Source organism: Labilibaculum manganireducens, from assembly GCF_963665805.2.
GTDB lineage: Bacteria > Bacteroidota > Bacteroidia > Bacteroidales > Marinifilaceae > Labilibaculum > Labilibaculum manganireducens.
In genome coordinates, this window is record NZ_CAXXEE010000003.1 from 3748651 (window position 1) to 3979336 (window position 230686).

Genomic DNA, 230686 nt, shown 5'->3' on the forward strand with positions numbered 1-230686 from the left:
TTGGATTCACATTCTAACAACTGATATATTATCTAATAGTGAATGGACTGCTTTTATGGTAGTCCATTTTTTTTGATTCAAAAATACCATCCAAATTATAAGACACAAAAAAACTGTTCCATATTATTGATGAAACAGTTTTAACTGAGCGAGAAACGAGACTCGAACTCGCGACCCCAACCTTGGCAAGGTTGTGCTCTACCAACTGAGCTATTCTCGCATTTCCCTTTTAACAAAACCCTGATTACTGAACAAAAGGATAAACTTCAATAATCATCGAGCGAGAAACGAGACTCGAACTCGCGACCCCAACCTTGGCAAGGTTGTGCTCTACCAACTGAGCTATTCTCGCATATTGATAAGAACCTTTATTCTTAACATCAGCGTTGCAAATATAGATATTCCAATGCTTTTGACAAGAGGTTTTCAAAAAAAATGTCGAAAAAAAAATACAAACACAGCTAAAAATCTGACTATTTGAGCAAAAGAAAAGAGGAAATCATCAAAAACAATTTCCTCTCTCCAATTCATTCGCCGCTTTACTGACTATAAATTAACTTTTAAAAACTTATTGAATCGATTATACAAATGCAATCTTGTTTTCCCACCATATATGCTATGATTCCTATTGGTATACACCTGCATTTCAAATTGTTTATCTGCCTGCACCAAACGTTCAGTTAACTCATAAGTATTCTGAATATGAACATTATCATCTGCCGTTCCGTGGCAAAGCAAGAGTGATCCTTTCAATTTATCAACATGATTAATTGGTGAATTATCATCGTATCCTTTGGCATTTTCCTGAGGTGTTCTCATAAATCTCTCGGTATATACCGAATCGTAATACCTCCAGTTCGTTACCGGCGCAACGGCAATTGCAGCAGCAAATACTTCACTTCCCTTCTCTAAACAAAGAGTAGACATAAAGCCACCATAACTCCATCCCCAAATAGCAATTCTATTTTCATCTATAAAACTTTCCTTAGCCAAACTGCGGGCTGCAGATATCTGATCATCTGATTCCAACCTTCCCAATTGCATATAGGTGCATTTTCTAAATAATTGTCCTCGGGCACCAGTACCTCTAGGGTCAACACAAACAACAACATATCCTTCCTGAGCTAAATACTGGTACCAATCAAAGCTCCATGAATTAAGAACACTTTGCGAGTTCGGCCCACTGTATTGTGTCATTACTACAGGATATTTTTTCGATGGATCAAAATTAAACGGCTTTATCATCCATGCATTCAGCATTGTCATTCCATCAGCTGCCGGAAGCATTGTGAATTCTTTTGGCGAATATTGATATTCCTTTAATTTGGCAACCAACTCATCGTTGCTTTCCAATACCCGAATCATTTTACTTTTACTATTAAATAAACTAACAGTATTTGGCTGAGTAACACTTGAAAAATAATTGATATAATATTTAAATCCGTTACTAAATACGGTATTATTAGTTCCTTTCTCAGGAGTTAGTAATTTCTTTGCTGTTCCATTTAATTTTACGGAATAAACATTTCTATCCATTGGCGATACTTCGGCAGATTGATAGTAGCAAACCTGATTTTTTTCATCAAAGCCCAAAAAATCGGTTACATCCCAATCTCCGTTTGTAATTTGCTGTACCGATTTACCCGTCGCCATATCATACAAATACAAATGATTGAAGCCATCCTTCTCGTCCAAATAAATAAAATGCTTTCCATCATTCAAATAGGTTAAATGATCAAAATTTCCTTCCTCTATATAATACTTATTCTCTTGTGTATACATTACATTCGAACTACCGGTTCTAGCATTAGCAAGCAACAGTTCCAATTTATTCTGATGACGATTCAATCTGTAAATACTTAGCATTTTAGGATCCTGAGTCCATTTAATGCGGGGAATGTACTGATCCTTCTCCTCACCCACATCCATTCTTTTCGTAATTCGGTCTTCAATATTATAAACAAACACCTCAACCGTTGAATTCTTCTCTCCTGCTTTTGGGTATTTATAAGTATAATTTTCCGGATACAAAGCATTCTCTTTTATCTGTGGATATAAACCTTCGAATTTGTTCATATTGAACATCTTCACATCGCCTTCATTAAATTTCATATAAGCAAGAAACTCACTGTCCGGAGACCAGGCGAATGCTCTGTTAAATTCAAATTCCTCTTCATAAACCCAGTCAGGTGTTCCGTTTTGTATCTTATTCCATTCCCCATCCTTTGTGATTCTAATTTCAGAACCAAATAAAACATTATGAATAAACAGATTATTATTACGAACAAAAGCAATCCGATTGCCATTCGGCGAAAAAGTAGCCAAACGCTGCTTTCCATTCTTCGACAAAGGAACCAACTCTCTGTTTTTAAAAGAGAACACAAAATAATCAGCAGTAAAAGAACGTCGGTATATGCGCTCCGGATTTGTCATTAACAGAATACGGCTTTCATCAGCACTAAACTCATATTCATTAATGCTTTTTATTTCCACATCTTTTATTTGATTCAAATTCAACAAGGTATCTACAACCTCGCCCGTGGCATAACTGTATTTCACAATTTTAGTACCACCTTCTTCTAATGTTGTGTAATGAATACCATCTTTCATCGATAGTAATCCTTGAACAGATTTCTGACTAAAAGTGCCGTTAAGCATCAAATCCTCCATGCTTATCTTCTGATTTTCAGTCTGTGAAAAAGACAAAAAACCAAAGCACATAAGGATGCAGAAAGTAAATATCTGTCGACTTATCTTCATAATTTTAAATTTTAGTATCGGTTGTTTATTAATCTCTCAAAGATTCCACTTTTTTACAGAAAAGAAAAATTACTACTTGATAATTATTCGTTACCACGCATCATTTGTTAGATTTCACTAATTGTCATTCATCCTTATCGGATAAAAAAACAACTCCGCTTCCAACTGTTAAGAATAAAACCGTAAAAATTTTCAGACATGATTCTTACAATACACAAATATTGGCAAGTAAATTCAGCTGAAAATTAGGGAGAAAGTTATATCTTTGTGGATTGAATAAAAAAAACGAATTTTTAAAATTATATAATGATCAAAATTACATTTCCGGATAATTCTGTAAAAGAGTTTGAAGCAGGGATTTCTGGCCTTGGTATTGCCAGAAGTCTAAGTAACAGCCTTGCCAAAGAAGTTTTATCTATAACTGTAAATAATGAAATTTGGGATATCTCTCGTCCAATAAACGAAGACTCAAACATTAAATTACATACTTGGGATGATGCTGAAGGTAAGTATGCGTTTTGGCATAGCTCAGCTCACCTTATGGCAGAAGCGTTGGAAGCATTATATCCTGGAGTGAAATTTGGTATTGGTCCGGCTATCGAAATGGGCTTTTATTACGATGTCGATTTAGGAAACGGAATGGTTCTTTCCGATAAAGATCTTCCTAAAATTGAACAAAAAATGCTCGAACTTGCTCGAAACAAGAGTGAATATCAGCGTACAGATGTTACCAAGGAAGAAGCTATTTCGTTTTTTAAAGAAAAAAACGAAGAATACAAACTGGAATTAATCAATGACCTGGAAGACGGCACCATAAGTTTCTATAAACAAGGAAATTTTACTGACTTGTGCAGAGGACCACACTTGCCTAACACCAGCTATATTAAGGCCATCAAATTAAACTCTATTGCCGGAGCTTACTGGAGAGGTGATGAAAAACGCCCGCAGCTTACACGTGTTTACGGAATTACTTTTCCTAAAAAGAAATTCCTTGATGAATACGTGATAATGATGGAAGAAGCCAAAAAACGTGACCACAGAAAACTTGGGAAAGAAATGGAATTATTCACTTTCTCTCAAAATGTGGGTCAGGGAATGCCATTGTGGTTACCAAAAGGTGCACAGTTACGGGAAAGTTTAGAAACTTTCTTGAAACGCGTGCAGAAAAAATTTGGATACGAGCAGGTTATTACTCCTCATATTGGAAACATAAACTTGTATAAAACGTCAGGTCATTACGAAAAATACGGTGAAGATTCATTTCAGGCAATTCAAACTCCTCAGGAAGGAGAAGAATATTTGCTAAAACCAATGAACTGCCCGCATCATTGCGAAATTTACAAGTTCAAACCACGTTCATACAAGGATCTGCCTGTTAGATATGCTGAATTTGGTACTGTATATCGCTACGAACAAAGTGGAGAATTGCACGGCTTGACCCGTGTTAGAAGTTTCACACAAGATGATGCTCACTTGTTCTGTACACCAGATCAATTGAAAGATGAATTCAAGAAGGTTATCGATATCATTTTCATTATCTTTAAAGCACTAAACTTTACAGACTACACTGCTCAGATATCTTTACGCGATAAAGTAAACCGTGAAAAGTATATTGGTAGTGACGAGAATTGGGATAAAGCAGAACAGGCTATTATCGAAGCTGCTGAAGAAAAAGGCTTAAATACAGTTGTTGAATATGGCGAAGCTGCTTTTTATGGTCCGAAACTCGATTTCATGATTAAAGATGCAATCGGCCGTAAATGGCAGTTGGGAACCATACAGGTTGATTACAACTTACCGGAACGTTTCGAGTTAGAATATGTTGGCAGCGATAATCAGAAACATCGCCCGATCATGATTCACAGAGCTCCATTTGGTTCTATGGAACGATTTGTTGCCGTTTTACTGGAACATACCGGTGGTAAATTCCCTTTATGGCTAACACCTGAACAGGTTGTAATTATGCCAATTAGCGAAAAATATAACGATTATGCCGAAAAAGTTTTAAATTCGTTAAATAATTCCGATATTCGCGCCGTATTAGATGACCGCAACGAGAAAATTGGTCGGAAAATCCGTGACAGTGAGTTGAAAAAGACCCCATATCTTATAATTGTAGGCGAAAAGGAAGCGACCGAAGGTACAGTTTCTGTTCGCAGACAAGGAGAAGGAGATTTGGGCTCTCAAAGCATTCAGGAATTTACAGATTTTATAAATAAAGAAGTAGAAGATCAACTATCTTCTATTGAACAATATTAACTTAATTAGGAGGACCTAGACATAGCTGGATTTCAACATAAAAACAACAGGGGGCCAAGAAAACCTCAAGAAGCTCTACACAAAATTAATAAATTAATTAGGGCACGTAGCGTTCGCGTTGTTGGAGAGAACGTAGAACCAGGAGTTTATTCTATTGCTGAAGCATTAAAATTTGCTGAAGATCAAGGATTAGACTTAATTGAAATTTCACCAAATGCCGATCCACCAGTCTGTAAGATTTCTGATTACCAAAAGTATCTTTATCAGCAGAAAAAGAAACAAAAGGAATTGAAGGCTAAAGCGGTTAAAGTTGTAGTGAAAGAAATTCGTTTCGGACCAAACACCGACGAACATGATTACAATTTTAAACTAAAGCATGCCGAAAAATTCTTAACTGAAGGTTCGAAGGTAAAAGCTTATGTTTTCTTTAAAGGCCGGTCAATCCTTTTTAAAGACAAAGGTGAGATTCTTTTATTAAAATTTGCTCAGGATCTTGAAGAGCTTGGTAAAGTTGAACAACTGCCAAGATTAGAAGGAAAACGTATGACCATGTTTTTAACACCAAAGAAAAAGTAAAGTAATTTATATATAATCAATAATTAGTTGTACAATGCCTAAGATGAAAACAAATAGCAGTGCAAAGAAAAGATTTACTTTGACTGCATCTGGAAAAATCAAAAGAAAGCACGCTTTTAAAAGTCATATTTTGACTAAAAAGAGCACCAAAAGAAAGAGAAATCTTACTTATTTTGGTTCTGTAAATAAAGCAGACCAGAAAAACGTTAAGTTAATGCTTAACATGTTGTAAAAATCAGTATTTGATTTTTAAAGTTTATTAACCGGGTGATTTAGCAAAAAAAGAGTCCTTAAATGGAACGCTAACATTCTAAAAACAGAAACAATGCCTAGATCAGTAAATTCTGTAGCTTCAAGAGCTAGAAGAAAAAAGATTTTAAAAGAAACCAGAGGTAACTTTGGAGCAAGAGCTAACGTTTGGACGGTAGCAAAAAACACATGGGAAAAAGGTATGCAGTATGCATATCGTGATAGAAAAAAGAAGAAATCAAACTTCAGAGCATTGTGGATTCAGCGTATTAATGCTGCTGCCAGACTAGAAGGTTTGTCATATTCACAATTGATTGGTTTGATGCATAAAGCTAACATCGAAATTAACCGTAAGGTTTTAGCTGATTTAGCAATGAATCATCCTGAAGCATTTAAAGCTGTTGTTGGAAAAGCACAAACAGCTAAATAATATTATAAATTATTTACTTTAGAACGGGATTGTTTTGTACAATCCCGTTTTTTTTTGTTTATCTCCTAAATCCAAATGCTTAATGGGGTCTTTATACTGATTATCGAAAAAGCATTTTCAAATGGCACAATAATCCACTCTTGGTAGTTTAATATGCCTTGGATTTATTATTTTTGAAATCATTAAACAGGAGTAATACTATTAACCATACAAGCTCCTAAAAAAACCACACATGAGAATAGCACTTATTGGCTACGGAAAAATGGGCAAGGAAATTGAACAAATTGCACAAAGCCGAGGCCATCAAATAGGATTAATCATTGATCAGGAAAATCAAGCAGATTTACATGCTGAGAACCTTAAAAATATTGATGTTGCAATTGAATTTACAAATCCTGATTCAGCCTTTGGCAACTATCAAATTTGCTTTGAAGCAAGTGTACCAGTTGTGTCAGGCACAACAGGATGGCTGGATAAAATAGATTTAATTAAAGAAAAATGTCAGTTAGGAAGTGGTTTTTTCTATGCCTCTAATTTTAGTTTAGGAGTAAATCTTTTCTTCGAACTTAATAAAAAACTAGCGGCACTAATGGCGCCTTTCAGCGAATATAATGCTGACATGGAAGAAATTCATCATATTCACAAGTTAGATTCGCCAAGCGGAACGGCAATTACTTTAGCTGAGGGTATTATTGAAAATCATCCAAAAAAAACAAAATGGATTGAAGCCGCAAGTATGAAGGAAGATGAACTTAGCATATTTGCTAAACGACATGGTTCAGTTCCTGGCACACACTCTATCACCTGGCACTCTGAAGTCGATGAGATCAGCATTCAACATTTGGCTTATAGCAGAAAAGGCTTTGCTCTTGGTGCTGTGTTAGCCGCAGAATTCATGCCTGAAAAGAAAGGTTTTTTTGGTATGAAAGATCTTTTAAAACTATAGTTCAGCACAACAGCTGGAATAAAAAGAAATTAAGTAATCATTTAAAAAAAATTGAATGAGCAGTATACTAAAAAACAAATGGTTTAAATTTTCGATAGCTCTAATCATCTGCCTTTTGATGATTATTTGGATAGGTAATTACTGGCTGATTTTGGGCCTTCCCGTCCTTTTTGATGTATACATCAGTAAAAAAGTACATTGGGCTTTCTGGAAAAAAAGAGGTGTAAAAAAACAAAGCGCAACAGTAGAATGGGTTGACGCAATTATTTTTGCAGTTGTTGCTGCAACCATTATCAGAATGTTCTTTATTGAAGCATATACAATTCCTACTTCATCAATGGAGAAATCTTTACTGGTAGGAGATTATCTTTTTGTGAGCAAAGTAGCATACGGGCCGAAAATTCCAAACACTCCGCTATCCTTTCCTTTTGCGCATCACACAATGCCTTTAACCAAATCAACTAAATCGTATTTGGAATGGATTCAATGGCCTTACAAACGCCTTGCCGGTATCAGCGAAGTGAAAAGAAACGACGTTGTTGTATTCAATTTCCCTGCCGGTGATACTATTATCGTAGGCCGGGAAAACCCAGACTATTACACAAATTTAAGAGGTATAGGTGATCAATTTATGTCTGATGACATGAAAAAAGGACGGACTCTTCAGTCAGAGAAAAAATATATTGACATGGCACGAAAGTATCTGGCGCAAAACACAGAAATAGCTACTCGTCCGGTAGACAAACAAGAGAACTACATCAAACGATGTGTAGGACTTCCGGGAGATACTCTATTGTGCATCGATGGTGAATTACATGTTAATGGTAAACCTCAGGACAAAATTGAGGATATGCAGTACAATTATGTTGTTCGCACAAATGGAACTCCTATCAATCCAAGAAAACTGGAAGAACTAAACATTGCCAAAGCAGATATTGACCACAGAGGATCTGATTACAATCTTCCTCTCTCGCTTAGTAAAGTTGAAGAATTGAAAAAACTGAGCAATGTTGTTTCAATTATTAGAAGAAATTCAACTCAAGGTATTTCTGAAGATGTTTTCCCTTTTAGCGACCATTACACATGGAACAGAGACAATTTTGGACCATTAGTTATTCCTAAAAAAGGACAAACAGTTTCCCTTAATTTAGAAACACTTCCTTTGTATGAAAGAGCTATTAATGCTTATGAAGGTAACGATTTAAAAGTTCAGGATTCTACCATTTATATCAATGGAAAAATTGCAACAGAATTTACATTTAAAATGGATTACTATTGGATGATGGGTGATAACAGACACATGTCAGCCGACTCAAGATACTGGGGATATGTTCCTGAAGATCACATTGTAGGAAAGGCTTCATTTATATGGCTTTCATTGGATAAAGACAAAACTGCTTTCAGTAAAATCAGATGGAACAGAGTTTTTAAATGGATTCACTAATCGGCTGAGACTAAAATTATATGAAACGTCCATGACAAAGGTGTTTTGACACACAGGGGGATGATTATTTCAGCATGGTAAGTTCTCCCGAAACAAGTTCGGGACAGGCTATATGACAAAAACTTAAAGTTATAAACATATGAAACGTCCATGACAAGGATATTTTGACACACAGGGGGATGATTATTTCAGCATGGTAAGTTCCATATGACAAAAGTTTAAAATTATAAACATATGAAAGACACCCACTGCGGTGTCTTTTTCTTTTCCTTATTTTTCTATTTTTGTGCTTACGTTTCAACAGCTTCAAAATAATCTATGAAAAACTCGAAAGCCTTACTGACAACATCTTTTTTTGCACCCATTCAATATTACTGTAAATTAATTCAATACCCTGAAATCGTAATTGAACAATGGGAGCATTATTCAAAACAATCGTACAGAAACCGCTGCAATATCTATGGGGCAAATGGTGTTTTACCTCTATCTGTTCCGGTTGTAAAGGCAACAAATAAAAAGGTGCTTACTAAAGATGTTAAGATATCATATGATACCAATTGGCAAAAATTGCACTGGAAAGGCATTGAGGCGGCTTACAAATCTTCTCCTTTTTATGAATATTATATTGATGATTTAGAGCGCTTCTTCACTCAAAAATGGGATTTTTTACTTGAATACAATAATGAAATTCAGCAAGAAGTATTCGGTATTCTTGAGATTGACCCAATTATTAAATTCTCTGAGAACTTTATTGATTTTGGCACATCTGAATATGATGATTTCCGGGAAAAGATACACCCTAAAGTTTCAAAATTAGAAACAGACAACACGTTCGCAGCAAAAAAATACACGCAAGTGTTTGGAGACAAATATGGTTTTATTGAGAATCTGAGTATTTTAGATTTAATTTTCAATTTGGGACCAGACAGTCTAAGCTACCTTGAATCAATCAATTCAAATTTGTAGTAGTTTCAGCAGATCTGACATAATAAGATCGTGATCGAAAGCCAGAGGCGGCAATTTTTCAACAGCTTGCCATTTTGCTTGTTTGGCATCATCTTCTCCCTTAACAACCGGCAATTCATCGGACATCATTGTTCCAGTATATACAATCGATACGGTTCTTCCCCGGGGATCACGGTCAACAGCTCCATACGTCCTGAATTGTTCTAAACCGAAGCCAACACAACCTGTTTCCTCTTTTAGTTCCCGATAGGCTGCCACTTCAATATCTTCATCCATATCAACAAAACCACCAGGGAATGCCCACATATTCTGAAAAGGAGGATTGGCTCTTTGAATTAGCAATACGTAAAGCACATTATTGGATTTACAAAAAACAGCACAATCTACAGTTAGTGCCGGCCGTGGATATTGGTAAGTGTACATATAACAGAATTCCTCAAATTGTTACTGAATCGAATCTACTCGTTAATAATTCTTTTAATCACTCTTAACTTGTGAGTGTAGCGCTTTTTATCAACATTAAATATTCCCTGATGATCTACATTATCAATACGGACATTGCCCGAAGCATGTATAATTTTATGCCGATCCCAAATAATACCAACATGAGTAATTTTCCCTTCTTCGTTATCAAAAAAAGCCAAATCGCCTGGCAAAGCCTCTTCTACAAAAGTGAGAGTATTTCCAATTAAAACCTGCTGACTTGCATCTCTTGGCAATACAATCCCATTTAACTTGTAAACAATTTGGGTTAAGCCGGAACAATCAATTCCATACGGAGTTCTTCCTCCCCATAAGTAGGGTGAATTAAAATATTTTAACGCACTTTCGATTATTGAATCACGTAAGTGTTCGGCAGAAGAATTTTCAGAAACCTTGCCTTGATAGAAATAATCCTTATCGGCAATTCTAAATGACTTCTTCTCCAAATCACAAAATGGAAATGAACTTCCAGGTACAATCAATTTATTGGAGTAATCCTGTTCCTGAAAAACCAAATTAAACGTATCATTAGCTACCACCTGAAGCTCCTTATTTAAAATCTGAAAAAGTTCTTCATCAATCGCAGTAATCATTTTAGTATCCACCCAACCTTCGTAATTGTCAAATGCCAATCTGATTTTTGACCAGTTTTCATTCTCTTCAAGAATCTCAAAATGTTCCCCAAACAATAATTGAGTCACCATTTCGCTTCGTTCAGCCGGTTCTTTTCGGACTGGGATAATACTTAGATCGGAAATTCCGTAATTCATTTATTGCTCTATTTTAACATTCAAACCAAATATAAAGAATAAAATTATGCTTTTACATTTGGCATCGCAAAATTGACAATAAAATAAGTCATCTAAAAGAAACAAAGAATAGTTTTCAAGCACAAAATATTACATTATTTTTATAAACAGAATTTCAGTAATAACCGCACTCACAAACAGCAAACAAAAATGAGTAAATACTTCAGGTGGATTCGACAGAATTTAAACAACATCTACAGGTTTTTGATTACATCAATGACCATTATTCTCATCACCCTATTGTTTCCTAATATTGGCAACTTCAAATACGAATACCAAAAAGGAAAACCATGGATGCACGAAACCTTAATTGCCCCTTTTGATTTTGCTCTTTTAAAAACAGATAGTGAAATTTCGCAGGAGAAAGACAGTATTTTGAATAAATTCTATCCTTTCTTTAAAAAAGACACTGCTGTAATTACTGAAATATCAAATAAATTCAATTCTGATTTTGACAAGAAATGGAGTCAATTCACAAAATCCGGTTCGTATAAAAAATTAAATAATTCCAACCAAACTACAGAAAAAGAGTTCTTACGACTCAAAGAATACCTTATTCTTAATCTCAGTAAAATTTATGAATTTGGAATCGCCGATTTTCAAAATGAACAGAAAGAATTAGGCTTCAAACGCCCTGATTTCATAAATAAATCGGTAAATAATCTAAACGAAGTTGTTCCTATTGAAAATATATATACACCCAAAAGTGCATATCAATTTATCTCAAATCAATTAAAAGCAGATTTTCCATCTTCCGCATATCAGAGTTTTATTCAGGAGTTAAACATTGATTCTTATCTTCAGCCTAATCTGTTTTACGATGCCGCAATGTCTGAACAGGTTAAAGCCAGTATGTTGTCCATGGTATCCCTTTCAAAAGGTATTATAGAATCCGGAACCCGGATTGTTCTTGTGGGAGATGTTATAGACGATCACACTTTTCTTGTTTTGGAATCACTAAAAAAAGATTATGAAAATATACTGGGATCGTCGCAGAACCATTATTTAATTGTAATCGGACAATGTATGCTAATTATTTCATGCATTCTTCTGCTGTTTCTTTATCTGCGAAATTTTAGAAAACAGATTTTACATGACAACAAAAAATTACTATTTATACTATTATTTGTACTGCTCTATGTTGCACTAACAACTCTTGTTCTTAAATTTACTAAAGTTAATATCTACATCATTCCGTTCGCGTTAATAACAATAGTTGTGAGAACGCTGATGGATAGCAGAACTGCGCTCTTTGTTTTTATAATAACAGTTTTACTTACCGGATTTCTTGCTCCAAATGGCTTTGAATTTGTATTTCTGCAACTCTCAGCTGGTATTATGGCAATTTACAGCCTCCCAAGATTAGAGCGTCGTGGACAACTAGTATTAACAGGAATCATTACCTTCTTAACGTATAGTATTGTCTACTTTGCATTTGCCATAACTCAAGAGTCAAATATTGCTGATATAAAATGGATGAACTTTATGTTCTTTGCCATAAACGGCTTATTTATAACATTTTCCTACTCACTGATATACATTTTCGAAAAACTATTTGGTTTTCTTTCCGATGTAACTCTTATTGAACTCTCGAATCAAAATCATCCGCTCTTACGCCAACTATTGCAGCACTCACCAGGAACCTTTCAACATTGCCTGCAGGTAGCCAATTTAGCCGAAGCAGCTATCAATAAAATTGGCGGAAATCCTTTACTGGTTCGAACAGGAGCTTTATATCATGATATTGGAAAGATGAAACACCCTGCTTATTTTATTGAAAATCAACTAACCAACTCAAACCCTCATGATAAATTAGATTTTGATAAAAGTGCTCAGATTATAACAGATCATGTTAAATTTGGGGTTAAAATTGCGAAGAAACATAAACTTCCTCAGCTAATTATAGATTTTATTGAAACCCATCATGGTGCCGGAAGAGTTCAGTATTTTTACACCTCATTTAAAAATAAATATCCTGACAAGGAAATTGATGAAGAAAAATTTACCTATCCAGGTCCGGATCCTTTCACCAAAGAAACCGCAGTATTAATGATGGCAGATTCAGTGGAAGCATCGTCGCGGAGTTTAAAAGAAAAAACTCCCGAAACGATACGTGCTCTTATCGACAAAATAATTGACAAGCAAATTGCTGAAAACCGTTTCCAAAATGCTGATATAACTTTTAAAAATATCAATCAGATCAAAGAAATTTTCACAAATGCTCTTATTAACGTTTATCATGCACGAATTGAGTATCCAAAAGAGAATGAATAAAAATTTTAACCTTGTTTCCCCAATAATTTGATTTCAATCTATTTTCAATTACCTGACAATAGGTTGAAATCAAAATTGCGGTACCTACAACAAACGAACAAAACACAAACATCTAATTTTGTGGCGATTAAATACACACAAACATCTTGAATTTCTTTTTTTTTCCTATTCATTTTTTTGTAACTTATGACTAAGAGTATTCTTCAAATCGTTTTCAAACGACTTATCCATATTCACTTGTTAAGGAAGCATAAAATTAATATAAGCTAATCACAGTATTTTAAATTCAAACCCTTATTGTTATGAATCGGAAACTGATAATTTTATTTGGACTCATCATTTCGATCGTATTTGCTTTTTCCTGCCAACCCAATAAAAAAACTGAAGAGAAAGAAAAATACGACTCTGTAATGAAACGGAAATTGGCAAACTATGTAAAAGTTCAACTCTCTGCCGATTTAAGCAATCTCACTCCAAATCAAATAAAACTATTTTCTCAATTAATAAGAGTATCAAATGAAATTGATGAAATTTATTGGTTGCAGGCATATGGTGATAAAAATCAACTTTTAAATAAGATTACTGATCCAGACATGAGGGAGTATGCAATGATCAATTACGGTCCATGGGATCGTTTAGATGGATTTGCTCCCTTCACCGATGATTTTCCTCCTCGTCCCTTAGGAATTGGTTTTTTTCCTGAAGATATAACTCAGGAAGAATTCTTTTCTTTAAAAAATGACAATAAATACAGCGCATTTACAACATTAACCCGTACCGAAAATGGATTACTAAAGGTGTTGCCTTACCACATGGCTTATCAAAGTCACATAAATATTGCTTTTTCAGCCTTAAAAAATGCTGCAGAGCTCTGCGAAACTAAAGATTTTAAGGAATACCTTTTGCAACGTGCTGAAGATTTACTTTCAGATAATTTCGAGAAAAGTGATCATTTGTGGATGAATCTGAAAACCAATCCAATTGATTTTATTGCAGGACCTATTTCGAACACTGAAGATCATTTTATCTGGACAAAATATTCCTACGGTGCGTTTATTTTGTTAAGAAATATGCAATGGACCAAGGATGTTGAGAAATACTCTTTACTGCTTCCTTATTTGCAAAAAAGCCTTCCTGTTTCTGATGAATATAAAAGTGAAACACCCTCCGAATCGGCAGAAATCGTAATTTATGATGTTTTATACAATTCGGGTTATTGTAATGCTGGCAATAAACTAATTGGGTTGAACCTGCCTATTGGCAACAGTATAACTACCAGTGCTAAAAAATTACATTTCAAGAATGTAATGCAAGCCAAATTTGAACAAATTCTTCAACCAATCACGAATTTAGTTATCGAAGAAAAACAGCGCAAGCATGTTTCATTCAAGTCATTTTTTTTAAACACAATTTTTTATGAAATAAGCGATGGGCTTGGAATCTCACAAACCATAAATGGGAAAGGAAGTGTAAAAGAAGCTTTAAAAGAACATTACAATGTAATAAATGAAGTGAAAAATGATGTGCTTCGAATGTTTTTTCTTGGACAACTAACTGATATGGGGCAGATTGATGATGTTGAACTAATGGATAATTACGTTACCTATATGGCTGATGTATTTAGGTCTATTCGTTTTGGGGTGAAAGATTCGCAAGGGGTTGCCAATATGATTCGTTTTTACTATTTCGAAGAAAATGAGGCCTTTAAATACACCCCAAAGAGTGGCACTTACAAGGTTAATTTTTACAAAATGAAAAAGGCCATAGAATCATTATCAAAATTAGTTCTTGAAATAGAAGGAAATGGTGATTATGAAACAGCTGACCAGCTAATTAAAACAAAGGGGTTTATTCATAATGAACTATTACAGGACTTATATCGAATTCAAAGGGCTAAAGTTCCTAAAGATCTCGTTTACGATCAGGGTGAAAAAGTTATTATTTCGAGTAATTAATTCTCATTTTTCATAAAAAAAAGGCATCATAAAGATGCCTTTTTTTATTTCCGTTCCGCAGATAAAATATTTATCATATATTTGAATTCTAAACTAAATCCTGAAAATCCTAACCAAATGATCCGTCTACTTCTCTGTATTATTGCACTACTCTTTAATATCAGTGCTTTTGCACAAACAATTAAACTTACCGATTCGAAAACTCACAAACCAATAGAAAATGTATACATATTTGATTCGGAAAAATCAATAACAACAAACAACATGGGAGAAGCAAGCTTGGCTGGCTTCTCAAAAAACAAACTTATTCACTTTCAACATCCTTCTTATAAAAATCTTCAGTTTACTTTTTCAGAAATAGAAAATAAATTATTTATTATCTCCTTACAATCCATAATCTTCCCAATATCCGAGATCGTGGTATCTGCTAATAAATGGGAAGAGAATAGTAGTGAGATACCGATAAAGGTGATACAAATAAACAAAGACCAGATAAAACAAAGTACGTCTCAAACCAGCGCAGATTTATTAATGGAATGTAATCAGGTTTATATTCAAAAAAGCCAATTGGGAGGAGGCAGTCCAATGATCAGAGGATTTGCGGCCAACAGAGTTCTCATTGCATTGGATGGTATCCGTCTCAACAATGCCATTTACAGAAGTGGTAACCTTCAAAATGTACTCAATATTGATCCAAACAGTCTTGAATCGGCAGAAGTAATTTTGGGACCAGGCTCTATTATTTATGGAAGCGATGCCATTGGTGGCGTAATGGATTTTCATACAATAAAGCCACGTTTGTCAACTTCTGAAGTGCCTAACATCAACTTTTCATTCAAATCCAGATATTCCTCTGCTAATAGCGAAGTAATGAATCATGGCAAATACAATTTTGGAACTTCCAAATTGAGTTTAGCAGGTAGTGTCAGCTATTCTGATTTCTCGGATTTAAAAATGGGAAAACACGGTCCGGATGATTACTTGCGACCTCAATATGTTATCAGCAGAAATGGCACAGATGAAATAATCCAAAATCCAAATCCTGAAAATCAAAAACACAGTGGCTATTCCCAAATTAATGTATTGCAAAAAATACGTTTCAAAGCTTCAGAAACAATGGATTTTCAATACAGTTTTCAACATTCCGAAACATCAAATATTCCGAGATACGACCGATTAATACAATATTCAGGTGGTCAGTTAAAATATGCTGAATGGTATTACGGCCCTCAAAAACTTCAATTGCATTCTTTAAAAATTAATAATTCCAAACCAACATTTCTATACAATTCTTACAAAGTAGTAGCTGGTTATCAAAATTATCAAGAAAGCAGATATAGCAGAAAATTCGATTCTTCAACACTAACGAACAGAGACGAGAATCTTAAAATATACTCCGTAAATGCTGATGCTGAAAAGCAAATAAATTCATCCTCTCAATTGTTTTATGGGAGTGAATGGACTCACAATAAAATAAATTCTTACGGAAATAACACAAATATTTTTTCCCATGAAAAGTTAGAAACATCAAGTCGTTACCCTGATAACTCCAAGTATACCAGTTTGGCATTCTACTCCAACTTAAAATGGAAATTAAACTCAAAATGGATCCTAAATACAGGAATACGATATTCTCATGTTTGGATAACATCTACTCTGGACAATCGCTTTTACAACTTTCCTTTCGATAACTTAAATCTTTCCTCTGGTGCGGTAAATGGTGGTATCGGCATAAGTCATTTATCCAATAAAGGATGGTTGCTCAAACTAAATGCTACATCAGGATTCAGAGCTCCAAATATTGATGATGTCGCAAAAGTGTTTGATTCGGAACCAGGGAAAGTTGTTGTTCCGAACAAGAATTTAAAACCTGAAACAGTATATAATTTTGAAGTAAACCTGAGCAAAAATTTTTTCAACACCCTGTTTCTTGACTTAAATGGATTCTACTCCTTCTTAGATCAGGCTATGCTTAGAAAAGATTTTTCGTACAACGGACAAACTACTCTAATTTATGATGGCGAGGAAAGCTCAATTCAAGCCATCGTAAATGCAGATAATGCAAAGATATGGGGAGGTAACTTTAGTGCAATTTTGAAGTTAACTGATCATTTTTCAGCCAATACAGATTTTACGATTACAAAAGGGAAATACAAAGATGGCAGTCCGGTACGACATGTTCCTCCAATATTTGGAAATACGTCGTTAACCTATAAAGCGAAACACTTAACATCAAAACTAAGCCTTGAATTTAATGATGAAATCAGCTATAAGAATCTTGCTGATACGGAAAGAGACAAAGCCTATTTGTATGCAAAAGACAAAAATGGAATGCCCTACTCCCCTTCCTGGATGACTGTAAGCTTTAACAATCAAATTAGAATAAACAAAAAGCTTATTGCTAATATAAGTGTGGAAAACATCTTAGACAAGAGATACCGACCTTATTCATCTGGAATTAGTGCTGGTGGCAGGAATTTTATTTTGGGAGTTTCTTATGAGTTGTAATCAATAAATTAATTTGGGAAAAATCTTTTTATCCTTACATTATGACATAACTCTTAATAAATTAAGTTGACTGAAAGACAATACACTCAAGCGATAACATAAAAAAAGAGTCGAACAAAAGTTCAACTCTTTTAAAATTCTAACGTAAATTACTCTATATCCCACCAAAGTCGAGTGGATACTTCATCCCCTCCAATTGCAGCAGCTGCTGCATTATAATTATCTTCATTCATTTCATTCTCATCAAAAGGATAAGGATAACGAACAGGAATATCAGCATAAGTCTTACCTGTTGGAATAGCTAAGATAGGAAAATCAAGACGTCTCCATTCTGACCATCCTTCAATTCCCCTATTATACATAGCAATCCACTTTTGAGTACCAATTTTTTGCTGCCAAGTACCAGTTGCTGTAGTATAAGCAACTTCAGGTTGAGCAAGATAATCCGTAGCTGCAACTACCGCAGCTGAAGCATCTGCACCAGTAAGATTAGCATAATACAGAATATTAGCAGTTATCGCATTATTATAGTGAGATTCTGCGGTTCCACCAACTGCGTAACCTCTCTCAACAGCTTCAGCTAAAAAGAACTCCATTTCTGAATAATCCGCTAAAATAACTTCTAACTTAGGATCAAAAAATGTTTCTGAAAAATGAGAGTGTGCACCATAACTACTACTAGCTGTAATTCCATATGGTTTCCCCACATAAGCTCCATCCTTTTCCGTAAATAAATATGGCAATCGCGGATCATTAACTGCATTCATTATATCGATCAATGTTTCAGATGGAATATAATCTTTTCGCGCGTCCACAACAAATCCCTCATAAATAGTATTCTGGTAAGGAACCGATCCAATATAACCAAAGAATGCCCCTTCTAAATCAGCAGAATACACACCACCTGCAACCGCCTCTTCTACAACAGTTTTCGAGTTAAAGCTTGGTACATCTGCCATACGCATACCCATTCTTAATTTTAACGAATTTGCAAGTTTCATCCAACTATCAACATCACCATCAAATAACAAATCCGCAGCTCCAAATGTACCGTTATTAGAATCTAAATCAGAGATTGCTTTATTTAAACGTACTAATAAATCAGCGTAAACAGTTGAGGCATCATCATACTTAGGTGTAGTATTCTCTCGACCTAAAAACGCTTCAGAATATGGAATATTCCCAAATGTTTCAGTAAGGATTGTAAAAGTATAAACCTCTAAAATTTCCATTATTGCAATTTGGTTTTTAGCCTTTAAAGCATTAGCTCCGGTAAAACCTTTTTCATCAATAATCTTTTTAGCTGCTTCAAGATCCATTAAAACATCTCGATAAAATTCCGCCCAAAACGTATCTGGTATGCCACGATCCAAGAAGTTATATCTACTTTCATTTGGATAGGTTCTTTGCATCCAATATTGAGCTAAAAGTCTAGAGATATTTCTATTAACACTCATATTATTATACTGATCTACAAATGCAATCTCTGCAGTTGTTAATAAGGCATCCACAGAAACCTCACTAGGATTCTTTGGATCAATATTATCCTCTAAATCACAAGAAACTATCCCTATAATAGAAACAATTCCCAATAATAAATATATAATCTTTTTCATTTTATTTTTCTTTAAAGTTAAAATCCTAAAGTGACATTGAATCCATAAGTTTTAGTAGTTGGATAGGAACCATTTGATATTCCTTGTTTATTACCAGAACTTTGTCCAGTTTCAGGATCGAAACCAGGAGTATTTTTATCTATAATCCATAGATTTCTACCTACAGCAGAAACAACAACCTTATTTAAAAAGGTTTTACTCAAAAGATTTTTTGGTAATGAATAAGATAAAGCAATCTCTCTCAATTTAACATATGAAGCATCAAAAACGTATCTTGCAGTTGGAGAAATATCATAATCATAATCTTCACCCCATTCTCCAGCTTCTGCAAATGTAGTATTAGGAGATCCGTCTGCATTAACTGCTTCTGCATGCAAAACACCACCGCCGTCAGCTACTGCATCACGCTTAGGATTTCCTTTGGAATTTAAGCCAGCAGTTTCTTTATATAGACCAGTAGATAAACCATATTTATTATCTACAGAATAAATATCACCACCCTTCTGAATATCCACTAAAGCTCTTAATGTAAAACCTTTATACGAAATCGTATTAGAAATTCCTCCAGTCCAATCAGGTTGAATGCTACCAATTACCTCTTCTTCATCTGTTTTTTGATAGTATCCATCTGAATCAACAGTTCTTTTACCATTAGTTAATACATAATTGGTTCCTTTCAAAACACCAAATGGTTGTCCCACTTTCGCATTTAAAGATATGTCCCAAGCTGAAGTAATCAAAATATTATCAACTCCATCATAAAGGCTAATAACCTTATTCTTATTTTTTGCCCAATTGATGTCTATATCCCAACTAAAATCATTCGTTTTAACTGGAGACAATTTAAGTCCCAATTCAATACCTTTATTCTCAATTTCACCAGCGTTAACAAAAGCACGGGAATAACCACTCGCTCTTGAAACATTAACATCCATAATTTGATCAAAAGAGTTTGATTTATAGAACGCAATATCAAAACCAAATCGACTATCGAAAAAGTTTGCCTCTAAACCAATTTCAGTACTCTCAGTTCTTTCCGATTTTAGATTCGAATTTTTCAAAACATCATTTACAGAATACGAACCTTGTGTACCCCAATTAGAGTAACGATCATAAGTAGTAATAACATTATACGGATCAGTATCATTTCCAACTTCAGCATAATTGGCTCTTAATTTAGCAAAAGATAGAAAAGTTAAATCTTTGATCCCATCCAATTCCGAGAGAATCAAACTAGCTGAAACCGCAGGATAACTATAAAGATTTTCATCATTTGGTAAAGTGGACGATTCATCAACTCTAATTGATGCTTCCAAATAAGCGAAATTCTTATAACCCGCAGAAAAACTAGCATATCCACTATTCATATCTCGAACCCGAAGAGTTTCATTTGCAGCTTTTTCAGTTCTGGTATTATCAACTGTATAAAGTCCTGGAATAACCAGACCTCCAGATGTTTCTGCAAAAATCGATTGAATTGTATTCTTGCGGTAATTTACCCCAATCAATCCCGTGAAATTAAAATCATTAACTCTCTTTTTAAATTTCAACATCAAATCATTATTCCATTCAGAATAAGTTCTATCACGTGTAGAGAAATAAGATTGAGCATGACTTCCTTCAGCTACTCGTTCATTTTGTCTCTCATGATAAAAATCAAGAGATGATTTAAAAGTCAAAGAAAACATATCATTTAACTCATAATCTAAAGAAACAAACCCAAATAACCTATTTCTTTCATCATCTTCGTAATTCTCATAACGAGTCCAGTATGGGTTATTTGCATATGCAGCACTCAAATCATCTGCAGCATTTGCATTCCATGTTCTATGTTCTCCCAATGAATTTTTATAGAAATTTTTTAACCTTTTAAAATCAAGATTTGTCTCGAACCATTGTGCAAAGTTTTGCATAGGATTATTGTCATCATAACCTGTTCCATATCTACCTAATCCCTTAGTGTTTACATAGTTGGCACTAGCACTAGCTTTCAGTTTATCAGACAATTTAAGACTTGAATTTAATGAAACTGAGTTCTTTTTAATCGAACTATTAGGTAATATTCCTGTTTCATCAGAATTAGTAAATGACAATCTAAAATTAGACACATCATTTGCTCCTTCAAGAGCAACACTATTCACATATTTTATACCTGTTTCAAAAAAGTCGTATACTTTACTTTTAGGAGCTACCCAAGGACGTGTCTCTCCATAGTTTGCTGTTGTAGGATCTAAGGCATCCCAATGTACTACCTGCAAATTCGGATCAAATTTAGGTCCCCAAGATGCATCATCCGCAGTGTTCACAACCGTTTTTGTCACACCATTAAAGTCACCTTCACTCCAATAATCAGCATAACCTGCACCGTATTCATATTGATACTCAGGCATCGTTTCCTTATTGATAGTACTATAGGTAATACCTGTATTTACGGTAACACCAAGTCCTTTTTTTCTCTTGGATCCTTTTTTCGTAGTTATCAAGATAACACCATTGGCAGCTCTCGATCCATATAGAGCCGATGCTGCAGCACCTTTCAGTACTGAAACCGACTCAATATCTTCCGGATTAATATCCGATGCAGCATTACCGTAATCATATCCGCCCCAACCACTTGTCTGGTCAGCAGTATTTATATTACTATTATCCATTGGAGTTCCATCAACAACAAAAAGAGCTTGATTATTCCCCATTAGGGATGCTGTACCACGAATTAGAATATTTGCAGATCCCCCCATTGTATTTGCCTGACGAATCTGAACTCCGGCCACTTTTCCAGACAAAGAATTTACGATATTGGTTTCCTTAGTTTCATTTACCAAATCGCCACCAATTTCTGTTACAGCGTAACCAAGTGATTTTTTTTCACGTGTAACACCTAAAGCAGTAACAACAACCTCATCCATACCAATGGATTCAGTTTCCATCACAACGTTAATGACAGTTTTGTCACCAACTTTAATTTCCTGGGTAACCATACCAACAAAACTAATCAACAATACATCTGTAGATTTAGCTTCCAGGGAATATCGCCCGTCAATATCAGTACTGGCACCAATGGTGGTACCTTTTAAAACAACAGATACTCCGGGCATGCCCAGACCATCTTCAGCACTGGTAATAGTACCAGAAATCTGCTTGCTTTGCGCATTTACTACTTGTATTCCCATAAAAATGAGTAATACAAATAGTCCAATCATTTTTTTCATAAAAAAACTTTTTAGTTAGTAATTAAGTAAAGATGCAAAATGGTTAATGGTAATTCTAGATCTTAAAAATAGCATTTAAAAAGCTTTTAACAAAAATTAACACACTTTTAACACTTGATCAAGTTATGACTTATGTCATGTTTTATCGTATTTTTAGGGGATTCACCTAAATAATTCAATTGGAAGTATCGTTTATTGCCATTTAAAAATCAACACTATAGCTTATAAAAAAAGGATACGACATATTAAATTCAAAAAAAATAAAAAAAAAATGTTTTTTTTTGAAAATAACACGATAAACTCAAAAAAAACAGAAGTTTTTTAGTCAACACCCCCAAAATACAACAATCAGCCTGATGAAAAAACACCTCAACCTCACATGGTGTCACATTGAACAAAGGGGGTATGGGAAAAAAAACAAAATACAAAATATGTATCCTCGAAAAATTAAATGATATTCCTCAACAAAATTCATAATTTGCTACATTTGGTGAAAAATTAAACAACAATGAAAAAAATACTCGCAGAATTACAGCCTTCGGAAATTTGGAAATATTTCGAAGATATTTGTCAAGTTCCAAGACCTTCAAAAAAAGAAGATCGAATAATCGACTTTTTAATGGAGTTTGGCAAAAGACACAACTTACAAACAAAGAGAGACAAGATTGGAAATGTGTTAATCAGCAAACCAGCTACTCCTGGAAAAGAAAACCTAAAGACGATTGTTTTACAATCGCATATGGATATGGTTTGCGAAAAAAACAATGAAACAGTTCATGATTTTGATAAGGATCCTATAATTCCCTTGATTGATAATGGATGGGTAAAAGCGAAAGGAACGACACTAGGCGCCGATGATGGTATCGGAATGGCTGCAGAAATGGCACTTCTGACCTCAAGCAATATTGAACATGGACCTATTGAATGTCTCTTTACTGTAGATGAGGAAACAGGGTTATCTGGTGCATTTGCCCTGCAATCAGGATTTTTTAATGGAGAAATACTATTAAATCTTGATTCTGAAGATGAAGGTGAAATATTTATTGGCTGTGCCGGAGGTATTGATACTCTGGCAACAATAGAATATACCAAGGAAGATGTTCCAAATGGGCATTTTTCAGTACGAATTGATGTAAAAGGTCTTCTTGGAGGACATTCAGGTGATGAAATTAATAAAGGTCGTGGAAATTCAAACAAAATTCTGAATCGATTTCTTTGGCAATTAAATAAGAAATATGGTATTCGTATTGCCTGTTTTGAAGGTGGCAATTTAAGAAATGCTATTCCCCGTGAGGCCTACGCTATTATTACACTGCCTTCTGAGTTCAAAGAGAATGTTCGTGTTGATTTGAATATTTATGCGTCAGAAATGGAAGAGGTTTGGAAAATAACTGAACCCAAGTTAAAAATCTCTCTTGAATCTACCGACAAACCAACATTTGTTATTGATGAAGAAAGCTCTTCAAACCTCATGGATGCAATTTACGCGTGTCCGCACGGAGTTTTTTCCATGAGTTCGAAAATGCCTGGAATGGTTGAAACTTCAACAAACTTGGCATCTGTTAAATTTTCAGACGACAATAAAATTCAAATTACCACATCGCAAAGAAGTGATGTGGATAGTGAAAAGTACAATATCGCTCAAATGGTCGGCACTTGTCTGACTATGGCAAATGCAAAAATAGTACATTCTGATGGATATCCGGGCTGGGCTCCAAACCCGTCATCAGAAATACTAACTGTTGCTGTAGATTCCTACAAAAGGCTCTTTGGAATTGATCCTGTTGTCCGTTCTATTCACGCAGGACTTGAGTGTGGACTTTTCCTTGAAAAATACCCTAATATGGATATGATTTCATTTGGTCCTACACTAAGAGATGTACATTCTCCTGATGAAAAAATTAATATTGAAACGGTAGATAAGTTTTGGAAACATCTTCTTGATATCCTCAAAAACGCTCCTGTAAAGTAAAAGAGATCTATTCTCTTTAACACCATATAACGGCAATTCAGAATTGCCGTTTTTTTTATACCTTCAATCAATTAATCCATTTATTTATAGAACAAATGGCATGACTGAACTATTTGCTAACCTTCACGAAATGGACATTTACTCCTTTCCCATTATATGTTTACTTTTGCTGGCAGGATTTATGGTGGGTTTTATTAATACAATTGCTGGAAGTGGAACCGTAATCTCCTATTCCCTATTTATGTTTTTAGGCCTCTCGGCTCCACTGGCCAATGGAACAATTCGATTTGGTGTGATCATGCAAACACTTGCAGCCTCTTATAATTTCAAAAAACAAAATGTTTTAGAACTAAAAAAGGGAATTCTTCCAGCCTTACCTACAGTTCTTGGATCTGTTTTAGGAGCGCAGATTGCTATAAGTATTAACAAGGATCTATTTGAGATATTAATAGCTGGAGTGATGCTTATAATGGGGGGCTTACTGTTTTTCAAACCAAATCGATGGCTTGCCGGTTCCAAAATTCTTCAAAATAAAAAATTTGGATTCAAGCAATTCGCAATATTCTTTACAATTGGGGTATATGGTGGATTTATTCATATTGGAGTAGGGATTTTTTTAATAGGTATATTGGTTCTGGAAATGGGTTACGACCTGATTAAAGCCAATGCCTTAAAAGTATTTATTGTTTTACTGTACAGCCCCTTTGCTTTGATCGTTTTCATGATGAATGATCAAATACATTATGGTATTGGTTCCATTGCAGCTATAGGTAATGTATTTGGTGGTTATGCAGCGTCTCACTTTGCCGTAAATTGGGGTGCCAATTTCCTTAGATGGATACTAATATCTATCATTCTCATATTTTGTATCCGATCATTAAACCTGTTTCATCTTTAATTATCACCCATTGACAACTAAATCCAACACATTGATCAAGTTGTCATATATATGTTAATTTTTCACAAACCAATACTCCCCAAATTCCTTTCTAAAATTAGATAAAAAGAGTAGTTTTGTGGGCAATTTTTTAATGACTAAGAAGTGAAGCAAGAAGTCTACAATAATATAGAAACATGGTTTAACAGCTATGTTGCAGGTTTTGAAAATGAGATCGAAGAGATTAAGTCTAATATTAATTTGAAACGAAATCATTCATTTCGTGTAGCTAATTTAATTAAGGAACTTGGTGAAGAATCAGGTTTAGATGAGTCTGATGTAATTTTGGCGCAAATCTCTGCATTGTTACATGATGTTGGTAGATTTGAACAATTGACAAAATTTGGAACATTCTCCGACACAGAAGAAATAAATCATATCCAACTTGGAATTTCAACCATCACCGAAAACAATATTTTATCAGAGCTTACAGAGGAAGAAGCGAATATGGTAATTGAAAGTATTCGAAACCACAATGAATCACTTCTTCCAAAATCAATTGATCCTAAGCTTTTGCCTTTTTGTCAAATTTTAAGAGATGCCGATAAAATAGATATACTTCATGTTGTCTCTGATTATTATTCAAACAACAAACAGGGTAGTAATAAAAGACTCGAAATGGAATTATCGGATAAACCGGAAATTTCTAAAAAGCTTTATCAAAGCATTATTGACGAAAAACATGTTGACTTTAAAGATGTACTTACACTCAACGATCTAAAGCTTTATCAGATGTCTTTAATTTTTGACCTTAAGTATAAAAAGAGCTTTAAAATAGTAAGTGAAAAAACTTACTTAAAACAAATATTCGAAACTTTACCTAAAAAAGATCTTGTAATTGACATGTACAGGCAGATGAAAATATACCTTGAAAATCATCTGTAACAAACCATTCCTTTTTAATCTTATCTGGAATCATTTAAAATAACACTCTCAGACTTGATGGTTTAAATTGAATAATGTATATATTTACAGCAGATTATTATTAAAAGAGCAAAAACAATGAGGGATATAGTTTGTAACTGTCAGATGGTAGACAGAAAAACCATAGATAAGGCAATTCATGAAAAAAATTCAACTACAATTGAAGAGATAAGAAGGTACACCGGAGCTAATACCGGTTGCGGGAAATGTATTAGTTACATCAACAGCATATTAGATACTGAAATTCCTAAAATTGCAGTAAAAGTAGAAAATTCAACACAAAGTAAATTTAAACTTTGGTAAATAGTAAAGCTTCGGAAATCCCGAAGCTTCTTCTTTGAATTGAATATTTCTTCCTATAAAACCTTTCTCACAACATCAATAACGGTTCCATCAACCCATTTTATAGCCGCTACAATCTCGTCTGATAAAACACATTTTTCCATAATACCGCATATTTCTTCCGCTTCCTTTTTTAATTCGTGGATAGATTTAATAGGCAAATTACTTTCCTTCAACTTTTTGAACAGATCTTTACGCAAAGGGTTAATTGCAATTCCCCTTTCGGTTATAATAACGTCTATTAATTCTCCCGGACCACAAATTGTTGTTACCTCTTCCCTAACAACCGGAATTCTATTTCGGAAAAGCGGTATGGGTAAAATGACAGTCTTACTAAACAAACAATTTTGCCAACCACCGATGCCATGCAGCAAATAACCATCCGAATGTGTAACTACATTTGCATTAAAATTAACATCCACCTCTGTAGCCCCTAAGATGGCAACATCAACCATTCCTGCAAAATTCCCTTTGCTGTGATAGTTGTAACTTGTAAAAGGACTGGTCCACACATGATTTGAGTTTTCCCGCATAGATCTCACTCCTTCCAAATCAAAAGTCTGACCATCCAATATATATTCTACAAGTCCTTCTTCAAGCATCTGAACCAGATATTTGTTACTGCCACCTCTGGCAAACCTGGCTTTTATGCCTTTCTCTTTCATTATTCTGCAAAAAAACTCACCAATAGCCAGTGACGTACCTCCTGCCCCTGCCTGAAATGAAAATCCATCTTTAATAATTCCTGCTTCCTCACAAAATCGCGCAGTCAATTCTGCTATTAATAAACGATCCGGACTTTTCGTGATTTGCGTTGTTCCTGAAACGATTTTTTCCGGAATACCTATTTGATCCATTTCAACAGTAAAATCGACGTAATTTCCTTGAATTTGCCATGGTACACAAGGGAAAGCGACCATATTATCCGTAGCAACAATTACCTTATCTGCAAACTGAGAATCAGCTAAAGCAAATCCGAGTAAACCTGAAGCTGACTTACCGTTAAGTCCATTTGCATTTCCAAAAGGATCAGCACAAGCGGCACCAATAATGGCAATATCAATATGAACTTCTCCATCCTGAATAGCCTGATACCTTCCACCATGGGAACGCAAAACAGCTACACCCTTCATTTTGCCTTCAGAACAATATTTACCTAAAGGGCCATTCATACTTCCCTCAATACGGGAAATGGTACCATCTTCCAAATATGGAATCAGGTGTTCATGGCAAGGAAATGATGCTGATGGAAACCAAATCAGATCCTTTACCCCCATCTCATGCGCAATATCAAACACCATGTTGGCCAACAAGTCTCCATCTCTAAAATGATGGTGAGTAGAAATCCTCATGCCATTAGCTAGACCTGCTTTTTGTAAGGCTTCTTTTAAGTTCTTTACTTTTTTATTACCATCAGCAGGAAACTCAGCATTGGTAGAGATATAAGAATTATATTTTCTCTTCTTAGGTATAAATTTTCCAACTCCCATATAAGGAATTTCCTTCTGACCATTAATTTCTGTCGGAACCATTCGTCCGACAGCATTTTCAATCAATTTAACCGACATATTCATTCCTCCAATCCTTTGATAGTATTCCAAGATTAATTGCTAATTCAAGTACCTTTAATTGTCGCTTTACCACAGGAGGATCAACCATTTTTGTTCCAACCGATACAACAGCAAGCCCATTCTTCTCTGCTTCATGAAAAGCATTCACAATTTTCTTTGCCCTTTCTATTTCATTCCAATTTGGTGCGAAATTTTCATGTATTACTGATATCTGTCTGGGATGAATACAGCCCATCCCTTGAAACCCCAATGATTTCGACCTTTTTACATTTTCGGCCAATGCCTCCATATCCCCCACATCCGAAAAAACAGAATCAATTGCCTGAATTTTGGCTGCATGACAAGCATTCACAACCCGCATTCTTGCATACAAAGATTCTGTGCCCGCATTGGTTCGCTGAACCCCCAAATCTGCGGTATAATCTTCAAGACCAATTGCCACAGCAGTAATATTGTTTGATGAAGCTGCAATTTCATAAGCATTTTCAACTCCAAGAGCACTTTCAATAATTGGCATCAAAAAAATATCCTGTATCAAATCTTCGCGTTTCTTAATTCTTCTGATTTCTTCTTCAATCTTATAAACATCAGCAGCAGACTCACATTTTGGCACTAAAATTACATGTACATTGTGAGGCACAATAAAGGCCAAATCCTCAATGCCTAATTCTCCTTGATTAATTCGAACCATTCTCTCTGCACCGTAGAAATTCTGAGAACGCAAAGCATTCCTCACGATATATCTTGCTTCATTCTTTTTCGAGACAGCAACAGCATCTTCCAAATCAAGGATAATACCATTGGGTTTATGAAGACCTGCATTTATCATCATATATGGCGTGTTTCCGGGCAGATACAGCCTGGAAAACCGAAACCGATCCTTATTTGACTGATATAAATTATCTGTAAGAAAATCGAAGAGAAATTCTTTTTCAGAAGCAACTAATTGTTTAACTGCCGACTCGATTCGTGCTGCGATAACATAAGGCAATGCCCCATTATCTTTAACTGCAATGACAGCATTCTCAATTGAAAAGAAATCAAGTATTGATCTGCAAAGTCTTTCGATTGATTTCCCGTAAAAAACTTTCACCTTTGATTCCAATTCAAAATTTACACCTCCGGATTGTGTTAACTCAATACTAACAAAACAATCCCCTTTGCTATTAGAATCACAATTTCCAGACCTGCTAATTTGTTCTCCAAGTTCCATAATGAATGAGATTTAGATCGCCAAAATTTCCAAAGAAAAAAAGGAGAAGCAAGAACCTAAATAATCAGTTCCCACCACTCCTTTTATTACCATTTTACATCTGATCAATTAATGTATCTAAATATAACATTTTAGACGTGAAAAAAAAATGACAGTACTCAAGTTCATGAACAAACAAAAAAAAGGGTTGTCGAAACCGACAACCCTTTACAATATCTATATTGATGTTAATTACATCAAGAAACTCAATAAAATACCAGCTGCCACTGCTGAGCCAATAACACCGGAAACATTAGGTGCCATTGCATGCATCAACAAGTGATTGGTTGGATCATTTTGTAACCCCATTGTTTGAACAACACGAGCACTATCCGGCACTGCCGATACTCCCGCCGCTCCAATCATTGGGTTAATCGGACGATCTTTTGGAGAAAGCCAATTCATAATTTTACCAAAAATTACACCTCCAGCTGTAGCCACAATAAATGAAGCTGCACCCAATCCGAAAATTAAGATCGAATCTTTAGTTAAGAAAACATCAGCCTGTGTGGATGCACCAACAGTAACTCCCAATAAAATTGTAATTGTGTTAATTAACGCATTACTTGCCGTATCAGCCAAACGATTGGTTACAGTTGATTCTTTTAGTAAGTTACCAAAGAATAACATACCCAAAAGAGGCAATGCTGTTGGAGAAATAAATGCAGTTAACAACAATCCAATGATAGGAAAAATTATTTTCTCAAGACGACTTACCGCACGTGGTGGCTTCATCTTAATTTTTCTCTCTTTCTTAGTTGTTAACAAGTTGATAATCGGAGGTTGAATTACCGGAACCAAAGCCATATATGAATAAGCTGCAATTGCGATAGGTCCAATTAGATTTTTAACAGTTTCTCCATTCGCCATCACATTCATTCCATTTGCCAATTTCGATGACAGGAAAATTGCTGTAGGTCCATCGGCACCACCAATAATTCCTATTGCTCCAGCCTCCGGCGGAGCGAAGCCCAACCAAAGAGCTCCCAAAAAGGTAACGAAAATACCAATTTGCGCAGCTGCACCCAAAATCATCAATCTTGGATTGCTAATTAGCGATGAAAAGTCAGTCATTGCACCAATACCAAGGAATATTAGTGGAGGATACCAACCACTCACCACCCCTGAATACAGAATATTCATTACTGATCCGGGCTCATAAATTCCTAATTTCAAATTAAAATCTACAGCCTGAAACATTGGAATATTACCAATAATAACACCCATTCCGATTGGAATCAGCAATAGAGGCTCGTAATCGTATTTAATGGCTAAAAAGATAAAAAACAAGCCGATCAATACCATCAATAAGTTACCACCGGTAACATTCGCAAAACCGGTAAATTCATAAAAATTCTTTAATCCAACTACCGCGCCTGAATTATTTTCACAATCAAGACTAGAGTTGGCAAACCTAAGAAAATCACCATCTACTTTGGCTATACGCGAACCAAGATTTAGAATTTCTGAAGTTGTAAGATAACTATTCGAATTAGAGTTCGGATCAATATTTTTTTGCAAGTGTGTTACAGTTTGTGGATTAAACGTCATTATAACATTTTCCCCTTCTGCTTTCCACTTACCAGTAAAACGCTGCTTTACCGAATCCATGATAAATGTTTTATCACTTTTGAATTCGAAAATTTTATATCTTTTTACAGTAATATCGGAATTTCCAACCGGGTTAGGAATATAACCATCTTCATGGTTAACCCATTTTCCCGTTGTTAATTTTTCTGCGGTATCCGATGATTTTTGAGCAATGGAGTTAAAAGCTAACCCCATTACCAAAATCATTGAGAATACCAATGAATAAAGTTTTCTCATTATATAGTTTTTGCCTTTTATTCTTGAGATGTTATGCTATTTCAATTAGTACGTCATCCTGAAGTACGCTATCGCCAACTGCAACCTTTATGGCTTTAACGGTTCCTCCTTTTTCGGCTAACACATTATTTTCCATTTTCATTGCCTCCATCACCAAAAGAGTATCTCCCGGATTGATAGAATCACCAACTGCAATGTTAATTTTAATAATACTACCCGGAAGTGGTGCCTTTACTGTTGAAGCTCCGCCTCCACTTTTCTTTATACTACCTTCGCCTGGCTTATTAACCACAGGCTTGCGAACCAATCTAGGAGTTTTTGATGATTTATCTGCAACATGCACATCCACATCATAACTCGTTCCGTTCACTTCAATTTTGGCATTCGATCCTTCAAAATCCTTGATTTCAACATCGTATTCCTGCCCACGTATTGTAAATTTGAACTTCTTCATTTTGCTTATCTTGGTTGATTCATTACTCCATAAATCTTAGAACTCCATGGAGAATAATTCTTAGTAACTTTTTTAATTGTAATGATATTGCTTTCATCATCGTGATTCTGGTTAAAGTGCATGTGCAAGGCCATTGCAATAGCTGCATTAACACCTCCCTCGATGTTTAAATCATCAGTTTCAGAGCCAGATCGACCTTCTCTCACCAACTTTTTTCTTAAGTTAAGGTGTAAGAGTTTCGGCAAATTGACAAAAACAATTACCAGTAGTACCAATGCAACAAATACAATGGAATAACCTACAATAGCAACAGTCCATCCACCTTGACTTCCTATAGATAAAATATTCATTAACATAGAACGTTTTTTTTATAATGGAATATTAGAATGTTTTTTAGGTGGATTCATTTGCTTCTTAGTCTGAAGAGACTGGAATGCGCGAATCACTCTGAAACGTGTATTACGTGGCTCAATTACATCATCGATATAACCATATGACGCTGCATTGTATGGATTTGCAAATGCCTCGTTGTACTCAAGCTCAGTTTCTGCGATGAATTTTACTTTTTCATCATCCGACAATTCAGCCATTTTTCTTCCGTGAAGTACTTCGATTGCACCTTTTGCACCCATAACAGCAATTTCAGCTGTAGGCCATGCATAATTCAAATCACCACGAAGTTGCTTACAAGACATTACATCATGAGCACCACCGTAAGATTTTCTTAGAGTAATAGTTACTTTTGGAACTGTAGCCTCACCATAAGCGAACATTAATTTCGCACCATGAGTAATGATACCACCAAATTCCTGACTTGATCCAGGCAAGAAACCAGGAACGTCAACCAAGGTTAAAATTGGAATATTAAAACAGTCGCAGAAACGAATGAATCTGGCCGCTTTTCTTGAAGACTCAATATCAAGTACTCCAGCAAGGAAACTAGGCTGATTGGCAACAACACCTACAGACATTCCACCCATACGAGTAAAACCTACAATAATATTCTTTGCATAATGACGGTGAACTTCAAGAAATTCAGCATCATCAGCAATCGTATAAATTACATCCTTCATGTCATAAGGCATGTTTGGATTTGCAGGAATGATTTCATTAAGGACATCATCCATTCTATCGATAGGATCTGAACAAGCTGTAATTGGAGCTTCTTCCAAGTTATTTGACGGCATGTAAGATAACAACTTACGTACAATCATGATACCTTCTTCTTCGTCTTCTACCATGAAGTGAGATACACCTGATTTGCTTGCATGCATTTTGGCACCTCCCAAATCTTCAACAGAAATATCTTCACCAGTAACCGTCTTAACAACCTTAGGACCAGTAACGAACATGTATGACTTTTCTTCTGTCATCATGATAAAATCGGTAAGAGCCGGAGAATAAACAGCACCACCCGCACAAGGACCGAAAATTGCTGAAATCTGAGGAATTACACCAGAAGCCATAATATTTCTCTGGAAAATCTCAGCATAACCTGCCAAAGCAGTTACACCTTCCTGAATACGAGCTCCTCCTGAATCATTAAGACCCACAACCGGTGCACCCATTTTCATTGCCATATCCATGATTTTACAAATTTTCTGTGCAAAAGTTTCAGATAACGATCCGCCAAAAACAGTAAAATCCTGAGAGAATACGAATACCAAACGTCCGTCGATTGTTCCCTGACCGGTAACAACACCATCGCCTAAAAATTTCGTTTTCTCCATACCGAAGTTAGTACAACGGTGCGATACAAACATGTCAAATTCCTCGAAACTTCCTTCATCAAGAAGCATATCGATTCTTTCACGAGCTGTAAACTTGCCTTTCTTGTGTTGAGATTCTATTCTTTTCACACCTCCACCAAGCTTAGCCTCTGCTCTTAAATCAATTAACTTTTTAATTTTATCCTGACTAGCCATAACTAATTGAGTTATTATTATTTATTGAGTATTCCTTATTTATTGCCACAAATTTCAGTCAGCACACGCTGAGTTGATTTTGGATGTAAAAATCCAATTTTTAAACCTTCTGCACCATTACGAGGTGTTTTATCGATTACTTCACAACCAGCTTCCTGAACATCAGTTAATGCTTGCTGAACATCTTCTACTGCGAATGCCATGTGATGCATTCCTCCACCTGTTTTCGCAACAAACTTACCTATCGGACCTTCAGGATCTGTTGATTCCAACAACTCAATTTTGGTATCTCCAACTTTGAAAAAAGCTGTTTTAACCTTCTGATCAACTACCTCTTCTACTGCATAACATTCTAATCCTAATACCTTTTCGTAGAATGGAATTGCTTCTTCTAAACTTTTTACGGCTATACCGATATGTTCAATATGGGATGGTTTCATTATAGATATATTTTAAATTATAAGGTTACAAAAATATCGATTTGAAAAACGGTAATCAATGATCTGTAACATTATAAAAGTTGTTTTTCAACATGTATTAAAAACTGCAAGTTCTCACTTTCCTCCTAATAATCAAACAAATAACAAAAAAACTACTTTCTTAAATTCTTATTTAGAAATCACTTCATGCAAACCTTTGCATAATTAATGAACTCACATAACGCTTCCTGCATTTGCGAGATCAAAGAAAATCTCTTTTCCGATAAAACAGAAATATATTTTACTATTCCTCAACATATCCGGACACAAATATATTTTCATGATTTTTTTTTAGTTAACCCGTACAAAAAACCACGTCCACAACTGTTGCTTGACACAATTCTCATTTCATACTTTTTTTGCATTCAAGGGCAAAGAGCAATTCTACAAGCTTAGAGGATCCTTTTGTTACATTGTGTAAAGTCTTTTACCTATATTTGCATTTTGAAACAGGTTTCAACCATTATTATAAATTTCATAAGCAGACTCTAAGATGATACTATTCTTCAAAAAAGACGAAGTACACTTTGTTGTTCAGACAACTAACCAATTGAATGTATTGGATTTTGAAAAGCTTTCCTGGCTATTCGGAGATGCCGAAAAAATTCAAGAAGATGAGATAGAGGGATTTTTTATTGGCCCAAGAAAGGAGATGATTACTCCTTGGAGTACTAATGCTGTTGAAATCACCCAAAACATGGGAATTTCAGGAATTTTGCGCATTGAAGAATTTCATAAAGCGGAAAACGAAAAAGCAGCATACGATCCTATGCTGCAAGCTTCTTATAAAAAAATTGGTCAAGACATCTACACCATTGAAAAGCAACCGGAACCAATTATAAATATTGAAAACATTGCTGCATACAACCAAAAAGAAGGTTTGGCTCTCAGCAGCGAAGAGGTTGATTATTTAAATGGAGTTTCAGAAAAAATCGGCAGAAAATTAACTGATTCAGAAGTGTTTGGTTTCTCTCAGGTTAATTCGGAGCACTGTCGTCACAAAATTTTTAACGGAGTGTTTGTTATTGATGGTGAGGAAAAAGAATCTTCACTTTTCCAATTAATTAAAAAAACTTCACAATTAAATCATAACAGAATTGTATCTGCCTACAAAGACAATTGTGCCTTTTTAGAAGGACCTAAAATGGAACAGTTTGCTCCTGTTACTCATGATAAAGCAGATTTCTTTCAAACCAAAGACATTAACACTGTAATTTCGCTTAAAGCGGAAACACATAATTTCCCCACAACTGTTGAACCATTTAATGGTGCAGCAACTGGTACAGGAGGTGAAATCAGAGATAGAATTGCAGGAGGAAAAGCTTCAGTTCCTATGGCCGGAACTGCTGTTTACATGACTTCCTATCCTAGACTGGAAGCTTCCCGTTCATGGGAAAATGCTACTGATGCCAGAAAATGGTTGTATCAAACTCCTGAAGAAATTTTAATTAAGGCATCGAACGGAGCCAGTGATTTCGGAAATAAATTTGGTCAGCCTCTTATTTGTGGTTCTGTTCTTACTTTCGAACACTTCGAAAACAATAAAAAATACGGTTACGATAAAGTTATTATGCAGGCCGGAGGAATTGGATACGGCAGATTGGAACAAGCTCAAAAAGATATTCCTGAAAAAGGCGATAAAGTAATTCTTTTAGGTGGTGACAACTACAGAATTGGAATGGGCGGTGGTGCTGTTTCCTCTGTTGCAACCGGTGAATTCACAAACTCTATTGAGTTAAATGCAGTTCAACGTTCAAATCCTGAAATGCAAAAAAGGGTTTGCAATGCGATTAGAGCAATGGCCGAAATAGATGAGAATCCTATTGTTTCTATTCATGATCATGGAGCAGGCGGACACTTAAATTGCTTATCGGAATTGGTTGAAGAAACCGGTGGTAAAATTGATTTGAATGCTCTTCCTGTTGGTGATCCTACCCTTTCAGCTAAAGAAATTGTAGGTAACGAGTCTCAGGAAAGAATGGGATTGGTTATTAAAGAAAAAGATGTTGCCCTTTTAACCCGAATTGCAGATAGAGAAAGAGCTCCTATTTACCAGGTTGGTGAAACAACCGGTGATATGAGATTCACTTTTGAGGATAAAAAAACAGGACAGAACCCAATTGATCTTGGTCTTTCTGAAATGTTTGGGAAACCACCAAAAACAGTCTTGACAGATTCAACTTTAGACGAAAAATTTGAAGCTGTTGAATACGATACTAATAAAATAGAAGAATACATCGAAAATGTTCTTCAATTGGAAGCTGTTGCCTGTAAAGATTGGTTGACCAACAAAGTTGACAGATCGGTAACCGGTAAAGTTGCTATGCAGCAATGTGCCGGACCTCTTCAATTGCCTTTGAATAATCTAGGTGCTGTAGCAATTGATTTCCAAGGTGAAAAAGGAATTGCAACCTCTATTGGTCATACACCAATTGCCGCTTTGGTAAATTCCGAAAATGGCAGTCGCCTATCTATTGCCGAATCATTAACCAACATGGTTTGGGCTCCAATTGAGCAGGGACTTAAAGGTGTTTCATTATCTGCAAACTGGATGTGGCCTTGTAAAAATGCCGGTGAAGATGCCCGTTTGTATCAGGCTGTGCAGTCAATTAGCGATTTTGCCATTGAATTGGGAATCAATATCCCAACAGGAAAAGATTCACTTTCCATGACCCAAAAATATGGAAAAGACGATGTTGTTTATTCTCCTGGAACAGTTATCATTTCGACTGTTGGCGAAATAACAGACATCAATAAAATGATTTCTCCGGTTCTGAAAAACGAAGCTGATTCTCATTTAATATATATGGATTTCTCGAAAGATGATTTCCAATTGGGAGGAAGTAGTTTTGCTCAAATTGTAAATAAATTAGGAACACAGACTCCTGATGTTAAGGATTCAAAATATTTTGCAAAAGCATTTGAAACTCTTCAGCAATTAATATTGGAAGGCAAAGTACTTGCCGGTCATGATATTTCTGCTGGTGGTATGATTACAGCATTGTTGGAGATGTGTTTTGCAGACAACAGACTTGGTGCTGATATTGATCTTTCATCGATTGACGAAAGCGATTTGGTTAAAGTCTTATTTAGCGAAAACCCTGGTGTTATTTTCCAGGTGAAAGATCTTGAAACTATTTCAAAGGATCTGGCCGGTAAAGAAATTAAATTCCATGTAATTGGAACTCTTGGCGAAGCAGGAAAAATGCAAATATCAAAAGAAGATCAGGTTATTGATCTTGATATCGCCTCCTTACGTGATCTTTGGTTCAAAACTTCTTATCTTTTGGATAGAAGTCAATCAGGCAAAGAATTGGCTTTGGAAAGATTCAAATCTTATAAAGAGAATGAACTGGAATTCAAATTCGATGAGAACTTCACAGGGAAATTTAAACAATTCGGAATTGATCCAAAAAGAAAAGAAAAATCAGGTGTTAAAGCTGCTATTATTCGTGAGAAAGGTGTAAACGGAGATCGTGAGATGGCCTGGATGATGCATTTGGCAGGAATGGATGTTAAGGATGTTCATATGACTGACCTGATTGCCGGACGTGAAGATCTTTCCGATGTCAACATGATTGTTTTTGTTGGAGGTTTCTCTAACTCAGATGTGTTGGGTTCTGCAAAAGGATGGGCCGGAGCTTTCCTTTACAATGAAAAAGCTAAAAAAGCTCTTGATAATTTCTATGCCCGAAAAGATACTTTAAGTCTTGGAGTTTGTAATGGATGTCAGTTAATTTCTGAACTGGGATTAATTTATCCTGATCATGAAAAACATCCAAAACTTCTTCATAACGAATCACACAAATTCGAATCAGGATTTGTAAGTGTATCAATACCGGAAAATAACTCAATTATGCTTTCGTCTTTAGCCGGAAGTAAATTAGGTATTTGGGTTGCTCACGGGGAAGGTAAATTTGATTTGCCATACGGACAAGACAAGTATCAGATTCCTATGAGATACAACATTGATCAGTATCCTGCCAATCCAAACGGCTCGCCATTTGCAACGGCTGCAATATCATCAAATGATGGCCGCCATTTAGCAATGATGCCTCACCTGGAAAGAGCAACTTACCCTTGGAACTGGGCTCATTACAATGAGAACCGTATTGATGACGAAGTTTCACCATGGATTGAAGCATTTGTAAATGCGAAAAAATGGATCATGGAACACAAATAATATCAATAACTTAAATATAGAATACCTCCTTTTCAAGGGGGTATTTTTTTTTGCTTAAGTGCAACGTAAAAACTAATACATTTTTCATAACTTGTGACAACTAACAAAATCACAACTTATATGAAACATTTTTTACCCCTTATTGCCATTCTGGGATTAACATTAGCGTGTGCTCCCCCGAATAAAATCAGCCAAGCGGAGAAAACCTCCGGTTCTAATCAAAAAGAAAAACCAATTCATTTGGAAAAACAAATTGCCCCTGGTACTTGTTCCCTTATAATAAGTGACTTTAAATTTTTATCAGAGAACAATAAATTCCTGCTAAACGGAAAAGTGATTTCCATAAAAGCTTATGGTGCAGGCTTTACTTCGACTTTCGAAAGGGAACAAAGCATTCAAATAAAAATTACAGAACAACAATTTATGAATTTGAAATCTGCAAAAAGCATTTCTTGTTTAATATCCTGCATCGAAGGAGTGCACAACACGCCCCTTTACAAACTGGTAGATTATCAATCAGAAATAAAACAATAAAATTAATTTCAATGCAGTCCTTATCATATTGGTTCCTGGAATACAGGAGAACTGCCCTAAAATGATTAATGCCAGGAAATATCTCTAATTTAATAAGGAAACTTAATTTGCAGGTATTCTGCATTATAATAGTCAAAACATATGAAACGTCCATGTATAAAGCTTTCTGCACAAAGGGAGATCATTATATGGGAAGTTCCATCTGACCATAAAATAAAAATTATAAACAGATGAAATCAATTTTCACCATATTACTCGCAATAACAATCTCTTTTCCGATACTTTCGCAAAATAGAAAACTAACAGTACAAAAATACTCTGTATTAGGAGTTAAAAACATTGTAATAACAGAGAAAACATACAACGAATTAACCAATAGAACACTAAACAAAAGAAAGCTTGCTAAAATTGCTGATAAAGAAGCAGGAAAACCAAAACGTGCGGATGATCCTATTGCCAGAGCCTTGTACGAAAGAAATATATTAAAAAACCCTCTTACGGGACAGATCCCATTAAACATTAAAGAACTGGAAAAAGCATATGTCCTTTCCTCAGCCTCAGGTTTGCAAAGCAGATTAAAAACAGGAGGATTAAGCTATACCAACAGCGGACCTCGAAATGTTGGTGGACGAACCAGGGCTCTGGCTGTTGACATAGCAAATGAAAATATAATTCTTGCTGGAGGAATAACCGGCGGAATGTGGAAATCAACAGATAACGGTGTTAGTTGGACCCGTACAACAAAGCTTGAAGACCACCCTAGTGTAACTTCTATTGCACAAGATCCAAACAACACTGCAATCTGGTATTATACAACCGGAGAACTAATAGGTAATTCAGCATCGGAAGGTGGTGCTCCTTACCGGGGAAACGGACTGTTTAAATCTACCGATAACGGCGACAACTGGACATCTTTAACATCTACTACTTCCAATACATCTGAAATATATGACCCTTTCGATTATGCCTGGAACATATGCGTTGACCCGAACAACAGCGATGTATACGTTGCAACTGCTGATGGAATTAAGCGCTCAACGGATGGCGGAACCAGCTGGACTGATGTTATCGAATCTGATTCCTATTATGAAGATATTATCTGTACTCCCGGCGGGATTAAGTACGCTTCTTTAAGTGCCGATGGTACAACAAAAGGAATCTACAGATCCTCAACGGGAAATTTAAATGATTGGGAAGACATTACTCCAAGTGGATTTCCTGCAGATTATAACAGAGTGGTACTTGCACATGCAACAAGTAATACGACCAATGATATTGTTTATATTTTAGGTGAAACAACAGGAGCAGGTTTTCAAAATCACAGTTTTTGGAAATTGACTTATAATTCTTCCGCAACAACTCCGGCAACATGGGTAGACCGGTCACAAAATCTGCCGGAAGGCGGCGACGGAGACACGGATGTAAATGATTACAACTCGCAGGGTTCTTACAATATGGTAATAAAAGTTGCTCCGGATAATGAAAATATGGTTTTTATCGGCGGCACTAATCTGCTTCGTTCCGATGATGCTTTTGCCACAAAAGCAAGTCCTTTAAGTGTTGGGAAATCGACTGATGAATCAAAAACCTACTGGATTGGAGGCTATGCAACAGAAAACAACGTTACTCAATATCCAAATCATCATCCGGATGTACATGCATTAGTATTTAAGAATGATAATGCAACATTACTATGTGGACACGATGGTGGAATAAGCATTACGAACAACTATAAACAAACAGACGATACATTTTCTGAACCAGAATCGGAAGGAGACAAAAGCATGCCTGTTGATTGGGAATTTCTGAACAATGGCTACTTAACAACACAAGCTTATACAGTTGCTGTTGATAACGATATAAGAACAAACAAAGTATTACTTTCCGGATTTCAGGACAACGGTACCTGGCTTGCTGAAACTTCCGATTCAGATCAAGATTGGTTAGCCTGGGGGTCTGGCGACGGCAGTTACTGCAGTATTTTTAATTTGGGCAACAGCCTGCTCACCTCATCGCAAAGCGGCACCACCTACCTTGAAGATAACGTAACAGATGAGGCAAGTTACTACTGGACCCGTGTTGATCCAGAGGGTGCAACCGGACAATTGTTTATCAATCCATTTATTGAGGATGCCAACAACAGTGAAATTTTATACTATGCTGCAGGACAATACATCTGGAGAAATTCCAATGTATTTGAGATTCCAAAACTACAACCCAATGAAGCCACGAAAAATTGGGAAAAACTGGAAATTTCAAAAGCAAGCGGAACTGTATCGGCAATGGAATCCTCAACCTTCCCTGCTCACATTCTGTATTATGGAACATCAACAGGAAAAGTTTATAAAATTGAAAATTCGCACTCGAAATGGGCAAAGAAGACCGACATTACAGGAACAAATATGCCAGCTGGAAATGTAATTTCTATTGATGCAAACCCTTTAAATGCGAATGAAGTATTGGTCGGATTTTCCAATTACGGAATTGAAAGTATATTTAATACGACTGATGGTGGAACCAGCTGGACTCCTGTTAGTGGAAATCTGGAAGAAATAAACGGAACTAACAATGGTCCGTCTGTAAGATCGGTTGCATTTATGGTTTCGCCTACAGATACTACTTATTATGCGGGTACCAGTACCGGTTTGTACAGTACAACAAAGCTTGAAGGAACTTCCACAACGTGGACACAGCAAGCAATTAACCAAATCGGAACCAGCGTTGTTTCAATGATAAAAGCTCGTAGAGATGGATTCTTTGCTGTTGCAACTCATGGCAATGGGATATTTACAGCTGATGATGACTTTAGCTCAGCTGCTCCTGTTGCACTTATTGGAATGACTCAGGACACAATTTATAAAGATGATGCCATTAATTTCATGAATCGTACCATTGGTGATGGAATTACTTCATGGGAATGGACTTTCGAAGGTGCAACGCCCAATACTTCTTTAGAGGAACACCCCCGCGATATCGCATACAATACTGCCGGTACTTTCAAAGTATCCTTAAAAGCAAAGAACAGCGCCGGTGAAAACATACAAGAAATTGTATCTGCAATAGTTGTAAAATCGGTTAAGGCTGCATTTACAGCCAGTTCCACAAATGTTAATGTAGGAACCGAAGTTACTTTTACTGATCAATCTGCAGGCACCCCAACTTCCTGGAATTGGAGTTTTCCGGGAGGAGCACCTGAAAGCTCAACAGAGCAAAATCCTGTTGTTACCTACAGTACTGTTGGTACTTATAATGTCAAATTGACTGTCGGCGGTGAATCATTTAATGACACAGAAACAAAAACAGCTTATATTACCGTTCTGGATGCTGATGATTTTGGAGATCAGTTACTTTATAATGTTACAGACACAGATGAATCCAAACTTTCAATTTACTCTTTCAATGGAGCAACATCTTGGGGATATACAGCAGGACACAACAGTTATAATATGTCTCAATTTGCTGAGAAATTTGAGATGGTTAATCCAAACTTAAACGTTGTTCGGAGTATTCAGTTAAATCCAGTTATAATAGAACAGAAATCTTCAGATCCTAAAATAGCTTTAAAAATATGGAATGGTGAAAGCTTACCGGAAACTGAAATTTATTCAAAAGAAATCGCTTTTTCCGAATTGCAGGCTCAACAGTTTAATGAAATTATTCTTGACTCTCCTATTGAAGTCAACTCCAGCTTTTTTGTTGGCTACGAAGTCTTTTATGAAAATCCAGTTGATACATTTGCAGTTTATCATCTTCCTTTAGATGGAGATATTACTTGGGACAATTCAGCCTACCTTACCTATGAAGGTGAATGGAAAAGTTTCTCGGATGGAAATATCTATGCTGCCAATTCAGCATTAGCCATTAAAGCACTAGTTGGATATGAAGAAAATATTGCACCTCCATTGAAGGCTGATTTCACCGCAAACTCAACTACCACAACAACAGCAGATAATATTAGCTTTACTGATTTATCAACAGGTGAAATTGCATCATGGGAATGGAATTTTGCAGGTGGTACTGCTGACGATAATACGATGCAGAATCCTACTGTATCATATAGTGAAGCAGGGATTTATGACGTAACGTTAAAAGTAATCGGCACAAATGGTACATCAAATACCAATACCAAAGAAAATTATATAACCGTTGAGATGGCTACAGCAATTAATGAACTGGGCGAAGAAGTTGAAAAGCTAATGATATATCCTAACCCACTGGTAAACAAAAGTAATGTAGTCTTCCCTAACAAAACCAATCAGAAATACCGGTTGGTGGTTGTGGATGCAAGTGGCCGTGTAGTTCGGATTATTGAAAACATTACAGGAGACAACGTGATTATAAACCGGGAACAATTGAAACCCGGTGTGCATATCATCAACCTTTCGGGTGAAAAAATATACAAGGGAAAACTATTGGTGAAATAATCGCATATCCATTTCTTAAGAGGGTGTCCAAAACCAAGGACATCCTCTTTTTATTTATTACCCTAATTTATTTATTCTTTTTACTTCCTTTTTTATAATTTATACATATCTTATTCTGTTTTTTTATTAATTCATTCTGTTTAATTAAGCAATATTTATTTTTATTCCTTTTTAAAATTTTAATTTTTATTAATTCATATAGTTTTTTTATAAGTTTATTCTATATTTTAGATAAAAATTGATTTAAAATACACAAACAGTAATCAATTCGATTAGCATTGCAATACTAAAAAGATCAAAATATGAATTCCACGAAGAACAATGTTCCCTTTAGCATCCAGAAAATGATCAAAAATTATCTTAAGGAACAACATATTACGCCTACTCAGTTGGCTCGACGCCTTAGTATGCGGCCTATTTCTGCACATCAAATGCTGGAGCGCCCCACAATGCAGGTAGACCGGCTTTGGAGTATTTGTTTAGCACTGGATGTAAATATATTTCAGGCTGTAGCAAATGAGCTTGATATTGAACATTACCATCCAAAGGTTGACCAGCTTAAAAAAGAAATTGAAACCGGTAATCAACAGATTAATGCTCTGAAAAAGGAATTGGAACTTCTTACGCATGAAAATAACACACTAAAAGAAGTTATTGGTTTGCTTCGAAAATAGTTTCATTTCAACATCAAAACTCATCTTACAAAACCAGTTTTTTTTTAGATTTATTCCCTGATTTACCCCATAAAAAAAACACCAAAACCATATTGTTTGGCTGTGGTGCTCTTTTTAAGAATATTTTGAATATCTAACTACTCAACTGATCCAACAAACTATCCTCATCATCGAAAGTAGAATCTGAAAAATTTAATGCTGTTTCGATTATCGCCAAATGCGAATAAGCCTGCGGAAAATTACCTAGCATTCGTTTTGATACAAAATCGATATCCTCAGCAAACAAACCCAAATGATTTGAATAGGTTAATAACTTATCAAATTTCTCTTTCGCCTCCTTTTTCCTGCCAATTTTATACAAACTGTTTATCAACCAGAAAGAACAAATGGTGAAGGCAGACTTTGGCGTCCCAAAATCGTCCTTGTTTTTATAACGATACATTAAACCGTCATGTTCCAATTCGTTTTGAATGGTTAGTACTGTCGATTTATACTTCTCATCTGCGGCATTGATAAAACCATAACTCTCCATTAACAATACAGATGCATCCATATCCTCAGAGCCATAGAATTGGGTGAACGCCTGTTTCTTTTCACTCCATGCCTTTTTCATGATATCTTCTTTCACCGAATGTCGAAGCACAGTCCACTTTCCTACATAATAATCGCGCTTTAAAAGGGTTGCGATTTTAACTGCCCGGTCGAAAGCCACCCAGCACATCACTTTACTAAAAGTAAAATGAAGACTTTTACCACGAATTTCCCAAATTCCACGATCCGGCTTTTTCCAATTCTCCTCTACAACCTTCACAATGCTTCTCACAATAGTCCATAATTCCTCACTATGGTCGAGAGAATTTTCAAACATTTCGAAATGCTGATGAATCAGATCGACCAAAATTCCATAAATATCATTCTGCTTTTGCTTGTAGGCAGCATTCCCAACCCTTACGGGTTTGGAACCTTCATAACCTGCAAGGTGTTCCAACTCGTATTCCGAAAGCTTTTTCTCACCATTAATACCATACATGATCTGAATTTTCTCATTCTTCTCAGGAATAATATTCATAATAAAATTCAGGTATCGTTTTGCTACATTATAATGTCCCAATTGGGTGAGAATCTTAACAACCATAGAGCCATCGCGAATCCAGCAAAAGCGATAATCCCAATTTCTAACTTCCCCAATTGTTTCGGGTAAAGAAGTTGTTAATGCAGCCAGAACAGCCCCGCTTTTCTGATAACTCAACAATTTTAACACCAGTGCACTCCGATTGGATTCTTCATTGTATTTCGGCAACACTTTGGTTTTTTCGCTCCAATTCAGCCAATATGTTTTTGTCCGCTGCAATTTCAAATAAATGCGGTCAAGTGTTTGTTCCAGTAACTTCTGATTGTAACTAACCTCGCAAAATTCATCTTTTTCCAATTCAATGACTTCCTGATTCAATATATCAGAACCATTAAAACTGGAATACAAATACAACGAGTCATAATTACCTGATGTAGTATACGATTTTATAAATTTCTCACTGGACAATTTATTTTTAGTCGTATTTCGGGCATAATCCAGTTGAGGATTGTATTTAATCCGAAACTTTGGTTTTCCATAAACCAATCGAAAAAAACGAACTACATCAGGAGGCATGTAGTAATCATTTTTCTCTGTTACATATCTGGGCATAAAATCCAAAACTTCAAAAACTCCATCGATACACTCAAATCTTGTTTTTAAAATATTCGTATTTTTTCGGTACTCCTGTGTTATATTTGTTGCACTCTCAGGTAAAATTTCAAAACTACCACCTTTACTCTTATCCAACAACTTAGCAAATGCCGAAGATGAATCAAATTGTGGCAAACACACCCAATCCAACGACCCCTTTTCCGAAACCAGTGCCGCACTTCTACAATTTCCTATTACCCCGTAATTTAAATTCTTCATAAAAAAATGCTATTTTAGAGCTTAACCATAAAAATTCCACGGAAAATAAAGATTTTCCATGACTTTAGACTGTTTTTAAACCAAAATTTAAATTTCCTTTTTATGAATCGAATTCACATTGTCTCCAACAGACTCCCTTTTAGTATTAACGTAGAAAATGACAACATCGAATTAATTCCGAGTGTTGGCGGGCTTGCAACAGGTATGAGGTCGGTTTACAAAGAATACAATGGAAAATGGATTGGCTGGCCGGGATTACCCAGCGATGATCTTGACGATCAATTAACTGCAGGAATTGAAGAAGAATTAATTAAAGAAGATTGTGTGTCTGTTCATTTGTCGAAACAGGAAATAGACTTGTACTATGATGGTTTTAGTAACCGGACTATTTGGCCGCTGTTTCATTATTTCGCGCAATATATTGATTACGATCATGAATTATGGGACGCTTTTGTAAGCGTGAATCAAAAATTTGCTGATAAAGCACTGGAAACTATAGAGGAAGGTGACACCATTTGGATTCACGACTATCAATTATTACTGGTTCCTGAAATGATAAAATCAAAAAAGCCTGGTGTTACCATTGGTTTTTTTCTCCACATCCCCTTTCCTTCTTTTGAAGTCTTTCGAATTTTGCCATGGCGAAAAGAATTGATACAAGGTATTCTGGGTGCTGATCTGATAGGCTTTCATACTTTCGATTATCAAAGACATTTTTGCAGTTCGGTGCGTCGTTTAATGGGTTACGAGATTTCATTCAACCAAATTCACATCGAAGACCGGATTATACTTGTTGACTCATTTCCAATGGGAATTGACTACGATAAATTTAGAGATGCTGCAACTCAAACATTTCAAAAACCACTTCAGGAAAAATCGAAGCTTCATCGTGAGCTGGAAAAATATTTTCTGGTTTCGCCTGAACGAAAGCTAATTCTCTCGATCGACCGCATGGATTACTCGAAGGGAATTCCAAACCGCTTACGGGCTTTCTCAAAATTCTTAGAAGATTATCCTGAATTTATAGGCAAAGTAACACTGATAATGCTTGCGGTACCATCCCGTGGAACCGTAGAACACTATATCAACCTTAAGAGAGAGGTGGATGAATTGGTTGGAACTGTAAATGGTAAATTCGGGAGTATTAATTACACGCCGGTTTGGTATTTTTACCGTTCGCTGCCCTTCGAAAACCTGATTGAATTATACAGTTCATGTGATGTTGCTCTGGTAACGCCTGTGCGCGATGGAATGAATCTGGTTGCGAAAGAATATGTAGCATCAAGAACAAATAGAACAGGTGTTATCATTTTAAGTGAAATGGCAGGTGTTGCCAAAGAAATGGGGGAAGCTCTGATAATTAATCCCAACAATATTAACGAAATTGCAAGTGCTATTAATCAGGCCTTAATCATGCCGCTTGATGAGCAGCGGGAACGAATGATCTTTCTTCAGGACAGGATAAAACGATATGATGTTTTCAAATGGTCCAGTGAGTTTGTAAAATCTTTAGCAAAAGTTGAAAAAATCCAAAACTCATTCTATGCGAAGAAAATTAATAGTAAAATCATGGAAAACCTTAGCTCGAAATACCATTCTTCAGAAAAAAGAGCCATATTCCTTGATTACGACGGAACGCTAACCGGCTTCAGATCGAACCCAAATGATGCAAAACCGGATGAAGAGCTTCATAAAATTCTTTTCAAACTGGAAGAAGATCCTCGTAATGTAATTACAATTATAAGTGGCCGGGACAGGGATAGTCTGGAAAAATGGTTCGACGGACACAAAATCAATTTGATTGTTGAACACGGTGTTTGGCTTAGAAAAAATCAAAAAGAGTGGAAAATGCTAAGCAATGCTTCGGATATCTGGAAACCAAATATTCGTCCTACTTTAGAAACTTTTGTTGACCAAACACCAGGGTCTTTTATCGAAGAAAAAAACTATTCGCTGGTTTGGCATTTCAGAAAGGCAGAACCGGAACAAGGAGAACTTAGAGCGAATGAGCTTCGGGACGAGTTAACCACAATGATCGCCAATCACAACCTAGAAATATTAGAAGGCAATAAAGTAATTGAAGTGAAAAGCGGTGGAATAAACAAGGGGATTGCAGCTATGCAATTTCTTAAAAACCAGAATTTTGATTTTGTGATGGCCATAGGAGACGACTGGACTGATGAATACATGTTCCGTGAACTTCCGGAATCGACTCATACCATAAAGGTTGGACTTAAAAACACAGCAGCAAAATACAAAGTTGAATCTGTCGCTTCGGTTCGAAAATTACTTTCGGAATTCATTAAATAGCAAGAAACTTTCAAAGAGGATGTCCAAAAAGTTCAATCTTATTGTCATTCTGAGCCTGTCGAAGAATCTTTATCTTTGAAAAACAGATGTTTCGACTCCGCTCAACATGACGTTTTCAAGTGAAATTTTACTTTCTGGACATCCTCTTTTTAGCTTTTCATGAATCTTAAAAGAGCATTATCACATAAAAAATCAACAAATACTGTTCCTGTTCTTTAAAATTCGTATAATTTTGCACCGAAATAAAATGAAATTCCCTAATTTCGCACGAACCAAGATTTTTAATAATGCTACACAAAAAGTTCGATTATTTAGTAATCGGAAGTGGATTGGCTGGTTTATATTCGGCCTACTATGCTTCCCGCTTTGGGAAAGTTGCCATTTTAACTAAGTCGAAGATTGATGTTAGCAATTCATACTATGCGCAGGGAGGCATTGCTGCTGTAACCGATCCTGAAGATTTCCCTCAATATCATTTAGAAGATACTTTAACCGCCGGCCGTGGTTTGTGTGACCTTATTCCTGTGGAAATTCTCGTTAACGAGGGGCCGGATCGTATTCAGGACATAATCGATTTGGGCATGCAATTCGATAAAGAGAACGGCAAACTGGCTTTGGGACTTGAAGGAGGGCATCACCGAAGGCGGATACTTCATGCCGGTGGTGATTCAACAGGAAAAGAAATGACTCTTTTTTTGATTAAACAAGTAGTGAACAATCCCAACATTGAGATATTTGAAAACCATATGGTTTTTGAATTACTTGTTGAAAATAAAATTTGCGCCGGAGCAAAAAGCTACAATATCACCGACAATACCAATCTCCTAATTGAAGCTAAGAATACGATTCTTGCTTCGGGCGGAGCTTCTGCGGTCTATCAAAGAACAACAAACCCGCACACTACGGTTGGTGATGGAATCAATCTGGCTTATAAGGCCGGTGCCGAAATAGCTGATATGGAATTCATTCAGTTTCATCCCAGTTCTTTTTATTCTAAGGAAGGATATACATTTCTGATTAGCGAAGCTGTTCGCGGTGAAGGTGCTCATCTTTTAAATTCAAAAGGAGAACGATTCATGCCGGCAATTCATCCGTTAGCCGAATTAGCCCCCCGCGATATTGTTGCCCGGTCCATTTTCAATCAGATGAAACAAAGCGGAAGCAATCATGTGATTCTTAACCTTAAACATCTTGATGGAGAGAAAATAAAAAATCGTTTCCCGTCTATTAATAAAAATTGCGAATCTTCAGGTGTTGATATGACTCAGGAAATTCCAATTGCTCCCGCAGCGCATTATATGGTTGGAGGAATTAAAACCGGAATACACGCTGAAACCAATATATCGAGACTGTATGCTTGTGGGGAATTAGCTTCATCAGGAGTTATGGGCGCCAACAGACTTGCTTCAAACTCATTGCTTGAGTGTTTGGTTTTTGGCAAGAGAGCTGTCGATCATGCCAGGGAAACTAATTTGCTTACCGATCCGTTTCCCTTAAATCAGACCGAACTGCATATTAATGCAGATCTGGAACAATCATTCCTAAATCATTGCAATGAAATTGCAAATGAGATGAATTTAAAGGCAGGAATAGTACGAAACCATACAGAATTAACGGAAGTTATTTCACTTTTAGAATCAATCGAAAATAGTTTTCCTTTTGAAGCTTATGAATATTACAGCGTTCGTTTGCAAAACCTTATAAAAGTATGTCATCTGCTAACCACTGCAGCATTGGCAAGACAAGAGAGTCGCGGAGGTCATTACAGAGAAGATTTCCCAAAAGAAAAATCAAGATTCCTTACCCACTCGATTCAACAAATTAATAAAGAAATTTATTTTGTTCCTGTAGATCATCGATCTCAAGATTAAATTATCAAATATGAAAGAATCAGGATTCAACGTTCAGGAAATTGAACTCATCATTAATCATGCTTTTCAGGAAGATATAGGAAGTGGTGACATTACCACAAATAATATAGTCCCCGAAAATACATCCGCGACTGCAAGTATGACAGCAAAAGCTGATGGTATAGTTGCAGGTTTGGATATTGCCGAAATGGTGTTTCGTAAATTGGATGCAAATTTAAAATGGAATCCAAAAATTAAAGATGGTGACCGGGTATCAAAAGGAGACGTTATTCTTGAAATAAAAGGAACATTCAGGGCCCTTTTAACCGGCGAAAGACTAGCCTTAAATTTACTGCAAAGAATGTCGGGTATTGCTACCGAAACAGCTAAATATGTTGCCGAAGCTAAAGGGACAAAGGTGAAAATACTGGATACAAGAAAAACAGTTCCCGGCTTACGGACATTCGACAAATATGCAGTTAAAATGGGCGGAGGAACCAATCATCGCATTGGTTTATATGATATGGTAATGATTAAAGACAATCACATTAAGATTGCCGGCAGCATTACCTCCGCTGTTGAACAGGTTCGTAAAGCAATTCCTTCGGATATTAAAGTGGAGGTAGAAACAACAAACTTAAATGAAGTTAAAGAAGCTGTTGCTGCAGGTGCAGATATCATCATGCTCGATAATATGAGTAATGAATTAATGAAAGAAGCTATTGACTTCATTAATGGCGAAGCTTTGGTTGAAGCATCTGGAAATATGAATTTAGAGAGGATTGCCGGAGTTTCCAAAACGGGAGTAGACTTTATTTCAATTGGTGCTCTCACCCATTCTGTAACCGCATTAGATATCAGCCAAAACATTATTCTTTAGTATTACAGGAAGAGATATTCAAAATTAAAACTCAAAACAATTTGATGGTATCTTAGCTTCGTTTACAAGTACTGCAGATGAAGGAAAGTACCGTCTGTAATTAAGAATTTGAGTGTGAATATTTTTTCCTGAAAAAATATTTCGATACAATTAAGTATCTGCAAAAAAGCAATTCATTTTTTCTTGCAAATTGTTTCCGTTGTATGAATTATCAATTCAGAATTCGTCTAAATAATTTATTTTCTGTCATTCCAAATCAATTTACACATCAATAAAGAATTCCGGCTTATTTTCTTTTCGCAAAGTACTTAAACTCCAACAATTAAAGGCATAAAGTCTCTGGGCCAATTTCGCCTAAACCGATCTGTTATCAAAAAAAATATTAGAAATTGGTTACGTATTAATCACAATCTTTATCCAATTCAAAACGTTTTTTTACAAAAAAAAAACAAAGTGTCTAATACATTCCGTTTGTCATCTATCAAAATAATAATACTATTATTTCAACCAAGTTTATTCTAATTAATATTACTATATTTCGACTCATTATTAGACAATTAAGAATAAATAATATCAACAAATAAAACCTTAACCAACAATTAAAAACAATCTAATTTAATAATAGCATCCAAACTTAAGATTCAAAACCACAATGCAATTTCCCCTACCACTTGCTTTGCTTTTTTTTATTTCTTTCTCCAATGTTCTATTTGCAAATAGAGTTTCAGATGGCGTAAAGAATCAGGATAGTATTAAGATAGAACAATATCTGACTAAATCAAGGAAGTACTATACGGTAAAAACTGATAGTGCAATTTATTTTTCAGATAAAGCGCTGCAACTATCTATAAAGAGTAATAACCAAAAATTGATCATCAATTCGCAGATTGAATGTTTTTACAATTATTCTGTGAACAGAGATCTGACAAATGCAAAAGAAGTCCTTGATGAAGCCAAATCAATCGCATATATAATAAATGATTCCTTAAGTATTGGCAGAGTACATTCCTGTTTAGGGTACTATTATGTATTAGCCAGCAAATACGACAGCGCAATCATCCAATACAATAAATCTTTGGAAATATGCGAGGCAATCAAGAGTAACAAAAATAAAATTAATAATCTTATCGGACTCGGGGAAATATACTATGAAAGAGGCGATTTAGAATTAGCGCTGAGTAAATATGTAGAAGCGCTTAAATTTGAAGAGGTAAAGTACGACAATGATACCAGACTAAGTCTTCTCATTAACATGGCCAATATTTATTCCGATGAGAATCAAAGGAAGAAGGCAATATCCTATTACAATCAAGCCATGGAAATCGCGATAGAGCTAAAGGATGATGACACTCTATCCGTTCTTTATAATAATTTAGCAATTATATACCAGAACGATTCAGATTACAATAAAGCATTACTGTTTTACGAGAAAAGTCTTGATATCGATAAAAAGGCAAATAATAAGGCAGACATTGCATTGTGTCTGAATAATATTGGTGAAAATTATTTTAAAATGGGGAATACAGATAAGGCAATTGTATTCCTGCGCGAATCATTATCTACCAATCGTCAATTACATCTTGAAACTGAAATTATTTATAATTTGGAGACCTTAATTCAAATACACCTTAGCTTGGGTAATTTTAATCAGGCATATAAGTATCTTGAAGAAGGAATTTCTTTAACTAAGAAATTAAAGACAAAAGGTAAAAGAAGTGATTTATTGAAGCTCCTTGCTGAATATTACAATAAAACAGGGAAATACCAAAAAGCCTATTCCTCCATGATAGCATACAACTCTCTTAAGGATAGCATACAACAAAAATCAAGAACAGAGAAAATAGTTGAACTTCAAACGCAGTTTGATTCTGAAAAAAAAGAGAAGGAGAATGAAATTTTAAGAGTGAAAAACCAATTTACTCAAGAAAAACTGGAACAAGAAAAAATGAGAGCGAAATACCTTTATATTTTCTCTTTCTTAGCGCTTGCTGTTATCCTTCTAATAATTATCCTTTTTCGCTCTAAAATTAAGATAAACAATCAAATTAAAATTATAAACGGCAAATTGGAAGATTCCAATTCCAAATTAAAAATCATGAATGCTACAAAAGATAAGTTCTTTTCAATAATTGCACATGATTTAAGATCACCTTTTAACGCCATATTAGGATTTTCGGAACTGATAAAATCGGAAGTAGAGAAAGGAAAAAATTTAGAGCTCATAGAAGAGTATAATGCCAACATTAATGAATCTGCGAACAGTTTATTTACACTACTTGAAAATCTTTTGCAATGGGCAAATGATCAACGTGGAATACTTGAATTTACACCAACTCAAATTAATTTATACGAATTAATTCAATCCAATCTTGCTCTTTTCAAATTAAAAGCTGCAGATAAATCAATAAAATTATTTTCAGATATACAACCCAACACGGTAGCATTTGGTGATATAAACATGGTAAACACCATAATTAGAAACCTAATTAGCAACGCATTAAAATTCACAGATGAAAATGGCGAAATATTCCTGTCTTCTGTATTAGATGGTGATTTTATTCATCTTTCGGTAAAAGATAATGGTATCGGAATTAGTAAAAACAATCAGGATAAACTTTTTCGATTGGATTGTAACTTTACAACTAATGGCACTAAGGAAGAAACCGGAAGTGGTCTGGGTCTTATTCTCTGTAAAGAATTTGTGAAGAAAAACGGTGGCGAAATTTGGGTTGAAAGTGAAGAAAATAAAGGGAGTAAATTCATTTTCTCCTTAAAATCGGCTTAGTTTTTTAGAATACTTTTAAATAAGCAATTTCTTTTCCGGAAATTGCTTTTTTTACGACTCTTAAATACGAAGCACATATCTTTGCAGTCCAAAAAATACGATTACATGGAATTATTAAGCATTCTTCTTCTTGCCCTTGGACTTTCTGTTGATTCATTTGCTGCTTCGGTTTGCAGTGGATTGGCTATTAAAAAAATCCATTTTTTTCAAGCTGTTAAAATTGCTGTTTTTCTTGCTGTTTTTCAGGGAGGAATGCCAATTATAGGATGGTATACCGGATGGGAGTTAAAGGATTTAATCAAAGATTTTGATCATTGGGCAGCCTTTATTCTGCTTGCAGGAATGGGAAGTAAAATGATTTATGAAAGTATAACTGCCAAAGAAAAAGATTGCTCTTTTAACCCGTTAAAATTGCTGGTACTTATAGGAATTTCTGTAGCAACAAGTATAGATGCTTTGGTGGTAGGTTTAAGCCTTGCTCTTATTGATGTTGTTATTTGGGTTCCAGCAATCGTAATTGGCATAGTAACATTTATTGTTTCGATGCTCGGAATGTTGCTGGGCAAGAAAATTGGCAGTAAAATGAGTCATCGATTTGAAACAATCGGCGGTATAGTTCTAATTCTTATTGGATTAAGAATATTAATTGAGCATTTATTTTTTCCAGCTTAAATTTCCCCTTTAGCTTTTAGCTGACTTAAAAGCAGACTAATAGTTTTTACACCTTTAGCCATTGCCGGAGCTGAAATTGTGGCTCCGGAAATCCCATCAATATCTTTTCCAAATTCCATCTCCTCTCCTCCTATTTTTCCAATAAACTGCTTCAACCACGATTTAGCCATAATTTCGCCGCCATAGGAAGATCTGTAAATAAGTACCACTACTTTTTGAATTTCGAGATTTTCATTGAACAGAACCATATAATCGAAAAAATCATTCTTCCCTTTTGATGACGCAAAACAAGCAAAACCCATTAATTTATCCGCCTTCTTAAGTGTACTCAAATGTAAATCCCTTACCCCTTCACAATTAAAAGCATCCAGATTTAGATTGTCAATATCATCCATTATCAAATTTTCAACGGGGAATATTTTTTGAACTTCTTTATCTATTTTTTTCTGTATGGATTTAGGGAATTCACTTGCATTTGCAGTAAATGTTCCATGAATCAAAACAAAAACAACTACCAGCTGAATAATATTTATCCATCTTTTCATCAACAAATCTCCTTTACTTGAAAAACCTCAAAGCACAATGGAAACCCAAAATGCCTTGAAGTAAAATATTTTAATTGCGTTAGTACTAGAACCAAACGCCTACACCAAAATTCACAAAATTATTTTTCATATCATTACCATCTTTAGACATTTGGTAATCAGCTTTTACCACTGCTCCCTTTGCCAAATGATAACTTACTCCATAGAATACCTCTTCCCGGTCGTAAGCTTTGTTTGCAACCATATTCCCAGCCGTTTTGTGATGTGTGTTATAATTTTCGTAGCGTACAAACGGAACCAAAGCCTGCTCTTTACCATCTAATAAATCATATCCTGCCTCTAAATAGTAACCTTGCATTTGCTTTCCAAGATCCTTACCTGTTTTATCATTGTACGCTTCAACATCACTGATAAAAGAATGAATGTACTGACCTTTTAACTGTAAAGCATTCACCTTGTAACGAACATCCATACCAAACATGCTTATTCCAACACGTGTTGAATCTGCAGCTTCCTCAGCAAAATCATCATTCTTATCCAATCCATTAAAGGCAGATGACTGAGTTTTTCCGAAATATCCGGCCAAACCAATATTTAAGCCTTTTACTCCATAGTAATCCAATTTAGTAGATAAAGAAGGTGATGTAAATGTAGATTCAGCCCCTTTCTGACGACCTTTTCTAAATCCATCAGAACCTCTAAGAACACCTGCACCATTGTATCCCATAAAACCATTCATTACATACAATTGATACTTTACAGGAAATGAAGGCATGCGCCCGCTAAGTCCAACTCCGACTTCGCGCCATGTAGTCGGAACAATGCTGTTATCCACACTCGGGCGCTCCACACCGTTAAAAGTAGTTGGTTCGTGATATTCATTTACAATACCCATTGGCACCAACATTAAACCTGCTCTCAAACTTGTGTTTGGACGAACATTATAGTTTAGAAATGCTTGCTCAACGTACAACTCCTTTACGTGTTCGTATTCAATTTCGGTAACAAACGAAGTCTTATCATTAAATTGATATCCAAAAAACAATACCATTCTGTGAACATCCATATTTCCATTGTAACGAGTGTTACCACTAATTTGCTGATTGTAATGAACCTCACCATATCCACCAATACTTAATTTCTCATCTCTAACTCTGTCCAAAATAGTTGTTCCAATACTTTTTGGTTCCTGAGCATCCTGTGCTTTTGTTGTATAAAATGCAGCAATCACAGCCACAAATAGTAATCCTTTTTTCATCAGTTTAAAACAATTAGGTTTTAGTTTTTCTGCTCGAATAACAAGCATTATTTCGACGACTAAATTAGACTAAGTCTTAATAAGCATAAATACCTACATGTTGGTATTTTTAGACTGTGAGCTCTTTTATTACTGATATACCTTATATATATATCCAAATATTTTAATACTTTTGAGTCTGTAAAAGCCCCGGATTCGCTATTTACTTATAGAATTTCGGATACTAAAGAGAAGCTCAACTATGGAATATATCAATCAGTTTTTTATCGATTTTATAGATATCTTAAACGAGATGTCACCCTACCTAATGCTAGGTTTTTTATTTGCAGGAATTTTGAAAGTGGCATTTCCTCAGAAATTTATCGACAAGTATTTAGGTCAGAAAAACGGAAAGTCCGTTTTATATGCCGCACTTCTGGGCATTCCACTTCCATTGTGCTCTTGCGGAGTTATACCTACCGGTATTTCATTTTATAAGAGCGGTGCTTCCAAAGGTTCATCTGTATCATTTCTAATCTCAACACCCCAAACTGGTGTAGACTCAATTTTAGTTACTTATTCCTTATTAGGCTTACCTTTTGCAATCATTCGTCCCTTTATAGCATTACTAACCGGACTGTTTGGCGGAATGCTCACCAATCATTTTGATAAAGATGAAAAAGCAATTCCCGTACAAAGCCCCGATTCTTGCTGCTCTACGGAAAAAGAATCGGACTGTGGATGTGATGGAGAATGCAATACAGAAACTAAAAAGAAAAAATCACCACTCTACACCATGTTCAAATATGCTTTTGTAGATTTTCTGCAGGACATTTCGAAGTGGTTAATTATTGGACTTCTTTTGGCCGCTGTAATTTCAGTACTAATTCCTGACGACTTTTTCTCTGCTTATATTGGGAATGATTTTATTGGTATGCTGGTAATTCTTGTGGCCTCCATTCCTCTTTATATTTGTGCAACTTCATCGGTGCCTGTAGCTGCTATATTAATGATGAAAGGCATTTCGCCCGGAGCCGCTTTGGTATTCCTAATGGCCGGTCCGGCAACCAATGCAGCAACCATTACAGTACTAAATAAAGTTCTCGGTAAAAAAACAATGTGGTCTTATTTAATCTCAATTATTTTAGGAGCATTAATTTTTGGACTATTAATTGATAATGTATTCCCACGAGAATGGTTCACTATGGGGGCATTGCATGATCATATGGGGGCACATGAAGGACATTGGATGCTTCCTGACTGGATGAGATGGGGAAGCAGTATTGCATTAGTTCTATTGATTATCAACGGCTATTTACAAAAATATATTTCCGGCAAAAACAAGCTTAAATCAACTGATCATGACATAGCTGTCAATAAAAAACTGGTAATAGTGAATGGGATGAGCTGTAATCATTGTAAAAACAGTGTGGAAAAACACATTGGAGCCATGAAAAACATTACTCTGGCAGAAGTAAATCTGGAACAAAAACTTTTGCAGTTAGAAGGAAATAATATCGATTTAGAAATTATAAAAAAAGAACTGGAAAGCCTTGGTTTCGAATTTGGCGGAGAGGTAAAAAATAAAAACTAAGTCCCTCTCCGGTTCCAAATATTCATTTGACAAAAATAATATTTACGCCAACGGCTAAAAAACCACTCCATTTCATCCTTATTATTGCCTAAATTCCATAATTTCTTAAAAATACAATCCTTGTTCTGCAACATAATTGGCGGATTTCGCCCATTTTACAATTTTTTTGAACTGAAATTCCCACACTGCTAAACACCACCCTTATAAACTGCTGATTTTCAGTTAAATTAGTCACATTAAAGTAGGTGTGATTTATGATCAACACATACACACATCTTTATATTTAATTACTTGAAAACTTCGAAATTTTGATTACATTTAAATGTTCTACAACACATCTATGCTGTATATTATTCTTTTTGGAAAAATATTTTTCTAACTATCAGATGGATTAGTTGATTAAAAACAAAGCCTTTACAGGCTTTTAAACGAAGACCAAAATATGATCAAGAAGATTTCAAAAGTCCTTGTTGCAAATCGAGGAGAAATTGCTCTGCGCGTTATGCGATCATGCAGAGAATTGGGAATTCTTTCTGTTGCTGTTTACTCCGATGTCGATCGAACATCTATGCATGTGCGATATGCCGATCAGGCCATTCATATCGGACCTGCAACATCAGCAGAAAGTTATTTAAATATGGATAAAATAATAAACGCAGCAAAACTGGTAAAGGCTGACGCCATTCACCCTGGTTATGGATTTTTAAGCGAAAATGCTGAATTCTCAAAACGCTGCGCGAAAGAAGGTATCATTTTTATAGGTCCAACTCCCGAAGTAATTGCAACAATGGGTGACAAAATCACCGCTCGACAAACCATGATTAAGAGTGGTGTTCCTGTAGTTCCGGGGACTAAAGAAAACCTAAAAGATGAATCGACAATACTTAAAACGGTTCGGGAAATTGGTTTACCGGTAATGATTAAAGCTTCTGCCGGAGGTGGTGGAAAAGGAATGCGAATGGTCGACAAAGAAGAAAATATTCTGGAAGGACTAAGAGCTGCAAAATCGGAAGCCATGGCATCATTTGGTGATGACGCTGTTTATATCGAAAAATACATTTCTTCTCCTCATCACATCGAGTTTCAGATCCTTGGTGACAAACATGGCAATGTAATTCATCTTTGCGAAAGAGAATGCTCCGTTCAAAGACGACATCAGAAGGTGGTGGAAGAAACGCCCTCTCCGCTGATGACTTCTGAGTTAAGAGCCCAAATGGGAGAACATGCCGTTGCCGCCGCCAAAGCAGTTAATTATCATGGGGCAGGCACCATTGAGTTTCTGGTAGATAATGATCACAACTACTATTTCCTTGAAATGAATACACGACTGCAAGTCGAGCATCCTATCACCGAAAGGGTAACCGGATATGATCTTGTGAAACAACAAATTTTAATTGCCGAAGGACACGAATTGAAAATGAAACAAGAAGATATTTTTCAGTTCGGACATGCAATCGAATGCAGAATTTACGCGGAAGATACCGATAATAACTTTATGCCGAGTCCGGGTGTGATTACCCACATTACTGAACCAATGGGCTTAGGAGTTAGAACCGATGGCTACGTTTATGAAGGATATGAAATTCCAATTCATTACGACCCAATGATTTCCAAACTAATTATTTGGGCCAAAACAAGAGAGGAAGCGATCGAACGAATGCGACGGGCACTTTTCGAATACAAAATTACGGGTGTAAAAACCTCAATCAAATATCTTGAAAAAATCATGGATTGTCCTGACTTTAGAAAAGGCACCTACGATACTCACTTTATTCAAAATAACGAAGATTTTCTTCTTGCTCCTGATGAAGCAAAGCAATCTTTTGAAGATCTGGCCATAGTTACCGCCTTTATCAATTATCACAACAAACTGAAAAGCACTCAAATTTGTCCAAAATCATCACTGCAAAGCAAGTGGAAAGAATTTGGACGCAGAAGGGGAATGTTTAGAGCAAGTGAAAACTAAAGGACAAACAAAAAAATAATAAAATGGCAATTGAAATAAAATTGGGCGAACGCATGGCAAAAGTTGAACTTTTAGCCGAAGAGGGAAATCAAATCAAAATAATGGTTGACTCCAAAGAGTACAATCTGGATATGCTGCAGGTTGAAAATGGCGTGTACTCTGTTCTATATAAAGGTCGCTCCTATAATGTGGAATTAATTGAAACTGATTCTTCAAAAAAGTATTCAGTCAACACATTTTACCATTCCTATGATGCGGAAATTATAGATGCTGAAACCAAATATCTGCAAGCAAGAAATTCGGGTAACCTCGAAGCTGCAGAGAGCACAATCACCTCGCCAATGCCTGGAAAAGTAGTAAAGATTCCTGTTGAATTGGGGAGTGAAGTAAAAAAGGGAGATACCGTAATTATTGTGTCAGCAATGAAAATGGAAAGCGAGTACAAAGCCATGAAAGATGGTATTGTAAAAGAAATCTTTGTTCACGAAGAGGATATCATTGATGGAAATCAACCTTTAGTATTTATTGACTAATTTAAATTACAAATTAACAATTATGAGTTGTTAATTATGAATTCCTCAACTTGAAATAACATTCATAATTAATCATTCAAAATTTATAATTATAAAGAAATGTTGACACTCGAAGACAAAATTAAAAAGTTTGAAGAATTAAATAAGGCCGCCGAAGCTGGTGGCGGACAAGATAGAATTGCAAAACATCATGCTGGTGGTAAAAAAACTGCCAGAGAGAGAATCATGGATCTTATGGATCCCGAAACTTTCGTGGAAGTAGACAAAATGGTTACGCACCGTTCTACCGATTTTGGTATGGAGAAAAACAAAATACTTGGCGATGGTGTTGTTTGCGGCTATGGCAAAATCGACAGTCGTTTGGTTTATGTTTTCGCCCAGGACTTTACTGTTTTTGGTGGTTCGTTGAGTAGTGCCAACGCCGATAAAATTGTTAAAATTACAAAATTAGCCATGAAAATGGGCGCTCCCATTATTGGTTTGAATGATTCAGGAGGAGCACGAATTCAGGAAGGCGTGCAGAGTTTAGCCGGATATGCTGATATCTTTTATCAGAACGTAAGAGGTTCCGGAGTAATTCCGCAAATTTCAGCAATTATGGGGCCATGTGCAGGCGGTGCCGTATACTCTCCTGCTCTTACCGATTTTATTATGATGGTGAAGGATACAAGTTATATGTTTGTAACCGGACCCGATGTAATAAAAACAGTTACACACGAAGAAGTAACTAAAGAAGAACTTGGGGGAGCAATCACTCACAATTCTAAAAGTGGTGTTGCTCATTTTACTGCCGATAACGACGAACAAGCCATGATAATGCTTCGTGAGCTGATTGGTTTTCTTCCGTCAAACAATATGGAAGATCCGCCAATAAAGCCTTGTACAGACAATATTCACCGCGAAGATGAAAAACTTCAGACTATGGTTCCTGTTGATCCCAACAAACCATACAACATCAAAGATATTATCGAGACGGTTGTAGATGATCACAACTTTTTTGAGGTAATGCCGCTATATGCACAAAACATATGCATTGGTTTTGCCAGATTGAGCGGAAAACCCGTGGGAATTGTAGCTAATAATCCTGCTTTTATGGCTGGCGTTTTAGATATCAACAGCTCTGTTAAGGCAGCCAGATTTGTGCGTTTCTGCGATGCCTTTAATATTCCTTTAATCACTTTCGTGGATGTGCCTGGTTTCCTTCCGGGAACTGCTCAGGAATTTGGTGGAATTATTAAGCATGGCGCTAAGCTATTATATGCTTTCGCAGAAGCCACTGTGCCAAAAATAACTTTAATCACCCGTAAGGCATATGGTGGTGCTTATGATGTTATGGCTTCGAAACACATTGGTGCAGATGTTAATTACTCCTATCCTACAGGTGAAATTGCCGTTATGGGTGCCGAAGGAGCTGTTAATATTATGCACAAAGGACTTACAGAATCGGAAAGAGCAGATGCTATTGAAGATTACCGTGATAAGTTTGCAAATCCTTACAAAGCAGCAGAACTGGGATACATCGATGAAATTATTCAGCCCAAACAAACCCGCCATAAATTGGTGCAGGCTTTGGATATGTGCGCAAACAAAAGCGAACAGAATCCACCGAAAAAACATGGTAACATTCCATTGTAAATTAAAATTATAAAACACTTTTAAAGAAAAGCACGGCTATTAGCTGTGCTTTCTCTTTTTCAGATTTACTCGTAAATTGAAGTATCCGCAAACTATAAAATTCTTAAAAACCACCTCTACAACATCGTTTGCCAACAGCGCAAACGATGTTGGTCAATAACGGAAACAATTTCGACAAGATAAATATTGATCTATATAAATTAGAAATAAAAAGCTAACATATAAATAACTCTAATAAATGAATGATTTCGTAAATTAGATAGATATTAACTATTTAACCCGAAAGCTATGGATATTAAAAATGAAGAACTTAGAGATGTTTGTCAGGAAGCATTGGAATGTTTGAATAAACCTGGAAACGATGCATACAACGAACTTAAATCAAAATTAGAGTATGTAATTGGCAGCTACAACTTCGACAAAAATCCTGTTGGTCTTTTCGAAATTGGCAATCTTGCATTAATTGCTCTGGAAGAAATTAGTGCTGAAAAACCACGCAAAGTAAAAAAAGCATTGCTCAAAAATTTAAAAGAAAGTTTGCTTCAAAAAGTTGAGGCTTAAAACTAAGACTAAGCAAAAGAGCTTGTTCAATAATGGACAAGTTCTTTTTAAAAGCTATTCCAACTCCAATCGGTATATCTTGGTGGTGTTGCCTGTAATCTTAAATCGATCATCCATGCGGTGCCCGACAACCCATACAATTTTATTGCCTGACAACAACAACCAGGTGTTCTCTTTCTCCTGAAGAGAGAATTTTTGATCGATAAAGAAATCGGAAATCTTCTTCTTGCCCTTCATACCGATAGGATAAAAATAATCTCCTTCTTTCCATTTCCTCAACTTAAGCGGGAACTGAAGTTTGTTCGCATCGAAACAGGCAATTTTAGTGCTGTTGGGGAATTGAAATCCGGGCGTTCTATCCAAAAACGAAACCTTTAGCTCTACTGGTAATTTAAGTTTAGCTTCCTCAGCCTCAATTAAATATTCATTATTGTTCCCTTCTGAAATCTCGGTAAGGATTAAATATTCCCGATCGCGTAACAATTGATGGCTTGCCGAATAAAACAACTTACCGGAAATTCCATGAATAGATTCTGCAATTTTGCGAACATCACGATGATGAAAGCCATATGGAGAAAGCAACTCGTACAAATGAGACACAGGAGCCAAAAGCTCTTTCAACTTTGGAATTGAAATTAACAACTGATTCTCACGTGTAAAAACCAAGTGCAAACGGTTCTGTTCAATTACCTTGTTGTAAATCTGCTCCACCTCACGAAAACGCTGCACATTCTCGGTCATGGTAGCGCGAATGGCCGGATTAATCTCCTCCAATACAGGCATTATCTGATGTCGTATTTTATTCCGCACATAATCGGTTTCCGCATTTGTTCTGTCCTCACGAAAATCAATAGAGTGCTTTTTTGCATACTCAAGCAACTGCTTTCGCGGAAATGGCAGCAGTGGACGCACAATCTTACCCAACTTCGGTTTAATTCCCGATAAACCATGAATCCCCGTCCCGCGAGCCAAATTTATCAGCACTGTTTCTGCAACATCATCAGCATGATGGCCAACAGCAATGTATTTGTATTCAGAAACTTCTCTTACCTGTTCAAACCAATTGTAACGCAGGTCGCGAGCAGCCATTTCGATAGAAATTTTATTCTCGGCAACATACTTTTTAGTGTCAAAATCTATCGAGTAAAACGCCAAACCTTTCTCTTTGGCCAAATTCTTCACAAACTCAAAGTCTCCATCTGATTCCTCGTCGCGCAAATGAAAATTACAATGAGCAACCCCGCACTCCACTTCCATTTTGCAAAGAAGATCAAGCAAAACAACGGAATCTACTCCTCCGCTTACCGCAACCAAGATTTTTTCGTCGCGATAAAATAAATTTTCCTCTTCTATAAAACGAACAATTTTACGTTGCATCAAATAGTATTTAATTGTAACCAATGAGTTTTTGCTCAAAGTTTAAAGATAAAAAATCCCTTACTCTTTTAACACTTTTACAATGGCTTTTGCCTTCAACATACATTCCTCATATTCCTTTTCAGGATTTGACTGCATGGTAATAGCCCCGCCCACCATAAACGACAGGTAATGATTCAGTGCGTTATACTGAATACTTCGAATTACAACATTAAAATCAAAATCGCCATCTGGAGTGATATAACCAACTGCTCCGGAAAACAGTCCTCTCTTGGTCGATTCATATTTCTCAATCAATTTCATGGCTCTAACCTTTGGCGCACCTGTCATCGATCCCATAGGGAAAGTCTGACGAATTGCTTCTACAAAATGAACATCTTCTTTCAGCTCCGAAACTATAGTCGAAATCATTTGATGAACCTGAGGAAATGTATAAATACCACACAATTCCTCAACAATTACAGAGTCCTTTGCTGCAGTTCTCGACAAATCGTTGCGAACTAAATCCACTATCATGATGTTCTCGGCTCTCTCCTTAGCATCAGAAAACAAATTCTCTTTAATCAACTTATCTTCTTCTTCATTCGCACCTCTTTTAGCCGTTCCCTTAATGGGTTGAGATATAATTTTCCGCCCCACTTTTTTAAGATATCGTTCCGGACTTGCCGATAACAAATACTTCTCTCCCATTCGGTAAAAACATGAATATGGCGTAGGCGAAACCTTCATTAATTTTCGAAACATTTGCCTTGGCCGGATATAAGTATCCTCCGCATAAAATTCCTGACAAAAATTGACTTCGTAAATATCGCCTATTCGGATGTGCTCCTTCAATTGCCTGATAGCTTTTAAATACTCTTCCCGGCTGATTCTGGATTTTATTTCCGCAACAGTAACCTCTTTCTCTTTTGGTACAGATATATTCTGAATATTCATGACCAAATTATAAATATCCTCTTCGGAAAATTCCTCTTCGAAATAATGAACCAATAAGGTATCCACATCTAAAAGAAACACCCAACGCGGACGAAAAAAATTCATTTGCGGCATGTCCAGACCATCCTGATTGTCTGAACTTAAATTCTCAATCTCATTTTTAAGATCATAACCCAAATAACCAAACCACCAATCTTTAGCAAAATCGATCTCAGCTTTTAGGTTATCGAAGCAATTCTGCTCCGGCTCAATAATTTGAAGGGCATCGATACCGGCAACCAACTCGTATGTATTGTATTCCATTTTCGAATTCTCCTTCAAATTCACTTCGTGACTGTCAAGAATACATACGCACTGAAACTTCTTGCTCCAAAAAAGCAATTGTTCTTTAAATTTTGTTGTGTCGGATATGTGGAAAGTAAGCCTTTTTCGCATATGGCAAATTTAAAGAAAAGATGCGTAGAATCTCTTCTCTTCTACAAAATAGAAGAAATACTGCAATACGATATGAAGTGAATATTAATTTAAGGAGATCTTCCTGAAACTTAATATGATCATTTTTTGTTTGGACGGCTTCTACATCTTGTGTAGAAGATATTTTTTTGCTTTTTGTCTGATTATCATCAGCAATATGGCATACGAAGAATTTTCATCGCGTCATTACCAACTTTAGACAATTTCTTATTTGTTTTTATCTCCATTTAGGTTCAACAGGAACTCTTTCTCCATCGGCAACGGTATGCTCTTCCAGAGAATTTTCTTTAGACTGAATTACCATATATATCATTGCTTTGTTAGAAGAATTACGTATACCACGTTTCCCTTGTGGTGCAACCCGTATTGTACTTCCTTCTTTTATACTAAAACAATCTTCGTCCACTTGAAAAAAACCGGAGCCTTTTAGGATTATATAAGTTTCTTCATTTTTGCTGTGAATGTGAAAATAAGATTGCTCAGATTGTGGTGGAAGCGAATTAAATGAAATTTCAGTGCCGGTTGCTTTAGTCGCATCTTTTAAAAAAAATTTGCCTTCTATTAAGTTTTTACTTGCAGGATGAATTAGAGAGTAATCCATTATATCTTTTAAATCACCCAAATTAACTGCACTGTAATTAGTACTTTCTGATAGCTTTTCAACTTCTTTCATTCCTGTTTTTTTTGATTTCCCTTCTTAATATAAGCGAGTATTTTGTCAAAATATCAATTAAAGACTAAAGTAATAAGAATAATACTTTATTCCATCTTCATGATTAACTCCTCCATTGAATTGTACTCTAATAAACCTTTAAAATCAGCAAACTCAATTATTCTTGAATCCTGCTCAACGGTCATTTTATCAATCATACTCTTTGTTGCCAAACCACTTACAAGAACACGACTATCAGTATTAACATGAACAAAAATGCAATTACTCACATGATCAGCACTAAATTTTGGTAACGAATTGCCCGCGAATAAAACTAAATTCAGAGTCTTATTTTCGAAAACGTACTTTTTTCTGTTGTAATTTTTTTTAGTTCGTTTATCCCAATCAAATTTCCGCAGACCAATAAGATTCTCAAAAGCATATTCTGAAAATATATCTTCTCTTAACCGACTATAATATAGCTGCCCTTCCATTCTGTCCCTTAATTTGCCCATATCAGGCAATTCAAGATGCTTTAGTGCTATTGATTGAATATTAGCTTCTATATATTTAGGGATATTTACTCTTTTAAAATAAACTAATTGATTTAAAAGTACTTTATTCATCTTGGCAAAATTCAATATATGTATTCTTTTTCATTAATTATTTTCCTGCAAATGATATCATAAAACCATACAAATTTGCTTAGCTATTCGCTCAATTAAGCTTGTCGTAACCGAATTACCTGCCTGCATATACAAATTACTGTTTGCTAGCTTGGGCAAGATATAATCATGAACAGGATAGCCTTGAAATGCAAAGCATTCTTTTGGAGTTAGTTTTCGTATTCCAAAATCATCTTTAATAAGCGGCACATTATGTCCGCCGGTACCCATATTTGCAGTTAAAGTCGGACAAACATTATTTTTATTTTCTCTTACATAAACCCTTCGCCATTGATAAACGGTATCTTTCGATATCATTGATCTCTCCAATTCCGGGTAATATTTATGACCCTTTTTGTAATAATAAATATCATCCTGCTTCCCTTTTTCTATAAAATCATGAATGGTCTTTGTTAATTTAATCTCTTCGGGAAATTCAAAATTCAAATAATTTTCAACCTGATCAGGATCAAAAGCTACAATAAAAATCCGCTCTCTGTTTTGAGGAACATTTGCATGTGTTGCCGAATTTAAAACTTTGTGAAATACTTTATATCCTAACTTTACTTCTAATGTTTCAAGAATTACTTTAAACGTATTTCCTTTATCGTGAGAGACCAAATTTTTAACATTTTCCAGAAAAACAACCTTAGGCTGATGCCTTTCAATGATTTGTTCCACATCAAAAAATAAAGTCCCCCGTGTATCAGCAAAACCTTTTCGATTCCCGGCAATTGAAAATGCCTGACAAGGAAAGCCCGCACATAAAATATCAAATTGATCAGGAATGTAATTTTTATTTTTCCCGTTGGTTATATCTCCAAATGGAATTTCCCCAAAATTTGCCCGGTAAGTTTTTTTTGCTCCACTATTCCATTCACTGGTATAGATACATTTCCCTCCTGCATTTTGCAATGCAAGTCTAAACCCACCAATACCGGCAAAAAGATCAATAAATTTAAACTTGTAATTTTCAGGAGTTGGGAATGGCACATTTTCAACTTCAAGTAAGAGTTGTTGTAATGTATTTTCCAGCAATACAGGAGAATTATCGCTTTGCTGTTCGCATTCCAAAAAATTATTTAGAGCCAACAGAGCATCCTTTTCGTAGTGCTTTTTCACACCATTTTGATAATTATGCAGATAATGAGTTAAAACGGCTTTGTTTTCAGCCTCTTCAACAAGCTTTAGCTGGGATTTACCCCTCCCCAAATTATCTATACTTATTGTATGAATTGAACTCATTCTAATTTCCTCAATAATTTAGGGGGCAAGATACAAAAAAATAGTTGCTTTCAGACTGAAAACTCTTGACTCCAATGTTTCAATCACTTGCATAATCAATACTTTTAAATGATTAATTATTTTATGAATCTCTATTCTTCTGCTTAATATTTGACTGGTATTGCCTGCAACAACACATTAAAAACACTCCTTACCTCAGACATATAAAGCCTATTTGTGTTTTAATCAAAAAAGGCAACCAATTGGCTGCCCTTTCTCTTTTAATATTAAAAAAAACTAAAGTTTCACAATAACTCTCCCGCGACTCTTCTTTGCCAACATTAAATCAATATAAGTATCCAATTCTTCTAAAGATGATTCAATAACCTGCTCTTTGTTGCTGTAAACATTCCAATCAGAAGCCAACTTGTTCCAAACTTTTTGGCGCAATTCCATTGGGCAATTCTGAGAATCAATACCAATTAAACTAATGCCGTTTAGAATGAATGGATAAACCGTCATTGCCAAATCTCCTGAGCCAACATTACCACAACAGGTCACATTTCCCAATGGTTTGCAAGCTTTAAGAAGTGTATGCAAAGTATTTCCACCAATAACATCAATGGCTCCTGCCCAAAGTGGCTTCAATAATGGTCTTCCCGATTGATCATCGGTAATTTCACTACTAATGCGATTAGCAACACCTAATTCGTGTAATTCATCTTCACCACCACTTTTTTCGAAAGTCGCTGCAATTACTTCAAAGCCTAAACTAACCAATATACTAATAGCAATACTACCCACTCCACCTAAGGCTCCTGTAACAACTACCGGTCCCATTTTTGAAGTTTGTCCTGCCGACAACAAGCTATACACCGATAAAGCAGCCGTAAATCCAGCAGTTCCATAAATCATGGCTTGTTTAAAGTCCAATTCTTTTGGCAATGCCACAACCCAAGCCTCCGGCACACGAATGTATTCTGCAAAACCACCATCGGTGTTCATACCCAAATCGTAGCTGGTTACAATTACTTCATCGCCGGCTTTAAACCTTTCACCCGATGAATATTCCACAACTCCTGCCGCATCAATGCCCGGTGTATGCGGATATTTTCGAGTCACTCCTTTATTTCCAGATACCGAAAGTGCATCTTTAAAATTCAAAGAAGAATACTTCACTCTCACAATTACCTCTCCTTCCGGAAGATCTTCAATTTTCCGTTTTTCAATCCTTCTGATGAATTTACCCTCTTCTTCGTAAATTCGCAGTGCTTTAAATTCTCTTTTTGTATCCATATCTTATCCTGATTTAATTCTTATCTTGTACCAAAGCTACAAGCATTTTAATTACTAATCAAGAACTTACACTTTGGCAGGCTACTAACAATTTGTTCGGAATTGCTGATTATCAACACGTAAAAACTTTTTTATTTTGAAAAAAGGAGATTGTCCAATAGATACATTTATCAATTTCGTTAAAGGAAAACGAAAAGCAACCATCATTTTGCATCTGATACAAGGAACCAAGCGATACAACGAATTGGTGAAACTTTTGCCCGATATCAGCGACCGAATGCTTAGCAAAAACCTAAAAGAATTGGAAGAAGATGGTTTGGTGATCCGTAAGGTTTACCCTGAAGTTCCGCCAAAAGTGGAATACAGCCTTACCGATTTGGGAAAAGAGATTCATCCTATTTTAAAAGCCATGTTTTTAGGTGGAAGGATGTTCGAAAAATTAATGAAATAAGAAAGGCAACCAAACGATTGCCTTTCTCTTTGTATATTTATTCAGTTATCGTTTCGAAATTAATTCTACAATTTTCAGAATTACTTCTACCGATTTTTCCATTGATTCTACCGGAACGTATTCGAATCTTCCGTGGAAATTATGTCCGCCGGCAAATATATTCGGACAAGGTAAACCCATATAGGAAAGGCGACTTCCATCAGTTCCTCCACGAATTGGAATGATCATTGGCTCAACTCCTACTTGCTTCATTGCTTCTTCAGCAATATCAACAATGTATTTCACCGGCTCAATTTTTTCACGCATGTTGTAATACTGATTGGTTATTTCCAGACTTACACTTCCCTCACCATATTTCTCACAAAACTCATCACAAAGAGATTGTACAAATTGTTTTCTCCCTTCATACTTCTTCATTTCAAAATCGCGGATAATGTATTGAAGGTTTGAATTCTCAACATTTCCCGCCATCGAAATTAAATGGTAAAAGCCTTCGTAACCTTCTGTTTTGTCGGGCACTTCATTTTCAGGTAAACGTGTCAGAAATTCATTGGCAATCAACATCGAGTTAATCATTTTGTCTTTCGCCATTCCTGGATGAACATTACGGCCCTGAAAGCTGATTTTTGCAAATGCAGCATTAAAATTCTCATACTGCAACTCGCCAATTTCACCACCATCAAGCGTATAAGCAAACTCAGCTCCAAACTTCTTCACATTAAAGAAATCAGCCCCTTTTCCAATTTCTTCATCAGGCGTAAAGCCAACATGAACAGGACCGTGTTTAATTTCAGGATGTTTGGTAAGATATTCTATCGCAGTCATGATCTCTGCAACACCCGCTTTATCATCCGCCCCCAACAGCGTTATGCCATTCGTTGTTATTATCGTTTGACCTTTGTATTTTTTCAATTCCGGAAAATCAGCAACTTTCATTACGATATTCTTTTCTTCATTCAAAACAATATCTTCGCCATTGTAGTTTTCCCAAAACTGAGGCTTCACATGTTTTCCTGAAAAATCAGGACTTGTATCCATATGAGCTACAAAACCTACGGCAGGAACTTCATGATCCAAATTGGAAGGAAGAACTGCCATAATGTATCCGTTCTCGTCAAGACTAATATTTTCCAATCCCATCTCTTCCAATTCCCGGGTCAATTCTTTTGCCAAAAACATTTGTCCGGGTGTGCTGGGAGTTAACCCGGTTTCGGTATCCGATTGGGTATCGAATTTTACGTATCGTATAAATTTTTCTATTACGGCACTCATATCTGGTGTTTATAATTAAAAATACACAAATAAAGCTTCCCAAAACTTTTTGGCGAAGCGTTGCAATATTACTAAAATGATGTTTGAAAATGAATTTGATTCAGGTTTTCTTATTGCGAATCTTAACTGTTATACATCATCGGATTTAAACTGAAAACCCAATCGTTTACCCGTTGGTATTCTTGCATTCTGAATTTTCTCGAACATCTGTCCTACTGACATGATCTTCACATTATCGTATGGAGGAACCAATAAATCGAAATTCAAAGAATAATTAATGGCAGTTTCCACAATGTTTCGCAGGTTATCATGATCTGCAGTAGAAACCGATAAATCCGTTTGCAGCAAACCCAATTGTCTTTTCCCCTCAACAATGTAATGCTTTTCTCTGTTGATAAAAATCCGGGCAACCAAATATCCTAAATCCTCATATCGAGTATATTTAAAAGAATCTGCCAAAAAATTATAGACATTAATAATGCCTGAATAAGCATTGTCAGGATCTGTTTTCACGTAAGCTTGCTTCCACACATTATGATCTCTGTTAAATTGAAAGACATTGGTATGCAAACTAAAAACTAAAATATCAGATGCAATTTTAATTTGGTATTCAAATTCTCCTTTGTCTTCAAAAGATAAAAGTATATTTTCATCGACCTCGCCTAATTCTGAATTATACTCTTCAATTAAATTTTTAACTACAACCCGTAATTCCTCAAATATTTCCTTGGTATTTTTATAAACAATTTGTTTTAATGAAGCTTTGTCCATAATTGTTGAGAGTATAGCAGCTTTTGTGTTTAAGATATTCATTGTATTATTGTTTAAAATTGAAAAGTAAATATACAAAAAAACAGTCATCAGATACCTGATGACTGTTTGATAATATTTACATTTAACTTTTCTTAATTAATAGGATTTTGCAAATACCACCCGTTGCTTAGAAGGCTTACCGGTTACCATACAAAAACCTTCTTCACCATCTCCTTCGAAAGGAATACAGCGAATAGTTGCTTTAGTCTCTGTTTGAATTTTCTCTTCTGTTTCGGCTGTACCATCCCAGTGAGCAAGGAAAAATCCGGTTTTACTTTCCAAAAGTTCTTTAAACTCTTCGTAAGTATCTACTTTTGTCGTTTTTTCCGCTCTAAAATCTAATGCTTTCTGGAAAATACTATTCTGAATTTCTTCCATTAAATTTTCAATCAAATCTTCTACACCTTCAATAGAAACTGTTTCTTTTGTTAGGGTATCACGACGGGCCAACTCAATGGTTCCATTCTCCAAATCGCGGGCACCAATTGCCAAACGAACAGGTACACCCTTTAATTCGTATTCGGCAAATTTCCATCCCGGCTTGCGATTATCGCTATCATCGAATTTAACTGAAATGCCTTTGGCTTTTAGTTTTGCAACAATAGGATTTATAGTTTCTGATATTTTTTCCAGCTCTTCAGCTTTTCGGTAAATGGGTACAATCACAACCTGAATTGGCGCCAGTTTTGGAGGTAGTACCAAGCCATTATCATCGGAGTGAGCCATAACTAAAGCACCCATTAAACGGGTTGAAACACCCCATGAAGTTGCCCAAACATAATCCTCTTTGCCTTCTTTGTTAGTAAATTTCACATCAAATGCTTTTGCAAAATTCTGTCCCAAAAAGTGAGATGTTCCTGCTTGAAGAGCTTTACCATCCTGCATTAAGGCTTCAATACAATAAGTATCCAATGCTCCTGCAAAACGCTCAGATTCTGTTTTATGTCCCTTTAACACAGGAACAGACATCCATTTTTCAGCAAATTCACCGTAAATATCAACCATTTGTTTGGTCTCGATCAATGCCTCTTCTTTGGTTGCATGTGCCGTATGGCCTTCTTGCCATAGAAATTCTGATGTACGCAAAAATAAACGGGTCCGCATTTCCCAACGCATAACATTCGCCCACTGATTACAAAGAATTGGTAAGTCGCGGTACGATTGAATCCAGTTTTTATAAGTACTCCAAATAATCGTTTCAGAAGTAGGCCGAATAATTAACTCTTCCTCCAATTTCGCTTCAGGATCAACAATCACTCCTTTTCCGTTCGGATCATTTTTCAAACGGTAATGAGTTACCACTGCACATTCCTTTGCAAAACCTTCCACATGATCAGCTTCCTTACTCAAAAATGATTTAGGAATTAAAAGAGGAAAATATGCATTTTGATGACCTGTCTCCTTGAACATTTTATCCAATTGAGCCTGTATCTTTTCCCAAATAGCATAGCCATAAGGTTTAATAATCATACATCCCCTTACCGGAGAGTTTTCTGCTAAATCTGCCTTGATCACCAAGTCATTATACCATTGCGAGTAATTTTCGCTTCTACTGGTTAAAACTTTTGCCATTATATATCGTTTTGGTATGGTATTTGCTACTTTTATGGTAGTTATAATTCCTTACAAAAGTAAAAAATAATCTTAGATAATTCATTATTGGAGGACAAGCGATGAAAACCTATTTAAAAATTCTACTCGTTACAGCATTCTTTGCAACCAGTTGCTCCCCATCTTATGTGGGAACAGCGGTTTACGAAGACGATTTGTATTACAATCCTAATCAGGCTCCTTTATTAGTTCAAAAAGTTGAAGCCAATTCCCCTGCTGTTCAAAAGAGCAATTCTTTAGCTCCGTCAACTGCAACACAATCATCAACAAAAACCAATCCAAACATGGAATCGGAAGCTCTTGATGATCGTAATTTTGATGCATTACAACAAAAATACACTGAAATATTAAATGATGAGTCAATTGGTAGTGTCGACACAGTGATTTACGAAGGTGATTCAGGTTATTACTTAGGTGGATTTTCTGGTTCAGAACGGGATCAGGAAGAAGCTCAACGTTTACGAGACATGTATCCTCAGGGATTTGGTTACTACGATAACAGTGGTTACAATACCGCCATGTGGCTGGCCGGAGATCCTGACTGGAATGTTTACGTAGACGGAAACAATGTATGGTGGACACCAACATGGACAAATTACCGCTTTTACAATGGATATAATTACTCCACAATGAGATACGGCAATCTGTTTGCTTACAACTATCCATACGGAAACTATGGCTATAATTCCTATTGGGGATTTAACATGGGCTTTGGCGACAGCTGGTATTGGGATTTGAATTTCGGCTGGGGATTCTCAAATCACTACTACGGAAGCTACTATCCATACTATGGACACTATGGACACTATGGTTATTATGGGCATCATGGATATTATGGCCACCACGGATATCATAATTATGCCTCTTCAACTTATGATGGAAAAAGAAGATCAAATAATTATAAGGCAGGAACTGCAACTAATGCAAGTGCCTCCAGACGAACAAACGCAAGTGCGGCATCGGCGTCAACCCGAAGATCTGCTGCTTCAAGCACGAAAGCTGGTACTGTAAGTACAAGCAGAAGATCAACAAGCTCAGTTGCCAATGATATCAGAAGGAGTAATGCCGCGGCTCGTTACAGCTCAGGCAATGGAAATTCTTACGGAACAAGAAGAACTGTATTAAATGGCACATCAGGCAGAAGATCTACTTATGGAACTACTCCTGCAACAAGGACAAATACCAGAAGTAATTATTCCAACGGGAATATCAATCAAAATAGAAACAGTTATTCTAATACCCGTAGAAGTTCGTCACCAAGTTATAATAAGCCACAAACGAATACACGACCTTCTTATAACCGATCTTCAAATTCGAACAAATCAAATTATTCAAAATCGTCAACAAGATCGTCTTATTCTAAAGTGAATAATAATTCGTCCAGACCATCATACAGATCAGGTTCTTCTAAATCCAATTCTGGTTACAGCAACAGCGGAACCAGAAGATCATCTGGATCGTCAGGATCGTCGGTTCGTTCCTCTAGAAGCAGCTCCAGATCATCAAGCGGAAGTTCGAATTCAAGCAATTCAGGAAGCACCAGAAGAAGATAAAAAAAATATTCACCGGAATATCGTTCTCCAAATTCCGGTGAATATAAACAAAACCTATAGTAACATATTTACGATCACCCTATATCTGATATAACTTTTCAGTTTACTCTCTTTAGATTGAATAGTTGCAATTTTTAATCAGGATAACACAGGACATTTTAAAATACTTTTTTATGAAACGATATACTTTTTTGCTCATTTTGTCCCTAATTGCAGGAACTACCTATTCTCAGAGTGTAGATAATGCTCTTAAATATTCGAGACAAGAATTTAGTGGAACTGCACGTTCAGCCGCCATGGGCGGTGCTTTTGGTGCTTTAGGTGGCGACTTTTCAAGTCTAAGCATTAACCCTGCAGGTATTGGTGTTTACAGAAGTTCTGAATTTACGTTCACTCCTTCGATTGAATATACTAAATCGAAAAACAGTGGATTTTCAGAGGATAAATACAGCTTTACAATGGGAAATGTTGGCTATGTAGCAAGCTACATTCCAAGAATAGCACCTGAGAAAGGATGGCAAAATTTCAACTTTGGAATTGGCTACAACCGAATTGCAAATTTCAATCGTGAAGGATATTTATTCAATTTAAATTCAGGAACTTCATTGCTTGATAAGTGGGCAGATTTGGCCGCCGGCAACTCTCCGGACAACCTATACTCTTTTGAAGAAAAACTTGCTTACGATACTTATCTTATCAACAATGATGATGAGTTGAATTATCAATCTGTTCTTTTCGGTAATGATCGTATGGATCAGCAAAAACGAATTGACGAGAAAGGATACATTGGCGAATATGTATTATCATTTGGAGCAAATTATGGGCACAAGCTATATTTAGGTGCAACTGTTGGAATTCAAGATCTATACCACAAATCAACAACCTCTTATTCAGAATTTTCCCTTGCTGATAACATTACATCATTAAATGAATTTACCTTTAATGAATATATGACAACATCTGGTGTCGGTGTTAATTTTAAATTTGGAGCGATCTATAAAATAACGAACAGTTTAAGAGTAGGTGCGGCAATTCATACTCCTACATTTTATAATCTTGACGAAACCTACGATACATCAGTAAGTTCAGAATTTGATCCAAATATTCCTGATGCATTTCCTGAAGACGGAGATGCATATCATGCCTACGAGTCGGAGTTTGTATCAAGAACCAGTTACGATCTTGAAACTCCGTTTAGAACAATTCTTAGTGCAGCTTACCTGTTTGGTCAGAAAGGTGTACTTAGCATTGATTACGAAATGATTGATTACTCTAATGCCGAATTTAACGATAGTGATGCAGGTGATTTAATGAACGAAAATCAAGACATTGCTAACTCGTACCGTTCAACTTCTAATTTAAGAATTGGTGCCGAATACCGCCTTACTCCTAATATAAGTATACGCGGTGGATACGCTAAAATCGGAGATCCTTACAAAAATTTTAATATTGATGAGGGGTTTGACACCTACTCAGCCGGTTTCGGAATTAAACAAAACAACTTCTTCTTCGATATGGCTTACCAGTACAAAGAATACAATGAAGATTTTGTTCTCTACTCAGGCAGTAATGATATCGTTCGTTTAAACAATACAAACCATCAGGTTCGAATGACCTTTGGATTCAAATTTTAAGAACATTACTACTATAAAAAGGAGATTGCTATAATGGCAATATCTTTTTTATTGCAAAAAAATGGCTGAGACAATTGTCTCAGCCATCTTGTAATCCAACAATTGGATTTTATAAGATCATCCCGGCAGCAACCGTTTCATTGGTTCCTTCATCAATAAGAATAAAACTTCCCGTTAAACGGTTCTTTTTATACGAATCGAAAAACAATGGTTTTGCTGCTTTAAAAGACACGCATGCAATATCGTTTAATCCAACCACCTTATCATCTGTCACTTCATCCAAGGTATCAACATTTACTTTAAACTTCACATCACGAATCATACATCGGGTTTCGTTGGTGGTGTGCTTAATTGTATATTTTCCACGAGGCATCATAGCCCGTTCATTCATCCAGCAAAGCATTGCCTCAAATTCCTGACTAACATTCGGTACATTATTCGCGTCAACAATCATATCTCCTCTTGAAATATCAATATTGTCACTTAATCGTAATGTTACTGATTGAGGAGTAAAAGCAACCTCTTGTTCTCCGGTAAAAGAATCAATAGCCTCAATGGTAGTTTCAATTCCCGAAGGTAAAATCCGAACCTTATCGCCAGGATGAAAAACACCACTTGCTACCCTTCCGGCATATCCACGATAATCGTGAAAATCATCTGATTGGGGACGAATCACATACTGAACGGGTAATCTTGAATCTCCGTGATTACGATCATCAACGATTTTAATATTTTCCAGAAGATCCAATAATGGAGTACCGGAATACCAATCCATTTTAGTTGATGCATCCACCACATTATCACCCAATTTTGCCGAGATAGGAATAAAACGAACATCTTTAATGTTCAATTTATCAACAATCGTTTTTTGGTAATCAGACTTAATTCTATCATAAGTCTCCTGTGAATAGTCAACCAAATCCATTTTATTGATACACACAATAATATGTGGTATTTGCAGTAAATTGGCAATGTATGAATGACGAAGTGTCTGTTCAATTACACCATTACGTGCATCCACCAAAATTAATGCAGCATTCGCAGTAGACGCACCTGTAACCATGTTTCGGGTATACTGAATGTGTCCTGGAGTATCGGCAATAATAAATTTACGTTTTGGCGTTGCAAAATAACGATATGCAACATCTATGGTTATTCCTTGTTCACGTTCAGCTCTTAAGCCGTCTGTCAGCAAAGCAAGGTCGACTTCTTCATCACCTCTTTTTTTACTGCTGATTTCGATAGCTTCCATTTGATCTTCGAAAATGGCTTTACTATCATATAATAATCTTCCAATAAGGGTACTCTTACCGTCATCAACACTTCCTGCAGTGGTGAATCGTAAAAGCTCCATATCTAAATATCCTGCTGATTTCTCTGACATATCTGTATTTTTCTCTTAGCCTCCAGCTTCAAGCTTTTAGCCTCACATTCAATTTTTAAAAATATCCTTCTTTCTTACGATCTTCCATCGCAGCTTCCGACCTTCTGTCATCGGCTCTTGTTCCACGCTCGGTTGTTCTTGTAGCAGCAACTTCTTCGATAATTTCTTCTAAAGAATGTGCCTCCGATTCAACAGCTCCGGTACAGGTAGCATCTCCAATGGTACGGAATCTAACGATTCTTTTCTCTGTCTTTTCTCCTGGACGCATCGGTATGCAATCACTTTTAGCCAAAAGAGTTCCATTTCTTTGAAACACTTCACGTTCGTGGGAAAAATACAGATTAGGAATTTCAATATTTTCAAGATAGATGTATTGCCACACATCCATTTCAGTCCAATTCGAAATAGGAAATACTCTAAAATGTTCTCCAATGTGTTTCTTCCCGTTAAAAAGGTTCCACAATTCAGGACGCTGATTTTTTGGATCCCACTGACCGAACTCATCTCTATGAGAGAAAAAACGTTCTTTAGCTCTTGCTTTCTCCTCATCGCGACGACCACCGCCCATTGCACAATCTACTTTTAAATCTTCGATACCATCCAAGAGTGTAACTGTTTGCAACTTATTTCTACTGGCATTAAATCCAGTTTCTTCTGCAACTTTTCCCTGATCAATAGAATCCTGAACGTAACGCACAATAATACGGGTTCCTGTTTTCTCCATCAGCATATCTCTAAACTCGATGGTTTCTGTAAAATTATGTCCCGTATCAATATGCATCATTGGGAAAGGCACCTTTGCAGGAGCAAAAGCCTTACGAGCCAAGTGAAACATGATAATAGAATCTTTTCCTCCGGAAAATAACATGACCGGATTTTCAAATTGAGCAGCAACTTCACGAATCACAAAAATAGATTCAGCTTCCAGTTCTCTTAAATGATTAATATTGTATTCCTTCATTCGAAAATATTTTATTTGCTTTCTAACAGACTATTTATTGAAACAGTCATTTACAATAAAGTCTACTTAGTTTTCAACTTCACTAATTTCTTATTAACCGAGGTAAAATTGCATTTACAACTTTTTCTACCGACTCCTCAGGCGTCATTTCAGAGGTTTTGATTTCCAAAAAAGGATTCTCAGGTGCTTCAAAAGGTGAATCAAGGCCAGTGAAATTTTTAATTTCTCCATTTCTGGCTTTCTTGTACAATCCTTTTACATCTCTCTCTTCACATACTTTATAAGATGCATTTACATACACCTCTAAAAAATCTTCTTTCCCAACTATTTCCTTTGCTACATCCCTAATATCAATAGTAGGACTCACAAAACAATTAATTGTAATGATACCACAATTCAAAAATAACTTAGACACCTCGGCAATTCGCCTGATATTTTCAGTCCTGTCTTCTTCCGAAAAGCCTAAATTTTTATTGATTCCTGTTCGGATGTTATCTCCATCAAGAATCTGGGTTAAAAAACCCCTCTTCTCAAGTTCCTTCTCCAATCCGATAGCAATAGTGGTTTTACCTGATCCGGAAAGTCCAGTCATCCAAATAACCTTAGAATTCTGATTTAAAACCCCCTCTTTATCTTCCCTTCCTAAAATCCGATCAAACACAGGATGGATATTTGTTGCCTTTGTGGTCATTAACTATTTTTTGTTTTGCTATTTTCTTACAATTCTGATTTTTGAAAAGTAAGGGCAAATGTACATATTATCAGTAGATTTTAAAAATCTACGCATTTTTCAATTCATGATTTTCTGCAAAAAAAAATCCGGATTTTTCAATCCGGATTCAAAAGATAATATTTAGCTTTTTATTATTCTTTACAATCACAAGGATTAAAACTCTTATTATATTGACTCATAGCCCTATAACTCATACCCATACTTGAGAAACCTCCGTCATGAAATAAATTCTGCATGGTAACTTTCTTTGTCAGATCTGAGAATAAAGTGATGCAATAATTCGCACATTCTTCAGCAGTAGCATTTCCAAGAGGCGACATTCGTTCCGAGAAATCAATTAATGAATCGAATCCTTTAACTCCGCTGCCGGCAGTAGTCATTGTTGGTGATTGCGAAATAGTATTAATACGCACACTTTTTTCACGTCCGTAGATGTAACCAAAACTTCTGGCGATTGATTCCAACATCGATTTAGCATCAGCCATATCGTTGTATTCGTACATTGTTCTTTGCGCAGCGGCATAAGATAAAGCAACTACTGATCCCCACTCAGCCATTGCATCAAGCTTCTTTGCTGTTTGCAATACTTTGTGAAATGAAATAGCCGAAATATCCAATGTTTTTTTCAAGTACTCGTAGTTCAATTCATCGTAAGCAAGTCCTTTACGAACATTTGGCGACATACCGATTGAATGAAGAACGAAGTCAATCTTACCACCTAAAATCTCCATTGATTTTGTAAACAACACTTCCAAGTCCTCAGGACTTGTAGCATCAGCAGGAATTACCTGAGCATTACATTTTTTAGCCAATTCATCAATTGTACCCATTCGGATGGAAACAAGAGTATTTGTTAAAACAATCTCAGCTCCTTCTGCCACGGCAAGTTCTGCAACTTTCCATGCAATAGACATTTCATTCAAGGCACCAAAAATAATCCCTCTTTTTCCTTTTAATAAATTATACGACATACTTAGTAATTATCATTTTTTTCAGCTTCAAAGATAACACATTAAATTAAGAATGATCCTAAATAAGCTCATTAATTAAGACTGAATAAATTCTTTAATTCAATCAGATATGAAATAATCAATTAGATAACAACACTTTAGCATTATCCAAAGCTGCCTGAGTGAGGTCAGCTCCGCTTAGCATTTTAGCAAGCTCTTCTATTCGGCTTTGCTGGTCGAGAAGTACAATATTTGAATAGGTTTCCAGCTCATCATCTGCCTTATAAACCTTATAGTGATTTTTTCCTTTTCCTGCTATCTGAGGAAGGTGAGTAATACTGATTACCTGAATATTTTCTGCCATTTTATTCATCATAGTCCCCATTTTAGCTGCAATTTCACCGGAAACTCCCGTGTCAATTTCATCAAAAACGATGGATGGCAATGCTGTCGACGAAGATATTAAATACTTGATACTCAACATGAGTCGGGACAACTCTCCCCCTGAAGCAACTCTTTGCACTTCCTCTAACTGACCATTCTTATTGGCACTGAACAGAAAACTCAAATAATCGCATCCCAAATACTGAAAATCTTCTTTAATTTGTGTAGAGATCTTAAAGTTTGCATTGGGAATTCCGAGCTGAACCAGCTGCGAAACGATTGTTTTCTCAATAGCAGGAATTACCTTTACCCTACTATCTGTAAGCTTTTTAGCTGATTTAAGAACCAATTCTTCCTGCGCTTTTAATTGCTTCTTCAAATCTTCAATGAAATCATCACCAGAAACAATTTTATCCACCTTTTGTATCAATTCTTCCCGTATTTGAATTAGTTCTTCACCAGAATTCACATGATGTTTCTGTTGCAGGGAATAAACAGCATCTAATTTCTGATTTAAAAATTCAATTCTTGAAGGATCCAATTCAACAGACTCATTGCTTCGATCCAATTCTTGCGCAAGATCATTCAATTCGATATATGCACTCTCCAATCGTTCAAAAAAACTTTCAGCATCCGGAAATACGTTTTTGATTTGAGCTACTGCATTCCGCGCCTCTTTCAACTGCGTAACAATCGGGAATTCACCTTCCGACAGATTTTCATACGCTTTAACCAAACCCGACTTAATCTCCTCGGCATGAGTCAGAGTTTCCAACTCAGCTTCCATTTCAACTTGTTCACCGGCAACTAATTTTGCCTCAAGCAATTGTTCCAACTGAAACTGAAAATAATCCAAATCAGCCTTTTCCTTGGCAGCCAATTCTTCTTGTTTACGCAACTCCTGCTTTAGCTTTTGGAATTTATCAAAACACTCCTGATACTTTTTTAAGATCTCCGAATTGCCTGCATAAGTATCTACAATTCCAACCTGATATTCGAAACTTCCAATCACCAAATTCTGATTTTGGCTGTGCACATCAATCAGGCGCAAACCCAACTCTTTTAAAATTTTTACACTTACTGGCGAATCGTTTACAAAAGCCCGGCTCTTACCATTAGGAAGTATTTCTCTTCGCAGCAGCGTTTCCTTTTCGTAATCCAATTCGTTGTCAGCAAAAAACTTCTCTAATTGATACCGTTCAATCGAAAATGAACTTTCGATTATGCACTTTTGTTCTTTATCCTTAAGTACATTCACCTCAGCTCTTTGACCTAAAACCAAGGATAAGGCTCCTAAAAGTATTGACTTACCAGAACCTGTTTCTCCCGTTATTACTGAGAAACCATCTGAAAATTCAATATCCAGCTTTGTAATTAAAGCATAATTCTGAATTGATATGGATTGAAGCATAGGAATCTAAAAAATGATCATGGTAACTCGGCAAAACAAGCTTATTCCTAAAATAGAATTACTTCTCTTTTTGCCCTATTATTTTATTGTATTTTGAAATATTGGCAGGATCAATTTCGCTGAGTATATTAAAAACCCTTTTCTTTTCATCCGTAAAGGATTCTGAAAAAATATTTACCAACTCATCGGCTTTTGCATCAAAAAATATTTGAAGAATAAATGATCCTGGTTTTGCTCTATATGCTTTCTGAAGTAATCGTAAACTTTCTGCTATTTCGGCTCTCGATTCAGTTAAACGCTCTGCCATATTATCCAACCCTAAACGATGGTAGCGATAAAGACACTCTCGAACTGGACTATAAGCATTGTTTAATATGTTCTCGACCAACCAATATCTGTTTTTCCTACTTTCGAAAGCCTTCCAACCTTTTACATTTGAATTTTGCATCTTATTTACAATCTCCTCGGCTTTTGCGTAATAAACACTCCCGCCATCCATCGAATAAGTATCGTAATCCAAACCTAAAACAATATAAGCATAGTACGATAACAATGCAGTTAAGCTAGTAGGTGTAGTTGCCTCGTTGAACTCTAAAGTTTGATACTCTACGTACTTGAACTGAACATCATCATCCTTAAAATTCAGCAATACACTATTGTAAGAAGAATTAAATATTGGTCGGCTAACCTGAACCTGAACGGTGCCCTTAAACTCATCAGCCGATATTTGATTGGTTAAATTAATTAGAATTGTACATTCAATTCTCTCATCATAACTATAAACGTGATCTGTCCATCGGGTAGTATTCATAAACTCGTAAACCGCAGTCTGAAGCGTTCTAAATACCTGCTTATTGGTTCCCTGGATTTGCTGACTCACAATCTGAACATTACACCTTAACTCCTGAGAATACAAAGGAATGGAGATGATAAAAGCAAATAGCAATACAATGAGTTTTCGCATAATTCGATTTCAAAAGTTACCAGCTAAAGTTAAAAATTTAAACGGAAGTGAACCAATATTTATTCTTCATAATATGCAATCAATTCATTAACGATATCTTTTGCCACCTCTGCTTTACTTTTCAATCCGTATTTTTTACACTCCCCACTCTTATTTATTATCGTTATCTTATTGGTATCGTACTGAAAACCGGCACCTTTATCATTCAATGAATTAAGAACAACGAAATCCAGATTTTTCTTCTCCAACTTCAATTTGGCATTGGTTTCTTCATCGTTTGTTTCCAATGCAAAACCAACCAAAAATTGATTTATTGTTTTAATGCCGCCCAAAGATGCTGCAATATCCTTTGTAGGAGTAAGCTCTATGGTATAATTTTCCTTTCCTCTTTTCACCTTGGTATTTTCGGTTGTTACAGGTGTAAAGTCAGCCACTGCAGCGGTCATAATTCCCCCATCACAAGATGGAAATGCCCGTAACGATGCCTCGTACATTTCCTGAGCGGAAACAACATCAATACGTTTAATATTTGGATTTTGAGTAGTTAGTGAGGTAGGTCCGCTTACCAGAACAACCCGAGCTCCCTGGGAAGCTAATTCTTCGGCTATTGAAAAGCCCATTTTCCCGGATGAAAAATTACCAATAAAGCGCACAGGATCAATCTTTTCGTAAGTTGGTCCTGTGGTAATTAAAATCTTCTTATTGCTTAGTTTTTTTTTTTAGATTCGAAAAATTCGATAATTTTCTTAACGATAATTTCCGGTTCTTCCATTCTTCCCTTTCCGTAAAGTCCGCTTGCCAATTCACCACTCGAAGGTTCTATAAACAGATCGCCGTAGGATCTTAAAATTTCCATATTCCGCAATGTGGCAGGATGCTTAAACATATCCAAATCCATTGCAGGTGTATGAATAACCGGACACTTGGCTGAAAGATAAGTTGTTAAAAGCAAATTATCACAAATACCATTCGCCATTTTAGCCATTGTATTGGCTGTAGTTGGTGCAACAATCAATAAATCTGCCCAAATACCTAAATCTACATGACTATTCCATGATCCATCATCATGCTTAAAGAAATCTGATAATACGGTATTTTTGGATAAGGTGGCCATGGTTACAGGAGAAATAAACTCCTTTGCATAGGTAGTCATGATCACTTTTACATTTGCTCCTTCTTTCACCAATAAACGCACTAAAGAAGCCGCTTTATAAGCAGCAATACTTGCGGTAACTCCAAGAATAATGTTTTTATCTTTTAACATAAATCAGACTTAAAAATAAAAAGTTCCCTTTTGCTGCAAAGGGAACTAATAAACTATTTTGTAATTAATCTTCTGTTTGTACCTCTTTTGCAGGATTTCTGTAATAGATTTCTCCATTAATAAATTCTTCAACCGCGATTAATGATGGCTTTGGCAATCTCTCGTAATATTTAGAGATTTCAATTTGCTCGCGATTTTCAAAAACCTCTTCCAAGTTATCTGTATAAGATGCAAACTCCTGCAACTTCTTATTCAGTTCACTTTTCAGTTCAACAGCAATCTGATTAGAACGTTTTGCCATAATCACCACAGATTCGTAAACATTACCCACTTCTTCACTTAACTCAGTCATGTTACGGGTAATTGTAGAACTTGCTGCATTTGTTTTCTTGTAATCCATACTATAAAAGAATTAGATCTATTTTAAATATTCGTATTAAACTTACTCAAGTAGGCTTCTATACCTTCAATCATTTTTTCAGCACGCTTTCGATACTTACTTTCAGGGAATTCATCAACAAAAGAAAAATATTCTTCCTTTGCGAGATTGTATCTTTCTCTTTTTTTGTCTTCAACACTTAATAGGGCCAATTCATATCGAGATTCCAACAACATAAACATTAAATCTTCCCGATAAGAAGAACCAGGGTAATCTTTCAATCCATTTTGCAAGGAAACAATTGCTGCAGGAAAATGTTCTCTGTCATAATAATTTCTTGCACTTAGGAATGATTTCAGCACCAGCTTATCCTGCATCTCATCAATATAATCGTTGCATTTTGGAATTCGGGTAGAATTCGGATAGCGGTTAATGTATAATTGAAAAGCATCAATCGCATCTTTTGTTGATGTCTGATCCAATCTTGGTTTTGGTGACTCCAAATAGTAGCAATATGCACTCATATACAAACTCTCTTCTGAATATGGACTATCCGGAAATGTTTTCAGGAAATTCCTGAAGAAATACCCCGCAGAAATATAATCTCCCGAACCATACGAACAGTAAGAAATATAGTAGCTGATTGTTTCCGCCTTACTTGTTCCCCTATAAATTGGTAACAACTCCTCAAAAAGAGTTGACGCTTTTACATATTCTTCTGCATTATAGTATTCAACAGCCTTCTTATATTTCAAAGGATTATCGTTACTCTTAAGAAGTTTTTGATACTCACTGCATCCACCTAAAACAAAGGCGAACAGTAAAAAAACATAAACAATTTTTCTCATAGGTATAGCTACTCTATTTTTTTGCATTTTGCAAAGATATATTTTTCAAGCGAAAAATAGGATACTTTCCACTCATATTATACAATTCTTTATAATTTATTGCTAAAATTCCAAAAAACATTACTTTTGCACAGTTGCAATTAAAACATTTCAAAAAAAGCATAGACTGTGGATATATTTGACAAAGTTACCTCAAAAAAAGGAAATCTAGGGCAATACGCTAAGCAAGCTCATGGATATTTTGCATTTCCTAAATTGGAAGGCGAAATTGGATCAAGAATGAAATTTCGAGGAAAAGAGGTTTTAACATGGAGTTTGAATAACTATATCGGATTGGCAAATCACCCTGAAGTAAGAAAAGAAGATGCTGAAGCTGCTGCAAGATGGGGATTAGCCTATCCAATGGGAGCTCGTATGATGTCCGGACAAACAAGCCGTCATGAAGAGTTAGAAGCTCAATTGGCTGATTTTGTTGGAAAACCAGATGCATTCCTTCTTAATTTTGGATATCAAGGTATGGTTTCTATTATTGATTCTCTTGTTGGTCGTCATGATGTGATTGTTTACGATTCTGAATCGCATGCATGTATCATGGATGGTTTGAGACTTCATGTTGGAAAACGCTTCGTTTATCCTCATAACGATATGGATAATCTTCGTAAAGAATTAGACAGAGCCACTAAATGGACTGAAAAAACAGGTGGTGGTATTCTTGTAATTACTGAAGGTGTGTTTGGAATGGCTGGTGACCTTGGTAAATTAGATGAAATTTGTGCCCTTAAGGATGATTTCAATTTCCGTTTACTAGTTGATGATGCTCATGGTTTTGGTGTGATGGGAAAAACCGGTGCTGGTTCTATTGAGCATTTCGGTGTTGAAGATAAAGTAGATTTGCATTTCAGTACTTTCGCAAAAGCAATGGCTGGTATCGGTGCTTTTATCGCCTGCAGCGAAGAAGTTGGTACTTACCTAAGATACACAATGAGATCTCAGATTTTTGCAAAATCATTGCCAATGCCTATTGTGGAAGGATCTATTAAGCGTTTGGAACTTTTGAAAAACTCTCCTGAATTGCGTGAGAAACTTTGGAACGTAACCAATGCTCTGCAAACTGGTTTAACTAAAGCCGGATTAAACATTGGCGTAACAGAATCTCCTGTAACACCAGTTTATTTATCGGGTAGTGTGGCTGAAGGAACTCAGGTAACTATGGATTTAAGAGAGAATTACAATATTTTCTGTTCTATCGTTGTTTATCCTGTAATTCCCAAAGGACAATTACTTCTTAGATTAATTCCTACTGCAATGCACACCATAGAAGATGTTGAGTACACTGTTAACGCATTTAAAGAAGTTGCTAAGAAATTGAGCGAAGGAAAATACAGCAATGAGAAATTTGCTGATATTTTTAATCAATAGCATACTAAACAATACAAGCAAAACGACATTCGAAAGGATGTCGTTTTTTTTTGCGTAAAAAAAATACCCGACTAACAAGTAATCGGGTAATCTATATCTAACAAAATTTGCATTTATTCTCTTTCAGAAATAAATCTCTCAGCATCCATAGCTGCCATACATCCTGAACCTGCTGAAGTAATTGCCTGACGGTAGTGAGGATCTTTTAAATCTCCTGCTGCAAACACTCCGGGAACATTTGTTTTGGTCGAATCCGGTTCAGTCAATACATATCCTTGCTCATCGGTTTTTAAATACTTACTAAATATCTTTGAATTAGGTGTGTGCCCGATTGCGACAAAATAACCATCTATTTTGATGTCCACTTCTGTCTCATCGGCCTCTCCCATTCGTTTTATCAACTTAGCCCCCTGCACTACACCGTCGCCATAAAGCTCTTTGGTATTGTGCTCATAAAGAACTTCAATATTTTCTGTTCGGGCAACACGATCCTGCATAGCCTTAGAAGCTCTTAAATAATTTTTACGTACAATTAAATATACTTTCCTGCACAATCCAGCCAGATAAGTTGCTTCTTCTGCCGCCGTATCGCCACCTCCAACTACTGCAACATCCAATCCACGGTAAAAGAAACCATCGCAGGTTGCACAAGCTGAAACTCCCGAGCCCATATATTTTTCTTCGGTTGGAAAACCTAAATATTTAGCGGTAGCACCCGTTGCCAAAATAACTGTCTCTGCCATGATAACTTTCTTTCCGTCAACAATTACCTTGTGAGGATAAATAGAAAAGTCTACTTCGGTTACTAACCCCCAACGACAATCTGTACCAAATCTTTCTGCTTGTTTTTTTAAATCAGCCATCATAACCGGGCCGGTAACTCCATCTGCATATCCGGGAAAATTATCAACCTCTGTTGTTGTTGTCAATTGTCCTCCGGGTTGCAAACCTTCAATTAAAACAGGATTCAAATTTGCTCTTGCGGCGTAAATTGCTGCAGTATATCCGGCAGGACCAGATCCAACAATCAGACATTTTACATTTTCCATATCCCCTTCAGGTGTAGAAGGATTGGTATCCTTCAGATTCATTGACTTAAATTCCATATATGTTAATTATTCTGTTTCTAAATAAGTTTTCGAGTAGCAAATCTACAAAATATCCAGATAACTACAAGTGTGTTTATTCATAGAAAAAGTAGATGTTCACATCAATTAACTCGAATCTTTCAGCTGTTTTCATTTTGACAATTCTTAGACATAAACTATATTTGTTTCCTGCAATATCGGGGCGTAGCTCAGCCAGGTTTAGAGTACACGTCTGGGGGGCGTGGAGTCGGAAGTTCGAATCTTCTCGCCCCGACCAATTGTTAATCAGGGAGTTAGACTGTTTTGCCTGACTCCTTTTTTTATACCTCAGTGCCGTTTTAGTGCCGTTTTTGAAAATAAAATAGCTGTTTTTATCAATTAAGCCACTTTTGAACGTCAAATGAAACTCCAATTTCAGAAAGAGAACAAACCAACGGTATTAAGTCAAGATAAAGAAAACCACTCCAATTTAATGAAGTGGCTTTGGTTTAGATTTGAGAATCAAGATTCCTCTTTTTCCTTGTGCAAATCATCATATTCATTTTGAAGTGTTTTTGCCTGCTCAATTAAATCAAGTACTTCATCTTCTATTTTCTTTTGTTCTTCTTCTGTCATAATTTATTTTTTAATAAATGGTAAGTAAGGCAATATATCAACCGTCTAATTTAATACAAAAAAATATTTTCTGCATTACTTATCCTCAGTTAATACCTACACCAAAGCAAATACCCAACCGATAAAAGACTAACATAAAAATAAACTGAGTCCAAAAGTTGAATAATTAATTTTTAATAGTAAATTTAAAAATCTCTATACATCTAGCACATTGTACTTTCATTTAAGTCTTTGCAGAATTAAAAAGGTTATAAGTTACAATGCTTAGGCTTAAGTATCATAATTTTAATAGTTTACGTAAAAAAATATAGGTAATATAATGTACTTTAAACATACGTTGAGTACAACTAAAAATAGAACCGATGAATAAGAAAATTTTATTAGTGTTTTTTTTAATACTAACAGCAAACGTTAATTATGGAAAAGTTTTTATTCCCCAGAATGGTATCTTCATTGAAAGAAACTTGAATATCGAAAAAGAAAACATTAATAGTATCTGTAAACAATTAGGTTTCAACACAGATCAATGTTATAGTTACTTCAATTTTGACGGAGGAGATAAAGATATAATATCAGTAATATTTAAAGTTTTTACAGATGAAATAGTATTTGTATGGACTAGTGATGAAGTTGAATTACTGAGCGCTGAGAGAATGAGTAAATATTTATCTAAGTTTGATTTAAAAAAAGAATTTGACTCATATGATATTGAAAGCACCTTAAATGATGGAGTAAAAAACAAGTCTTTGACATCGTCATTTCTGTCAGATATTTTTAATCTTAAAGACCCTGGTTTAAATGGAACACTACATGTTCTCAGCATTGGTTACGATATTGAATTCAAACAAGGATTAATTCATAAGTTTTATTCAGCAGATGGATTGAATAAATGGGCCAAATTATGGAAAAACGAAAATAAAGCTTTTTATGATCTGTATTTAAAGGCAGCAACTAAATATTGGGGTGATCAAAAAGAAAAAATCATTAATGAAATAAATATTCAAGCCGATGCATATGCTAATGCACCCAAAAGCGAATATTTAGAATATCACAGAACAGCCGAAGGGACTGTGAATTTTAAAATGTTATTAGTTGCTCATTATAATGAACCGATGACTCTTAATGAATTTAAAGAGGTTAATCATGGACGATATGAACTATCCAATGAATTTAACACTAAAGATGGATATAAAAGGACTATCTATAAATTGAACAAAACCTTATATACATTTTCAGAAAAAGGAATCTTAATAAATAGCTATACAGCAAATTAACGCTCACTTCAAATGAATGAGAAAGAACAAAAATCATTGTGGCGCAAAGCGAATGAAGAAGAAAGAAGTTTATTGTGGCAAGCAATGAATGATGAAGAAAAAAAAATGCTATTTAGAAGAGTGAATCAAAAAGAAAAAGATTTGCTATTCAGAAAAGCGAATGAGAGAGAACAAGAATTGCTCAGACAAGCATTAGATGAGCATATTGAAGAGTTGTATATAAAAATGCAAGAATTAATGAAGAGCTAGACGAACAAAAAAAAGCCCTCACCAAATGAATGATGAGGGCTTATTCTAATTTAGACTTAATTAATCTTTTTTGAGCAGATCAGCAAGCGAAGTAGTGACTGAAACATCAATTTTTTCGGCTTGATTAAAACCAAGCATTTTACAAATGCGATCATAAGCATGAGTAATGCCGTGCAAGGTTAGCTCTATTCCATTCTTACCATTTTTAAGACTGGCACATGCTCGCTTCATTTCCGGAGTCCATTCCGATACAGGTTTAAATTTTAATATCTGCTTTGCTATATCAAATTCATCAACATAGTCGGCAATATTCACGGAAGCAATTGCGGCAAGATCATTTAAAATGTCCTCTTTGCTCAATAAGTCCTTTTCTTTTAGTTCAGATTGCAATTCCTTAATAGTAGCCGTAATATAGTCCTTTTGCAGCAATTCAAATGCTTTTCGATTGATTGTATTAGGTTTCATATTGCTTGCATTGTAACTCTCTCTATAAGCTTGTGAAGCATTGCCACACTCAACAAAGAGAGTAGCAAATTTGGTTTGTTTTGGTGTTAATTTCATAGTGTTGGTTATTGTTTTCAATAAAATTTAATTATAGTTGATTTCAAAAATTGAATTCCCTTTTTTGACAGATTAAAACCGCAATTTGGCGGGCTAACTTTCCCAATCTTGAACCCCTGATTTACAAGGGCTTGAATAGCTGAGCCATTAGAGCAATAAGGTATTTTATTCTCATAAAGTGTCGATTTCTCGAATAGGTGTTTATAAGAGTATGACGAGTATCTGGAATTTGTGTTTTTTCCCACTTCCAGACCTTTTAAATTTGCTTTCATGGCTTCAATCACCTTTTCGGCTGCAGCTACTTGATTAGTGTCAGGCGCTGGCTCATCTGCCTTCGGGTATTCATAAATCCCGTATTGTTGTATATAGTATTTATTTTGCATTTTTATTCGCTTTAATTTGTTCTGATATGGTTGGCTTTAAAGGCATTGGCTCAGGAACTTTTGAGGTATCAAAATATAGTGGCTTGTCGTATGCCTGTCTCCCTCTATAAACAAAATCAGGATTAACCATTAGTTCGCCATCCCTAACATAGATAACACTTTGGCATAAATCGAACTCATCAGGTATAGGTGCAAGCTCTTTTAATTGACGCATCTTATCTAATATCTCGTTACATATCTTAAATCTTAATAACTCAGCTTCGGACTCAGCATAGAAAGTATATTTTTCTTTGATCTGGTCTTTAATTCCAGCCACTAAAACGGCCTCACCTTTCACGATCGACCAATAAGAAGGGTTTTCGTTTAGAATAGTAGCTTGTACAATTCCAGAAATTGCGTTTGGTGTATCTTGGTTATGGATATACTCCTGAGTAAATTCGGGAATATTACCGAACTGCTTTACGTCCTCTTTTGAAATTTCACCAGATAGGCCCTTTAGGATAGGTTTAGAGTCAAGAACTTTGTTATATACTATCTCATTAAGCGCATAAAAATCAAGCTTATCATGTTTATTTACAACACTACAATATTGATCTTTACTTAATCTGCCTGCAAGTGGCTCAATTTTAGTTAAGAAAGTGTTAAGTACTTTTAGGTTGCTGTCTAATTGCGCGCAATCTTGATTGATAGCGTTTTGGTTGGTGTAAATCACCTGTTTTTCTGTCATAATTTTTATTATTTAGTTGTTAAAAATTCTCTATAATCTTGTTCTATTAAGTAGTCTCCTAAATCATAACCTTTTACCCTTGCTTCTTTACTTGCATTCTTTTCAAGCAAATCAGATACTATAAAATTTGCATTTAGGAAACGTTTATTAAATTCGGTTGCCTTATCGCTCCATAATTTAAAGGCATGACCATCAGCTGATAAATCGGGAAATAGAATAACCCGTTTGTCTTTTAACGACTTAACCTTCTCAGCGTTCAGGCTCGATAAATTATAAACAGCCAACCAGATTAAATCCTTATCGGTTTTGGGCAATCCAAAATATAAGGTTCCGTAAATAGCTGTCTTTGGTGCTTCGACAAGTGCGATTGGGTTGTTTGGGTATTGCTTCAATAAATGTTCACCAAACAAACAGGAAACTTTCAAATCATTTTTATTGTAATCTGTTATCCATTGCGGAACCGTGGCACTCTCTTTTTCAATTATGGAGTGTATGAAGTCTGTTCCTGTTGTGTGGTTGTATTGGTCAAACTGCTTTACTTGGATAGCTCTAACCTTACCAAAACGATCAATATAAGGGAATGTAATGGCTCCTTTCATATATCCAGTGGTGACAGTTCCCAGATTATACAAGCCAATCACTTTTTCAATCATCTTAACTGGAAATGGATATTTTATATTTTTCAATAGGTTTGTAATAAAGGTATTTTGGCCGTATCCTTTAAGAGTACCCTTTAGTACTTCAATAGGTATATAGTACGTTTTAAGCGGTTTAATTTCCTTTTGAATGAATGATTCAGCTTTGTATTTATCGTCCTTATATGGGGTTAATTGGTATCTACAACTTTGCTCATGATCACATCGTCCGTACTGCTCAGGCATTAGATTCCCTGTTTCAATATCCAAGTATCTCACTAGGCTATTCTTATGGCAGGCAGGGCAAAAATATTTTTTACTTGATTTATCTAATACGAATCTAAAATCTGTCATCATTTTATGTGTTTTTTTAGTGGTTTAAGTCTATCGGTTTAGTTTACCCCCTATACATAGGGGGTTAAACTGTTAAACCTTGCTATTTTAGACGGGTTTAGTAACCTAGTTTAAACCTTGTAAACCTCAGTAATTACAGGGGTTTTAGTAAATTATAAATCTCTGTTTTGTCGGTTTAAACCGATAGGGCAAAAACAAGGCTTTTTCTAAACCGACTAGATGCCTCATTATTAGGATTTTAGCAATCTTGGGTTTCCTATCGAATAATCGCCTTTCTCAACTTCTTGGATTATGAAATTCTCATTCTTGCAATAGGTCAGAAACTCCTTTATTTTGTTGTCACCAATGTTTTTGAAATGAATTTTTCTATAAGCAAGTTTAACTTGTATAACTAGACTCGAGTAATTAGTCTTTTTAGTATGCTTAAAGGCTTCAATAATTAAATTATATTGTCTTAATGGGTCGAGTCCTAACAGTGCATTAGATGCTGGCTTTTTAACTCCTGAAACTTTAGGGGTGTAATCATCTATAATAACAGGCAAACCTTCCTCGTTTATTCTGAATGCAAAAGATTCAGGTTCTTTATTTCTACATTGAAGCGGTTCAACTAATGAAACATCACCATCATCGCTATCTTTAGTTACAGATAAGACCGTTTCGCCCTTGTTTATTAATTCTGTACCTATGTGACCTCGGGCGTTGTTGTCTCCCTTATTCTGGTGTAAAACAGTAATCAAGTGCATATTTTTTTCCTCGGTCCATTTCAAGAATTTACTAGCAACTAAACAAGCTGCTTCTTCATCATTTATTGAGCCGATCAAGTCTTTCACTCCGTCAATTACCACGATGCCAAGATTAGGCGTATTGTAAATTGCGTATTCGATTAATTCAAGGCGTTCTTGTGGGCTTTTAGAACGTAAACCGTAAACAAGTAAGTTAGTAGGTTCAGATACTCCGATTTGCTTACAAATGCGCTTAACAGCTAATTGAACATGATATTTTGATTGTTCAGTATCAAAATAAAGAATGACCTCCTTATCACTAGCTAACAGGCTTCTAAATCTATTAACAGAATCTTTAAGGCTAACCATTGCGGAAACGATCAGATTGATAAGAAAAGATTTTTTTGCTTTTGCTTTTCCAATAATCAAACTGAAATTTCCCATTGTTCCAATGATATCATACTCACCAGTCTTTGTGTTTAATATCTCTAAAGCTCTTTCAGGTGGGTCCAGCTTCTGGGTTGGATCAATTCTTAAATTAGCTAATTGATCGGCTAAACTAGGCTTTTCAACGTTCGTTAATTCCTGGACTTCCTGCAAAATTTCAGGTATTGAAAAATTGAAATTTGAATTTAATTCACTATCTTGCAGTTGGTTAAAGGCTGCTTCTTCGGAGGTGGCTTTTTGGGTTTGTCGCATTTTATTTCCGCCCCTTCATTAAATCAGAATCAAGCTTATCAGAACTTTCCTCTGTGGTGAGCTGTTTACTGGCCAATAACCAATCTTCGATCTCATTGCGTTTAAATAAAAGCTTAGAATTTCTTTTGAAACAGGGAATTTGGTTTAACGATGTGAATTTATATAAGGTATTCTTTGAAAACCCCGATAATTCAGAAACTTCATTAATATTCAATATTTGCTTAACCTCTTTAGGTTCCTGAATATTGATTGTATTTCTTATCAGTTCTTGGAACTGACCAACCGTTAAGGCTGCTAATGGTGTTGTATTGGTTATTTGAAACATCGCTTAAATTTTAAAGGTTCGATAATTAAATCGGTTGGCCAACCTCTTTTTTTTTGTAAAAGTAAACTAGATGCAAACAAAAATAAGAGCTAAAAAAGGGGTCTTTCATCACGAAAAACCCCCACTCATAACCCCACTAATACACAACACATTACAACGCCCAAAACCAACACAGAAACAAACCTTATTGTTTATCTTTGAATCTATCTTTTAAATAATCAAAAGGTTCCTGTTTCGTTGCAATTTCCCAATCCAAATTAAAACACTTACACAGATCAATTATGAATCTTATTGAATCAGCATATCCCATAAATTCAGTATCTCGTAAAAAATGAAAAAAAGGTCTTAAGTGAGTATGAGTATAAACCTTCATTGGGCTTTTTTGTTTTTCTTCTTCTACCCTATCAGAATTATAATCTTGCATTTTCCCAATTGCTTCTAGTATTGGATTCAATAACCAATCATTTTCAATTGTAATAACCTCATTCTTAGTCTTTATAGTAATGACTTCAATATCATCAGCTTTAATACCCTGCAACTTCTCAAGTGTATTTTTAAAATCCTTTATGTAAGTGTGGTATTTTATTTGATCTTTCCAAACCACATGATTATAGCCCTCGAAAAACAAAAATGTAATTCCCTTTATAAAATTGTATTGATCTTCTTTTATATTATATTCCAGACAGCACTGTTCTACTAAGTCAAAATCTAAGCCTTGTGTTTTAATTCCGTCATCAGAAACCACGTTCAGACAATGGCGATAGTTTGCAAGATTTTTATAATAATCTCCAATTTTACTTATTTTCAATCTGTCTTTAGACCATGCAGATAATACGCTTTTAAAATCTATATTCATAACCTTATAATTTTTCGTTTGCTTCGTCAACTTCATTGTGTTGGAAAGAGTCTAAATAAATTTTCGTAGTGCTGAGGTCATGATGCCCCATGCTCTCACTGATCACATCAGCAGAAACTCCCTGATTCTTTAACCGCATAGCAAACGAATGTCTTGATTGATAAGAACTTAACCGAACACCCTCGAACTCCAAAGCATCGCCCAACGTTTTTAAATGATTATTGTATCGTTTATACCTATTCCGAATATGATTATACAATTGCTCACCCTTGTAATTTTTACGGCTCACAATAGGCAAAAGGTAATCCTCTATTAACTCGGTTTCATTTAAAAAGTAATCCAGAATTGGCTGCAAATTATCGTTGATCTTTATTTTAATAAACTTTCCTTTCTTCTCAACCTTTTGGCGTTTATAGGAGATATAAAGACCATTATTTAGCCTAACAATGTTGTTTTTAGTTAGTGCAGCCATATCAACAAAAGCCATTCCCTGAGCGTAGTATGAGAACAAAAATAAATTTCGGCACCATTCCATTTGATATTTATCAAACTTGGTATTTTTGATTTTATCCATGTAAGCATCAGGCAAATATCTCTTTTCAGTTTCAGATTCAAGGCTTTTAATACTGAAACCATTCTTACCAAACGGATAAATCAATTCAGTGGCTTCTCCGTCTTTTATTGCTCTATTATAAACGGCTCTAACGGTCTTTAGGTAGTATTTTTTAGTAAGGTTCGATAAATTTCTTTTGTCAAGATACTTATCAAATTGAACTATGTATTTATAATCAAGTTCTGAAAATAACAATTTATCAAATTTGCTATCGAACTTTTTTATCATTTTCAAACTGTTTTCGTAGCAAATCATATTACCGGTCTTTCCCGATTCTCGTAAATCTGCAATTCGTTCAATCCAATAATTCTCAACACCCACTTTTTTTGTCTTATTCAAAAAGGCTTGTTCAAATTGGCTTAAAGTCCAATCTACTTTTCTTGCTTCAAAATCTGCAATAATATCATCGCATTGAATTTCTTTTTTCGAAAGCCAATCATTCAATTGTAATCTATCAGGATTTAATAATTTTTCATCTTTTTTCTTTTTAACATGAAAGCGTTGAAAATCATTATCCCAATCCGAAGCATCTTTTTTCTTATCTCCCATGCTTTCAATTTTGGCATAGATTTTAAGATATATTTTCTTTCGTTTCCTGTCTTTTCTTATTACAAGTGCTATTGGATATTCATTTTCATTGCGAAGCTTAGACGCTGATTTATCTACCTTGAAAGAGCAATTTTTAGAGTTCTTCATACCTATAAAATTTACAGTGCCGTTTTAGTGCCGTTTTTTTCGCAAAAATATGCAAATACAGCAAAAATGACTACCTTTGTTTATAGGGTAAAGATAAGTATTTACAAGTGAATACAACTAAAAACAAGGAGAAAATACGCTTCTGGGGGGCGTGGGGTCGGAAGTTCGAATCTTCTCGCCCCGACAATGTAAGATTAATGATTATCAAGCGGTTACACCTTCAGTAACCGCTTTTATTTTGCTTTATTTTTACTTAAATATTGCGGTTTAAGATGCTTTTTGTAGCTTTAAAAGTATAAAAACTTGCAAAAAACGTGCAAATTATGGTAGCGATAAATCTCAACTTAGATACCGAAAAACCAAGAAAGACGGAAACATTCCCGATAAAATAATTCTTACGTCACAAGGCAAAAATGGCTTATTTAAATGCAATTCTTTCAATTAAAGAAGAATATTGGGATAACCAAAGAATAAAAAAAGGCTGTCCAGATGTTAAAAACATAAGATTCGCAAACAATAAACTAGCCATGATGCTTAAACAAGCAGAAAAGGGTGTATAAGGCTTTTTACAACGTGGATTGTAACGAAAGAACAGCTTTACTCAATCTTATTAATTTATTTTATAACCGTCCAACTTTTGGGGTTCACTTCAAATTGGATTGCCTGAGGTACGAAGGCTAGCCGTAGAGTTCAACGGAAAACCTGACCCGAAGCCCCCCAAATAATTAACAATTGGGAATGAAATGAGTAGGGTCATGCCATGGCGTGACCAAGAAAAAGCAAATAAAAAAGGGACACGCCGTAACGTATCCCCCAATATGATGATGTAGTGTATTAAATTTTAGCGTTTACCATGGCCACAATCTCGTTTTCGAGAGCAATGGCTTTATCAACAATTGCCTGTCCTTTAGCGATGATATCGGCAGCCCAGGCTTTGTCCTGCAAATCGGCCGCGTTAATTTTCACATTCATGAAAGCACCCAATACACCCGAACGGGCAGCCAATGCACCAACACCTGCATCGGTTACCGAATTAGGATTTCCGATTTCGGCCATAGCTTTGGCAACATCCATCGATCCCAAACACAATTCCATAGTTTGAAAAGGAACCATGGTGGCAAATTTGGTGGCCTCTTCCATAGCTTCGGCGCGAGCAGTTTTCTCTGCATCGGTTCCCTTTGGCAAGCGAATGGCATCCATAATTTTGTTGAAGGCATTGGTATCCTCATCCACCAAATGAACCAGTTTGCTGTGGTAGGATTTTCCTTGCTCGGCCCAATCGGAAAATTCTTCCCAACGATCGTCCCATCCTGGCTTGTGAGCCGACAGGTTGGCAACCATTGAACCCAAAGCAGCACCCATAGCACCCATGTAGGCAGAAATTGATCCTCCACCCGGAGCCATCGATTCGGAAGCTGTTTCGTTCACAAAATCGGTAAGACTTAAGTCAACCAGTTTCTTCTGCTCTTTATCTTCGAGAATGTACTCAATAATTTTTTTGTCGGCATCGAAAGGGTACAACTCATCCAAACCTAACGATTTAACTGCGATTTTTATGATTTCGCGATCGGCAATACCGGTTGAACGTTCCTGCATGCGAAGGTAATGCTTACCAGCATCTAACATTGCTTTTAGAGGCACAACACCTACCAACTCCGATCCGGTAACACGGATACCACGATCCTGAGCTTTGGCGCAAACCTCGTCGAAAGCCTTGTGAATTGAGGTTACTGTAAGGTCGGTCATGTTCATGGAAATTTGGGCAACGCCAAATTCTTCAATAAACCATCCGATGGCTTTAGTTGCTTTCAAAGTACCCGGAATCATTACTGGCTCCCCCTTTTCGTCAGTCACTATTTTTCCCGTTGCCGGATTTCCTTCGCGAAGGGTACGTCCGCGCTCGCGAACATCGAATGCGATGGCATTGGCACGACGGGTTGAGGTGGTATTTAAGTTGAAATTGTAAGCAATTAGAAAGTTACGTGCTCCAACAGCAGTTACCCCGCTTTTTGCAACAGCAGGTGTGAATTCAGCAGGTCCAAAATCGGGTTTCCACTGCTCGGTACCAATTCTGTCTTTAACGGCTTCGTACTCGCCGGCACGGCAAACGGCCAGATTTTTACGCTCGGGTGTTTGGGCTGCATTTTCGTAGCAGTAAACAGGAATACCTGCCTCTTCGCCAATGCGTTTTGCCAATTTGTGTGCGTAGGCTACAGTTTCTTCCATAGTAATGTTGGCAACCGGCACCAAGGGACAAACATCGGTAGCTCCAAAACGCGGATGAGCACCCGAGTGCTTACTCATGTCGATTAATTCGGCTGCTTTTTTTACAGCACGAAAGGCTGCTTCGCAAACCTCATCTGGCGTACCCACCATAGTAACTACGGTACGGTTGGTTGCTTTTCCCGGATCAACGTCGATTAAACGTACGCCTTCAACAGATTCAATTTCGTTGGTAATCTGCTTAATGATATTCATGTCGTTCCCTTCAGAAAAATTAGGAACACATTCGATTAGTTTTTTCATTGTTGTGATTGATATTAGACATGAGATGTGAGAAATGAGATGTGAGAAACGAGAAAACTCAATTCTTACCCAATAAGCTCCTTACTCATAACTCTCTGTCTGGTTGTTACTGTTAGTTGTTTTTATAATTTACGAACGATACACCCCTCTGTCCTTCGGACATCTCCCCTGCAAAGGGGAGAACTTTAAAATGCCACTTATTAATTCTTTACTTCTGCCTAATCAAAGAATCTTTCCCTTCCAGGGAAAGTGCCGACAGGCAAAAGGGAGAATTATTTTCAAACTAAACACCTAATTCTATTTTAAGTATTTATTTGTATTTTATTTAACCACCAAGAGCACAAAGTACTTCACAAAGGGCTCAAAGTTTTCATTCTAATGTTCAGCTCCTGTAAATTTGCAACTCAACTCTCTTCACCTCATCCCCCAACCCCTTCTCCTAAAGACGAAGGGGGGTTTTTCTTCATTTTTGCATTAGAGCCGGTTTGCTACTCTGTTCCCTCTCTTTCAGAAGGAGCGCTAGGGTGAGGTGTTTTTTCAGATCTGTAATTATATAAATTAAGATTATTTATCTCAAATTTAATATCTCACTTCTATCCTTACAAAACCTTCCCACGTAAAATTACCACATCAATCAGGTTGCTTCCATAAGCATATGGCATGTACTCTACCGAAGGAATTTCTTTGGTGATGTACACATTCGCTATTTTTCCTTTGGCGATACTTCCCAATTCATCTTCAACCCCCATTGCGTAAGCCGAATTTAGTGTCGTCGCATTAATTGCTTCCTGTGGCAGCATTTTGTAGTTGATACAAGCCAGCGACATAATAAATTTCATATTTCCCGATGGCGACGATCCCGGATTGAAATCAGATGCCAAAGCAATTGGCAATCCGGCATCCATCATTTTACGCACCGGCGAACATACCATGTTTAAAAAGAAAGCAGCACCTGGTAATACCGTAGGCATGGTTTCCGATCCTTTTAAAGCTTCAATTTCGGCATCACCAACAAATTCCAAATGATCAACCGATAGTGCATTGTACTTCACTCCTACCTGAATTCCGCCTGAATAATCCAATTCGTTCGCATGAATTTTAGCTCTCATGCCATGTTTCATTCCTGCATTTAAAATCCGGTCGGTTTCCTCAACCGTAAAAAATCCCTTGTCGCAAAACACATCAATATAATCTGCTAAATCTTCAGCAGCAACCAAAGGTATCATTTCATTAATCACCTTATCCACATACTCAGCTTGTCGGCCTATGTATTCAGCAGGCACAGCGTGCGCTCCTAAAAAGCTTGATTTGATGGTAAGCGGTGTTGATTTCTTTAAGCGTTTAATCACGCGAAGCATTTTCAATTCATCGGCAAGCGTTAAGCCATAACCACTTTTAATTTCAACAGCACCGGTTCCCAAACTAATAATTTCGTGAATGCGCTCCATAGCCGATTCGTACAACTCCTCTTCTGTTGCTTCATGCATCAATTTCGCCGAATTCAAAATTCCTCCGCCACGCTTGGCAATCTCTTCGTACGATAAACCTTTAATTTTATCGGAATATTCAATTTCACGGCTTCCTGCATACACCAAATGAGTATGCGAATCGCAGAAACTAGGAAAAACCATTCTTCCCGTAGCGTCATACTCCTCAATGCAATCAAAACCTTCCTTGTCATCAAAGTCAGGAATGTCTTCCATCTTGCCAAAATCAGTAATTTTATCGCCTTCAATCAGCAAGTAGGCATCATCAATGCAATTCAAATTGGCCATATCGGTTCCGGCAACCCATTTACGAGCTTCCGTATCAACCTGAACTAATGTCTTTATATTACTTATTAACAACTTCATGTTATAGATATTAGATGTGAGACATGAGAAATTCCCATTCCCTGTTTTTCTTAACTCAATATTTCTTTCCGGGCGTTTTCCTCCTTGGGTCGGGTCAGGCTTTTCACTTCTACTCCTCGTCCTTTCCCTCGAAACCCACCACAACCCGGGGTATCCGTTTCAATCCTTAACGCACTGTATCATTGATCAGTCGCTCAACTTCTATTTGCTGCTTTTCACAATCTAAAAAATTGGAAAATCACAATGCAAATATTAGGGAAAAAAGAGCAAATTGCAAACCTTTTCGGTATGCTTTTAAAATAAATTCAAAGCTTCAATTCTCTTCTTATTTTTCTAAATTTACGCCTTGTTATTTAGTACAACTAATAAATACGATATCAATACTTGATAATTCGTAATTAATAATTCATAATTAATTTAAGCATGTTTAAAAAGATACCGCATACTTACGTTATTGTATTCGCTATAGTCGTTCTATCAGCCATTCTCACCTGGCTGATTCCGGGAGGCGAATTCGAACGAACTACTGTTAATGTTAATGGAACCAACCGGGAGGTTATCGTACAGGATTCCTATCATCAAATTGAAAGTCAGGGGCAGTCATGGGAAATATTCTCTTCTTTTTTCAAAGGATTTGTTGATAAAGCAGACATCATCATGTTCATTCTCGTTATTGGCGGCGCCTTCTGGATCATGAATGCGAGCAAATCTATCGATATTGGAATTTACTCTTTTCTCGAATTCACCAAGAAACTGGAGAAGAATAAACTGATCCGTAAAATTGGGGTCAACAACATTATTCTCACGCTAATCATGCTCATATTTAGCATTTTTGGCGCCACCTTCGGCATGAGTGAGGAAACCATAGCATTCACCATTATATTTGTACCCATGGCCATTAAAATGGGATACGATTCAATTGTAGGTGTAGCCATCTGCTTTGTTGCCGCCGGACTTGGTTTCGCCGGAGCGCTTTTAAATCCATTCACCATTGGTATAGCACAAGGCTTATCGAATCTTCCTCTTTTCTCAGGTATTGAGTACCGCCTTTTCTGTTGGGTGGTGATTAATGTAATTGGTTTTGCTTTCATCCTACGATACGCGGCCAAAGTTCGCAAAAACCCTGCAAAATCTTTGGTTTACACCGATGATGAATACTGGAGAAAGCATCACGATACCGATATGGAGGCAATTGAATATTACACGCCTAAATCTGCATGGCTGACCTATATCGTTCTGTTGGTTTCCATGATTGGATTTTCCTGCTACTATCCTGTCAGCACACTAAAAATCGGAAATTCCGAAAGTACTTTTATGGTACTGCCAATTATCACAGCTCTTTTTGCCATTTCAGGAATAATGTCTTTGCGTAAATCGGTTCATTTCTATATTCTTAACCTACTTCTGTTCACAATTATCTTCCTGATTGTCGGCGTAATGGGCTATGGTTGGTACATCATGGAAATTGCCACCCTTTTCTTTGCCATGGGAATCTTCTCAGGAATTGCTTTCAATAACACAGCCAACGAAATTACCCACCTTTTTTTGGACGGTGCCCGTGATATTCTTTCTGCTGCTATGATTGTAGGATTGGCAGGCGGCATCCTTATTGTTCTGGAAGAAGGTCACATCATCGATTCCATTCTTTACTACATCTCTCAATCGATGAATGATTTTGGAAAAATGGCTTCGGTAAGCATGATGTACTTAATTCAAAACATCATCAACATCATCATTCCATCCGGTTCGGCAAAAGCAGCTCTTACCATGCCAATGATGTCGCAGTTCTCCGATTTAATTGGTGTATCGCGTCAGGCAACCGTAATGGCTTTTCAATTTGGTGACGGTTTCACCAATATGATTACACCAACCTCCGGCGTTCTTATCGGTGTATTGGGTGTTGCCAAAATTCCTTACGACAAATGGGTAAAATGGATCGGCGGTTTTATGGCTATCCTGATTTTATTGGGATTATTATTATTAATCCCGACCGTTACTATGGAGCTGAATGGGTTTTAATGCTATCTAATTCAAATACAAAATAAGAGCCTCAATTCGAATTGAGGCTCTTATTTTATTCATTACTTTTCACCCAATCACTTAAGTGACCCAAAATAGTTAAATATACGAATAAGATCTTTTTCGTTTTTTAATCTCAGATTATTCGATTTAATATACTCCAAAACCTCATTTTTTCTATTTGAAAACAAAGCAACAACATTCTTCTTATTTGAATTAAAAAATTCAGGAGTCTCGTTTTCTCTACTAATGTAATATTCCTCTTTTATCACATATTTATCTGAAGCTTGCTCCTGATACCCACTAACTTCTTTCGCCTTTATAAATTTATTGGAATAATGCTTATAGAGCTTTATCGACTTATCAGATAATAAATCTAAGTAATCCTTAATAAGGTTTGACCCAAAATAGAATTCCGAATAAACAAATCTATGATTATCAAACACGATAGAATCCATGGCTGTTTGATTAATTATAGCCATTGTTTTACCTTTATGACTAATATGCATTTCCTTACCAAATACAAAATATCGAATTGAATCATTTTTCACCATCTGCTTTGTAGTAAAATAGACAGTTCCTTCCAACCATTCTTTATTTAAAAAGAACTTCCCTTCTACATTTAAAATATCCGCAAATTTATCAAAGTGATTTCTACTTAGTTCTGTAAAATTAAATTGATTAAAATTACTAATCAACATATGCTCACTTGAATTTGCAATTGGAGGATCCACTTGTCCCGTCTGAGCTTTACTTTGCTTTACAAGGATTACAGATAATAATCCAATCAGCAATAATTGCCTATAAAGTTTCATTTCCAATTATTTTATTTTCATGAAATAGTATACGATATTATTATATGAGTGGTTACCCTTAAATGGATAACCACTCATCACTCAAATTTACTTAATTACCTATTATCATTAACTGTATCATCAATCATATCATTTGCATCAATTTCTGCCTGAGGAACCTTCAAAAAGAATCGTTTATCATTAGGAGTTAAAGTAACAACGACTCTATGTGTTGCATCACGAGCAATACCTCTACCCAATCGCTTGGCATCAAACCATTCAACACCCATTTCCGCATACAATTCTTTTCTTCTTTCTAAAAGAATCTCATCCAATAAAGCAGTACCAACATTAGATGATTTAACTGCATTTGGATCACGACTCAATTGCACTTTATATAAAAGATCATGTGCTCCTGTATCATCAGACTGGTGATATCTAGCTTCAGCAGCAACTAATACCATTTCTGCTTTTCTCATCAAATGAATATCAGAATCAAATGCAAAAACAAATTTATTGCTTACGAATTCATACCAATCGCCAGCACTACCACCATAAATATTACTAAACTCATTTCGAACATCTGATGCTGAAAATTCGGCAACAAAAAGAGAATTTACAAACATTCCAAAATAAGCATCCGCATTGTGATCTGCAAAAGCATGAGGAGCTAGATAGTAATAATTCGATTGATCAGCCTGTTGATCCATACTCCAAAGTACTTCACTCGCACTTAGATCATCAAATCCTGTATCATAAATTGAAGCATCCAAAGCGGCATCAGCATCATTTCCATAAGCAGCTTTAGCTGCAGTTTCAACCTGATCCCAATCCATGTTTAATGCCATCAAAATACGAGCTTTTAAACCATTGGCAACACTCTTATTAATGTATGATTTATTGATTCTTGCCTCCGGCAATCCAGCAACAGCCTCATTAATATCTTGAACCATAAAAGCAACATAATCAGTAGGATCAGACATAGATCCTGCCTCGCTAACCTGTTCCTTGTACAAAGGAGGTGTCTGTAATCCAGAATCCTTAGCGTAATATTCTAAATATAATTGAAAATAAAAGAATGCTCTTAACGCTTTAGCTTCTGCAATAAAAGCCGTCTTATCCTCATCAGCAAGAGCCTCACTTGCAGTCACTTCTTTAACAATGGTATTTGCATGATTGATCATATCATAACAGTACTGCCAAGTAACCTTAACACGTCGATAGGTCGGCTCACGGTTTTCATGAGCATAATCGAAGTTATACCATGAATCTTGAATTAAATCGTTTCCCTTAACTGAACGAGCATAATACATTGAATAAACTCCACCAACATCAGTAGTCGCAACATCTGTTGAATACTCATACTGACCTCTGAACAATCTATAAATTCCCGAAAAATATGCTTGAACACCTTCTGGTGAACTGTAGATATCATTTGCTGTAAGTACATCGGTTGGTTTTGGGTCATCCAGATAACCAGAACATCCTGCCCCTCCCAACAACATAGCAAAACCTACTAATAATATATATTTTCTTTTCATTTCTATATTTTTTTAATTAAAATTCAACATTTACACCAAACGAAACGGTCTTCATAATATTTGAACGACTATCCGTAGTTCCTTCCAAACTTTGCTCAGGATCAAGCCCTTTTAATGACGCAACAGTCCATAAATTATCAGCCTGGAAATAGAATCTGCATTTTGTAACGTTGTACTTTTTCAAAAAGCTTTCAGGAATATTATATCCAATTGTTAGAGCCTTTAATCGTAAGTAATCATTATCAAATAAGAAACGAGTTGAAGTAGCATTGTAGTCATTGTTCGCATTTAAGAGCTTTGGTACATCTGTTACATCTCCTGGATTTTGCCAACGATCTTTTATATCAACAGATAATTGCTGACCCGCACTTTCTAAACTTCCCATTAATCCCGCATAGGAATAATCATACAATTGTCCACCGATACTATAATTAAACTGAGCGTTTAAATCAAAATTTTTAAACTTGAAATAAGTCCCAAATCCACCTGTAAAATCAGGTAAAGATGAACCTTGATAGTAACGATCTGCATCTCCATAAACATTGGTTGTTTCTTTGGTAATATTACCTTCACCATCTTCAACATCCATATACCATAAGGCTTCCCCAGTTTGTACATCTACTCCGGCATATTCCTGAATAAAAAAGTCATAAATAGATTTTCGAACCATCCACTTTTTTGTTCCATTAATAATTTCCTCCTGAGGAAGTTTTGTAATCTCATTCTTATTTGTAGAAATATTAAAAGTAGAAGTCCAGTAAATATCATCAGTATGAATATTTACCGTATTAACAATAAACTCATATCCCGTATTTTTAACAGATCCTATATTTGTTGTTATCAATGAATTACCAGTTGACGGTGCCAGTGGCATATCAAGTAACAAATCAACTGATTCTTTATTGTAATACTCAAAAGACCCAGTTATTCTATTCTTTAGAAACCCAAAGTCTAAGGCCACATTAAACAAAGCTGTCTTTTCCCACTTTATGTTCTCGTCTACAATTCCTCCTTGAAGAACACCTGTATTGGAACCATTATTCCAACCAGTATCATATGCCGCATAATAAGGAAAATAACCTATACCTCTATTATTTCCTAATTCTCCATAAGAAGATCTTATCTTTATTAAATCAATGTTACCTGAAAGATCCTTCATGAAATTTTCATCAGATAAAATCCAGTTACCTCCAACAGAGTAGAAAGTACCCCAACGCTCATTATCCGCAAATCTTGACGAACCATCAGTTCTAACGCTAAAGTCCAAAAAGTACCTTTGTAAATAATTATAATCGACTCTAGCCATGTAACTTTCTAATCTTTCAGAATTCACATACCCACCAACATCTTCTGGCAAGGTACTTCCCGACATTACTTTTACTCCTGGTAAAAAACCAGTGCCTTGTGCAGATAAACGGTCATAATTATAATCATAAAATTCAGATATTACATCAACAGAAAATGAATGATCATCCAAATCTTTCTTATAACTCAATGAATTAGTAATAGTTGTGGCTTCTGTAATTGTTCTTTGTTGAGAGACACGACCTGCAACGGATGCAGCCGAACCATACTTATAATGATCATACTCGTTAGAATCATAAATAAATCTTTCGTAACCAAAATTAGTTCTAAACGACAGATCCTTGTAGAAATCAATTTTCAAAAATGTTGAAGAAAATAAATTTGTTCGAGTATACAATATATCATTAATTTGAGTTGACGAGACAGCATTCTCCCCCCCCAATCTTGGCCTAACAGCATTCACTGTCTGACCACCACCAGCATTACCATAATCATAAATTTTCTGATTATTACTATCATACTTAAGAGCACCATTCGCATCTCTTTGATAGATCGGATAGATATTAGCAATGCTATTCGCCCATTGCATAATACTGGTATATGAACTACCTGATTGATTCGGATAATTTTGTATGGACTTAGAAAAAGAAGTATTTGTTCCCATTTCCATCCAATCTCTTAATTTGGCTTTTAAATTAATACGACCTGAATATCTCTCAAATTCTGACTCTATAATCGCACCTTCCTGCTTTAAATAATTACCGTTTATAAAATAAACAACATTATCACTACTTCCATTAATGCTTAAATCATACTCATTGTAAAAAGCATTATCATTTGATAAAGCATCATACCAATCCGTATCCCACAACAAATTAGCACCACTTACAATCCGTCCATCTGTTCCAACTGGATTTGCCGTATCGAAAGGATTATACTTAACCACAGATATTAAATTGTCAGTAGCAGCTTGTGCAGCATCAGCGGCAGTTGCTCCTCCATCTAACTCAGCATTCTTGATTGATTCCCATGAATACTTCATGTAATCACTAGCTCCTACATACTCATATAAATCAACAGCTGCTGTCGAAAAACCAGCTCTTGCATTTACAGAAATGGTAGCATCTTTTTTCACATACTTACCACTTTTTGTTGTAATTAATATAACTCCATTTGCAGCTCTTGAACCGTATAAGGCTGATGCAGAAGCATCCTTTAAAACATTAATAGTTTCGATCTGTGAAGAACTTATAGAATTCAAATTTCCTGCAAAAACAACACCATCAACAACAATTAATGGATCTGAAGAAGCATTAATACTACCAACCCCACGAATACGAATAGTTGGATTTTCTCCAGGCTGACCACCTGAAGTTAAGACATTAACACCAGGGGCCGAGCCTTGAATTGCACTTACAGGGGAAACTGCAATCTGATTATCTAAAACCTCTGAACCAACACTGGTTACAGCTCCAGTTAAAGCCCGCTTATTTTTAGTTCCATAGGCCACAACAATAACTTCATCAACACCCACGGACTCCTGCTGAAGTTGCACATTAATTACAGAATTATTAGCAACTGCAATTTCCTGTGTTACCATTCCGACAAAACTAAATACTAAAATATCACCTGATTTTGTTGATAAAGAATAATTCCCATCCAAATCAGTACTCGTTCCTGATGTAGTTCCTTTAATTACGACGGATACGCCAGGCATACCAAATCCATCATCAGCACTGGTGACAATACCAGTAACCTGTCTTGTTTGCGCACTAACTATCTGGATTGATAGTAATATAACACAAACAATAAGTGTCAGTTTTTTCATAAAAAAAAATTTTTAGTTAGTAAAAATACATGTGGTTAACGGAGATTAATTTAACAAATTTTAACGATCCTGCGAAATCTTTCACACTTGTTAAATACTATTAACCAATACAATACAACAAACAAATGAACCAAACCGACAATGATAATTAACAGTACAAATATTTACAAATATACATATCCTTATACTATAAAGACATTTCAAACTTTCATAATAAAAATATATACAGAAACAACTAATTACTATAAAAACTTATCTAATTTAAAAATATTATAAATTACACCTCACATAACTACCTTATGATCAAATAAAAACACATTAAACACTTATTTTCTTAACAAAAAAGAGCATATTGTATCCTCTTCCACTGCTTTTAGGTGTATAACAAAGAGTATGAATAATTTACAAGCTCTGATCACTCCATCTATATTAACTTTACTCTTAAGAAATTAATAATCGATGGAGGGTTCACGTTAAGACGTAAATACTAATCTTATCAAACTTCACAAAACAATTGCCTCATCTCATTTAGACAAACCATAAATGACATGTTATTCTTAAATATTCTCCAATAAATTCACAAATGAAGACGCATTTAAACGAATTGAGTCCGGTAAAAAATACCGAACTCAATCACAGAATTTTCTATATCCGTCCTATTTTTGGGAATCTCAGATATCATAAACTCTCTCTCTTTAGACAGTTTAATGATATTTACTCCCCCTCAGAAATTGCTTCAACCGGACATACTTCAGCACAGGCTCCGCAATCAATACAAGTGTCTGGATCGATAACATAAATATCTCCTTCCGAAATTGCATCTACCGGACATTCATTTATACAAGAACCACAAGCAGTACAGTCATCTGAAATAATATAAGCCATAATTTTATTATTTAAATTAAAAGTTATTTAATCAACTCAATCTGATTTAATTAAATTTACCACTTGCCATCTCTTAAAACAAGATGTAAACATCTCAATATGTTATTTAGATACATTCCAAATAATTCACTATATTTATTCCACAATATATCAATCCAAAAAAAGCAATCTACATATGGAATTTGAATTTAACAGCGTTGCAATCGCATTTGGAATGACATTATTTGCAGGTCTTGCTACCGGGATAGGTAGTACAATTGCCTTTTTTGCCAAGCGTACAAACACAAAATTCCTGGCACTTTCCTTAGGGTTTTCTGCCGGCGTAATGATTTACGTATCACTTGTAGAAATATTTCAAAAAGCAAAAGATGCATTAATCCTTGATCATGGTGAAGTTACCGGTGCTTGGTATACTGTTATTTCATTTTTTGGAGGAATTTTATTTATTGCAATTATCGACAAAATGATACCCTCCTTCGAGAATCCTCATGAGGTGAAAAAGATAGAAGATCTTGAAGGTGAAAAACCTGTGGACAAGAAATTAATGAGAATGGGAATGTTTTCTGCGCTTGCAATTGGAATTCACAATTTCCCGGAAGGATTAGCAACATTTGCTGCCGCATTAGCAGACCCTACGATTGCAATACCAATTGCTGTTGCGATAGCGATACACAATATTCCAGAAGGAATAGCAGTGTCGGTACCTATCTATTATGCTACCGGCAGTAGAAAAAAAGCATTCTTTTACTCTTTCCTTTCCGGATTAGCAGAACCTGTTGGCGCACTAATCGGATTTGTTTTAATCTATTCGTTTTTAGGCTTAAACAATACTGTTTTTGGAGTATTATTCGGTGGAGTTGCTGGGATTATGGTTTTCATTTCGTTAGACGAGCTATTACCAACAGCTGAAGAATATGGAGAACACCATATTGCAGTTTACGGCTTAATTGCCGGCATGGCGGTTATGGCATTAAGCTTACTTCTATTCCTATAATAATATATTTAAAGCCTCAACTTGAGGCTTTCTCATTTTTCTTTTCTTCCTTCTCAAAATACTTACAATACTCTTTAATTCCGCACGCCTTACACTTTGGTTTTCTTGCTACACATACATACCTTCCGTGTAATATTAACCAGTGATGAGCTGTTGCAATATATTCCTCTGGAATAAACTTCACCAATTGTTTTTCTGTTTCCAAAGGAGTTTTAGAATTTGTTGTTAAACCAATTCTTTCTGAAACCCTAAAAACATGTGTATCTACAGCCATAGCCGGCTTATCGTAAACTACCGAAGCAATCACATTTGCCGTTTTTCTGCCAACCCCTGGTAACTTCTGCAGTTCCTTAATATCATCGGGAACAATTTCTTTATAATCAGCCACCAGCATTTTAGCCATCCCCAGCAAATGTTTCGCTTTGTTATTTGGATAAGAGCAAGAACGTATTAAATTGAAAACATCATCTTGAGTTGCGTGAGATAATTCAAAAGCAGTAGGATACTTTTCAAATAAAAAAGGAGTCATCATATTAACTCTTTTATCGGTACATTGAGCCGACAAAATAACAGCAACTAATAATTCATATGGATTTGAATAATGCAACTCTGTTTCTGCAACAGGCATATTTTCTTTAAACCATGATATTATATTCTCAAATCTTTCTTTCTTTCGCATAGCTAATTTATCCTTTCTGATTAATATTCGATTTCTAAATCCATCCTGTCTATTTTCAAGTTAAGAGTATCAAATATAATGCTCATCTCTATTTCGATCATACGAATTTAATAAAGTCAAAGAATTAAAATCCATTTGTTAATGCAAATTCTGAGATTACACAAAATTTAATGAATCTTCCTGCGAAACAAAAAGACAATAAATGAATTCAAATCACCCACCATTACAAGGCCGAACAATACCTTTCCTATGTCCAAAAAGCACTTCAAATACACAAACATTAAAAAAACTTACATTAATGTGAAATAATTCACATTCCAACAGTTATAATTAGTTTTACATATAACTATTTTATTGTAAATTCATGCCAACTGAAACTATAACAAGGTATTAGACTGATACTCTTGATATTTTTACTGTTTCAATAAAACTACAAAACCATTATTAAAAACTTTTAACAATTTACTTATGAAAAAGAATTTAATCAGAATTACCTTACTCTCTGTATTCGCATTGAGCTTCCTGTTTTTAACACCTTCATGTACTAGCAACGACGATTCGATTGCAAATCAAGAGCAAATCCAGGATGAAAATATCATCATAAACTCGGGTTATTTGCCACTTCCAATTGAGCAATACAATAAAATTCCCAGTGCTAAACAAATCAGCACAACTAAATCATACCCACTTTCAGTAAATCTTTCCTGTCCTCCAATTCTTAATCAAGGCGGAGAAGGATCCTGCGTTTCCTGGGGAGTTGGATACGCTGGAAGAAGTATTAGCTGGCAAGCTTTATATGGTGGTTCATACAACTATAGCGTGAATATTTTCAGCCCCGAATACATTTACAATCAAATTAAAGTTACCGACTGTGCCAGTGGCTCCTACGTAACTGATGGTTTAGATTTGGTTGTAGACCAAGGAGTTTGTGTTTGGAATGATATGCCGTACACTGATATTTCCTGCGATGTATATCCGGACAATTACCAAGTATTGCAAGCTGCAAATTACAAAGCAGCAAGCTATAACACCGTGCCAAAAACAGTCGATGCATTTAAAGATCAACTTGCGGCAGGCAAACCAATTGTTGTTGGCGGACCTGTTTATCGTCAGTTTTACTATTTGGGCTATGATCAGATCCAAACCAAAACAGTTAGAAATTACGGCGGACATTGTTATTGTGTTGTGGGTTACGACGACAGTAAAGGTGCCTTTCTTGTAATGAACTCCTGGGGAACAAACTGGGGAACCAATGGATTTGGATGGGTTTCCTACAGCATCATGACCAAAGTATGGTCGGAAGCTTATGTATTAAACGAATTATAAAAATTGAAATTGTAGTCATTGAAACAAAGTCAGTTATATCCTGCTATTTATATAATAGCAGGATTTTTTTTTGCCCAATTAAGTTCTCTCTGAGAGTATAATACCAATCTATTTTGAAATTAAATTGGTATAATTCGCTCCCTCCTGCACAAGTTAATGCTAATTCAAGAACAGATTAGTAATGTATCAGTACTTATTCGTAAATTTGAGCTTCAAAAATTTAAGAACAGATTACATGATATCATATTTACAGGTTGAAAACCTTACCAAAAGTTACGGAGAGCTTACACTATTTGAAAACATTAGTTTTGGCGTTGGACAAGGACAAAAAATTGCATTAATTGCAAAAAATGGTACCGGAAAAACTACACTTTTAAATATTATCTCGGGACTAGACAGTCAGGATAGTGGAGATATCAGCTTTCGCAGTGATTTAAAAATAGCTTATCTGGAACAAAACCCCGACCTCAACAACAGCAATACAATTCTTAATGAAGTCTTTAACTCCACAGATCCTGTTCTTTCAGTAATTCGTGACTACGAAAGGATAATCAATGAAAATGATCAGGAAGCAATGACAGATATCATTGAAAAAATGGATCAATTCAAGGCCTGGGATTACGAAAACAAGGTGAAGCAAATCTTGTCCAAGCTAAAAATCGCCAATTTCGATCAAATTATTGGCGAACTTTCCGGGGGACAGAAAAAACGGGTTGGATTGGCTAAAGTTTTAATCACTGATGCTGATTTCTTGATTCTTGATGAGCCTACCAATCACTTGGATCTGGAAATGATAGAATGGCTTGAAGAATATCTTAACAAATCGAAAGGCACATTATTGATGGTTACTCACGACAGATATTTTCTGGATCGGGTTTGTAATGAAATCATCGAAATAGAGTCCAATACCATATTCACCTACAAAGGCAATTATTCCTACTATTTAGAAAAGAGAGCTGAGAGAATTGAAAATTTAAATGCTGAAGTTGGTAAGGCTCAAAAACTAATGAAAACTGAGCAGGAATGGATACGAAGAATGCCACAAGCCCGAGGAACAAAAGCCAAGTACAGAGTTGATGCCTTTGAGGATATCAAGAAAAAAGCAAGCTCTGGATTTAAAGAAACAAAAATGGATTTAGATATTAAATCCGCAAGATTGGGAAATAAAATTCTGGAATTGGATCGTCTGTATAAAAGTTATGGTGATTTAAAAATACTGGAAAATTTCAGCTATAAATTTCAAAGGGGAGAAAAAATAGGAATTGTAGGTAAAAATGGCACGGGAAAATCAACCTTCTTAAACATGATTACCCGGAATATTGAAGCCGATTCAGGTTCAATTGAAATTGGAGAAACTGTAGTTTACGGCTACTACAAGCAAGATGGCATTACAATTAATGAGAATGAAAGAATCATTGACGTAATTAAAGAAATTGCAGAATCTATTGATTTAGGCAATGGAAAAGTGATGTCGGCCTCTCAATTTCTGGAATACTTTCTTTTTCCAACTAAAACTCAATACAATCAGGTTGCTAAATTAAGCGGCGGTGAAAAACGACGATTGTATTTGATGACAGTCTTGATGAAAAACCCGAATTTCTTAATCCTGGATGAGCCAACCAATGATCTGGACATTATGACTTTGAATGTACTGGAAGATTATCTGCTTAACTTTTCAGGATGTCTGATCATTGTATCTCACGACAGATACTTTATGGATAAAGTTGTGGATCAATTATTTGTATTTGAAGGCAATGGAATTATCAGAAATTTCCCGGGAAATTACACCATTTATCGTGATTCTTTAGATCAGCAGGAAAAGGAAATCAAAAAAACAGAAAAATTATCAACACCTAAAAAGGAAAAACCAAAATCGGAACCAACAAAAAAATTATCTTTTAATGAAAAAAGAGAGTTTGAGCAACTGGAAATAGATATTGAAACGTTAACATCAGAAAAAGAAGAAATAGAAATTGCTATGAGTTCAGGCAGCCTGTCGAACGATGAATTGATGGAAAAAGCAAGTCGTATTGAAAAAGTTATTGAATTAATTGACGAAAAAGAATTCCGATGGCTGGAATTGAGCGAACGCGCTTAAATTCTCAGAACTACATAAAATCAGCAGAGCTCTACAGCTCCAACAAGAAACTTAATGAAAGATTTTACCACAGGAAATGTTACCAAACTAATACTAAATTTCACTTTACCGATGTTGTTGGGAAATGTATTCCAACAACTCTATAACATTGTGGATAGTATTATTGTAGGGAAGGTTTTGGGCAAAGAAGCTTTGGCATCCGTTGGAGCATCATTTCCAATTATTTTCACTCTAATTGCTTTACTTATTGGAATCGGATCCGGGTTTTCCATTGTAATTTCTCAATTTTACGGTGCAAAAGACATCAATAAAGTAAAAAGAGCAATTGATACCATGTACCTGTTTTTATTCGGTGCCGGCATTTTAGTTTCGGTACTCGGTATCTATTTTAGTAAAGATCTTTTTCTTTTACTGCAATTACCGGTAGAACTAATACCTCAGGCAACAAGCTATTTGAATGTATACATGGCCGGAATGATCATGTTTTTTGGTTTTAGCGGAACAAGTTCGATTCTTAGGGGATTGGGAGATTCCAAAACACCGCTTTATTTTTTAATACTGGCTTCTATCTTCAATATCATATTCGATTTGTTATTTGTAATGGTTTTTAAATGGGGAATTGCAGGAGCTGCATGGGCAACAGTATTGGCTCAAAGCGGTGCATTTATTTCCGGTATTATTTATTTAAACCGAAATCATAACATCATTAAATTTTCACTTTTCAAATTGGTTTTTGATAAGGAAATATTCATTACAAGTTTAAAGATTGGAATTCCATCTGGGATTCAGCATACTTTTGTTGCGCTTGGAATGATGGCCTTACTTGGAATTGTAAATACGTTTGGAACCGATGTAATTGCCGCCTATACAGCAGCGGGAAGAATTGACTCCCTGGCCATGATGCCGGCAATGAATTTTTCACAGGCGGTAGCTGCATTTGTTGGTCAGAATTTAGGAGCCAATAAAATTGACCGGGTTCGGCAAGGATTTAAGGTTACATTCATCATGTCGAATGTATTCTGCCTGATGATGACGGCTATAATAATCCTATTTGGCAGTCACTTAATGAAACTATTCACCACAGATGCTAACGTAATTGCTATTGGTGAAAAGTACCTGATTATAGTGAGCTCATTCTATCTTCTGTTCTCAACAATGTTCACAACCAATGGAGTTTTAAGAGGTGCCGGCGACACATTAATACCAATGTTTATCACGCTCTTTTCCCTATGGCTTATTCGTATTCCCTGCGCCTATTTTCTTTCATCACACATTGAGGAAACCGGAATTTGGTGGTCAATACCTATTGGCTGGTCAATGGGAACAATATTCTCATATCTTTACTACCGCACTGGCCGATGGAAAAAAAAATCAATTGTATCACATCAGAAATACTCATAAACAGAATCTTATCTGCGAATAATTAAATAGAATTAATAATTAATCAACTTCAAGCTTCTAAAGGATTTGATTGGTAAATCCACTTCAAACTCTTACCTTTGCCGAAATAAATAACCCAAATATGTTAATATCGATGACAGGCTTTGGTAAAGCCATTCTTGAACTGGAAAACAAAAAGGTTTCAATCGAAATCAAATCCCTAAACAGTAAACAACTAGATATCAATACCCGAATACCAAACCTTTACAAAGAAAAGGATTTGGTGATAAGGAATGAGATTAAAAATAAGCTGGAACGAGGAAAAGTAGAACTTTCCATTTTCATTGAAAGTGTTGGTACTGACAAAGAAACTAAAATCAACAAACCTATTGTTGAAGCGTACTACAAGCAATTAAATGAGCTGGCTCAGGATCTTGGAATCGCTATAGACAAAGAGCCTATTTTGCAAACCATAGTGAAGTTGCCGGATGCTCTTAAAGTTGAATATCAAGAGCTTGACGAAGAAGAATGGAACCTGATTTTTGAAGGATTTAAAACTGCCCTTGCAGGAATTATGGATTTCCGTAATCAAGAAGGAAATGCACTTCAGGAAGATATTTTTGCCAGAATAGAAAATATCGAGAATCTTTTGGCTCAAGTTCCTCAATATGAAAATGACCGAATTGAAACGGTCCGTACCCGAATTAATGATAATCTTAAAGATTTTGTTGAAAAACAGAATGTAGATAAAAACCGTTTCGAACAGGAAATTATCTACTATCTTGAAAAATTAGATATTACAGAAGAAAAAGTTCGCTTGGCTAACCATTGCAAATATTTTATAGAAACATCGAATGCAGGCAACTCTGAGGGCAAAAAACTAGGTTTTATTGCTCAGGAAATTGGTCGCGAGATAAACACACTGGGTTCAAAAGCCAATGATTCCAACATCCAAAAAATTGTAATTGATATGAAGGATGAATTGGAGAAAATAAAGGAACAACTTTTAAACGTCTTGTAATTATTACAATAAATCATATTTTAGCGTAGGGTTAGTCACTCTGCGCTTTTTTATAATACTAATCTCTCTAATGCAATATCAAATGTCTGGTAAATTATTTATATTTTCCGCTCCAAGTGGATCTGGAAAAACAACAATAGTTCAACATCTGTTAAAACAGAATTTCAAGTTGGAATTCTCTATATCGGCCACCAGCAGAGCCAAAAGAGCCAATGAAATAGACGGTAAAGACTATCACTTTTTATCTGTTGAAGAATTCAAAACAAGAATCGAAAACGATGAATTTCTTGAATGGGAAGAAGTTTATGAAGGTTGCTTTTACGGAACTCTTAAAAGTGAGGTTGACAAGATTAGAAAAAAAGGTAAAAACGTAATATTTGATGTTGATGTTGTGGGCGGAACAAATATCAAGAAATTTTACAAACAGGAAGCATTGGCTATTTTTATTCAGCCTCCGTCTATTACTGAATTGGAAAACAGATTGCGAAACAGAAATACCGATTCGGATGAAGTAATTACCAAACGAGTTGAAAAGTTTAAATTTGAATTAGCTTTCTCCGATCAGTTTGATAAAATAATTGTTAACGATAAACTGGAAGATGCTTTCGCTGAAGCTGAAACAGCTTTGCACGATTTTCTTAGTAAATAAGCGTATTACACAAAAAAGGATGAAGATAGGATTGTTTTTCGGATCATTTAATCCAATACATATTGGACATCTTGCTATTGCTAATTACATGGCAGAATACACCGATATGGAACAGATTTGGTTTGTGGTTAGTCCTCACAATCCCTTTAAAAGCAAAAACAGTCTTTTAGCCGATTACCATCGTCTTGAATTGGTAAATAGTGCCATTGAACGATACCCCAATTTAAGAGCCTCAAATATTGAATTCGGGATGCCTCAGCCTTCTTTTACCATCGACACTCTTACTTATTTAAAAGAAAAGAATCCGTCTCATCAATTTTGCCTGATTATTGGTTCTGATAATTTGAAAAACTTCACAAAATGGAAGAATCATGAGTTAATTCTAAAAAATCATGATTTATTTATTTATCCTCGTCCCAATTTCAAGAGTGAAGACATTACTTTAAAAGGCAACATTCACACTGTTGATGCCCCCTTAATAGAAATCTCTTCAAGCTTCATCCGTAAAGCTGTAAAAGAGAAAAAAGAAGTTCCTTATTTTATGCCCGAGAAGGCATACAATTACATGAAGGAGATGCATTTTTACGAAAAATTATAAAAGAAAAAAGGCTGGTCCCCACCAGCCTTTTATCTAACCCAAAATGATTTCCAATACGAAGTTTTAACCCTAAAACCATATACTATTCATAAGGAAATTCCGATACGATCATCATGCCTAACCACTACACTCCCGAATCGGAGTGCAAAGGTAAACATTAATTTAAAATTACAAAGATATTTCAAATTAAAGTTTCAGTTATTTTCATGTATCTAAATTTGTTTTTTATTGCCAAAATAGCCTGTCCCGAACTTGTTTCGGGAGAACTCGCAACTTAGTCATCCCCGTATGTGAGAAAAGTCTTCTCATGGCTCGTTTCATCACATTTTATAAAAAGAAAACAATGACTCCACACCTTCTTCATCAACCGGTATTTCAACCAAAACAAAGCTTTTTATATCTAGAAGAAGGGCTTCTGCAACAAGATATAAATGATCAGCTGTAGGCATCTAAGCAACTATAAACAAGAAAATTAACTCCCCCATTTACAATTATGAAATAAAAAAGGAGAATCCCGTATGGAATTCTCCTTTTACTATCCCTTATGTTAGTATTGTTGTGTTACTTTTTAAAGGGTGTGAACAGTCTCAACCGAATCACTACCTTTTTGAATTGCTTCAATATTTAAAGGTATTAATTTATGATGACGCTCCGGCAAAGACTTCTCCAAACCTTTTTTCACATTTTCCAATAATACGATTGGCTTCACTTTTAGAAAGCCTCCCATAATAATCATATTAAAAGTTTGAGGATTTCCTAATTCAGCAGCAAGAGCAGCTCCGGGAATTCTATAGATATTAATATCCTTTCTTTCCGGATGGTGCGTAATACCATTTGGATCATATAATAAAGTACCACCCGGTTTCACCTCATTCACAAACTTATCCATAGATTGCTGGTTAAGAATGATTGCAGTATCAAACTTTTTCAAAACTGGTGAACTAATTCTATCGTCGCTTAAGATTACAGTTACATTTGCAGTTCCTCCACGCATTTCCGGTCCGTAAGAAGGCATCCAAGACACTTCCTGATTTTGCATGATTCCGGAATAAGCAAGAATTTTACCCATTGAAAGTACACCTTGACCACCAAATCCTGCAATTATTATTTCTTCTGTCATTTTTTTACAGTTTAATTGATTAAAAAGGATTTTTACTCATCTTTTAATGTACCCAACGGATAGTAAGGAAACATATTTTCTTTCATCCACTCGTTAGATTTAACTGGTGAAAGTTTCCATCCGGAACTACAGGTACCAACAATTTCGATAAAAGATAATCCCTTGTTTTCCCGCGTATTTTCAAAAGCTTTCTGAGCTGCTTTCTTTAATTTTCTTACTGCTCCAGGAGTTTCTGCTGATTGTCGGGTCACAAAGCGTGTACCTGGCAACATGGCAATCATTTCAGTAATTTTCATTGGAAATCCTGTAACTTTACAATCACGTCCGTAAGGAGTAGTGGCAGTAACCTGACCTTCCAATGTAGTTGGAGCCATTTGACCACCAGTCATACCATAAATCGCATTATTCACGAAAAATACGACAATATTTTCACCTCGGTTACAAGCGTGAATAATCTCAGCACAACCAATGGATGCTAAATCACCGTCACCTTGGTAAGTAAAAACATATTTTTCCGGCATCAAACGGGAAGTTGCTGTTGCCAATGCAGGAGCACGGCCATGAGCGGCTTGCTGCCAATCGATATCAATATAGTTGTAGGCTAAAACAGAACATCCAACAGGCGAAACACCAATTGTTTTATCCTGAATCCCCATCTCGTCAATAACCTCTGCAATTACTTTATGAATTACTCCGTGAGTACATCCAGGACAGTAGTGCATTTCATTATCCAAAAGAACACTGGTTTTATTATAAACCAGATTCTCTTTGCTAATTATTTTGTTGATTTCAGTCGTTGCTGTCATAACTTATTTTCCTAAAATTTTTTGTTCCAATGCTTCAACTACTTCCTCTGGTGTAGGAATGATTCCACCATAACGTCCAAAATGCTCAACAGGCACTTTACCGTTAACGGCAAGACGAATATCCTCAACCATTTGGCCCGCGCTCATCTCAACGGATAAAATTCCTTTCACATCCTTCAACATTTCCTGAATCGCTTTGGTAGGGTATGGGAAGAGGGTAATCGGACGTAACAATCCAACCTTAATTCCTTTTTCACGAGCTTGCTCTACTGCTTTTTGGCAGATACGGGCACTAGACCCATAAGCAACAAAAAGATATTCTGCATCATCACATGCAATCTTTTCGAATCTCACTTCATTCTCTTCCATTGCGCGATATTTCGCCTGCAATTTATGATTGAATATTTCCTGTTTAGCAGAATCCAAGTCAAGAGAAGTAGAGATATTCCGTTCGCGATCGGCAGGTTTACCAACAGTAGCCCATGATCCTGAAATTTCTTTTATTTCCTCAGCAGTCCATCGTGGTTTGAAATCTGACAATTCAACTTTTTCCATCATCTGACCAATAACACCATCAGATAAAATCATTGCCGGATTTAAATATTTAAAGGCCAATTTAAATGAAAGATCTACAAAATCGTTCATTTCCTGCACAGATGCGGGAGCTAATACAATTAATTTATAATCACCATGACCTCCACCTTTAACAGCCTGAAAATAATCTGACTGAGCCGGCTGAATAGTTCCTAAACCTGGTCCGCCCCGAACGATATTAACAATCAAAGCAGGCAATTCGGCACCTGCTAAATAGGTAATCCCTTCTGCTTTTAAACTAATACCAGGACTTGATGAAGAAGTCATTACTTTTTTTCCGCATGAAGCTCCACCATAAACCATATTGATGGCTGCAACTTCACTTTCAGCTTGTAGAACCACCATCCCAGTTTCTTCCTGAGGTCTGCGGATCATTAGGGTTTCCATTATCTCGGATTGAGGAGTAATCGGGTAACCAAAATACCCATCACATCCACAGCGAATGGCTGCTTCAGCAATAACCTCATTTCCTTTCATTAAACGAACGTCTCCCATTACAAATATTTTTATAAATTTTTCAGATTTAGAATAAGGTAGCTTAGTCTAGCTTGCTTTTACTCTGTAAACGGTAATTACAGTGTCCGGACAAACTAAACCACAACTTGAACAACCAATGCATGCATCAGCATTGGCCATATGTGCATAATGATAACCTTTGCCATTCACGTCGCGCGCAAGTTCAATAACCTTTGTAGGGCAGGCTACAACACATAAGCCACAACCCTTACATTTTTCGGTATCAACAACAATAGCGCCTTTGAATTTTGCCATAGCGTATTTAGAATTAAGAATTATATTTTATTTTACCTGATAAAGGTAACAAATCAAAAGCACTTTTCACCATTCTGCTTTCGATTCATTAGAATTTTGAGAAATTTACAATCAGTCTAAATAAATATCACAACTTAAAGTAACAATTCATTTGTATTATCCAATTGTAGCTTACAAATTGAAATCTGACATAAGTAACGTTATTGTTATCAAGATCAATTCTCTTACATATAAATATACATCAAAAAAAAAGTTTCATGAATACAAATCCATGAAACTTTAAGTGCTGTTATTTTGAAGTTTTAATCTGTACTTCGCACAAATTACTATCTGTCAAACAAATATATTCTCTTTATCATCATCATTAGCACCAATTTGTTAAGCCAATACCTGATGATGCTTATAAAACTCTTTTAAACGAGACTCCAATACCTTAAACTGTTTTCGGGAAACTTGCGAAACACAAGCCCTAAGTCCTTCTTTTAAACTACCGGTTTCATTCAAACAAATTGCTGAAATGCCATAATACAATAGTTTTTTATTTAAATCGGGCCCGGTTAAACCCGGATAAGTAACGGTAAAATAAAATCCATCAGCCAAAGGCAAATCAATATCTCCATCATACACCAACTCAAAGCCATTTTCTAAAAATAACTTTTTCATGATTTTGGCTCTCTCTCCATACTCCTTAACCTCTTCAATAAAATTGAATTTGCCTTCGTTAGCCGCTTTTAACATTGCTCGTAAAGCATATTGTGCAGAATGAGAAGTTCCTGATGATAAAGTATAGATAATTCTATAAATAAGAGTATAACCAAATTCATCAGCTCCAAAGCGTGGTTTTAAATTTTCGAAACGCGTGTGAAATAATTTATTTGAAATGCACAGCAATCCAATACGCTGACCGGCATAACTAAATGCTTTTGAACTGGAAATCATCAACACATAATTGTCGGTATAGTTAGCAACACTTGGCTGATAAGGAGCAACACCAGGCTGACTAAGGTCGGTTCGGAAATCCATAGCGAAGTAGGCCAAATCTTCCATAACAATTGTGTCATATTTGTTTGCCAACTCTCCTATTATTTTCAACTCATCCTCATTAAAACAAATCCATGCAGGATTGTTTGGGTTTGAATAGATGATACCCGCGATATTTCCTTTTACCAAAAACTCTTCCAGTTTTGCTTTCAACTTATCTCCCCGATAATTAAATACATCGAAAGATTCATATTTCTGATTCATTACCTCTAACTGAGTTTTTTGAACCGGAAATCCTGGATCAATAAATAATATAGTGTCTTTTTTAGCATCACAATTACCTATAGCCATAAATGCCGCATAGCCCCCCTGCATTGAACCTACTGTCGGAATAATACCTTCAGGTGCAATGTCAACATTCATGAAATTCTTCACAAATTTTGATGCTTCCTCTTTTAATACTCTTACTCCTTCCAACATAGGGTAAGCAGAAGCAACGCCATCTTCCAAAGCTTGTTTTTCTGCTTCGATTCCAACTTTTGCCGGCTTAAGTCCCGGAACTCCCATCTCCATACGAATGAACTTCTCGCCACTTTCTTCTTCAATCATATTAACAACACGAACCACATCACGAATTGTGGCATCCTCCATTTTATGAATCTCACACAAAGCAAGTTTTTGATCAACAATTTGAGAGTTTATTGGGGTTTTCATCATTTTTGGTTTAAGTATTTTATTAAAAATTGGTGTGATTTTTGACCATTGCAATTTTACGAAAATTCATTACAATTTAAAACTAATAGTCCTATTATAATTACAATACACACAAAGTAATCGTTGTCGAAATGTCGAATCGTCACAGCTAATACAAAAAAAGGCTGATCGGTAAACCGTCAGCCTAAGTATTTAAATTCCTCTAATTATTCAAATTCAGGAAGAATTAATTTCACCCAATTCTCTACTCTTTCTTCGGTTAAATCATCTTCAAAATCTTCATCCAAAGGTAAACCAACAAATTTGCCCTCTCTAAAAGCTCTTGAATCACCAAATTCATATCCCTCATCGCTTACCTGTCCTATAATTTCAGCTCCAGTTAATTTGATACTGTCTGCCAAATCGCCCATTGAATCGACGAAAAAATCTGCATAGGCAATGTGATCACCTAAACCAAAAAGAGCCACTTTTTTTCCTTTTAAATTCAGATCATTCAATTTAGGAAAGAAAATATCCCAATCATTTCCTGAATTATCCGAAGACCAAGTGTGTTTACCTAGAGTCGAAATCCCCATAATAATATTGGAATACTGAGTTACATCTTTAGCCTCACAATCCTTAACCTTATGAACAACAATTCTATCAGAACCTATTTTTTCAGCAAGCAGTTTAGCTACTCTTTCTACATTTCCACCTTCCGGGCCATAAAACAATCCAATTTTACTCATAGGATACAGTGTTTAGTGATATCAATTTTGTTTGTGTGTTTAACGTTCTTACAAAGTTAAAATTATTTGGAACTTTTCAAACTTGCAATGGCAAGTAAAACCCCTAAAACAATCCCCAGTAAGGCCGCAAACAAAACCTGAAAATCGGGAGGTAATAAAAAGGTAATTGTATGGGCAGGAATCCAGAAAAAAGGAATGGTTTTTTTAAAGACAAAATTCCACTGAACATCCCAATTAAGATTGATGAAAATTCTTGAAATCTGAATTGGTCTCATAAATCCTGATAATGTTCCTCCATTATCTAGAATATGCGTATCGGTAATTTTATGAAGTGTCATCATAACCGGTGCATAGATTAAATTAAGACAAGCAGAAGTCGCAAATGCCACCAATAATTTCACCAGAGAAAAATCGCCTTTCATTGCATCAACAGCTCCTTCAACACCCAAATAGGATAAAAAAACTGGCGTTCCTGCTGCAAAAATCACAAAAGCTAATTTAATGGTCAACCCTAAAAATCCCCAAACTATTGCTCGTGGTAATATTCCAAATCCGGCTTGATAATAATTCCCTGCTCTTAGTCTAAGTCCTATAAGTTCACCTAATGTTGCCAAAACTGCAAATTTCACAAAACTGGTCATCATTCCATGCGCCTTATTAAAGTCGATATAGAAATCAAAAACGCTTTGAGAAATAAAAAACGGCAAAAACAAAAGAATGAAGCCAAAGGCAAAAATAATATCCTGTCTTTTCATGTATCGTTTTATTCTAAACGAATAGCATGAGAAATTCTCATGCTATCCATATTATTTATCTGTTTGTTCTGAGTATTTACTCCATCCTTTGAAAAAACCTTCCTTCACTCCATTCCATTTCACAGCAATTCCTAATAACATGATTATCACAAAACTGATCATCAACTTCTCATTTAAACTTAGATCTTTCAACTTTCTCATCACAAAATTATAAGTTTTTATTCCGAATAAATCCGGGATTATTTTTCAATTCGAATACGTGCATCAACCGCAACTACGGCCTCTTTATTTCCTAAAAGAGGGTTTAAATCCATTTCGAAAATCTCAGGAGCCACTTTCATTAAAGCTGCTACCCTTGTAATTGCATCAGCAAATTCATCTTCATTAACGGGTTCCTGTCCTCTTACTCCTTTAATGATTCCGTAAGATTTTAATCCTTGAATCATATCATGAGCTTCTTGTTTGGCAATTGGTGCCAATGAAGCTTTCACATCCTTTAAAACTTCGATAAAGATACCTCCTAAACCACACAACACCATGTGTCCGAATTTTTCTTCACGTTTTGCTCCGATAAACACTTCAGTACCCTTTAGCATTTGTGCCAGCATAACGGCATAAGTATCTTTAATCTGCATCATTCTTCTGAATTCGGAACGAACAGTTTTCTCGTCTTTTACATTCAAAGTTACACCGCCAACATCCGATTTATGAACGGGGCCAACAACCTTCATCACTAAAGGGAAACCAATTTCTTTTGCCATGGCTGCAATTTCATCTTCAGTATCGGCAACACCTTCTTTGGCTCTGTTAATTCCTGCAGCATCCAATAAATTATGCAACTGTTCGGGACTCAAATAACCATTTTCAGCTTCATCAATAATCCTACGAATAGCAAGCTTATCAATTTCCGGCATTTCAATTTCTTCTGCCTGAGGTTTTGGCGTATTATAAACCTTAGCCAATGCATCACCAAATACCACCTCATCTGGGAAATTAATTCGTCCTTTAGCAAGAAAATGCTCAATTTCATCTTTTACATTAACTATCGAAGGTAGAATTGGATAGATTGGTTTTTTACACTGCTTCATTTTCCCGTGCAAAAGATCGTAAACATCATACACTGGAAATAACCCAGGACTGCCAAATATTACGGCCATTGCATCAACATTATCAAAGTCGTTTTCACAAGCATCAATAATATCTCCTAATTGCTGCGCGGTTCCTGTTGCCAGGAAATCGATAGGATTAGCCACCGATGATCCAGCATATAATTTTTCAAGCAAAGCATCTGCTTTTGCCCCATCGATATGAGGAACATCCAATCCATTGTTCGAAAGTGAATCTGTTAACATCACTGCTGGTCCTCCTGCATGCGTTATTACAGCAATATTTTTCCCTTTTAACTCAGGATGCATGAAAATTGAGGCAACCGTTGCCAACTCATCTCTCCCCTTGCAACGAACAATACCTGCTTTTTTAAACAAAGCATTAACCGCAACATCCGGACTGGCCAATGCACCGGTATGCGAAGAAGCTGCACGACTTCCAGCTTCAGAACTACCCGATTTTATTGCTGCAATTTTACAGCCTTTTCGGATTAATGAAGAAGCATGCTTTAAAAGCATTTCTGGTTTATCGATGTTCTCAATATATAGTAATTTAACCTTACTGCTTGTTTCAGGATTGAAACTCTCATCCATGTATTTAAGAATCTCTTCAACACCCATTTGTGCGGAGTTTCCTACAGAATATACACTTGAGAAAGACAATCCTTTTGGAACGCCAGATTCCATAATAAACACTGCGGTTGCTCCCGAACCTGAAATAAAGTCACATCCTTTGGAATCTAAACTTGGAATAGGCGTTGTAAAAACACCATTATAATTAGAATTTAATACGCCAACACAGTTTGGACCAATTAACGATCCGCCCACAGAATTAACGATTTCCACAATCTCTTTTTCTAGTTCCTCACCTTCTTCATTTTCTTCACTAAATCCGGCAGAAAGAATAATAAAAGCTCTCGTATTTTTTTCTTCAGCAAGAAATTTAATGGTTGAAGGACAAAATTTAGCAGCAATAGCTATAATTGCTAAATCAGCCTGTGGCAAATCTTTCAGATCTTTGTATGACACAACTCCCTGAACCTCGTTCATTTTAGGATTTGAAACATAAAGATCACCTTTAAAATTACCATCAATTAAATTTTTTAAGACCTTACCTCCTGGTTTTTGTACATCATCGGAACCTCCAACAACTACAATACTTTTAGGGTTAAGTAACTGTTCGTTTATCATTTTTTGTTGTTTAGTGTTTTGCTATTTTGCGACAAATATAATAATATTCTATTCCCAAAAGAGCGATTTACCCAACAAACTGTAAGCAAAAACAAACGTTAACGTAAAAAACTGACAATTCGCAAATTTGAGATAAGCATTTTTTTATCAATGCATTACAAAACAATTAAATTCGGAGTTTACAATGCAAATATCCATTTTGTATCATAGGGTACAAAAAGCTAAAATTTTATCTGTAATTTTACTTCCGAATTAAAAGCAACTAATTCCAAATGACTAAAAGTATTGAGCAGATCTTACTGCAAGATCAATTCACCAAAGACGATATTATTCGATTATTACAGTCGAAAGATGAAGATGAAAAAGCATTATTTGTGAAATCATCAGATACAAAACTAAAATATGTTGGAAGAAATGTGCACTTCCGTGGATTGGTTGAATTCTCAAATATCTGTAAAAAAGATTGCCTTTATTGTGGAATTCGTGCGAGCAACAGCGCCGTAAACAGATACGATATTGCAGATGAAGAAATACTGAAAGCAGCAAAATTTGCTTACAAAAACAAATATGGTTCTTTAGTATTGCAATCGGGTGAAAGATCGGATCAAAAATTTATTGATCGGATTGAGAACTTATTAAAAGAGATTAAAAAAATAAGTAATGATGAACTCGGAATTACCATTTCGTTAGGAGAACAAACTAAAGAAACTTATCAAAAATGGTTTGATGCTGGTGCTCACCGTTATTTATTGCGTATTGAATCGAGCAATAAAGAGCTCTACAATAAAATCCATCCTAACAACGAAGAACATTCGCACGAAACAAGGTTGAAATGTCTAAAATATCTTCAGGAAATTGGCTATCAAACCGGAACCGGAGTGATGATTGGAATTCCTTTTCAGACTTACGATGATTTAGCCAACGATCTGCTTTTTATGCAAAAGTTTGATATCGACATGGTTGGCATGGGACCATTTATTGAACACGATCAAACTCCAATGTATCAGTACAAAGATCAATTAATGAGCCTGAATGATCGATTCAGACTTACACTAAAAATGATTGCCGTACTTAGAATCATGATGAAGGATATTAATATCGCCTCTGCTACAGCCCTGCAGGCTATTGATCCATTGGGAAGAGAAAAAGCACTGCGAATTGGAGCCAATATTATTATGCCCAATATTACACCAACCTCCGAAAGAGCAAATTATTTGCTATACCAAAATAAGCCTTGCATTGATGAAGGGGCAGATGATTGCACCAACTGTATGGAGGCCAGAATTAACATGGCCGATGGAGTAATTGGCTACGGAGAATGGGGAGATTCACAACACTATCAAAAACGTAAAAACAAATAAAAGCGACGCAAGTCGCTTTTTTTTGCTCAAGAAACAACAACAACTTACATACTCTGTTCCCGATTTTAAGCCTTTACTACCTCAAAAAAAAATTGTATCTTAATTAAGTTTCACCATATCGAAAATAAGGATACATGAGGTACTCTATTACAATTTTAATTTCCTTTTTTCTGACTTTGATTCCTAATAATCCTGGTCAAGCTCAACAATATAGTTTTAAGAATTATTCTCTTGAAGAAGGTCTGCCTCAATCTGAGGTATTCAGTTTAATTCAGGATAAAAAAGGAAACCTATGGATGGGAACCAACGGAGGAGGAATATCCCGGTTTAATGGCAAAGAATTTTTCTCCTACAACAAAACTCATGGTCTTGCCGACAACAATATCAGATCATTACTGCAAGACACAAAAGACAATTTATGGATAGGAACCAGTATTGGCATTTCCAGTTTTAATGGTGTCTCGTTCCGTAACTACGATCAAAAAGACAGTCTTCCAAACGCAATTTACTTTCAAATACTTGAAGACAACAAAGGCAGAATATGGGCTCTTGGAGCCGATCAGAACAACAGGTTTTTAATGCAATACAACAATGGGCATTTCTCTGATTTTGGAAACAAGTACCCGGAATTAAATAAAAACAATCAGGTTTTATCCATTTTCATGGATAATGAAAAAACTCTATTCATCACCACCAGAAATGGGCTTTACACTTACATAGATGGAAAACTTTCCATATCTGACTATAACAATCTGCCTGAATTCAATGGTCAATTTATAGTTCCAGTACTTCAGGATGCGAACAATCAAATTTGGTTTCGAAATTTCATTCCCGGATATGGCAATAAAATTTATAGAATTATAAATGAAAAACCCGTACAAATTAAATTACCGGATGAAATACCTCCCCTAAACATTGGAAATATGATGCTAGATTCGAATCAAATATTATGGGTGAGTGTTGGCGGAACCGGTGTTGTTTTGGTTGATGGAGAGAATGTGAAAATAATAGATGGCAGTCGGGGCTTAATTAATCCATTTATCAATACTATCGTTGAAGATAATTCAGGAAATATTTGGCTTACAACCAATGGAAATGGTCTGGTAAAATATGGCGATAACAAATTTCTTTCACTCAGCTTTGTTAATGATATTGGAGGAAATATTGTCAGAGCAATTTTTCAAGATTCTAAAAAAGATTACTGGTTTGGCATTGCCGGCAAAGGAGTTGTTCAATTCAAAAAAAATTACAAAAAAACCTTTACCCCGCAAGACAATCCCGGTCTGCTAAATATTAGGGATTTTTATGAACTTCCCAACGGAAAATTACTAATGGCAGGCTTCAATGGCATATTTGAGTTTAATGATTCTTCATTTAAAGAGGTTTCAGAACGCTATGGTCTTCCGATTGGTACCGGAGTAATTGACATTTTAAGTGTTGATGATGAATTATGGTTTACAACACAAGGAATGGGTGTTATTCACATCGATAAAAATAAAAAGAGAACTCAGATTTCGAATCAGAGTCATGGATTAAAGGTCGATTTCATCACCAGTGTTTATGTAGATTCCAAAAAACGGGCCTGGTTTTGCCATTTTCAGGGCTTATCGATGTATGATGGAGAAAAAATAGTCAATTTTGATGAAACCAATGGCCTGAATTACAAATGGGTGATGCAGGTAACAGAAGATTCTTTGGGACGAATTTGGGCTGCCACATTTAGTGGTGGCATCAATATTTGGGACGGTACAAAATGGACTTACCTTACTTCTGACGAAGGTCTAAGCTCTAACATAGTTTACTCAATTCTTACTGATAAAGAGGGGTCTGTTTGGGCTGGTGTCCAAAATGGTGTCGATAAAATAAAATACACTACATCAGGAGAAATATCTTCAATAAGAAACTACAATAAATTTGATGGATTTATTGGTATTGAAAATAACGGAGGCTGCAATTACATCGATTCAAATAAAAATCTATGGTTTGGAACCATTAACGGAGCAATGATGTTTAATCCGAGTAAAGATCACATCAACCCAACTCCTCCTACCATTCAACTTACTGATATTAAACTGTTTTTCAAGAAAGTGAATTGGATGGACGAAAAATACGGTAAATACCTGTCTGGTGTAAATCCATGGTTCTCTCTACCTCAGGATTTAAAACTTACTCACGATATGAACCATCTTAGTTTTAATTTTGAAGCTCTCAGTTACAAAGCTCCTGAAAAAGTAAAATACCAATGGAAATTGGAAGGTTTGGATCAGCAATGGTCACCAATCAGCTCAAAAAATGAAGCCGTCTACTCTCGAATTCCTCCGGGAGATTACTCTTTTAAAATTAAGGCATCAAACAGTGATGGAGTATGGACTCCCAAAGCCTACGAATACAAATTCTCAATAAGTCCGCCATGGTGGAATACCTGGTGGGCAAGAAGTATTGCTCTGCTAATTATTGGATTGTCCTTTTATCTGATTGTTAGAGTCAGAATTCAAAACATTCAGCAAAAAAAGAGAGAGCTTGAAAAATTGGTTACAGAAAAAACAAAAGAGATCAGCCTTCAAAATTCAGAAATAGAATCAAAAAATAAAGTTTTACAAAAACAGAAAGATGAAATTCTGAAACAAACACAACAGCTTCAAAAATCCTACATGAATCTGATTCATTTGAACGACATAGGAAAAGCTGTTACCTCAAGTTTATCCGTAGAAAAAATAATCGACACTGTTTACGAATCGGTAAATGAATTAATGGATGCTTCAATTTTTGGCATTGGCATTTATCAAAAAGAAAATAATTGTCTTATTTTCCCTAGAATTAAAGAAGCAGGTAAAGATCTTGATTCAATTGAATTTGCTCTTGAAGATGATACCCGTCTGGCTGTTTATTGCTTTAAAAATGACAAAGAATTATTTATATCTGATCTTGAAAAGGAATACCAAAAATACATTACTAAAATTATACCTATCGAAAAAACCGGCACTCCTCAATCAGTTATTTATTTGCCTTTAAAAATAAAAAACAAAATTACAGGTGTTATTACAGTTCAAAGTTTCGCTAAAAAAGCATTCCAGGAATATCATCTTTCCTTATTACAAAATATTGCAGTCTATGCGAGCATCGCAATTGAGAATGCTCAATCGTATCGAAACATTGAAATTCAAAGCCGAAGATTGCAGAAAGCCAACAAGGAGGTTAAAATCAAAAAAGAGGAAATTGAACAAAAAAACAATGAACTAACAGAACTAAATAATGAGAAGAATCACTTGATTGGAATCATAGCTCATGACTTAAAAAATCCTTTAACATCGACCATTTCTATTACAGAATATTTAAAATCGCAGATGGAAGAAAGCAATCATCCGGAAAATTTAGAGAATGTCAATTTTATGCTAAAAGCCCTTCAACGCATGAATAGTATGATTACTAAAATACTTGATATTGGTATGATTGAATCGAAAAATATCAATTTACAATTGGAAAAAACTAATCTTAAAAAATTAATAGAAGCTGTAAATTTCAACTTTAAAGATCATCTTAAAAGAAAACAGTTAACGCTAAAGCTTGATGTTTATGATGCCTATGCCATGGTAGACCAAAACTACATGACTCAGGTTTATGAAAACTTAATTTCGAATGCGATTAAATTTTCTCCCTCTAATAAAAATATAAATATTCGAATTTGGGAAGAGGGACAAATGGTAAGATCGGTTATTAGCGATGAAGGACCGGGGATTCCAATAGAAGATCAGAAAAAACTATTTGGAAAATTCCAGATTTTAAGTGCAAAACCAACTGCAGGAGAGAAATCAACTGGCCTGGGATTATCCATTGTGAAAAAATATATTGAAGCTATGAAAGGAAAAGTTTGGTGTGAAAGTGAGACTGGCAAGGGTGCTCATTTCTATATTGATCTGGAGAAAGCGAATTAAAAAAAAAGTCCGGCATTACCGAACTTTTTTTTTAAAATCGTCACGACTCAAACATCATATGCTGAATTTCAACTCCTTCAATCATATAAATTTCTTTTTCGAATCGTTCCATTTCTTTTTCTGATCCAATCACCTGAATCAACAGCAACCCTTGAGGATGACTCTTTCGATGTTCCACATCGAATAAACCCAAGCGGGTTTTAATAGAATCTGCGTATTGAACAAGAATTTTCTGTACGCAACCATCTTCTTTTTCCTTGTCGCGGATAAGTATACCAAATATCCAAATAGCTGATGTTTCCATAAGAGCAAATTTAGAGTTATCAGACGGACTAGTAGCAAGTTACAAAAAACCTCTCATCTCGAAAAATCAAAATTCACTTTACATTGCTAATAGTAAAGATCACGCTCTCCCTGCTTTACCATCTCCAGGCGTTTGTGTAAATCCTCGGTTTTCTGGAAACCTTTCAATTCATTAATCTTCACTTCGATTAAATCATATCCCTTCTTTTTCATTTCTGGTGTGGCGTAATCCTCCAAATACTCAGCTAAAGTTAGAATCGCATTTTGAGAACAAAACCGTTTTATAAAGCCTGGAACAGAAAACTCCATAAAATGCTCACCCGTTCTACCTTTCCGGTAACAGGCCGTACAGAATGAAGGCAAATACTTTTTCTCCAGAAGCTCATCAATCACTTCCGATAAACTACGGGGATCTCCAATTTCGAATTGTTCCTGTTCTAATTTTTGCTCTTTAGCATTATCTTCGGAATATCCTCCTAATTGAATATTAGTGCCCGCATCAATCTGAGAAACCCCCAATTTAATTACCTCTTCCCGGATTTCCTTTGACTCTCTGGCCGTTAGAATCATTCCAGTATAAGGAACTGCCAATCTAAGAATCGCAACCAGCCTAATAAAATCCTTATCGCTGACTTCAAATTCCGGATCAATATTAGAATCGGAAGCTGCTTTAATTCGTGGGAAAGAGATCGTGTGTGGTCCAACATTATAACAAGCCTCGAAATGATTCACATGACGAAGCAAACCCAACACTTCATATTTCCAATCATACAAGCCAAACAATGCACCAATACCAACATCATCAATTAATGCCTCCTGTGCTCTGTCAAGACCGGTTAAGCGCCACTCAAAATCTCTCTTTTTACCACTTAAGTGATATTTAGCATATGCCTCCCTGTGGTAGGTTTCCTGAAAAATCTGATAGGTTCCAATCCCTGATTCCTTAACTATTTTAAACCCTTCAATATCAAGAGGAGCCGCATTGATGTTTACTCTCCGGATTTCACCATTACCCGATTTCACATCATAAACTGTTTTAACTGAATCAGCAATAAAATCAGCATCGTACATTGGGTGTTCACCATAAACCAAAATCAGTCTTTTTTGACCAGAATCTTCTAAGGCCTTTACTTCCGATTTAATTTGCTCGTGGGCAAGTGTTGTTCTTTTTTGTTTGATGTTTGAGGCTCTAAAACCACAGTACGTACAATTATTTACACACTTATTCCCAATATACAACGGAGCAAAAATAACGATACGGTCACCATATACCTTTTCTTTAAGCTCTCTTGCTCCGGCTTTAATTTCTTCAATTAATTTTTCATCTTCAACCTTTAATAAAACCGCAGTCTCCTGCAAGCTTAATCGATTTTTATCCAATGACTTTCGAATAATTCGACGAACATTTTCTTCGGTTGGCTGGGCTTCTTCCAAAATCTCCCAAATTTCAGATTCATCAATAAAAGGTTTCATCCTTTCATCTTTAATCCGATACTCCTGAGGTTTGTAGATCATTTTCATGTTTTGCGCTGTGTTGTCACGAAAAACGGATAGTATATACGACCCTGTATTTTCATGTATTTTGTTAGTTTCCAGATCAAAATTAAACATTATTATTCTGATTCAATAATAATTTAGAGTTTAAGATTTATTCTATTCCTTTTCTCAATTCATAAAAAAACCCAAGGTCGTTAATACCTTGGGTCATTATAGAATAACACTAAATATTCTTATTGATACTTACGCTTTAAGAACCAAGTTTCAAACAAACTCATTTCAATCGTAACCCTACCATAATCTTCTCTTACGTTATTATTATCTGCTGTTCCCATTTGTCCAAACTCAAAAGAAAGGTTAATTGCCCCTTTATTTTGTGCCATCGGAATTCCAAGCCCAAAACTCACCCCTTTTGATTTAATACGATTAATATCATTCACAATATATCCTGTATCATAAAATGCCCCAAACCTGTATGTAAGTTTCTTCAAAAATTTGGTAGCATAACCATCATTAGCTATATAATTCATTCCTACACTATATCGGTTTCGATCAGCTAATGCACTTGATTTTTCAAATATCTTTGTTTCACTCCATTTTTCGTGCAAATAATCGGCACCAAGCCACAATTGCTTATTTTTTGTAAATCCCAGACCAAAACCATAAGTCATCGGAACATCAAAAGAACCTTTATTAAGGACATCATTGTCAATTACATTTCCAGAACTAGAGTTTGAAACGTTCTCTTTCTTCTTTGCTGCAACCTGAATTTTTGGTTGAAACTTTGCTCCAATAGTAATTTCCCAATCCTTATTAAATGCATCCTGATACTGCATACCAATATTACCATATACGCCCTTTGATATCAATTTCTCTACAGTAATATTATAAGTACTACCAAGCGTAATTGTTTCATTCGCCGAATTATTTCCAAATAAGTATATTGCATTTACTCCTAAGGATAATTTATTGGTTAATGCAATACCGTTACTTATAATAAATTGATTTAAACCTCCAGAACCAGAAAGTATTCTTTGATAATAATCAGAACTGCCATTTACCTTTTCAAGTGATGAAATATTATATCCCATGCTAGTGTAAGGAACCAATGATACTGCTGATGCAATCTTAGGTGAAATTCTAAACCCCAAAGAAACATGGCTTAGATTATTATCATAAAGCACATCCGAATTTCCACTTTGATTTAAATTAGATACTTTTGAGGAAACACCAACATTAAAAATGAACTTCAAACTATCAATAGCAGTAAGTGCCGCTGGGTTGTCAACTGATAAATAACTGCGATTTCTAAATGACAGACTGGTTCCGCCAAATCCAGAAGCCTGACCAAAACCAACCTGATTCAATTCTCCAAGACCATAATAAGAATATGGGGATGAGGTATTATTTTGAGCAAAACAAACATGAACTCCACTAACTAACACCAATAATATAGATAAATATAAGTTTTTCATACTGACACTAAATAGTTTGTTATTTTTGCACTGCATAAGTTGTTTTTAATTTAATTTTAAAACGTGAATTAGGATCATTATTAATCACCATTCTATTAACAAATCCATTATCAAACTGACTTGTCAACTTAATCATGAGTCCTTCATCATCTTCCATCCCATTAGCTAATACGTTCCCAACATAATTTGTTAGATCAAAAGACAAGGGAGTATCTTCCGGATTTTCATAATTCACATAGTAAATAGATGTCAATTGACTATTTCTTGAATTCAGAATTGCAGTAACTAATCTATTCTTTCTATCTGTTTTATAAACTTCGAAATTCAATCCATTTAAAGGGTACAACTCTTTTTGATCCGTTCCTTCCAAGGGATATAGAAGTAATTCTGCCTTTAGTAAAGAAACAGCATCACCTTGCTGACCTAACAATTTTAAATATGGAATTTTCAACTTGGTATATATCCCTGTTCCCCCTTGAATAAAAGATAAATTATTTGTTTGTTCTGAAGGTATATCAATCTCACTCTCAACCAAACCACTCAGGCCTGCACCTAGTTGGTTCGTATTTGTTCTATCTGCCTTGTAATTTGTAAAAGATAAAGTTTTACTTATCGTAAAATCCCGATGTCTCTCAACACCTCCTCCGGTACTACTTCCAACAACCCGATAATACAATCGAATATTCATACTATCTGTCTGGAAATTTAAAACTGCAGCATTATCATCTTCCCCGGGAACCAAAGCAATTCCCTCAAATCTTTCTTCCCATTTTGTTGCATCCGAAGTAAATCCATCAGATTTAATAGCTTCTCCAAGAATCTCATATCCAAGCTCATCATTCAAGCGAATTCTAAAATCATGATAATCTGCTGAACCAACTTCTATTTTCCGCTTAGGACGAGCTTTAAATGTCCTTGTTCCCAAAACTTTCGGATCAATATTTAAACTGTAAATATTGAAATACGCTAATGTGTCTTGATTAATCTCAATATGATTTGTCACTCTATGCACATTAATCGTTTGTGTTTGGGTCGTGTCACCCCAAAAAAGGCCTTTACTGTAAGCTACTAAAACAATTGAATCTAACTTAGCCTTGTCAGTTGTATCCAGACTAAAAACAGTTCCCAAATCAACTTTTGAATAGGCAGTTGCCTGCACGTTTCCAAGATATTCATCAACATAACGTCCTACAGAAACACTTCCCAACGAAGAGGTCTGAATTGAATCCATAATAACTGTTGAGCTTTGTATTGTAAAAGTATCTACCATATTAATTACTGTAGAACTTTCAATTAGATTTCCACCAAGCTCATGTATTTCAAATTCCTCCGAATTACATCCTATAATAAGAACCGAAAGAATAATAATTAAGGAAAATAATTTATTCATATTTTTAAAAAATTCTGGTTAAAAAAGTTCCTCAAATTAAAACAAAATTAAGATAGTAAAGAACTTTTATAGATGTCCTATATTGATTTTCCTGACAAATGTAATTAAAATATCGACAAAGTCGATCCCTGAAAACAATAGTTAAATTTTCTAAATTATTTATCAGTTTTTAGTCATACAAAACTAATAATATTGTTTTTTGTTTATATTTGTCCTTTAATAGAATTTAGAACAAGGATTATTTATTTTAATTAATCCTATGCAAATTCATATTTTAGGATGGAATTTTTAAATGCCTATTCAAGATATTAACATTGAAAAAATAAATAACAAATGAGAAAAGTACTATCATTAGGGATTATTGCTACCCTCTTTCTATTTGCAAGTTGTAGTAGTGGAGATGATCTTATGGGAAACTGGGTTAAGAAAGATGATTTCTCTGGTGTACCGCGAAGTAACGCCGTTACGTTTACTATTGGAAACTATGCATACGTAGGTTGCGGATACGATGGTGAAGACAGATTAAACAGCTTCAAGAAATTTGATCTGACAAATGAAACCTGGACAAGCGTTGAATCACCTGGAGATCTTTTTAAACTACGTCAAAATGCAGTTGCTTTTTCTGCAAATGGAAAAGGTTATGTGGGAACAGGCTTTGACGGTGATTACACTCGTTATGATGATTTTTGGGAATTTGACCCTGCTACTGAAACTTGGACTGCAATTGCTGCTTTCCCTGGTGGTGTGAGAGAAGGTTCTGTTGCTTTTAGTACTGACACATATGGTGTTGTTGGTGCTGGTTACGGAGATCTTGATGGAGCAGATAAAAAATACCTAAATGATTATTACAAATTTGATGGTGCAAGTTGGACTTCAATGGGGACTCATGGTAACAAAGTAAAAGAAGCCAGTTCTTTTGTTATTGGTGGCTATGCTTACATTTGTCTGGGACAAGAAAACAGCGGTGCTCAACAAGACGAAATTTATAAATTTGACATCGCAACTGGAGAATGGGCCACAGATGAAGGTCAAATTAAAAAACTTGATAATGATAACGACAATGAAGATGTTATGAGATCAAGCGCTGTAGCTTTTGTAATTAACGACAAAGCATATATTGCAACTGGTATGTATGGCAATAGTCTAAAAAGAGATGTTTGGGAATACAATCCTGCAACTGACAAATGGGATGAAAAAGAAAATTTAGAACTTGAAGTATATTCACGAATAAATGCAGTTGCTTTTTCTAACGCTGAAGGAACAAAAGGATATATTGCAACGGGTAGTTCTGGAACCAGCTACCTTGATGACACTTGGGAATTTCAACCAACTGTAGAAGAAAACGAAGACGATAATTAATAGTTATTAATAACTTCGAAAAGGCTGATTCGTTATGATTCAGCCTTTTTTATTTAGATACCTTTTATGATTAAAAAAAAATACTTTTTTGTAATATTCCTACTGATTGGAATTTTATTCGTTTCTGTTTACCTCTTCAGTGGCAAAACGAAACCGGTATATACCTTACAAACCTATCAAATTGAAGAAGGCTGGGGGTATCGTATTTTAAAGAATAATAAAGCAATCATCAACCAATACAGAATTCCTGCAATTCAAGAAAAACATACTTTCCCTTCTGAAAAATCAGCAAGAATTGTTGGTGAAAAGGTTCTCGAAAAAATACAACTTAATAAAATGCCATCCATCTCTATTGATGATCTTATGGATTTGATGGTAGTTGACTCCCTGGAGCAACCTTTAATTTTGAATGACCTTACACATTAACACTATTTAACGTATATGGTTAAATAGTGTTAAGTTCATCCCTTTCCCGGCAAAAGCTACTATATTAGCAGCTATGATAATAGAAAGTATTATTCTTGACCGTGACTTACCTCATATTGAATCCCTTAAAAAATATGGAGAAAGTATTCCTTATCTAAACATAAAAGCTTGTTTTGCAGATTTAAATCAAGCTAAAGCTTATATCAACGAGAATAAAACAGATCTAATTTTTATGGATCTGGAATTTGCTCAACAGCAAAAAATTAATTGGAGTGAATTCAACATCCAAAAACCGGAGATTATTATAAGTATGAGATGTTCCTCATATAAATATAAGGATCATTATCTTAGTGCTTTTGAGTACATTATGAAACCTGTTTCATTTGAAAAATTCATTCAGATTTTAAACAATATTTACATCCAAAAACAAGGCAAAAAAGCACATCCAAAACCTGAAATTAAGAAGAATGATTTTTTCTTTGTCAAGAATAACTCGTTGATAGAGAAAGTGAAATTCAATGAGGTATTATTCTTTAAAGGAATGAAGGACTATATATGGATTCAGACTATTAACAAGAAAATTATCACTCTGCAGACAATGAAAAATCTGAGTATTTATTTACCTGCAGATAGATTTCTAAGAATTCACAAATCCTATATAGTATCATTGGAACATATCGACATCATAGATAAAAACAGAGTCGTTATTGGCCAGGAAAGAATTCCTATTGGTGATACTTTCCGTTCTTCCTTCTTCAAAAACTTAAAAGAGCAGGAACTAATTTGGGATTAATAATAAAAAAGCCTCCGACCAATGATCGGAGGCTTAAAATTATAATCCGGTTCTATTTTTGATATTCTTTAATAATATCAGCTACGTCGCCAGCAGAAACACGTCCGTAAACGCGTTCTCCAATAGTAACAACCGGAGCTAGTCCGCAAGCTCCTACGCAACGCAAACAGCTTATTGAGAACTTGCCATCTTCGGTAGTTTCGCCAACAGGCACACTCAACTGACGTTTGAATTCTTCCAACACCTTCTCAGCACCTCTAACGTAACAAGCTGTTCCCATACAAATAGAAATTGGGAATTCACCTTTGGGTACCATCGAGAAAAATGAATAGAATGTAACTACACCGTACACATGAGCAACAGAAACGTTCAATTCGCGGGCAATGATTTCCTGAACTTCAGCTGGAAGATACCCAAAGGTCTCCTGAGCTTTATGAAGCACATTAATCAACTCGCTTCCTTCATTATCAAATGATTTGCAAATCTCCACAAGTTTATCCACTTTGGATTTTGCTAATTTAATTTTTGCCATAATATTTTAAAGATTTTAGATGTGAGACTTGAGATTTGAGATTCAGGTTTTTCCTTTTCTCTCATTACTCAAATCTATAATCTCATTTCTATTTAAAACTATTCAATCTCAACATCTTTACTCTTATCGAAGTAATGAGTATGCAATAATTTATGAGATAATTCACCGCATGGCTTACCCAGAAACTCTTCATACAATTTAATAATGTATGGATTCTCGTGAGACTTACGAATAGCTTTTCCTTCATCTTCACGATAAAGAGCCGCTGCACGTTTTTTCAAGATAGAAGAATCACCATGGTGCAATGGCTGACCACCACCACCAATACAACCTCCAGGACAAGCCATGATCTCAATTGCATGATATTGCGATTTACCATCACGGATATCTTCAAGAAGTTTACGGGCATTCCCCAAACCATGAGCAATACCAATATTAACATCCAGCCCATTAAAATCTACCGTAGCACTTCTAATACCTTCCATACCACGCAATGCCTCAAAATTCACATTCTCTAATGTTTTTCCGGTATAAACTTCATAAGCTGTACGGGCAGCAGCCTCAATAACACCACCCGTGGCACCAAAAATTACACCAGCACCAGTTGATTCACCAAGTGGATTATCAAATTCTTCATCAGGAAGAGTTTTTAAATCCATATTAGCCTGCTTAATCAAGTTCGCCAACTCACGGGTTGATATCGAATAATTAACATCAGGATCGCCGTCAACTTTAAACTCATCACGCTGACATTCGTATTTCTTAGCCAAGCATGGCATAATAGAAACAACAATCATGTCTTCACGTTTAATTCCCATTTCTTTTGCCAAATAATTCTTGGCTATAGGCCCAAACATTTGCTGAGGAGAACGAGCTGTAGAAGGAATATCCTTCATTTCAGGAAAATGGTGCTCAAAGAAATTCACCCATCCCGGACAACAAGAAGTTAGAATTGGTAATTTAACATCTTTATCACCATCCAAATGTCTTTTTAAGCGATCCAATAATTCGGTTCCTTCTTCCATAATGGTAAGGTCGGCAGCAAAATCGGTATCGAAAACGCTGTTAAAACCTAACTGACGCAAAGCAGAAACCATTTTTCCGGTAACCAAAGTTCCCGGTTCCATGCCAAATTCTTCACCAAGAGCAGCACGCACAGCTGGAGCCGTTTGAACAACAACAGTTTTCTTAGGATCTGCAAGATCTCTGATCAGCTGATTGGTATGGTCTTTCTCGGTAAGAGCTCCTGTAGGACAAACTGCAACACACTGTCCGCAGTAAGTACAGGTTGATTTCTCTAAATCCATTTCGAATGCCGGAGCAACAACAGATTGGAAACCTCTGTTTACAGCAGAAAGAGCTCCAACCGTCTGTACATCGTTACACATGGTTTCACATCTGCGACACATAATGCATTTGTCCATATCGCGAATAATCGATGGAGAATAATCAACTTTATAGGTTGATTGCTCACCTTTATAATGCAATTCGCGAACACCTAATTGTTGAGCTGTTGACTGCAGATCACAGTTTCCTGATTTTGCACACACCAAACAATCGAATGGATGATCTGAAAGCATCAGCTCCATTACAGTTTTACGTGCATTTAGCACTCTCATGTTATGAGTATGAATTACCATACCCTGCTCACACTTCGAATTACAAGATGGTGCCAAATTACGACGCCCCTCTACTTCAACAACACAAATTCGACATCCGCCGGGTTTGTGTTCAATTCCCATATCGCCAAGGTGCATATAGCAAAGAGTTGGGATATCAACACCTATTCCTTTGGCGGCTTCCAAAATAGTAGTTCCCTGAGGTACTTCTACTTGTTTTTTATCAATGGTTAATTTGATCATTTTTTCCATATTCAAGATCCTCCTTACTGTATGCTTATTGCATTAAACTTACACTTCTCCATACACGCACCACACTTAATACATTTCGATGCATCAATGATATGAGCTTCTTTACGTTCACCTGCGATACAATCAACAGGGCAATTGCGCGAGCATAGAGTACAACCTACACACAATTCAGGATCAATTACATATTGCATTAAAGCCTTACATTGTCCTGCAGCACACTTATGATCTTCTACGTGAGAAATATACTCGTCATAAAAATTCTCAAGTGTTGAAAGAACCGGATTTGGAGATGTTTGTCCCAATCCGCAAAGAGAAGTATCTTTAATTACAGTACTCAAATTTCTTAACAGATCCAGATCTTCTCTAGTTCCATTCCCTAGTGTGATTTTATCCAACAATTCGTGAAGACGCTTGTTGCCTACACGACATGGTGTACATTTACCACAAGATTCTTCAACAGTAAATTCCAAATAAAATTTAGCCATCGACACCATACAATCATCCTCATCCATAACAATCATACCTCCCGATCCCATCATAGAACCTGCAGCAATCAAATTATCAAAATCGATAGGAGTATCTAAATGCTTTTCTGTTAAACATCCTCCTGAAGGACCACCTGTCTGAACAGCCTTGAATTTCTTACCATCTTTAATACCTCCGCCGATTTCGTAAATTACTTCACGAAGAGTGGTTCCCATTGGCACTTCAATTAAACCAACATTGTTGATTTTTCCGGCCAATGCGAATACTTTAGTACCTTTAGATTTCTCGCTTCCAATTTTATTGAACCAACTTGCTCCTTTGTTAATGATAACAGGAATATTTGCAAAGGTTTCAACATTATTTACGTTCGTTGGCTTTCCGTTGTACCCAGATTCAGCAGGAAACGGAGGTTTAACGGTAGGTTCACCACGAAGACCTTCCATCGAATGAATCAAAGCCGTTTCTTCACCACAAACAAATGCTCCGGCTCCGTAACGCATTTCAACATCGAAATTAAATCCGGAACCTAAAATATCGTTGCCTAACAAACCGTATTCACGAGCTTGCTTAATCGCAACTTTTAATCGGGTAATCGCCAAAGGATACTCAGCACGAATATAAATCACACCTTTATCGGCTCCCATGGTGTATCCACAAATAGCCATAGCCTCCAGAACTGAGTGCGGATCACCTTCCAGAATAGAACGATCCATAAATGCTCCGGGGTCTCCCTCGTCAGCATTACAAACTACATATTTTTGATCAGCTTCATTTTTTGCTGCAAATTCCCATTTTAAACCAGTTGGGAATCCTCCTCCTCCCCGTCCGCGTAATCCTGATTCCTTAATCTCATCGATTACCGTCTGCGGAGTCATTTCAGCCAAACACTTACCCAAGGCTGCATAACCATCTCTTGCAATGTATTCATCAACATTTTCAGGATTAATAAATCCACAATTTCGAAGCGCAATTCGAATTTGCTTTTTATAAAATCCCATGTGTTTCGAATCACTAATCGTTTCTTTATTCTCAGGATCAACATAAAGCAATCTCATTACTTTACGACCCTTAATAATATGCTCTTCAATCAGCTCTTCTGCATCTTCAGGTTTCACTTCCACATAGAAAGTATTATCCGGAAGAATTTTAACAATAGGGCCTTTTTCACAAAATCCGAAGCAACCGGTCATTACAACCTGTACTTCATCTTCAAGTCCTTTGGCTTTAATTGCATCTTGCAAATTATTTTGAATAGCCTCACTGGCAGAAGCCCGGCAGCCGGTACCTCCACAAATAAGAATATGCATTTTGTACTTTTCCATAATTGTTGTTTCGTTTAGATTTAGTCTAGAGTTTTGTAGTTTACAGGTATTATTCCGTCGACCAATTCACCATTTTTAATGTATTTTTCAACAATTTGGTCAGCTTTTTTAATATCTACATCGCCAAAAACGATGGGCTCTTTCCCAGGAATCTGAACCTCAATTGTAGGTTCTGCATAGCAATATCCCATACATCCGGTTTGGGTAACTACAGTCCGAATTCCTCTTTTTGCTGTTTCTTCGATAAGGAATTCCATTACCTCTTTAGCTCCTGAGGCAATTCCACATGTAGCCATTGCAACTTTAATCTGCACAAGGCCTTCCGGATCGTTGCTTTTCTCCCTAAGATCCATCTTCGACTGAAGCTCTTCTTTCATTCTCTTCAGATCTGCAAGGGATTTAACTTTTGCCATAATCTCAAATTATTAAAGGTTAAAATTTATATTATTGTGTTTAGGTTCTCGTTTATTAATTCCTTTAAATACTGCATAATATTTGGATCTGTTACCGAAACATCTTCCAGTATTTCTTTTACTTCTTTTGTGTCAAAAATATATTCGCCCTTTATTGTATGATGCTTATATATAAAATCCATATTTGGATTTGCACTCACCAACAACACTATAACTCCGGCAATATCCCCAATCACGGGTCTGTCAATATTTTTATGAGAAAACAAAACCTGAAGTTCTGTTCCAACTCCCTCTTTAGAATGAATTTCCAACTTACCTCCTGTTTGCTCCGCACTTTGCTTTAACAGCGATAAACCCAATCCAACTTTACGTGTGGTTCGGGTAGTGAAAAAAGGATCCAATACTTTGCTCAGAACTTCATCCGACATTCCACATCCATCATCTTTAATGAATATTGAATAAATATCTTTCTCCAAATCCTCCCGAATCTCCAATTCAACATTGGAAGCCTCAGCTCTCACCGAATTTTGAATAATATCCATTATATGTAAAGACAGATCTTTCAATTTAATTAAGATTTTAGCTGTTCGCGATTGGCCTTTAGTTTTGTTATTAAACTATTGATCATCTTCTCTTCCTGATGAATAAGATCAACTAGGTCATTCATTTTCACTCCATTGACATATTTTAGTTCCACCATAATAATTAGCTGAGTCTCCAATTCAAACAAAGAGCCCAATGCAATATCAAGAAATCTTCTAAAGTCAGCATCAGTATTTCGACCACATCCTTCCGCAATATTAGAAGGAACAGAAATAGCAGCCCTACATATTTGACTTCTCAATCCATATTTTTCATTCTCAGGAAGCAACTCCACCAATCGATAAATCCTTTTAACTATTGATATTCCATTTTGCCAAACATTTAACTTCCTGAAATTTCTCATTCTTTTTTTTTTGCTAAAAACTAAAGGCCAAACGCCAATTGCTGATTTAAACCTTTTACCTTTTTTCCAACTCAACTGTTCTTCCATCCTCTCCTTTTAAAGCCATTCTGATCTCAGAAAAACTGGCTTCTTTCATCGTTAACCTGCTGCATACATTACCAATATTATCGACATAATGCGCATCTGAACTTTGGATAAAAGTATAGCCTTTTAGATACTTATTCTTACTTAAAAACTCTTCTTTTGTGATATGCATTGAAATTTCCAAAGCATCCACTTTTAAATCCGGCGGCAAAAAACCCAGTTGACTAATAATACTATTTTGCGCTTTATTGATATGAGCCGGAATAAACAAACCTTTAAGTTCATGAACTTTCTGCTCCACCTCATTGATTCCCTGATTCAAGCCTGATATCAACAAATTATCTATTTCCTGTACAATCTCTTCCTCTTCATTCACCACAACCTGATATCCAAAGTATTTTGTATCATTTGGAATCTTAGGCAAATGTTGATCAAGGTAAATTTGAAAATCAGAAAGCAAGTGTTCAGTTTCAAAAAAGCACAAACAATGAACTTCTTCTTTGGTGGTAACCTCTGCTCCCATCATCACCATAATTCCTTCTTTTTCTGCCAACTGCCTGATTAATGCTGCATGCAAGGTTGAATTGTGATCTGTTATTCCCAAAATGTCAACACCACGTTCTTTTGCGATCCGAACGATATTCACAGGACTCATTTCCAAATCTCCACATGGAGACAGAACAGTATGAGTATGCAAATCAGCTCGAAAAACTTTCATTTCAATTCATTTACTTCTTCAAAATCTCAAATAACTTTCCAGTTAATTCAAAAGCCTCCTCCTCTGAGGAAAGAATAGGGATTCCCTCTAAATTACTTTGTTCAGCGGCATCTGCTTCCGGTTCATATCCTTTCACAAGAATTATTGCTGCCAACTCCTTTAAAGAGGCAATTGCCATGATGTTTTTATGAGTTTGCAAAGTAATCCAAACCTGATTCTCATCTGCGTTTCCCATCACATCACTTAAAAGATCAGAAGTATATCCTCCTTCAATTTCGCGATTCAAACCCGCAGATCCACTGCACACTTTTAATCCCAGCTTATCAACTATGTCTTGTACTCTCATGTGTCTAAATTGTTTTTTTTTGTCACATAGCCTGTCCCGAACTTGTTTCGGGAGAACTTACCATTATAATCATTTCCCTGTGTGTAGAAAGCTTTATACATGGACGTTTCATCATCTAATGATCGTTAATATTTTTCTTTTCAAATCTTTTTACGCCCCAGGTATTTTCTGAGATATCAAAAGACTCCTGAGGAGTAATCAGGCCTTCTTTTGTCAGCATCTTCTGTAAAAAAACACATTGTGTCATCTTGGCTTTTCCTTGTACCACATCCTCTGCTAAAGCCTGACAGCGCGGGGCACCGCAAGCACCACAATCGATACTTGGTAAAACTTTTAGAATGCGATTGATCTTCTCCATTTTTTTCATCGCCTCCATCATATCAGTATCCAAACTTAAGATGGAGCGGGGTTCAATACTCTTAATGGAAATGTTCTTCAACAAATATGGTCTATACTCTTCAATTTCCTTTGGCTCAAGTATTATCGGTTTATTTCGATGATACCAATCTGCTCTTTTCCGTAATCTCTCTATGGCTAAAAATCTATTTTCTGTAGTTAAAACACCTCCTGCACAGGAATGATCACAAGCACGTAACTCCAAGAAATCAACATCCGTAATTTCCTCATTCTCTAACTTCTCAAGAACCTCAATTACATTATGAATTTCATCTATAGCCAAGCATCTGCCTGAATATTGCGATGCTTCTCCATTGGTTAATGTCCAGCCAATGCTTCTTCTGGATATGTGTTTGTTCAACTCGTATTTTAGCTCTTTCGATTTGTTTTGCTTAATACTTAGCAATACTTTATTGTATATGAAATCCATATTGATAACACCATCAATAAAAGATTTATCTTCGCCAACAGGACTTTTCACTGCCGCAATTTTTGCCGCACATGGAGTCACGTAGAAAATCCCGACTTCATCATCGCTAAACCCTTCATTTTTTAGTTTTTCACGATAAAATATAGCTGAAATATCAATCACCGGCTTTAAGTGAATAATATGTTCAACCAAGGCAGGGAACTTAACCTGAATTAAGCGAACGATTGCAGGACAAAAGCTGGAAATAAACGGACGTTCCTGATGATGCTTCTGCATGTAAGTTTTAGTAACTTCCGTAAGAATATCGGCAGTTTCGTCCACCTCATATACATGAGTAAAACCTAACTCAAGGATAACGGAATAGATTTGTTTTTCGGAAATATCATCCGGGAATTGCCCTAAAAGAACGGTTGGAAGAAGAGCAACACGTTGTTTATAATGGAAAATTTGAGAAAAGTCATCCTGCTCAACGATAATCGCATTAACCGGACACGAATTTAAACACTCGCCACAATCAACACAGGCATTTTTATTAATATCAGCAATTCCATTTTTCACACGAATTGCCGAAGTTGGACACACATTCATACAATGTGTACAACCAATGCAAACTTCCTCAACCACTTTAAGAGCATGATAAAAATGAGCCTTCTCCATCTTCTTTTTATTTCAGATAGTTAACGATTTCTAGTTTTGTTCCAACATTAACTTTACTACTAATATTCATTTCATCTGAATTCTTTTTTATATTCGGCAATCCCATACCGGCACCAAAACCCATTTCACGGACTTTAGGAGTTGCCGTAGAAAATCCTTTTTCCATTGCTTTTTCGATATCAGGAATTCCTGGTCCTTTATCTTCGATTCTCACTGCTATTTTATCCGGAAATATTTCCACAATCATATCTCCTTCGAAAGCGTGTGCGACCACGTTCACTTCAGCCTCATACAATGAAACCACAGTTCGTTTAATTATCTTCGAATCAACATTTAATTGCTTCAATATTTTTTTCACTTCACTGGAAGCTGATCCTGCCTTAGAAAAATTTCCCCCCTCAATAAAAAATGCAAACTCCATCTCTTTTAATATACTGGTTCTAAACCCATTTCACACAACATAGAACATGCTTTAAACATTGAATAACCGCATTCAATCAGCGTAATATTATTCTCACAAGCCAAGTCTTTCATTTCCTGCGAGACCTTCTTATCCCGCACAAATAAAATGAAAGAAATGTCAGACATTTCAGATGTTCTAATTGTCTGAAGATTATTTAACCCCGTAATTAGTAACAGGTTATCTGTATCTAATGTTAGTACATCACTCATCAAGTCCGATGCAAAACCAAAATTTATATCCTGATTCAGATCATCTTTTCCACAAATAACACTTGCATTAAGTTTATCAACCAGATCAGCCACTTTCACCATATCTCAGTACTAACTTATGTTTATCATTTATTCTATTCCGATTGCGCTAAGATAAGTATTTGAGCAGGATTAATAAATGATATATAACGGAATAGATACAAAAAAATAAAATACATATTAAATCTAAATAACTCTATAATGACAAAACAGATCCTGATAAATTACAATTTCACACTTCAATACAATTATAAATCAGCAAACATTTTATGTCAATACAATTGTTCTAAATTCTTATAGGTTTAGAATCAAATTGACAAGTTTTTTTTGATTATATTCGCATACAAGTGCTGAATACAAGGACTCCATTACTTATTTTTTTCTTTATTAATGAGCATTAAGAAGCAACACATACTCGTTTTAATTCAAGATCCTGAATGCTCTGACGCCGCGATAAAACATGCTTTCACTTTGGCAAAACTTTTTAAAGCGGAAGCTGCCTTTGCTAATTTCCCTACACTAAAGGGGAAAACTCGTCCCTCCATAAGTCATTATCAGATTGAAAAATTTAATCTTCAGTCAATCCCCTACAAAATAATAGAACTAAAAAATAACAAACGGGAACCCAATCTTAGTATACAAGAATTGGATGCAGTTTTTATTGTAACACAATTCCCTATAGGATCATTAACTCATTTTCTGAAACGAAATGCCATTTTCAAATGGATACTGGAAGCAAAAATTCCCTCTGTACTGGTAACAGAGCAAACGAATCCTGATTGCGAATACAAGAATATAATCGTTCCAATAGATTACAAGAGAGAGAGTAAAGAGAAAATGATTTGGGCTAGTTATTTTGGAAGATTTAACAATGCAATCATTCATCTGATTGCTCCCAATGAAAAGTCAGAAGGATATCTTCGTACCATAAAAGCAACCCTTTTATTCACTAAAAAAATGTTTGAACAGTTTAAGTTCGAATACAAAATTGTTAAAACAGAATGCCAAAGCAAAAACATCAACAGAAAAGCAATTCAATTCTCAAAAAATCTAAATTCAGATTTAATTGTTCTTATGTCGAATCGTAATCCTGGCTGGATTGCTTCCTATTCGGGCCCAAGCCAATTAAAAAGCATTCTCAAAAAAGAAAAGAATCCAATTCTGTTTATAAATCCATTGAAAGACTACTACCTGCCTTGCAATTAATAAAATACATTGCAAATATGATCCATTATTTCATTTCTGAAGTTTGAATTCTCACTAATAAAAAAGAGGCAATTTCTAAAGTACGGTGGCGCAATTATTTTTCCCTTGCATTACGCACAAGATTTCCCTTGTACTACGCTCAAGATTTCCCTTGTACTACGCTCAAGATTTCCCTTGCACTACGCTCAAGATTTCCCTTGCACTAGGCTAAAGGTTTCCCTTACACTAGGCTAAAGGTTTCCCTTGCACTACGCTCAACCTTTTCCCAGCACAAGGGAAAGGGGCTCCCTAATGCTAGGAAACCCCTTTGTATTGTACAAGGAAATTCTTATAAATAACTAAAGAAATTCATTTTCTTGTATTCTTCAGGAAATAATTACTGCACAATATTCATCTCATCCAACAAATAGCCTGCCCCGGCAAATTTATCGACAAGAAATAATACGTAGCGAATATCCAGTGATACGTTTCGGCAAATTTCAGGATCGTACATTAAATCAGACATTACGCCTTCCCAGGCGCGATCGAAATTTAAACCGATTAACTCACCATTGGCATTTAAAACCGGACTGCCCGAATTCCCTCCGGTGGTATGATTGGTTGCTGCAAAACAAACCGGCATTTCGCCCTTTGCATTTGCGTAATTTCCAAAATCTTTTGCATGATAAAGATCTCTTAGCTTTTGAGGAACATCATAATCAAAAATCTCAGGATTGTCTTTCTCAATAATTCCATCCAATGTGGTATAATAATCGTAAGTTACAGCGTTTCGGGCTTTGTATCCGGCTACTTTTCCATAATGAACTCTGAATGTAGAGTTAGCATCAGGATAAAAAGTTCTGTCTTTTTGCATTTCCATTAAACCTGCCATGTAGGTACGTTGCAGCTTTGTTGTTTTTGTAATGATTCTGCTGTAAACCGGAGAAATCTCCGATTCGTAAAAGAAGTATATGCTGTTTGCTAAAACAAAAATAGGATCTTTAGTCAAACGCTTACCAAATGACAACTTATAATTCCCCAGTAAATTATTCAGTTTATTCTCGTCAGTAAATACCGATTTAGACATTGCCTTCTCTGCATATGCTTCGAAATCGCCATTGTATTTCTCCCGGATATTTACGATCTCCTTAGGCAGGTACTCATCGGTCAGATTCCCGCTGTACATTTTCAGCAAAGCAGCCAAAAGCTTTTTATCTGTTGGATTATTATAATTCTTGAAAAACTCTTCACTCGACTTTTTTAATTCAGCAACAAGACCAGCAAGCTGATCCTGATCTTTTTTGGCCAGACTTGCCAGTTTCTTAAATTTAACAGCAAAAGTTACAGCTTCTGAGCCACGAATACCAGCCTCAATGGCATAATCGCGGGCCAGACTCATTGGAGTTAACTCTTTGTACAAGGCTCCCATTTCTGCTACAATTCCAGCATATTTTTTCTTCAACCCGTCACTGCTGTTTGCCCAGATTTCAAATCTTTCCTCCAATTCCTTTTTCTTTGAAATTGCATTCAATCGCTTTAGACCTGTGATTTCACCCTGCCATCTTTTCCATGAATTTGCAACACCTGCATATTTTGCAGAATACTGAATCCGAACCATTGGTGAAGCATCCATATCTGCTCTCATCAAATCCAATTTCTTTGTTCTGATTTTGATTTTATGTGGATTATCAACCTTTGTCATCAGATCCAATGCTTGAGATGTTAGGTATTCTGTTGTGGTTCCCGGATATCCAAAAACCATCGTAAAATCACCTTCATTTACACCTTTCAAAGAAATTTTGAATGACTGCTTTGGCTTCATTGGAACATTCTCCTTTGAATAAGAAGCAGGCTTATTGTCTTTGTCAGCATAAATCCGAAACATCGAAAAATCTCCTGTATGACGGGGCCACATCCAGTTGTCGGTATCACCGCCAAATTTCCCAATTGCTGATGGAGGAGCACCTACCAAACGTACATCTTTATAGATTTCATATACCGATAGAAAATATTGATTCCCATTAAAAAAGGCTTTAACACTCGCACGATAGTCCGAATCCTTTTCTGTTGCTTCCTGAATTTTCTTAATATGTTTGGCAATCATTTTCTGGCGAACTTCCTCCTTGGTATCATCTGTAATACTATCCAAAACCTGCGCAGTTACGTCTTCCATCCGAATTAAAAATGAAGCTGTTATTCCTTCATTAACTAATTCTTCTTCTTGACTCATGGCCCAAAAACCATCTTTTAAATAGTCGTGCTCTAAAGTAGAATGAGCTTGAATGGCTCCGTAACCACAGTGATGATTTGTTACAATCAGACCTTTATCTGAAATTAACTCTCCTGTACAAAAATGATGAAACGGACTTCCTTCACGTCCCAGACCCACTACTGCATCTTTCAAACATGCCTTATTAATATCATAAATATCAGCTGCAGAAAGCTTAAATCCTGCTTTTTGCATGTCTTCGATATTGTACTTTTCTAAAAGCATTGGAATCCACATCCCCTCATCTGCTTTTACCTGAGTTCCCATAAACAGTAAAACTGCCATGAGAAGTAGATTTAATTTTTTAATCATGATAAATATATTTTGTGTTGTTGTTTATTAATGACGAATTTTCAATTACGAATTACGTACCCTTATCGTTTTCTGGATGCTTCCAATTATTCTAAGCAATTCATCAGTATCACTTAGAAGACTTTGACATTCTTCTTTTGTAAGATAACCCGTATCACCAAGCAACCTGATCCAATAATGTGTTTCTCTTGCTTCTTTATACGATATTGTTAGCTTGGCAAAAAAATCTTTCTCACTTTGTCCTCCAATTGCTTCTTCAATATTAGCTCCAATTGAAGTTCCGGATCGTAACAACTGTTTGGATAATATATATTCCTTTTTTTCTTGTTGTAAATACTTACAGGTTTTCACTATTCGAACTGCAAATTGATAACTTTTTTGTTGTACGATATTATCTTTTTTCATTCGTAATTTAAATTTCGTAATTCGTGATAGTTGTGCTGTTAAAAAGTTGACAGTTCCTGATACAATCGTTGAACAGGCAAACCTACTACGTTAAAATAAGATCCTTCAATGCCGTCAATCCCAATAAAACCAATCCATTCCTGAATTCCATATGCTCCCGCTTTATCGAAAGGTTTGTAATTATCTATGTAATAATCAATCTCTTCATCCGACAAGGCTTTAAAATGAACATTGGTAGTTGTAGAAAAACTTATTTTCTTGTCTTTACTCATCAGACAAACACCACTTATTACCTGATGCGATCTATCGGACAATGCATTAAGCATTTTAACAGCATCATCTCTGTCTTTTGGTTTTCCAAGAATCCAATCATCAACACAAACAATTGTGTCTGCAGTTATCACCAACTCATTGGAGTTAATATCCTGCGCGAATGCTTTTGCTTTTAATTCGGCCAGGTAAACCGGAATTTGATCTGGTAGTAATCCTTCAGGATAAATCTCATCTACTTCTTTTGTTCTTATTTCAAAAATCAAACCCAATTCCTTCAGCATTTGATGTCTTCGAGGCGATTGAGAGGCTAATATTAATTGATAATCTTTGAGATTATTCAGCATGTGAAATAAATTATAAATTAAGAGTTATGAATTATAAGTTTATCATACCTCAACAATTATTCTTCTTACTTGTTATAATGATACTGCGAATTATCTTTAACAACACAACTGCATCAGTATGCATTGATTGAAATTCATTCTCCAGCGAAAGGATTTATCTTTGATACTACTATCAACTTATAATTTATGAACGATATAATTGACCACAAAGGCATATGAGATACCTGCTAGAATAGCAAATCGTATTAGAAAAATTCCAGTCTTAAATTTGTCTCCTTCCGAAAACCGATAAACCCGATAAGCCAATAAAAATAATGGCAAGACGATCAGAACACCAAAATACCAAGGTGTAATTTGATCCATTGGAGCATTTAAAAATTGATACCAAACACCAAAAACAGATACGGATAAAAATAGTATGAGCAGTATAATAATAATTTTAGACCACTTCAAACCAACTACAACAGGCAGACTTTTGCGGTTAATTTCCCGGTCTCCTTTTATGGAAAGTAAATCTCTGATGAATTGTGCAATTAGAACACCTACAAAGGAGAAAAAAGAAAAGGCTCCTACCCAATACAACAGATAATTAAAATTGGTTTTTGAGGCAACTAACACTTCCGCATAAGTTTCCATAAGCGGAGGAATCTCGTAAATAACAACCAAAAAAGGAATAATGGCAACAATAAAAGCAATTAAAAAGCTACCCAATAAAAAGTAATATTTGTAAGATGTTGAATAAAACCAAAGCAAGCCTCCTCCCATAAAAAAGATGAACACAAATTGCCAGTGACCAATTTTATACGACACATAGCCTCCAAGTAAAACTGATATTGCAGCAATTATCTGTTGAAGAAACAGAGCCACTCTTCGCGTAACTTTTCTACCTACAATAACATCTTTCTTATTGATTCGATCTGCTTTCGTATCAAAATAATCATTAATAACGTAACCTGCTGCAGCCATGCAAACAGTTGCAAAAACCAATATTGCAAAATCCAAATCGGCTAATTGAAGCTTAATTCTATTAATTCCCAAAATAGGTTGAATAATAAAATACCGCATCACATATTGGGTCAGTGCAATAATAATCAGATTGGGGAACCGGATCAATTTCAGATAACTGTTCATTGGGCTGTTTGGGTTAAGGTTGCTTTTATATACTTTGGATATTCGTATCGGTTTCGAGCCATTTACTATGTGCGCGCAATACTTGTTCAATTACATCACGAACACAGCCGTAACCACCCTCTTTATCTGAAATATAATTGGAAACAGCCTTTATTTGCTCCACAGCATTGCACGGACAGGTCGGCACTCCGATTCTTTTCATCACCTCATAATCAGGTAAATCATCGCCCATATACATTATATGATCAGGATTCAAATCGTATTTCGCAATAAAATCTTCAAAATCTTTCATCTTATTTTTCGATCCCATGTAAATATCTTCAACACCAAGACCTTTGTAACGTTTTTCGACAGCATCGGAAACACCACCGGTTATAATTGCAACCGGATAGCCTTTTTTTACTGCATACTGAATAGCATATCCATCTTTTGTGTTTGCTGTGCGCAACATTTCTCCCGATGAATCGATAACAATACACTCATTGGAAAGAACACCATCCACATCAAAAATGAATGCAGAAACTTTCATTAAATCTTCCTTAAAAAACGCCATTTTATTTAAAATTGAGAAACAAGATATGAGATGTGAGAAAAACATTCGATTCTACTTCCCATTTTCTTCTTCCAAATACAACAAATTTATTTCCCTTTGTGCATCTTGTAGATGCTTTCGCTCACAAATCTATACAATTTTTGAAACACCGGAGAATCTTTTAGCGCCTTCTCGTGCGAATTCATTATCTCCTCATCGAAACGCACTGCGGGACCTGTTTGTGCAGATACAGGATCTAATTGCAAAGCCTTTTGAGCGGTCTCAAGAATTAAAGGTTTTAACAATTCAAAATCAACATCCTTTTCGGCCAGTAGTTTTTGTCCGATGCTATACATATGATTGGTGAAATTACAAGTAAAAACCGCCGCCAAATGAAGTTGTTTCCGCTGTTCCGAATTAATCAGATGAACACTTTTTGATATCTGTCCGGCAAGTTCAATTAAATCTGTCCGTAATTTAAAATTGTCTGACTCCAAACAAACAGGTATGTTTGAAAAATCAACCTTACGCTCCTTCGAGAAAGTTTGCAAAGGATAAAAAACCCCATAATTTTCTGCATAATTCTCAAAAATATCCGCAGGGATACTGCCGGCAGTATGAACAGAATTTCCGATTGGAACCGACCATTTATCCAGAATTTCCTGCAATGCCTTATCGCTTACAGCAAAAACATACAAGTCAGCATTCTTTTCTATTTTCTTTACTGATGTAGTGAACGGGCAGTCCAATTTCCCGGCCAACTCTTTCGCAGATTCAGCCGTTCTGCTGTAAACCTGCAAAATTTCAATTCCATGTTCATGAAGAGCAAGAGACAGCTGAGTAGCCAAATTACCTGCACCAATCATTACTATTTTTTGAATCATTTTTCTGATTTTATATTATGCCCAATTCCTGTGGCGATGCAGCAATACGTTTCAAAGGTACTTTTCCTCTGTCAATCATACCAAACAACTTTTCACAGCCTTTCACCAAATCCTCATACATATCTTCGGCAACCAAAACCAACCTGCCGTTCAATTGCTCCAGATGTTCGGCTCCTTCGGGCTGATTTTTACGGGAACAGAGCAGTAACGATTTGCTTGGAACAAAAGAGTGTGTTAACTGATTGCGCAGCTTATCGTAGAGCCAGTGATCATTATTCACAGCACGGTAATTGTTCCCCATTAATATATTCAAAGATTTTGAAAAACGCTTGGAGGATTGAGCTTTGGCCTTTAAAGGCTTATCATCCAGAAAACATCCCAATGCCTCTATTGCCTGCCCCATCATAATAAATGAGAAGAAATAGAATCCTTCTTTTTGCAAACGACCAATTTCATCAATAAAAATCTTGCGGATAAATAACTTTTCTTCCTCAGCTTTTTCTTTGTCCATATCGCAAAGATATATAGATAATATGAAACGTCCATGACAAGGATATTTTGACATACAAAGAGAGATTATTCCAACATGGTAAGTTCTCCCGAAACAAATTCGGGACAGGCTATATAATACCAAATTAACATCAAAACATGCCTTATAAAATGTTTCTTTTCAGCTATATTTTCGTTAAAAAAGATGCATCGTAACATACCTATGCTTTACTTTTTTGCCTCGATACAGCTAAAAATTAATTCATTTTAATTAAAGTCTGTTTTGAAATTAAATTGGTATGACAACTAGAAAGCAAATAAAAAGCAAATAAAAAACATATAAAATCTTACTAAGCTTTAACCGGATGAAGAAACAAAAAAACCTGATTGTAAATCAGGCTTATACTTTTGTTCTTAAGAATTCGAAATAATTTTGTTTAAAATGAAAACTGCAGGCGAGTTTGAATCATATTAAAATTCTCTTCTCCATTCAATGCATTTTCATCTAAATCAACATTCGTAAAATTCAATTTCATCAACACATTGTGATTTACATACCAAGTACACCCCAAAGAAATATCCTTTTGGTTTCCACCTCTTATAAAAGCATGTTCGTCATTTAAATCAGTCTCATTTACTCTAGCCAGTAATTCCAATGATCCGGGTTCAGGCTTAGCCAAACGGGCAGATTTCATATTGTACTTATAATTACCACCTTTAAGTAAAAAACCGAATTGCATATACCAACCTTTGGCTTTGTAATCTTTATCAGATGAATAATCCTTTTTTACATTCACCTTGGAATTAATTAATTCGGACTGAAATGCAACAGGACCCGAAGCGGCAATCATTTCGATTCCAAATTTGAATTGAGATTCAGCATTATCCACTGTAACATCAATGAACCGACGGCCTTCAATGTGTGTTGCTGCTCTTGAACGATACCTTACTGACCTTGTTGTCTCGGTAGATGAATATCCATACCCACTGTTCGTTTCAACAGTAACAGGATTTACAGATCTAAACGTTCCAGACAAACCAAAATGCATTATATTTTCTTTATGAAAGGGAGAAACAACTAATCTTGACGTGATGCCAAAATCTTCATCTTGATTGCTTACAGTATTATTTACATCACTGCCAAACAATCCAAGAGCCCAATAATAATTTTTGCCCCATCTGTCGTAGGAAACTCCTAAATTTCGCCCCGGCCTGAATGCTTCAACAGTACTTGAAAAATTCATAAACTTAATTGTTTTGGAACTCTCTGTTTGTTCGATTCCAAATGGTTCCAAAAAATGTCCTGCTCTAAAAAAACTATTCTTGTTGACATTGTATTGAAGAAATACATCCTTAAGAGAAGCATTGCCTCCATCGAAACCAATGTTTATTTTTGCATCCCAGTTTTTCCAAACTGTAGCTTTAAAAAGCAAACGAGCATCCCGAATTTCACTTCCGCTTCCCAAATCTGTTTTATCATCAAAATAAGCTGCAGCATCCATAAATATACGACCTCCTATTCCAAATTTAAACTGTCCGTCATCAGTGGCCATTTGTATGGATCCTTTTTCGACTCTTAACTTTAAATCATTAACATCCTGCGAAAATAAACGCCCTGAAACAAGCAGCAGGCAAAAAATTAATAAATAGTGTTTTTTCATTTTGGGTATTGGTAAAGATTAGTACAGTGTTTTTTCAGAATGTAAATTTAACAAATAGATTTATTAGACTAATAATAAATAATACCTGATGAGTTTAAATCAAAAACAAAAAAGACCACCCAAAGGCAGTCTTTCAATATCATAACATCAATCTCTTCTCTTAGAATTTGAACTCCAGATTTACGTATACCATTGAGTTGTCTTCCGAAGCAGAATCCTTTTTCATAAATCCCTGATAGTTTAGAGCCATTTTAACACCTTTTACCGGTGCATACTGAACACCTGTTGTTATTGCGTTACCATTATTAGAAAGATTCCATTTTTCAGTTTCTCCCTCCAAAGTATTAGAAGTTAGGTAATCATACCTTCCAAACACTTCCCATTTCTTATCAAAAGTATAGGTTGAATAAAACGACAAGCCTTCTAAATTATGATTATCTGAAACCTTTGAATACTTAGTTCCATTGGTCAACAAGTTATATTCTGCTGCTAATCTAAATTTATCTGAAAATTTATATCCAATAAATGTTGCTAAAGCCGAAGCAGTAACATCTTTTTCTGTTCCTCCGGCAACTGTTGTTTTGGCTGAATTTACATCACCATATACTTTTGCAATCAAACCCTTATTCTGATAAATCAGACTTGCTCCCACTCTTTGTTTTCCATCATCGTCCTGCACTTTCTTATAGCCTTCACCATTAATAACAAATGCATTTGCAGAAAAAGAATCACTTAATTTAAAATTTGCTTTAATCCCCAGGTCAGCGCTCGATCCAAAACCATATTCATCGTTAAATGATTTCATGATGTAACGATATCCCCAAAAACTTTCCTGATCTGAAAACTGAACGGTACCAATCATACCTAAAGAAACTTTTACTGCTGAAGAAGCTTTCCACTCCAATTGAGCTTTCTTAAGAAATACGGTATAATCACTACCGCCGTCATTTTTATCAACATCAAGTGTAATACTTGCCTTCAATTCTTTTGCAATATTGTAATCGTATCCAAAGTAAGCTCTTTTAATTTCGAAGCTGCTTTCTTTTTCTGTTCCTTTAGTCATATCGTAATGATAGTTAAAGAACACTTTACCATTCACTTCTCCTGATGGCGTAAACTCTGCCTTATCCTGTGCTGCAGCAGTAAATCCTAAGAATAATGCTATAGCACCAATTAATAATTTTTTCCTTTTCATTTGGTTTGTTTTAGTAGTATGTAATTTTTTTGCAATTAAGTCGACACATTTTCTTAATAACTGACGGCAAAACTAATTCCTTTCTTAGAAGTCGCACTCTTAAATGTTTTAAATAAACGTTAATTCGGCTTAACGAAAAATTAACACGGTTGAAACACCTTTGTACATACGGGTAATTCTTTTACTTCGCGTAGATAAACAAAAAAAAACGGAAGCTCCCACTTAAGGAACTTCCGTTATCTATAATTTGTTTAGGTTTTATTTTTTGAAAATACCTAAGTCTTTCAAATCTGAGTTTAAAATGTAATCAAGGTGACCAGCACAAACCGACTTACCCATTTTCACATAAACTTCACATGACTCATGGTATTTATCGTCACGGGTTGTATCCAATAAAGTAAGATATCCCATTATAATATAACCAGCCATTTCAACCAAACGACGAGCATGGAAATCCATAAAATCGTTATGATCTGCTGATGCATTAATCTCACTAACCTTGGCTACTGCCTTTTCGTACTGCTCAGTCATTCCTTTAAGCATAGTTCTGATATACTCCAATTGTGGGTTTAAATCAGAAGCTTCGTAATCTTTGATCTGAGCCAGATACTGACCAGTTGTAACCCCTCGAACAGCTGCAACAACCTGTAACTGAGATGTTCCTTCATAAATATTCGTAATACGGGCATCACGCACCAAACGCTCAATCGGGTAATCTTTCATGTAACCCGAACCAGCATGAATCTGCAATGAATCGTAAGCAATTTGATTACAATACTCCGATGCAAATAATTTCAACATTGGAGTCAGTACATCAGCAATTTTTTGGTACTTCTTCATCTCATTTCTCTCATCCTTATCCAAAGAACGATCCTGGGAGATATGGTAGTAACACTTGTAAACATCAACCATACGACATGTTTCATACAACATGGAACGGGAAGCATTCAACTTCGCCTCCATATTGGTCAACATTTCGTAAACAGCTGGAAATTTAATAATTGCCTTACCAAACTGACGACGTTCCTTAGCATATGCCAAACCTTCACGATATGCAGCTTCTGCAATACCTACCGATTGAGCACCAACACCTAAACGCGCACCATTCATTAATGACATTACGTATTTGATCAATCCCATCTTGCGGTCTCCCACCAATTCGGCAGGAGCATGAGTAAATACCAACTCACAAGTAGGAGATCCGATAATACCCATTTTGTGCTCGATACGACGAACTTTAACAGCCATGTGCTTTTTGTCGTAAATAAACATAGACAAGCCACGACCATCATTGGTTCCCTCTTCAGAACGAGCCAAAACCAATGCAACCTCACCATCACCATTGGTAATGAATCGTTTCACACCATCTAAATACCACTGATCTTCTTTGGCATTATAAGTAGCTTTTAATTGAACAGCCTGCAAATCGGAACCTGCATCCGGCTCAGTTAAATCCATAGCGGCAGTTGCTCCTTTGGCAAAACGCGGCAAGTAATTCATTTTTTGCTCCTTCGAAGCAAATTCATGAATTGTTTCAGCACAATCCTGAAGACCCCAGATATTAGCAAAACCAGCATCTGCACGAGATACCAATTCCGCAGCCATTACGTAAGGTACCAACGGGAAATTCAACCCATCATACTCACGAGGCAAGCTCATTCCGATCAAACCAGCTTTTGTTAAAGCATCATGATTCTCTTGTGTTCCTCTTGCATAAATTACACGATCGTTTTCAACTCTTGGTCCTTCCTGATCAACACTTTCAGCATTTGGATCGATAATATCTCCACAAATCTCACCTACAATTTCCAGTGTTCGATCGTAAGAATCCATTGCATCCTCAAAATCAAGAGGAGCATAATCATATGTTTCTTTATCTTCGAAGTTGCGCTCTTTAAGGGCAACAATTTTTTTCATTAAAGGATGATCCAAGTGGAACTTCAAATCATCATTATCGTTATAGAAATTAGCCATTTCTTTGGATGTTTTTTGTTAAAAATTAAAGCGATTAGCGAACACCATTACCTTAAACAGGTTTCTTACTTAGTGTTTTCTTTGTACTGCTTAATCATTTTTGGAATCACATCAGCAATATCACCGGTAATAATATAGTCAGCAAAATTGTTTATTGGTGCATTCTTATCAGTATTAATTGCAATAACCATTGAGGATTCCTCCATACCTGCAGTATGCTGAATCTGCCCCGAAATACCGCAGGCAATATATAGTTTAGGACGAACAGTAACACCTGTTTGTCCAATTTGACGCTCATGAGATGCATAACCAGCATCAACAGCAGCACGGGAAGCACCAACTTCTGCACCAATAACATCAGCTAATTCATACAATTTATCGAAGTTATCTTTGGAACCTACACCGTAACCACCTGCGATAATAATACCTGCATTTTTGATGTTTACTTTTGAAGCCTCCATATGACGCTCAATAACTTTCACTATAAAATCTTCAGCATTTACATACTTCTCAACATCGAGCTGTTTCACTTTTCCTTTGTAAGCATCCGAAAGAATCTCTTTCTTCATTACTCCTTCACGAACAGTAGCCATCTGAGGACGACAGTCAGGATTGACAATTGTAGCTACAATATTTCCTCCAAAAGCAGGACGAATCTGATACAATAAATCCTTATATACTTTGTTGTTCTTCTTGTCTTCATGATCACCAATAATCAAACTGGTACAATCAGCAGTTAAACCTGAATGAAGAGCTGAAGATACACGAGGACCTAAATCACGGCCAATGCTGGTAGCACCCATCAAGGCAATCTGCGGTTTTTCTTCCCCGAATAATTTCACAATAATTGATGTGTGAGGCAATGTAGTGTAAGGATACAAACGCTTATCACTGGCAATCCATACAGTATCCACACCATAAGGCATAATCTGCTTCTCAACACCTTTAAGGTCGGCTCCAATTACGATAGCTTCCAACTCACATTTTAAATCGTCAGCTAGTTTTCGACCTTTGGTTAAAAGTTCAAGGCTTACATCTGCAACCTGTCCCTCTTCTATTTCACAATATACAAATACGTTGTTCACGGTTTCAATTTTTTAAATTCCACTTTTACAGAGAACAGTAATCAGTAAACAGTGTACAGTGTAAAAATAACTGACGACTGGAAACCGGTAACTGTAACCTTGTTAACTGCTATCCGATGGTATGGTTAGCGATTAATTCTTTCATTAATTCACCCATATCAGCATCAGTTGGCTCAAGAACTTTAGCCTCTTTTGCTTGAAAAACTACATTTTCAATAGCTTTTACCTTTGTAGGAGATCCAGTTAAACCAAGCTCTTCTGCTTTAGTTTCGATATCATTTACACTCCATTCGCCAATATTCAAATAAGGACGGTTGTTGTGCAACAAGATGTAATCTTCATCAGCATTCTGCATTTCAGAAACAGCTCTGGCATGCTTGTATTTCATTACATATTTAGCATTTCGCGGACGACACTCAGGAGCTGAAGCATTTACTGTTACCACCATAGGTAAAGTTCCCTCTACAGTCTCAACACCACGCTCTAAACGGCGTTTAATTACGATTTTCCCTTTTTCTGCTGATACCACTTCTTCAGCATATGTAATTTGAGGAAATCCCAGTTTCTCGGCTACCTGAGGACCTACCTGAGCGGTATCTCCATCGATTGCCTGACGACCTGCAATAATAATATCAATTTTACCCATTTTTTTTAGGGTACAAGAAAGAGCATAAGAAGTTGCCAATGTATCAGAACCAGCAAAAGCACGATCCGATAAAAGTATTCCATTATCAGCACCACGGTAAAGACCTTCACGAATAATCTCGGCTGCTCTGCCAGGTCCCATAGTTAAAAGTGTTATTTCTGTCCCAGGGTACTTATCTTTCAAACGCAACGCTTGCTCAAGTGCATTTAAATCTTCAGGATTGAAGATAGCTGGCAATACAGCTCTATTCACGGTTCCATCAGCTTTCATCGCATCCTTCCCAACATTTCTGGTATCGGGAACCTGCTTAGCAAGAACAACAATTTTTAATCCTTTCATTGTAATATCTATTTTAACATCTGTAACTAATTCAGATTTATACAAAACTTATTTTCAAACTACCTATGCGTAATTCTCCAAGCTAAATAAATCATCAAATCACTAATTAATATTTCCTTATTCAGGTTTGCTCCAAAATGATTGAATTTCTCAAAATCAGAGATTAGCAAATATAAAGATTAGAGTACTTAAAACAAATCTAGATTGCGAGTTACACAACAGGTGTTATTCGTCAAAAAAAAACAAATTTTAGAACCACTCATCACAATTACAATATCCTAATAATCAAATAATTGACAATGCCACAAAATTATTTTTCTTAGAAATAATTCGACATTTTTGCATATTTTCCCTGTAATGACTTTAAATTCCATTACCAACTTGAACCAAAACTCTTCGAATCTAAATTTCTTTTTGTCAATCTGCCATCCGGATATACGTGAAAAAAATTTACAACTTATGACTCTTTACTATCGATGAAATAGTATTTCAATTAAAATTTTAAATTTGTTTAAATAAATAAGATTAAAAAACATGATTACATTTTTAAGTGCAATCTTGGCATTAATACTTGGGTACATTTTCTATGGTAAATTTATCGAACAAGTTTTCGGTGCTGATGACACAATTAAAACTCCAGCTGTCAGACTGGAAGACGGTGTTGATTTTATCCCCATGCCAACCTGGAAAATGTTTACCATTCAATTTCTAAACATTGCAGGTTTGGGACCCATTTTTGGAGCTATTTTAGGAGCCATGTATGGACCCATTGCATATATTTGGATTGTTTTAGGATGTATATTTATGGGAGCCAGCCATGATTATTTTTCGGGTATGCTTTCCATTCGGAGCGAAGGAGCCAGCCTTCCTGAGATCGTTGGTAAATATTTAGGCTCCGGCATTCAGAATTTTATACGGATTTTCACAATCTTACTACTCTTATTTGTTGGTGTGGCTTTCGTAACCGGTCCTGCAGGATTACTCACTGATTTTACCGGAGGTGGTCTAAACTGGTGGCTTTATGGAATATTTGCATATTATCTTCTTGCTACTCTACTGCCAATTAATAAAATTATCGGTAAAATTTATCCTCTTTTTGGATTCGCATTGTTGCTGATGGCCGTAAGTATAGCCGGTATAATGATTTTCAAAAGTGCATCAGGAGCTTTAATATTGAATGAAATATCATTTGGAGAATTAAAAAATCTCCATGTAAATCCCACACAGAATATACTATATCCAATGATGTTTATCGTAATTTCCTGTGGTGCCATTTCAGGATTTCATTCCACCCAATCACCAATGATGGCCCGCTGTATGAAAAAGGAAAGTTTTGGGCGACCTGTATTTTATGGAGCGATGATTGCTGAGGGAATCGTTGCTATTATTTGGGCTACTGCCGCCATGAACTTCTTTGGTGATACCGGTGAATTAAATTCTACAATCTCTTCCGGTCACAATCCTGCCTGGATTGTTAATGAAATATGCAATACCTGGCTGGGAAAAACGGGAGCAATATTCGCAATTATTGGAGTAATTGCTTGCCCTATTACAACGGGTGACACAGCATTTCGAAGTGCCCGGCTTACAATAGCTGATATCTTTAACTACAATCAAAAATCGATAAAAAACAGATTGTTAGTATCGATACCTCTATTCACTCTTGGATTTATACTGTCTCAACTTGAGTTTTCTACCATTTGGAAATATCTGGGTTTATCCAACCAAATCCTTTCTATGGTTATGTTATGGACAGCCGCTATGTATTTGGCTAAGAATGGCAAAAATCATTTACTCCTTAGTATTCCAGCCTTTTTTATGACTGCAATATGCTTTACCTATTTATTAGTTGCACCAAACAAAAATGGCGGCCTTGCACTAGACTCACAATTAGGAATTCTGCTAGGGATACTCATTGCAAGTTCAATATTTATCTGGTTTCTTGTTCACAGCAATAAAAAATAAAACAACTAATGTTACTACAAGCCAAATCAAATGACAAAAACCGGAAAACAGCAGCTGTTTTCCGGTTCAAATTAATTTATCACTTCTAGGCCTCACCTGTAGGACCAAATCCCATAGGCATAACAGTACCTTGTGGTCCGTGGTTTTCTTCAATTTTTATCGCTCCATGAAGCGATTCAAACTTTCGAATATTATCTTGTAAAGCCAGCATCAGTCTCTTTGCATGTTCTGGTGTAAGTATAATTCGTGATTTAACATCAGCTTTTGGAATTCCCGGCATGATTCTCACAAAATCTACAACAAATTCTGAACTGGAATGAGTTATTACGGCAAGGTTTGAATAAGTTCCCTGAGCAACATCTTCCTTCAATTGAATATCTATTTGATTAGATTGTTTTTTATCGTTCATGATTGTTTTTTATAATTAAAAAATTTGTCTTCCTGCTAAATTATGAAAATATTCCCTATTCCGATTAAATAGATAAACAAAAAGGGTGTTTTCAAATTGAAAACACCCTTTATATAGCTTAGAATAACTCTTAATATTCTCTAGACTTAGAATCTAACAGTTTTTCGTATTCAGCTTTTGCGCCAACAACTATATCCCTGTACTCTCTTAAACCAGTACCTGCAGGAATAAGGTGACCACAAATTACGTTCTCTTTCAAACCTTCAAGATTATCAATTTTACCGCTGATTGCAGCTTCATTAAGAACTTTTGTTGTTTCCTGGAAAGAAGCAGCTGAAATAAAACTCTTAGTCTGAAGAGCCGCACGGGTAATACCTTGCAGAATCTGAGTAGAGGTTGCAGGAATTGCATCACGAGCATCAACAAGTTTCAGGTCTCTTCTTCTCAATACTGAGTTAACATCTCTCAGTTTTCTAGAAGTAACAATCATTCCTGGTTTCAATTCTTCTGAATCTCCCCCATCAACAACAACTTTCTTACCGAAAATTTCATCATTTTCTTCCATGATAGCCATTTTATCGATAATTTGCTTTTCAAGGAATCTTGTATCTCCCTGGTCATCGATAATTACCTTACGCATCATCTGACGAACGATAATTTCAAAGTGCTTGTCGTTAATCTTCACACCCTGCATACGGTATACATCCTGAACTTCATTCACGATATATTCCTGTACTTTGGTTGGTCCTTTAATCGCAAGAATATCAGCAGGAGTTGTTGCACCATCAGATAATGGAGTTCCAGCTCTTACATAATCGTTTTCCTGTACAAGAATTTGTCTTGAAAGTGGTACTAAATACTTTCTAACATCTTCTCCTTTGGTTGTAACGATAACTTCACGATTACCACGCTTAATTTTTCCGAAACTAATCTCTCCGTCAACCTCTGAAACTACAGCAGGATTAGAAGGATTACGTGCCTCGAATAACTCAGTCACCCTTGGAAGTCCACCGGTGATATCACCAGCTTTACCAACAGCTCTTGGAATTTTTACCAACGACTGACCTGCCAAAACCATTTCACCTTCAGCTACAGAAACGTGAGCACCTACTGGTAAATTGTACGATTTTAAAACATCCCCTTTGGAATTTAAAATCTTAACCCCGGCATTTTTCGTTTTATCTTTTGATTCTATTACTACTTTTTCAGCAAAACCTGTTGCCTCATCAGATTCCTGACTGAAAGTAATCCCTTCAATCAAATTATCAAATGAAACTTTTCCTGAAAACTCAGTAATGATCATTGCATTGTATGGATCCCACTCACAAAGAAGATCGTCTATCTTAACATCCTGACCATCTTTAATGTACAATTTAGATCCGTACGGTATTGTATGTGTTGTTAATGTAATATTGGTATTTCTATCAACAATACGTAATTCAGCCAAACGACCGATAACAACATCGTACTTTTTATTGTCTTCATTTTTGTACTCAACAGTACGTAACTCATCAAACACAGCGTAACCATTGTATTTAGATACAACAGAATTCTCTGCAGAAGTGTTACCTGCTGTACCCCCTACGTGGAAAGTACGAAGCGTAAGCTGTGTTCCCGGCTCTCCAATAGACTGAGCTGCAATAACACCAACAGCTTCTCCTTTTTGAACAGCTATACCAGTTGCCAGATTACGTCCATAACATTTTGCACATACTCCTCGTTTCGACTCACAAGTTAATACAGAACGGATTTCCACTTTTTCAATCGGAGAATTCTCAATTTGCTGGGCAATCTCTTCTGTTATTTCCTCACCTGCTTCTACAATCAATTGACCTGAAATAGGATGGAAAATATCATGTACAGTAGTTCTACCAAGCAATCTCTCAAACAATGAAGCTACAACCTCTTCCTGATTTTTAATTGCCGCAGTCGTAAGTCCACGTAAAGTACCACAATCCTGTTCGTTGATAATAACATCTTGTGCTACATCAACCAATCGACGGGTCAGGTATCCTGCATCAGCCGTCTTAAGAGCCGTATCCGCCAAACCTTTACGAGCACCGTGAGTTGAAATAAAGTACTCAAGAACTGACAAACCTTCCTTAAAGTTAGAAAGAATTGGATTTTCAATAATCTGACCTCCTGTAGCACCGGATTTTTGTGGCTTGGCCATCAATCCCCTCATACCACCCAGCTGACGAATCTGTTCTCTAGATCCACGAGCTCCTGAGTCAAGCATCATATAAACAGAGTTGAATCCCTGATTATCATCAGCCAACTGAGTCATCAAAGTTTGAGTAAGGTTCGCATTAACATGCGTCCAAATATCAATAATCTGATTGTAACGCTCATTATTCGTAATGAAACCCATGTTGTAGTTACTCAACACCTCTTCCACCTGAGCATAACCATCAGCTACTAAAGCCTCTTTTTCTTCAGGTACCGTAACATCAGAAAGGTTAAACGATAATCCACCTTCAAAAGCTTTAAGATATCCCAGATCTTTAATATCATCAAGGAAGTTGGCACACGCATGTACACCACATTTCTTGAAAATAAATCCAATAATATCTCTTAATGCTTTTTTAGTAATCAATTGATTAATAAAACCTGCTCCAAGAGGAGTTGCTTCATTCAAAATGATTCTACCGATGGTTGTTTCAACTATTGTATCAACTAATTCATCGTTCTCATTTAGATCTTTAACTTTTACTTTAATCTGACTGTGAAGATCAACTGCTTTTTCATTGTAAGCAATCATTGCTTCTTCTGCTGAGTAAAAGCTTAATCCTTCCCCTTTACCACCTTTTCGTGCCTTGGTAATGTAATACAATCCAAGTACCATATCCTGAGAAGGAACAGTTACCGGTGCACCATTAGCAGGGTTCAAAATATTGTGAGAACACAACATCAGCATTTGGGCTTCCAAAATAGCTTCATTACCTAAAGGCAAATGAACCGCCATCTGGTCACCATCAAAATCCGCATTAAAACCTGTACATGCTAAAGGATGCAAACGAATTGCTTTTCCTTCAATCAGCTTAGGTTGAAATGATTGAATACCTAAACGGTGAAGAGTAGGAGCACGGTTAAGAAGAACCGGATGTCCTTTTAGTACATTCTCCAGAATGTCCCAAACAACAGGATCTTTACGATCAACAATCTTCTTCGCCGATTTTACTGTTTTTACGATACCGCGTTCGATCAATTTTCGAATAACAAATGGCTTATAAAGCTCAGCCGCCATATCTTTAGGCAAACCACATTCGTGCATTTTCAAATCAGGTCCAACAACAATTACCGAACGTGCAGAGTAATCAACACGCTTTCCCAATAAGTTTTGACGGAAACGACCTTGCTTACCTTTCAATGAATCTGAAAGTGATTTAAGCGGACGGTTGTTTTCAGTCTTAACTGCATTTGATTTACGGGAATTATCAAATAATGAATCAACAGCTTCCTGAAGCATACGCTTCTCATTTCGAAGGATTACTTCGGGTGCTTTGATTTCAATAAGTCTTTTTAAACGATTGTTACGGATGATAACTCTTCTGTACAAATCATTCAAATCGGAAGTTGCAAAACGACCACCATCCAATGGAACCAAAGGACGCAATTCCGGTGGAATTACAGGAACAACTTTAACAATCATCCATTCAGGACGATTTACTCCTTGTGATTCGCGGAAAGACTCAGTAACCTGAAGTCTTTTTAAAGCTTCATTTTTACGTTGCTGAGAAGTTTCAGTATTTGCTTTATGACGCAAATCATAAGAAAGAGCGTCAAGATCCAAACGGGCTAAAAGACTAAATAAAGCGTTAGCACCCATTTGCGCGATGAATTTATTTGGATCATCATCATCAAGATGCTGCTGATCTGCAGGTAATTCATCAATAATATCAAGATATTCCTCTTCTGTAAGGAAATCAAGGTATTTAATTCCGTCAGCCGCTTTAATTCCCGCATTAATTACTACGTATCTTTCGTAGTAAATAATAGAATCAAGCTTTTTAGTAGGTAAACCTAAAAGGTAACCTATTTTATTTGGCAACGACTTAAAATACCAAATGTGGGCAACAGGTACGACCAATTGAATGTGTCCCATTCGCTCACGTCTAACCTTTTTCTCGGTTACCTCAACACCACACCGGTCACAAACAATTCCTCTGTATCGGATTCGTTTGTATTTACCACAATGGCACTCATAATCTTTTACAGGACCGAAAATTCTTTCACAGAATAACCCGTCGCGTTCTGGCTTATAAGTACGATAGTTGATGGTTTCAGGCTTTAAAACTTCACCACTGGATCTTTCTAAGATCTCTTCCGGAGAAGCGAGACTGATAGAGATTTTTGTAAAACTACTCTTTACTTTGTTATCTCTTCTGAATGCCATATGTTGAAAATTAGGAAATTAACAATTTTGTTTCAAGCAAGGCGAATGCCGGGAAACCCAACATTCGCTTTATAATAAGGCTTATACTAATTTAACGCTCAACCCTAAACCTCTTAGTTCATGTAATAATACATTAAGAGATTCCGGTATTCCAGGACTAGGCATTGGATCACCCTTAACAATAGCTTCGTAAGCTTTCGCTCTACCCACTACATCATCCGACTTAACGGTAAGGATTTCCTGTAAGATATGAGCCGCACCAAAGGCCTCCAGAGCCCAAACCTCCATCTCTCCAAAACGCTGACCCCCAAACTGTGCCTTACCTCCTAGAGGTTGCTGGGTAATCAATGAATAAGGTCCAATAGAACGTGCATGCATCTTATCATCAACCATGTGACCAAGTTTCAGCATGTAAATAATACCTACTGTTGCCGGCTGATCAAATCTAAGTCCGGTACCACCATCGTGTAAATAAGCTTTCCCAAAGGCTGGAACTCCAGCTCTGTCAGTATATTCAGTTATCTCATCAAGAGTTGCACCGTCAAAAATAGGAGTAGCAAATTTCAATCCCAGTTCTTTACCTGCCCAACCTAGTACAGTTTCAAATACCTGACCAAGATTCATACGAGATGGCACACCAAGAGGATTCAAACAAATATCCACCGTAGTTCCGTCTTCAAGGAAAGGCATATCTTCTTCACGTACTACACGTGACACAATACCTTTATTTCCATGTCGACCAGCCATTTTATCACCAATTTGGAGTTTACGCTTCTTAGCTACATAAACTTTAGCCATCTGAATAATACCAGCAGGCATTTCATCTCCAATAGTGACATTATATTTCTTACGCTTATTAGCACCCTGAAGTTCTTTGTACTTAATGATGTAATTGTGCAGTAATTTCTTAATTGTATCGTTCTTATCTTTATCGGTAGTCCACTTACTAGGATTAATTTCCAAATAGTTGATATCCATCAAAAGCTTCTGAGTAAACTTAACTCCCTTAGTAATTACATCAACATTTAAGTAATCCTTAACCCCTTGAGATGTTTTTCCATTTACCAGAACAAACAATTTATCTACCAACCGAATCTTTAACTCATGAATCTGATTAGCAAGTTCTTCATCCAATTTAGCAATTAACGGCTTATCGGATTGCTTGGATTTACGATCACGCATTGAACGGGAGAACAACTTCTTGTTGATAATTACACCTCGCAATGAAGGAGAAGCTTTCAAGGAAGCATCTTTTACATCACCAGCCTTATCACCAAAAATAGCACGAAGTAATTTTTCTTCCGGAGAAGGGTCAGACTCACCTTTTGGAGTAATCTTACCAATTAAGATATCTCCAGGCTCAACTGTAGCTCCAATACGAATCAATCCATTCTCATCAAGATTTCGTGTTGCTTCTTCACTAACATTAGGAATATCAGAGGTTAACTCTTCCATACCCCGTTTAGTATCACGAACTTCCAGTGTGTACTCATCAACGTGAACCGAAGTAAATACATCATCCTTAACAATTCGCTCCGAAATTACAATCGCATCCTCATAGTTGTAACCTTTCCAAGGCATAAATGCCACTTTAAGATTACGACCTAAAGCAAGTTCGCCTAATTGAGTCGCATATCCCTGAGTAAGAATCTGACCAGCAACAACTCGATCGCCCTTAGCCACAATCGGCTTAAGATCCATCGTTGTTCCCTGATTGGTTTTGCCATATTTTGGAAGTAAATAAGTTTTACTATTTCCTTCAAAGCTCACAAAAACCTCTTCCTCTGAACGTTCGTAATCAATTACAATTTTTGTTGCATCAACAAATTCAATTACTCCATCCCCTTCGGCACAAATCTGAGTTCTTGAATCTCTTACAAGATTCGCCTCTAAACCTGTTCCAACAATAGGTGATTCAGGATTAATAACCGGCACAGCCTGACGCATCATATTAGATCCCATCAAAGCACGGTTAGCATCATCATGCTCAAGGAATGGGATTAAAGAAGCTGCGATAGATGCAATTTGATTAGGAGCAACGTCCATCAAATTTAGCTTATGAACTTCCTCAAAAGGGAAATCACCATCCATACGAGATTTTGCTTTTGCATTAACAAAAGATCCATCATCATTTATAGGTGCATTTGCCTGAGCAATTATTAACCCTTCTTCTTCTTCCGCCGATAAATAATTTATTCCTTCAAGAGATAAATCAACCTTTCCATCTACAACCTTACGGTATGGAGTCTCAATAAATCCAAGATTATTAATCTTTGCGTAAACACACAAAGACGAAATCAGACCAATATTTGGTCCCTCAGGAGTTTCAATAGGACATAAACGTCCATAATGAGTATAGTGTACATCCCGAACCTCAAAACCTGCTCTTTCTCGGGAAAGACCACCTGGTCCAAGTGCTGACATTCTTCTTTTGTGTGTTATCTCAGCCAATGGGTTCGTTTGATCCATGAATTGAGATAAAGCATTTGTTCCAAAAAAGGAATTAATTACAGAAGATAATGTTTTTGAATTAATCAAATCGATTGGAGTAAACACCTCATTGTCACGAACATTCATTCTTTCACGAATAGTACGGGCCATACGGGCTAAACCAACACCAAACTGCGTATGAAGTTGTTCTCCAACAGTACGAACGCGACGATTACTAAGGTGATCAATATCATCAACATCAGTACGCGCATTCAGCAATTTTATCAAATACTTGATAATTTCAATAATATCCTCCTTGGTTAATACCTTAGTATCATTAGCCGTATTTAGGCCTAATTTTTTATTGATACGGTATCTACCAACGTCACCTAAATCATAACGCTTGTCAGAGAAAAATAATTTATCGATTACGTCTCGGGCTGTAGCCTCATCTGGTGGCTCAGAATTCCTTAACTGACGATAAATGTGAAGAACTGCTTCTTTTTCAGAGTTACAAGGATCTTTCTGCAAAGTATTATAAATAATTGCGTAATCGGCAAGATTTTGCTCCTCTTTATGCAATAAAATAGTCTTTGCTCCTGACTCAAGAATTTCTTCTATATGTTCTGGTTCTAGTATGGTCTCACGATCTATAATTACCTCGTTACGTTCAATAGATACAACCTCTCCTGTATCTTCATCCACAAAGTCTTCAATCCACGACTTAAGAACACGGGCGGCAAGTTTACGACCTACAATTTTTTTGAGTCCGCTTTTAGAAACTTTAATTTCATCAGCCAGATCAAAAATTTCTAAAATTTCTTTATCACTTTCATAACCAATTGCACGTAACAATGTAGTTACAGGAAGTTTTTTCTTACGATCTATGTATGCAAACATGACATTATTAATGTCTGTTGCAAACTCAATCCAAGAACCTTTAAATGGAATAATTCTGGCAGAATATAACTTGGTTCCGTTAGCGTGTACACTTTGTCCAAAGAACACACCTGGTGAACGGTGAAGTTGAGAAACAACAACACGTTCTGCTCCGTTAACCACGAAAGTACCCTTTTCTGTCATATAAGGAACTGTTCCAAGATATACATCCTGAATCACAGTATCAAAATCCTCATGTTCTGGATCGGTACAGTAAAGTTTTAGCTTTGCTTTTAGTGGAACACTATAAGTTAAGCCTCTTTCGATACATTCTTCGATTGCGTAGCGGGGTGGATCAACAAAATAGTCGAGAAACTCCAATACGAAATTATTTCTAGTATCAGTAATTGGGAAATTCTCACTAAATACCTTAAATAATCCTTCGTTCTTTCTTTTCTCCGGGGTAGTTTCCAGCTGAAAAAAGTCTTGAAAAGATTTTAATTGAACCTCCAAAAAATCAGGATATGCAAGCTGATTTTTATTTGAAGTAAAACTAATTCTTTGACTAATTGTATTTGAAGACATTTACTTAAAATTAATTGAACCTAAACGATAATAAACAACAAAAAGGCTTAGAGTCCCGGTTAGGAACTCTAAACCAAAATAACCCTATATATAGGTTTTAGCGCTTCTATTTAAGTTCAACTTCAGCTCCAGCTTCTTCTAATTGTGCTTTTAGTGCTTCAGCTTCTTCCTTAGAAACTTTTTCTTTCAATGGAGCTGGTGCAGCATCAACTGCAGCTTTAGCTTCTTTTAATCCAAGACCAGTTAATTCCTTAACCAATTTCACAACAGCTAGTTTAGAACCACCTGCTGATTTAAGAATTACATCGAATTCACTTTGTTCAGCAGCAACTTCAGCACCACCTGCTGCAGGAGCAGCAACAGCAGCAGCAGCAGCTGGCTCAATTCCGTACTCATCTTTCAAAATAGTAGCTAACTCACTTACTTCCTTAACAGTCAAATTAACTAATTCTTCTGCAAACTTTTTTAAATCTGCCATTTTCCTTCAGTTTTTAAAATTTAATTTACTAAATATATTACTCTTTTCTGAAAGTGTTTTCACAACACCAGCTAGGATATTCTTTCCTGATTCCAAGGAAGAAATAACATTCTTGATTGGAGATTGAAGCAATGCAACGATATCACCAATAAGTTCTTCTTTAGATTTGATTGAACAAAGAGCATTCAACTCATTGTCTCCAATATAAAGCGATTCTTCAACAAACGCCGCTTTCAGGATAGGTTTATCATGTCCCTTACGGAACTCTTTGATAAGCTTTGCAGGTAAATTTCCGGTTTCTGCCAACATAAGAGAAGTAGATCCCTTAAGTGCAACATTTAAACCTTCAAAATCACCTTCTGCTTTTTCCAAAGCAATTCGAAGAAGTGTATTCTTCACTACAACCAATTTTACTTCTTTTTCAAAACAAATTCTACGAAGAGAAGATGTTTTTTCTGCACTCATTCCTGAGATGTCAGTAAGATAAAAATGGTTTGAAGCGTTGATTTCCTCCGTCAAGCTATCAATAATCTGAATTTTTTGTTCCCTTTTCATGATTACTAAGGTCTTGATTAAAAATTAAAATTAGTCAAGAATAGACTTGACATCCACCTGAATACCAAGGCTCATTGTACTTGACAGGTATACACTCTTGATATAAGTTCCTTTGGCTGCAGAAGGCTTCAATTTATTGATCATGCCAACAAATTCTTTAGCATTCTCATGAATTTTGTCTACATCAAAAGATACTTTACCAATGGATGAGTGAATAATACCATATTTATCGACCTTAAAATCAATCTTTCCAGCTTTCACTTCGGTAACTGCCTTAGCAATATCCATTGTTACAGTACCAGATTTAGGATTTGGCATCAAACCACGTGGTCCTAAAACTCGTCCTAAAGCACCAACTTTTGCCATAACAGTTGGCATGGTGATGATAACATCAATGTCAGTCCATCCTCCTTTGATCTTGGCAACATAATCGTCAAGGCCAACATGGTCAGCACCTGCAGCTCTGGCTTCTTCTTCCTTATCAGGAGTACAAAGTACCAGAACACGAACATTTTTACCAGTACCATGAGGAAGGGTAACAACACCACGAACCATTTGATTAGCTTTTCTTGGGTCAACTCCTAAGCGAACATCCATATCCATTGAGGCGTCAAATTTGGTGAAAGTAATCTCCTTAACCAACTTTGCTGCTTCGTCGATAGAATATAGCTTACCAGTCTCCACTTTCTCTGAAGCTAACTTACTATTTTTTGTTAGTTTACCCATTTTACTTGCAGTATTTATAATTATTGATTAAGAGGATTATCACCACTAATAGTGACACCCATACTTCTTGCTGTTCCAGCTACCATACTCATGGCGCTTTCTAATTTAAAAGCATTCAAATCTTTCATCTTTCCTTCTGCGATCTCGCGAACTTGATCCCAGGAAATAGAACCAACCTTAACACGGTTTGATTCAGCAGAACCAGATTTTAATTTAGCAGCTTCCAGAATTTGAACAGCAACGGGAGGAGTTTTCGTAATAAATTCAAAAGAACTATCAGAATAAACTGTAATCACAACTGGAATTACTTTTCCAGCCTGATCTTGAGTTCTTGCATTGAATTGCTTACAAAAATCCATAATATTAACCCCTTTAGACCCTAATGCCGGTCCAACTGGGGGTGAAGGATTTGCAGCACCACCTTTGATCTGCAATTTTATTAATCCTGCAACTTCTTTAGCCATAGCTTTCTTTTCTAAGGATTTAATTATTCTTTTTCTACTTGCATGAAACTTAATTCAAGAGGAGTCTTTCTTCCGAAGATTTTAACCATAACTTTCAGTTTCTTCTTCTCAGCATTCACCTCTTCAATCACACCAGTAAAACCATTAAACGGTCCATCCGTTACCTTAATCATTTCTCCAACAAAATAAGGAATACTAATCTCCTCATGTTTACCGGATAATTCATCAACCTTTCCAAGAATACGATTCACTTCTGACATTCGCATTGGTGTTGGGTCGCCGCCTTTAGTATCCCCCAGGAAGCCAATCACATTCGTGATACCACGAAGGATGTGAGGAATTTCGCCAACGAGTGCTGCTTCAATAAGAATATAGCCAGGTAAGAATATTCTTTCCTTGCTTATTTTCTTACCGTTGCGCACTTGAAATACTCTTTCGGTAGGAATTAGAACCTGTGATACATACTCCTGCAGACCTAGATTAGAAATTTCACTATCAATATATTCTTTGACTTTCTTTTCTTTTCCTCCGACAGTCCTAAGAACATACCATTTTCTATCAATTTCAACCATGTTTTCTTTCAGGAATTAGTAAAACATACTGTATATAATATCCATCAAATTCTTGAACCCAAAGTCCATAGCGAAAATCGCTGTTGCAATAATAGCGGAAGCAACCATTACAACGATCGCACTACTTTGAAGTTCAGACCATGATGGCCAAGATACTTTCTGAACTAGTTCTTTATAAACTTCTTCAAAATAAATTTTTAGTTTCATAAGGCTTGTTTGTCTTTGCACGGGTGGAGAGACTCGAACTCCCGACACCTGGTTTTGGAGACCAGTGCTCTACCAACTGAGCTACACCCGTCTATATTAAGATTGATCCGGAAAAAAACCAGATCAATCTCTATATATTTATTACTCAATAATTTCAGTAATCTGACCAGCACCTACAGTTCTACCACCTTCACGCATAGCAAAACGTAAACCTATAGAACAAGCAACCGGAGTGATTAATTCAACATTAATAGTAACGTTATCACCTGGCATTACCATCTCAACTCCTTCTGGAAGTGTAATCTCACCAGTTACATCAAGAGTTCTGATATAGAACTGAGGACGGTATTTATTATGGAATGGAGTGTGACGTCCACCTTCTTCTTTCTTCAATACATAAATCTCAGCTTTGATTTTTGTATGAGGAGTAATAGTTTTAGGATGACAAATAACCATACCACGTTTGATAGAAGATTTTTCAATACCTCTCAACAACAAACCAACGTTATCTCCAGCTTGACCTTCATCCAAAATCTTACGGAACATTTCAACACCAGTACAAACTGTTTTCATACCTTCAGCACCTAAACCGATAATCTGAAGTTCTTCACCAGTTTTAACAATACCAGTTTCGATACGACCTGTTGCAACAGTACCACGACCTGTGATAGAGAATACATCCTCGATTGGCATCAAGAAAGGTTTATCTACATCACGAGGAGGAAGTGGAATCCATGAATCAACAGCAGCCATAAGTTCAAGAATTTTTTCTTCCCATTCTGGCTCACCATTCAATCCACCAAGTGCAGATCCAGCGATGATTGGAGTATTATCCCCATCAAATTCGTAAAAATCTAAAAGTTCACGAACTTCCATTTCTACTAACTCCAGCATCTCTTCATCGTCAACCATGTCAACCTTGTTCAAGAAAACAACCATTTTAGGTACGTTTACCTGACGAGCCAACAAGATGTGCTCACGAGTTTGAGGCATAGGACCATCAGTTGCAGCACAAACCAAAATAGCACCATCCATCTGAGCAGCACCAGTTACCATGTTCTTTACGTAATCCGCGTGACCAGGACAGTCAACGTGAGCGTAATGACGATTCTCAGTTGAATATTCAACGTGAGCAGTATTAATCGTAATACCTCTTTCTTTTTCTTCAGGTGCGTTATCGATAGAATCGAAAGACTTTATTTCGCAATATCCTTTTTTTGCTAACACAGTTGTGATCGCTGCAGTCAAGGTTGTTTTACCGTGATCTACGTGACCAATGGTACCGATATTTACGTGTGGTTTTGACCTGTCAAAATGTTCTTTAGCCATAACTCAAAAAGTTAATTAAAATTAGACAACAATTAAAAACAATACAATATATTTCTGAGCCATTGATGAGAATTGAACTCATGACCTCTTCCTTACCAAGGAAGCGCTCTACCCCTGAGCTACAACGGCAATCACAAAAATGTGAGCGGGAAACGAGACTCAAACTCGCGACCCTCAGCTTGGAAGGCTGATGCTCTATCAACTGAGCTATTCCCGCAAAAAAGAAACATTACTGTTTCTTCTATAATTTTGTGGGGAGAGCAGGATTCGAACCTACGAAGACGATGTCAGCGGAGTTACAGTCCGCCCCAGTTGGCCACTTTGGTATCTCCCCAAAAAAAATTACCGAGCCGATAGAGGGATTCGAACCCACGACCTGCTGATTACAAATCAGCTGCTCTGACCAACTGAGCTACATCGGCAACTTACAAACCACCTATTTAACAGGCATACTTTTCCCTGAAAATGGTTTGCAAATGTAAAAATATTTTAAATTTATCACAAGCTAATCGAACATTTTTTACGATTATTTTGCGCGAAGTTTTTCTTTGTGTTTCACGAGCTGACGACGAAGAGCTTCAATCACCATATCTGTAGACTCTTCAAAGCTTTGACTTTGCTTTTTCGTAAACAAATCAGCACCTTTCAAATCTAAAATGATTTCCACAACTTTATTTTCTGCAGTAACTGACTTCTCCAAACGAAGAAAAACCTCAACCCCTACAATATCATCATCAAGCTTCATCAACTTATCCAATTTACTCTGAATAAAAGCTTCAAGCTTATTATCAGCAACAAAACCAATTGATTGAATATTTACCATACTATAACCTCCACATTTATTATGCTCTTGGATGAGCTTGTTTATATACTTTATTTAAACGCTCGAATGTAGTATGAGTATAAATTTGGGTTGCTGAAAGATTGGAATGTCCAAGCAATTCTTTAACCGCATTCAATTCAGCCCCGTTATTTAGCAAATGTGTGGCGAACGTATGACGCAACACATGAGGACTTCGCTTGGCAAGCGTTGTAATCTTCGATAAGTGTTTTGTCACAATCCGATACAACAACTTTTCGTATACAGGCACCCCCTTTTTAGTTACAAAAAGAAAATCACTCCTCTCTTCAAAAGTTCTGCTTCTTTCTTCAAGATATTCATCAAGAAGCTTTTCAAGACCTTTGCTTACCGGAATGATCCTTTCCTTATTTCGTTTACCTAAGACCTTCACCAAAGAGGTTCCCCGATCAAAACTAGCAATTTTAAGATTCATCAATTCGGACAATCGCATGCCTGTCTGATAAAACATTTCAACAACTAATCTATCTCTAACCCCTTCAAACCCTTCGCCAAATTCAACTTCCCGCAACAACTGCATTGCATGCTCAGCAACAAACCCAGGAAGTTTCTTCCCTTGCCGTGGCCCAACAACCCGATCCATAGGATTGGTGTCAACAACAGATTCCCGCAATAAGAATTTAAAAAAGGATTTCAAAGAAGACAATTTCCTATTTACTGTTCGTGAAGAGTTACCTTCATTCATTAAAAAAACGATCCATTTCCGCACACTTTTAAAATCCACATCTTTGACTTCCTCAACTTCATTTTTCGACATAAAATCAAAAAACTGAGTCAAATCACAATCATAAGATAGAATAGTATGTACCGAATATCGTTTTTCGAATTGTAAATAAGACAGAAAAGATTCCTTATAACTCATACATCCAGGATATTTACCCAACAGGATAACCCAAGATACAAAAAATTAAGATATCAAGGAATAAAAAGAAATTAATCTTCGTTCTGCTGCATGTTCTGAACGTAGATAGCATGAAGTTTCTCTACTCTTTTCTTCACAGAAGGTTTTGTATAAACCTGTCTTCCTCTTAGTTCTTTGATTACTCCAGTCTTTTCGAATTTTCTTTTGAATTTTTTCAAGGCTCTTTCAATGTTTTCGCCTTCTTTCATAGGAATAATAATCATAATTTTCTCCTTTAAATATTAATTTTTCTTACTGAGCCGCAAATTTATCAATTCATTCACTATAATTCAAATATATTCGAAGAAAAGTACACAAATTTACTTCAATTAAAGAAATTATAGTCCTAAGCGGGAGCACAAAGATAGCAAATAACCAATCCCTTCTCCACTTACAGACAACTTTCTAGTTTAATTCCAAATAAGGAGTCAATTTTAAAAATATTGAATCGGGGATTAATTTATGAGTTTGCAATTGATCAACAGAGGTGAAATTGCCATTTCGCTCTCGATAACGGATAATATCTTTTGCGGTTCGTTGATTGATATAAGGGTGTTTTTTTAATCGCAGCGCATCAAAAGAATTTATCATTAGCCTTCTGATAGAAATTGAATCGACACAAATACTGGATTCGATTCGAATCAATTTTTCTTTTGATATACCGTAAACTTCCAGCAATTGATCTTTCGAAACAAATCCGCCCAACAAATCCCGATACTTAACAATTCGCAATGAAAGCACAGAACCGATTCCCGGTAATTGCTTTAGTTGAGTCGTATCAGAACTATTAAGTTGAACAAGTATTTTATTGGAAGGAATTTCACTATTAGATTTAACAACTATCTTCACATAAGGCAGAAGCTCCACAAACTTAACAGAATCAAAACCATAAATCTTTTTTAAATCGGTTGCCTGCCTAAAATTTCCTCCGGCTGCAAGATAATTTTTAATACGAACGCTTATCCTTTTATTAACGCCTAAGCTATCCCATTCTTTCAAGGATATTACATTTGGATCAAAAGCAAATAGATTGTATTCTTTTCCAGTATTTATCCGGCTCTCTTTTTTAATATTTTCATCACCAGAAATACGAATGTAATTGCTTAATAACTCAAGGTCAGATTCATTAATTCCATAGATTTTAATAAGATCAATTTTCGCCTTAAATTTTCCGCCTTTGTTTCTGAACTTAATTAGATTGTTGATTTGAAAAGAGGTCAAACCGAGATTGATCAGTTCTTCTTTACCCGCCTTATTGGGATCAAAGAAATCTAAATTCGCAATTTTAATTTGCTCCTTCTTATTTACTTCTTTATTTTCAATCAAAGAGATAAGACTATCAATTTGGTTTTGTTTTTTTCGATCAATTACAAATTCAGAAGCTTCGCCGGACTTAAAAAAAAAAGGTGAAAAGTACATTACCATCAACAATACAACCAGTATTATTATACCATTTCTCTCTGAAGCTGAATAAGAAAAATATTCTCTAAAAATGTGTTTAAATTTCATCGGTATTGAAGTGTGCGATTAACACTTAACAATATCGCATTATTATGACAGTTATCCAAAATTAAACAGGCCTAATCCATGTAAGAAAACTATTGCGATGGCACCTGGAGCTATAAACTTCACCAAGAAAATGAACACTGTGAGTAACCAATTTACGATACTTGCTCCTTTTGCCAACTCCTTTTCTATTTTTTTTCTTCCTAAATACCACCCTACAAATAAGGAGATAAATAGTCCTCCAAGCGGAAGAAGTATATTGGCTGAAATCCAATCCAACAAATCAAAAAAGTTCAAACCAAACATTGTGTACTCTTTTAACACTCCCATTGACAAAGAACAAAATACTCCAATAACAGAAATCATTACAGTTGCTAAAACAGTTGAAAAATTCCGTTTCAAATTAAGTTCTTCCCGAAAATACGCCACCACAACTTCGAGTATTGATATTGACGACGTTAAGGCAGCAACTGTTAGTAAGAGAAAAAACAAAATTGCAAAGAAGAAACCACCTGGCATTTGCTGAAAAACATTGGGCAAGGTAATAAATACAAGGCCTGGACCACTACTCGGCTCAATTCCAAATGCAAATACCGCAGGAAAAATTGCTATTCCTGCTAATATTGCAATCACAGTATCAGCAATAGTAACCTGAAGAGCTGTAACAGCAATATTATTCTTATCATCAATGTAAGAGCCATAAGTTACCAGTGTTCCCATCCCCAAACTCAAAGAAAAAAACGCATGCCCCAAAGCACTCAAGATTCCATCTCCTGTCAGTTTTGAAAAATCAGGGTTAAAAAGAAACCTTAACCCTTCTGAAGCACCATCAAGGGTAACCGACCTAATACAAAGAACAATGATTATCACAACAAGAAGTGGCATCAGGAACTTGGCATATTTTTCAATTCCATCTTTTACACCAATTATTACGATCGCCATTGTCATGACCATAAATAAAAGCTGATATAGAATTGGTGATACAGGACTCTCAATAAAATTCACAAACATGGACTCCATCTCATTTGGACTCTTTGCAGCGAAACAACCTGTGGCAGCCTTAACAATGTAATCGATACTCCAACCTGCAACAACCCCATAAAATGCCAAAATCATTACTGCAGCAGCAACACCAAGCATTCCTACAAGTTTCCATGGAGAATTTGGAGCTAAATACTTAAAGGCTCCGAATACATTTCGTCTGGATTTACGTCCAATTGCCAATTCAGAGAGCATAACAGGCAATCCAATAAGAGCTATAAATCCTAAATACACAAATAAAAATGCGGCTCCACCATATACTCCGGTGATGTATGGAAACTTCCAGATATTCCCCAAACCAACAGCAGAGCCAGCCGCAGCCGCAATTACACCAAATTTACTTGAAAACACATCGCGGGAAGAGAGCTTATCTTTATTCATTTGTTCTTTTTAGTTGCCTGCATTTTAATTCGAAGAATTCCAAATTTGCTAAAATTAACTTCAAATTCAAAAACACGATTGATGTTTAGAATCATTGAAAACAAAAAACCCGGAAAAAATCCGGGTTTTAAATATTTTGAGAGAAGGTAAATTTAGTTACGTCCTACCCCATTTAAATCTTCGAAAGCCTTAACCAGTCTATTTTTCATAGAAACCTCACCTGCGCGCAACCATACACGGGGATCGTAATATTTCTTATTTGGCTTATCATCTCCTTCAGGGTTTCCAATTTGACCTTGCAGGTAATCGTGATTCTTAGCTTCGAAAGCACGAATTCCGTCCCAACATGCCCACTGAGTATCAGTATCGATATTCATTTTAACAACTCCGTAAGAGATTGCTTCACGAATTTCTTCAACACTTGAACCTGATCCACCATGGAAAACAAAATCAACTGTATTTTTCGCAACTCCATATTTCTCTGAAATGAAAGATTGAGAATTCAATAGTATTTTTGGAGTTAAAACTACGTTACCTGGTTTATAAACACCATGAACATTACCAAAAGAAGCAGCAATTGTAAAACGAGAAGAAACTTTTAATAACGTTTCGTAAGCCAATGCAACATCTGCAGGTTGTGTATACAATAATGAGTTATCCATATCTGAATTATCAACACCATCTTCTTCTCCACCAGTACAGCCTAATTCAATTTCAATGGTCATACCCATTTTATCCATACGCTCTAAATACTTAGCGCAAGTACCAATATTTTCTTCCAACGGCTCTTCAGATAAATCTAACATGTGTGAGCTAAATAATGGTTTTTCTGTTTCTGCAAAAAAGGTTTCACCTGCATCCAATAAACCATCGATCCAAGGAAGTAGTTTTTTAGCCGCATGATCGGTATGCAGAATAACTGGAATACCATAATGTTCTGCTACTGCGTGAACATATTTAGCACCTGCAACAGCACCAATAACAGCAGCACCTTGTCCTTCTGCAACAATTCCTTTTCCTGCGAAAAATGAAGCACCACCATTTGAGAACTGAATAATGATTGGGGAATTAACTTCACGTGCAGCCTCAAGAGCAGCATTGATTGAGTTGGTTCCAATAACATTTACAGCAGGAATAGCAAATCCTTCTTCTTTAGCAATTTGAAATAATTTTTGCACGTCGTTACCAGTTACAACACCTGGCTTAACTACATCTAATACTCGTTTCATAATAATATTTTTTATCGGATAGTTCTAAATAAAATCGGCTGGGAAGTCAATTTGCCACGAAGTTAAAAAGAAATTATAGATTTTGCACTGTTTTGGATATAAGAAAATTACGCAAACGAATGCGATTTAAAAAGGATATCCAATTCCAATATTAAAGGTAAGTTGACTAAATTTAAACGGACGGTGAGCAATAATCCACCTTTCCCCAACTCCTAAAGAAGGATCGTGTAATTTTAAACCTAAATCAATACGGAAAAGAATAAAATTCAAATCAACACGAGTTCCAAAGCCTGTTCCTAAGGCAATTTCTTTATAAAACCTGTCAAATTTAAAATCAGCTCCAACACGATCATCTTTTTTCGAGATTGCCCAAATATTACCGGCATCTACAAATAGGGCTCCTTCCAAAACCCAGAATAATTTAAAACGATATTCCAAATTGGCTTCAAGTTTTAAATCTGCCGAATTGTTTGGATAAATTGCTGCATCATCTGAAGAATATGAGCCCGGACCTAATGAACGTACTTGCCAAGCTCTTATACCATTTGCTCCACCTGAAAAATAACTCTTCTCAAATGGTAATACCTCTAAGTTTCCATAAGGCAAACCCGCCCCAAGAAAAACCCGATAAACCATTGTATTAGCTTTATTGATGTGATGACTAAACCGATATTCAATATCACTCTTTAAATACTGGGCAAATCGAATTCCAATAAAATCATAATAGGTACCTTCTATATTCCCCGAATCGTTGTAGTCATTTCTTTCAGTTTTCCCAATCAACCTATTAATAGCTTTAAGGCTATTTCCTGCCGACTCAAAATTAAATCTGAGGTAATTATAATCCCCAGGCATATTAATGTTCTGATCATTATATATCAATGAATACCTACTGGTAGTAATTACGTGATCTGTAAATGAATTTTTAATGTATAAATTACTTATTGATCCCAGAAAATCTTCACTTAAGTTTTTAACGTCAACAAAATTCAACTCTACCAGATTAAGTGTGTGTTGTAAGTATTTTGAAGACTTCCAGACATAACCAAAACTAGCATCGGCAATAGTTCGGGTATAATCAGGTCGTTCCTGAAAATTATACGACAAAGAAAATACTGTTTTAGGATTGTAAGATTTTCTGAATTTCTCGGCAGTTAACAAAGGCAATAAAAATTTCGGAATGCTCAGTTTTGATTCAACTCCGTATTCCGACGAACTAAAATTTGTTTGCTCATTAGATTTTAAGGTTTCCTTCGCTGTTGAAAATTGCAGATCAAAAATTTCTGCCCCACCAAATAAATTTTTGTGCTGGTAATTTAAATTTCCAGCAAATCCAATATTCCCGGATGAATTAGTTCCTTCAAATTCGATGGAGTAAGACTGCTGATCGTGAGGAGTTAATTGAATAATGCAATTTAAACTGCCAAATTCCTCGTCATTAGATTCTAAATTTTCTTCAAATTTCACATTTAGAAACTTAAACTGACCTAAAGATTGCAGGCGGCTGTATGTTTGTTCTACTGATTTTAGATTGTAGAGTTCATTTTTACGAATCAATATAGAAGATAAGATTACGTCCGGCTTAATTTTAATCTTTTTCCTATAAATAAAATCAACTCCCTCATATTGAATGGTATCCAAATCCATTAAATACTTCTCATCATTCATCAACATCAACTTAGGATCGTACTCGGTAAATATTGATACTTTGTTGATTCTGTATTTTTTAACGGCTTTACTATCTTCAGGTGTTTTAACCCCAACAAAAACATCCATTTTGCTGGCTTTATTAGTACTATCCATAATAAAATGAATGTACTCTCTGGAAAAATTAAAGTACCCTTGATTCTTTAACAATTTTGAAATCCTGATCCTCTCCTTATTCAAAACGTCAGAATCCACTTTATCTCCTAACCGAACATCTGAATTACTTTTATCGGAAACAATATATTTACGAATTAGAGTGGAATCAGACATCTCTCCCTTCTCCTGAAAAGGGGAAAGAAAATTATAAGGAAGTTCGTTTATTTCCCGATAAACATTCCGATAACGATAAGGTTCTTTTGATTTTATAAAGTAATATACTTTAGCTTTTTTTCTTTTAAAGCTTACAGAATCCCTAACTTCGGCATTGAAGTAGCCTTTTTTCTGCAAATAAATCTCCAATTGCCGCAGAGACCGCTTTGTTTGAAAATCCTCATAAATAACCGGTTCCTCACCAATTCTTCTTAACCATTTGTTAAATCCTTTCTCTTTATCCTTACCGGATAAATTATATAACCCCAAGTGGAATTTCCAAACACCTAAAATCTTTAAATTAGGAGTTTGCTTTACATTGCGCTTTAATTCATTTGCTGGAATAGACTTATCGTCAGAATTAACAACAACCTTATTCAATAGATATTCACCTTCACCAACATATTTTGTAGTAGAACAAGCACCTAATAATAAAAGCAGGCCTGCCAAAAAAAATAAAATAGGGAAATTATAACTACTTTTGTATTTCTCGTATGATTTCAAATATAATAACAGTATTATTCGGTTTAAAATACGACAAAGATACTTAACTTCAATGATATATTCTTGGCTTTAACAGCCTTTAAATGATAATTTTTCAAAATAAAAACCGTGCTATCCAAAAATCAAATCAAACTGATAACCAGCCTTCAACAGAAAAAATACAGGGATCAGCATCAGCTTTTCGTAGCAGAAGGAAATAAATTAGTATCAGATCTTGTTGAGGCGAAAACCGAAGTTGAATTTCTTATTTACACCAAAGAATGGAAAGAATGTAATTCTATTTACAACAAAGCAAAAATCAACAAAGCAAAAATCAACAATCGCATTGAAACAGATGCGACTCAAATAAAAAAAATCAGCTCTTTAAAAACTCCATCAACGGTAGTTGCTGTTTTTAAAATCCCATCTCAACTTATAAACGAAACAGTCATTCAGGATTCATTGTCTTTGGTTCTTGATGATGTTCAGGATCCCGGAAATTTGGGTACCATAATAAGAATAGCCGACTGGTTTGGTATAAAGCACATATTCTGTTCTCGCAACACCGTCGATCTTTACAATTCAAAAGTGATTCAAGCTACCATGGGAGCCATTTCAAATGTAAATATCATCTATACAGATCTTGAAAAATTAATTTTGAAATATAAAACACCTGATTTCCCTGTTTACGGTACCTTTCTTGAAGGAGAAATCATCTACAATTGTCAACTTCAGAAAAAGGGATTTATCATTATGGGAAATGAAGGAAAAGGTGTTTCTGAAACGATTCAAAAGTTAGTAACCAACAAACTCTACATTCCTGATTTCCCAAATGGACAAGCCACTTCAGAGTCTCTTAACGTATCAGTTGCGGCCTCTATTATTTGTTCAGAATTCAGGAGACAAGAATTCTAGTTATTTATTCGGATTTTGATATCTGTCGAATGCATCGGCACATTGCTCTCCGTCCATTGCTGCAGATACGATTCCTCCGGCATAACCAGCACCTTCGCCACAAGGAAACAAGCCTTCAATTCGGATGTGCTGAAAACTTTCTCTTTCTCTGGGAATTCGCACAGGTGATGATGTTCTTGACTCTACACCCAAAATTACGGCCTCATTAGTCAGAAAACCTTTGGACTTTTGCCCAAACACTTTAAATCCCTCCTGCAACCGGAATCGAATATGCTCCGGCAACCACTCATGCATGGGAGAAGATACAATTCCAGGTTGATAAGACGTTTTGGGTAAAGAACTACTCTTTTTCCCATTCACAAAATCGTTCATTCGCTGAGCAGGAGCGGTTAAATTTTCGCCACCTTCAACAAATGCTCTTTCTTCCAATTCTTCCTGAAAATACAAACCCGCCAAAGCACCATATTGCTGATACTCTTTCAAATCCTGAGTGCGAATTTCAACAGCCATACCCGAATTTGCAAAAGCTGTATTTCTATTCGAAGAAGACATTCCGTTTACAACCTGTTGTCTGTCTCCTGTTGCAGCAGGAACAATTACGCCTCCCGGACACATGCAAAATGAGTACACACCCCGGTCTTCCACCTGATGGACAAAACTGTAACTTGCTGCAGGAAGATAATCACCCCGCCCTGCAGGATTGTGATATTGAATTTGATCAATCAACTCTTGCGAATGCTCAATTCGAACGCCCATTGCAAATGATTTAGCCTCTAACTCAATTCCCCGTTTGTGGAGCTTTCGATATACATCACGGGCAGAATGGCCTGTTGCCAGTATTACTCCCTCTCCAACAATTTCCTCACCACTTTCAGTAATAACACCACAAATTCGATCGCCTTCCAAAACATAATCGACCACCTTCGTTGAAAAATGTACCTGTCCACCAGCTTTTAGAATATTTTCACGTATTCGAACAATTACCTTTGGCAGAACATCAGTACCAATGTGTGGATGTGCATCAAATAAAATGTCATCCTGAGCACCATGAAAATGTAAAACGTTCAAAATTTTCTTAAGATCTCCACGCTTCTTGGAGCGAGTATACAATTTACCGTCGGAGAATGTTCCTGCTCCTCCTTCGCCAAAACTATAATTAGAGTCCGGATTTACATTTCGAGTCCGATGTAATTCTCCCAAATCTTTCTTTCTGTCCTCAACACTTTTGCCTCTTTCCAAAACAATTGGCTGATATCCCAGTTCAATTAATCGAAGAGCGGCAAACAAACCTGCGGGTCCTGCACCAACCACAATCACTTTCTTTTCACCTGCAACATTAGAATAATCGAATGCAAATTCTTCGGATTGAGGAATTCTTCCCCACAGGCAACACGAAACCGAAGATTAACTAAAATGTTTCTCCGACGTGCGTCAATCGATTTTCTCAGAATTTTTATTCCATGAATCTGCGAAACATTCACACCTAATTTTTTAGCTAAAATAGGTAGGTAATATTTTTTGTCTGAAGCATCCTTCGGACTTAATACTATATCTAATTCGGTAATCATTCTAAGAAAATATTATGAGATGAAAATCCCTATTCGAAATGAAAGGAAAGAGTAATGATTTTAGAATTCACTTTCCTAAAAGCATCGGTGTAAGCTTCATATCCCGGATTATCGATATCATATTCATGATTCATAATATCCTTTAATCCGATTGCAAATTTCAATTCAGTCGCAAGCTTAAAATAGGATAAATAAAAATCGATCCCCGCTCCCAACTCTAAATACATATCTGTGTTTTTGAGCCTCACCAGCATATCGTTTTCCGGATCTAAAGCATCCTGCGATTGCACATCAATTTTAAAACTTGCACCTCCAATTAAATAAGGACGATAATTATTCAGTCGTCTGGCTCTGTATTTTAGCAATAAAGGAAGATTTACTAATACAGATTCAACATTAACCTCTTCCACATCCAGATTAGAATATCTTATGGTTCGCTGTCCAAATTCCAAGCCAGGCAAAAATCGCAGAGACCAATCTTCGTGCAAACGCAAATCAGAAACAATTCCAACCGTAAAGCCCGGAGAGAAAACAACCTGTTCTGCACGGGCATCACCTTTCCCGGAATTATATATCGCAAAATCCATGCTGTTCACACCCAAAGTAAACCCAAAATGCAACCATTTCTGATCTATTTTTTGATAGTTTAAAATGCTCTCGGCTTTATATCCTCTCTGTGAAAAACAGGATAAAAAGCTAAGCAATAACAACAGTATAAATAGTATTCTTTTCAAATTTCGGAATGCTTTTAAGTATAAACCTACAAAATACTCTTTTATTGTACTGGTTTGGTTCCAATGTAAATAGAGGCAATTCCAAAACTCAACTTTATTTGCTCAACATCAACAAAACCACAGGATTTATATATTTCCAGAAAATTCTCTCCATCAGGAAAAGCTCCTACAGATTCCGGTAAGTAGGTATATGCTGAACTGTCCTTAGAAACCATTTTACCCCAGAAAGGAAGTATATTAAAAAAGTAAAAATTGTAAAATTGTTTTACCGGAAAATTTTTAGGTTTTGAAAATTCAAGAACAACCACTTTTCCTCCCGGACGCACAACACGATTCATTTCTTGTAATCCTTTTTCTAAATTCTCGAAATTACGAACACCAAAAGCTACAGTTATTGCATCGAATGAGTTATCATCAAACTTAATATTTTCTGAATCTCCTTCAAATAATTCTATTTTATCCTGAAGATTTTTCTTGGCAATCTTCTCCCGGCCTACCGCAAGCATTTCAGTTGAAATATCAATTCCTGTCACTTTATCAGGATTTAATTTCAAACAAGCCAAGGCAAAATCGCCCGTTCCTGTTGCAATATCCAAAAGTTGCCTGGGTTGAATGGATTGTAATAATTTAACAGCTTTCCTTCTCCAAAGCTTATCAATTCCCATGGATAAAAAATGATTCAAAAAATCATATTTCCTTGCAATATTATTAAACATCAGGGCAACCTGATCTTTTTTGCTTTTATCTAAATCTTTATAGGGATTTACCACGAATAAAAAAATCTAATGATTAAAATGTACAGTCCGCAGACCAATTTAATTATAAAGGCACAAATATAGTGAATGAAAAACAAAGAACCATTACTTGATTCTTTGTTAAAAAGTTAAACACTCATATTGTTCTAAAAACTCACTTAATTGCTTTTTGTTGATATCCTTTTTTATATTCGTCAATGGAACCATATGAAATATCATCAATTCTTAACTCCCCCTTGGTAACATGACCCAAAGTAGAAAACCGAACTCCACTTTCCATCATCATGTCCACAAAACGATCTTCGTTTTCCATAGAAACTGAAACGACCACCCGCCCTTGGGCTTCCCCAAACAAGAATGCATCCTGACGTATTTCAGCAGGAGAGGTAATATCAAAACCAAATCCTAATGGCATAGATGATTCTATTAAATTAAAGAAAAGGCCACCTCTTTCAACGGAATGAGCAGAGCTAATCAATTTCTTCTCAATTAAATTGGCAACAGTCCTATTAATAGCTTTCTCTTCATCAAGATTGAAGTAAGGAACACCAACATTACACTTCTTATGAATTGAGCACAAGTATTCAGAACCTGAAATATCATTTCGGGATTCCCCAACCAAAAAAATCACATCACCCTTATTTCTGTACATATACGACATGTGATTCGTCTTCGGGCTAATAACACCAAGCATACCAATTATTGGGGTTGGATTTATGGCAACCCGTTTTCCAAGCACCGAGCTTTCATTATAAAAACTCACATTTCCTCCGACAACCGGAGTGTCGAAAAATTCGCTGGCATTGGAAATTCCTTTAATGGTTTCCACAAATTGTGAAAAAACATTTTCTTCTAAAGGGCTGCCAAAATTCAAACAATCGTTAAGTGCCAAAGGCTTTCCCCCCGAACAAACAATACGTCGAACTGCTCTGGCAATATTAATTTGCGCACCCAAATTTGGATTATTGAATGAATAAACTGAATTACCTGATACTGTAAAACAAAGAGCTTTACCATTTGAATTCTTCATTGATATCTGAGCATCGGAAGGCGACTGGTTTGTTTCCTCTTCAAAATCAAGTTGTAAAGACTCCTTAATTATCAAATTTGGATTATTGACCATTTGATTAATCACCTTCCAGTAATTATCAGGTTCAGGAACAATCTCTAAAAAATCAACATCTTTTTCTTTGAGGATAGGATGATGCTTTCTATTTGATTGAGGAGCGCCATATCCCATCACTAAATCATGTGCATTTAATTCCGCCACTACATTTGAAGCCTCAGTAAATCGAATCGTTTTATCATCAGTTATTTCTCCTATTTTACCACATGGAATCCTGGCTTTCTCAAATACACTAAAAACTAAATCCTGCTTATCTTTATCAATAACCAGCATCATTCTTTCTTGCGTTCTTGATAAAAGAACTTGTTCCAAACCTAATCCTGGCTGATTAAGAGGTATTTGATTTAGATCAATATCTACACCATGTTTTGCATGTACACTTATAGACGCTACAGCATTAACGATGCCGGCCATATCTAAATTCTCGATACGAACAATTGCATTTTCATCATTCAGTTTAAGAATACTGTCAATTAATACACTTCCAATATCGGGATTCCCTTTTGGGATTGTGAAATTTTCATCCTGACCAAAAACGCCTTCTGCACCAGTCGAATTACCAACAATCAGAATCAACTGGCCCGGAATCATTTTCCTGTTAAGCAGTAATTTTTCCTTTGGAACAATTCCAGCAACCAGAATATTAACAAGAGGATTTGTATCATAGCAGGAATTAAAACAAACCTCTCCTCCCATTTTTTCCATATAAAGAACGGAGGAATAATCACGAATACCCTTCACCACCTCATCCATTAACCATTTGGTTCGATCCAAAGAAGCTTCACCAAAACGCAGTGAATTTAAAATAACTATCGGTTTTGCCCCAACGGATACGATATCACGACAAACATCACCTACACAGGTTGCTGCTCCTTGATAAGGATCTATTCCACTGGGATGATTGTGTGTTCCCATTTTAAAAACACAATATTCCCCGTTTCCAATATCAACAACCCCGGCATTGGACTGGCGAGCTCCGGAGATAATATTTGCTCCTGTATTTGGTAATGAATTTATCCAATTAAAAGAACTCTTGTAAGAAACATTTTCGGACCACATTACAGAATAAATCTGTAATTCCAATAAATTAGGTAGTCGTCCAAGATTTTTAGAAATCCTTTCAAATCCCTCTTGGTTAATTCCCAAATCTTCTGCTAATTGTATCGAAACGTCCTGATTTATCATGGTGAAAGAGTTTAGGTGATAATATTTAAAATTAAAAAAAATAAGATAGTAACACGAATAATCCCAGTAGTTTTTAACTTTACTACCTCGATAAAAATCATAAGATATTCTGAAGTGAAATCTGAATAAATTTTCAAATACAATGAACAAAATTGCATTTATAACAGGAGCGACTGCAGGCATTGGCGAAGCTTGTGCTAAAAAATTAGCCAAAATAGGATTTGACTTAATTATTTCGGGACGACGAAAAGAAAATCTGGAAAAATTAAAACAAGAAATAATTGCAGATTACCATGTAAAGATTTTAGCAATTGAATTGGATGTAAGAAATCAAAAAGAAGTTGAATCAAAAATAAACTCTCTGCCTAAGGAATGGATTAAAATTGATTTGCTGTTAAACAATGCAGGATTAGCGGTTGGTGTATCTCCTGTTCAGGAAGGAATAATTGACGATTGGGAAAGAATGATTGATACCAATTTAAAAGGCCTTCTATACGTAACAAGAACAATTAGCCCTTTAATGATTGAGAGAAAAAAAGGACAAATTATTAACATTACTTCAATAGCTGGAAAAGAAGTTTACCCGGGTGGAAATGTGTATTGCGCGACAAAACATGCGGTTGATGCCATCACAAAAGGAATGAGAATTGATTTACTGCCTCACAATATTAAGGTTTCTTCTATTGCTCCGGGAATGGTTGAAACAGAGTTTTCACTGGTGCGGTTTAAAGGTGATTCGGAAAAAGCAGAACAGGTATATAATGGATTTACACCTCTTTATGCCGAAGATATTGCCGAAACAGTTGAGTTTATTGCCACCAGACCAGCTCACGTCAACATCAATGATATTTTGATAATGCCTGCTAACCAGGCCTCTGCAAGAGATGTTAACAGAGCCTAGAGAATACAGGTTTATTATTGGGTTTTGGATATTTCTTCAGATTCAATAATCCACCTGCCTAAAATATTTTTTTTAGAATTTTGATGAATTGTCTTCGCCAGCTGATCTCCGGTAACGGCTGCAATTCTTTTCAATTTACCTACAAAAAGAAAATTCAAATTTCGGCTGATCCATGCAGCAAATGCTTCGAAAGGCCGAAATTCTTTTCTATTTCCGTAAATCACTGATGGACGATAAATAACTACTGTTTCGAAATTCAGTGAATTAATAAAACATTCAAGCTCCCCCTTCACCTTTTGATAAAAGAAAATGGATTGAGGGCTTGCCCATATTGCACTTACTAAATGAAACTCTTTTATGCAATGCATCTCACAAAGTTTTGCAAAATGCGTAATGTACTCAAAGTCTACTTTTCGAAAATTATCCTTCGATTGAGCTTTTCGAATGGTTGTTCCAAAACAACAGAAAGCAATATCGCAGCACTCAGGAATATTTCCAGATGAAAGAGCTTCAAAATCTACCTTAATTTGGATAAATTTTTCATCAACAAGGTCAATCTCACTTCGTACCAATGCACAAACCTGAGTATAATCGCTGTCCTTTACCAGAAGTTCAATTAATTTCCTTCCTGTAAAACCCGATCCTCCAATGACGAGTGCTTTCATTTGTCTGAATTTGTTTTTTATTGCCATATAGCCTGTACCGAACTTGTTTCGGGAGAACTCGCCAGCTTAGTCATCCTCGTGTGTGAGAAAAGTCTTCTCATGGCTCGTTTCATCTGTTTATTTTATGTCCATATGATCCCGAAAGTCGGGATTACCATGCTGGAATAGTCATCTTCCTGTTTGTAAAATACTTTATGCATGGACATTCATAAAATGTTTTTTCAGTGGCTATAATCTCAATAATCCGTTCTGTTTCAACTCCCATAAAGGAATTTTAATCTCTGCAGGTCCACACACATAATCTCCTAGTGAGCTATCTGAAAAAGAAAATATAAAACCATCATTCTGATATGAGAAAAATTCGAAATCAGGTGTAACAGAAGGAATTTCACTAAAACACTGATCGGGATTCTCAAAATATTTAACCAGCAATTTATTTAACACTTGTAATTCCTTCTTCTGTTTTAAATACAATAAATCGTTTAATTTTAATTGTTCTGCTCGCTGCACACTAAAATTAAAACACTTGTAATAAGTTCGGCCATGAGCTCCACCTTGGTAGGAGTAAATTGTAAATCGGGCACTTATATAATCTTTGTCAAAAACATCCAGATTGTAGTCAATTTTTAATTCCCTGCCACAAGATTTTCGCTCTAATTTAAACTCACAATTCTCATTGCAATCCATTTCTTTCACAAGTGAATTTACAAAACTCTTAATATTTGAATTAATTGAATCGCATACCTTCCGGGAATTAGTGCCGCTGTATTTTAATTCTGGATATTTCACATTAAATAGTCCGTCTTTTATTCTCTTGGAGATTTTCCTTTCATGCACAATAAGACTAAGATCATTTCTACAGGAATGAATCTCAATGACACATATAAGTATCAACAATGCAAATAACAGGTTCCCTCTTTTTCTCAAATCCCAACTATTCAATTCATATAATTAAGGTACACCTTTTATCCTAAAAACAAAAACACAGCTCAATTTCATCATCTTACGCAACATGAATAATTGTTCCTAAAAGGTATTAAAAAAAGAAAAACCGTCTCTCTTGACGGTTTTTCAATTCAAAGCAACTCTAAAGAACTAAATCAATGCTTTTATTTTTTCCAGCAAAAGCTCTTTTCTTATTGGCTTTGAAATATAATCATCACAACCTTCCTCTATTGCTTTATTTTCGTCGCCGTCCATAGCATAAGCTGTTTGTGCAATTATTGGCAGGCTAGGACTAAAGCCCTTAATTTTTTTGGTAGCAATTAGTCCATCCATTACAGGCATTCGTATATCCATCAGCACCAAACAGATATTAGGATTTTGCCTGCATATTTCAACAGCTTCTTCTCCATTCTCGGCTCTTACAACCTCATAACTATTTCGTTTTAATATGGCTTCTATTAGTTTGAAATTCGAAATTTCATCTTCGGCAACTAATATTAATGGTGAATTTGATGTTTGCATACCATTTGTATTATTAAATTCTTTCTTAGTATCGGTTTTAGAAATTACACAATTTAATCTTAAAGTAAAAACTGATCCTACATTAGGCTCCGATTCGACCTCTATTGAACCGCCTAACATATCCATTGTTTTTTTGCAAATAGCTAATCCCAGACCAGTTCCTCCAAAAGTTCTCGTGATGGAATCATCAGCTTGTCTAAACCGATCAAAAATCACATTTTTTTTATCTTCATTAATTCCAACGCCACTATCCTTTACATATATACATAATTCCTCACCTTCAACCTTATATCCAAACTCAACATATCCTTCGTTTGTGAATTTAAAGGCATTCTTTATTAAATTAGTTACAACCTGCAACAATCTCTGATAATCCGATTTAACCAATACTCTGGAAAAATTCTCATCTTTTTTAAATTGTAATCCCAAACGCTCTTTATTCTCCTGAACTCGTTTTTCCTTAGAAATTTTCTTAACATCCTCAATAAAATTGAACATGAAAAATTCTTCTTCGTTAATTTGAAAAGCTTCACTTTCTATAGAAGTAAAGCTTAAAATATCTTCTATAATGCCTAAAAGTTGATTGCCACTCTTATTTATTAAACCGACAAATTCAAGAATTTCAGTCATTGATAATGAATCATCACATAAATTGGAAAATCCGATCACAGCATTTAGCGGAGTTCTTAATTCATGAGACATATTTGCTAAAAATACAGATTTTAGCCGATCTGATTCTTCAGCTTTATTTTTTGATTCAAGCAACTCCTTCTCAAAATGTTTCGCATCCGTAATATCCTCTTTTACTGCAACAATATGAGTGATTGTACCAAATTCATCTTTTATGGCAGAAAGATTGGCTCTTTCCCAAAACAATTCTTTATTTTTTTTTACATTCAAAAATTCACCCTGCCACTCATCACCAGACAAAACACTATTCCACAAATCTTTATACGTTTTATCAGGAGTAATACCCGACTTAAGAATTCTGGGATTTCTGCCTATTACTTCTTTCAAACTGTAACCTGTAATATCACAAAACTTTGGATTAACATATTCTATGTCCCCTTTTAAATCAGTAATAACAATAGATGCAGGACTCTGCTGCATGGAGCGTTGCAGTATCCTTAATTTGCTATCCTTTGTTTTTTTTATTACTCCTGCAGCTAGCTGAACCGAAAGAAATTCAAGTAATTTTATGCTCTCCGAATTCATTTCTGAATCTTCAACAAAACCAACAACTCCAAAAACACCTAACATCCTCTCCTCAGCAATAAGAGGAATACCTAGCCAACTCTTTGGAGTTATTTCTAAAGATAGTCTATTTGAAATAATTGCATCATTTATTTGATTATCATTCAAATAAAGCATTCTTTTTTCTCGAATTACAGCACTGCTTAACGACTCTGAATAACGAATAGTTTTAAAGGCTTCATCATTTTCAGTAAAAGAGTTCAGAGACCGCCTGTTAGAGGCAATCAGTTCCAGAAATAATCTTCCTGCTCCAACAATCTGCACTAATTCTTCTCCTATTTTACTAATCATCTCTACAGAATTCATAGAAGAATTCAGAATTTCTGAGATATGATAGATGATCTGCTGGCTTTTTTGATTCCAAACCTGTTGAGTCAAATTTCGGTAAATTCCATAAACAGCAAGCTGATCGTTATCCAAAACAATAGGTTTTCCCATTACCTGTACATGAATCTGCTTTCCTGTTTTGGTTTGACGAATAGTTGTCATGTCAACCAGTTGCCCAACAGAAGCATCTTTTGTAGCACTGGCTCCTTCGTCTTTATACCTTTCAGGAACAATCAGATCATTTATCTTTTGGGATATAATCTCCTCCTGTGTATACTCAAACAAACGAAGAAATTCCTGATTTGCCTGAATTACCTTATCTTCATTATCTAAAATAACGATTGACTCCGGAGAGTTCTCAAATAAATTTTCAAAGAACGTTTTTTGAACCCGAAGTTGATTTGCTGTTTCCTGATTCTTTCTGATTTCATTCTTTAAATCATAATTCATTTCGAATTGTGAAGAAATTCCTTTTACAAAACGAATTGATTTGTAAATATTCGCTTCAATTTCTTCTCTTGATAATATTTTTAGAAGCTTCGCATCTTCTTTTTCTTCATTTGTGAGCGGAATTCCTTTTTCTATTTTTAAAGCCAAAGGATCTGTTTTTTCAATAAACTGACCATAAGCAAAATACCCTAAAACCACCTTTTTAACTTTAACAGGCACAAAAACGCCTCTGGCATGTTTCCCATAAACAAACTCAACACTCTCATCTTCTCTTACTGATTTTATTTTTTGTATATCAGCAAAAAGATTATTACTATTCCGGGTCAGTTCACTATCCAAAAGTGTAATTGCCTTACTGTTGTTACTATGAACATATCGATTCTTAAAGTCGATAAACAAACAAGGACATCCACTTAAGGACGAAAAACCATCCAAAAGAGAATCCATATTTTCAGGAATAGGAACCTCTAAAAAACAATTCAAAACACTATCAATCAATGAATTTACAGGGCAATCGAGAGAGTTAACATTCTTCAGCATAGTGAAAGTTTACATTAGTAAAATGGCAGAACACAATGCTTATACTCTGGTTTTGAAGTTTGAGTTATAAAAAACACAACTTTTTTTCACTCATTCCCGGATCATCATCTATTATTGCACAGCACTCCTAAACAATAACTAATACCTTTACAAATTATTCAATTACAGCATAAAAAAAAACACGAAAATGTTATTGCTCTAGAGAACAATATGTTGTCACAACACCTATTTAACTTGACAAAATTGGCGTATTTCTTTTTTTTTAATACATTTGAAATACATAATTTTCCTTCATGAAAAAGCTAGTTGGCTTCAATATAAAACGAAATAAAAAACTATTAGTTTCAGATATCATAAAATTCTATGAAGTCCGGGGCTATACTCTTGTTGATGCCAATGCGCAAGGAATGACTTTTCTCAGAGGAAGTATCGTTGGCAATCTTCTATCCCTTAATCCTATTAAATGGAAAACTATCGTTGAAATTGAGATTGTAAAAAAGGAACGTTTGGATTACAATATTTATGCTAATTACCAGTTTGGCTCTTTCTTATTTTTTATATCTCAGGAAGAAAATGATTTTTTCAACGAAGAAATCAATGCCTTTTCGAAGGCAATTGAACAATTTGAAGTTGACGTTGAGCAACTTGAAAATTTAGCCAATAAAACTTCAAAATCTAACTTTAAATACATCGCTACATCCTTTCCTATTGGAATAATAACTGCGCTGATTATTATTTTCGCAACTAATCTTTTAATGGAAGGTCAACTGCCAAACATTGCAGCTTCCTGTATTACCGGAGCTTCAATTTTAATTAGTTATTATTTATTGGTTAAAATAAACAGCAAAGCTTAAACACATACCAATTAAAAACGACTTACAAATCCAAAATGGATTTTGGCTTCCTGAAAATCAATCTTTGTATTACGTTGTTTTCCTACAGCATAATTTAAGGTGAAAATCCCCGATTTTGAAGCAAAATTTAACCCAAAGCCAATTCCCCAGGGATAATCATTAATTTTATCCTTTAAGTAATTATTACTGTAATATCCGCCATCCCAAAACAAGTAAAAACTTGAGTTTTGTTGAGGAATAAACCTCAATTCTGCAGTCATTACAGAATATTTCGAAGCTCTAAATGAATCTTCATTAAACCCCCTTAAGGAGTTTAAACCTCCCAGCTTAAAAAGATCATTCTGAAACAAATTCTTTGAATCTTTAAGCCCGCTCTTATTTCTAAGGCGGAAACTGACTTTTTCCTGAATTGGAATGTTATATTCCAAGATCCATTCTGTATCAATTAAGTTATCCGATAAATCGATATTATCGTATAGCTCACTTGGAATGCCGGAATTCTTTTTTGTTTTGTGTGTTCCTGTGGCAATAGAAAAATTAAGGTTCCATCCTTTTTTAGGATTAAAAGAATAATCCAAATTTTCAAAATGGTAAGCAAATCCATACAAACAAGACTTTACATCCGCATAATCAGGAAGCACTGAAGAGCCGGCCAAATGGTTCGTAGTTAGTAATGATGATGAATTTCTTTTAAAAAACAGCTTGCTGAAATTTTTACCCGACTGAGTAAACCGAAAACCCAAATCAATTGCAGTACTTAAATAAGCTGAATCTTTCTTTTGAATATCAAAACCTAAATCAATCCCCAAACCAGAAGAAAACAAATAGGGATAAACCATTCCTAACGACAAGTTCTGACTGCTTTCTGCAAATTTCTGCCAATTAAAGCGAATACTCTCTCCCGCTGAAAATATATTTTCCAAAGCCAACTTTACCTCTCCCGTTAACTCCAGTTTATTATTATCCTTATTTGTCTGAAAACCGATTATTCCATCAAACTGATTGGCCGGTTCCTTTTCAAGATATGTATACAGTCTTGCTTTTCCTCTCTCAAATTCAATCTCTGACGCTTTAATTTCCTTCACAAATCCTAAATTGCCAATTTTTTCTGAAATCAATTTACTGCTGCTTTCCTTATATGTTTTATTTGGATAAATACCCAAATATCTTTGTAAAAACTTAGGTTTTAATTTAGATGTTCCCTTTATTACAATGCTGTCCCACCGAATAAAATCATGAGGTTCAATCTCCCATTCTCCACTTACCTTTCTATTTACAATGCTGATTTCTGATAATTTTAACTGAGCAAAAGGATATCCGTTGTCGCCTAAATGATTTAAAATTTCAGTCTGCAAAATTTCCAGATCAGAGAAACTGATAAATTTTCTTCTTTTATTTACCGACCGTAAACCCAATGCCGATAAGTCCAAATTATCAATTCCACAAAAAATAATTTCCTCCCATTCATATTTCCCCCCTTGATGAATTACTGCAATAATGGTATCTCTATTGACCGAAACAGAATCGACACTGGCTTCCAAATACCCTTTTTGTCTTAGTTTCGAAATTTTATTTTCGAGTCGTTTAAATGCCATTTCCTCAACAAAAAACTTCTCATAATTACCATGCGCACTCTCTTGTACCCCACTATTATTAATGGATGTAACAACTTTCAACACAAAAGATTTCTCTTGGGAAAAGCCAAAAGAAATAAAATACGATGTGATAAATAAGCTTAGAAATAGTTTTTTCATTAAATAATTTCGATATTTCCCAAACAAAAATAATACAGAGAAGGTATAAAAGACAGTATAAATTTAACAAAACACAAATATTTACAATTTGTAGTTTCACAACATTTTTTTATATCTTTTCACGAATTTAGAAACGAATATACTTGACCTTTAATTTTATTACCTATGAAGAAAACACTTTACGCATTAGCAGTATTATTCCTTCTTGGAATAATTTCAACATCATGCGCAGTTGATAAAAGATGTCCTGCTTATACAAAAACAAATACAAGCTGTACGAGCAAAACGGTTTAAATCAAAAAAAAATCTCACGAAATGAGATTTTTTTTTGTCCTTAATTTTCCAATTGCAATCGTTACAACACCACATAAAGCACTCACCTACAGGTGTTAAGCCTTATTTAGGTGAAAAATAAATAAATTATTTTTTTTCACTTTTTCGATACAAAATATTTTTAAAATACATACTTTTGCCGTTGAGAAACAAAGGGTTTATAAATTAAAATTTATACACAATGTCAAAGATTAAAATTGGTATCAACGGATTTGGACGTATCGGACGTTTCGTATTCCGTCAGGCAGTTGCACAAGGCAATATCGAAGTTGTTGCAATTAACGACCTTATTGATGTAGATTACATGGCTTACATGTTAAAATATGATTCTACTCATGGAAAATTCAACGGTGATGTTGAAGTGAAAAATGGTATGTTAGTAGTAAACGGAACAACTGTTCGTGTATCTGCTGAGAGAAATCCTGCTGATATTAACTGGGGTGCCGTAGGTGCTGAGTATGTAGTTGAGTCAACTGGTCTTTTCTTAACAAAAGAATCAGCTCAAGGTCACATCGATGCAGGTGCTAAAAAAGTTGTGATGTCTGCTCCTTCTAAGGATGATACTCCAATGTTCGTTATGGGTGTAAACAACAAAGAATACACTAACGATATGGCTTTCGTTTCCAATGCTTCTTGTACAACTAACTGTTTAGCTCCTGTAGCTAAAGTGTTGAATGACAAATTCGGTATTATCGAAGGTTTAATGACAACTGTTCACGCTACTACTGCAACTCAAAAAACTGTTGATGGTCCTTCTGCGAAAGACTGGAGAGGTGGACGTGGAGCCGGACAAAATATTATCCCTTCATCTACTGGAGCTGCTAAAGCTGTAGGTGTAGTGATTCCTGCTTTGAATGGTAAATTAACTGGTATGTCTTTCCGTGTTCCAACACCAGATGTATCTGTAGTTGATTTAACTGTTCGTTTGGAAAAAGAAACTACTTACGCTGCTATTTGTGCTGCTATGAAAGAAGCTTCTGAAGGCGAATTAGCTGGTGTTCTTGGTTATACTGAAGATGCAGTTGTTTCTAACGACTTCATTGGTGATACAAGAACTTCTATCTTCGATGCAACAGCAGGTATTCAATTGTCTCCTACATTCGTGAAAGTTGTTTCATGGTATGACAATGAAATGGGATATTCTACTAAAGTATGTGAATTAATTCAATACATGGATTCTGTAAAGTAATCCGTATATCGATATACAATTTAAAGCTCTCCTTTTTGGGGAGCTTTTTTTATGCTGTAATATGATATAAAACACATTTTTTTTAGGAACAACCTAATCATAAAAACCATATGTTTGCTTAGTCAATAGAGAATTAATTCCCTATTTTTTATATCATTTTTACACTTAAACTACAATTTCCAAAGACAAGATGTTAGAGAAATATCTAAAACACGAACAAGCAAGGAATGCGAAAGGAATTCCTGCTTTACCTTTAAACTCAGAACAGACAGTTGAATTGTGCAAACTGTTGGAAACTCCTCCAAAAGGAGACGAAGAGCTTCTATTACATTTATTTACTGAAAGAATTGCTCCTGGAGTTGATGATTCAACAAAAGTAAAAGCAGAGTTTCTTGGACAACTTTTAAAAGGCAAATTGAGTTCCCCAATCATCACAAAAACGGAAGCAATTCAAATTTTAGGAACTATGATGGGGGGTTACAATGTAACCGTATTGGTTGAGGCATTAAAAGATGAATCGTTAGCTGAGGAAGCTGCCGAAGCTCTAAAAGGCATAATTCTGGTATATGATTCGTTTCAAACAATAGCCGATCTTGCAAAAAACAATACAGCGGCTAAAAGTGTGCTTGAATCCTGGGCAAACGCAGAGTGGTTTACTAAGCACGCAGAACTGCCTGAAGAAATTAAATTGAAAGTTTACAAGGTAGAAGGTGAAATCAATACTGATGATTTTTCTCCTGCATCTCAAGCATTTACCCGTCCTGATATTCCTTTGCACGCTTTAGCTATGGGAGCCGGCCGTTTCGAAGATGGAATTGAAATTATTGCCGGCTGGAGAAAAGAAGGTCATAAGGTTGCTTTTGTAGGTGATGTTGTAGGTACGGGTTCTTCTCGTAAATCTGCGGCAAACTCATTACTATGGCATATTGGAGAAGACATTCCTGCTGTACCAAACAAACGTACTGCCGGGGTGGTAATTGGTGGTGCCATTGCTCCAATTTTCTACAATACAACTCAGGATTCCGGAGGATTACCTATTATCACTGATGTTTCAGTTCTTAACACCGGTGACGAAATCATTATCAATAATAAAAAAGGTGAAATTGCCCGCAATGGAGAAGTTGTTAGCACATACTCCTTAGCCCCTGATACTTTAGCTGATGAGTACCGTGCCGGTGGCCGTATTCCTTTGATCATTGGTAAAGCATTAACTGAGAAATCGCGTGAGTTATTAGGAATGCCTGCCACAAATATTTTTGCAGTTGCCAATAACCCAGAGCCAAAGATTGATCAGGGGTATACAATGGCTCAAAAAATAGTTGGAAAAGCATGTGGCGTTGAGGGAGTATTGCCCGGAGCTTCCTGTGCACCAAAAATGACAACCGTTGGTTCTCAGGATACAACCGGTCCCATGACCAGAGATGAGATTAAAGAATTAGCCTGTTTGAGTTTTGAAGCACCAATGTTTATGCAGTCTTTCTGCCATACAGCAGCTTATCCTAAAGCAACAGACGTTACAATGCACAAAAGCTTACCTAAATTCATTTCTGAGCGTAAAGGTGTGCCTTTAAAGCAAGGTGATGGTGTTATTCACTCGTGGTTAAACCGTCTTTTGATTCCTGATACTGTTGGTACCGGTGGTGATTCTCACACACGTTTTCCATTGGGTATTTCTTTTCCTGCCGGTTCTGGTTTGGTTGCTTTTGCAGGAGCTTTAGGTTTTATGCCATTGGATATGCCTGAATCTGTTTTGATCAAATTTAAAGGAAAGTTAAATCCAGGTATCACTTTGCGTGATGTGGTAAATGCAATTCCTTATTTTGCAATTCAAAACGGACAATTAACTGTTCCTAAAAAGAACAAAATCAATATATTCAATGGTAAGATCATCGAGATGGAAGGTCTTGAAGACATTACAGTTGAACAGGCCTTCGAATTGACTGATGCGACTGCTGAGCGTTCTGCAGCAGCTGGATGTATCAAGTTATCCGAAGCTCGTGTTATTGAGTACGTGAAGTCTAACGTTGCCTTGATGGAATCAATGATCAAGATGGGTTACGAAGACGCAGCAACTATTCAGAACCGTATTGATGCTTGTAACGAGTGGTTGGCGAATCCTGTATTGCTGTCAAGAGACGAAAATGCTGAATATGCTGCGACTATAGAAATTGATCTTTCTGAAATTCATGAACCGATTCTTTGTTGTCCAAATGATCCTGATGATGTAAAATTACTTTCTGATGTACAGAACACTGAAATTCAGGATGTATTCATTGGTTCTTGCATGACAAACATTGGTCACTTCCGCGCTTGTGAAAGAGTTTGGAAAGGACATACTCCAAGCAATAAGGTGAGAACATATATTGCTCCTCCTACCCGTATGGATCAGGCTGTATTGAAAGAAGAAGCAACTTTTGCAACCTTCTCTCAATTAGGTGTTCGTATTGAAACTCCAGGATGTTCATTATGTATGGGAAACCAACTTCGTGTTCCTGATCATGCAAATGTTTATTCAACATCGACCCGTAACTTCAACAATCGTATGGGAACAGGTGCGCAGGTTTATTTGGGCTCTGCCGAACTTGGTGCTGTAGTTTCTATTTTGGGTAAATTACCAACTCCTGCTGAGTACATGGAAATTTACACCGAAAAGATTCAAGCGGACGAAAAGGAAATTTACAAATACATGCAGTTCGACGAAATGGATATGGAGGATGCTCTTTATCAAAGAAGAGATTTGTAAGCGTATAAAATAAATTACTAAGCCGATGTGAAAACATCGGCTTTTTTTTGCACCATTGTTTTTATAAATTAGACAAAATATCAAATATCATGTGGCAAAACATCATTAATTGGCTCGAAAATCATCTGGCAACCTGTACTTTCCAGAAACACTTTGGAATTGCTTGTCCTGGTTGTGGTTTGCAAACTTCTCTGCTTGCCCTACTCAAAGGTGATATTTGGGAAGCCATACTCCTGTATCCCGCGCTTATTCCAATTCTAAGCATGCTCACACTTTTAATACTGCACTTAAAATTCAAATTTTCATGGGGTGCAATAATTTTGAAATATCTCTTTTTTCTAAGCGTGTTTTTAGTACTAGCTTCTTATGCGATTAAAATAAGTTCAGCGTTTTAAAATCAATCTAAAAAATTTAAATCAAACAACAAACAAGATACTTTGATAACAATTTTTATCTTTGCGAAACAGTAAAGAAATCAAATTCTCCAGATATAACTTTTAAAGTAAAGTTAATTGGAGATTTTTTTGAATTATACCATGAACAAAACGGAAAGAATAAGGGCATTTGTTGAGTTAGGTAATTTTCTATCTCAGTTTTCATCAAAAGATGCAAAACGTGCTGAACACAAACTAAATTCAGCATATTATGACGAATTTGAAGCCTTGATTAACAGAGTCTCAAATGAGAATTTATGGTTCACCCCACTCCATGTTCATGCATCCATAAATGGTATTTGCACTTTTTTAAAAGAGAAAGAACTGAATGAATGGTTAAACCGATACTCTGTTTCTGATAAAAATACGCAAATAAAAGTTGCGGTAATTATGGCAGGAAACATCCCAATGGTTGGCTTTCACGACATGCTGTCCGTATTAATATCCGGTCATTCTTTTATTGGGAAATTATCTTCAAAAGACAACCAATTACTCAATTTTGTTTCAAAACTATTAGTTGAAATCAATTCTGAATTCGAAGAACTAATCTCATTTCAATCTGAAAGATTAAGCGGCGAAAATAAATTTGATGCAATTATAGCTACCGGGAGCAACAATTCAGCCAGATATTTCGAAGCCTATTTCAAAAAATATGATCATATCATTCGTCGAAACAGAAATTCGGTTGCAGTGATATCAGGTAACGAAACCGAAGAAGAATTGGAAGCACTTGGAAGAGATGTATTCTTATATTTTGGATTAGGATGCCGAAATGTATCAAAAATATATATCCCTGTCGGATATAATTTGGTTCACCTTCTTGACTGCTGGAAAAATTATTCGTTTGTAAATGATCACAATAAATATGCAAACAACTACGATTATCAGCGTTCAATGTTCTTAATGAATAGAATAGAACACCTTGATACCGGTTTCGTTCTTCTAAATGAAAATACTGCAATTACCTCTCCAATAGGAGTTGTAAACTATGAATATTATTCCGAAATTAATGATCTGAAAATCAATTTAAACACAAATTCAGAACTTATCCAATGCATTGTAGGAAATGAAATCCCTGATGCAATGCCATTTGGGAAAGCGCAGGAGCCAGAACTATTTGATTATGCCGATAATGTGGATACAATGGAGTTTCTATCACAATTAAAATCAAAATAAAAACATGATATATAAATTTAAAATAACCTCTCAAGAAGTCAAAAATTTTGTTCTTGAAATCGAAATTGATCATGAACAAACTTATTTAGAGTTCCACAATGCCATTCAGGAAACGATTGGATATGATAATTCTCAAATGGCTTCTTTTTATCAGGTTGGAGCCGATGATGAAAGAGGATTGGAAATAGCTCTTTTCGAAATGAATACCGAAGACGATGACAATTTTAATGTTGTTGCAATGGATGTTGCCATGATACGTGAATTTGTTTCCTCGGAAAGACCTGAGTTAATTTATGTTTTTGATTTCTTTTCTGATCGTTTTTTCAATGTTCAGTTAATTAAAAAGGGAATATCAAATGCCAAAACAAAATATCCTAAATGCACTCTATCTGAAGGCGATGCTCCCGAACAAATTAAAATGGATGCAGAAGGTTTTGAAGGTCTTGGATTCGGCGAATTTGAATCTCAATCTGAAAAAACAAAAACTGCCGATGATTATCTGGCCGATTTCGATGACGAATTTAACGAAGGTCCTGAATTTGAAAGTCTGGATGACTACGAAGATATTCTTTAGTAGTTAGTAGTTAGTAGTTAGTAGTTAGTAGTTAGTAGTTAGTAGTTAGTAGTTAGTAGTTAGTAGTTAGTAGTTAGTAGTTAGTAGTTAGTGCAAAATTAAATTTTGCATTCAACATATGCAAAAACCGCAATTCATAACTCGTAATTCATAATTATCTTTTGATGTCTAAAACCCTGATTGTTTTATTGGGTCCTACAGGTGTTGGAAAAACCGATTTAAGCATTAAAATCGCACAACATTTCAATACAGAAATCTCTTCTTCGGATAGCCGTCAGGTTTATCGCGAAATGAGCATTGGAACTGCAGTACCTGAAAAGGAGCAATTAGAAGCAGTAAAACATCATTTCATTCATACTCATTCCATTCACGACTATTTTAGTTCCTGGGAGTGTGAACAAAAAACTCTTGAACTTCTTGCTACTCTTTTTAAAGATAAAAATGAAGTGCTTTTAGTTGGTGGCAGTATGATGTATATCGATGCTATCTGCAATGGAATTGATGAGATACCAACTATTGATCCGGATTTGCGCAATGAAGTTGTTGAGCGTGCCCAAAAAGAGGGAATTGAATCATTGCGCATGCAGTTAAAACAACTCGATCCGGTATTTTACAATCAAGTTGATTTAAAAAATGCAAAAAGAGTGATTCATGCGGTTGAGGTTTGTTTAATGACTGGTAAACCTTATTCCGAATTGAGAACAAACACAAAAAAAAAGAGAGATTTCAATATTGTTAAAGTCGGTTTAAACAGAGACAGAGCAGAATTGTATGCAAGAATCAACTTACGGGTTGATTTAATGATGAGAGAAGGTTTGCTTGAAGAAGCACAAACCTTATTTGAATTCCGTCATTACAACTCCCTAAACACAGTTGGATACAAAGAATTATTTGAATATTTAGAAGGAAATATTTCTCTTGATGAAGCCATTGAGTTGATCAAAAGAAATTCCAGAAGATATGCCAAACGTCAGCTTTCCTGGTTCAACAGAGACAAAGAAATTGAATGGTTTCATCCCGATCAGGAAGAAGAGATTATGCAATATTTAAAAAGGCAGCTTTAGTAGGAGTCAATACTAAACGACACGAATCATTCAGGTCTTATATCCTTAGTAATTCATCATATACCCTACTCCTCTTATGTTCCTGATTTTAAGAGAAGAATTATCTTTAAATAAATCTCTTAATTTCGATAAAATATTGTTTAGACTGGCACTGTTGTGTGTTTCCAAAGAATGGTTCCATAGCTTTTCAGCCAACTGCTCTTTAGTTACTGTTTCATTGGGATGCTCCATTAGCACTGCCAAAGTACTCTTCTCAAACGGACTCAGTTTCTTAATTAACTGCTTCTTATAAAAAAATTTATTTGTTGATAAATTCAGCTGATAACCAGCCAATTCTATTATTTTCGGCAAGCTTGTTTTTAAAGCAAAACGTTGAATGTAAGATACTAGTACTGGAATAGATAAAGGTTTTGGGATATAAGCATTTCCCCCAATGTTTATTCCTTTGGTTATAAAATCATCTTCGGTATGAGAGGAAACAAACAACAGAGGAATTTGCGGGTATTTTGCGATAATATCCTGAGCTTTATCCATTCCGTTCTCTTTACCTATTTCCACATCCATAATAATAATATCCGGCATCAGAGTCTGTACAATCGTATCTATTCCCAGCAATGTATTTTGGAAATGCACTTTATAATTGTAATCGGTCTCTAGTATGGTCGTAACAAAACTTCCTAAATTGAGATCATCATCCACAAACAGTACTTTCAATTGTTCCATTTTCACTTCTTTAATAACTTAAACAATGACTTTTTCAGGAAGAACAATACAAAATGTACTGCCTTCCCCAAGCTTACTTTCCAATCTGATGCGCCCTTTGTGGGCTTTTACTATCTGTTGGGTAAAAGCCAAACCAATGCCATGCCCCTTACTGTTGTTATCTGCACGGTAAAATTCCTGAAAAATTTTCCTTTGCTCTTTTTGAGGAATCCCTTTCCCCGAATCTGTAACACAAATGTGTAACTGTTTTTGTTCCCGAATCGCTTTAATTTCCAGTTTTGCACATGCATCCGAATATTTAAACGCGTTATCCAACAAATTGCGTAAGGCTGCTTCGAAATAAAGTGGATCCACATAAATATCTAAATTTTCAGGAATCGACAGCTTGCATTCAGCTTGTTTATCTTGATAGACAAGCTCCAATTCCGAGAGTAAATCCCTGCACTTTTGCGCCAGATTGAAGGGCACACACTCCAATACGATCTTCTTTTTCTTCGCTCGGAATAATGTCAGTAAGATCTCCATTTTATGAGTCAATTTGGAGACATTGCTACTTGCATTCCTGAGCTGTTGCTGCATGGCGGGCAATTGTTCTTTGCTGGCCAGATAATCCAATAAAGTATAGACATAGGATAAAGGGCTTTTTAAATCGTGTACCATACCACTCACAGTTCGTTCGCGCCACTGCAGCTGTGCCATTTGTTGCTGCAATTTCCACAGCAACCACAGCAGAAAAATGGCGACTAAAACAACAGCGAGTGCCGATATGCCAATGGAATATACCATTCCCCGTAAAAAAGGAAAGGTTTTCAACTGAAAATCAGCAATAAAAACATAGCTCCCTTTTGTGCCTAAGGGAATACGAACATGTAATGTTGAGGGGGAGTTTCCCCATTTCTTACCCATTTCTTTTCCCATATGCAAACTATCCATGGCCAGATCATTTTTCAGAAGCTGCATGCGGTAAGCTTGTATTTTTTCGAATTCGGGAAAATTGTTTTGCAACAATGAGTCAACAACATACAGATGAAATTTTCCTTTCCCTAAACTAATATCTGTAAATGAAGCTTCTATCAATTTTCCCAGTGCGAAATCAGGAATGTAATTTTTTGTGTTAATTTCAGATTTTCCTAATGCAGGTGAAGTGTCCTTATTTGTTTGTTCATTTGTTGTTTCTTTCATTGAAATGGTAGCCACACTAGGTTTGTCTGGATTAGGTGTACTATAGCCTTGCAGAGCATGAAAATTAATCATTCCTTGTAAGGAGTTTTCAACCTCCAAGGTAAAAGCTTGTTTCTCCTGCTCCAACTGCTGCCATAACCACAATCCCTGCGAACCAATAAGTATTGCAAGTACCAGTACGGACATTACACCGAGTCTTTTGAAAAATTTGTTTTTCATAACATAAAGATATCTTTCTTTTCATAAAAGAGTAAAGTTTTCTTTATTAGAACAATTCTAAATTGTGCTTTTTTGTCAAAAATACAAAAGCTTTTCTAATCAAATCGTAGCCAAAGTTTCATTGAATGATTAGGAAGATAGTTAGTTCTGCCAGATCCAACTAAATATTGAACTTGCTTTTCCCCACGCCCTATTTACGCTCTGTCTGTTTTCATGTATCTAAATTGTTTTTTTATTGTCACATAGCCTGTCCCGAACTTGTTTCGGGAGAACTTACCATTATCATCATTTCCCTGTGTGTTGAACGCTTTCTACATGGACGTTTCATTTAATGATCATTATCTCACTTTTTTTGATTAGAAAACCACCTGTTGTTTGATTAGTTTTCTAATTACAAGCAGTTAGAAAGTTAATCGTTTTTTTAGATTTTATGTTCCAATTTTAAAAGAGTTTTAAATGAATACTTCACTTAAAAAAGTAAAAATCATGAAAACGAAAAAAGACAGCAAAGCAATGGAGGTATTAAACCGAAACGATTTACTATCCTTACTCCAAAAAAATATTTATACATCATTAGATGAATTGGTAATTAAGATTACAGAGGTAATTAATATGAATGATATAAATAGTTTGAAAGGAAAAGTTGTAAATGCATTAGAAGGATTATATAATGAAGGTTTAGTGTATTATGATGATGATTTTAGGCAGATTGTCTCAATCGTCAATCTAGATGAAGAGGATTTAATTGCGTATATGAATTAATATATTTTAAATGAGTAAGGAAAGTCTAAGAATCATTCTGATAATTCTTGTTTTGATTGTTTCAACAATTACGACATTTCCCAATAATTGCAAGTTCTTTATGTTTAAACCTAAAATCAGGAGCAGTATTATTCTATTGATTGTTTTATTTCAACTTTCTTCTTGCTCAATATTAAAAAATACAAAGACAAATTATTTTGAAAAAGTAAATGGGATTGCAGTAGAAATGGTTTTTGTTGAAGGAGGTTTCTTTTCAATGGGATGTTCACACGGGCAAACCAATTGCAACAAGGATGAACTTCCTGTTCATCAGGTAAGATTAAATAATTTTCATATAGGAAAATACGAAGTGACTTTTGAACAATACGATAGTTTTTGTAATGATACTGGGTATAAGAAGCCTGATGATAATGGTTGGGGACGCGATAACAGACCTGTTATTAATGTGAATTTAGAAGATGCTTTAGCATTTTGTGAATGGTTGAGTAAGAAATCAGGAAAGAACTATCGATTGCCAACCGAGGCGGAATGGGAGTATGCTGCAAAGGGTGGTAATAAAAGTGAAGATTACTTATTTTCAGGATCTAATAAACCTAATAAAGTTGCTTGGTTTTCTAAAGACTCCTGTGATGAACGAGATTTTCCCAAAATATTATCTAAAACTCATCCTGTTGGAGGCAAACATTCTAATGAGTTAAATATACATGATATGAGTGGGAACGTATGGGAATGGTGTAGTGATGGTTACGATAGGTTGTTTTATGGTGAAAGTCCAATCGATAATCCTAAGAAAACGATATCCATACTTTGTGTTGCTCGTGGAGGAAGTTGGTATACTAACGAGATATTTTCCTTAATAAGTAACCGAGACTCTGAGCATATAAATAAGAAAGATAACGATTTGGGATTCCGTATTGTGTTCTCACTATAAAACATTGAATTAAATAATTTTACAAATATGAAATTTTTTATTGCGATTGCTCTGTTATTACTTTCTAACACCCTACTATTTGGGCAAATCAAGTTGAATTCAAAAGTTATTTCAGAAGATAGTAGTCCATTATTTGGAGCAAGTGTTGTTATTATGAATACCGCAGATTCTACAATAATAAGAGGAACTATTACGGATGAAAAAGGGGAGTTTATTTTCAACGACATTAAAAAAACGGATTTTCTGATTTATGTGTCGTATATAGGCTACAAAACAAAGATGATAGCATCAGCTTTATGGTTGAAAAGCATGAAGCCTATTGTGTTAATTGAGTCTGATAACAAACTGAAAGAGGTTACGGTTACAAAGGCTCGCAATGTTGTTAGAATAGAAGAGAATAAAATTGTTTTTAATACTCAGGGGCTTTCTGAAACAAGAGCAGCATCGAATGCCTTTGATTTGCTAGATTATGTGCCAGGACTATTGGTTCAAAACGATCAGGTTTCGGTTGTCGGCTCTAGTAGAGTAACACTGGTTATTAATAACAACATAACCAATATGTCGATGGATCAAATACTTAATTTTTTAAGATCAGCACAGGCTAGCGACGTAAAAAATATTGAATACTATTTTGTAGCACCCAAAAGATTCAATGTGCATGGCGCATTAATTAATGTAGAGTTAAAGCATGGCATTGAAAAAGGAAAATACAGTGGCAACCTTAGTGGTAACTATTTACGAGGACGAAAAGATTCTTATAATGGGAATTTGAACTTCTCTTTAAGCAATGGGAAATTCGACTTGCAGGGCATTGTAAATACAGATCATAAAGAAGATCTGGATAAACTAGACATATCAACCTTTCTTACCGAAGACAATACGAGTTTATTCCAAAATTCGGATATAAATCATGATAAAAACAAGCAGATTTATAGCCTAAACCCTCGTTTCAATATCAGCGAAAATTCATATATCGATTTGCAATACAGCTTTATTCCCAGCAAAAATAAAGTGAATACTTATAGCGAAGTTAGTTTAAATACCGAGTTGGATACTGTTAAAACAACAAGCAAAAACACAAATAGTGGTGAGTCTGATTATCACAATATCGCTTTGAATTATAAGGTCTCCAATGCTAATTTTGGAATAACGTATTCCAATTATCAAGACCCCACCAATCAGCGTATTTACACTTTAAATAATCAAGCGGAATTCGATTTGGATTACACAACTTACTCCAATCAAGATATTACGGATTTTAATGCTTTTGCCAATAACACAACCCGTATTATAGAGGGAAAATCGAGTTTGGAATATGGTATATCTTATAAAAAAATTGATAATAAATCATCATACGAAAAGGAATTAGAGCAATCTCGTTTTCGCTTATCCGAAGATAGATCCAATGCTTACCTATCCTTAAATCATCAATTTAGTTCGAAATTATCATCTGTTTTTTCTTTGGAATTTGAATACGATAAATTGAATTTTACGGACGAAAAAAAGCAAGAAAAATTTGATGTAGTGAACGATTATTTTGTATTCCCTACCATTGATTTAACCTACATGGCTTCTAAAAATCATATTATAAAATCGAGTTTCACCTCTTTTTCAGATTACCCTGGTTTTTGGAATTTAACACCCAATTCCTGGAGTTTAACACCCTATTCCACAGTAAATGGAAACCCCTATTTAAAGCCACAACGTAACTATAATTCAAAACTGATTTACATTTTTAAAGGCAAATACATATTGGCCTTAACTGCCGATTTATCGCGAAACTGGATTTGTCAGGTTCCATTTAATGGCGACGATGGTTATTCTATAAATTACCAAACGATTAATATCGATAAAAGCGATAGAATTAGCTTGGCAATGGTTCTTCCATTTTCCGTATGCAAACCTATAAGATCTAAATTAACCTCTGTTTTGGGAAGAAATAAGCAAACAGATAATTCGCACGATAATTATAGCATCAATAAAACGAATGTGAATTATTATTTGAGTTTGAATAATAGTATCACTCTCAATAAATCGAAACAAATATTTGCTGACTTAAATGCTTATTACGCCAGTGGCCGTCCACAAGGTTTTTACGATTTAGAAGAATCGTTTAAGGTTGACGCATCGTTACGTATGAAATTGTTTAGCAATGCTTCTCTGTTGGTTTCATGTAAGGATATATTTAATAGTAAAACACCCGATGCTAAAACCCAATCTATAGGTCAGCAGAACGATTTTAAATTCGATTTTGACACTAGAAGAATTAGTTTGGGCTTAGTCTATAATTTTGGTGAGAAATTAAAAATGAGAAAAGAAACATCAGATATAAAACCATCAGATAGATTTCAGCGGAATTAGATTTCATTTTTTGATAAAAAATCCAAAGTGTCAATCTTGTCTAATTCAATCATTTAATAGGAGGCCTCAAGAAAAAATCAGCAAGCGAAAGTGAATTGAATCGACTATAAATTCAAATCTCCCATCAGAAATGAACAAAATGCATTTAGGAACAACGAAGAAGCTCTTAGGAACGACCATTCTGCGCGGAATGATGACTCCTAAAGCCTATCTGGTCACCCCTAAAAGGGAATGATAAGTCCTAAACGGAATGGTCACTCCTAAAACTGGAATGATTACTCCTAAGTACAGAATGGCCTTTCCACACCCAATATGATGATACCACAGTAATTTTCTATTTAACCTTTAAAAAATCATAAAATGAACAATTTAAACGAAAGCCTTGCCCAATTTCTGGTAAGTACCAAACTACTAATCAACAACAGCATTAACAGTTCTATTATTAAATCTACTGTCGCATTGTTCGGTTACGATGAACCAAAACTTACCGAAGCACAAACCTTACTAAATACTGTTGAGGATCTGAACAACACTCAACAGAAAGAGTATGGCGATCAGTACCAGGCTCAAAATGATTTTCAGACTAATCGAAAAAAAGCCCATGACGCTTATATGGATTTGCTAACAATTGCCAAAATTGCATTAAAAAATGATGTGAGTGCTCAACAAAGCCTGGGTCTGAATCATCCTCGTAAAAAAAGCTTTAGCGGTTGGCTGACACAAGCTTTACAATTTTGCAACAATTTAATTGCAAGCCCAAACTACACTGCCACCATGGAAGTTTACGGACAAGGAGTGGAGAAAATACAAGCCGTAAAACAAGCAATTACTGACACTCAAAATTCTGCCGAAATACACAAAAGCGAAACAGGAGAAGCTCAACAGGCAACACAGTTGCGCGACGCTAAATTAGACGAACTTGCTATTTGGGTAATCGACTACAAGAAAATTGCTAGAATTGCATTAAAAGAGCAGCCTCAACTATTGGAAAAATTAGGATTACTGGAAAGGTCGTAACTAAAAATATACCGGTTACCGAAAAGGTTATAGAGTAGGTGTTATTTAATAATTAACAGAAATGAAGAAAATTAATTTCTTAGAAGATCCAAAGGTTGATCAACATCAAGACAAAAGAATGTTTCCTCAGATGTTTAACCTAAGCGACACTGAACTTTCAAATTTAAAAGGAGGAATACTTGATAAAGATGTTCCTGATTGTGATGCCGTATGTTTACCATCAGAACATGGTGGAGGAACTTGCAGTTGCCTAAGTAATTTATGCTAAAATTTTATTACTCAAATTGAAGATCGATTTCTATCGATCTTCTTTCCATCTTAACTTATAAAAATGAATTGGTCTAAATATAATTTTCTTTTTAAGTCCCGACAATACGGATATTTAATTTATAATACGCTTACAAATAGCTTTGCCGAAATTGATGAATCAACATTCAATAAATTTGAAAAACTTAAAAATGACACAAAAACGATCAATAACGATTTTTCCCAAGAGGAAATAGAAAAGTTGCAACAGGCTAAAATAATTGTAAATAATGATTACGATGAATATTTAAAAATCAAACTTAGCAGGCATATTAAAAGGTTCGACAAAAGCTTAATGACACTAACAATAGCTCCAACTTTACATTGTAATTTTGCATGCAGTTATTGTTTTGAGGATGCTCGCCCCAAAGTTTATATGACCGACCAAATCGAAAATGACATTATATCTTTTATTAAAAGGCATACTGAAGTAAAAAGACTCTCAATTACATGGTTTGGAGGGGAACCTTTATTAAGTTTCGATAGAATTGAATCATTAACAAAAAAAATAAAATTACTGGAAATAAATTACTACTCGTCAATAATAACAAATGGCTATTTATTAACTCAAAAAGTTGTTGATAAATTACATGAGTTAAAGATAAGACATGTACATGTAACTATAGATGGCCCTGAAAATATTCATAATAAAAGAAGACCTCATATAAAAGAAACAGATTCTTTTGATGTTATATATACAAATATACTCCGACTTAAACCATTAATAAAAGCTCAAAAGGTTGCATTAACTGTCAGGGTAAATGTGGATCATACCAACGAAGTTCATTATCATGAAATTTACAAAAAAATCAGAACTGACTTTACCGGTCTCGAAGTATCTATATACGCTGGTATTGTAAAGAAATCGTATGGATCCTGTTCTTCTGTTGATGATATACTTATGGATAATCAAGAACAAGCCAACTTCAATATTGAGCAATTCTCTAAATACGGAATCAAAAACTCTAATTTCTTTCCCATAAAGGTTAGCGGTGAATGTATGGCTCGTCAGCTTTATGGATATTTGATTGATGCAAGAGGAGATATTTACAAATGTTGGACGGATGTTGGTAATAAAAAGGAAGTTGTTGGAAATATTTCAAATAACAACGCCATAAACCCAACAAAACTAACCAGGTATTTAACTGGTGCTGATGTGTTTGACAAACCAGAATGCCAGGAATGTTTTTTCCTTCCTGTTTGTGGTGGAGGTTGTCCACACCTCGCCCTAAAGAAAAAATTTGATGGAAACCCTATTAACTTATGTCTTGTCGCAAAAAATAATTTAAAAGAATTTTTGGAAATTTATTATGAAATCATAACAAAAAAAACAAAGGCGATTTAAAAACATTTTATTGTGATACCCCTTAAGTGCACCTGCTTAAATGGTAATTGTTTAAGCAGGCACTATTCCTAATTAACCAAGCAACCTTCCATGAAAAACTTTATTCTTCTTTCATTTGTATTTCTGATTACCTACAATGTATGTAGTCAGAAATACACTCCATACTACTTTTCAAATGTCGAGATCATAAATGACCTTCAATTTTTAAAAGAAAAATGTACAAGTATTCATCCTAAATTCTTAGACGAAAACTTCTCAAAATCGTGGAACAATACATGTGACAGCATTCTAAACACTCTGCCAGACAGCATATCCATTACTGATAGTTTTGTGTTAATGGCAAAACTTTTGTCGGGAATTGAAGACACACATACAGGATTTAATTTCCCTATTGAAGAGAGGCAAAAATATATGTTTAACGGAGGCCTTTGTATGCCATTTACGATTCTGGTTAAAAACAATAAATTATTTTTCAATCAGTATTTTAGTAAAGACCCAAACATACAGCTAAGCGATGTTGAGATAGTATCGATAAACGCAATTGATTCTCAAAAAATACTCTCCGATTTACGAAGTATAGTGGGTGTTAAGAATAGGGAATGTGGAGATCACGCAGTAGAAAGGTTCTTTAATATGGGTTTTTGGATACTTTATGGTGAATCAGAAAAATATCTTATACAAACAGTTTCTTCCGACTCAATTCTTACTGCAAAAGCGCTTACCAACGAACAATATTTCTCGCTTAAAAACCAGTATCCTAATCCACAACAAAATCAATACAAATTGGCGTTTTCCGCGAATAGAAAAGTGGCATATCTATCCATAAAATCCTTTTTGGGAGATGATAATTTCTATACTTTCCTTTCCAACTCTTTTGACTCTATAAAACAAAAAGAATGTTGTACACTAATTCTAGATGTAAAGAATAATCCAGGAGGAAGAAGTTGTGCCGTTGATAGCCTGCTAAATTATCTAACCAATAAACCATACGGTCAATATGCATCTATTGGTATTCGTGTAAGTGATGAAATAAAAACTTTATACAAGACTAAAAATCAGCATTTGTATTCTATTATAAATCAGTTAAATGAAGATGTAATTTACAGCTTTAATGATAGTGCTTTACTACATATTCCTAATCCTAAAAAATCATTATTCGAGGGGGATGTATTCGTTACGATAAATGAGAGAACAAATAGTGCCGCAGCAACATTTGCAGGTGTCGTAAAAGAAAAGAAACTTGGCAAAATAGTTGGTCATAAACCGACAGGCGAACACCTAAAATACTATGGCGATTATCTTTCTTTTAAGCTTCCTCATACAAAATTCGAGTTTTTTGTATCCCCCAAGGAGTTTATCCAATATGGTGGAACAAACTTTAATGCCGGAGTGGAGCCTGATAGGTATCACTTATCAAAAAAATATCATTCTTTAAACTTCTCATACCCCTCCAAATAACAAGTCAGTATTTTCAACAGAATACCTTCAGTAATAGCACCTCATTAAAAAAAAGCATGTAACTTTTGAAAAGTTGGTTCGTCACATACAAATAACATAAATAAAAATTACATGTGTATAAACTCTACGATTATTAGAACTTGTTGCATCCTTATATTTATTTTAACCAGCCACTTTTCGTATGCAAACAACCTGAAAGGATCTGTAAAAGACAATACAAATAAGCCCATCGAGTACTTTACGGTAGCCATTCTTTCGCAACAGGATTCCAGTATCATTACCGGAGGAGCTTTTATGGATGGTTATTTTGAATTTCCAGATCTTAAAGTAAATAAATGTCTTTTGCAAATTTCCTGTGTGGGTTATCAAACAATTACCAAACCTATTGACTTCACACAAAGTACTTTCATCGACTTAGACACTATTCACATGCAGAATCTGGAACTAAGTGAAGTTAAAGTCTTTGCAAAACGTCCCACTTTCAAACAGGTGGAAGGTCGATTGTTTATTAATGTAAAGGGAAGCTCGCTTAGTCAAGCTGGAAGCCTTTTTGATGCTTTAAAAAGAAGTCCGGGTATCATTGTAGATAACGACAATAAAATTTCAGTACTAGGGAAAGGCGCTCCTATTGTTTTTATCAACAACAGAGAAGTTAAAAACAAAGCAGAAATTGAAAGCTTTCAATCCGATGATATAGCAAGCATAGAGATTGATCGGAATCCTTCGGCAGCCTACAGTGCATCGGGAAAAGCTGTTGTGCGGATCAAAACAAAGAAAATAAGCAAAGATCAAATTAACCTCCAAGTCTATAATCGAAATTATTTTGCTAGAAAATTCAGTACCCAAAACGGAATACAACTCAACAGTAAAATCAACAAAACGACAGGGTCAATTAATTATTCACACCAAAACTTCAAGTCAAAAAACTACGAAGATGCATATGAAATAAATACTCAAGAGTATTACACCATATCAAACAATAACTCAACTATTCGAATTCCAAAAACAAGAAAACACAATCTATTTGTATCCCTCAACCAAGAAATTAATAAAAAGAATAATCTTGGCTTTCAATATTCTTACATTTCGGATGACAGGGATCAGAAATATAATGCAGATCAACTCATCAGTAAAACCAATAAAAAAGAAACCATACGTAAAATTCTTAAAAATACTAATGGAAAGAATGATTTACAAACCTACAATTTGAACTATGAATACCGAATCGACAGTCTTCGATCCTTATCGGCAATTGCAGACTATACGAGGTCAAAAAGTAAATCAGACGAAGACATCAACGAACAAAACATTACCAAAGTTTCCTTTTTAAACACCCTACTCTACAACCAAAACAATTACGATATTTACAGCGGTAAAATTGATTACAAAACACCGGTTTTAAAAACAATTAGCTTACAAACTGGAATAAAGCTATCGAAAGTGAAAAACAATGGAAAATCCATTTCAACAGATCAGGATTCCAATTTAGAAAATTACAATACTGAAGATAAAATTGATGACCGAATCACTGCAGCTTATTTTACTTTAAGCCATAAAATTAATCAGATAAATATTCATGGAGGTCTTCGTTACGAATACACCGATACCGAGATCCGTTCCAGTGGAGCAACAATTTTAGATTCCACGTATATTGGTTGGTTTCCTTCCTTTTTAATCAATAAAAAATTATCCGATTACTTAGATCTTACTTTTAGCTATTCCAAAAAGATTGATCGCCCAAGTTTTAATGAATTAAGTACTGATGTCTCCTATTTCGATTCTCTTTCCTATGGCGTAGGAAATCCGGCTATAAAACCAAGCATTAACCACAATATTGATGTTACCTTAGGTTTGATTCACGGACTTTCAGTAAATATGGGATACCGTTATGAGAAAAATGCTCGGATTATGGGTGCTATTAATGATAATACAAATCCAGACATCGTAAAATATACACCTGTAAACATTAATAAAGCAGAGTATCTTTCTGCCAATATAGATTACAACTATTCTGGGAAAAAATTAAATAGTACCATAAGTTTATTAGGAGAAAAGCCTTTTATGGATATTCCCTATTTGGGAGAGATTCGAAAAATTAGAAAAGCATCTTGGTATTTTCAAATAAATAACGACTATTCTATTACCGAAAGAACTAGTATTTTTGCCAACTTCTACTATAATAGTAAAAGCGAAGAATTAATGACCCAATACGACAGAACCTATAAATTATCTTTAGGTTTTAATACTTTTTTCTTTGACAAAAAGCTACAATTATCGCTCTTGGCGAATGATATCTTAAACTCTTCGGACAATGCGTGGGAAGACAAATACGGCAACATTACAGCCGGATCAATTCCTGACCATGACAACACGTGGGTACGATTTTCTATCCAATACAATTTTAATGATTTTAAAGGAGGAGCAAGTAAAAAATCGGCAAGCGAAAGCGAACTAAACCGCTTATAAATATACAGGAGTCCCTTGCATGCTTATTCGTAAAACCCCTTCCCAAACACTCCAAACTCATCTTTCCCAAGCACCTTATGTTTCCATGCAGCATCCATAAATCCGATACCATAAGCGAACAGCTGCACAAAACTTGCAGCAAGCGCTTTTATTGCAATGGCAAACGATTTGCTCTTTGTGAGTGCATCAGCAAAAACCAGAAAAGCGTACAAAAGAACCGGAAAAGCAAAAATTCGGTGAACAGCAATCCCTAATACTATAGCTCCAATTGTTCCTATTGCGAACAATGATGGGAACAGAAAGAAGATCTTGAAAGTTTCCGGGTAATGTTTTGAGATAATGTAGCGGGTTTTGCCAAAACCAAAAACCTGTTTATAGAATTTTTTAAAGGAGATTCTTCGTTTGTGAAATACGTAAGCATCGTGAACCAACCGAGTCTCGAAACCACGCTTAATTACCTCAATGGCAAAAACCATATCTTCGCCCGGATGCATGGTAGTTACCGGAAATCCGCCCGTATCTTCATAAACAGCTTTCGAAAAGCCCAAATTAAAACTTCGCGGATGAAATTTGTGAACCTGTTGCTTTCCTCCACGAATACCTCCGGTAGTAAAAAAGGAAGTCATGGCATAAGAAACGGCTTTCTGAAAATCCGAGAAATCGTCCATAGCGGCATCGGGACCACCATAACAGTCCACAAAATTGTTCGTTAATTCCCGGTGTATTGTTTCCATATAATGAGCCGGAAGAATGCAGTCCGAATCAAAAAACAGGAAATAGTTCCCCTTTGCTCTGGTCAATCCATAGTTTCGACCAATGCTGGGACCTTCGTTTTGTTTGTAGAAATACGATATATTTATTCGATCGCGATAGCTTTCGCAAAGCTCTTCACTTTTTATCGATGAACCATCCTCAACCACTACCAATTCAAAATCTTTAAAAGTCTGCCCGGATAAACTATCAAGCAGTTCTTTCATTTCATCCGGACGATTGTACACCGGAATAATAATCGAAAATTTAATTTCTTCGGACATCTTATCGTTTTTGATTGAAATAGAAAATTTCATTCATTGGCAGGCGATACTTTTCGGCCAAATCGGAAGAAATTTCTTTTGCATATTGAGATTGGAAAACAGAAAACCCCACTTTTGACAACTTATCGGCATAATCCAAACCATACAAACGAACATGATCTTTTTGACGATACAGTCTTTCCCTCTCCTTCGGATCCGTAACCGTTGGATCTTCCATCGTTACCGGATTTTTGGTATCCATGGGAACCTGTAAAATGGCAAAACCATTAGGTTTTAACACACGGTAAATCTCACTCATGGCTTTTGCATCATCGGTTACGTGCTCCAATACATGGTTGCAGATCACCACATCGTATGATGCTTCGGAAAAGGGGATTTCCTGCACATCGAAATGCACATCGGCAATGGGAGATTCCAAATCTGCTGTGGTATAATCCAAATTAGGCAACTTTCTAAACCGCTTGTAAAAGCATTGTTCTGGAGCAATGTGTAAAACTTTAAGTTCTTGTGTAAAGAAATTGGTCTTTTCGTTCAGATACAACCACATCAACCTGTGGCGTTCCAAAGAAAGGCATTTGGGACACAAAACATTATCTCGCCCTGAGGCTTTGGTGTATCCGTAAGGAAGAAATTTACGGAAATGCCCGCCACATACCGGGCATTCCACTTTATTTCCGATAAGAAATACGGCAAGTATACGATTTATTATCAGACTCATTCGAATCAAAACCGGACGGGGAAATATTTGTAATAAAATTCTTATTATACGTTTTATCATTGGGATTTCGTAAGATTTTCAAAACTACAAATATGAGTGAGGGGTAATCCAGAACTCCTCACGCATAATTTATAATTCAACCTAAATTTCTTTTTCAATTTGATAGGTATTGCGCTCTGATGAGCTGCGGCTTACCAATTCAGCTATAAATCCGGTAAGGAACAACTGAGTTCCAATAATCATTGTTGTTAATGCAATAAAAAAGTACGGACTATTGGTTATGCGGGGGGCAATTTCACCCAAACTCATGCTATACAATTTCTGAAATCCAATCCATGCAGAAGCAAAAAAACCAACCAAAAACATAAATGTTCCCAGTAATCCGAAAAAGTGCATTGGTTTTTTACCAAACTTGCTGATAAATGAAATGGAAAGTAAATCGAGAAAACCATTTATAAAACGGCTCAAACCAAACTTTGTTACACCATATTTTCTTTCCTGATGCTGAACCACTTTTTCTGTGATTTTAACAAAACCAGCTTCTTTGGCCAATATTGGAATGTATCTGTGCATTTCGCCGTACACCTCTACACTCTTCACCACCTTATTCTTATAAGCCTTTAATCCACAATTAAAATCGTGCAGCTTAATACCAGACATGGCTCTTGCTGTTCTATTAAAAAATTTACTTGGAATTGTCTTGGAAATTGGATCGTAACGCTTCTGCTTCCATCCCGAAACCAAATCGAAACCATCTTCTGTTATCATACGGTACAGTTCCGGAATTTCATCCGGCGAATCCTGAAGGTCTGCATCCATAGTAATAACAACATCTCCTTTAACAATTTCGAATCCGCTAAAAAGAGCTGCTGACTTTCCGTAATTCCTTCGGAATTTGATTCCGCGAACAGAACTATACTTAGTTTGTAAATCCTCTATCACAGTCCAAGAGGTATCATTACTTCCATCATCAACTAAAACAACCTCATAGCTAAAACTATTTGCCTGCATCACCCGATCAATCCAGGCCAGTAATTCGGGAAGCGATTCTTCCTCATTATACAAAGGAACTACAACAGAGATATCCATATTTAAATTTTACTGATTATTCGATTCGCTAAATTTATCAATAGAGTTCCTATTAAACAAATTTCTGTTCTGACGAAAGAAAAAAGCCAAAATAAGAGAAAAAAACAGTCCTGACAATGCTTTACTGAACCACTGTCCAAAAGCAAATAATCCAGGTGTGATATTCTTATAGATTCCCATCAGCAAATCGATATCTTTTTGCTGATATCCCATTTCATGCAGGCCTTTTTCCAGAAAAATTATGGCTTCTTTAATAATAGCCGTATCAAAAAAACTTGTTAAAACATAAATAAAAATAGAATAAAACATCGAGGCAAATCCAATAATAAGGACTCCGGTTGCTAATGCCTTACCATAGCTGATTGCACCACCCAATTCATCATCGCGATATTTTTTCACACCAAAAAAGATCCCGCTAACTATTAAAAATAGATTTATGGACCGAAGATTCGGATCGAAATTAACCGATAAATCTTTTAGGTAAACCACAAAGGCTGCTAAAATCAGCGCTCCTCCAACCAATGCTCCAAAAAGAAAAGTGTGTCTAAGTAATGAATTTTTAAAAATCTGCATGAAAGATAAATTTGTTTTTCGAGCACAAAGATATCCGTTTTTACTAGAAAGCCGTAATCAAAAAAGCTTAATTCTAATTTCAATTGCTCATTGTTTATATCCGAAATGAATACTTCCTGAAAAAAAACATCATTTTAAAAAAAAATTATTTCTCTGAGAATAAAACCATTGGCTATTCACCACCTAAAATTTAGATAAGAAGTTGCATAATTTGTTTGCGGGGAATCAGGATTTTTCTACTTTTGTCGTCGGGTAAGCACTATGCGACTAGCTCCTACTGAATCCCCCCAGGGTCGGAAGGCAGCAAGGGTAGGTGGTCGAAGCAGTGCGACGTAGCTGTTTACCCACTTTTTATACTTTTTTATTTGTATAAAAATGCCGATATAGCTCAGTTGGTCAGAGCAGCTGATTTGTAATCAGCAGGTCGCGGGTTCGAATCCCCCTATCGGCTCCAATAAAATTAAAAGAAAGCTTGCGGGCTTTCTTTCGTTCTTTACAAGATTATTTGAAGGATCATTTTACCTTCTAAAAATAACAAAACGCCGATGTAGCTCAGTTGGTCAGAGCAGCTGATTTGTAATCAGCAGGTCGCGGGTTCGAATCCCCCTATCGGCTCCAATAAAATTAAAAGAAAGCTTTCGGGCTTTCTTTCGTTCTTTACAAGATTATTTGAAGGATCATTTTACCTTCTAAAAATAACAAAACGCCGATGTAGCTCAGTTGGTCAGAGCAGCTGATTTGTAATCAGTCCCGACTAGTCGGGATGGATTTAAATCCCTCCATCGGCTCAATTTAAGGAAGATTATCTCCTTTTATTTTGTTACTGCCGTTGTAGCTCAGGGGTAGAGCGCTTCCTTGGTAAGGAAGAGGTCATGAGTTCAATTCTCATCAATGGCTCAATTAAAACTATAAAGAAAGCTTCCGGGCTTATTTTCGTTCTTTACAAGATTATCTGAAGGATCGTTTTACCTTCTAAAAATAACAAAACGCCGATGTAGCTCAGTTGGTCAGAGCAGCTGATTTGTAATCAGCAGGTCGTGGGTTCGAATCCCTCCATCGGCTCTTTTTTTTACCCCACCAACTTCATATTTTTCGAATCTCTATGATGCGAAAATAGTTTCGCGTCTCTATGTTTTATTTCTTGAGTTCAAAACATATGCTATTCTTTGTATGTAAAAGAAATTAGTGTATTTTCGTTTTGAACAAATAACAAACTAAAAATCGTAAAATGAAGTTTTTTATCGACACAGCAAATCTTGATCAGATTAAAGAAGCGCAGGATTTAGGAATCCTTGACGGCGTTACCACTAACCCATCTCTTATGGCTAAGGAGGGGATTAAAGGGGAAGTAAACATCAAAAAGCACTATGTTGATATTTGCGAAATTGTAGATGGTGATGTAAGTGCTGAGGTTATTGCAACCGATTTTGAAGGAATGATTTCTGAAGGCTTGGAATTAGCCGCTCTTCATCCACAAATTGTTGTGAAAGTTCCTTGTACCAAAAATGGTATTAAAGCAGTAAAATACCTAAGCTCACAGGATATCAGAACTAACTGTACCTTGATATTCTCAGTAGGTCAGGCATTGTTGGCGGCTAAAGCGGGAGCAACATATGTATCTCCTTTTGTTGGCCGTTTAGATGATATTTGTACTGATGGTATTGACTTAATTCGTCAAATTGTAGATATGAACAGCTACTATGGTTTCGAAACTCAGGTTCTGGCTGCATCGGTTCGTCACACCATGCACATGGTTCAATGTATCGAAGCTGGTGCTGATGTTACAACCAGTCCTCTTAGTGCCATTACAGGTCTGCTAAATCACCCTTTAACCGATAAAGGTTTGGAGCAGTTCCTTGCTGATTACAACAAGCTAAATGGTTAAACATTAGATGATATTATAAAAAAGGAGTGCTTCGGTACTCCTTTTTTTGTTGGTATCAAATCCCAATCCTGCAGCACTACAACCTCTTTCCTTTTCAAGCAACAAAATAAATAGGCATCAGTACATTAGCTATTTCAAAGAATCTTTTATCTTTATCATCCATAATAACCCAAAACCACTACAAATGCTTTTAAAATTGTATCCTGACAACCCCAACCATAGGGAATTCAGGAAAATTGCTGACATTTTAAAGGATGGCGGAATTATCATCTACCCAACTGATACCATCTATGCTATTGGCTGTGACATAAACAATAATAAGGCCATACAGAAGATTGCTAATTTAAAAGGAATAAATGCTGAACAAGCAAATTTTTCCTTAATCTGCAGTAGTTTGAGCAACCTGTCGGAATACGCCAAAGTTGACAATACAACCTTTAAAATGATGAAGAAAAATTTACCCGGAGCCTTCACATTTATCCTACAGGCAAGTAGTAATGTTCCTAAATTATTCAAGAGTAAAAAGAAAACTGTTGGTATTCGCGTGCCTGATCATTACATTCCGATAAGTATTGTTGAGGAATTAGGGAATCCAATACTAACCACTTCAATTCATGATCCGGATGAAGTTGTTGAATACACCACCGATCCTGAATTAATTCACGAGAAATACAGCAAACAAGTTGATCTTGTTATTGATGGAGGTTACGGCAGAAACACTGCTTCTACAATTGTTGACTGTACTACTGATTCTTTTGAAATTATCCGACCAGGAATTGGTGAGTTAATGCTATAAAACCAAACTTAAAAAGCAATGCCATCAACTGAATATTGACGGCATTGTTTTTAGTAATTATCTGGAAGCTGCAATCTCTGATGATCTCAGCAAACTAACGCGAAGAGCTATATGGCCGTCAGGCTTATTACCTATAAATTCGGGTCTGAATCCTGCTTCTTCGAGCTCTGACTTTACCAAACCTATCAACTCCGGACTTGCATTGTTAAAATGATGAGTTGCAACAATACTCCCCTTATTAAATTTACTCTCCAATTCGTCAAGAATTTTCCGCGTATCCTGCTTGTATTTTGTCATCTCTTTCTCAATTAGATGATTGTACTCTGTAATTTTTTTCATGTATTTTAATTATAATGTTATCCAAAATGAACAGAATGCAATATTAATTAAAATACATGAAAAATAATTACAAACAACATGCTAAAACCATTAAATTCTTACACGAACAAATGATTTTTAAACACAAAAATCATATTGACACACTTGCCAAAATAGCCCGCAACAAACATAACATATTAAGAATTGAGAATTGTATAACCGAAATAATTCTGCTGTTTGAACGCTTAATGTTTCCAAAAAGAAGGAGAAAATAATATTAGCACTGTAAATAATTCCAATCGACCCAGCAACATTAAAAAGGATAAAAACCATTTTGCCAATGCAGGCAGGTGAAAGAAATTTTCCATTGGCCCAACCTCACCAAATCCAGGACCAATATTACCAAGCGTTGTTGCCACAGCACTAAATGCTGAATAAATATCAGGAGTCCATAAAGACATTAATATGGAGGATATCATGAAAATGATAATATAAAAAACAAAAAATGCCAGAATGTTGGTAACTGTTTTTTGATCTACGACATGTCCGTTGTAACGAATTGGAATTACTGCATTTGGATGCACCAAACGTTTTAGTTCGTAAAAACTGTTTTTAAAAAGCAATAAAATCCGCACTACTTTTACACCTCCTCCTGTTGATCCGGCTGATCCTCCAACAAAGAACAATACAAAAACCAACATTCCTAAAAATGGTGTCCAAAGCAGATAATCGGCAGTTGCATAACCTGTTGTGGTTATAATTGAAACTACCGTAAACAAGCTGTCGCGAAATGCCCGCTCGAGCCCAAAATCATCTCCTACAACCAAAACAAGTGTAATAATACCAGTAAACAACAGAACTACCAATGCGTAAAAACGAAACTCCTCATCTTTAAACATCTTTGAAGCTTTTCCCGTTACCATTGCATAAGCAAGGGTAAAGTTGGTTCCGGCCACAAACATGAAAAAGATAATAACATATTGCAGATATGGGGATGTAAAGAAACCCGCACTGGCTTGTTTGGTTGAATAACCTCCCGTTGCCATAGTTGTTAACGAGTGGTTAATTGCATCAAAAAAATTCATTCCTCCAATAAAAAGCAGAATCGTTTCAGCGAAGGTAAACAGAATGTATAATCCCCATAAATTACGAGCAGTCTCTTTAATTCTGGGAGTTAATTTATCGGGTGCCGGACCGGGAACTTCAGCAATAAACAATTCTCGTCCTCCAATGCCTAAGGTTGGAAGTATTGCAAGAAACATCACAATGATCCCCATTCCACCCATCCATTGAGTAAGTGACCGCCAAAAAAGAATTCCGTGAGGCAATTCTTCAATATTATTAAGTATAGAAGAACCAGTAGTTGTGAAACCAGACATTGTTTCAAAAAAAGCATCAGTAACCGACGGAATAGCTCCGCTAAAAAGATATGGCAGACATCCAAATATTGAAAAAACCACCCAAACAATGCTTACGATAATATAGCCTTCCCGTTTCCCAAGGTCTTTTCCAACACCTTTTGAAAGCTTATAACTCATGCCGCCAACAGTAAAAGTAATCAGACCAGACTTCACGAAAGCCATACTATCAGATTCTTGATACAACAGCGAAACCAACAGTGACAGAAACAAGAAGAGGCTTTCCCCAATCAGGAGTTTACCAAGAATATTTAGAATTATTTTGTGCTTTACCACTTTGACTACCTTAATATTTAACCAAAGATATAATTCTAAGGTTTTTTTTAATAATATCTATTGATTCTTCCAAAAAGAAGGAATAAAAATAATTAAAAAGGTGAACAACTCTAATCTACCTAATATCATTAAAAATGAAAGTATCCATTTACCGGCTTCCGGCACTGAAGCAAAATTATTCATGGGTCCAACAACTCCCAATCCAGGACCAATTCCCCCCATAGTTGTTGCGACTGCCCCCATAGCCGAAATTAGATCCAAACCAATTAGTGTCATTGCAAAACAACCAATAAAAAAAACCATAATGTACAAAATAACAAAAGCCAGAATTTTAGAAATCACATCCTGTCCTACCATCTCTTTATTATAACGAACCGGTAATACTGCCGAAGGATGAATCATTCGCTTAAATTCCAGGATACTGTTTTTGAAGAGAAGTAAATGGCGAAGAATTTTAACTCCTCCAGATGTAGAACCAACACAAGCGCCTGTAAACATCAAGCCAAAAATAAGAAACACCAAATACGGATGCCATTGTGTGTAATCAGCACTTACAAAACCTGTACTTGTAATTATAGAAGTAACTTGAAATAAAGCATCACGAAATGATTTCTCGAAAGGCCCGTGATCCAAATAGACCAAGGTCAAGGTAATTATACTTGTCACCAATATAATTAAACCGGCATATACTCTAAATTCCTCATTTTTCCAGACCTTTTTCAACCTTCCTTTTATTGCAAAGTAATGAAGAGTAAAATTTACTCCGGCTAAAAACATAAAAACAATAATCACATACTGGATGTAAGGAGAGTAATTAGCAATACTCGAATTTTTAGTAGAAAACCCACCTGAAGCTAATGTTCCGAATGAATGACAAACAGCATCAAACAAATCCATTTTTCCAAATACTAAAAATAAGGTTTCGACTGCAACCAAAAGCATGTATATACCCCAAAGACGTTGCGCTGTTTCTTTAATACGCGGGTGTAATTTATCAGTAGTAATACCT

The 230686-nt window shown here is 35.8% G+C and carries 191 protein-coding genes, 13 tRNA genes and 1 other RNA gene (2 of these 205 running past the window's edge); 77 read left to right on the forward strand and 128 right to left on the reverse strand.

What is annotated here, in order from left to right:
* Positions 1-17 carry the 3' portion of a DUF3570 domain-containing protein gene (locus tag ACHZAX_RS14380; RefSeq protein ID WP_101308890.1) on the forward strand. The gene continues 1273 nt to the left of window position 1, outside the view, so only the last 17 of its 1290 coding nucleotides appear in the window; the start codon falls outside the window, past its left edge; its stop codon occupies positions 15-17.
* 130 nt (positions 18-147) lie between these two features.
* Here the strand turns inward: ACHZAX_RS14380 and ACHZAX_RS14385 are convergent.
* The 3 genes from ACHZAX_RS14385 to ACHZAX_RS14395 all read right to left on the reverse strand — a co-directional run bounded on the left by ACHZAX_RS14385 (position 148) and on the right by ACHZAX_RS14395 (position 2760).
* A tRNA-Gly gene (locus tag ACHZAX_RS14385) sits at positions 148-220 on the reverse strand.
* A 59-nt stretch (positions 221-279) separates the two neighbouring features.
* A tRNA-Gly gene (locus ACHZAX_RS14390) sits at positions 280-352 on the reverse strand.
* Between the two features lie 194 nt (positions 353-546).
* Positions 547-2760, reverse strand: coding sequence for a S9 family peptidase (locus ACHZAX_RS14395; protein WP_320019627.1), 2214 nt, complete (start codon positions 2758-2760; stop codon positions 547-549).
* A gap of 306 nt (positions 2761-3066) precedes the next feature.
* Here ACHZAX_RS14395 and thrS point away from each other — a divergent pair, with 306 nt between their 5' ends.
* The 7 genes from thrS (at position 3067) to ACHZAX_RS14430 (ending at position 9630) form a co-directional block, all read left to right on the forward strand.
* Positions 3067-5019, forward strand: a complete 1953-nt coding sequence (gene thrS / locus ACHZAX_RS14400) for a threonine--tRNA ligase (RefSeq protein ID WP_320019628.1) — start codon at positions 3067-3069, stop codon at positions 5017-5019.
* Positions 5020-5040: 21 nt separating this feature from the next.
* On the forward strand, positions 5041-5595 hold the full coding sequence (gene infC / locus ACHZAX_RS14405) for a translation initiation factor IF-3 (protein WP_101308887.1): 555 nt from the start codon (positions 5041-5043) through the stop codon (positions 5593-5595).
* A 43-nt stretch (positions 5596-5638) separates the two neighbouring features.
* Positions 5639-5827 (forward strand): 50S ribosomal protein L35, encoded by a 189-nt coding sequence (gene rpmI / locus ACHZAX_RS14410; RefSeq protein WP_442358280.1) that lies wholly within the window; start codon positions 5639-5641, stop codon positions 5825-5827.
* Positions 5828-5920: 93 nt separating this feature from the next.
* On the forward strand, positions 5921-6274 hold the full coding sequence (rplT, locus tag ACHZAX_RS14415; protein ID WP_101308885.1) for a 50S ribosomal protein L20: 354 nt from the start codon (positions 5921-5923) through the stop codon (positions 6272-6274).
* Between the two features lie 232 nt (positions 6275-6506).
* A complete protein-coding gene (dapB, locus tag ACHZAX_RS14420; RefSeq protein ID WP_320019629.1) occupies positions 6507-7220 on the forward strand; it encodes a 4-hydroxy-tetrahydrodipicolinate reductase in 714 nt (237 codons plus the stop codon).
* Between the two features lie 55 nt (positions 7221-7275).
* Positions 7276-8664, forward strand: coding sequence for a signal peptidase I (gene lepB, locus ACHZAX_RS14425; protein WP_101308883.1), 1389 nt, complete (start codon positions 7276-7278; stop codon positions 8662-8664).
* A 318-nt stretch (positions 8665-8982) separates the two neighbouring features.
* The gene (locus tag ACHZAX_RS14430) at positions 8983-9630 is read left to right on the forward strand and encodes a WbqC family protein (RefSeq protein WP_320019630.1); all 648 of its coding nucleotides are present in this window, start codon (positions 8983-8985) and stop codon (positions 9628-9630) included.
* Here the strand turns inward: ACHZAX_RS14430 and ACHZAX_RS14435 are convergent.
* Positions 9619-10053, reverse strand: coding sequence for an NUDIX hydrolase (locus ACHZAX_RS14435; protein ID WP_320019631.1), 435 nt, complete (start codon positions 10051-10053; stop codon positions 9619-9621). The two genes, ACHZAX_RS14430 and ACHZAX_RS14435, sit on opposite strands and share 12 nt — an antisense overlap.
* 35 nt (positions 10054-10088) lie before the next feature.
* A complete protein-coding gene (locus ACHZAX_RS14440; protein ID WP_101308880.1) occupies positions 10089-10883 on the reverse strand; it encodes a C40 family peptidase in 795 nt (264 codons plus the stop codon).
* A gap of 189 nt (positions 10884-11072) precedes the next feature.
* Here ACHZAX_RS14440 and ACHZAX_RS14445 point away from each other — a divergent pair, with 189 nt between their 5' ends.
* The 3 genes from ACHZAX_RS14445 to ACHZAX_RS14455 all read left to right on the forward strand — a co-directional run bounded on the left by ACHZAX_RS14445 (position 11073) and on the right by ACHZAX_RS14455 (position 17659).
* On the forward strand, positions 11073-13196 hold the full coding sequence (locus ACHZAX_RS14445; RefSeq protein WP_320019632.1) for an HD family phosphohydrolase: 2124 nt from the start codon (positions 11073-11075) through the stop codon (positions 13194-13196).
* A gap of 302 nt (positions 13197-13498) precedes the next feature.
* The gene (locus ACHZAX_RS14450) at positions 13499-15151 is read left to right on the forward strand and encodes a Zn-dependent hydrolase (protein ID WP_101308878.1); all 1653 of its coding nucleotides are present in this window, start codon (positions 13499-13501) and stop codon (positions 15149-15151) included.
* Between the two features lie 117 nt (positions 15152-15268).
* Entirely contained in the window at positions 15269-17659 is a 2391-nt protein-coding gene (locus ACHZAX_RS14455; protein ID WP_320019633.1) for a TonB-dependent receptor plug domain-containing protein, read from the forward strand.
* Between the two features lie 149 nt (positions 17660-17808).
* On the opposite strand, the gene ACHZAX_RS14460 is transcribed toward ACHZAX_RS14455, so the two are convergent.
* Positions 17809-19275, reverse strand: coding sequence for a SusD/RagB family nutrient-binding outer membrane lipoprotein (locus ACHZAX_RS14460; RefSeq protein ID WP_320019634.1), 1467 nt, complete (start codon positions 19273-19275; stop codon positions 17809-17811).
* Positions 19276-19292: 17 nt separating this feature from the next.
* The gene (locus ACHZAX_RS14465; protein ID WP_320019635.1) at positions 19293-22484 is read right to left on the reverse strand and encodes a SusC/RagA family TonB-linked outer membrane protein; all 3192 of its coding nucleotides are present in this window, start codon (positions 22482-22484) and stop codon (positions 19293-19295) included.
* Between the two features lie 508 nt (positions 22485-22992).
* On the opposite strand from ACHZAX_RS14465, the gene ACHZAX_RS14470 reads away from it, so the two are divergent.
* The 4 genes from ACHZAX_RS14470 (at position 22993) to ACHZAX_RS14485 (ending at position 26620) form a co-directional block, all read left to right on the forward strand.
* Positions 22993-24456, forward strand: a complete 1464-nt coding sequence (locus tag ACHZAX_RS14470) for an aminoacyl-histidine dipeptidase (RefSeq protein WP_320019636.1) — start codon at positions 22993-22995, stop codon at positions 24454-24456.
* A gap of 100 nt (positions 24457-24556) precedes the next feature.
* Positions 24557-25354: a sulfite exporter TauE/SafE family protein gene (locus ACHZAX_RS14475; RefSeq protein WP_101310581.1), complete on the forward strand. Its 798-nt coding sequence runs from the start codon at positions 24557-24559 to the stop codon at positions 25352-25354.
* Between the two features lie 144 nt (positions 25355-25498).
* Positions 25499-26278 (forward strand): HD domain-containing protein, encoded by a 780-nt coding sequence (locus tag ACHZAX_RS14480; RefSeq protein WP_101310580.1) that lies wholly within the window; start codon positions 25499-25501, stop codon positions 26276-26278.
* 117 nt (positions 26279-26395) lie between these two features.
* Entirely contained in the window at positions 26396-26620 is a 225-nt protein-coding gene (locus tag ACHZAX_RS14485; protein WP_320019637.1) for a (2Fe-2S)-binding protein, read from the forward strand.
* Between the two features lie 53 nt (positions 26621-26673).
* On the opposite strand, the gene ACHZAX_RS14490 is transcribed toward ACHZAX_RS14485, so the two are convergent.
* The 7 genes from ACHZAX_RS14490 to mce all read right to left on the reverse strand — a co-directional run bounded on the left by ACHZAX_RS14490 (position 26674) and on the right by mce (position 34128).
* Entirely contained in the window at positions 26674-28233 is a 1560-nt protein-coding gene (locus ACHZAX_RS14490; protein ID WP_320019638.1) for a citrate lyase subunit alpha, read from the reverse strand.
* The gene (locus ACHZAX_RS14495; RefSeq protein ID WP_320019639.1) at positions 28217-29443 is read right to left on the reverse strand and encodes an aldolase/citrate lyase family protein; all 1227 of its coding nucleotides are present in this window, start codon (positions 29441-29443) and stop codon (positions 28217-28219) included. The genes ACHZAX_RS14490 and ACHZAX_RS14495 overlap by 17 nt, the downstream gene beginning before the upstream one ends.
* A gap of 231 nt (positions 29444-29674) precedes the next feature.
* On the reverse strand, positions 29675-31309 hold the full coding sequence (locus ACHZAX_RS14500) for a sodium ion-translocating decarboxylase subunit beta (RefSeq protein WP_245870385.1): 1635 nt from the start codon (positions 31307-31309) through the stop codon (positions 29675-29677).
* A 31-nt stretch (positions 31310-31340) separates the two neighbouring features.
* The gene (locus ACHZAX_RS14505) at positions 31341-31763 is read right to left on the reverse strand and encodes a biotin/lipoyl-containing protein (RefSeq protein WP_101310576.1); all 423 of its coding nucleotides are present in this window, start codon (positions 31761-31763) and stop codon (positions 31341-31343) included.
* Positions 31764-31768: 5 nt separating this feature from the next.
* Complete coding sequence (locus tag ACHZAX_RS14510) at positions 31769-32119, reverse strand: OadG family protein (protein WP_101310575.1); 351 nt, start codon at positions 32117-32119, stop codon at positions 31769-31771.
* Between the two features lie 12 nt (positions 32120-32131).
* Entirely contained in the window at positions 32132-33688 is a 1557-nt protein-coding gene (locus ACHZAX_RS14515; protein ID WP_320019640.1) for an acyl-CoA carboxylase subunit beta, read from the reverse strand.
* 35 nt (positions 33689-33723) lie between these two features.
* Complete coding sequence (gene mce, locus ACHZAX_RS14520) at positions 33724-34128, reverse strand: methylmalonyl-CoA epimerase (protein WP_101261400.1); 405 nt, start codon at positions 34126-34128, stop codon at positions 33724-33726.
* A gap of 532 nt (positions 34129-34660) precedes the next feature.
* Here mce and purL (ACHZAX_RS14525) point away from each other — a divergent pair.
* From purL (ACHZAX_RS14525) to ACHZAX_RS14540, 4 genes are all read left to right on the forward strand, one after another.
* On the forward strand, positions 34661-38350 hold the full coding sequence (gene purL, locus ACHZAX_RS14525) for a phosphoribosylformylglycinamidine synthase (protein ID WP_320019641.1): 3690 nt from the start codon (positions 34661-34663) through the stop codon (positions 38348-38350).
* Positions 38351-38470: 120 nt separating this feature from the next.
* Complete coding sequence (locus ACHZAX_RS14530; protein ID WP_320019642.1) at positions 38471-38884, forward strand: hypothetical protein; 414 nt, start codon at positions 38471-38473, stop codon at positions 38882-38884.
* 230 nt (positions 38885-39114) lie between these two features.
* Positions 39115-43308, forward strand: a complete 4194-nt coding sequence (locus tag ACHZAX_RS14535) for a PKD domain-containing protein (protein ID WP_320019643.1) — start codon at positions 39115-39117, stop codon at positions 43306-43308.
* 302 nt (positions 43309-43610) lie between these two features.
* Entirely contained in the window at positions 43611-43982 is a 372-nt protein-coding gene (locus ACHZAX_RS14540; RefSeq protein ID WP_320019644.1) for a hypothetical protein, read from the forward strand.
* 133 nt (positions 43983-44115) lie between these two features.
* On the opposite strand, the gene ACHZAX_RS14545 is transcribed toward ACHZAX_RS14540, so the two are convergent.
* Entirely contained in the window at positions 44116-45927 is a 1812-nt protein-coding gene (locus tag ACHZAX_RS14545; RefSeq protein WP_101310567.1) for a glycoside hydrolase family 15 protein, read from the reverse strand.
* Between the two features lie 102 nt (positions 45928-46029).
* On the opposite strand from ACHZAX_RS14545, the gene ACHZAX_RS14550 reads away from it, so the two are divergent.
* The 5 genes from ACHZAX_RS14550 to ACHZAX_RS14570 all read left to right on the forward strand — a co-directional run bounded on the left by ACHZAX_RS14550 (position 46030) and on the right by ACHZAX_RS14570 (position 54424).
* On the forward strand, positions 46030-48237 hold the full coding sequence (locus ACHZAX_RS14550) for a bifunctional alpha,alpha-trehalose-phosphate synthase (UDP-forming)/trehalose-phosphatase (RefSeq protein ID WP_101310566.1): 2208 nt from the start codon (positions 46030-46032) through the stop codon (positions 48235-48237).
* A 287-nt stretch (positions 48238-48524) separates the two neighbouring features.
* A complete protein-coding gene (gene nadB / locus ACHZAX_RS14555; protein ID WP_320019645.1) occupies positions 48525-50108 on the forward strand; it encodes an L-aspartate oxidase in 1584 nt (527 codons plus the stop codon).
* Positions 50109-50118: 10 nt separating this feature from the next.
* Positions 50119-50967: a carboxylating nicotinate-nucleotide diphosphorylase gene (nadC, locus tag ACHZAX_RS14560; protein ID WP_320019646.1), complete on the forward strand. Its 849-nt coding sequence runs from the start codon at positions 50119-50121 to the stop codon at positions 50965-50967.
* A gap of 652 nt (positions 50968-51619) precedes the next feature.
* Positions 51620-53752, forward strand: a complete 2133-nt coding sequence (locus ACHZAX_RS14565; RefSeq protein WP_320019647.1) for a tetratricopeptide repeat-containing sensor histidine kinase — start codon at positions 51620-51622, stop codon at positions 53750-53752.
* A 105-nt stretch (positions 53753-53857) separates the two neighbouring features.
* A complete protein-coding gene (locus ACHZAX_RS14570) occupies positions 53858-54424 on the forward strand; it encodes a manganese efflux pump MntP (protein WP_320019648.1) in 567 nt (188 codons plus the stop codon).
* On the opposite strand, the gene ACHZAX_RS14575 is transcribed toward ACHZAX_RS14570, so the two are convergent.
* Complete coding sequence (locus ACHZAX_RS14575) at positions 54421-54969, reverse strand: FMN-binding protein (RefSeq protein ID WP_101310561.1); 549 nt, start codon at positions 54967-54969, stop codon at positions 54421-54423. The two genes, ACHZAX_RS14570 and ACHZAX_RS14575, sit on opposite strands and share 4 nt — an antisense overlap.
* Positions 54970-55054: 85 nt before the next feature.
* Positions 55055-56227, reverse strand: a complete 1173-nt coding sequence (locus ACHZAX_RS14580; protein ID WP_320019649.1) for a hypothetical protein — start codon at positions 56225-56227, stop codon at positions 55055-55057.
* Between the two features lie 241 nt (positions 56228-56468).
* Between ACHZAX_RS14580 and ACHZAX_RS14585 the strand changes: the two genes are divergently transcribed.
* The 5 genes from ACHZAX_RS14585 to ACHZAX_RS14605 all read left to right on the forward strand — a co-directional run bounded on the left by ACHZAX_RS14585 (position 56469) and on the right by ACHZAX_RS14605 (position 62495).
* Positions 56469-57800 (forward strand): SO_0444 family Cu/Zn efflux transporter, encoded by a 1332-nt coding sequence (locus ACHZAX_RS14585; RefSeq protein ID WP_101310560.1) that lies wholly within the window; start codon positions 56469-56471, stop codon positions 57798-57800.
* 442 nt (positions 57801-58242) lie between these two features.
* Positions 58243-59766, forward strand: coding sequence for an acetyl-CoA carboxylase biotin carboxylase subunit (gene accC, locus ACHZAX_RS14590; RefSeq protein ID WP_320019650.1), 1524 nt, complete (start codon positions 58243-58245; stop codon positions 59764-59766).
* Between the two features lie 23 nt (positions 59767-59789).
* Entirely contained in the window at positions 59790-60299 is a 510-nt protein-coding gene (locus tag ACHZAX_RS14595; RefSeq protein WP_101310558.1) for a biotin/lipoyl-containing protein, read from the forward strand.
* Between the two features lie 99 nt (positions 60300-60398).
* Positions 60399-61934 (forward strand): acyl-CoA carboxylase subunit beta, encoded by a 1536-nt coding sequence (locus ACHZAX_RS14600; protein WP_320019651.1) that lies wholly within the window; start codon positions 60399-60401, stop codon positions 61932-61934.
* Positions 61935-62222: 288 nt separating this feature from the next.
* On the forward strand, positions 62223-62495 hold the full coding sequence (locus tag ACHZAX_RS14605; protein WP_101310556.1) for a hypothetical protein: 273 nt from the start codon (positions 62223-62225) through the stop codon (positions 62493-62495).
* 54 nt (positions 62496-62549) lie between these two features.
* Here the strand turns inward: ACHZAX_RS14605 and tilS are convergent, their stop codons facing one another.
* From tilS to ACHZAX_RS14635, 6 genes are all read right to left on the reverse strand, one after another.
* On the reverse strand, positions 62550-63872 hold the full coding sequence (gene tilS, locus ACHZAX_RS14610; protein ID WP_320019652.1) for a tRNA lysidine(34) synthetase TilS: 1323 nt from the start codon (positions 63870-63872) through the stop codon (positions 62550-62552).
* A 60-nt stretch (positions 63873-63932) separates the two neighbouring features.
* Positions 63933-65243 carry an aminodeoxychorismate synthase component I gene (gene pabB / locus ACHZAX_RS14615; RefSeq protein WP_320019653.1) on the reverse strand — a complete coding sequence of 437 codons (1311 nt, stop codon included), beginning with the start codon at positions 65241-65243 and terminating at the stop codon, positions 63933-63935.
* A 256-nt stretch (positions 65244-65499) separates the two neighbouring features.
* Positions 65500-65955, reverse strand: coding sequence for a cupin domain-containing protein (locus tag ACHZAX_RS14620; RefSeq protein WP_320019654.1), 456 nt, complete (start codon positions 65953-65955; stop codon positions 65500-65502).
* Positions 65956-66041: 86 nt separating this feature from the next.
* Positions 66042-66560 carry a hypothetical protein gene (locus ACHZAX_RS14625; protein ID WP_320019655.1) on the reverse strand — a complete coding sequence of 173 codons (519 nt, stop codon included), beginning with the start codon at positions 66558-66560 and terminating at the stop codon, positions 66042-66044.
* A gap of 57 nt (positions 66561-66617) precedes the next feature.
* Positions 66618-67844, reverse strand: coding sequence for a DNA cytosine methyltransferase (gene dcm / locus ACHZAX_RS14630; RefSeq protein WP_320019656.1), 1227 nt, complete (start codon positions 67842-67844; stop codon positions 66618-66620).
* Positions 67845-68120: 276 nt separating this feature from the next.
* Positions 68121-69119 carry a YhdH/YhfP family quinone oxidoreductase gene (locus ACHZAX_RS14635; protein WP_320019657.1) on the reverse strand — a complete coding sequence of 333 codons (999 nt, stop codon included), beginning with the start codon at positions 69117-69119 and terminating at the stop codon, positions 68121-68123.
* Between the two features lie 136 nt (positions 69120-69255).
* Between ACHZAX_RS14635 and ACHZAX_RS14640 the strand changes: the two genes are divergently transcribed.
* Entirely contained in the window at positions 69256-69570 is a 315-nt protein-coding gene (locus ACHZAX_RS14640; protein ID WP_101310549.1) for a winged helix-turn-helix transcriptional regulator, read from the forward strand.
* Positions 69571-69615: 45 nt separating this feature from the next.
* Here ACHZAX_RS14640 and pepT read toward each other — a convergent pair whose 3' ends face one another.
* The 3 genes from pepT to proS all read right to left on the reverse strand — a co-directional run bounded on the left by pepT (position 69616) and on the right by proS (position 73227).
* Positions 69616-70842, reverse strand: a complete 1227-nt coding sequence (pepT, locus tag ACHZAX_RS14645; RefSeq protein WP_320019658.1) for a peptidase T — start codon at positions 70840-70842, stop codon at positions 69616-69618.
* A gap of 129 nt (positions 70843-70971) precedes the next feature.
* Entirely contained in the window at positions 70972-71655 is a 684-nt protein-coding gene (locus ACHZAX_RS14650; RefSeq protein ID WP_101310547.1) for a hypothetical protein, read from the reverse strand.
* A 96-nt stretch (positions 71656-71751) separates the two neighbouring features.
* A complete protein-coding gene (gene proS / locus ACHZAX_RS14655; RefSeq protein WP_320019659.1) occupies positions 71752-73227 on the reverse strand; it encodes a proline--tRNA ligase in 1476 nt (491 codons plus the stop codon).
* A 101-nt stretch (positions 73228-73328) separates the two neighbouring features.
* On the opposite strand from proS, the gene ACHZAX_RS14660 reads away from it, so the two are divergent.
* The gene (locus ACHZAX_RS14660; RefSeq protein ID WP_320019660.1) at positions 73329-74819 is read left to right on the forward strand and encodes a hypothetical protein; all 1491 of its coding nucleotides are present in this window, start codon (positions 73329-73331) and stop codon (positions 74817-74819) included.
* Between the two features lie 173 nt (positions 74820-74992).
* A complete protein-coding gene (locus ACHZAX_RS14665) occupies positions 74993-76453 on the forward strand; it encodes an OmpP1/FadL family transporter (RefSeq protein ID WP_320019661.1) in 1461 nt (486 codons plus the stop codon).
* A 109-nt stretch (positions 76454-76562) separates the two neighbouring features.
* Here ACHZAX_RS14665 and ACHZAX_RS14670 read toward each other — a convergent pair whose 3' ends face one another.
* The 10 genes from ACHZAX_RS14670 to ACHZAX_RS14715 form a co-directional block, all read right to left on the reverse strand.
* Positions 76563-77837, reverse strand: a complete 1275-nt coding sequence (locus ACHZAX_RS14670) for a sulfate adenylyltransferase subunit 1 (RefSeq protein WP_320019662.1) — start codon at positions 77835-77837, stop codon at positions 76563-76565.
* A 55-nt stretch (positions 77838-77892) separates the two neighbouring features.
* The gene (cysD, locus tag ACHZAX_RS14675; RefSeq protein ID WP_320019663.1) at positions 77893-78798 is read right to left on the reverse strand and encodes a sulfate adenylyltransferase subunit CysD; all 906 of its coding nucleotides are present in this window, start codon (positions 78796-78798) and stop codon (positions 77893-77895) included.
* Between the two features lie 82 nt (positions 78799-78880).
* On the reverse strand, positions 78881-79489 hold the full coding sequence (cysC, locus tag ACHZAX_RS14680; RefSeq protein ID WP_320019664.1) for an adenylyl-sulfate kinase: 609 nt from the start codon (positions 79487-79489) through the stop codon (positions 78881-78883).
* Positions 79490-79662: 173 nt separating this feature from the next.
* Positions 79663-80502: an enoyl-ACP reductase FabI gene (locus ACHZAX_RS14685; protein WP_101310539.1), complete on the reverse strand. Its 840-nt coding sequence runs from the start codon at positions 80500-80502 to the stop codon at positions 79663-79665.
* A gap of 118 nt (positions 80503-80620) precedes the next feature.
* Positions 80621-82276: a DNA repair protein RecN gene (recN, locus tag ACHZAX_RS14690; RefSeq protein WP_320019665.1), complete on the reverse strand. Its 1656-nt coding sequence runs from the start codon at positions 82274-82276 to the stop codon at positions 80621-80623.
* A gap of 58 nt (positions 82277-82334) precedes the next feature.
* Positions 82335-83240: a type IX secretion system protein PorD gene (gene porD / locus ACHZAX_RS14695; RefSeq protein ID WP_101310537.1), complete on the reverse strand. Its 906-nt coding sequence runs from the start codon at positions 83238-83240 to the stop codon at positions 82335-82337.
* A gap of 59 nt (positions 83241-83299) precedes the next feature.
* Positions 83300-83935, reverse strand: coding sequence for a phosphopantothenoylcysteine decarboxylase (locus ACHZAX_RS14700; protein ID WP_320020427.1), 636 nt, complete (start codon positions 83933-83935; stop codon positions 83300-83302).
* 11 nt (positions 83936-83946) lie between these two features.
* Positions 83947-84504: a flavoprotein gene (locus tag ACHZAX_RS14705; RefSeq protein ID WP_225441296.1), complete on the reverse strand. Its 558-nt coding sequence runs from the start codon at positions 84502-84504 to the stop codon at positions 83947-83949.
* Between the two features lie 64 nt (positions 84505-84568).
* The gene (locus ACHZAX_RS14710) at positions 84569-84904 is read right to left on the reverse strand and encodes a DNA-directed RNA polymerase subunit omega (protein ID WP_101310536.1); all 336 of its coding nucleotides are present in this window, start codon (positions 84902-84904) and stop codon (positions 84569-84571) included.
* A gap of 23 nt (positions 84905-84927) precedes the next feature.
* On the reverse strand, positions 84928-85758 hold the full coding sequence (locus ACHZAX_RS14715; RefSeq protein WP_394698276.1) for an outer membrane protein assembly factor BamD: 831 nt from the start codon (positions 85756-85758) through the stop codon (positions 84928-84930).
* Between the two features lie 141 nt (positions 85759-85899).
* On the opposite strand from ACHZAX_RS14715, the gene ACHZAX_RS14720 reads away from it, so the two are divergent.
* Entirely contained in the window at positions 85900-87150 is a 1251-nt protein-coding gene (locus ACHZAX_RS14720; protein ID WP_320019667.1) for an aminotransferase class I/II-fold pyridoxal phosphate-dependent enzyme, read from the forward strand.
* Positions 87151-87263: 113 nt separating this feature from the next.
* Here ACHZAX_RS14720 and trxB read toward each other — a convergent pair whose 3' ends face one another.
* Positions 87264-88256 (reverse strand): thioredoxin-disulfide reductase, encoded by a 993-nt coding sequence (trxB, locus tag ACHZAX_RS14725; RefSeq protein WP_320019668.1) that lies wholly within the window; start codon positions 88254-88256, stop codon positions 87264-87266.
* A 180-nt stretch (positions 88257-88436) separates the two neighbouring features.
* Between trxB and ACHZAX_RS14730 the strand changes: the two genes are divergently transcribed.
* From ACHZAX_RS14730 to ACHZAX_RS14740, 3 genes are all read left to right on the forward strand, one after another.
* Positions 88437-88515 (forward strand) — tRNA-Pro (locus tag ACHZAX_RS14730).
* Between the two features lie 700 nt (positions 88516-89215).
* Positions 89216-90127 (forward strand): hypothetical protein, encoded by a 912-nt coding sequence (locus ACHZAX_RS14735; RefSeq protein WP_320019669.1) that lies wholly within the window; start codon positions 89216-89218, stop codon positions 90125-90127.
* A 12-nt stretch (positions 90128-90139) separates the two neighbouring features.
* Positions 90140-90376: a hypothetical protein gene (locus tag ACHZAX_RS14740; protein WP_320019670.1), complete on the forward strand. Its 237-nt coding sequence runs from the start codon at positions 90140-90142 to the stop codon at positions 90374-90376.
* Between the two features lie 60 nt (positions 90377-90436).
* Here the strand turns inward: ACHZAX_RS14740 and ACHZAX_RS14745 are convergent, their stop codons facing one another.
* The 8 genes from ACHZAX_RS14745 to ACHZAX_RS14780 form a co-directional block, all read right to left on the reverse strand.
* Positions 90437-90937, reverse strand: coding sequence for a terminase small subunit (locus ACHZAX_RS14745; RefSeq protein ID WP_320019671.1), 501 nt, complete (start codon positions 90935-90937; stop codon positions 90437-90439).
* Positions 90938-90954: 17 nt separating this feature from the next.
* A complete protein-coding gene (locus ACHZAX_RS14750) occupies positions 90955-91320 on the reverse strand; it encodes a hypothetical protein (RefSeq protein WP_320019672.1) in 366 nt (121 codons plus the stop codon).
* Positions 91310-92047 carry a hypothetical protein gene (locus ACHZAX_RS14755; RefSeq protein ID WP_320019673.1) on the reverse strand — a complete coding sequence of 246 codons (738 nt, stop codon included), beginning with the start codon at positions 92045-92047 and terminating at the stop codon, positions 91310-91312. The genes ACHZAX_RS14750 and ACHZAX_RS14755 overlap by 11 nt, the downstream gene beginning before the upstream one ends.
* Positions 92048-92055: 8 nt before the next feature.
* Complete coding sequence (locus ACHZAX_RS14760) at positions 92056-93039, reverse strand: DUF6371 domain-containing protein (protein WP_394698278.1); 984 nt, start codon at positions 93037-93039, stop codon at positions 92056-92058.
* Positions 93040-93266: 227 nt separating this feature from the next.
* Positions 93267-94457 (reverse strand): AAA family ATPase, encoded by a 1191-nt coding sequence (locus ACHZAX_RS14765; protein WP_320019675.1) that lies wholly within the window; start codon positions 94455-94457, stop codon positions 93267-93269.
* A gap of 1 nt (position 94458) precedes the next feature.
* Positions 94459-94782, reverse strand: a complete 324-nt coding sequence (locus ACHZAX_RS14770; protein ID WP_320019676.1) for a helix-turn-helix domain-containing protein — start codon at positions 94780-94782, stop codon at positions 94459-94461.
* 184 nt (positions 94783-94966) lie between these two features.
* Positions 94967-95638: a hypothetical protein gene (locus ACHZAX_RS14775; protein WP_320019677.1), complete on the reverse strand. Its 672-nt coding sequence runs from the start codon at positions 95636-95638 to the stop codon at positions 94967-94969.
* Between the two features lie 4 nt (positions 95639-95642).
* Entirely contained in the window at positions 95643-96947 is a 1305-nt protein-coding gene (locus ACHZAX_RS14780) for a site-specific integrase (protein ID WP_320019678.1), read from the reverse strand.
* A gap of 413 nt (positions 96948-97360) precedes the next feature.
* On the opposite strand from ACHZAX_RS14780, the gene ACHZAX_RS14785 reads away from it, so the two are divergent.
* Complete coding sequence (locus ACHZAX_RS14785; RefSeq protein ID WP_320019679.1) at positions 97361-97507, forward strand: hypothetical protein; 147 nt, start codon at positions 97361-97363, stop codon at positions 97505-97507.
* A 274-nt stretch (positions 97508-97781) separates the two neighbouring features.
* Here ACHZAX_RS14785 and ftcD read toward each other — a convergent pair whose 3' ends face one another.
* The gene (gene ftcD, locus ACHZAX_RS14790) at positions 97782-99473 is read right to left on the reverse strand and encodes a glutamate formimidoyltransferase (RefSeq protein ID WP_320019680.1); all 1692 of its coding nucleotides are present in this window, start codon (positions 99471-99473) and stop codon (positions 97782-97784) included.
* Between the two features lie 599 nt (positions 99474-100072).
* Positions 100073-101326: an imidazolonepropionase gene (gene hutI / locus ACHZAX_RS14795; RefSeq protein WP_320019681.1), complete on the reverse strand. Its 1254-nt coding sequence runs from the start codon at positions 101324-101326 to the stop codon at positions 100073-100075.
* A gap of 423 nt (positions 101327-101749) precedes the next feature.
* On the opposite strand from hutI, the gene ACHZAX_RS14800 reads away from it, so the two are divergent.
* The gene (locus ACHZAX_RS14800; RefSeq protein ID WP_320019682.1) at positions 101750-103345 is read left to right on the forward strand and encodes a YfcC family protein; all 1596 of its coding nucleotides are present in this window, start codon (positions 101750-101752) and stop codon (positions 103343-103345) included.
* A 77-nt stretch (positions 103346-103422) separates the two neighbouring features.
* Here the strand turns inward: ACHZAX_RS14800 and ACHZAX_RS14805 are convergent, their stop codons facing one another.
* The 4 genes from ACHZAX_RS14805 to ACHZAX_RS14820 all read right to left on the reverse strand — a co-directional run bounded on the left by ACHZAX_RS14805 (position 103423) and on the right by ACHZAX_RS14820 (position 109698).
* On the reverse strand, positions 103423-104160 hold the full coding sequence (locus ACHZAX_RS14805; protein WP_320019683.1) for a hypothetical protein: 738 nt from the start codon (positions 104158-104160) through the stop codon (positions 103423-103425).
* Between the two features lie 95 nt (positions 104161-104255).
* Positions 104256-105680 (reverse strand): RagB/SusD family nutrient uptake outer membrane protein, encoded by a 1425-nt coding sequence (locus ACHZAX_RS14810; protein ID WP_320019684.1) that lies wholly within the window; start codon positions 105678-105680, stop codon positions 104256-104258.
* Positions 105681-105696: 16 nt separating this feature from the next.
* On the reverse strand, positions 105697-108813 hold the full coding sequence (locus ACHZAX_RS14815; RefSeq protein WP_320019685.1) for a SusC/RagA family TonB-linked outer membrane protein: 3117 nt from the start codon (positions 108811-108813) through the stop codon (positions 105697-105699).
* A gap of 714 nt (positions 108814-109527) precedes the next feature.
* Positions 109528-109698: a DUF362 domain-containing protein gene (locus ACHZAX_RS14820; protein ID WP_101308719.1), complete on the reverse strand. Its 171-nt coding sequence runs from the start codon at positions 109696-109698 to the stop codon at positions 109528-109530.
* 175 nt (positions 109699-109873) lie between these two features.
* Between ACHZAX_RS14820 and zupT the strand changes: the two genes are divergently transcribed.
* Entirely contained in the window at positions 109874-110692 is an 819-nt protein-coding gene (gene zupT, locus ACHZAX_RS14825; RefSeq protein ID WP_320019686.1) for a zinc transporter ZupT, read from the forward strand.
* Positions 110693-110708: 16 nt separating this feature from the next.
* Here the strand turns inward: zupT and nth are convergent, their stop codons facing one another.
* Positions 110709-111371, reverse strand: coding sequence for an endonuclease III (nth, locus tag ACHZAX_RS14830; RefSeq protein ID WP_320019687.1), 663 nt, complete (start codon positions 111369-111371; stop codon positions 110709-110711).
* Positions 111372-111839: 468 nt separating this feature from the next.
* On the opposite strand from nth, the gene ACHZAX_RS14835 reads away from it, so the two are divergent.
* From ACHZAX_RS14835 to nadD, 6 genes are all read left to right on the forward strand, one after another.
* On the forward strand, positions 111840-112697 hold the full coding sequence (locus ACHZAX_RS14835) for a C1 family peptidase (RefSeq protein ID WP_101308722.1): 858 nt from the start codon (positions 111840-111842) through the stop codon (positions 112695-112697).
* Between the two features lie 235 nt (positions 112698-112932).
* Positions 112933-114795 (forward strand): ABC-F family ATP-binding cassette domain-containing protein, encoded by a 1863-nt coding sequence (locus tag ACHZAX_RS14840; RefSeq protein ID WP_320019688.1) that lies wholly within the window; start codon positions 112933-112935, stop codon positions 114793-114795.
* Positions 114796-114849: 54 nt separating this feature from the next.
* Positions 114850-116196 carry an MATE family efflux transporter gene (locus ACHZAX_RS14845; protein WP_320019689.1) on the forward strand — a complete coding sequence of 449 codons (1347 nt, stop codon included), beginning with the start codon at positions 114850-114852 and terminating at the stop codon, positions 116194-116196.
* A 121-nt stretch (positions 116197-116317) separates the two neighbouring features.
* Entirely contained in the window at positions 116318-117196 is an 879-nt protein-coding gene (locus tag ACHZAX_RS14850) for a YicC/YloC family endoribonuclease (protein WP_180327225.1), read from the forward strand.
* 82 nt (positions 117197-117278) lie between these two features.
* On the forward strand, positions 117279-117845 hold the full coding sequence (gene gmk / locus ACHZAX_RS14855) for a guanylate kinase (protein ID WP_320019690.1): 567 nt from the start codon (positions 117279-117281) through the stop codon (positions 117843-117845).
* A 19-nt stretch (positions 117846-117864) separates the two neighbouring features.
* Positions 117865-118443: a nicotinate (nicotinamide) nucleotide adenylyltransferase gene (gene nadD, locus ACHZAX_RS14860; RefSeq protein ID WP_320019691.1), complete on the forward strand. Its 579-nt coding sequence runs from the start codon at positions 117865-117867 to the stop codon at positions 118441-118443.
* 568 nt (positions 118444-119011) lie between these two features.
* Here the strand turns inward: nadD and ACHZAX_RS14865 are convergent.
* From ACHZAX_RS14865 to ACHZAX_RS14905, 9 genes are all read right to left on the reverse strand, one after another.
* Positions 119012-119563, reverse strand: a complete 552-nt coding sequence (locus ACHZAX_RS14865) for a 2-oxoacid:acceptor oxidoreductase family protein (protein WP_101308728.1) — start codon at positions 119561-119563, stop codon at positions 119012-119014.
* A 32-nt stretch (positions 119564-119595) separates the two neighbouring features.
* On the reverse strand, positions 119596-120369 hold the full coding sequence (locus tag ACHZAX_RS14870) for a thiamine pyrophosphate-dependent enzyme (RefSeq protein ID WP_101308729.1): 774 nt from the start codon (positions 120367-120369) through the stop codon (positions 119596-119598).
* A 3-nt stretch (positions 120370-120372) separates the two neighbouring features.
* Complete coding sequence (locus tag ACHZAX_RS14875) at positions 120373-121458, reverse strand: 3-methyl-2-oxobutanoate dehydrogenase subunit VorB (protein WP_320019692.1); 1086 nt, start codon at positions 121456-121458, stop codon at positions 120373-120375.
* 48 nt (positions 121459-121506) lie between these two features.
* Complete coding sequence (locus tag ACHZAX_RS14880; RefSeq protein WP_101308731.1) at positions 121507-121734, reverse strand: 4Fe-4S dicluster domain-containing protein; 228 nt, start codon at positions 121732-121734, stop codon at positions 121507-121509.
* 378 nt (positions 121735-122112) lie between these two features.
* Positions 122113-123429, reverse strand: a complete 1317-nt coding sequence (locus tag ACHZAX_RS14885; protein ID WP_320019693.1) for a pyridoxal phosphate-dependent aminotransferase — start codon at positions 123427-123429, stop codon at positions 122113-122115.
* A gap of 206 nt (positions 123430-123635) precedes the next feature.
* Positions 123636-124157, reverse strand: coding sequence for a flavodoxin (locus ACHZAX_RS14890; RefSeq protein ID WP_101308733.1), 522 nt, complete (start codon positions 124155-124157; stop codon positions 123636-123638).
* Positions 124158-124219: 62 nt separating this feature from the next.
* Complete coding sequence (locus ACHZAX_RS14895; protein WP_320019694.1) at positions 124220-124912, reverse strand: hypothetical protein; 693 nt, start codon at positions 124910-124912, stop codon at positions 124220-124222.
* A 51-nt stretch (positions 124913-124963) separates the two neighbouring features.
* The gene (locus ACHZAX_RS14900; RefSeq protein ID WP_320019695.1) at positions 124964-125113 is read right to left on the reverse strand and encodes a hypothetical protein; all 150 of its coding nucleotides are present in this window, start codon (positions 125111-125113) and stop codon (positions 124964-124966) included.
* 38 nt (positions 125114-125151) lie between these two features.
* Positions 125152-127209, reverse strand: a complete 2058-nt coding sequence (locus tag ACHZAX_RS14905; RefSeq protein ID WP_320019696.1) for an acetate--CoA ligase family protein — start codon at positions 127207-127209, stop codon at positions 125152-125154.
* 272 nt (positions 127210-127481) lie between these two features.
* Here ACHZAX_RS14905 and hydE point away from each other — a divergent pair, with 272 nt between their 5' ends.
* On the forward strand, positions 127482-128570 hold the full coding sequence (gene hydE, locus ACHZAX_RS14910; RefSeq protein ID WP_320019697.1) for a [FeFe] hydrogenase H-cluster radical SAM maturase HydE: 1089 nt from the start codon (positions 127482-127484) through the stop codon (positions 128568-128570).
* 134 nt (positions 128571-128704) lie between these two features.
* Positions 128705-132502: a sensor histidine kinase gene (locus tag ACHZAX_RS14915; protein ID WP_320019698.1), complete on the forward strand. Its 3798-nt coding sequence runs from the start codon at positions 128705-128707 to the stop codon at positions 132500-132502.
* Positions 132503-132542: 40 nt separating this feature from the next.
* On the opposite strand, the gene ACHZAX_RS14920 is transcribed toward ACHZAX_RS14915, so the two are convergent.
* The 4 genes from ACHZAX_RS14920 to ACHZAX_RS14935 form a co-directional block, all read right to left on the reverse strand.
* A complete protein-coding gene (locus tag ACHZAX_RS14920; protein WP_101308738.1) occupies positions 132543-132806 on the reverse strand; it encodes a hypothetical protein in 264 nt (87 codons plus the stop codon).
* Positions 132807-132892: 86 nt separating this feature from the next.
* The gene (gene hydG, locus ACHZAX_RS14925; RefSeq protein WP_101308865.1) at positions 132893-134326 is read right to left on the reverse strand and encodes a [FeFe] hydrogenase H-cluster radical SAM maturase HydG; all 1434 of its coding nucleotides are present in this window, start codon (positions 134324-134326) and stop codon (positions 132893-132895) included.
* Positions 134327-134535: 209 nt separating this feature from the next.
* Positions 134536-135777 carry an OmpP1/FadL family transporter gene (locus ACHZAX_RS14930; protein ID WP_143470837.1) on the reverse strand — a complete coding sequence of 414 codons (1242 nt, stop codon included), beginning with the start codon at positions 135775-135777 and terminating at the stop codon, positions 134536-134538.
* A gap of 19 nt (positions 135778-135796) precedes the next feature.
* Entirely contained in the window at positions 135797-137167 is a 1371-nt protein-coding gene (locus ACHZAX_RS14935; protein WP_320019699.1) for a DUF4270 family protein, read from the reverse strand.
* Between the two features lie 333 nt (positions 137168-137500).
* On the opposite strand from ACHZAX_RS14935, the gene ACHZAX_RS14940 reads away from it, so the two are divergent.
* The 3 genes from ACHZAX_RS14940 (at position 137501) to ACHZAX_RS14950 (ending at position 139745) form a co-directional block, all read left to right on the forward strand.
* On the forward strand, positions 137501-138526 hold the full coding sequence (locus ACHZAX_RS14940; RefSeq protein WP_320019700.1) for a Kelch repeat-containing protein: 1026 nt from the start codon (positions 137501-137503) through the stop codon (positions 138524-138526).
* 66 nt (positions 138527-138592) lie between these two features.
* Positions 138593-138952: a DUF4907 domain-containing protein gene (locus ACHZAX_RS14945; RefSeq protein WP_320019701.1), complete on the forward strand. Its 360-nt coding sequence runs from the start codon at positions 138593-138595 to the stop codon at positions 138950-138952.
* A 73-nt stretch (positions 138953-139025) separates the two neighbouring features.
* Positions 139026-139745, forward strand: a complete 720-nt coding sequence (locus ACHZAX_RS14950; protein ID WP_320019702.1) for a LytR/AlgR family response regulator transcription factor — start codon at positions 139026-139028, stop codon at positions 139743-139745.
* 52 nt (positions 139746-139797) lie between these two features.
* Here ACHZAX_RS14950 and ACHZAX_RS14955 read toward each other — a convergent pair whose 3' ends face one another.
* The 11 genes from ACHZAX_RS14955 to ACHZAX_RS15005 form a co-directional block, all read right to left on the reverse strand.
* Positions 139798-140277 carry an NADH-quinone oxidoreductase subunit NuoE family protein gene (locus tag ACHZAX_RS14955; protein WP_101308744.1) on the reverse strand — a complete coding sequence of 160 codons (480 nt, stop codon included), beginning with the start codon at positions 140275-140277 and terminating at the stop codon, positions 139798-139800.
* Positions 140278-140375: 98 nt separating this feature from the next.
* Entirely contained in the window at positions 140376-142139 is a 1764-nt protein-coding gene (locus ACHZAX_RS14960) for an NADH-dependent [FeFe] hydrogenase, group A6 (RefSeq protein ID WP_101308866.1), read from the reverse strand.
* A gap of 23 nt (positions 142140-142162) precedes the next feature.
* Positions 142163-143956 (reverse strand): NADH-quinone oxidoreductase subunit NuoF, encoded by a 1794-nt coding sequence (locus ACHZAX_RS14965; RefSeq protein WP_101308745.1) that lies wholly within the window; start codon positions 143954-143956, stop codon positions 142163-142165.
* A gap of 20 nt (positions 143957-143976) precedes the next feature.
* The gene (locus tag ACHZAX_RS14970; RefSeq protein WP_101308746.1) at positions 143977-144369 is read right to left on the reverse strand and encodes a (2Fe-2S) ferredoxin domain-containing protein; all 393 of its coding nucleotides are present in this window, start codon (positions 144367-144369) and stop codon (positions 143977-143979) included.
* Positions 144370-144395: 26 nt separating this feature from the next.
* Positions 144396-144935 carry an ATP-binding protein gene (locus ACHZAX_RS14975; protein ID WP_101308747.1) on the reverse strand — a complete coding sequence of 180 codons (540 nt, stop codon included), beginning with the start codon at positions 144933-144935 and terminating at the stop codon, positions 144396-144398.
* 5 nt (positions 144936-144940) lie between these two features.
* Entirely contained in the window at positions 144941-145315 is a 375-nt protein-coding gene (locus ACHZAX_RS14980) for a four helix bundle protein (RefSeq protein ID WP_320019703.1), read from the reverse strand.
* A gap of 55 nt (positions 145316-145370) precedes the next feature.
* Entirely contained in the window at positions 145371-146117 is a 747-nt protein-coding gene (locus ACHZAX_RS14985; RefSeq protein WP_320019704.1) for a PHP domain-containing protein, read from the reverse strand.
* Positions 146118-146127: 10 nt separating this feature from the next.
* Positions 146128-146463, reverse strand: coding sequence for a DRTGG domain-containing protein (locus tag ACHZAX_RS14990; RefSeq protein WP_320019705.1), 336 nt, complete (start codon positions 146461-146463; stop codon positions 146128-146130).
* A 115-nt stretch (positions 146464-146578) separates the two neighbouring features.
* Positions 146579-147946 (reverse strand): [Fe-Fe] hydrogenase large subunit C-terminal domain-containing protein, encoded by a 1368-nt coding sequence (locus ACHZAX_RS14995; RefSeq protein ID WP_101308751.1) that lies wholly within the window; start codon positions 147944-147946, stop codon positions 146579-146581.
* Positions 147947-147953: 7 nt separating this feature from the next.
* Entirely contained in the window at positions 147954-148367 is a 414-nt protein-coding gene (locus ACHZAX_RS15000; protein WP_101308752.1) for an ATP-binding protein, read from the reverse strand.
* A gap of 5 nt (positions 148368-148372) precedes the next feature.
* Entirely contained in the window at positions 148373-148720 is a 348-nt protein-coding gene (locus ACHZAX_RS15005) for a DRTGG domain-containing protein (protein ID WP_245870271.1), read from the reverse strand.
* Positions 148721-149128: 408 nt separating this feature from the next.
* Between ACHZAX_RS15005 and ACHZAX_RS15010 the strand changes: the two genes are divergently transcribed.
* Positions 149129-149863: a hypothetical protein gene (locus ACHZAX_RS15010; protein WP_394698284.1), complete on the forward strand. Its 735-nt coding sequence runs from the start codon at positions 149129-149131 to the stop codon at positions 149861-149863.
* A gap of 376 nt (positions 149864-150239) precedes the next feature.
* Here ACHZAX_RS15010 and ACHZAX_RS15015 read toward each other — a convergent pair whose 3' ends face one another.
* The 12 genes from ACHZAX_RS15015 to ACHZAX_RS15070 form a co-directional block, all read right to left on the reverse strand.
* A complete protein-coding gene (locus ACHZAX_RS15015) occupies positions 150240-152423 on the reverse strand; it encodes a S46 family peptidase (RefSeq protein ID WP_320019707.1) in 2184 nt (727 codons plus the stop codon).
* A 45-nt stretch (positions 152424-152468) separates the two neighbouring features.
* Entirely contained in the window at positions 152469-152828 is a 360-nt protein-coding gene (locus ACHZAX_RS15020; RefSeq protein WP_101308754.1) for a four helix bundle protein, read from the reverse strand.
* 38 nt (positions 152829-152866) lie between these two features.
* Positions 152867-153445, reverse strand: coding sequence for a Maf-like protein (locus ACHZAX_RS15025; protein ID WP_320019708.1), 579 nt, complete (start codon positions 153443-153445; stop codon positions 152867-152869).
* A 177-nt stretch (positions 153446-153622) separates the two neighbouring features.
* Positions 153623-154576 (reverse strand): UbiA family prenyltransferase, encoded by a 954-nt coding sequence (locus ACHZAX_RS15030; RefSeq protein WP_101308756.1) that lies wholly within the window; start codon positions 154574-154576, stop codon positions 153623-153625.
* A gap of 25 nt (positions 154577-154601) precedes the next feature.
* On the reverse strand, positions 154602-155129 hold the full coding sequence (locus ACHZAX_RS15035) for a KdsC family phosphatase (RefSeq protein WP_101308757.1): 528 nt from the start codon (positions 155127-155129) through the stop codon (positions 154602-154604).
* An 86-nt stretch (positions 155130-155215) separates the two neighbouring features.
* Positions 155216-155992: a Rossmann-like and DUF2520 domain-containing protein gene (locus tag ACHZAX_RS15040; protein WP_320019709.1), complete on the reverse strand. Its 777-nt coding sequence runs from the start codon at positions 155990-155992 to the stop codon at positions 155216-155218.
* 10 nt (positions 155993-156002) lie between these two features.
* Complete coding sequence (locus tag ACHZAX_RS15045; protein WP_320019710.1) at positions 156003-156557, reverse strand: hypothetical protein; 555 nt, start codon at positions 156555-156557, stop codon at positions 156003-156005.
* 361 nt (positions 156558-156918) lie between these two features.
* A complete protein-coding gene (locus tag ACHZAX_RS15050; RefSeq protein WP_320019711.1) occupies positions 156919-158142 on the reverse strand; it encodes an OprO/OprP family phosphate-selective porin in 1224 nt (407 codons plus the stop codon).
* A 160-nt stretch (positions 158143-158302) separates the two neighbouring features.
* Positions 158303-159337: an outer membrane beta-barrel protein gene (locus ACHZAX_RS15055; RefSeq protein ID WP_101308761.1), complete on the reverse strand. Its 1035-nt coding sequence runs from the start codon at positions 159335-159337 to the stop codon at positions 158303-158305.
* A 258-nt stretch (positions 159338-159595) separates the two neighbouring features.
* Complete coding sequence (locus ACHZAX_RS15060) at positions 159596-161311, reverse strand: acyl-CoA dehydrogenase family protein (RefSeq protein ID WP_320019712.1); 1716 nt, start codon at positions 161309-161311, stop codon at positions 159596-159598.
* 65 nt (positions 161312-161376) lie between these two features.
* Complete coding sequence (locus ACHZAX_RS15065) at positions 161377-162396, reverse strand: electron transfer flavoprotein subunit alpha/FixB family protein (protein WP_101308763.1); 1020 nt, start codon at positions 162394-162396, stop codon at positions 161377-161379.
* A gap of 109 nt (positions 162397-162505) precedes the next feature.
* A complete protein-coding gene (locus ACHZAX_RS15070) occupies positions 162506-163381 on the reverse strand; it encodes an electron transfer flavoprotein subunit beta/FixA family protein (RefSeq protein ID WP_101308764.1) in 876 nt (291 codons plus the stop codon).
* A 534-nt stretch (positions 163382-163915) separates the two neighbouring features.
* Between ACHZAX_RS15070 and ACHZAX_RS15075 the strand changes: the two genes are divergently transcribed.
* On the forward strand, positions 163916-165346 hold the full coding sequence (locus ACHZAX_RS15075) for a carbon starvation CstA family protein (protein WP_101308765.1): 1431 nt from the start codon (positions 163916-163918) through the stop codon (positions 165344-165346).
* 85 nt (positions 165347-165431) lie between these two features.
* Here ACHZAX_RS15075 and ACHZAX_RS15080 read toward each other — a convergent pair whose 3' ends face one another.
* The 22 genes from ACHZAX_RS15080 to tamL form a co-directional block, all read right to left on the reverse strand.
* Positions 165432-165755: a DUF3467 domain-containing protein gene (locus tag ACHZAX_RS15080; RefSeq protein WP_101308766.1), complete on the reverse strand. Its 324-nt coding sequence runs from the start codon at positions 165753-165755 to the stop codon at positions 165432-165434.
* 130 nt (positions 165756-165885) lie between these two features.
* Positions 165886-170151: a DNA-directed RNA polymerase subunit beta' gene (gene rpoC, locus ACHZAX_RS15085; RefSeq protein WP_101308767.1), complete on the reverse strand. Its 4266-nt coding sequence runs from the start codon at positions 170149-170151 to the stop codon at positions 165886-165888.
* Positions 170152-170232: 81 nt separating this feature from the next.
* A complete protein-coding gene (gene rpoB, locus ACHZAX_RS15090) occupies positions 170233-174045 on the reverse strand; it encodes a DNA-directed RNA polymerase subunit beta (protein WP_101308768.1) in 3813 nt (1270 codons plus the stop codon).
* Positions 174046-174151: 106 nt separating this feature from the next.
* On the reverse strand, positions 174152-174523 hold the full coding sequence (gene rplL / locus ACHZAX_RS15095) for a 50S ribosomal protein L7/L12 (protein ID WP_320019713.1): 372 nt from the start codon (positions 174521-174523) through the stop codon (positions 174152-174154).
* Between the two features lie 6 nt (positions 174524-174529).
* Positions 174530-175078: a 50S ribosomal protein L10 gene (rplJ, locus tag ACHZAX_RS15100; RefSeq protein ID WP_320019714.1), complete on the reverse strand. Its 549-nt coding sequence runs from the start codon at positions 175076-175078 to the stop codon at positions 174530-174532.
* 30 nt (positions 175079-175108) lie between these two features.
* Positions 175109-175804 carry a 50S ribosomal protein L1 gene (rplA, locus tag ACHZAX_RS15105; protein WP_101308771.1) on the reverse strand — a complete coding sequence of 232 codons (696 nt, stop codon included), beginning with the start codon at positions 175802-175804 and terminating at the stop codon, positions 175109-175111.
* Between the two features lie 20 nt (positions 175805-175824).
* Positions 175825-176268, reverse strand: a complete 444-nt coding sequence (gene rplK, locus ACHZAX_RS15110) for a 50S ribosomal protein L11 (RefSeq protein ID WP_101308772.1) — start codon at positions 176266-176268, stop codon at positions 175825-175827.
* Positions 176269-176291: 23 nt separating this feature from the next.
* Positions 176292-176840: a transcription termination/antitermination protein NusG gene (gene nusG, locus ACHZAX_RS15115; protein ID WP_101308773.1), complete on the reverse strand. Its 549-nt coding sequence runs from the start codon at positions 176838-176840 to the stop codon at positions 176292-176294.
* A 15-nt stretch (positions 176841-176855) separates the two neighbouring features.
* Positions 176856-177047 (reverse strand): preprotein translocase subunit SecE, encoded by a 192-nt coding sequence (secE, locus tag ACHZAX_RS15120; RefSeq protein ID WP_101308774.1) that lies wholly within the window; start codon positions 177045-177047, stop codon positions 176856-176858.
* 18 nt (positions 177048-177065) lie between these two features.
* Positions 177066-177138, reverse strand: a tRNA-Trp gene (locus ACHZAX_RS15125).
* Between the two features lie 50 nt (positions 177139-177188).
* On the reverse strand, positions 177189-178376 hold the full coding sequence (gene tuf, locus ACHZAX_RS15130) for an elongation factor Tu (protein ID WP_101308775.1): 1188 nt from the start codon (positions 178374-178376) through the stop codon (positions 177189-177191).
* Between the two features lie 57 nt (positions 178377-178433).
* Positions 178434-178505: transfer RNA gene (locus ACHZAX_RS15135), tRNA-Thr, on the reverse strand.
* Between the two features lie 15 nt (positions 178506-178520).
* A tRNA-Gly gene (locus ACHZAX_RS15140) sits at positions 178521-178593 on the reverse strand.
* Between the two features lie 35 nt (positions 178594-178628).
* Positions 178629-178710, reverse strand: a tRNA-Tyr gene (locus ACHZAX_RS15145).
* A gap of 14 nt (positions 178711-178724) precedes the next feature.
* A tRNA-Thr gene (locus ACHZAX_RS15150) sits at positions 178725-178798 on the reverse strand.
* A 104-nt stretch (positions 178799-178902) separates the two neighbouring features.
* Positions 178903-179199: a ribosome hibernation-promoting factor, HPF/YfiA family gene (gene hpf, locus ACHZAX_RS15155; protein WP_320019715.1), complete on the reverse strand. Its 297-nt coding sequence runs from the start codon at positions 179197-179199 to the stop codon at positions 178903-178905.
* 19 nt (positions 179200-179218) lie between these two features.
* The gene (locus ACHZAX_RS15160; RefSeq protein ID WP_101308777.1) at positions 179219-180097 is read right to left on the reverse strand and encodes a tyrosine-type recombinase/integrase; all 879 of its coding nucleotides are present in this window, start codon (positions 180095-180097) and stop codon (positions 179219-179221) included.
* A 71-nt stretch (positions 180098-180168) separates the two neighbouring features.
* The gene (gene rpsU / locus ACHZAX_RS15165; protein WP_101263213.1) at positions 180169-180360 is read right to left on the reverse strand and encodes a 30S ribosomal protein S21; all 192 of its coding nucleotides are present in this window, start codon (positions 180358-180360) and stop codon (positions 180169-180171) included.
* A 181-nt stretch (positions 180361-180541) separates the two neighbouring features.
* Entirely contained in the window at positions 180542-181645 is a 1104-nt protein-coding gene (locus ACHZAX_RS15170; RefSeq protein ID WP_320019716.1) for a helix-hairpin-helix domain-containing protein, read from the reverse strand.
* 51 nt (positions 181646-181696) lie between these two features.
* Entirely contained in the window at positions 181697-183064 is a 1368-nt protein-coding gene (locus ACHZAX_RS15175; protein ID WP_320019717.1) for a sodium-dependent transporter, read from the reverse strand.
* A gap of 152 nt (positions 183065-183216) precedes the next feature.
* The gene (gene fbaA, locus ACHZAX_RS15180; protein ID WP_320019718.1) at positions 183217-184293 is read right to left on the reverse strand and encodes a class II fructose-bisphosphate aldolase; all 1077 of its coding nucleotides are present in this window, start codon (positions 184291-184293) and stop codon (positions 183217-183219) included.
* A 126-nt stretch (positions 184294-184419) separates the two neighbouring features.
* Positions 184420-186813, reverse strand: a complete 2394-nt coding sequence (gene tamL, locus ACHZAX_RS15185) for a translocation and assembly module lipoprotein TamL (RefSeq protein ID WP_320019719.1) — start codon at positions 186811-186813, stop codon at positions 184420-184422.
* 108 nt (positions 186814-186921) lie between these two features.
* Between tamL and ACHZAX_RS15190 the strand changes: the two genes are divergently transcribed.
* A complete protein-coding gene (locus ACHZAX_RS15190; RefSeq protein ID WP_320019720.1) occupies positions 186922-187707 on the forward strand; it encodes a TrmH family RNA methyltransferase in 786 nt (261 codons plus the stop codon).
* Here ACHZAX_RS15190 and ACHZAX_RS15195 read toward each other — a convergent pair whose 3' ends face one another.
* The 5 genes from ACHZAX_RS15195 to purL (ACHZAX_RS15215) all read right to left on the reverse strand — a co-directional run bounded on the left by ACHZAX_RS15195 (position 187708) and on the right by purL (ACHZAX_RS15215) (position 193075).
* The gene (locus tag ACHZAX_RS15195; protein ID WP_320019721.1) at positions 187708-189018 is read right to left on the reverse strand and encodes an NAD(P)/FAD-dependent oxidoreductase; all 1311 of its coding nucleotides are present in this window, start codon (positions 189016-189018) and stop codon (positions 187708-187710) included.
* Between the two features lie 2 nt (positions 189019-189020).
* Positions 189021-189275, reverse strand: a complete 255-nt coding sequence (locus ACHZAX_RS15200; RefSeq protein ID WP_320019722.1) for a hypothetical protein — start codon at positions 189273-189275, stop codon at positions 189021-189023.
* Between the two features lie 29 nt (positions 189276-189304).
* A complete protein-coding gene (gene porT, locus ACHZAX_RS15205; protein WP_320019723.1) occupies positions 189305-190009 on the reverse strand; it encodes a type IX secretion/gliding motility protein PorT/SprT in 705 nt (234 codons plus the stop codon).
* Positions 190010-190050: 41 nt separating this feature from the next.
* On the reverse strand, positions 190051-190779 hold the full coding sequence (gene ubiE, locus ACHZAX_RS15210) for a bifunctional demethylmenaquinone methyltransferase/2-methoxy-6-polyprenyl-1,4-benzoquinol methylase UbiE (protein WP_218973009.1): 729 nt from the start codon (positions 190777-190779) through the stop codon (positions 190051-190053).
* Positions 190780-190918: 139 nt separating this feature from the next.
* Complete coding sequence (gene purL / locus ACHZAX_RS15215) at positions 190919-193075, reverse strand: phosphoribosylformylglycinamidine synthase subunit PurL (RefSeq protein WP_320019724.1); 2157 nt, start codon at positions 193073-193075, stop codon at positions 190919-190921.
* Positions 193076-193217: 142 nt separating this feature from the next.
* On the opposite strand from purL (ACHZAX_RS15215), the gene ACHZAX_RS15220 reads away from it, so the two are divergent.
* Positions 193218-193976, forward strand: a complete 759-nt coding sequence (locus ACHZAX_RS15220) for an SDR family oxidoreductase (protein ID WP_101308870.1) — start codon at positions 193218-193220, stop codon at positions 193974-193976.
* 14 nt (positions 193977-193990) lie between these two features.
* Here ACHZAX_RS15220 and ACHZAX_RS15225 read toward each other — a convergent pair whose 3' ends face one another.
* The 3 genes from ACHZAX_RS15225 to ACHZAX_RS15235 form a co-directional block, all read right to left on the reverse strand.
* Entirely contained in the window at positions 193991-194641 is a 651-nt protein-coding gene (locus ACHZAX_RS15225; protein WP_320019725.1) for a Rossmann-fold NAD(P)-binding domain-containing protein, read from the reverse strand.
* Positions 194642-194869: 228 nt separating this feature from the next.
* Positions 194870-195430 carry a PdaC/SigV domain-containing protein gene (locus ACHZAX_RS15230; protein WP_320019726.1) on the reverse strand — a complete coding sequence of 187 codons (561 nt, stop codon included), beginning with the start codon at positions 195428-195430 and terminating at the stop codon, positions 194870-194872.
* 306 nt (positions 195431-195736) lie between these two features.
* The gene (locus tag ACHZAX_RS15235) at positions 195737-198679 is read right to left on the reverse strand and encodes a PAS domain S-box protein (protein ID WP_320019727.1); all 2943 of its coding nucleotides are present in this window, start codon (positions 198677-198679) and stop codon (positions 195737-195739) included.
* Positions 198680-198972: 293 nt separating this feature from the next.
* Between ACHZAX_RS15235 and ACHZAX_RS15240 the strand changes: the two genes are divergently transcribed.
* Positions 198973-199533: a hypothetical protein gene (locus tag ACHZAX_RS15240; RefSeq protein ID WP_320019728.1), complete on the forward strand. Its 561-nt coding sequence runs from the start codon at positions 198973-198975 to the stop codon at positions 199531-199533.
* An 11-nt stretch (positions 199534-199544) separates the two neighbouring features.
* Here the strand turns inward: ACHZAX_RS15240 and ACHZAX_RS15245 are convergent, their stop codons facing one another.
* Positions 199545-201287 carry a BamA/TamA family outer membrane protein gene (locus ACHZAX_RS15245; protein ID WP_320019729.1) on the reverse strand — a complete coding sequence of 581 codons (1743 nt, stop codon included), beginning with the start codon at positions 201285-201287 and terminating at the stop codon, positions 199545-199547.
* A 514-nt stretch (positions 201288-201801) separates the two neighbouring features.
* Between ACHZAX_RS15245 and gap the strand changes: the two genes are divergently transcribed.
* The 6 genes from gap (at position 201802) to miaA (ending at position 208800) form a co-directional block, all read left to right on the forward strand.
* The gene (gene gap, locus ACHZAX_RS15250) at positions 201802-202809 is read left to right on the forward strand and encodes a type I glyceraldehyde-3-phosphate dehydrogenase (RefSeq protein WP_101308791.1); all 1008 of its coding nucleotides are present in this window, start codon (positions 201802-201804) and stop codon (positions 202807-202809) included.
* Between the two features lie 190 nt (positions 202810-202999).
* Complete coding sequence (locus ACHZAX_RS15255) at positions 203000-205552, forward strand: bifunctional aconitate hydratase 2/2-methylisocitrate dehydratase (protein WP_320019730.1); 2553 nt, start codon at positions 203000-203002, stop codon at positions 205550-205552.
* Between the two features lie 89 nt (positions 205553-205641).
* Positions 205642-205947 carry a DUF2752 domain-containing protein gene (locus ACHZAX_RS15260; RefSeq protein ID WP_320019731.1) on the forward strand — a complete coding sequence of 102 codons (306 nt, stop codon included), beginning with the start codon at positions 205642-205644 and terminating at the stop codon, positions 205945-205947.
* 117 nt (positions 205948-206064) lie between these two features.
* A complete protein-coding gene (locus ACHZAX_RS15265; RefSeq protein ID WP_320019732.1) occupies positions 206065-207162 on the forward strand; it encodes an acyl-CoA reductase in 1098 nt (365 codons plus the stop codon).
* A gap of 4 nt (positions 207163-207166) precedes the next feature.
* On the forward strand, positions 207167-207736 hold the full coding sequence (locus ACHZAX_RS15270; protein WP_320019733.1) for an IS1096 element passenger TnpR family protein: 570 nt from the start codon (positions 207167-207169) through the stop codon (positions 207734-207736).
* A 164-nt stretch (positions 207737-207900) separates the two neighbouring features.
* A complete protein-coding gene (gene miaA / locus ACHZAX_RS15275; RefSeq protein ID WP_320019734.1) occupies positions 207901-208800 on the forward strand; it encodes a tRNA (adenosine(37)-N6)-dimethylallyltransferase MiaA in 900 nt (299 codons plus the stop codon).
* Positions 208801-208845: 45 nt separating this feature from the next.
* Here miaA and ACHZAX_RS15280 read toward each other — a convergent pair whose 3' ends face one another.
* Entirely contained in the window at positions 208846-209523 is a 678-nt protein-coding gene (locus tag ACHZAX_RS15280; RefSeq protein ID WP_320019735.1) for a response regulator transcription factor, read from the reverse strand.
* An 18-nt stretch (positions 209524-209541) separates the two neighbouring features.
* Complete coding sequence (locus tag ACHZAX_RS15285) at positions 209542-210891, reverse strand: sensor histidine kinase (protein ID WP_320019736.1); 1350 nt, start codon at positions 210889-210891, stop codon at positions 209542-209544.
* 489 nt (positions 210892-211380) lie between these two features.
* On the opposite strand from ACHZAX_RS15285, the gene ACHZAX_RS15290 reads away from it, so the two are divergent.
* The 8 genes from ACHZAX_RS15290 (at position 211381) to ACHZAX_RS15325 (ending at position 221570) form a co-directional block, all read left to right on the forward strand.
* A complete protein-coding gene (locus ACHZAX_RS15290) occupies positions 211381-211686 on the forward strand; it encodes a hypothetical protein (RefSeq protein WP_394698285.1) in 306 nt (101 codons plus the stop codon).
* Positions 211687-211696: 10 nt separating this feature from the next.
* The gene (locus ACHZAX_RS15295) at positions 211697-212617 is read left to right on the forward strand and encodes a formylglycine-generating enzyme family protein (RefSeq protein WP_320019738.1); all 921 of its coding nucleotides are present in this window, start codon (positions 211697-211699) and stop codon (positions 212615-212617) included.
* Between the two features lie 27 nt (positions 212618-212644).
* Positions 212645-214978 (forward strand): outer membrane beta-barrel protein, encoded by a 2334-nt coding sequence (locus ACHZAX_RS15300; RefSeq protein ID WP_320019739.1) that lies wholly within the window; start codon positions 212645-212647, stop codon positions 214976-214978.
* Between the two features lie 360 nt (positions 214979-215338).
* Positions 215339-215995, forward strand: coding sequence for a PQLLE family protein (locus tag ACHZAX_RS15305; protein WP_101308802.1), 657 nt, complete (start codon positions 215339-215341; stop codon positions 215993-215995).
* Positions 215996-216056: 61 nt separating this feature from the next.
* Positions 216057-216263, forward strand: a complete 207-nt coding sequence (locus tag ACHZAX_RS15310) for a hypothetical protein (RefSeq protein WP_101308803.1) — start codon at positions 216057-216059, stop codon at positions 216261-216263.
* Positions 216264-216326: 63 nt separating this feature from the next.
* Positions 216327-217646, forward strand: a complete 1320-nt coding sequence (locus ACHZAX_RS15315) for a radical SAM/SPASM domain-containing protein (RefSeq protein ID WP_101308804.1) — start codon at positions 216327-216329, stop codon at positions 217644-217646.
* A gap of 90 nt (positions 217647-217736) precedes the next feature.
* Positions 217737-219104, forward strand: a complete 1368-nt coding sequence (locus ACHZAX_RS15320) for a S41 family peptidase (protein WP_320019740.1) — start codon at positions 217737-217739, stop codon at positions 219102-219104.
* Positions 219105-219215: 111 nt separating this feature from the next.
* Complete coding sequence (locus tag ACHZAX_RS15325) at positions 219216-221570, forward strand: TonB-dependent receptor (RefSeq protein ID WP_320019741.1); 2355 nt, start codon at positions 219216-219218, stop codon at positions 221568-221570.
* Between the two features lie 23 nt (positions 221571-221593).
* On the opposite strand, the gene ACHZAX_RS15330 is transcribed toward ACHZAX_RS15325, so the two are convergent.
* The 4 genes from ACHZAX_RS15330 to ACHZAX_RS15345 all read right to left on the reverse strand — a co-directional run bounded on the left by ACHZAX_RS15330 (position 221594) and on the right by ACHZAX_RS15345 (position 224984).
* On the reverse strand, positions 221594-222604 hold the full coding sequence (locus ACHZAX_RS15330) for a glycosyltransferase family 2 protein (RefSeq protein WP_320019742.1): 1011 nt from the start codon (positions 222602-222604) through the stop codon (positions 221594-221596).
* A gap of 1 nt (position 222605) precedes the next feature.
* A complete protein-coding gene (locus tag ACHZAX_RS15335; RefSeq protein WP_320019743.1) occupies positions 222606-223382 on the reverse strand; it encodes a class I SAM-dependent methyltransferase in 777 nt (258 codons plus the stop codon).
* Between the two features lie 81 nt (positions 223383-223463).
* Positions 223464-224411 carry a glycosyltransferase family 2 protein gene (locus ACHZAX_RS15340; protein WP_320019744.1) on the reverse strand — a complete coding sequence of 316 codons (948 nt, stop codon included), beginning with the start codon at positions 224409-224411 and terminating at the stop codon, positions 223464-223466.
* Between the two features lie 9 nt (positions 224412-224420).
* Positions 224421-224984, reverse strand: a complete 564-nt coding sequence (locus ACHZAX_RS15345) for a DUF4199 domain-containing protein (RefSeq protein ID WP_320019745.1) — start codon at positions 224982-224984, stop codon at positions 224421-224423.
* A 251-nt stretch (positions 224985-225235) separates the two neighbouring features.
* Here ACHZAX_RS15345 and ffs point away from each other — a divergent pair.
* The 8 genes from ffs (at position 225236) to ACHZAX_RS15385 (ending at position 227665) form a co-directional block, all read left to right on the forward strand.
* Positions 225236-225332: signal recognition particle sRNA small type (gene ffs, locus ACHZAX_RS15350), an RNA gene on the forward strand.
* Positions 225333-225361: 29 nt separating this feature from the next.
* A tRNA-Thr gene (locus ACHZAX_RS15355) sits at positions 225362-225438 on the forward strand.
* 87 nt (positions 225439-225525) lie between these two features.
* A tRNA-Thr gene (locus tag ACHZAX_RS15360) sits at positions 225526-225602 on the forward strand.
* 87 nt (positions 225603-225689) lie between these two features.
* A tRNA-Thr gene (locus ACHZAX_RS15365) sits at positions 225690-225772 on the forward strand.
* A gap of 37 nt (positions 225773-225809) precedes the next feature.
* A tRNA-Thr gene (locus ACHZAX_RS15370) sits at positions 225810-225881 on the forward strand.
* Between the two features lie 91 nt (positions 225882-225972).
* Positions 225973-226046 (forward strand) — tRNA-Thr (locus ACHZAX_RS15375).
* A 166-nt stretch (positions 226047-226212) separates the two neighbouring features.
* Positions 226213-226869: a fructose-6-phosphate aldolase gene (fsa, locus tag ACHZAX_RS15380; protein ID WP_101308812.1), complete on the forward strand. Its 657-nt coding sequence runs from the start codon at positions 226213-226215 to the stop codon at positions 226867-226869.
* 184 nt (positions 226870-227053) lie between these two features.
* Positions 227054-227665 carry an L-threonylcarbamoyladenylate synthase gene (locus ACHZAX_RS15385; RefSeq protein WP_101308813.1) on the forward strand — a complete coding sequence of 204 codons (612 nt, stop codon included), beginning with the start codon at positions 227054-227056 and terminating at the stop codon, positions 227663-227665.
* Positions 227666-227722: 57 nt separating this feature from the next.
* Here the strand turns inward: ACHZAX_RS15385 and ACHZAX_RS15390 are convergent, their stop codons facing one another.
* The 3 genes from ACHZAX_RS15390 to ACHZAX_RS15400 form a co-directional block, all read right to left on the reverse strand.
* Complete coding sequence (locus tag ACHZAX_RS15390; RefSeq protein ID WP_101308814.1) at positions 227723-228004, reverse strand: hypothetical protein; 282 nt, start codon at positions 228002-228004, stop codon at positions 227723-227725.
* Positions 228005-228228: 224 nt separating this feature from the next.
* Positions 228229-229566: a TrkH family potassium uptake protein gene (locus ACHZAX_RS15395; RefSeq protein WP_218973012.1), complete on the reverse strand. Its 1338-nt coding sequence runs from the start codon at positions 229564-229566 to the stop codon at positions 228229-228231.
* Between the two features lie 168 nt (positions 229567-229734).
* Positions 229735-230686, reverse strand: the 3' portion of a protein-coding gene (locus ACHZAX_RS15400) for a TrkH family potassium uptake protein (protein ID WP_320019746.1). 497 nt of this gene lie beyond the right edge of the window; only the last 952 of its 1449 coding nucleotides appear in the window; the start codon falls outside the window, past its right edge — the gene reads right to left on this strand; it ends in the stop codon at positions 229735-229737.

What these genes read in the sequence shown, in the direction of transcription:
- ACHZAX_RS14745 (WP_320019671.1), bottom strand. Translation starts at nt 90,937, where the DNA reads ATGAAATTAACACCAAAACAAACCAAATTTGCTACTCTCTTTGTTGAG.
- ACHZAX_RS14935 (WP_320019699.1), bottom strand. Translation starts at nt 137,167, where the DNA reads ATGAATAAATTATTTTCCTTAATTATTATTCTTTCGGTTCTTATTATA.
- rplL (WP_320019713.1), bottom strand. Translation starts at nt 174,523, where the DNA reads ATGGCAGATTTAAAAAAGTTTGCAGAAGAATTAGTTAATTTGACTGTT.
- ACHZAX_RS14490 (WP_320019638.1), bottom strand. Translation starts at nt 28,233, where the DNA reads ATGAATATGTCGGTTAAATTGATTGAAAATGCTGTCGGACGAATGGTT.
- ACHZAX_RS14550 (WP_101310566.1), top strand. Translation starts at nt 46,030, where the DNA reads ATGAATCGAATTCACATTGTCTCCAACAGACTCCCTTTTAGTATTAAC.
- ACHZAX_RS15310 (WP_101308803.1), top strand. Translation starts at nt 216,057, where the DNA reads ATGAAGAAAATTAATTTCTTAGAAGATCCAAAGGTTGATCAACATCAA.
- fsa (WP_101308812.1), top strand. Translation starts at nt 226,213, where the DNA reads ATGAAGTTTTTTATCGACACAGCAAATCTTGATCAGATTAAAGAAGCG.
- ACHZAX_RS14575 (WP_101310561.1), bottom strand. Translation starts at nt 54,969, where the DNA reads ATGAAAAGATGGATAAATATTATTCAGCTGGTAGTTGTTTTTGTTTTG.
- rplT (WP_101308885.1), top strand. Translation starts at nt 5,921, where the DNA reads ATGCCTAGATCAGTAAATTCTGTAGCTTCAAGAGCTAGAAGAAAAAAG.
- ACHZAX_RS15040 (WP_320019709.1), bottom strand. Translation starts at nt 155,992, where the DNA reads ATGATTCAAAAAATAGTAATGATTGGTGCAGGTAATTTGGCTACTCAG.
- ACHZAX_RS14780 (WP_320019678.1), bottom strand. Translation starts at nt 96,947, where the DNA reads ATGAAGAACTCTAAAAATTGCTCTTTCAAGGTAGATAAATCAGCGTCT.
- ACHZAX_RS14570 (WP_320019648.1), top strand. Translation starts at nt 53,858, where the DNA reads ATGGAATTATTAAGCATTCTTCTTCTTGCCCTTGGACTTTCTGTTGAT.
- rpsU (WP_101263213.1), bottom strand. Translation starts at nt 180,360, where the DNA reads ATGATTATTATTCCTATGAAAGAAGGCGAAAACATTGAAAGAGCCTTG.
- ACHZAX_RS15270 (WP_320019733.1), top strand. Translation starts at nt 207,167, where the DNA reads ATGATATATAAATTTAAAATAACCTCTCAAGAAGTCAAAAATTTTGTT.
- ACHZAX_RS15320 (WP_320019740.1), top strand. Translation starts at nt 217,737, where the DNA reads ATGAAAAACTTTATTCTTCTTTCATTTGTATTTCTGATTACCTACAAT.
- ACHZAX_RS14985 (WP_320019704.1), bottom strand. Translation starts at nt 146,117, where the DNA reads ATGAAAGTTTTTCGAGCTGATTTGCATACTCATACTGTTCTGTCTCCA.
- purL (WP_320019724.1), bottom strand. Translation starts at nt 193,075, where the DNA reads ATGATAAATCAGGACGTTTCGATACAATTAGCAGAAGATTTGGGAATT.
- proS (WP_320019659.1), bottom strand. Translation starts at nt 73,227, where the DNA reads ATGGCAAAAGTTTTAACCAGTAGAAGCGAAAATTACTCGCAATGGTAT.
- ACHZAX_RS15280 (WP_320019735.1), bottom strand. Translation starts at nt 209,523, where the DNA reads ATGGAACAATTGAAAGTACTGTTTGTGGATGATGATCTCAATTTAGGA.
- ACHZAX_RS15300 (WP_320019739.1), top strand. Translation starts at nt 212,645, where the DNA reads ATGAAATTTTTTATTGCGATTGCTCTGTTATTACTTTCTAACACCCTA.
- pabB (WP_320019653.1), bottom strand. Translation starts at nt 65,243, where the DNA reads ATGCGAAAAAGGCTTACTTTCCACATATCCGACACAACAAAATTTAAA.
- ACHZAX_RS15345 (WP_320019745.1), bottom strand. Translation starts at nt 224,984, where the DNA reads ATGCAGATTTTTAAAAATTCATTACTTAGACACACTTTTCTTTTTGGA.
- accC (WP_320019650.1), top strand. Translation starts at nt 58,243, where the DNA reads ATGATCAAGAAGATTTCAAAAGTCCTTGTTGCAAATCGAGGAGAAATT.
- ACHZAX_RS15325 (WP_320019741.1), top strand. Translation starts at nt 219,216, where the DNA reads ATGTGTATAAACTCTACGATTATTAGAACTTGTTGCATCCTTATATTT.
- ACHZAX_RS14395 (WP_320019627.1), bottom strand. Translation starts at nt 2,760, where the DNA reads ATGAAGATAAGTCGACAGATATTTACTTTCTGCATCCTTATGTGCTTT.
- ACHZAX_RS14875 (WP_320019692.1), bottom strand. Translation starts at nt 121,458, where the DNA reads ATGGGAGACGTTCGTTTAATGAAAGGAAATGAGGTTATTGCTGAAGCA.
- ACHZAX_RS15200 (WP_320019722.1), bottom strand. Translation starts at nt 189,275, where the DNA reads ATGATTACCGAATTAGATATAGTATTAAGTCCGAAGGATGCTTCAGAC.
- porD (WP_101310537.1), bottom strand. Translation starts at nt 83,240, where the DNA reads ATGCGAAAACTCATTGTATTGCTATTTGCTTTTATCATCTCCATTCCT.
- hydE (WP_320019697.1), top strand. Translation starts at nt 127,482, where the DNA reads ATGACTAAAAGTATTGAGCAGATCTTACTGCAAGATCAATTCACCAAA.
- ACHZAX_RS14805 (WP_320019683.1), bottom strand. Translation starts at nt 104,160, where the DNA reads ATGAAACTTTATAGGCAATTATTGCTGATTGGATTATTATCTGTAATC.
- cysD (WP_320019663.1), bottom strand. Translation starts at nt 78,798, where the DNA reads ATGAAGGAATACAATATTAATCATTTAAGAGAACTGGAAGCTGAATCT.
- ACHZAX_RS15025 (WP_320019708.1), bottom strand. Translation starts at nt 153,445, where the DNA reads ATGCTGAATAATCTCAAAGATTATCAATTAATATTAGCCTCTCAATCG.
- nusG (WP_101308773.1), bottom strand. Translation starts at nt 176,840, where the DNA reads ATGGTTGAAATTGATAGAAAATGGTATGTTCTTAGGACTGTCGGAGGA.
- tuf (WP_101308775.1), bottom strand. Translation starts at nt 178,376, where the DNA reads ATGGCTAAAGAACATTTTGACAGGTCAAAACCACACGTAAATATCGGT.
- ACHZAX_RS14475 (WP_101310581.1), top strand. Translation starts at nt 24,557, where the DNA reads ATGACTGAACTATTTGCTAACCTTCACGAAATGGACATTTACTCCTTT.
- ACHZAX_RS14530 (WP_320019642.1), top strand. Translation starts at nt 38,471, where the DNA reads ATGAAACATTTTTTACCCCTTATTGCCATTCTGGGATTAACATTAGCG.
- ACHZAX_RS14735 (WP_320019669.1), top strand. Translation starts at nt 89,216, where the DNA reads ATGAATAAGAAAATTTTATTAGTGTTTTTTTTAATACTAACAGCAAAC.
- pepT (WP_320019658.1), bottom strand. Translation starts at nt 70,842, where the DNA reads ATGAGTGCCGTAATAGAAAAATTTATACGATACGTAAAATTCGATACC.
- gap (WP_101308791.1), top strand. Translation starts at nt 201,802, where the DNA reads ATGTCAAAGATTAAAATTGGTATCAACGGATTTGGACGTATCGGACGT.
- ACHZAX_RS14870 (WP_101308729.1), bottom strand. Translation starts at nt 120,369, where the DNA reads ATGACAGCAACGACTGAAATCAACAAAATAATTAGCAAAGAGAATCTG.
- ACHZAX_RS15240 (WP_320019728.1), top strand. Translation starts at nt 198,973, where the DNA reads ATGAAAAAGCTAGTTGGCTTCAATATAAAACGAAATAAAAAACTATTA.
- ACHZAX_RS14955 (WP_101308744.1), bottom strand. Translation starts at nt 140,277, where the DNA reads ATGGCAAAAATTAAATTAGCAAAATCCAAAGTGGATAAACTTGTGGAG.
- ACHZAX_RS14495 (WP_320019639.1), bottom strand. Translation starts at nt 29,443, where the DNA reads ATGGAACTTGGAGAACAAATTAGCAGGTCTGGAAATTGTGATTCTAAT.
- ACHZAX_RS15285 (WP_320019736.1), bottom strand. Translation starts at nt 210,891, where the DNA reads ATGTCCGTACTGGTACTTGCAATACTTATTGGTTCGCAGGGATTGTGG.
- ACHZAX_RS14750 (WP_320019672.1), bottom strand. Translation starts at nt 91,320, where the DNA reads ATGCAAAATAAATACTATATACAACAATACGGGATTTATGAATACCCG.
- ACHZAX_RS14625 (WP_320019655.1), bottom strand. Translation starts at nt 66,560, where the DNA reads ATGAATAAAGTACTTTTAAATCAATTAGTTTATTTTAAAAGAGTAAAT.
- ACHZAX_RS14460 (WP_320019634.1), bottom strand. Translation starts at nt 19,275, where the DNA reads ATGAAAAAGATTATATATTTATTATTGGGAATTGTTTCTATTATAGGG.
- secE (WP_101308774.1), bottom strand. Translation starts at nt 177,047, where the DNA reads ATGAAACTAAAAATTTATTTTGAAGAAGTTTATAAAGAACTAGTTCAG.
- ACHZAX_RS14450 (WP_101308878.1), top strand. Translation starts at nt 13,499, where the DNA reads ATGAATCGGAAACTGATAATTTTATTTGGACTCATCATTTCGATCGTA.
- ACHZAX_RS14820 (WP_101308719.1), bottom strand. Translation starts at nt 109,698, where the DNA reads ATGGCTTATATTATTTCAGATGACTGTACTGCTTGTGGTTCTTGTATA.
- hutI (WP_320019681.1), bottom strand. Translation starts at nt 101,326, where the DNA reads ATGAAGTTGTTAATAAGTAATATAAAGACATTAGTTCAGGTTGATACG.
- ACHZAX_RS15335 (WP_320019743.1), bottom strand. Translation starts at nt 223,382, where the DNA reads ATGATAAAACGTATAATAAGAATTTTATTACAAATATTTCCCCGTCCG.
- ACHZAX_RS14890 (WP_101308733.1), bottom strand. Translation starts at nt 124,157, where the DNA reads ATGAGTAAAATTGGATTGTTTTATGGCCCGGAAGGTGGAAATGTAGAA.
- ACHZAX_RS14470 (WP_320019636.1), top strand. Translation starts at nt 22,993, where the DNA reads ATGAAAAAAATACTCGCAGAATTACAGCCTTCGGAAATTTGGAAATAT.
- ACHZAX_RS14905 (WP_320019696.1), bottom strand. Translation starts at nt 127,209, where the DNA reads ATGATAAACGAACAGTTACTTAACCCTAAAAGTATTGTAGTTGTTGGA.
- ACHZAX_RS15035 (WP_101308757.1), bottom strand. Translation starts at nt 155,129, where the DNA reads ATGGCGTTTTTTAAGGAAGATTTAATGAAAGTTTCTGCATTCATTTTT.
- ACHZAX_RS14920 (WP_101308738.1), bottom strand. Translation starts at nt 132,806, where the DNA reads ATGGAAACATCAGCTATTTGGATATTTGGTATACTTATCCGCGACAAG.
- ACHZAX_RS14635 (WP_320019657.1), bottom strand. Translation starts at nt 69,119, where the DNA reads ATGGATACAAAAAGAGAATTTAAAGCACTGCGAATTTACGAAGAAGAG.
- ACHZAX_RS15000 (WP_101308752.1), bottom strand. Translation starts at nt 148,367, where the DNA reads ATGGAGTTTGCATTTTTTATTGAGGGGGGAAATTTTTCTAAGGCAGGA.
- fbaA (WP_320019718.1), bottom strand. Translation starts at nt 184,293, where the DNA reads ATGAAACGAGTATTAGATGTAGTTAAGCCAGGTGTTGTAACTGGTAAC.
- rplK (WP_101308772.1), bottom strand. Translation starts at nt 176,268, where the DNA reads ATGGCTAAAGAAGTTGCAGGATTAATAAAATTGCAGATCAAAGGTGGT.
- ftcD (WP_320019680.1), bottom strand. Translation starts at nt 99,473, where the DNA reads ATGAAAAAACTAATCGAATGTGTTCCTAATTTTTCTGAAGGGAACGAC.
- ACHZAX_RS15305 (WP_101308802.1), top strand. Translation starts at nt 215,339, where the DNA reads ATGAACAATTTAAACGAAAGCCTTGCCCAATTTCTGGTAAGTACCAAA.
- ACHZAX_RS14760 (WP_394698278.1), bottom strand. Translation starts at nt 93,039, where the DNA reads ATGATGACAGATTTTAGATTCGTATTAGATAAATCAAGTAAAAAATAT.
- ACHZAX_RS14715 (WP_394698276.1), bottom strand. Translation starts at nt 85,758, where the DNA reads ATGCAAAAAAATAGAGTAGCTATACCTATGAGAAAAATTGTTTATGTT.
- ACHZAX_RS14950 (WP_320019702.1), top strand. Translation starts at nt 139,026, where the DNA reads ATGATAATAGAAAGTATTATTCTTGACCGTGACTTACCTCATATTGAA.
- rplA (WP_101308771.1), bottom strand. Translation starts at nt 175,804, where the DNA reads ATGGGTAAACTAACAAAAAATAGTAAGTTAGCTTCAGAGAAAGTGGAG.
- ACHZAX_RS14545 (WP_101310567.1), bottom strand. Translation starts at nt 45,927, where the DNA reads ATGAAGAATTTAAATTACGGGGTAATAGGAAATTGTAGAAGTGCGGCA.
- ACHZAX_RS15245 (WP_320019729.1), bottom strand. Translation starts at nt 201,287, where the DNA reads ATGAAAAAACTATTTCTAAGCTTATTTATCACATCGTATTTTATTTCT.
- ACHZAX_RS15160 (WP_101308777.1), bottom strand. Translation starts at nt 180,097, where the DNA reads ATGAGTTATAAGGAATCTTTTCTGTCTTATTTACAATTCGAAAAACGA.
- ACHZAX_RS15075 (WP_101308765.1), top strand. Translation starts at nt 163,916, where the DNA reads ATGATTACATTTTTAAGTGCAATCTTGGCATTAATACTTGGGTACATT.
- ACHZAX_RS15295 (WP_320019738.1), top strand. Translation starts at nt 211,697, where the DNA reads ATGAGTAAGGAAAGTCTAAGAATCATTCTGATAATTCTTGTTTTGATT.
- ACHZAX_RS14995 (WP_101308751.1), bottom strand. Translation starts at nt 147,946, where the DNA reads ATGGAGAAGGCTCATTTTTATCATGCTCTTAAAGTGGTTGAGGAAGTT.
- ACHZAX_RS14810 (WP_320019684.1), bottom strand. Translation starts at nt 105,680, where the DNA reads ATGAAAAGAAAATATATATTATTAGTAGGTTTTGCTATGTTGTTGGGA.
- ACHZAX_RS15030 (WP_101308756.1), bottom strand. Translation starts at nt 154,576, where the DNA reads ATGAACAGTTATCTGAAATTGATCCGGTTCCCCAATCTGATTATTATT.
- ACHZAX_RS15385 (WP_101308813.1), top strand. Translation starts at nt 227,054, where the DNA reads ATGCTTTTAAAATTGTATCCTGACAACCCCAACCATAGGGAATTCAGG.
- ACHZAX_RS14565 (WP_320019647.1), top strand. Translation starts at nt 51,620, where the DNA reads ATGCAATTTCCCCTACCACTTGCTTTGCTTTTTTTTATTTCTTTCTCC.
- ACHZAX_RS14430 (WP_320019630.1), top strand. Translation starts at nt 8,983, where the DNA reads ATGAAAAACTCGAAAGCCTTACTGACAACATCTTTTTTTGCACCCATT.
- rpoB (WP_101308768.1), bottom strand. Translation starts at nt 174,045, where the DNA reads ATGTCTTCAAATACAATTAGTCAAAGAATTAGTTTTACTTCAAATAAA.
- ACHZAX_RS15080 (WP_101308766.1), bottom strand. Translation starts at nt 165,755, where the DNA reads ATGAACGATAAAAAACAATCTAATCAAATAGATATTCAATTGAAGGAA.
- recN (WP_320019665.1), bottom strand. Translation starts at nt 82,276, where the DNA reads ATGCTTCAATCCATATCAATTCAGAATTATGCTTTAATTACAAAGCTG.
- cysC (WP_320019664.1), bottom strand. Translation starts at nt 79,489, where the DNA reads ATGACCACAAAGGCAACAAATATCCATCCTGTGTTTGATCGGATTTTA.
- nadD (WP_320019691.1), top strand. Translation starts at nt 117,865, where the DNA reads ATGAAGATAGGATTGTTTTTCGGATCATTTAATCCAATACATATTGGA.
- ACHZAX_RS14775 (WP_320019677.1), bottom strand. Translation starts at nt 95,638, where the DNA reads ATGAATATAGATTTTAAAAGCGTATTATCTGCATGGTCTAAAGACAGA.
- ACHZAX_RS14800 (WP_320019682.1), top strand. Translation starts at nt 101,750, where the DNA reads ATGTTTAAAAAGATACCGCATACTTACGTTATTGTATTCGCTATAGTC.
- ACHZAX_RS15340 (WP_320019744.1), bottom strand. Translation starts at nt 224,411, where the DNA reads ATGGATATCTCTGTTGTAGTTCCTTTGTATAATGAGGAAGAATCGCTT.
- mce (WP_101261400.1), bottom strand. Translation starts at nt 34,128, where the DNA reads ATGAAACCATCCCATATTGAACATATCGGTATAGCCGTAAAAAGTTTA.
- ACHZAX_RS14685 (WP_101310539.1), bottom strand. Translation starts at nt 80,502, where the DNA reads ATGTCGTATAATTTATTAAAAGGAAAAAGAGGGATTATTTTTGGTGCC.
- ACHZAX_RS15395 (WP_218973012.1), bottom strand. Translation starts at nt 229,566, where the DNA reads ATGGCTTTCGTGAAGTCTGGTCTGATTACTTTTACTGTTGGCGGCATG.
- ACHZAX_RS15015 (WP_320019707.1), bottom strand. Translation starts at nt 152,423, where the DNA reads ATGATTAAAAAATTAAATCTACTTCTCATGGCAGTTTTACTGTTTATG.
- rplJ (WP_320019714.1), bottom strand. Translation starts at nt 175,078, where the DNA reads ATGAAAAGGGAACAAAAAATTCAGATTATTGATAGCTTGACGGAGGAA.
- ACHZAX_RS14865 (WP_101308728.1), bottom strand. Translation starts at nt 119,563, where the DNA reads ATGACAGAAGAAATAATAATTGCAGGATTTGGTGGTCAAGGTGTACTT.
- ACHZAX_RS14885 (WP_320019693.1), bottom strand. Translation starts at nt 123,429, where the DNA reads ATGAAAACCCCAATAAACTCTCAAATTGTTGATCAAAAACTTGCTTTG.
- hpf (WP_320019715.1), bottom strand. Translation starts at nt 179,199, where the DNA reads ATGGTAAATATTCAATCAATTGGTTTTGTTGCTGATAATAAGCTTGAA.
- ACHZAX_RS14840 (WP_320019688.1), top strand. Translation starts at nt 112,933, where the DNA reads ATGATATCATATTTACAGGTTGAAAACCTTACCAAAAGTTACGGAGAG.
- ACHZAX_RS15055 (WP_101308761.1), bottom strand. Translation starts at nt 159,337, where the DNA reads ATGAAAAGGAAAAAATTATTAATTGGTGCTATAGCATTATTCTTAGGA.
- ACHZAX_RS15045 (WP_320019710.1), bottom strand. Translation starts at nt 156,557, where the DNA reads ATGTCAAAATATCCTTGTCATGGACGTTTCATATTATCTATATATCTT.
- ACHZAX_RS14835 (WP_101308722.1), top strand. Translation starts at nt 111,840, where the DNA reads ATGAAAAAGAATTTAATCAGAATTACCTTACTCTCTGTATTCGCATTG.
- ACHZAX_RS14650 (WP_101310547.1), bottom strand. Translation starts at nt 71,655, where the DNA reads ATGAATATCTTAAACACAAAAGCTGCTATACTCTCAACAATTATGGAC.
- ACHZAX_RS14585 (WP_101310560.1), top strand. Translation starts at nt 56,469, where the DNA reads ATGGAATATATCAATCAGTTTTTTATCGATTTTATAGATATCTTAAAC.
- ACHZAX_RS14930 (WP_143470837.1), bottom strand. Translation starts at nt 135,777, where the DNA reads ATGAAAAACTTATATTTATCTATATTATTGGTGTTAGTTAGTGGAGTT.
- hydG (WP_101308865.1), bottom strand. Translation starts at nt 134,326, where the DNA reads ATGAAAATGATCTACAAACCTCAGGAGTATCGGATTAAAGATGAAAGG.
- ACHZAX_RS14515 (WP_320019640.1), bottom strand. Translation starts at nt 33,688, where the DNA reads ATGGCTAGTCAGGATAAAATTAAAAAGTTAATTGATTTAAGAGCAGAG.
- ACHZAX_RS14900 (WP_320019695.1), bottom strand. Translation starts at nt 125,113, where the DNA reads ATGAGAAAGTTGAAAGATCTAAGTTTAAATGAGAAGTTGATGATCAGT.
- ACHZAX_RS15220 (WP_101308870.1), top strand. Translation starts at nt 193,218, where the DNA reads ATGAACAAAATTGCATTTATAACAGGAGCGACTGCAGGCATTGGCGAA.
- ACHZAX_RS14845 (WP_320019689.1), top strand. Translation starts at nt 114,850, where the DNA reads ATGAAAGATTTTACCACAGGAAATGTTACCAAACTAATACTAAATTTC.
- rpoC (WP_101308767.1), bottom strand. Translation starts at nt 170,151, where the DNA reads ATGGCATTCAGAAGAGATAACAAAGTAAAGAGTAGTTTTACAAAAATC.
- ACHZAX_RS14990 (WP_320019705.1), bottom strand. Translation starts at nt 146,463, where the DNA reads ATGAGAGTACAAGACATAGTTGATAAGCTGGGATTAAAAGTGTGCAGT.
- ACHZAX_RS15175 (WP_320019717.1), bottom strand. Translation starts at nt 183,064, where the DNA reads ATGAATAAAGATAAGCTCTCTTCCCGCGATGTGTTTTCAAGTAAATTT.
- tilS (WP_320019652.1), bottom strand. Translation starts at nt 63,872, where the DNA reads ATGCAACGTAAAATTGTTCGTTTTATAGAAGAGGAAAATTTATTTTAT.
- ACHZAX_RS15260 (WP_320019731.1), top strand. Translation starts at nt 205,642, where the DNA reads ATGTGGCAAAACATCATTAATTGGCTCGAAAATCATCTGGCAACCTGT.
- miaA (WP_320019734.1), top strand. Translation starts at nt 207,901, where the DNA reads ATGTCTAAAACCCTGATTGTTTTATTGGGTCCTACAGGTGTTGGAAAA.
- ACHZAX_RS14670 (WP_320019662.1), bottom strand. Translation starts at nt 77,837, where the DNA reads ATGTCAGAGAAATCAGCAGGATATTTAGATATGGAGCTTTTACGATTC.
- ACHZAX_RS14970 (WP_101308746.1), bottom strand. Translation starts at nt 144,369, where the DNA reads ATGGCAAAAGTTAAATCCCTTGCAGATCTGAAGAGAATGAAAGAAGAG.
- ACHZAX_RS15020 (WP_101308754.1), bottom strand. Translation starts at nt 152,828, where the DNA reads ATGAAAAAAGATAATATCGTACAACAAAAAAGTTATCAATTTGCAGTT.
- ACHZAX_RS15170 (WP_320019716.1), bottom strand. Translation starts at nt 181,645, where the DNA reads ATGAAATTTAAACACATTTTTAGAGAATATTTTTCTTATTCAGCTTCA.
- ACHZAX_RS14785 (WP_320019679.1), top strand. Translation starts at nt 97,361, where the DNA reads ATGGCTTATTTAAATGCAATTCTTTCAATTAAAGAAGAATATTGGGAT.
- nadB (WP_320019645.1), top strand. Translation starts at nt 48,525, where the DNA reads ATGCTACACAAAAAGTTCGATTATTTAGTAATCGGAAGTGGATTGGCT.
- ACHZAX_RS15330 (WP_320019742.1), bottom strand. Translation starts at nt 222,604, where the DNA reads ATGTCCGAAGAAATTAAATTTTCGATTATTATTCCGGTGTACAATCGT.
- ACHZAX_RS14505 (WP_101310576.1), bottom strand. Translation starts at nt 31,763, where the DNA reads ATGAAGAAGTTCAAATTTACAATACGTGGGCAGGAATACGATGTTGAA.
- ACHZAX_RS14445 (WP_320019632.1), top strand. Translation starts at nt 11,073, where the DNA reads ATGAGTAAATACTTCAGGTGGATTCGACAGAATTTAAACAACATCTAC.
- ACHZAX_RS14500 (WP_245870385.1), bottom strand. Translation starts at nt 31,309, where the DNA reads ATGAGAAAACTTTATTCATTGGTATTCTCAATGATTTTGGTAATGGGG.
- ACHZAX_RS14440 (WP_101308880.1), bottom strand. Translation starts at nt 10,883, where the DNA reads ATGAATTACGGAATTTCCGATCTAAGTATTATCCCAGTCCGAAAAGAA.
- ACHZAX_RS14850 (WP_180327225.1), top strand. Translation starts at nt 116,318, where the DNA reads ATGTTAATATCGATGACAGGCTTTGGTAAAGCCATTCTTGAACTGGAA.
- ACHZAX_RS14965 (WP_101308745.1), bottom strand. Translation starts at nt 143,956, where the DNA reads ATGGAAAAGTACAAAATGCATATTCTTATTTGTGGAGGTACCGGCTGC.
- gmk (WP_320019690.1), top strand. Translation starts at nt 117,279, where the DNA reads ATGTCTGGTAAATTATTTATATTTTCCGCTCCAAGTGGATCTGGAAAA.
- ACHZAX_RS15070 (WP_101308764.1), bottom strand. Translation starts at nt 163,381, where the DNA reads ATGAAAGGATTAAAAATTGTTGTTCTTGCTAAGCAGGTTCCCGATACC.
- ACHZAX_RS14485 (WP_320019637.1), top strand. Translation starts at nt 26,396, where the DNA reads ATGAGGGATATAGTTTGTAACTGTCAGATGGTAGACAGAAAAACCATA.
- zupT (WP_320019686.1), top strand. Translation starts at nt 109,874, where the DNA reads ATGGAATTTGAATTTAACAGCGTTGCAATCGCATTTGGAATGACATTA.
- purL (WP_320019641.1), top strand. Translation starts at nt 34,661, where the DNA reads ATGATACTATTCTTCAAAAAAGACGAAGTACACTTTGTTGTTCAGACA.
- ACHZAX_RS14665 (WP_320019661.1), top strand. Translation starts at nt 74,993, where the DNA reads ATGAAACGATATACTTTTTTGCTCATTTTGTCCCTAATTGCAGGAACT.
- ACHZAX_RS15390 (WP_101308814.1), bottom strand. Translation starts at nt 228,004, where the DNA reads ATGAAAAAAATTACAGAGTACAATCATCTAATTGAGAAAGAGATGACA.
- ACHZAX_RS14580 (WP_320019649.1), bottom strand. Translation starts at nt 56,227, where the DNA reads ATGAAAAAAGGATTACTATTTGTGGCTGTGATTGCTGCATTTTATACA.
- ACHZAX_RS14880 (WP_101308731.1), bottom strand. Translation starts at nt 121,734, where the DNA reads ATGGCAAAATTCAAAGGCGCTATTGTTGTTGATACCGAAAAATGTAAG.
- ACHZAX_RS14770 (WP_320019676.1), bottom strand. Translation starts at nt 94,782, where the DNA reads ATGTTTCAAATAACCAATACAACACCATTAGCAGCCTTAACGGTTGGT.
- ACHZAX_RS14815 (WP_320019685.1), bottom strand. Translation starts at nt 108,813, where the DNA reads ATGAAAAAACTGACACTTATTGTTTGTGTTATATTACTATCAATCCAG.
- ACHZAX_RS14710 (WP_101310536.1), bottom strand. Translation starts at nt 84,904, where the DNA reads ATGGATTACAAGAAAACAAATGCAGCAAGTTCTACAATTACCCGTAAC.
- ACHZAX_RS14940 (WP_320019700.1), top strand. Translation starts at nt 137,501, where the DNA reads ATGAGAAAAGTACTATCATTAGGGATTATTGCTACCCTCTTTCTATTT.
- lepB (WP_101308883.1), top strand. Translation starts at nt 7,276, where the DNA reads ATGAGCAGTATACTAAAAAACAAATGGTTTAAATTTTCGATAGCTCTA.
- ACHZAX_RS14705 (WP_225441296.1), bottom strand. Translation starts at nt 84,504, where the DNA reads ATGTTAAAAGATAAAAACATTATTCTTGGAGTTACCGCAAGTATTGCT.
- dcm (WP_320019656.1), bottom strand. Translation starts at nt 67,844, where the DNA reads ATGAGTTCAATTCATACAATAAGTATAGATAATTTGGGGAGGGGTAAA.
- ACHZAX_RS14605 (WP_101310556.1), top strand. Translation starts at nt 62,223, where the DNA reads ATGGATATTAAAAATGAAGAACTTAGAGATGTTTGTCAGGAAGCATTG.
- ACHZAX_RS15290 (WP_394698285.1), top strand. Translation starts at nt 211,381, where the DNA reads ATGAATACTTCACTTAAAAAAGTAAAAATCATGAAAACGAAAAAAGAC.
- ACHZAX_RS14960 (WP_101308866.1), bottom strand. Translation starts at nt 142,139, where the DNA reads ATGATCAAATTAACCATTGATAAAAAACAAGTAGAAGTACCTCAGGGA.
- ACHZAX_RS14535 (WP_320019643.1), top strand. Translation starts at nt 39,115, where the DNA reads ATGAAATCAATTTTCACCATATTACTCGCAATAACAATCTCTTTTCCG.
- ACHZAX_RS14540 (WP_320019644.1), top strand. Translation starts at nt 43,611, where the DNA reads ATGAATTCCACGAAGAACAATGTTCCCTTTAGCATCCAGAAAATGATC.
- ACHZAX_RS14765 (WP_320019675.1), bottom strand. Translation starts at nt 94,457, where the DNA reads ATGCGACAAACCCAAAAAGCCACCTCCGAAGAAGCAGCCTTTAACCAA.
- ACHZAX_RS14620 (WP_320019654.1), bottom strand. Translation starts at nt 65,955, where the DNA reads ATGAAAGAAGTTGAAAAGCTATCAGAAAGTACTAATTACAGTGCAGTT.
- rpmI (WP_442358280.1), top strand. Translation starts at nt 5,639, where the DNA reads ATGAAAACAAATAGCAGTGCAAAGAAAAGATTTACTTTGACTGCATCT.
- ACHZAX_RS14600 (WP_320019651.1), top strand. Translation starts at nt 60,399, where the DNA reads ATGTTGACACTCGAAGACAAAATTAAAAAGTTTGAAGAATTAAATAAG.
- nth (WP_320019687.1), bottom strand. Translation starts at nt 111,371, where the DNA reads ATGCGAAAGAAAGAAAGATTTGAGAATATAATATCATGGTTTAAAGAA.
- ACHZAX_RS15235 (WP_320019727.1), bottom strand. Translation starts at nt 198,679, where the DNA reads ATGCTGAAGAATGTTAACTCTCTCGATTGCCCTGTAAATTCATTGATT.
- ACHZAX_RS15050 (WP_320019711.1), bottom strand. Translation starts at nt 158,142, where the DNA reads ATGAAAAAACACTATTTATTAATTTTTTGCCTGCTGCTTGTTTCAGGG.
- ACHZAX_RS14945 (WP_320019701.1), top strand. Translation starts at nt 138,593, where the DNA reads ATGATTAAAAAAAAATACTTTTTTGTAATATTCCTACTGATTGGAATT.
- ACHZAX_RS14915 (WP_320019698.1), top strand. Translation starts at nt 128,705, where the DNA reads ATGAGGTACTCTATTACAATTTTAATTTCCTTTTTTCTGACTTTGATT.
- ACHZAX_RS15225 (WP_320019725.1), bottom strand. Translation starts at nt 194,641, where the DNA reads ATGAAAGCACTCGTCATTGGAGGATCGGGTTTTACAGGAAGGAAATTA.
- ACHZAX_RS14435 (WP_320019631.1), bottom strand. Translation starts at nt 10,053, where the DNA reads ATGTACACTTACCAATATCCACGGCCGGCACTAACTGTAGATTGTGCT.
- ACHZAX_RS15315 (WP_101308804.1), top strand. Translation starts at nt 216,327, where the DNA reads ATGAATTGGTCTAAATATAATTTTCTTTTTAAGTCCCGACAATACGGA.
- thrS (WP_320019628.1), top strand. Translation starts at nt 3,067, where the DNA reads ATGATCAAAATTACATTTCCGGATAATTCTGTAAAAGAGTTTGAAGCA.
- ACHZAX_RS14980 (WP_320019703.1), bottom strand. Translation starts at nt 145,315, where the DNA reads ATGAGAAATTTCAGGAAGTTAAATGTTTGGCAAAATGGAATATCAATA.
- ACHZAX_RS14755 (WP_320019673.1), bottom strand. Translation starts at nt 92,047, where the DNA reads ATGACAGAAAAACAGGTGATTTACACCAACCAAAACGCTATCAATCAA.
- ACHZAX_RS15005 (WP_245870271.1), bottom strand. Translation starts at nt 148,720, where the DNA reads ATGGTGAAAGTGGCTGATCTGGTTGATAAACTTAATGCAAGTGTTATT.
- nadC (WP_320019646.1), top strand. Translation starts at nt 50,119, where the DNA reads ATGAAAGAATCAGGATTCAACGTTCAGGAAATTGAACTCATCATTAAT.
- ACHZAX_RS14510 (WP_101310575.1), bottom strand. Translation starts at nt 32,119, where the DNA reads ATGTTAATGAATATTTTATCTATAGGAAGTCAAGGTGGATGGACTGTT.
- ACHZAX_RS14595 (WP_101310558.1), top strand. Translation starts at nt 59,790, where the DNA reads ATGGCAATTGAAATAAAATTGGGCGAACGCATGGCAAAAGTTGAACTT.
- ACHZAX_RS15060 (WP_320019712.1), bottom strand. Translation starts at nt 161,311, where the DNA reads ATGGCTAATTTCTATAACGATAATGATGATTTGAAGTTCCACTTGGAT.
- trxB (WP_320019668.1), bottom strand. Translation starts at nt 88,256, where the DNA reads ATGGAATTTAAGTCAATGAATCTGAAGGATACCAATCCTTCTACACCT.
- ACHZAX_RS15255 (WP_320019730.1), top strand. Translation starts at nt 203,000, where the DNA reads ATGTTAGAGAAATATCTAAAACACGAACAAGCAAGGAATGCGAAAGGA.
- ACHZAX_RS14455 (WP_320019633.1), top strand. Translation starts at nt 15,269, where the DNA reads ATGATCCGTCTACTTCTCTGTATTATTGCACTACTCTTTAATATCAGT.
- dapB (WP_320019629.1), top strand. Translation starts at nt 6,507, where the DNA reads ATGAGAATAGCACTTATTGGCTACGGAAAAATGGGCAAGGAAATTGAA.
- ACHZAX_RS14895 (WP_320019694.1), bottom strand. Translation starts at nt 124,912, where the DNA reads ATGAAAAGACAGGATATTATTTTTGCCTTTGGCTTCATTCTTTTGTTT.
- ACHZAX_RS14660 (WP_320019660.1), top strand. Translation starts at nt 73,329, where the DNA reads ATGAAAACCTATTTAAAAATTCTACTCGTTACAGCATTCTTTGCAACC.
- ACHZAX_RS14740 (WP_320019670.1), top strand. Translation starts at nt 90,140, where the DNA reads ATGAATGAGAAAGAACAAAAATCATTGTGGCGCAAAGCGAATGAAGAA.
- ACHZAX_RS14465 (WP_320019635.1), bottom strand. Translation starts at nt 22,484, where the DNA reads ATGAAAAAAATGATTGGACTATTTGTATTACTCATTTTTATGGGAATA.